This is a genomic window from Cryobacterium arcticum, assembly GCF_001679725.1.
Lineage (GTDB): Bacteria > Actinomycetota > Actinomycetes > Actinomycetales > Microbacteriaceae > Cryobacterium > Cryobacterium arcticum_A.
This window is the reverse complement of record NZ_CP016282.1, coordinates 1,323,814-1,551,749: the sequence shown is the minus strand read 5'-3', so window position 1 is coordinate 1,551,749 and position 227,936 is coordinate 1,323,814. Positions and strand designations below refer to the sequence as shown.

Annotated in this window: 207 protein-coding genes, 1 tRNA gene, 4 rRNA genes and 1 pseudogene (1 of these 213 running past the window's edge); 56 read left to right on the top strand and 157 right to left on the bottom strand. The window is 67.2% G+C overall.

Annotated elements, in window-relative coordinates; genetic code table 11:
- The 9 genes from PA27867_RS06880 to PA27867_RS06840 all read right to left on the bottom strand — a co-directional run.
- Positions 1-292: the beginning of an ATP-binding protein gene (locus tag PA27867_RS06880; RefSeq protein WP_066594713.1), read on the bottom strand. It extends 3,176 nt beyond the left edge of the window; the window shows 292 of its 3,468 coding nt (coding positions 1-292); its start codon is at positions 290-292; its stop codon lies off the left edge, out of view.
- Complete coding sequence (locus tag PA27867_RS06875; RefSeq protein ID WP_167550826.1) at positions 289-1,140, bottom strand: DUF4194 domain-containing protein; 852 nt, start codon at positions 1,138-1,140, stop codon at positions 289-291. Before PA27867_RS06875 ends, PA27867_RS06880 begins: the two co-directional genes overlap by 4 nt.
- Complete coding sequence (locus PA27867_RS06870) at positions 1,133-2,647, bottom strand: DUF3375 domain-containing protein (RefSeq protein ID WP_066594710.1); 1,515 nt, start codon at positions 2,645-2,647, stop codon at positions 1,133-1,135. Before PA27867_RS06870 ends, PA27867_RS06875 begins: the two co-directional genes overlap by 8 nt.
- 120 nt (positions 2,648-2,767) lie before the next feature.
- A complete protein-coding gene (locus tag PA27867_RS06865; RefSeq protein WP_066594709.1) occupies positions 2,768-3,352 on the bottom strand; it encodes a hypothetical protein in 585 nt (194 codons plus the stop codon).
- Between the two features lie 98 nt (positions 3,353-3,450).
- The gene (locus tag PA27867_RS06860) at positions 3,451-4,566 is read right to left on the bottom strand and encodes an adenosine deaminase family protein (RefSeq protein ID WP_236900861.1); all 1,116 of its coding nucleotides are present in this window, start codon (positions 4,564-4,566) and stop codon (positions 3,451-3,453) included.
- 98 nt (positions 4,567-4,664) lie between these two features.
- Positions 4,665-5,762 (bottom strand): ABC transporter substrate-binding protein, encoded by a 1,098-nt coding sequence (locus PA27867_RS06855; protein ID WP_066594707.1) that lies wholly within the window; start codon positions 5,760-5,762, stop codon positions 4,665-4,667.
- 70 nt (positions 5,763-5,832) lie between these two features.
- Positions 5,833-6,846 (bottom strand): ABC transporter ATP-binding protein, encoded by a 1,014-nt coding sequence (locus PA27867_RS06850; RefSeq protein ID WP_066594705.1) that lies wholly within the window; start codon positions 6,844-6,846, stop codon positions 5,833-5,835.
- Complete coding sequence (locus PA27867_RS06845) at positions 6,843-7,637, bottom strand: ABC transporter permease (protein ID WP_066594703.1); 795 nt, start codon at positions 7,635-7,637, stop codon at positions 6,843-6,845. Before PA27867_RS06845 ends, PA27867_RS06850 begins: the two co-directional genes overlap by 4 nt.
- Positions 7,634-8,455, bottom strand: coding sequence for an ABC transporter permease (locus PA27867_RS06840; protein ID WP_066594702.1), 822 nt, complete (start codon positions 8,453-8,455; stop codon positions 7,634-7,636). The genes PA27867_RS06845 and PA27867_RS06840 overlap by 4 nt, the downstream gene beginning before the upstream one ends.
- Before the next feature lie 155 nt (positions 8,456-8,610).
- On the opposite strand from PA27867_RS06840, the gene PA27867_RS06835 reads away from it, so the two are divergent.
- Positions 8,611-9,567, top strand: a complete 957-nt coding sequence (locus PA27867_RS06835) for a LacI family DNA-binding transcriptional regulator (protein ID WP_066594701.1) — start codon at positions 8,611-8,613, stop codon at positions 9,565-9,567.
- Between the two features lie 418 nt (positions 9,568-9,985).
- Here PA27867_RS06835 and PA27867_RS06830 read toward each other — a convergent pair whose 3' ends face one another.
- Positions 9,986-11,662, bottom strand: a complete 1,677-nt coding sequence (locus tag PA27867_RS06830) for an FAD-dependent oxidoreductase (protein WP_066594699.1) — start codon at positions 11,660-11,662, stop codon at positions 9,986-9,988.
- A gap of 232 nt (positions 11,663-11,894) precedes the next feature.
- On the opposite strand from PA27867_RS06830, the gene PA27867_RS06825 reads away from it, so the two are divergent.
- Entirely contained in the window at positions 11,895-12,557 is a 663-nt protein-coding gene (locus tag PA27867_RS06825; RefSeq protein ID WP_066594697.1) for a histidine phosphatase family protein, read from the top strand.
- A gap of 25 nt (positions 12,558-12,582) precedes the next feature.
- Here PA27867_RS06825 and PA27867_RS06820 read toward each other — a convergent pair whose 3' ends face one another.
- From PA27867_RS06820 to PA27867_RS06795, 6 genes are all read right to left on the bottom strand, one after another.
- On the bottom strand, positions 12,583-12,942 hold the full coding sequence (locus PA27867_RS06820) for an MmcQ/YjbR family DNA-binding protein (RefSeq protein WP_066594696.1): 360 nt from the start codon (positions 12,940-12,942) through the stop codon (positions 12,583-12,585).
- A gap of 52 nt (positions 12,943-12,994) precedes the next feature.
- Positions 12,995-13,993, bottom strand: a complete 999-nt coding sequence (locus tag PA27867_RS06815; protein ID WP_066594692.1) for an LLM class flavin-dependent oxidoreductase — start codon at positions 13,991-13,993, stop codon at positions 12,995-12,997.
- Between the two features lie 40 nt (positions 13,994-14,033).
- Positions 14,034-14,495 carry a methyltransferase family protein gene (locus tag PA27867_RS06810; RefSeq protein ID WP_066594691.1) on the bottom strand — a complete coding sequence of 154 codons (462 nt, stop codon included), beginning with the start codon at positions 14,493-14,495 and terminating at the stop codon, positions 14,034-14,036.
- Positions 14,496-14,633: 138 nt separating this feature from the next.
- Positions 14,634-15,500: a hypothetical protein gene (locus PA27867_RS06805; protein ID WP_066594690.1), complete on the bottom strand. Its 867-nt coding sequence runs from the start codon at positions 15,498-15,500 to the stop codon at positions 14,634-14,636.
- Between the two features lie 327 nt (positions 15,501-15,827).
- Positions 15,828-16,487: a nitroreductase/quinone reductase family protein gene (locus PA27867_RS06800; RefSeq protein ID WP_066594688.1), complete on the bottom strand. Its 660-nt coding sequence runs from the start codon at positions 16,485-16,487 to the stop codon at positions 15,828-15,830.
- Between the two features lie 124 nt (positions 16,488-16,611).
- Positions 16,612-17,238, bottom strand: coding sequence for a PadR family transcriptional regulator (locus tag PA27867_RS06795; protein WP_084020817.1), 627 nt, complete (start codon positions 17,236-17,238; stop codon positions 16,612-16,614).
- A 337-nt stretch (positions 17,239-17,575) separates the two neighbouring features.
- Between PA27867_RS06795 and PA27867_RS06790 the strand changes: the two genes are divergently transcribed.
- Both PA27867_RS06790 and PA27867_RS06785 read left to right on the top strand, forming a co-directional pair.
- The gene (locus tag PA27867_RS06790) at positions 17,576-18,250 is read left to right on the top strand and encodes a hypothetical protein (RefSeq protein ID WP_157109151.1); all 675 of its coding nucleotides are present in this window, start codon (positions 17,576-17,578) and stop codon (positions 18,248-18,250) included.
- A 155-nt stretch (positions 18,251-18,405) separates the two neighbouring features.
- Positions 18,406-20,019 (top strand): cellulose binding domain-containing protein, encoded by a 1,614-nt coding sequence (locus PA27867_RS06785; protein ID WP_066594684.1) that lies wholly within the window; start codon positions 18,406-18,408, stop codon positions 20,017-20,019.
- A 37-nt stretch (positions 20,020-20,056) separates the two neighbouring features.
- Here PA27867_RS06785 and PA27867_RS20585 read toward each other — a convergent pair whose 3' ends face one another.
- From PA27867_RS20585 to PA27867_RS06765, 6 genes are all read right to left on the bottom strand, one after another.
- Positions 20,057-20,206, bottom strand: coding sequence for a hypothetical protein (locus PA27867_RS20585; RefSeq protein ID WP_157109150.1), 150 nt, complete (start codon positions 20,204-20,206; stop codon positions 20,057-20,059).
- 1 nt (position 20,207) lies between these two features.
- Positions 20,208-20,657, bottom strand: coding sequence for a DUF6325 family protein (locus tag PA27867_RS06780; RefSeq protein WP_236900860.1), 450 nt, complete (start codon positions 20,655-20,657; stop codon positions 20,208-20,210).
- Between the two features lie 108 nt (positions 20,658-20,765).
- On the bottom strand, positions 20,766-22,454 hold the full coding sequence (locus tag PA27867_RS06775) for a long-chain-fatty-acid--CoA ligase (RefSeq protein ID WP_066594679.1): 1,689 nt from the start codon (positions 22,452-22,454) through the stop codon (positions 20,766-20,768).
- Between the two features lie 63 nt (positions 22,455-22,517).
- Positions 22,518-23,318, bottom strand: coding sequence for a slipin family protein (locus PA27867_RS06770; protein WP_066599281.1), 801 nt, complete (start codon positions 23,316-23,318; stop codon positions 22,518-22,520).
- A gap of 83 nt (positions 23,319-23,401) precedes the next feature.
- Positions 23,402-23,656 carry a DUF1272 domain-containing protein gene (locus tag PA27867_RS20235; RefSeq protein ID WP_236900903.1) on the bottom strand — a complete coding sequence of 85 codons (255 nt, stop codon included), beginning with the start codon at positions 23,654-23,656 and terminating at the stop codon, positions 23,402-23,404.
- 33 nt (positions 23,657-23,689) lie between these two features.
- A complete protein-coding gene (locus PA27867_RS06765; protein WP_066594677.1) occupies positions 23,690-24,604 on the bottom strand; it encodes an NmrA family NAD(P)-binding protein in 915 nt (304 codons plus the stop codon).
- Between the two features lie 180 nt (positions 24,605-24,784).
- Here PA27867_RS06765 and PA27867_RS06760 point away from each other — a divergent pair, with 180 nt between their 5' ends.
- A complete protein-coding gene (locus PA27867_RS06760; protein ID WP_066594676.1) occupies positions 24,785-26,629 on the top strand; it encodes a DEAD/DEAH box helicase in 1,845 nt (614 codons plus the stop codon).
- A 314-nt stretch (positions 26,630-26,943) separates the two neighbouring features.
- The gene (locus tag PA27867_RS06755; RefSeq protein ID WP_066594674.1) at positions 26,944-27,966 is read left to right on the top strand and encodes a TerC/Alx family metal homeostasis membrane protein; all 1,023 of its coding nucleotides are present in this window, start codon (positions 26,944-26,946) and stop codon (positions 27,964-27,966) included.
- A 21-nt stretch (positions 27,967-27,987) separates the two neighbouring features.
- On the opposite strand, the gene PA27867_RS06750 is transcribed toward PA27867_RS06755, so the two are convergent.
- The 8 genes from PA27867_RS06750 to PA27867_RS06715 form a co-directional block, all read right to left on the bottom strand.
- Positions 27,988-28,839, bottom strand: a complete 852-nt coding sequence (locus PA27867_RS06750) for a hypothetical protein (RefSeq protein ID WP_157109149.1) — start codon at positions 28,837-28,839, stop codon at positions 27,988-27,990.
- Positions 28,836-29,225, bottom strand: coding sequence for a hypothetical protein (locus PA27867_RS06745; RefSeq protein ID WP_157109148.1), 390 nt, complete (start codon positions 29,223-29,225; stop codon positions 28,836-28,838). The genes PA27867_RS06750 and PA27867_RS06745 overlap by 4 nt, the downstream gene beginning before the upstream one ends.
- A 35-nt stretch (positions 29,226-29,260) precedes the next feature.
- Positions 29,261-29,431, bottom strand: a complete 171-nt coding sequence (locus tag PA27867_RS20580; protein ID WP_157109147.1) for a hypothetical protein — start codon at positions 29,429-29,431, stop codon at positions 29,261-29,263.
- On the bottom strand, positions 29,431-30,060 hold the full coding sequence (locus PA27867_RS06740) for an RNA polymerase sigma factor (protein ID WP_236900859.1): 630 nt from the start codon (positions 30,058-30,060) through the stop codon (positions 29,431-29,433). Before PA27867_RS06740 ends, PA27867_RS20580 begins: the two co-directional genes overlap by 1 nt.
- A gap of 332 nt (positions 30,061-30,392) precedes the next feature.
- Positions 30,393-31,100 (bottom strand): NUDIX hydrolase, encoded by a 708-nt coding sequence (locus PA27867_RS06730; protein ID WP_066594664.1) that lies wholly within the window; start codon positions 31,098-31,100, stop codon positions 30,393-30,395.
- A 35-nt stretch (positions 31,101-31,135) separates the two neighbouring features.
- Positions 31,136-34,045 (bottom strand): arylsulfatase, encoded by a 2,910-nt coding sequence (locus PA27867_RS06725; RefSeq protein WP_066594662.1) that lies wholly within the window; start codon positions 34,043-34,045, stop codon positions 31,136-31,138.
- 97 nt (positions 34,046-34,142) lie between these two features.
- Positions 34,143-34,754 (bottom strand): response regulator, encoded by a 612-nt coding sequence (locus PA27867_RS06720; RefSeq protein WP_066594660.1) that lies wholly within the window; start codon positions 34,752-34,754, stop codon positions 34,143-34,145.
- Positions 34,751-35,836, bottom strand: a complete 1,086-nt coding sequence (locus PA27867_RS06715) for a sensor histidine kinase (protein WP_167550825.1) — start codon at positions 35,834-35,836, stop codon at positions 34,751-34,753. Before PA27867_RS06715 ends, PA27867_RS06720 begins: the two co-directional genes overlap by 4 nt.
- 320 nt (positions 35,837-36,156) lie before the next feature.
- Between PA27867_RS06715 and PA27867_RS06710 the strand changes: the two genes are divergently transcribed.
- On the top strand, positions 36,157-38,019 hold the full coding sequence (locus PA27867_RS06710) for a glycoside hydrolase family 15 protein (protein WP_084020811.1): 1,863 nt from the start codon (positions 36,157-36,159) through the stop codon (positions 38,017-38,019).
- 164 nt (positions 38,020-38,183) lie between these two features.
- On the opposite strand, the gene pgi is transcribed toward PA27867_RS06710, so the two are convergent.
- Positions 38,184-39,911: a glucose-6-phosphate isomerase gene (gene pgi / locus PA27867_RS06705; protein WP_066594654.1), complete on the bottom strand. Its 1,728-nt coding sequence runs from the start codon at positions 39,909-39,911 to the stop codon at positions 38,184-38,186.
- 152 nt (positions 39,912-40,063) lie between these two features.
- Between pgi and PA27867_RS06700 the strand changes: the two genes are divergently transcribed.
- Positions 40,064-40,567: a SixA phosphatase family protein gene (locus PA27867_RS06700; protein WP_066594652.1), complete on the top strand. Its 504-nt coding sequence runs from the start codon at positions 40,064-40,066 to the stop codon at positions 40,565-40,567.
- A 38-nt stretch (positions 40,568-40,605) separates the two neighbouring features.
- On the opposite strand, the gene PA27867_RS06695 is transcribed toward PA27867_RS06700, so the two are convergent.
- The 4 genes from PA27867_RS06695 to PA27867_RS20575 form a co-directional block, all read right to left on the bottom strand.
- Positions 40,606-41,547: a pseudouridine synthase gene (locus PA27867_RS06695; RefSeq protein WP_066594651.1), complete on the bottom strand. Its 942-nt coding sequence runs from the start codon at positions 41,545-41,547 to the stop codon at positions 40,606-40,608.
- Between the two features lie 38 nt (positions 41,548-41,585).
- On the bottom strand, positions 41,586-41,996 hold the full coding sequence (locus PA27867_RS06690; protein WP_066594650.1) for a Rid family hydrolase: 411 nt from the start codon (positions 41,994-41,996) through the stop codon (positions 41,586-41,588).
- Between the two features lie 171 nt (positions 41,997-42,167).
- Positions 42,168-44,798: a helix-turn-helix transcriptional regulator gene (locus PA27867_RS06685; RefSeq protein WP_066594649.1), complete on the bottom strand. Its 2,631-nt coding sequence runs from the start codon at positions 44,796-44,798 to the stop codon at positions 42,168-42,170.
- Positions 44,799-44,926: 128 nt separating this feature from the next.
- Positions 44,927-45,184 (bottom strand): hypothetical protein, encoded by a 258-nt coding sequence (locus PA27867_RS20575; protein ID WP_157109146.1) that lies wholly within the window; start codon positions 45,182-45,184, stop codon positions 44,927-44,929.
- A gap of 235 nt (positions 45,185-45,419) precedes the next feature.
- Between PA27867_RS20575 and PA27867_RS06680 the strand changes: the two genes are divergently transcribed.
- Positions 45,420-48,455 (top strand): fibronectin type III domain-containing protein, encoded by a 3,036-nt coding sequence (locus PA27867_RS06680; protein WP_157109145.1) that lies wholly within the window; start codon positions 45,420-45,422, stop codon positions 48,453-48,455.
- Here PA27867_RS06680 and PA27867_RS06675 read toward each other — a convergent pair.
- On the bottom strand, positions 48,452-49,447 hold the full coding sequence (locus PA27867_RS06675) for a Gfo/Idh/MocA family protein (protein WP_066594643.1): 996 nt from the start codon (positions 49,445-49,447) through the stop codon (positions 48,452-48,454). The two genes, PA27867_RS06680 and PA27867_RS06675, sit on opposite strands and share 4 nt — an antisense overlap.
- Positions 49,444-49,932 (bottom strand): heme-degrading domain-containing protein, encoded by a 489-nt coding sequence (locus tag PA27867_RS06670; RefSeq protein WP_066594641.1) that lies wholly within the window; start codon positions 49,930-49,932, stop codon positions 49,444-49,446. The genes PA27867_RS06675 and PA27867_RS06670 overlap by 4 nt, the downstream gene beginning before the upstream one ends.
- A gap of 118 nt (positions 49,933-50,050) precedes the next feature.
- On the opposite strand from PA27867_RS06670, the gene PA27867_RS06665 reads away from it, so the two are divergent.
- Positions 50,051-50,779, top strand: a complete 729-nt coding sequence (locus tag PA27867_RS06665; protein ID WP_066594639.1) for a phosphatase PAP2 family protein — start codon at positions 50,051-50,053, stop codon at positions 50,777-50,779.
- On the opposite strand, the gene PA27867_RS06660 is transcribed toward PA27867_RS06665, so the two are convergent.
- Positions 50,776-51,390 carry a DUF1992 domain-containing protein gene (locus tag PA27867_RS06660; RefSeq protein ID WP_066594637.1) on the bottom strand — a complete coding sequence of 205 codons (615 nt, stop codon included), beginning with the start codon at positions 51,388-51,390 and terminating at the stop codon, positions 50,776-50,778. The two genes, PA27867_RS06665 and PA27867_RS06660, sit on opposite strands and share 4 nt — an antisense overlap.
- A gap of 94 nt (positions 51,391-51,484) precedes the next feature.
- Here PA27867_RS06660 and PA27867_RS06655 point away from each other — a divergent pair, with 94 nt between their 5' ends.
- Positions 51,485-51,973: a DUF2127 domain-containing protein gene (locus PA27867_RS06655; RefSeq protein ID WP_066594635.1), complete on the top strand. Its 489-nt coding sequence runs from the start codon at positions 51,485-51,487 to the stop codon at positions 51,971-51,973.
- A 2-nt stretch (positions 51,974-51,975) separates the two neighbouring features.
- Here PA27867_RS06655 and PA27867_RS06650 read toward each other — a convergent pair whose 3' ends face one another.
- Together PA27867_RS06650 and PA27867_RS06645 are read right to left on the bottom strand one after the other, a co-directional pair.
- A complete protein-coding gene (locus PA27867_RS06650) occupies positions 51,976-52,554 on the bottom strand; it encodes a hypothetical protein (RefSeq protein ID WP_066594633.1) in 579 nt (192 codons plus the stop codon).
- 89 nt (positions 52,555-52,643) lie between these two features.
- Positions 52,644-53,918: an MFS transporter gene (locus PA27867_RS06645; protein ID WP_066594631.1), complete on the bottom strand. Its 1,275-nt coding sequence runs from the start codon at positions 53,916-53,918 to the stop codon at positions 52,644-52,646.
- A gap of 208 nt (positions 53,919-54,126) precedes the next feature.
- Here PA27867_RS06645 and PA27867_RS06640 point away from each other — a divergent pair, with 208 nt between their 5' ends.
- Positions 54,127-54,606, top strand: coding sequence for a flavodoxin family protein (locus PA27867_RS06640; protein ID WP_066594629.1), 480 nt, complete (start codon positions 54,127-54,129; stop codon positions 54,604-54,606).
- A 3-nt stretch (positions 54,607-54,609) separates the two neighbouring features.
- On the opposite strand, the gene PA27867_RS06635 is transcribed toward PA27867_RS06640, so the two are convergent.
- Together PA27867_RS06635 and PA27867_RS06630 are read right to left on the bottom strand one after the other, a co-directional pair.
- On the bottom strand, positions 54,610-56,037 hold the full coding sequence (locus PA27867_RS06635; protein ID WP_066594628.1) for a DHA2 family efflux MFS transporter permease subunit: 1,428 nt from the start codon (positions 56,035-56,037) through the stop codon (positions 54,610-54,612).
- The gene (locus PA27867_RS06630) at positions 56,034-56,597 is read right to left on the bottom strand and encodes a PadR family transcriptional regulator (RefSeq protein WP_066594625.1); all 564 of its coding nucleotides are present in this window, start codon (positions 56,595-56,597) and stop codon (positions 56,034-56,036) included. The genes PA27867_RS06635 and PA27867_RS06630 overlap by 4 nt, the downstream gene beginning before the upstream one ends.
- An 86-nt stretch (positions 56,598-56,683) precedes the next feature.
- Between PA27867_RS06630 and ppk2 the strand changes: the two genes are divergently transcribed.
- From ppk2 to PA27867_RS06615, 3 genes are read left to right on the top strand one after another with little or no spacing between them, the layout of a single operon-like run.
- Positions 56,684-57,511 (top strand): polyphosphate kinase 2, encoded by an 828-nt coding sequence (gene ppk2 / locus PA27867_RS06625; RefSeq protein ID WP_066594623.1) that lies wholly within the window; start codon positions 56,684-56,686, stop codon positions 57,509-57,511.
- A gap of 35 nt (positions 57,512-57,546) precedes the next feature.
- On the top strand, positions 57,547-60,270 hold the full coding sequence (locus tag PA27867_RS06620; protein ID WP_066594621.1) for a cation-translocating P-type ATPase: 2,724 nt from the start codon (positions 57,547-57,549) through the stop codon (positions 60,268-60,270).
- A 35-nt stretch (positions 60,271-60,305) separates the two neighbouring features.
- Positions 60,306-60,848 carry a flavodoxin domain-containing protein gene (locus PA27867_RS06615; RefSeq protein WP_066594619.1) on the top strand — a complete coding sequence of 181 codons (543 nt, stop codon included), beginning with the start codon at positions 60,306-60,308 and terminating at the stop codon, positions 60,846-60,848.
- A gap of 49 nt (positions 60,849-60,897) precedes the next feature.
- On the opposite strand, the gene arfB is transcribed toward PA27867_RS06615, so the two are convergent.
- The 4 genes from arfB to PA27867_RS06595 form a co-directional block, all read right to left on the bottom strand.
- The gene (arfB, locus tag PA27867_RS06610; RefSeq protein ID WP_066594617.1) at positions 60,898-61,320 is read right to left on the bottom strand and encodes an alternative ribosome rescue aminoacyl-tRNA hydrolase ArfB; all 423 of its coding nucleotides are present in this window, start codon (positions 61,318-61,320) and stop codon (positions 60,898-60,900) included.
- Between the two features lie 81 nt (positions 61,321-61,401).
- A complete protein-coding gene (locus PA27867_RS06605; protein ID WP_066594615.1) occupies positions 61,402-62,169 on the bottom strand; it encodes an SCO1664 family protein in 768 nt (255 codons plus the stop codon).
- Positions 62,169-62,714, bottom strand: coding sequence for a DUF3090 domain-containing protein (locus tag PA27867_RS06600; RefSeq protein WP_066594614.1), 546 nt, complete (start codon positions 62,712-62,714; stop codon positions 62,169-62,171). The genes PA27867_RS06605 and PA27867_RS06600 overlap by 1 nt, the downstream gene beginning before the upstream one ends.
- A gap of 9 nt (positions 62,715-62,723) precedes the next feature.
- A complete protein-coding gene (locus PA27867_RS06595) occupies positions 62,724-63,431 on the bottom strand; it encodes an MSMEG_4193 family putative phosphomutase (RefSeq protein ID WP_066594611.1) in 708 nt (235 codons plus the stop codon).
- Between the two features lie 131 nt (positions 63,432-63,562).
- Between PA27867_RS06595 and PA27867_RS20570 the strand changes: the two genes are divergently transcribed.
- From PA27867_RS20570 to PA27867_RS06585, 3 genes are all read left to right on the top strand, one after another.
- Positions 63,563-63,709 (top strand): hypothetical protein, encoded by a 147-nt coding sequence (locus PA27867_RS20570; protein WP_157109144.1) that lies wholly within the window; start codon positions 63,563-63,565, stop codon positions 63,707-63,709.
- Complete coding sequence (locus tag PA27867_RS06590) at positions 63,706-64,137, top strand: VOC family protein (protein ID WP_066594610.1); 432 nt, start codon at positions 63,706-63,708, stop codon at positions 64,135-64,137. The genes PA27867_RS20570 and PA27867_RS06590 overlap by 4 nt, the downstream gene beginning before the upstream one ends.
- A 293-nt stretch (positions 64,138-64,430) precedes the next feature.
- On the top strand, positions 64,431-65,426 hold the full coding sequence (locus tag PA27867_RS06585) for a type I glyceraldehyde-3-phosphate dehydrogenase (RefSeq protein ID WP_066594608.1): 996 nt from the start codon (positions 64,431-64,433) through the stop codon (positions 65,424-65,426).
- 63 nt (positions 65,427-65,489) lie between these two features.
- On the opposite strand, the gene PA27867_RS06580 is transcribed toward PA27867_RS06585, so the two are convergent.
- A complete protein-coding gene (locus PA27867_RS06580; protein WP_066594606.1) occupies positions 65,490-66,236 on the bottom strand; it encodes an SDR family oxidoreductase in 747 nt (248 codons plus the stop codon).
- A 101-nt stretch (positions 66,237-66,337) separates the two neighbouring features.
- Here PA27867_RS06580 and PA27867_RS06575 point away from each other — a divergent pair, with 101 nt between their 5' ends.
- Positions 66,338-67,192, top strand: coding sequence for a helix-turn-helix transcriptional regulator (locus PA27867_RS06575; protein WP_066594605.1), 855 nt, complete (start codon positions 66,338-66,340; stop codon positions 67,190-67,192).
- 6 nt (positions 67,193-67,198) lie between these two features.
- Here PA27867_RS06575 and PA27867_RS06570 read toward each other — a convergent pair whose 3' ends face one another.
- Positions 67,199-67,813: a hypothetical protein gene (locus tag PA27867_RS06570; RefSeq protein ID WP_066594604.1), complete on the bottom strand. Its 615-nt coding sequence runs from the start codon at positions 67,811-67,813 to the stop codon at positions 67,199-67,201.
- A gap of 93 nt (positions 67,814-67,906) precedes the next feature.
- The gene (locus PA27867_RS06565) at positions 67,907-69,175 is read right to left on the bottom strand and encodes an ammonium transporter (RefSeq protein ID WP_066594602.1); all 1,269 of its coding nucleotides are present in this window, start codon (positions 69,173-69,175) and stop codon (positions 67,907-67,909) included.
- A 196-nt stretch (positions 69,176-69,371) separates the two neighbouring features.
- Between PA27867_RS06565 and PA27867_RS06560 the strand changes: the two genes are divergently transcribed.
- Positions 69,372-70,067 carry a DNA alkylation repair protein gene (locus PA27867_RS06560; RefSeq protein ID WP_066594601.1) on the top strand — a complete coding sequence of 232 codons (696 nt, stop codon included), beginning with the start codon at positions 69,372-69,374 and terminating at the stop codon, positions 70,065-70,067.
- Between the two features lie 72 nt (positions 70,068-70,139).
- On the top strand, positions 70,140-70,517 hold the full coding sequence (locus PA27867_RS06555; RefSeq protein WP_066594600.1) for a hypothetical protein: 378 nt from the start codon (positions 70,140-70,142) through the stop codon (positions 70,515-70,517).
- 13 nt (positions 70,518-70,530) lie between these two features.
- Here PA27867_RS06555 and PA27867_RS06550 read toward each other — a convergent pair whose 3' ends face one another.
- Together PA27867_RS06550 and PA27867_RS06545 are read right to left on the bottom strand one after the other, a co-directional pair.
- Positions 70,531-72,243 carry an ABC1 kinase family protein gene (locus tag PA27867_RS06550; RefSeq protein WP_066594599.1) on the bottom strand — a complete coding sequence of 571 codons (1,713 nt, stop codon included), beginning with the start codon at positions 72,241-72,243 and terminating at the stop codon, positions 70,531-70,533.
- A gap of 3 nt (positions 72,244-72,246) precedes the next feature.
- Positions 72,247-72,792 carry a PadR family transcriptional regulator gene (locus PA27867_RS06545; protein WP_066594598.1) on the bottom strand — a complete coding sequence of 182 codons (546 nt, stop codon included), beginning with the start codon at positions 72,790-72,792 and terminating at the stop codon, positions 72,247-72,249.
- 132 nt (positions 72,793-72,924) lie between these two features.
- Between PA27867_RS06545 and PA27867_RS06540 the strand changes: the two genes are divergently transcribed.
- Together PA27867_RS06540 and PA27867_RS06535 are read left to right on the top strand one after the other, a co-directional pair.
- Positions 72,925-73,548 (top strand): LysE family transporter, encoded by a 624-nt coding sequence (locus PA27867_RS06540; protein WP_066594595.1) that lies wholly within the window; start codon positions 72,925-72,927, stop codon positions 73,546-73,548.
- 38 nt (positions 73,549-73,586) lie between these two features.
- Positions 73,587-74,495 (top strand): methyltransferase family protein, encoded by a 909-nt coding sequence (locus PA27867_RS06535; protein ID WP_066594593.1) that lies wholly within the window; start codon positions 73,587-73,589, stop codon positions 74,493-74,495.
- Here the strand turns inward: PA27867_RS06535 and PA27867_RS06530 are convergent.
- On the bottom strand, positions 74,492-74,854 hold the full coding sequence (locus PA27867_RS06530; protein WP_066594591.1) for a VOC family protein: 363 nt from the start codon (positions 74,852-74,854) through the stop codon (positions 74,492-74,494). The genes PA27867_RS06535 and PA27867_RS06530 overlap by 4 nt on opposite strands.
- 52 nt (positions 74,855-74,906) lie before the next feature.
- Complete coding sequence (locus tag PA27867_RS06525; protein ID WP_066594588.1) at positions 74,907-75,302, bottom strand: glyoxalase; 396 nt, start codon at positions 75,300-75,302, stop codon at positions 74,907-74,909.
- A 95-nt stretch (positions 75,303-75,397) separates the two neighbouring features.
- Between PA27867_RS06525 and PA27867_RS06520 the strand changes: the two genes are divergently transcribed.
- Both PA27867_RS06520 and PA27867_RS06515 read left to right on the top strand, forming a co-directional pair.
- Positions 75,398-76,291, top strand: coding sequence for a DUF808 domain-containing protein (locus PA27867_RS06520; protein ID WP_066594586.1), 894 nt, complete (start codon positions 75,398-75,400; stop codon positions 76,289-76,291).
- Between the two features lie 55 nt (positions 76,292-76,346).
- The gene (locus PA27867_RS06515) at positions 76,347-77,396 is read left to right on the top strand and encodes a LacI family DNA-binding transcriptional regulator (RefSeq protein ID WP_066594584.1); all 1,050 of its coding nucleotides are present in this window, start codon (positions 76,347-76,349) and stop codon (positions 77,394-77,396) included.
- A 2-nt stretch (positions 77,397-77,398) separates the two neighbouring features.
- On the opposite strand, the gene PA27867_RS06510 is transcribed toward PA27867_RS06515, so the two are convergent.
- The 4 genes from PA27867_RS06510 to PA27867_RS06495 form a co-directional block, all read right to left on the bottom strand.
- Positions 77,399-79,078, bottom strand: coding sequence for a glycoside hydrolase family 32 protein (locus PA27867_RS06510; RefSeq protein WP_066594582.1), 1,680 nt, complete (start codon positions 79,076-79,078; stop codon positions 77,399-77,401).
- Positions 79,079-79,192: 114 nt separating this feature from the next.
- Positions 79,193-80,785, bottom strand: a complete 1,593-nt coding sequence (locus tag PA27867_RS06505) for a glycoside hydrolase family 68 protein (RefSeq protein ID WP_066594580.1) — start codon at positions 80,783-80,785, stop codon at positions 79,193-79,195.
- A gap of 143 nt (positions 80,786-80,928) precedes the next feature.
- Entirely contained in the window at positions 80,929-81,858 is a 930-nt protein-coding gene (locus tag PA27867_RS06500; protein ID WP_084020807.1) for a patatin-like phospholipase family protein, read from the bottom strand.
- Between the two features lie 193 nt (positions 81,859-82,051).
- Complete coding sequence (locus PA27867_RS06495) at positions 82,052-82,693, bottom strand: dihydrofolate reductase family protein (RefSeq protein WP_066594577.1); 642 nt, start codon at positions 82,691-82,693, stop codon at positions 82,052-82,054.
- A gap of 206 nt (positions 82,694-82,899) precedes the next feature.
- Between PA27867_RS06495 and PA27867_RS06490 the strand changes: the two genes are divergently transcribed.
- The gene (locus PA27867_RS06490; protein ID WP_066594575.1) at positions 82,900-84,315 is read left to right on the top strand and encodes an MFS transporter; all 1,416 of its coding nucleotides are present in this window, start codon (positions 82,900-82,902) and stop codon (positions 84,313-84,315) included.
- A gap of 27 nt (positions 84,316-84,342) precedes the next feature.
- On the opposite strand, the gene PA27867_RS06485 is transcribed toward PA27867_RS06490, so the two are convergent.
- Together PA27867_RS06485 and PA27867_RS06480 are read right to left on the bottom strand one after the other, a co-directional pair.
- Positions 84,343-85,323, bottom strand: coding sequence for an SRPBCC family protein (locus PA27867_RS06485; protein ID WP_066594573.1), 981 nt, complete (start codon positions 85,321-85,323; stop codon positions 84,343-84,345).
- 22 nt (positions 85,324-85,345) lie between these two features.
- The gene (locus tag PA27867_RS06480) at positions 85,346-85,702 is read right to left on the bottom strand and encodes an ArsR/SmtB family transcription factor (RefSeq protein ID WP_066594572.1); all 357 of its coding nucleotides are present in this window, start codon (positions 85,700-85,702) and stop codon (positions 85,346-85,348) included.
- Positions 85,703-85,821: 119 nt separating this feature from the next.
- On the opposite strand from PA27867_RS06480, the gene pdxY reads away from it, so the two are divergent.
- Positions 85,822-86,673, top strand: a complete 852-nt coding sequence (pdxY, locus tag PA27867_RS06475) for a pyridoxal kinase PdxY (protein ID WP_066594569.1) — start codon at positions 85,822-85,824, stop codon at positions 86,671-86,673.
- A 259-nt stretch (positions 86,674-86,932) separates the two neighbouring features.
- Here the strand turns inward: pdxY and PA27867_RS06470 are convergent, their stop codons facing one another.
- Both PA27867_RS06470 and PA27867_RS06465 read right to left on the bottom strand, forming a co-directional pair.
- Positions 86,933-87,589, bottom strand: coding sequence for a response regulator (locus tag PA27867_RS06470; protein WP_066594567.1), 657 nt, complete (start codon positions 87,587-87,589; stop codon positions 86,933-86,935).
- Positions 87,586-89,259 carry a sensor histidine kinase gene (locus tag PA27867_RS06465; protein ID WP_236900858.1) on the bottom strand — a complete coding sequence of 558 codons (1,674 nt, stop codon included), beginning with the start codon at positions 89,257-89,259 and terminating at the stop codon, positions 87,586-87,588. The genes PA27867_RS06470 and PA27867_RS06465 overlap by 4 nt, the downstream gene beginning before the upstream one ends.
- A 233-nt stretch (positions 89,260-89,492) precedes the next feature.
- Between PA27867_RS06465 and PA27867_RS06460 the strand changes: the two genes are divergently transcribed.
- Entirely contained in the window at positions 89,493-90,971 is a 1,479-nt protein-coding gene (locus PA27867_RS06460; RefSeq protein WP_084021383.1) for an SLC13 family permease, read from the top strand.
- A gap of 59 nt (positions 90,972-91,030) precedes the next feature.
- Here PA27867_RS06460 and PA27867_RS06455 read toward each other — a convergent pair whose 3' ends face one another.
- Positions 91,031-92,086: a DNA polymerase IV gene (locus tag PA27867_RS06455; RefSeq protein ID WP_066594566.1), complete on the bottom strand. Its 1,056-nt coding sequence runs from the start codon at positions 92,084-92,086 to the stop codon at positions 91,031-91,033.
- A 148-nt stretch (positions 92,087-92,234) separates the two neighbouring features.
- Here PA27867_RS06455 and PA27867_RS06450 point away from each other — a divergent pair, with 148 nt between their 5' ends.
- Positions 92,235-92,702, top strand: coding sequence for a VOC family protein (locus PA27867_RS06450; RefSeq protein ID WP_066594565.1), 468 nt, complete (start codon positions 92,235-92,237; stop codon positions 92,700-92,702).
- Positions 92,703-93,031: 329 nt separating this feature from the next.
- Here the strand turns inward: PA27867_RS06450 and PA27867_RS20230 are convergent, their stop codons facing one another.
- A complete protein-coding gene (locus PA27867_RS20230; RefSeq protein ID WP_208857307.1) occupies positions 93,032-93,526 on the bottom strand; it encodes a DUF1801 domain-containing protein in 495 nt (164 codons plus the stop codon).
- 84 nt (positions 93,527-93,610) lie between these two features.
- Between PA27867_RS20230 and PA27867_RS06435 the strand changes: the two genes are divergently transcribed.
- Entirely contained in the window at positions 93,611-94,834 is a 1,224-nt protein-coding gene (locus PA27867_RS06435) for a DNA polymerase domain-containing protein (protein WP_066594562.1), read from the top strand.
- Between the two features lie 36 nt (positions 94,835-94,870).
- Here PA27867_RS06435 and PA27867_RS06430 read toward each other — a convergent pair whose 3' ends face one another.
- Positions 94,871-95,368 (bottom strand): response regulator transcription factor, encoded by a 498-nt coding sequence (locus PA27867_RS06430; protein ID WP_335582793.1) that lies wholly within the window; start codon positions 95,366-95,368, stop codon positions 94,871-94,873.
- 28 nt (positions 95,369-95,396) lie between these two features.
- On the opposite strand from PA27867_RS06430, the gene PA27867_RS20225 reads away from it, so the two are divergent.
- The gene (locus PA27867_RS20225; RefSeq protein WP_066594557.1) at positions 95,397-96,182 is read left to right on the top strand and encodes an ABC transporter permease; all 786 of its coding nucleotides are present in this window, start codon (positions 95,397-95,399) and stop codon (positions 96,180-96,182) included.
- 132 nt (positions 96,183-96,314) lie between these two features.
- Here the strand turns inward: PA27867_RS20225 and PA27867_RS06420 are convergent, their stop codons facing one another.
- Positions 96,315-96,971 carry a histidine phosphatase family protein gene (locus PA27867_RS06420; RefSeq protein ID WP_066594551.1) on the bottom strand — a complete coding sequence of 219 codons (657 nt, stop codon included), beginning with the start codon at positions 96,969-96,971 and terminating at the stop codon, positions 96,315-96,317.
- 163 nt (positions 96,972-97,134) lie between these two features.
- Positions 97,135-98,193 (bottom strand): LacI family DNA-binding transcriptional regulator, encoded by a 1,059-nt coding sequence (locus tag PA27867_RS06415; protein ID WP_066594549.1) that lies wholly within the window; start codon positions 98,191-98,193, stop codon positions 97,135-97,137.
- Positions 98,194-98,376: 183 nt separating this feature from the next.
- Here PA27867_RS06415 and PA27867_RS06410 point away from each other — a divergent pair, with 183 nt between their 5' ends.
- The 3 genes from PA27867_RS06410 (at position 98,377) to PA27867_RS06400 (ending at position 101,493) form a co-directional block, all read left to right on the top strand.
- Positions 98,377-99,096, top strand: a complete 720-nt coding sequence (locus tag PA27867_RS06410; RefSeq protein ID WP_420480691.1) for a ThuA domain-containing protein — start codon at positions 98,377-98,379, stop codon at positions 99,094-99,096.
- Complete coding sequence (locus PA27867_RS06405; protein WP_066594547.1) at positions 99,081-100,205, top strand: Gfo/Idh/MocA family protein; 1,125 nt, start codon at positions 99,081-99,083, stop codon at positions 100,203-100,205. The genes PA27867_RS06410 and PA27867_RS06405 overlap by 16 nt, the downstream gene beginning before the upstream one ends.
- Positions 100,206-100,284: 79 nt before the next feature.
- The gene (locus PA27867_RS06400; RefSeq protein WP_066594545.1) at positions 100,285-101,493 is read left to right on the top strand and encodes a Gfo/Idh/MocA family protein; all 1,209 of its coding nucleotides are present in this window, start codon (positions 100,285-100,287) and stop codon (positions 101,491-101,493) included.
- 776 nt (positions 101,494-102,269) lie between these two features.
- On the opposite strand, the gene PA27867_RS06395 is transcribed toward PA27867_RS06400, so the two are convergent.
- Positions 102,270-102,827: a TetR family transcriptional regulator gene (locus PA27867_RS06395; protein WP_066594544.1), complete on the bottom strand. Its 558-nt coding sequence runs from the start codon at positions 102,825-102,827 to the stop codon at positions 102,270-102,272.
- Positions 102,828-102,907: 80 nt separating this feature from the next.
- On the opposite strand from PA27867_RS06395, the gene PA27867_RS06390 reads away from it, so the two are divergent.
- The 3 genes from PA27867_RS06390 to PA27867_RS06375 all read left to right on the top strand — a co-directional run bounded on the left by PA27867_RS06390 (position 102,908) and on the right by PA27867_RS06375 (position 106,095).
- Positions 102,908-104,050 (top strand): zinc-binding alcohol dehydrogenase family protein, encoded by a 1,143-nt coding sequence (locus PA27867_RS06390; RefSeq protein WP_084020795.1) that lies wholly within the window; start codon positions 102,908-102,910, stop codon positions 104,048-104,050.
- 183 nt (positions 104,051-104,233) lie between these two features.
- Entirely contained in the window at positions 104,234-105,118 is an 885-nt protein-coding gene (locus PA27867_RS06380; RefSeq protein ID WP_084020793.1) for a helix-turn-helix domain-containing protein, read from the top strand.
- A complete protein-coding gene (locus PA27867_RS06375; protein ID WP_066594536.1) occupies positions 105,115-106,095 on the top strand; it encodes a Dyp-type peroxidase in 981 nt (326 codons plus the stop codon). The genes PA27867_RS06380 and PA27867_RS06375 overlap by 4 nt, the downstream gene beginning before the upstream one ends.
- A gap of 42 nt (positions 106,096-106,137) precedes the next feature.
- Here the strand turns inward: PA27867_RS06375 and PA27867_RS06370 are convergent, their stop codons facing one another.
- Both PA27867_RS06370 and PA27867_RS20215 read right to left on the bottom strand, forming a co-directional pair.
- On the bottom strand, positions 106,138-107,397 hold the full coding sequence (locus tag PA27867_RS06370) for an FAD-dependent oxidoreductase (RefSeq protein WP_066594535.1): 1,260 nt from the start codon (positions 107,395-107,397) through the stop codon (positions 106,138-106,140).
- Positions 107,394-107,747: a UBP-type zinc finger domain-containing protein gene (locus PA27867_RS20215; RefSeq protein ID WP_084020791.1), complete on the bottom strand. Its 354-nt coding sequence runs from the start codon at positions 107,745-107,747 to the stop codon at positions 107,394-107,396. The genes PA27867_RS06370 and PA27867_RS20215 overlap by 4 nt, the downstream gene beginning before the upstream one ends.
- Before the next feature lie 14 nt (positions 107,748-107,761).
- On the opposite strand from PA27867_RS20215, the gene PA27867_RS06365 reads away from it, so the two are divergent.
- Entirely contained in the window at positions 107,762-108,802 is a 1,041-nt protein-coding gene (locus PA27867_RS06365; protein WP_084020789.1) for a helix-turn-helix transcriptional regulator, read from the top strand.
- Positions 108,803-108,806: 4 nt separating this feature from the next.
- Here PA27867_RS06365 and PA27867_RS06360 read toward each other — a convergent pair whose 3' ends face one another.
- On the bottom strand, positions 108,807-109,346 hold the full coding sequence (locus PA27867_RS06360; protein ID WP_066594533.1) for a hypothetical protein: 540 nt from the start codon (positions 109,344-109,346) through the stop codon (positions 108,807-108,809).
- Between the two features lie 287 nt (positions 109,347-109,633).
- Between PA27867_RS06360 and PA27867_RS06355 the strand changes: the two genes are divergently transcribed.
- Complete coding sequence (locus tag PA27867_RS06355) at positions 109,634-110,470, top strand: alpha/beta fold hydrolase (RefSeq protein WP_066594532.1); 837 nt, start codon at positions 109,634-109,636, stop codon at positions 110,468-110,470.
- Positions 110,471-110,594: 124 nt separating this feature from the next.
- On the opposite strand, the gene PA27867_RS06350 is transcribed toward PA27867_RS06355, so the two are convergent.
- On the bottom strand, positions 110,595-112,139 hold the full coding sequence (locus tag PA27867_RS06350) for a glucoamylase family protein (protein ID WP_066594530.1): 1,545 nt from the start codon (positions 112,137-112,139) through the stop codon (positions 110,595-110,597).
- 297 nt (positions 112,140-112,436) lie between these two features.
- On the opposite strand from PA27867_RS06350, the gene PA27867_RS06345 reads away from it, so the two are divergent.
- The gene (locus PA27867_RS06345) at positions 112,437-114,338 is read left to right on the top strand and encodes an ABC transporter ATP-binding protein (protein ID WP_066594528.1); all 1,902 of its coding nucleotides are present in this window, start codon (positions 112,437-112,439) and stop codon (positions 114,336-114,338) included.
- Positions 114,339-114,491: 153 nt separating this feature from the next.
- Positions 114,492-115,133, top strand: coding sequence for an NADPH-dependent F420 reductase (locus tag PA27867_RS06340; protein WP_066594525.1), 642 nt, complete (start codon positions 114,492-114,494; stop codon positions 115,131-115,133).
- Positions 115,134-115,334: 201 nt separating this feature from the next.
- On the opposite strand, the gene PA27867_RS06335 is transcribed toward PA27867_RS06340, so the two are convergent.
- The 3 genes from PA27867_RS06335 to PA27867_RS20565 all read right to left on the bottom strand — a co-directional run bounded on the left by PA27867_RS06335 (position 115,335) and on the right by PA27867_RS20565 (position 117,372).
- A complete protein-coding gene (locus PA27867_RS06335; RefSeq protein ID WP_208857306.1) occupies positions 115,335-116,618 on the bottom strand; it encodes a low temperature requirement protein A in 1,284 nt (427 codons plus the stop codon).
- 326 nt (positions 116,619-116,944) lie between these two features.
- On the bottom strand, positions 116,945-117,229 hold the full coding sequence (locus PA27867_RS06330; RefSeq protein WP_066594523.1) for a thermonuclease family protein: 285 nt from the start codon (positions 117,227-117,229) through the stop codon (positions 116,945-116,947).
- Positions 117,226-117,372 (bottom strand): thermonuclease family protein, encoded by a 147-nt coding sequence (locus PA27867_RS20565; RefSeq protein ID WP_157109141.1) that lies wholly within the window; start codon positions 117,370-117,372, stop codon positions 117,226-117,228. Before PA27867_RS20565 ends, PA27867_RS06330 begins: the two co-directional genes overlap by 4 nt.
- A gap of 397 nt (positions 117,373-117,769) precedes the next feature.
- Here PA27867_RS20565 and PA27867_RS06325 point away from each other — a divergent pair, with 397 nt between their 5' ends.
- The gene (locus PA27867_RS06325) at positions 117,770-118,126 is read left to right on the top strand and encodes a YciI family protein (RefSeq protein ID WP_066594522.1); all 357 of its coding nucleotides are present in this window, start codon (positions 117,770-117,772) and stop codon (positions 118,124-118,126) included.
- 162 nt (positions 118,127-118,288) lie between these two features.
- Here the strand turns inward: PA27867_RS06325 and PA27867_RS06320 are convergent, their stop codons facing one another.
- Both PA27867_RS06320 and PA27867_RS06315 read right to left on the bottom strand, forming a co-directional pair.
- Positions 118,289-119,575 (bottom strand): RNA polymerase sigma factor, encoded by a 1,287-nt coding sequence (locus tag PA27867_RS06320; protein ID WP_066594521.1) that lies wholly within the window; start codon positions 119,573-119,575, stop codon positions 118,289-118,291.
- Positions 119,572-119,940, bottom strand: coding sequence for a YciI family protein (locus tag PA27867_RS06315; protein ID WP_066594520.1), 369 nt, complete (start codon positions 119,938-119,940; stop codon positions 119,572-119,574). The genes PA27867_RS06320 and PA27867_RS06315 overlap by 4 nt, the downstream gene beginning before the upstream one ends.
- Positions 119,941-120,381: 441 nt before the next feature.
- On the opposite strand from PA27867_RS06315, the gene PA27867_RS20205 reads away from it, so the two are divergent.
- Positions 120,382-120,573: a helix-turn-helix domain-containing protein gene (locus PA27867_RS20205; RefSeq protein ID WP_084020783.1), complete on the top strand. Its 192-nt coding sequence runs from the start codon at positions 120,382-120,384 to the stop codon at positions 120,571-120,573.
- 22 nt (positions 120,574-120,595) lie between these two features.
- Here PA27867_RS20205 and PA27867_RS06310 read toward each other — a convergent pair whose 3' ends face one another.
- The 19 genes from PA27867_RS06310 to PA27867_RS06225 form a co-directional block, all read right to left on the bottom strand.
- Positions 120,596-121,582, bottom strand: a complete 987-nt coding sequence (locus PA27867_RS06310; RefSeq protein ID WP_066594519.1) for a LacI family DNA-binding transcriptional regulator — start codon at positions 121,580-121,582, stop codon at positions 120,596-120,598.
- Positions 121,583-121,763: 181 nt separating this feature from the next.
- Positions 121,764-122,480 (bottom strand): gluconate 2-dehydrogenase subunit 3 family protein, encoded by a 717-nt coding sequence (locus tag PA27867_RS06305; RefSeq protein ID WP_066594518.1) that lies wholly within the window; start codon positions 122,478-122,480, stop codon positions 121,764-121,766.
- A 29-nt stretch (positions 122,481-122,509) separates the two neighbouring features.
- Positions 122,510-124,249 (bottom strand): GMC family oxidoreductase, encoded by a 1,740-nt coding sequence (locus PA27867_RS06300; protein WP_236900856.1) that lies wholly within the window; start codon positions 124,247-124,249, stop codon positions 122,510-122,512.
- Positions 124,212-125,162 (bottom strand): aldo/keto reductase, encoded by a 951-nt coding sequence (locus PA27867_RS06295; RefSeq protein WP_066594510.1) that lies wholly within the window; start codon positions 125,160-125,162, stop codon positions 124,212-124,214. The genes PA27867_RS06300 and PA27867_RS06295 overlap by 38 nt, the downstream gene beginning before the upstream one ends.
- A gap of 54 nt (positions 125,163-125,216) precedes the next feature.
- The gene (locus PA27867_RS06290) at positions 125,217-126,245 is read right to left on the bottom strand and encodes a LacI family DNA-binding transcriptional regulator (RefSeq protein WP_066594508.1); all 1,029 of its coding nucleotides are present in this window, start codon (positions 126,243-126,245) and stop codon (positions 125,217-125,219) included.
- Positions 126,246-126,317: 72 nt separating this feature from the next.
- Positions 126,318-127,370, bottom strand: coding sequence for an ABC transporter permease (locus PA27867_RS06285; RefSeq protein ID WP_066594506.1), 1,053 nt, complete (start codon positions 127,368-127,370; stop codon positions 126,318-126,320).
- Positions 127,371-127,414: 44 nt separating this feature from the next.
- Positions 127,415-128,956 carry a sugar ABC transporter ATP-binding protein gene (locus tag PA27867_RS06280; protein ID WP_066594504.1) on the bottom strand — a complete coding sequence of 514 codons (1,542 nt, stop codon included), beginning with the start codon at positions 128,954-128,956 and terminating at the stop codon, positions 127,415-127,417.
- A gap of 89 nt (positions 128,957-129,045) precedes the next feature.
- Positions 129,046-130,125 (bottom strand): sugar ABC transporter substrate-binding protein, encoded by a 1,080-nt coding sequence (locus PA27867_RS06275; protein ID WP_066594502.1) that lies wholly within the window; start codon positions 130,123-130,125, stop codon positions 129,046-129,048.
- A 119-nt stretch (positions 130,126-130,244) separates the two neighbouring features.
- Complete coding sequence (locus PA27867_RS06270; protein WP_066594500.1) at positions 130,245-131,330, bottom strand: nitrilase-related carbon-nitrogen hydrolase; 1,086 nt, start codon at positions 131,328-131,330, stop codon at positions 130,245-130,247.
- A gap of 328 nt (positions 131,331-131,658) precedes the next feature.
- Positions 131,659-133,317, bottom strand: a complete 1,659-nt coding sequence (locus tag PA27867_RS06265; protein WP_066594498.1) for an FAD-dependent oxidoreductase — start codon at positions 133,315-133,317, stop codon at positions 131,659-131,661.
- Complete coding sequence (locus PA27867_RS20200) at positions 133,295-133,573, bottom strand: UBP-type zinc finger domain-containing protein (RefSeq protein ID WP_084020781.1); 279 nt, start codon at positions 133,571-133,573, stop codon at positions 133,295-133,297. The genes PA27867_RS06265 and PA27867_RS20200 overlap by 23 nt, the downstream gene beginning before the upstream one ends.
- Positions 133,570-134,064, bottom strand: a complete 495-nt coding sequence (gene trxA, locus PA27867_RS06260; protein ID WP_066594496.1) for a thioredoxin — start codon at positions 134,062-134,064, stop codon at positions 133,570-133,572. The genes PA27867_RS20200 and trxA overlap by 4 nt, the downstream gene beginning before the upstream one ends.
- A 2-nt stretch (positions 134,065-134,066) precedes the next feature.
- The gene (gene clpB / locus PA27867_RS06255; protein ID WP_066594493.1) at positions 134,067-136,703 is read right to left on the bottom strand and encodes an ATP-dependent chaperone ClpB; all 2,637 of its coding nucleotides are present in this window, start codon (positions 136,701-136,703) and stop codon (positions 134,067-134,069) included.
- A gap of 9 nt (positions 136,704-136,712) precedes the next feature.
- A complete protein-coding gene (locus tag PA27867_RS06250) occupies positions 136,713-137,027 on the bottom strand; it encodes a chaperone modulator CbpM (protein ID WP_066594491.1) in 315 nt (104 codons plus the stop codon).
- A complete protein-coding gene (locus tag PA27867_RS06245; RefSeq protein WP_066594489.1) occupies positions 137,024-137,989 on the bottom strand; it encodes a DnaJ C-terminal domain-containing protein in 966 nt (321 codons plus the stop codon). Before PA27867_RS06245 ends, PA27867_RS06250 begins: the two co-directional genes overlap by 4 nt.
- Positions 137,989-138,492: a nucleotide exchange factor GrpE gene (locus tag PA27867_RS06240; protein ID WP_084020779.1), complete on the bottom strand. Its 504-nt coding sequence runs from the start codon at positions 138,490-138,492 to the stop codon at positions 137,989-137,991. Before PA27867_RS06240 ends, PA27867_RS06245 begins: the two co-directional genes overlap by 1 nt.
- An 11-nt stretch (positions 138,493-138,503) precedes the next feature.
- Positions 138,504-140,399 carry a molecular chaperone DnaK gene (dnaK, locus tag PA27867_RS06235; RefSeq protein WP_066594487.1) on the bottom strand — a complete coding sequence of 632 codons (1,896 nt, stop codon included), beginning with the start codon at positions 140,397-140,399 and terminating at the stop codon, positions 138,504-138,506.
- A 129-nt stretch (positions 140,400-140,528) separates the two neighbouring features.
- A complete protein-coding gene (locus PA27867_RS20195) occupies positions 140,529-141,386 on the bottom strand; it encodes an MEDS domain-containing protein (RefSeq protein ID WP_167550823.1) in 858 nt (285 codons plus the stop codon).
- 132 nt (positions 141,387-141,518) lie between these two features.
- Complete coding sequence (locus PA27867_RS06225; RefSeq protein WP_066594485.1) at positions 141,519-142,517, bottom strand: hypothetical protein; 999 nt, start codon at positions 142,515-142,517, stop codon at positions 141,519-141,521.
- A gap of 1,384 nt (positions 142,518-143,901) precedes the next feature.
- On the opposite strand from PA27867_RS06225, the gene PA27867_RS06220 reads away from it, so the two are divergent.
- Positions 143,902-144,717, top strand: coding sequence for an alpha/beta fold hydrolase (locus tag PA27867_RS06220; RefSeq protein ID WP_236900855.1), 816 nt, complete (start codon positions 143,902-143,904; stop codon positions 144,715-144,717).
- A gap of 333 nt (positions 144,718-145,050) precedes the next feature.
- On the opposite strand, the gene PA27867_RS06215 is transcribed toward PA27867_RS06220, so the two are convergent.
- Positions 145,051-146,307 carry an NADH:flavin oxidoreductase/NADH oxidase gene (locus PA27867_RS06215; RefSeq protein WP_066594481.1) on the bottom strand — a complete coding sequence of 419 codons (1,257 nt, stop codon included), beginning with the start codon at positions 146,305-146,307 and terminating at the stop codon, positions 145,051-145,053.
- Between the two features lie 133 nt (positions 146,308-146,440).
- Between PA27867_RS06215 and PA27867_RS06210 the strand changes: the two genes are divergently transcribed.
- From PA27867_RS06210 to PA27867_RS06200, 3 genes are all read left to right on the top strand, one after another.
- The gene (locus tag PA27867_RS06210; protein ID WP_066594479.1) at positions 146,441-146,659 is read left to right on the top strand and encodes a hypothetical protein; all 219 of its coding nucleotides are present in this window, start codon (positions 146,441-146,443) and stop codon (positions 146,657-146,659) included.
- 6 nt (positions 146,660-146,665) lie between these two features.
- Entirely contained in the window at positions 146,666-147,073 is a 408-nt protein-coding gene (locus PA27867_RS06205; protein ID WP_084020773.1) for a winged helix-turn-helix domain-containing protein, read from the top strand.
- A gap of 235 nt (positions 147,074-147,308) precedes the next feature.
- Complete coding sequence (locus PA27867_RS06200; protein ID WP_084020771.1) at positions 147,309-149,024, top strand: FAD-dependent monooxygenase; 1,716 nt, start codon at positions 147,309-147,311, stop codon at positions 149,022-149,024.
- Between the two features lie 207 nt (positions 149,025-149,231).
- Here the strand turns inward: PA27867_RS06200 and PA27867_RS06195 are convergent, their stop codons facing one another.
- The 3 genes and pseudogenes from PA27867_RS06195 to PA27867_RS20185 all read right to left on the bottom strand — a co-directional run.
- A complete protein-coding gene (locus PA27867_RS06195; protein WP_157109139.1) occupies positions 149,232-149,582 on the bottom strand; it encodes a hypothetical protein in 351 nt (116 codons plus the stop codon).
- Positions 149,583-149,675: 93 nt separating this feature from the next.
- Positions 149,676-150,179: a bile acid:sodium symporter gene (locus tag PA27867_RS06190; RefSeq protein WP_066594471.1), complete on the bottom strand. Its 504-nt coding sequence runs from the start codon at positions 150,177-150,179 to the stop codon at positions 149,676-149,678.
- Positions 150,180-150,260: 81 nt separating this feature from the next.
- Positions 150,261-150,460, bottom strand: a pseudogene (locus tag PA27867_RS20185) (integrase core domain-containing protein); the annotation flags it as partial.
- Between the two features lie 236 nt (positions 150,461-150,696).
- On the opposite strand from PA27867_RS20185, the gene PA27867_RS20560 reads away from it, so the two are divergent.
- From PA27867_RS20560 to PA27867_RS06180, 3 genes are all read left to right on the top strand, one after another.
- Complete coding sequence (locus PA27867_RS20560; RefSeq protein WP_236900854.1) at positions 150,697-150,867, top strand: hypothetical protein; 171 nt, start codon at positions 150,697-150,699, stop codon at positions 150,865-150,867.
- A 128-nt stretch (positions 150,868-150,995) separates the two neighbouring features.
- Positions 150,996-151,295 (top strand): putative quinol monooxygenase, encoded by a 300-nt coding sequence (locus tag PA27867_RS06185; RefSeq protein WP_066594469.1) that lies wholly within the window; start codon positions 150,996-150,998, stop codon positions 151,293-151,295.
- A 26-nt stretch (positions 151,296-151,321) separates the two neighbouring features.
- Entirely contained in the window at positions 151,322-152,170 is an 849-nt protein-coding gene (locus tag PA27867_RS06180) for an aldo/keto reductase (protein WP_066594468.1), read from the top strand.
- Between the two features lie 625 nt (positions 152,171-152,795).
- Here PA27867_RS06180 and PA27867_RS06175 read toward each other — a convergent pair.
- The 3 genes from PA27867_RS06175 to PA27867_RS06165 form a co-directional block, all read right to left on the bottom strand.
- On the bottom strand, positions 152,796-154,622 hold the full coding sequence (locus PA27867_RS06175; RefSeq protein ID WP_167550822.1) for a putative bifunctional diguanylate cyclase/phosphodiesterase: 1,827 nt from the start codon (positions 154,620-154,622) through the stop codon (positions 152,796-152,798).
- Positions 154,623-155,136: 514 nt separating this feature from the next.
- Complete coding sequence (locus tag PA27867_RS06170) at positions 155,137-156,381, bottom strand: low temperature requirement protein A (RefSeq protein WP_236900853.1); 1,245 nt, start codon at positions 156,379-156,381, stop codon at positions 155,137-155,139.
- Between the two features lie 923 nt (positions 156,382-157,304).
- Entirely contained in the window at positions 157,305-158,270 is a 966-nt protein-coding gene (locus tag PA27867_RS06165; protein ID WP_066594462.1) for a DUF4238 domain-containing protein, read from the bottom strand.
- Between the two features lie 520 nt (positions 158,271-158,790).
- Between PA27867_RS06165 and PA27867_RS06160 the strand changes: the two genes are divergently transcribed.
- Entirely contained in the window at positions 158,791-159,360 is a 570-nt protein-coding gene (locus PA27867_RS06160; protein WP_066599265.1) for a dihydrofolate reductase family protein, read from the top strand.
- Between the two features lie 12 nt (positions 159,361-159,372).
- Here PA27867_RS06160 and PA27867_RS20555 read toward each other — a convergent pair whose 3' ends face one another.
- The 3 genes from PA27867_RS20555 to PA27867_RS06150 form a co-directional block, all read right to left on the bottom strand.
- A complete protein-coding gene (locus PA27867_RS20555; RefSeq protein WP_157109138.1) occupies positions 159,373-159,879 on the bottom strand; it encodes a hypothetical protein in 507 nt (168 codons plus the stop codon).
- Between the two features lie 786 nt (positions 159,880-160,665).
- Positions 160,666-160,923 carry a helix-turn-helix domain-containing protein gene (locus PA27867_RS06155; protein ID WP_236900852.1) on the bottom strand — a complete coding sequence of 86 codons (258 nt, stop codon included), beginning with the start codon at positions 160,921-160,923 and terminating at the stop codon, positions 160,666-160,668.
- A gap of 178 nt (positions 160,924-161,101) precedes the next feature.
- Positions 161,102-161,178 (bottom strand) — tRNA-Pro (locus tag PA27867_RS06150).
- 525 nt (positions 161,179-161,703) lie between these two features.
- Here PA27867_RS06150 and PA27867_RS06145 point away from each other — a divergent pair.
- On the top strand, positions 161,704-162,252 hold the full coding sequence (locus PA27867_RS06145; RefSeq protein ID WP_066594459.1) for a hypothetical protein: 549 nt from the start codon (positions 161,704-161,706) through the stop codon (positions 162,250-162,252).
- 142 nt (positions 162,253-162,394) lie between these two features.
- On the opposite strand, the gene PA27867_RS06140 is transcribed toward PA27867_RS06145, so the two are convergent.
- The 24 genes from PA27867_RS06140 to tyrS form a co-directional block, all read right to left on the bottom strand.
- Entirely contained in the window at positions 162,395-164,011 is a 1,617-nt protein-coding gene (locus PA27867_RS06140; protein WP_066594456.1) for a chitinase, read from the bottom strand.
- Positions 164,008-166,338, bottom strand: a complete 2,331-nt coding sequence (locus PA27867_RS06135; protein ID WP_084020768.1) for a glycosyltransferase family 2 protein — start codon at positions 166,336-166,338, stop codon at positions 164,008-164,010. The genes PA27867_RS06140 and PA27867_RS06135 overlap by 4 nt, the downstream gene beginning before the upstream one ends.
- 754 nt (positions 166,339-167,092) lie before the next feature.
- A complete protein-coding gene (gene der, locus PA27867_RS06130; protein WP_066594454.1) occupies positions 167,093-168,613 on the bottom strand; it encodes a ribosome biogenesis GTPase Der in 1,521 nt (506 codons plus the stop codon).
- A complete protein-coding gene (gene cmk, locus PA27867_RS06125; protein WP_066594451.1) occupies positions 168,610-169,293 on the bottom strand; it encodes a (d)CMP kinase in 684 nt (227 codons plus the stop codon). The genes der and cmk overlap by 4 nt, the downstream gene beginning before the upstream one ends.
- A 4-nt stretch (positions 169,294-169,297) precedes the next feature.
- The gene (locus tag PA27867_RS06120; protein ID WP_236900851.1) at positions 169,298-170,380 is read right to left on the bottom strand and encodes a prephenate dehydrogenase; all 1,083 of its coding nucleotides are present in this window, start codon (positions 170,378-170,380) and stop codon (positions 169,298-169,300) included.
- A gap of 65 nt (positions 170,381-170,445) precedes the next feature.
- Entirely contained in the window at positions 170,446-171,264 is an 819-nt protein-coding gene (locus PA27867_RS06115) for a pseudouridine synthase (protein ID WP_066594445.1), read from the bottom strand.
- Positions 171,261-171,944 (bottom strand): SMC-Scp complex subunit ScpB, encoded by a 684-nt coding sequence (scpB, locus tag PA27867_RS06110; RefSeq protein WP_084020766.1) that lies wholly within the window; start codon positions 171,942-171,944, stop codon positions 171,261-171,263. Before scpB ends, PA27867_RS06115 begins: the two co-directional genes overlap by 4 nt.
- Before the next feature lie 313 nt (positions 171,945-172,257).
- Positions 172,258-173,151, bottom strand: a complete 894-nt coding sequence (locus PA27867_RS06105) for a segregation and condensation protein A (RefSeq protein WP_420480690.1) — start codon at positions 173,149-173,151, stop codon at positions 172,258-172,260.
- On the bottom strand, positions 173,135-174,022 hold the full coding sequence (locus PA27867_RS06100) for a ParA family protein (RefSeq protein WP_066594444.1): 888 nt from the start codon (positions 174,020-174,022) through the stop codon (positions 173,135-173,137). Before PA27867_RS06100 ends, PA27867_RS06105 begins: the two co-directional genes overlap by 17 nt.
- 350 nt (positions 174,023-174,372) lie before the next feature.
- The gene (locus PA27867_RS06095; RefSeq protein ID WP_208857305.1) at positions 174,373-175,608 is read right to left on the bottom strand and encodes a low temperature requirement protein A; all 1,236 of its coding nucleotides are present in this window, start codon (positions 175,606-175,608) and stop codon (positions 174,373-174,375) included.
- 360 nt (positions 175,609-175,968) lie between these two features.
- Entirely contained in the window at positions 175,969-176,886 is a 918-nt protein-coding gene (gene xerD, locus PA27867_RS06090; RefSeq protein WP_236900850.1) for a site-specific tyrosine recombinase XerD, read from the bottom strand.
- Positions 176,883-177,557, bottom strand: a complete 675-nt coding sequence (locus PA27867_RS06085) for an NUDIX domain-containing protein (RefSeq protein WP_066594442.1) — start codon at positions 177,555-177,557, stop codon at positions 176,883-176,885. The genes xerD and PA27867_RS06085 overlap by 4 nt, the downstream gene beginning before the upstream one ends.
- Positions 177,550-179,241: a CTP synthase gene (locus tag PA27867_RS06080; RefSeq protein WP_066594440.1), complete on the bottom strand. Its 1,692-nt coding sequence runs from the start codon at positions 179,239-179,241 to the stop codon at positions 177,550-177,552. Before PA27867_RS06080 ends, PA27867_RS06085 begins: the two co-directional genes overlap by 8 nt.
- 14 nt (positions 179,242-179,255) lie before the next feature.
- Entirely contained in the window at positions 179,256-180,977 is a 1,722-nt protein-coding gene (recN, locus tag PA27867_RS06075) for a DNA repair protein RecN (protein ID WP_066594438.1), read from the bottom strand.
- Between the two features lie 9 nt (positions 180,978-180,986).
- Positions 180,987-181,907, bottom strand: coding sequence for an NAD kinase (locus PA27867_RS06070; RefSeq protein ID WP_066599246.1), 921 nt, complete (start codon positions 181,905-181,907; stop codon positions 180,987-180,989).
- Between the two features lie 5 nt (positions 181,908-181,912).
- Positions 181,913-182,854, bottom strand: a complete 942-nt coding sequence (locus PA27867_RS06065; RefSeq protein WP_084020762.1) for a TlyA family RNA methyltransferase — start codon at positions 182,852-182,854, stop codon at positions 181,913-181,915.
- Positions 182,851-183,117, bottom strand: a complete 267-nt coding sequence (locus PA27867_RS06060; protein WP_066594437.1) for a hypothetical protein — start codon at positions 183,115-183,117, stop codon at positions 182,851-182,853. The genes PA27867_RS06065 and PA27867_RS06060 overlap by 4 nt, the downstream gene beginning before the upstream one ends.
- Positions 183,118-183,127: 10 nt before the next feature.
- Complete coding sequence (locus PA27867_RS06055; protein WP_236900849.1) at positions 183,128-184,153, bottom strand: HAD-IIA family hydrolase; 1,026 nt, start codon at positions 184,151-184,153, stop codon at positions 183,128-183,130.
- Entirely contained in the window at positions 184,146-186,425 is a 2,280-nt protein-coding gene (locus PA27867_RS21175) for a primosomal protein (protein WP_236900848.1), read from the bottom strand. Before PA27867_RS21175 ends, PA27867_RS06055 begins: the two co-directional genes overlap by 8 nt.
- Before the next feature lie 101 nt (positions 186,426-186,526).
- A 5S ribosomal RNA gene (rrf, locus tag PA27867_RS06045) occupies positions 186,527-186,643 on the bottom strand.
- 804 nt (positions 186,644-187,447) lie between these two features.
- Positions 187,448-187,564: ribosomal RNA gene (gene rrf, locus PA27867_RS06040) — 5S ribosomal RNA — on the bottom strand.
- Between the two features lie 125 nt (positions 187,565-187,689).
- A 23S ribosomal RNA gene (locus PA27867_RS06035) occupies positions 187,690-190,818 on the bottom strand.
- A gap of 467 nt (positions 190,819-191,285) precedes the next feature.
- Positions 191,286-192,806: ribosomal RNA gene (locus PA27867_RS06030) — 16S ribosomal RNA — on the bottom strand.
- Together the 16S, 23S and 5S rRNA genes form the textbook arrangement of a ribosomal RNA operon.
- A gap of 561 nt (positions 192,807-193,367) precedes the next feature.
- The gene (gene tyrS / locus PA27867_RS06025; protein WP_066594436.1) at positions 193,368-194,669 is read right to left on the bottom strand and encodes a tyrosine--tRNA ligase; all 1,302 of its coding nucleotides are present in this window, start codon (positions 194,667-194,669) and stop codon (positions 193,368-193,370) included.
- 141 nt (positions 194,670-194,810) lie between these two features.
- On the opposite strand from tyrS, the gene PA27867_RS06020 reads away from it, so the two are divergent.
- On the top strand, positions 194,811-195,476 hold the full coding sequence (locus PA27867_RS06020; protein ID WP_066594434.1) for a hypothetical protein: 666 nt from the start codon (positions 194,811-194,813) through the stop codon (positions 195,474-195,476).
- 11 nt (positions 195,477-195,487) lie between these two features.
- Positions 195,488-196,117 (top strand): hypothetical protein, encoded by a 630-nt coding sequence (locus PA27867_RS06015; protein WP_066594427.1) that lies wholly within the window; start codon positions 195,488-195,490, stop codon positions 196,115-196,117.
- Positions 196,118-196,205: 88 nt separating this feature from the next.
- On the opposite strand, the gene PA27867_RS06010 is transcribed toward PA27867_RS06015, so the two are convergent.
- From PA27867_RS06010 to infC, 20 genes are all read right to left on the bottom strand, one after another.
- Complete coding sequence (locus tag PA27867_RS06010; protein ID WP_066594425.1) at positions 196,206-196,649, bottom strand: OsmC family peroxiredoxin; 444 nt, start codon at positions 196,647-196,649, stop codon at positions 196,206-196,208.
- A 59-nt stretch (positions 196,650-196,708) separates the two neighbouring features.
- On the bottom strand, positions 196,709-197,149 hold the full coding sequence (locus PA27867_RS06005; RefSeq protein WP_066594424.1) for a MarR family winged helix-turn-helix transcriptional regulator: 441 nt from the start codon (positions 197,147-197,149) through the stop codon (positions 196,709-196,711).
- Positions 197,150-197,194: 45 nt separating this feature from the next.
- Positions 197,195-197,815: a DNA-3-methyladenine glycosylase gene (locus tag PA27867_RS06000; protein WP_066594423.1), complete on the bottom strand. Its 621-nt coding sequence runs from the start codon at positions 197,813-197,815 to the stop codon at positions 197,195-197,197.
- 28 nt (positions 197,816-197,843) lie between these two features.
- The gene (gene argH, locus PA27867_RS05995; protein WP_066594422.1) at positions 197,844-199,280 is read right to left on the bottom strand and encodes an argininosuccinate lyase; all 1,437 of its coding nucleotides are present in this window, start codon (positions 199,278-199,280) and stop codon (positions 197,844-197,846) included.
- A gap of 8 nt (positions 199,281-199,288) precedes the next feature.
- The gene (locus PA27867_RS05990) at positions 199,289-200,488 is read right to left on the bottom strand and encodes an argininosuccinate synthase (protein WP_066594420.1); all 1,200 of its coding nucleotides are present in this window, start codon (positions 200,486-200,488) and stop codon (positions 199,289-199,291) included.
- Positions 200,489-200,549: 61 nt separating this feature from the next.
- Positions 200,550-201,479: an ornithine carbamoyltransferase gene (argF, locus tag PA27867_RS05985; protein WP_066594418.1), complete on the bottom strand. Its 930-nt coding sequence runs from the start codon at positions 201,477-201,479 to the stop codon at positions 200,550-200,552.
- Between the two features lie 48 nt (positions 201,480-201,527).
- Positions 201,528-202,733, bottom strand: a complete 1,206-nt coding sequence (locus tag PA27867_RS05980; protein WP_066594416.1) for an acetylornithine transaminase — start codon at positions 202,731-202,733, stop codon at positions 201,528-201,530.
- Positions 202,730-203,680, bottom strand: coding sequence for an acetylglutamate kinase (gene argB / locus PA27867_RS05975; RefSeq protein ID WP_084020758.1), 951 nt, complete (start codon positions 203,678-203,680; stop codon positions 202,730-202,732). Before argB ends, PA27867_RS05980 begins: the two co-directional genes overlap by 4 nt.
- The gene (gene argJ, locus PA27867_RS05970; protein WP_066594410.1) at positions 203,680-204,864 is read right to left on the bottom strand and encodes a bifunctional glutamate N-acetyltransferase/amino-acid acetyltransferase ArgJ; all 1,185 of its coding nucleotides are present in this window, start codon (positions 204,862-204,864) and stop codon (positions 203,680-203,682) included. Before argJ ends, argB begins: the two co-directional genes overlap by 1 nt.
- Positions 204,861-205,904 (bottom strand): N-acetyl-gamma-glutamyl-phosphate reductase, encoded by a 1,044-nt coding sequence (gene argC / locus PA27867_RS05965; protein WP_066594408.1) that lies wholly within the window; start codon positions 205,902-205,904, stop codon positions 204,861-204,863. The genes argJ and argC overlap by 4 nt, the downstream gene beginning before the upstream one ends.
- 120 nt (positions 205,905-206,024) lie before the next feature.
- Entirely contained in the window at positions 206,025-208,559 is a 2,535-nt protein-coding gene (pheT, locus tag PA27867_RS05960) for a phenylalanine--tRNA ligase subunit beta (protein WP_066594406.1), read from the bottom strand.
- A complete protein-coding gene (gene pheS, locus PA27867_RS05955) occupies positions 208,559-209,599 on the bottom strand; it encodes a phenylalanine--tRNA ligase subunit alpha (RefSeq protein WP_066594404.1) in 1,041 nt (346 codons plus the stop codon). Before pheS ends, pheT begins: the two co-directional genes overlap by 1 nt.
- Before the next feature lie 63 nt (positions 209,600-209,662).
- Positions 209,663-210,559 carry an amino acid ABC transporter permease gene (locus tag PA27867_RS05950; protein WP_066594402.1) on the bottom strand — a complete coding sequence of 299 codons (897 nt, stop codon included), beginning with the start codon at positions 210,557-210,559 and terminating at the stop codon, positions 209,663-209,665.
- Positions 210,556-211,203 carry an amino acid ABC transporter permease gene (locus tag PA27867_RS05945; RefSeq protein ID WP_066594401.1) on the bottom strand — a complete coding sequence of 216 codons (648 nt, stop codon included), beginning with the start codon at positions 211,201-211,203 and terminating at the stop codon, positions 210,556-210,558. Before PA27867_RS05945 ends, PA27867_RS05950 begins: the two co-directional genes overlap by 4 nt.
- Positions 211,204-211,337: 134 nt before the next feature.
- Positions 211,338-212,207, bottom strand: a complete 870-nt coding sequence (locus tag PA27867_RS05940) for a glutamate ABC transporter substrate-binding protein (RefSeq protein WP_066594400.1) — start codon at positions 212,205-212,207, stop codon at positions 211,338-211,340.
- Between the two features lie 36 nt (positions 212,208-212,243).
- Entirely contained in the window at positions 212,244-213,032 is a 789-nt protein-coding gene (locus PA27867_RS05935) for an amino acid ABC transporter ATP-binding protein (RefSeq protein WP_066594399.1), read from the bottom strand.
- An 89-nt stretch (positions 213,033-213,121) separates the two neighbouring features.
- Positions 213,122-213,922: a TrmH family RNA methyltransferase gene (locus PA27867_RS05930; protein WP_066594396.1), complete on the bottom strand. Its 801-nt coding sequence runs from the start codon at positions 213,920-213,922 to the stop codon at positions 213,122-213,124.
- Between the two features lie 108 nt (positions 213,923-214,030).
- On the bottom strand, positions 214,031-214,417 hold the full coding sequence (gene rplT, locus PA27867_RS05925; protein WP_066594394.1) for a 50S ribosomal protein L20: 387 nt from the start codon (positions 214,415-214,417) through the stop codon (positions 214,031-214,033).
- A gap of 27 nt (positions 214,418-214,444) precedes the next feature.
- Positions 214,445-214,639, bottom strand: a complete 195-nt coding sequence (rpmI, locus tag PA27867_RS05920) for a 50S ribosomal protein L35 (protein ID WP_066594389.1) — start codon at positions 214,637-214,639, stop codon at positions 214,445-214,447.
- Positions 214,632-215,216, bottom strand: a complete 585-nt coding sequence (gene infC, locus PA27867_RS05915) for a translation initiation factor IF-3 (RefSeq protein ID WP_084020755.1) — start codon at positions 215,214-215,216, stop codon at positions 214,632-214,634. The genes rpmI and infC overlap by 8 nt, the downstream gene beginning before the upstream one ends.
- Before the next feature lie 294 nt (positions 215,217-215,510).
- Between infC and PA27867_RS05910 the strand changes: the two genes are divergently transcribed.
- Complete coding sequence (locus PA27867_RS05910; RefSeq protein WP_066594388.1) at positions 215,511-215,861, top strand: DUF1844 domain-containing protein; 351 nt, start codon at positions 215,511-215,513, stop codon at positions 215,859-215,861.
- Positions 215,862-216,419: 558 nt separating this feature from the next.
- Here PA27867_RS05910 and PA27867_RS05905 read toward each other — a convergent pair.
- From PA27867_RS05905 to PA27867_RS05870, 8 genes are all read right to left on the bottom strand, one after another.
- A complete protein-coding gene (locus PA27867_RS05905) occupies positions 216,420-217,301 on the bottom strand; it encodes a DNA-formamidopyrimidine glycosylase family protein (protein ID WP_066594387.1) in 882 nt (293 codons plus the stop codon).
- Positions 217,294-222,273, bottom strand: coding sequence for a DEAD/DEAH box helicase (locus PA27867_RS05900; protein WP_066594385.1), 4,980 nt, complete (start codon positions 222,271-222,273; stop codon positions 217,294-217,296). Before PA27867_RS05900 ends, PA27867_RS05905 begins: the two co-directional genes overlap by 8 nt.
- 159 nt (positions 222,274-222,432) lie before the next feature.
- Positions 222,433-223,242 (bottom strand): SseB family protein, encoded by an 810-nt coding sequence (locus PA27867_RS05895; RefSeq protein ID WP_066594382.1) that lies wholly within the window; start codon positions 223,240-223,242, stop codon positions 222,433-222,435.
- On the bottom strand, positions 223,226-223,972 hold the full coding sequence (gene priA, locus PA27867_RS05890) for a bifunctional 1-(5-phosphoribosyl)-5-((5-phosphoribosylamino)methylideneamino)imidazole-4-carboxamide isomerase/phosphoribosylanthranilate isomerase PriA (protein ID WP_066594380.1): 747 nt from the start codon (positions 223,970-223,972) through the stop codon (positions 223,226-223,228). The genes PA27867_RS05895 and priA overlap by 17 nt, the downstream gene beginning before the upstream one ends.
- Before the next feature lie 55 nt (positions 223,973-224,027).
- Positions 224,028-224,660, bottom strand: coding sequence for an imidazole glycerol phosphate synthase subunit HisH (gene hisH, locus PA27867_RS05885; RefSeq protein ID WP_066594379.1), 633 nt, complete (start codon positions 224,658-224,660; stop codon positions 224,028-224,030).
- Positions 224,657-225,274 (bottom strand): imidazoleglycerol-phosphate dehydratase HisB, encoded by a 618-nt coding sequence (gene hisB, locus PA27867_RS05880; protein ID WP_066594378.1) that lies wholly within the window; start codon positions 225,272-225,274, stop codon positions 224,657-224,659. The genes hisH and hisB overlap by 4 nt, the downstream gene beginning before the upstream one ends.
- 9 nt (positions 225,275-225,283) lie before the next feature.
- Positions 225,284-226,369 carry a histidinol-phosphate transaminase gene (locus PA27867_RS05875; protein ID WP_066594375.1) on the bottom strand — a complete coding sequence of 362 codons (1,086 nt, stop codon included), beginning with the start codon at positions 226,367-226,369 and terminating at the stop codon, positions 225,284-225,286.
- A 60-nt stretch (positions 226,370-226,429) separates the two neighbouring features.
- Positions 226,430-226,870 (bottom strand): LysM peptidoglycan-binding domain-containing protein, encoded by a 441-nt coding sequence (locus tag PA27867_RS05870; RefSeq protein WP_157109137.1) that lies wholly within the window; start codon positions 226,868-226,870, stop codon positions 226,430-226,432.
- Between the two features lie 432 nt (positions 226,871-227,302).
- On the opposite strand from PA27867_RS05870, the gene lexA reads away from it, so the two are divergent.
- Positions 227,303-227,926 (top strand): transcriptional repressor LexA, encoded by a 624-nt coding sequence (gene lexA / locus PA27867_RS05865; RefSeq protein WP_236900901.1) that lies wholly within the window; start codon positions 227,303-227,305, stop codon positions 227,924-227,926.
- The last annotated feature ends 10 nt before the right edge of the window (positions 227,927-227,936 follow it).

The following is a 227,936-nucleotide window of genomic DNA, read 5'->3' as shown; positions in this document are numbered from 1 at the left end:
GCAGGTACGTCATCAGGTTGCGCTGGTCGACGCTGCGGGCCCGGCCGGAACCGGCGTCGTTGGAGGCGCCGTTGAAGGGGGTGTCCGAGGGCATCATCAAGGCCAGGTAGGCGTCGAGCAGGCTGGACTTTCCGGTTCCGGACGCGCCGGAGACCAGGGTGGCCGATGCGGCGAAGTCGACGGTGTGGTGGCCCTGGAAGCCACCCCAGTTGACCATCTGGAAGGACTCGGCGCGCCACTGGGTGGTTCCCTCGGTGGCTCCGTCCATGTGGAAGAGCGGGGAATCGGTCATGAGACGGCCTCCAGGTCGGGGTCGGCAGCGGCGGATTCGGTGGGTTCGGCAGATTCGCCGGAGGCAGCGGAGGAAGCGGATGCGGCGGGCTCGAAGGCCTCGATGGTGTCCGTTTCGAGCTCGTCAGCGTGGGCCGTGCCGGCGGCGGGCAGTTCCCTGCCGTTCTGTTCGACCAACCATTCCCACAGTTCGCCGAGCCGTTCGATGGGCAGCAGCACCTCGATCACGGCCGAGATGCGGAAGCGGTCGGGGTCGCTGGTCTTCAGCAGCACCCGGGCCTTGGCCAGGCTGTCAACGGCGGCGGCGGCCCGGCGGGCGTCGCCGAACCGGTCCGTGGCGTGCTCGGGCCGGAAGTGCGCCACGTTGTCGACCAGGTTCTCCCGGTCGACGATGACGATGTCGACGCCGCTGGCGCGTTCACTGCGGAAGCGCTGGCGCAGCAGCACCAGCAGGATGGTCTCCTCGCGGGTGTACGCCACGTCGTGCAGCAGGGTCGGGAACCTGTCGCCGCCCTCCCCCACGGCCTGGCGTTTGAAGGCCACCTCGTAGTGCAGGTCCACGTGCAGGTCGAGGAACAGGTCGTTCAGCCGCGACTTGAGCAGGGACTGGGAGGCGAGCAGGGTGCGCCATTCGGCAGGCTGCAGCGCGGCGGAGATGTAGCGGTGCTTGAGCAGCAGCACGAGGGTGCGGCGCTGCTCCACCGTGAGGCCGCCCTCGTCGCCCTCGAAGAGCGAGAAGCTCTCGGAGCCGTCCTCGTCGGCCGGGGATTCCGCAGTGCGGTCCCCCGTCGGCTCGGCCGTGTCGTCCTGCTCGGTCGGCTCGGTCACGTCGGTCACGTCGTCAGTCATGATCAGGTCCATAGTTCAGGGCGGCCAGGGCCGCGGTGGCGTCATCGGTGAGCGTGATCCGGGGAACCCGGAAGGTGCGCCGGGTGCCGTCGGGACGCACGGTTTCGAAGTCCTCGGTCAGCGCATCCGCGGCATCGGTGTGCCGCACGGCGTCTACCTGGGTGGCGATCTGCATCAGCCCCAGGATCTCGACCGGCCGGCGCATGGCCGGCTCCAGGCTGTTGAAGGCGTCGCCCACGGATGCGGCACCTCGGTCGGTGAACGCGGTCACCATGGCGTCGCGCAGCTCCTCGAGCAGCGGGCCGCCCTGGGTGCGCATGGCGTCGAGGCTCGGCGGTTCGGGAGCGAACGCCGACACGTCCTCGAGGGGCGGGGGCGCCTTGTGCGCGCCGGGGTCGTAGAAGCGTTCGCGCAGGTGCTCGAGTTCGAGGGTGCCCGGCATGAGTTCGGCGGTCACCGTTGACCGCGGGCCGGCGGTCTGCATCCACACGGCGAGTTCCTTGTTGATCTCGCGCAGCAGCCGCTCCAGTTCGCGGTCCTTGACCACGTCGTGGTTCACGATGTGCTCGCGCAGCGTCGTGGTCAGGCCGTTGCGCTGCGTGAGCACGTCGTCGACGCCCTTGCGGATGAGGCTCACGGTGCCCATGAAGCTGCGCCGGTCCGCGGCGCTCAGTTCGAGCGCGAACGGGTGCAGCAGGATCGACTCGAGGTCGTTCTTGAGTTCGGAGAGCAGGTCGTCGTTGCGCAGCAGCACGAAGGCGCCCTCGAAGGCGCGTCCCTCCGCGGTCGACGACATCAGCGCATCCGTCTTGGACAGGTACTCGTCGAGGACCTCGCTGATCGGGCGTTCCTCGGCGCGGAAGTCGTTGACGATCTGCCGGTGCATGCCGGCGACGGATTCCTCGACACGCTTGAAGTCGCTGGGCAGCTGGGTGATCAGGTCGATGAGGTTGGCGTAGCCCTCGTGCATCTGGTCGTTCGATGCCGCGGCGATCTCGCCGCCGGCGGCCAGGCGGTCCCGCTCGGCGGCCTTCTCAGCGATCTCCAGATCGAGTCGGCGGATGCGTTCGTCGCGGTCGGGGTTGGCCTGGGTGGCGCGGTGGCGCACGGTGTCGACGATGGTGGTGAGGCGGGATTCGCTGATCAGCGCCCGGTCACGGGAGAGCCCGTCGACCAGGAGCAGGGCCTCGAGGGCGTGCGAGGTGAGCGAGTACTGCTCTTCGTCGTCCTCGCCGGTCTCCCGGTAGAGCCACTGGTCGTTCATCCACTGCACGCAGAGCGCACGACCGTTCTTGCCCGGCACCTCACTGCCGATGGAGCGGAGGTCGGCCAGGTAGGCGTCCACCTGGGTGTGCAGACGGTCGGCCTGCACGCTGCGGCGGTCGCGGCTGAAGGAGGCCTTGAACACCGCGAGCACGAACGGTGCCCACTTGCGGTCGAGCAGACGCAGGGTGGGCCGGTCGAAGGCTTCGCGCACCCGCGCCAATTCACCCGCAATGTCACTCACTCGCGCACGTTCCTTTCTCGACGACCCGCTCAGGGCCTCCTCAACCGTAGTCGCCCGAACGCCGCGCTCCGGGCGGCGGGCGTCAGGCTGTGTAGTGCGGCCCGGCCGCACTCGGCCGGGCTAGTAGTCGCTGGGCCCGTTTCCCGCGGCTTCGTCGGCCCGGAGCTTCAGCAGAGCGAGGTCCACGAGCAGGAACATTTCGGTGCGTTCGGCGCGGTGCCGCTGGTAGTCCGGGTCGCGCGGATCGATCGAGAGTCGCATCAGCCGGGTGTGCATCGCGTCCTGGATCTCGTCGCTGGCGAGGTTCTGCGCGTCGCGTACGATCCGCGACACGTGCTCCTCGTCGTCGGCCACGGCCGTGAGAGCCGCCGCCAGCAGCTTGTGCACCCGTCGGCGAAGCTTCAGCTGGCGGATGTCGGTGAGCTGGTCCTGGCTGAGGTCGACCCGCCAGGTCATCGAGGTGAGCTGTTTGCGTTGGCGACGCACTCGCTCTGCGGAATCCTGGTTCTCCCGGGCGAGGGCGAGTAGTTCCCGGCGGGTGGTGTCGGCGAACCTGTCCAGGTCGTAGTCGGCGTGCTCGGCGATTCCGGCCACGATGATGTCGTTTTTCACCGCCATCCGCACGGCGGACAGCGCGATGAGCAACCCCTCGTCGACGATGCGCGAGATCGGCGCACGGCCGTGCCTCGTCGCATCCGTCACCATTTCATTTTAGGTGTCGCGGATGCACCGTTCATCCCGCCAACCGTGAGCAAAGCCCCGAAATCCGGAAGATTTCGGGGCTTGAGTCTCAGCTCGCGAGGCTAGTGGGCGGACTCCTGGTCGAGGGCGTCGAAGTCGCGCACGAAGCTCTCCCGCAGGAGCATCTTCTCGGGCTCGCTCAGCCAGGACGCCTCGACGCCGGCCAGCGACATCGCGCGCAGCGTCGTGTTGTCCAGCTGCAGCGCGGTCGAGGCGATCCGGTACTCCGCGGCGAGCGTGGTGGGGAACATGCCCGGGTCGTCGGAGGAGAGGATCACATTGAGGCCCGCATCCACCATGGCCTTGATGGATGCCTGACGCCACGGCCGCCAGGACCGGCGCGAGGTGGTGAACGCCACGATGAACGGCGTCTGGTCGGCGCGCACCCGCTCCACCACGGCGTCGTCTTCGAGCACGAAGTAGCCGTGGTCGATGCGGTCGCAGCCGAGGCGGTCCAGGCAGGTGATGGTGTTGGCCGCGATGGGCGCATGCTCCGAGGAGTGCGCGGTGCGCTTGAGCCCGGCCGCGCCGGCGAGGGCATAGGCATCGACGAACCGTTCGGGCGGGCCGGCGGTCTCGAGGTTGTCCAGGCCGATCCCCACGACGTACTCGTGCGGGTTGTCCACGATCTGCTGCACCAGGTGCAGGGCGTGCTCGCCGCTCTTGCTGCGGTCGATGCCGGCGATCATGCGGCCGGTCATGCCGAAATCGCGTTCGGCCATCCGGATGCCGTCGGCATAGGCCTCGACCGCGCCGCGGTAGCCGAGTGGCTCCAGGTGCGGCGGCAGGTGGTCGAAGAACAACTCGAGGTGCCGGGTGCCGCTCTGGTGAGCACTCTCGAACGCCTCGTAGGTGATGCGGGTGAGGTCCTCGGCGCTGCGCAGCACCGACACGACCCATTCGGATGCCTTGAACAGCGAGTAGGAGGTGTCGGGTTCGTCCGCGCTGCGGCCCATCGGCACCGGGATGCGGGTGTCGGCGTAGAGCGCCGGGTCCGGCGGGAGGGAGTTGATGTCGCGAAAGATCGCCTCGGCGCTGTCGGGCAGCTCGAGCTTCTCCCGGCGGGCCAGCTCGCCGAAGGTGGACGCCCGCACGGTCCCGATGAGGTGGCAGTGCAGGTCGGTCTTGGGCATGCGGTCTAGGTAACTGGCAGTGGAGGGGGTGTCGATGAGCGTCATGGCTTTCACGGGTGTTGGCTGAATAGGTAGGGGTGAGGCGGCGACCGCCCGAGGGGGGGAATCGGGCGGCCGCCGCGGCTGGGGATGCCGCGCTCGGGCTACTTCGAGGAGACCTCGCGGGCGAACCGGTCAACCCAGTCGGTGCGGTTCTTCACGATGGTGTCGATGTCGAGGGTGCTGTAGCCGGCGCCGATCGGGTCGGTCGCGGCCTCTCCGGCGATCGCGGTGAGCTCGGTCGGAACCGTGGCGCCCGGGTTGACGGGCAGGTCGCCGACGATGGCCGCGGAGGAGGTCTGAGCCTCGACCGACAGGAGGTAATCGATGAACGCGTTGGCGGCGGGGGTGTTCGGCGCGCCGACGGGGATCATGGCCCGGTTGGTGGCCATGAAGGTGCCCTCGGTGGGTGCGGTCCAGGCGATCGGGGCGCCGGAGGCGACGAGGCTGGTCGCGAAGCCGCTCAGCGCCGGCGCGGCGGCGATCTCACCCTGGCTGAGCAGGCTGGAGACCTCGGTCGAGGACGTGTAGTACTGCAGCACGTTGTCGTTCCAGGACGCCAGGGTGCTGAAGGCCTCGTCGACGTCGTAGGGGTCGGAGCCGAAGACATCCGCGATGCCGGAGACCGTGAGCTGGCCGGCGGTGACGGAGATGTCGGGCATGGCGATCTTGCCCTTGTACTCGGGGTCGCCGAAGGTATTCCAGTCGGCGGCCTGGGCGGCAGTCATCTGGTCGGTGCGGTACAGCGTGCCGTTCAGCTGGTAGCTGTAGGCCGGGCCGTCGTACTGGTCTTCCTTGGCGAAGTCGCTGATCTCGGCGAGGTTGGGCACCTCGTCTTCGTCGACCTCGGCGAAGAGGTCCTTGGACTGGCCGAGGGCGGCGTAGTAGTCGGAGATGAGCATGACGTCGATGCCGGAGCTGTCACCGTTGAGTTCGAGCTTGGACAGGCGGTCGGCGTTGCTGCCCGTGTCGAGTTCGACGGTGATGCCGGTGGCCGCTTCGAACGGGTCGACGACGGCCTTCTGGAACTCTTCGACGCCGAACGGGAAGGTGCTCACCACGATGGTGCCGCTGGCAGTCTCGCCCGGCTCGAGAGTGGCAGTGGGAGCGGGCGTGGCGGAGCAACCGGCCAGCAGGGCGGCCGTGGCGACGAAGGCGAGACCGAGAACCGCGGTGCGCCGGCGAGGGGATGCGTGGGACATGGGGATTCCTTTGGGTGGGTGACGGGGAGCTGTGGTGCGGGGATGAGGTGAGAGGGTGAGCCGGCTCGGGTCAGGCGGCCAGGTGCACGATTTCGTGGTCGCGGGCCTGGGCCAGCACGAGGTCGCCGGGGCGCACCCCGTCCCGGTCGCTCGTGAGGGTGTCACGGCGGGTGGTGGAGATGAGGTGGACGTCGCCGCCCGCGGCATCCGTTGCCCGCAGCGTGACGATGTTGTCGACGCCGCGGTAGACGGAGTCGACCACGCGGGCGGGCAGGTTGAGCCCGCCCACCGGTGCGGCGTCGGGGCGGCCCACCAGCAGGTGCTCGGGCCGCACGGTGAGCAGGGTGCCGTCCGGCTGGGTCAGGAAGTTCTCGTAGCCGAGGAAGTCGGCCACGAACCGGTTGGCCGGCGCCGAGAACACGGTGGCCGGTGCTCCGGTCTGCATGACCTTACCGGCGCGCATCACGACCATGACGTCGCTCATCTCCAGGGCTTCCTCCTGGTCGTGCGTGACGAGCACGACGGTGAGGCCGGTCTCGGACTGGATGCGGCGGATCTCGCTGCGCATCTGCACCCGGAGCCGGGCGTCGAGGTTGGACAGCGGCTCGTCGAGCAGCAGCAGCGACGGGCTGATGGCGATGGCCCGGGCCAGGGCCACCCGCTGCTGCTGGCCGCCGGAGAGGGCCTTGGGCTTGCGGTCGGCCAGGTGGGCGAGGCCCACGAGGTCGAGGTTGGCCAGCACCTGTGTGCGGCGCTGGGCCGCGGGGACCTTGCGCAGCTTGAGCCCGAAGCCCACGTTCTCCGCCACGGTGAGGTGCGGGAAGAGCGCGTAGGACTGGAAGACCATGCCGAGGTTGCGCTTCTCCGGGGGCAGCCGGGTGGCGTCGGCGCCGTTGATGGTGATGGTGCCGGCGCTCGGGGTGATGTACCCGGCCAGCATCCGCAGGGTGGTGGTCTTGCCGCAGCCGCTGGGGCCGAGCAGCGTGGTGAGCTTGCCCTCCGCGATCTGCAGGTTGAGGTTCTCGACGGCGACGGTGTCGCCGTAGGACTGGGTGACCCCGGTGAATTCGGCTGCACTGGTCATTTGTTGATACCTCCGAAGATCTTGGCGAATCCGAGTGTTTTCTCGGCCACGATCGCGATGACGACGGTGCCGGCGAGGATGAGGGTGGACATGGCCGCGATCATCGGGTCATAGGACTGCTGCACGTAGTCGAGCATCGTGACGGGCAGGGTGCGGAACTGGCGGCTCTGCAACAGCAGCGAGAGCGGCACGTTGTTGAACGAGGTGACGAAGCTGAGCAGGCCGGCCGAGAAGATGCCCGGTCGCAGCAGCGGCAGCGTCACCGAGAAGAAGGTGCGCAGCGGTGAGGCGCCCAGCCCCCTGGCGGCCTCCTCGATCGCCGGGTCGGCGAGGGCGAGGGAGGCGCCGGTGACCCGCACCGCATACGGGAGCAGGAGCACAGTGTGTCCCACGAGCAGCGCCACGAACGAGGTCTGGTGCAGGCCGATCATGATCTGCTGGTAGAGCGCCAGGCCGACGACGAGTTCGGGGACGACCAGCGGCGAGAGGAAGAGCCCCTCGACGAGGGACTTGCCCGGGATCTTGCCGCGTTGGATGGCGAGGGTGACGGGCACGCCAAGCAGCAGTGCGAGCGCGGTGGAGACCACGGCCAGCTGCAGGCTCGACAGCAGCGCGCCGAGGAAGGGCTGGTAGGCCAGCGCCTCCCCGAACCAGCGCAGCGAGAGCCCCTGCGGTGGGAAGGTCAAGGCGTCGCCGGCGGTGAACGCCGTGGAGACGACGAACAGGATCGGCACGATCATGATGATGTAGCCGAGCACCGCCAGGGAGCCGAGGATCGGACGACCTCTCATGCGGTCACCCCCGCCTTGCGGGAGACCAGCGACGACAGGCCTGAGACAAGGAAGACCAGCACGGTCATGATGAGGGCCGTTGCGGATGCCGCGGCCCAGTCGACGCTGACGCTGGCGTAGGAGAACAGCTGGGTGGACAGCATCCGCTGGCTGGACCCGCCGAGCAGGTAGGGCGTGGTGTACGCCGTGGTCGCGCCGGCGAAGACCAGGGTGCCGGCGATGAGGATGCCCGGGCGGGACAGCGGGATGACGATCTGCCAGAGGGTCTGGGACTTGGTGGCCCCCAGGCCGCGGGCGGCGTGGTCGAGGCCGGCGTCGACCTGGGCCACCGCCGAGTAGCAGGAGATGACGGCCAGCGGCAGGAACAGCTGGATGAGGCCGAGCACGATGGCGAGCTCGGTGTAGAGCAACTGCGGCGGCTGGTCGGTGATGCCGAGCACCACGAGAAGCTGCCCGAAGGCGCCCTGGCTGCCGAGGATCACGAGCCAGCCGAAGGTGCGCACGACGTTGCTGAGCAGCAGCGGGAAGATCGCCAGTGCCAGCCACATGCCGGCGAACCGGGAGGTGGACCTGGCCAGGAGGTACGCGATCGGGAAACCGAGCACGACGCAGGCGACCGTGACGATGAGCCCGATGCGCACCGTGCGCCAGATGATCGCCAGGTCATACGGGTCGGTCAGCATCCGCCCCAATCGGGCGAAAACGTCAAGGGTGTCGGTGGACGGCGGCGCGAGCAGCATGATTGCCGAGGGGATCGCAAAACCGAACAAAATGAACACCAGGCCCGGTATCAGCAGAAGTGCTGGTTTTCGAGACATACAGAGATAACCTTCGGCATACTTGGGGGGAATGAAACCGGTTGTGCAACCGGTTTCATTCCAACCTAAGGCAGTCGGCACCCCCATTTGGGCCGCCAATGTTACGACCACGTAAACCTTGCGCGGTCGCCCACCCCCAGAAAGGTCGGTCGTAAGTGGCAACTCTGGACCACGTCGCGCAGCACGCGGGAGTCTCCAAGGCCACGGCATCCCGTGCGCTGAGCAAGCCCTCACTGGTGTCGCCGGCGACGGTGGCACGGGTGCTCGACTCGGCGCGCGAGTTGGGTTTTGTGCCCAACCGCACCGCCCAGGCGCTGGCCGGCGGCCGCACCGGCCTCGTTGCCATCGTGGTGCCGACCCTGGAGAACAGCTTCTTCACCCCGATCATTCGCGGGGCGCAAGAACAGGCTGCGGCCTCCGGCCTGCACCTGACCATCGCGGTGCACGGACTGGACTCCCCCACCGACATCGCCGCCCTCGAGACCCTGTCCCGCCAGGTCGACGGTTTCCTCATCGCCGCCCCGCGCGGCGACGACGACGTAGTCACCGCCGCCGCGACAGGCATCCCGAGCGTGCTGATCGACCGCGAGATCGACGGCCTTCCTTCGGTCTCCGCCGACACCGCAACGGCATTCGGCGAGCTGGCCCGCGGTTTCATCGACCGCGGGCACACCTCGATCGCCTTCGTCGGCGGCCCCGACCGCTCCTGGCAGAACGCCCAGCGCATCACGGCGGTGCAGGATGCGGCAGCCGGCCACTGCGCTCTCACCGTGCTCGGCCCGTACCCGGCCACGGTGGCCTCCGGCGTGCAGGCCACCGAGGCGGTCGTCGCTTCGGGGGCCACCGCCGTGATCTCCTACGCCGCCTCGATCTCGCTCGGCCTGATCTTCGGGCTCAACGCCCGCGGCCTCTCCGTGCCCGGCGACGTGGTCGTGAGCGCCGACGAGGGTGTCGTGGCGGCGCTCGGACTGCGCGGAGCCCCGTCGATCGAGGTCGACGGCGAGGAGTTGGGCCGCCTGGCCATGCAGCGCCTGATCGAGCAGATCGGCGCCCCCGGCGACGACGAGCCGGCCAAGCTGCGGGTGCCGGTGCGCTGGTCCCCCGCGGGCTGACCGCCCGCCCGCCAGACGCCCACCTGCACGTCGGTGCTGTGCAGCGCGCTGAAGGGGCCTCAGCGGGCAAGCCACCGGGGCGCCGCCCGGGGCGCGCGCCTCGCCGAGTTGCGGCAAAGTGCCCGTTCGAGGGCCCGGAAGGGTGCATCCGCCGCAAGTCACTGACGCGCCCCTCGCCGAGTTGCCGCCAAGTGCCCCTTGAAGAGCAGGGAAGGGGAACTATGCGGCAGGTGGATGCGGCGCTAGGGGCAGGTGCACCGCTGGGCGGGCGGCACATCGGCCATCACGCTGGCGACGTGCTCGCCGCAGCCGGCCCAGGTGATCTTGCCGCAGGTGTTGCATCGGACTGCACTGCACATGACTGTCTCCTTGACGTGATTCTGTCGGGGTGGGGTGAACTGTCGAACGGGCCGGGCGCTCAGGCCGAGATCAGCGCTGCGGCGGCGCGGTCGCGGTCGCTCTGCGCCGCATCCGTGCCGGCGGCCCAGGTGAGGTAGCCGCCGTCGAGGTTGACGGCGTCGCGGCCCAGCTGGGCGAGCAGCCGCACGGCGGTGTGGCCGCGCTGGCCCACCTTGCAGTGCACGATCAGGCGCCCATCGGGCAGCTCGGCCTGGCGGGCGCGGATGTCGTCGAGCGGGATGTTGACCGAGCCGGGGATGGCGGCCTCCGCATACTCCCCCGCCGTGCGCACATCCACCAGCGTGGCGCCGGCCGCGCGGGCGGCCTCGAGTTCGTGCCACTGCACCGACGGGGTCAGGCCCTCCGCGGCGTTCAGGGCCACATAACCGAGCATGTTCACCGGGTCTTTGGCCGAGGAGAACTGCGGCGCGTAGGCCAGTTCGAGATCGGCGAGTTCGGATGCCGTGATGCCGCCGGCCATGGCCGTCGCGATCACGTCGATGCGCTTGTCCACGCCGTCGCCGCCCACACCCTGGGCGCCGAGGATGGCGTCGGTCTCGGCGTCGACGACGAGCTTGAGCGCCATCGACTCTGCGCCTGGGTAGTAGCCGGTGTGCGAGGCGGGATGCGTGTGGAACACCCGGATGGCGCGGCCCCGCGCACGCAGCAGCTTCTCGTTCCAGCCGGTGGCGGCGATGGTGAGGCCCATCATGCCCACCACGGCGGTGCCGAGGGCCGGGCGCACCCGGATGGTCTTGCCGGTGATGACGTCGGCGACCAGGCGGCCGTGGCGGTTGGCCAGGCCGGCGAGGGCCACGAGGCGCTGCTCGCCGGAGATCGCGTCGGTCTTCTCGACGGCGTCGCCGATGGCGTAGATGTCGGGGGCGCTGGTGCGCAGCTGGTCGTCCACCGCGATGCCGCCGCGTTCGCCGATGGTGAGGCCGGCGGCCTTGGCGAGGGCGGTGTCGGGCCGCACCCCGATGGCGGCCAGCACGAAGTCGGCCGCGACGACGCTGCCGTCGCTGAGGGTGGCGGTGTCCTCGCCGATTTCGGCTACCTGGGTGCCCAGGCGCACGCTGACGCCGGCGGCCCGGAGCCGCTCGGCGACGGGGCCGGCCATCTCGGGGTCGAGCGGCGGCAGCACCTGGTCGCCGAGCTCGACGAGGGTGACCTCGAGGCCACGGTGCACGAGGTTCTCCACCATCTCGAGTCCGATGAAACCGGCGCCGATCACGAGGGCGCTCTGGGGCGCCACCTCGAGGGCGCGCATGGCGGCGTCGACGTCATCGATGTCGCGCAGGGTGAGCATCCGCTCGCCACCGGGCAGCGGAGGGCGCACGGGCGAGGCGCCGGGTGAGAGCACCAGCGCGTCGTAGGCCTCGGTGGACTCCCGGCCGGTGCCGAGCTCGCGCACCGTGACGGTCTTGGCCGCGCTGTCGATGCCGATCACTTCGGTGCGCACGCGCACGTCGAGGTTGAATCGGGCGCTGAGCGAGTCCGGCGTCTGCAGCAGCAGGCTGGAGCGCTCCTCGATGACACCGCCGAGGTAGTACGGCAGGCCGCAGTTGGCGAACGAGACGTGGCCGCCGCGTTCGAACACCGTGATCCGGGCGTTCTCGTCGAGCCGACGAAGGCGGGTGGCGGCCGACATTCCCCCGGCGACGCCCCCGACGATGATGTACCGATTCTGAGTCATGACTCCATCCTGCTATACCCCATGGGGTATCCGCAAGTCGGCGTGGGCTCGCCCGAATGCGTCGACGTGCCGCATAGTGCCCCCCTCGGGAGCCCGGAGAGGGTCTTGTGCGGCAACTCGGCGGCACCGCGGCGCAGCGGCAACGGGGCATCCGCCGGCAGGACTGCACTCAGCAGACGCTCGGGCCCACCGACTGTTCCTGCGGAGACGCGGTGCCTATGCTGGATGGACCATGCGACTTCTCCTGATCCGTCACGGCCAGACTCCTGCCAATGTGCTCGGGCAGCTCGACACCGCTCACCCGGGCCCGGGCCTCACCGAGCTCGGTGAGCGTCAGGCCGCCGTCATTCCCGACGCCCTCCGGTTCGACTCGATCGACACCATTTTCGCGTCCACGCTGCATCGCACCCAGCTCACGGCCCGCCCGCTCGCCGTCGACCGTGGCCTCGACATCCAGGTGGCCGATGGCCTGCACGAGATCGAGGCCGGCACCCTCGAACGGCGCAGCGACCATGCTTCCATCCGCACCTATATGGAGACCGTGTTCGCCTGGGGCGCCGGCAACCTCGATGTGGGGATGCCGGGCGGCACGGATGGCCATGCCTTCTTCGCCCGGTTCGACGCCGACATCGCCGTGGCCGCGGCGAGCGGGGCGACGGCGGCGGTGTTCAGCCACGGTGCGGCGATCCGGGTCTGGGCCGCCGCCCGGGCCACCAACGTGCCGCCGATGTTCGCAGGGCTGCACGACCTGGACAACACCGGCGTTGTCGAGCTGTCCGGCTCCCCGGACGAGGGCTGGACGCTGCTGTCGTGGGCCGGCGTGCCGCTGGGCGGCATGCCGCTGGTCGACGCGGATGCGGTCGACCCCACCGGCGAGGCGCTCGACGCGTCCTAGGACCACCCAACCGACCAGGCGGTGACTAGCCGGCACTCCCCCGGGGCGCCCGCGGCACCTTCGGGCGCACCAGCGCGTGACTGTCGCGCAGCAGGTTCTCCACGAGTTCGTCGGGCACGAAGCCGTCGAGAACGATGGTGATCCAGTGCTTCTTGTTCAGGTGGTAGCCCGGGATGATGTGCGCGGGGAACTCCTCCCGCAGCGCCCGGCCCTCCTCGGGGTCGCACTTGAGCGACACCGAGAAAGGCTCCCCGTCCAGGGCACTGAGGGCGAAGATCTTGCCGTTGCCGCTGGTCTTGAAGACGCTGGTCTCCTCGCCGAACGGGAACGTCTCGGTGGCCTGCGGCAGGCTCAGGCAGAACTCGACGAGGGCATCCGGGGTCATGCCTTGCACTTTACCGACTCTGCCGTGCCGGTCGTACCCCGCCTGCGGCGCCTCAGGCCAGGGCGCCGGCCATGGCCCCTGCGGTCAGCTCGACGGAGCGCAGCCGGTCACCGATCTGCTGCGAGGCGTGGGCCAGGATGAGTTCGTCGGCCCCGGTGGATGCGACGAGGTCGTCGAGGAACGTCCGCACATCGGCGGGGGTGCCCACGGCGGAGTAGCGCATCATGTCGGCGAGGCGGCGTCCTTCCGTGGTGGTGAGGAACGCGTCGATCTGCTCGTCGGAGTAGTCCGGCGTCGCCGGTCCGCGGGAGATCATGCTGCGCACCCGGGAGCGGCGCATGAGCGTGAACTGCTCGGTCGCATCCGCCGCATCGTCGGCCGCGATCACGTTGGCGGCCACCATCAGGTAGGGCTCGGCCAGCTGAGCCGACGGCGTGAAATCGCGGCGGTAGGTGGCGATGGCCTCGAAGAGCGAGTCGGGGGCGAAGTGCGACGCGAAAGCGTAGGGCAGGCCGAGCGCCGCGGCCAGGCCGGCGCCGAAGAGGGACGAGCCGAGGATGTACAGGGGCACGTTGGTTCCCGCGCCCGGCACGGCGCGCACGCCCGGGATGATCGATTCGTCGCGGAGGTAAGCGCCCAGCTCCATCACGTCCTGCGGGAACTGGTCGGACGCGCGCGGGTCGCGGCGCATGGCCCGCGCCGTGGTCTGGTCGCTGCCGGGCGCGCGGCCCAGGCCCAGGTCGATACGACCGGGGTAGAGCTCCGCGAGGGTGCCGTACTGCTCGGCGATGGTCAGCGGCGAGTGGTTGGGCAGCATGACGCCGCCGGAGCCCAGGCGAATGGTGGACGTCTGCGAGGCCACATGCCCGATCAGCACGCTCGTCGCGGAGGACGCGATGGTGGGCATGTTGTGGTGCTCTGCGTACCAGACCCGCTCGTACCCGTTCTTCTCGGCGGTCTGGGCGAGCGCGACACTGGCCGCGAAGCTCTCCCGAATGGTCTGGCCGGGAGCGATGGGGGCAAGGTCGAGAATGGAAAGCGGTGTCGTCATGGTGGGGGTAACGGTTTTGCCGCCCGAATCCTTACCCGGCTCACCGAATTCGGCCCACGCCGGGCAGAAACCGGCCGACTCTGGCCGCGTATTCGGAGTAATCCGGATGCTCGGTCACGAGCATCCGCTCCTCCCACCGGGCCTTTCCGGAGAACAGCCCGATCAGGGCGAGCCACACCACCACGTGCAGGGCGGATGACCCGATCACGGTCAACCCGAGGCCGGCCGTCATGAGCCCGGTGTAGATCGGGTTGCGCACCACCCCGTACACCCCGGTCGTAGCGAGCGGAGCGTTGTCGCGCGGAATCGGGCTGGCGGTCATCGCCGGGCCGAGAGAGGTGGATCCCTGCACGGCCAGCGTCACACCGATCGCCACGAGGGCAATCGACGTGGCGATGACAAAGCCGTTCACGGGCCACAGCGTGCCGTGCGGCAATACCAGCAGCCCGGCGAGCAGCAGTATCTGAGCGACGACCAGAGCGAACGCAAGCGCACGTTTCATGCCCCGAGAGTACGCCCGCCCGCCATCCTGCGCGTGTGGTCGGTTCGAATGGACCGGCCGGATACAGAGACCGGTCGGCCGACACCGGTTTCCCGGTGCCGACCGACCGGCCGGTGGTTCTGTACGTGCGAGCGGCGGCTAGTACCAGCCCACCGACTGCGACTTCGACCAGGCGGCGCACGGCGTGCCGTAGCTGCCCGAGATGTAGCCGAGGCCCCAGGAGATCTGGGTCGCCGGGTTGGTGGCCCAGTCGGAGCCGGCCGAAGCCATCTTGCTGCCGGGCAGCGCCTGTGGGATGCCGGTGGCTCCGCTCGAGGCGTTGTAGGCATTCACGTTCCAGCCGGACTCCTTGTTCCACAGGCTGACGAGGCAGGCGAACTGGTCCGAACCCCAACCGTACTTGGACGCCATCATGTCGCGGGCGATGGCCTGGGCCCCGCTCGGGTTGGTCGGAGCCGACGCCGCCGGAGCACTGCTGGCCTTCGGTGCGGCCTGAGCGGACTGAGCGGCCTGGGCGGCCTGGGCCGCCTTGGCTTCGGCCGCCTTCTGGGCGGCGGCCTGCTCGGCGGCAGCCTGCGCAGCGGCCGCCGCGGCGGCCTGCTCGGCGGCGATGCGATCGGCCTCGGCGGTGGCAGCCTGCACGGGAGCGACCTCGGCATTGGTGGCGTCGACGAGATCGTAGATGCGCTCGGGCGCCAGCTGCTGGTAGTTGCTGAGCATGGCGACGTTGGTGGCGAGCTTGGTGGCGTCAGCCTTGTTCTGCGCGGCCGAGATCACCCCGTTCGCGCCGGCGAGGGTGCCTTCGGCGGCCTTTTCGGCATGGGCATCGACGATGTTGCTGTAGGCGCTGAGCTGTTCGGCGTGCCGTCCAGTGCTGGCGGTGAGGGCGGCAGTCTCGGCGACCCGGTCATTCTGGGCGGCCATGGCCGGCTCAAGCACCAGACCGGTGCCGACCATCGCACCGATCGACAGCACGGCCAGTGCGGCGGCGGATCGACGCGTCACCCGGGTCCGGTGACTCTTCGCAGCTCGGGCATCACCTCGGCCGACCAGGTCGGTGGAGGTGGCACGGAGAGAGGTATCGGAGGCGGGGGGACGGGAAGCTGGGTTGCGGGGTAAGCGGAATATCAAGGTTACGTATGACTTTCACAAGATGAATCGCGGATGCTGGGGTGCCGAAGCGATTCTGGTCCGGCGGCTCTCGGGCGGGACCTGCCCGGGCGAAGTGACCACCATGCAGGACGTTTCTGGACGGATGCTCACCTTTTGCCAGCAAGGTCCTCCGAATGCGGCGCACCCTCTTGCGTCAGCGCTGTGCGGCTGGAAGTCTTCTCAATCCCTGGTCAATCCGGTAATCCCCGTGACATTTACGCTGAATATCGGCCGCCGCCGTTCAATTCGGATGCATAAAATTAGTGAAATCATTTTTGCGATTGCCGCTACCCCCTTGCCAAAATCCGTTTTGTCACTTCTTCTGAAGGCGGTCCCGACCGTCCCCCGGGGCGACTCGGCGACGGGCCGGAGCAGGAACAACCGCACCGTTCGACCCGAGTTGCGTTCGTAGGCGCGGTACCCGGGCCACTGTTTCTCGATCAGGAACCAGGCCCGCTCGCGCTGTCCCCGATTCATCAGGCTGGCGACCACCGTGAGGCGTCGGCCGCGCACGTCGACGACCGCCCGCGGATTCCGGATGAGGTTGTAGGTCCAGGCCGGATGCCGGGCCCGCGCGAAGCTGGTGCCGGCCACGATCGCCCGGCCGTGGCCGTCCGGCGTGTACATCAACCGGGTCGTGCGTGCGGCCCCGGTCCTGGCGCCCGTCGAGTGCAGCACCAGCGAGTGCACGAGCAGCGCGCTCAGTTGCAACCGGCCTCCGCTGACGACTCCGAGGAAATCCTCGATCGGAGGCAGGGCCACCGGTGCCGCCCGGCGAAAGAGCCGGGTGCGGGTCAGCGGCGCGACCGCGGAACGAACGAGGTTCAGGACCAGGGTCATGCGGCCATTGTCGCCCTCCGGCCAACACCGTGGCAACAGATTCTTCTCCAACAGGGCAACGTTCGGCCAATGGCGCCGCTCCCCCGGCGGCCGGGCCGGGAAACCGGCCCGGCCGCCCGGCCGGTCAGTCCGCGAGGATGAGGTAGAGCGCTCGGCGCACCTCATCGAGCTTGGCCGTCGCGGCGGCACGCTGGGCATCCGTGGCCGAGGCACGGAACTGGTGCACGACCCCGAACAGCTTGCCGACACTCTCGTGGAAGGCGGCATCGGCATCGGACTGCCCGGGAGTAGCATCCCAGGCCTTCTTCAGATCGTCAGCGTGCTCGGCGAGGTAGGCACGCCCAGCCTCGGTGAGCTCATAATCGGTGCGCCGGCCATCACCGGTCGGCGCGATGAGTTCCTCGTCGACGAGTTGCTGCAGCGTCGGGTAGATGGAGCCCGGGCTGGGGCGCCACGCGCCGCCGGTCTTCTCCTCGATGGCGCGGATGAGACCATAGCCATTCGATGGACCATCGGCCAGGAGCGACAGGATGGCGGAGCGGACATCGCCGCGGTTGGCGCGACGGGATCCGCGGGGTCCGCCGGGACCGAATCCGGGGCCGAAACCGCCGAAGCCCGGTCCGCCGGGGCCGAAGCCGCGGCCGAAACCCCTGCCCCGCTCCTGGGGTGAATCATGATGGGCCCGGTGCAGGTCGGGAGTGAACTCCGACGGACCGAATCCCGGGTTGCCTGTGTGGTGGAAGCGCTTCATGCTCGCATCGTCCTTTCACGTAGTCATCGCCAGTCGGCGAAGACTTCTCGTGGGATTTCCACGATACTCAACGATATATCGCTGATTGTCGCAAAGTCAACGGTTTGGATTTCTCCAGAATTTTTCTCCAGTTTTTTCAGCCCTCTCCGACAGCGACGGCGATCGCCGCCACGACAGCGATCTCGGCCTGAGTCAGGCTGCGCACGCCGGTGCCGAGCGGCCGGATTACCGCCCCGCTCCGCCCACAGGACCAATCCGGGCAGGCTCGCGCTCCGGACCACCACTGCGGCCCGGATTACTCCGAGGCCGGAGCAGAACTAACGAATTGGAGTTCATTGTGAAGAACATCACCAAGCGAATCGGCATCTTCGGGGCAACCGGAGCTGCAGCAGCCCTCATCGTGGGCGGACTCGTCGCCCCCGCCCAGGCTGCGGAGATCGAGAACGTCAGCTCCCCCGCACAGACCGACAGCTCGTCGTCCTCGACGAGCACCCAGCTCATTGACGACATCCTGCGCGATGCCATCACGGGCAACACCGGAACCGGCATCCTGGCACCGGTCGTTTCCGGCGCCGACGTTTCGGGCACCGACGTCTCCGGCACGGATGTCTCCGGCACTGACACGTCCGTCAACGACGGTGGAGTGGCCAATGGCGGCCTGGTCAACGGCCCCCTCGTGAGCGGCCCGGTCGTTGAGGATTCACTCAACAGCGACATCGGCGATGTGGCCTCAGGCAACAACGTCGCCAATGGCATCGACGCACCGGTCGCCTCGGGCAACGACACGCCCATCGCCTCGGGCAACGACACCTCGGTCGACGCACCGGTTGACGCACCGGTCGACGTACCGGTCGACGCACCGGTCGTCTCGGGCAACGGCACCGACATCGGTGATGTGACCGGTGGCGACGTCACCGGAGGCGACCTCGGCGCCGAGATCAACGACGCCGTCGACTCCGCCGTCAACGACACCCTGGGCGGCATCTCCCTGGACGCGCTCCTCGGCGACTGACCTCTACGGCTCTCACCGTTCGTAACTGAACACTGAGGCTGGGCGGCTCCCTTCGGGGAGCCGCCCTTTTCGTGCGTTCCGCCTGACCGCGCCGTCGCGACGGACGATAGTACTGACTACTACGCCGCCCACCGCATGCACGCAGAGGACACACCGTGAACGAGTCACCCTTCCGCCGGCTTCGCCCGATCGCGATCGCCGCCGGCACCGCCATGCTCCTCACCCTCGGACTCGCCGCCGGAACCGCGGTTCCGGCCCTGGCCGCGGCACCCGCGGCGATCGCGGTGACGTGGACGAACACCAACGTCTGGACGACCGGATTTCAGTCCGAGGTCAGCGTGCGCAACAGCTCGGGCACCAAACTCAGCCCGTGGCAGCTCACGTTCAGCTACAGCCACACGGTGAACACCCTGTGGAACGGTGTCGTTGCCCCGGCCACCGGCGGGTTCTCGGTGACAGGTCCGTCCTGGGCTCCCGCGCTCGCCGCCGGCGCCGCCACCTCGTTCGGCCTGACCTCCCTCAAGGTCGGCACGGCACCGCTCGTTCCCTCCGGATGCACCGTGATCGGCCTGCCTGCGGGAGCCGCCACCATCCCCTGCAGCATCAACGGCTCACTCGGCGCCACCACGCCCACGCCGACAGCCAGTGCCACGCCGACGGCGACGGCGACGGCCACACCGACACCGACACCCACGCCCACGCCCACGCCCACGCCCACGCCCACGCCGAAGCCCACCGCAACGGCCACGCCCACGCCGACCGCAACGCCGACGACCGTCCCCTCCACGACGCCCACAGCGACACCCGCTCCCACGGCGACAGCGACGCCGGCAGTACCGGCACCGACCGGCAGCCTCCTGGTCGCTCCCTACGTGGACCTCGGACTCTGGCCCACCGCCGACCTACCGGCCTTCGCGGCCAAGGCCGGCGTCAACGCGGTGACCGGGGCATTCATCGTGGCCGATCGCGGCGCCCCCTGCAGCCCCACCTGGGCCGGGTACACCGACTATGCCGTGGGCTCTACCGGGGACTCGCTGGCCACCATCGCGGCCTTCCAGTCCGGCGGCGGCCGGTTCGTCGCCTCCTTCGGCGGCGCGATCAATGACGAACTCGCGCGGGTCTGCACCAGCCCGAGCACCCTCCTCGCCGCCTATACGAAGGTGGTCACCCGGTTCTCCCTCGACCGGATCGACTTCGACATCGAGGGCGCGGACGTCTCGGACTCCGTTGCCAACCAGAGACGCGCTACGGCCGTGGCCGCCCTCCAGGCCCAGCGCGCCGCCGCCGGGCATCCGCTGCAGGTCACACTGACCCTGCCGGTGATGCCCACCGGACTGCTGCAGAACGGCCTGCGCACCATCACCGAATTCACCACGGCGGGCGTCACGCTCTCCGCGGTCAACGTGATGGCCATGGACTACGGCGACGGCACCCGGAACATGGGCGCTGCCGCCATCGCCGCCGCGACGTCGACGGCCGCCCAGCTCGGCATCGTCCCGGCCTTCGCGGGACTCACCGCTGCACAACGACTGTCCCTCGTGGCCGTCACCCCGATGGTCGGGCAGAACGACGTGGCCGGCGAGGTGTTCGGCCTGGCCGACGCCACCACGGTCGGTGCCTTCGCACGCACCAACGGGCTGGCCGGCCTCGGCTGGTGGGAGATGACTCGAGATCAGCCCTGCACCGGCGGTATCCCCGCCTATATGTGCTCAGGGGTGAGCAGCCCGCGCTGGGCGTTCGCCACGGCCTTCGTGGCCGCGGCCCGCTAGCGAGATCGGCGCGAGACCCACCCGCGCCGCTGCCGGCTCAGCGCCGCTCGCGCCGTTCTTCCCTGCGGTCGCCGCGCCGACGCACCCCGTGCGCCACGACGGCCGCCGTGCCCACGGTCGCGGCGGTGCGCACGACGGGTGCGCCGATCACCCGGGGCCGTCCTACCCTCCGCGCAGCGATGGGCATCTCAGGCCTCCTGCGTTTCGTCGGCCTCGATGGCGGCCGCCAGCGCCTGCACCGGGATGCGTCCACTCGCCACAAGCTGCCCGCCGGCCTTGCGCACGACCGACCCGAACGGGGCCGCCCAGAGGTTCTCCCAGACCAGGAGCGCGGCGCTGCTTCCCGGCTCGATGGCCTGGGCCGCGGCGATCACGTCTTCCTCGCTGAGCAGGGTCGCCAGTTCGGTCTCGAACGCCCGCAGCTCGCCGAGTTCACCGTCCTCGACGTCGGAGAGTTCCGCGATGTCCAGCCCGCCGGCGGCATCCTTCTTGAGGATCAACAGGTCCAGGATCTTGATCAGGCCCCGGTCGACGAGCGAGGTGAGCTCCGGGGCGATCGATCCGTTGAAGCTGCTGCCCGGAAACTCCACCACGATCCAGTCCACGGGTCCGAGTTCGTCGACGGTGTCGGTCATCATCCACTCCACTTCGCTAGGGGGCGCAAAGTGCCAGTGTTCAACCAGAGCGGCCTGGCCGCGTCACCCGCTCAGGGTGAAGCAGCCAGGCCAGGCACCGGAGCCCGTGGCTCAAAGGGCGGGCAACACCTGTTCACGGACCTTGCGGCGCAGCACCTTGCCCAGCATCGAGCGTGGGGTCTCGGTGATCTGCACGATGCGGCGCGGGATCTTGTAGGCGGCCAGGTGCTCCCGGCAGTGGTCCTGCAGGGCCTTCTCGTCCAGGGTGGCGCCGGGTTCGAGCTCCACCGCGGCCACGACCAGCTCGCCGCCGCGTTCGAGCGGCTTGCCGAACACGGCCGCGTCCATCACCGACGCGTGCAGCCGCAGCACGGTCTCCACCTCGGTGGGAGAGACATTGAACCCGCCCGTGATGATCAGGTCCTTGGCCCGGTCCACGATGGTGGCGAAGCCGTCGTCGTCCTGGGTGACGATGTCACCCGAGCGCAGCCACCCGTCCGGCGTGAGGGTCTTGGCGGTCTCTTCGGGGTTGTTCCAGTAGCCCTGGAACACCTGCGGCCCCTTGATCAGCAGCTCTCCCGGCTGTCCGTGGGGCACCTCGACGGTGGGGTCGTCGATGTCGGTGACCTTCATCAGGGTGGACGGGAACGGAATGCCGACGGTGCCGGGCTTGCGGGTGGGGTAGAACGGGTTGCCGAGCGCCACCGGTGATGCCTCGGTCATACCGAAACCCTCCACGAGCAGCCCGCCGGACACCGATTCCCACAGTTCGACCACGTGGTCGGGCAGGTTCATGGCGCCGGAGATGCAGAAGCGGCAGGACCGCAGCGAGACGCCGCGCTCCTTCGCGGCGAGCGCGGTGCGTTCGTAGATCGGCGGCACGGCGCAGTACACGGTGGCCGGCGATTTCTTCATGGCGTCGAGCACGAGCTTGGGATCGAATTTCGGGAACAGCACGAGCAGCGCCTGCTTGTGGATGCCGTAGGTGAGGTACAGGGTGAGGCCGAACGAGTGGAACATCGGCAGGATCGCGTAGAAGATCTCCTTGCGGTACTCGGCACCGTGCATCCAGGCCTCACCCTGCAGCGCATTGCAGTGCAGGTTGTAGTGCGTGAGCATGGCGCCCTTGGGCCGGCCGGTGGTGCCCGAGGTGTACTGGATGGCCGCCAGGTCGTGCAGGCCTGGTCGCGGATGCGTCGGGTCGATGGCACCGTGCGTGAGCAGTTCCTTCCACGGCGTCGTACCAGGGGCCGCGCCACTGAGCGCCTCCCGGGACTCGCGCAGGCTCTTCACCGGCAGGTACAGGGCCAGGCGCTTCAGGGTGGGGAATTCCTGCAGCAGGCTCACCGAGATGACGTGGTCGATCTCGATGTCGGCGGGGAATGCGCGCACGGTGGGGGCGACCTTGTCCCAGGCGATCACGATGCGGGCCTGGTGATCTTCGAACTGGTGCCGCAACTCCGGGGAGGTGTACAGCGGGTTGTGCTCCACGACCACGCCGCCCAGGCGCAACACCGCGTAGAACGCCACGACGTGCTGCGGGCAGTTGGGCAGGATCAGCGCCACGCGGTCGCCGGCCCGCACGCCCAGCAGACGCAGGCCCTCCGCGGCCCGGTCGACCTGGTCGCCGAGTTCCGTGTACGTGGTGCGGCGCCCGAAGAACTCCAGCGCCGGCAGGTCGCCGGCCTCGGCCACCGCGTGCTCGAGCATTTCCACGAGCGAGGTGGTGGGCAGATCGATCTCGGCGGGCACGCCCGGTTGGTAGTGCTTCACCCAGGGCTGCTGCTCAGTATTGGCCATGGGGACATCCTCCCGCGATCCGAGCCTCGCCGGGTCACGACACGGCGCGCCCGGTGGTGCCGGTCAGTCGGTGTCCGCCGGGGAGACGGCCGAGTTGCGGGTCTCCCGGGCGAGGAAGGTGCCCAGTTCACTGATGGTGCTCATCAGCGGGGCGGGGAAGACCACGATGGTGTTCTTGTCGACGCCGATCTCCACCAGGGTCTGCAGGTTCCGCAGCTGCAGGGCGATCGGATGCTTCATCATCGTGTCGGCCGCGTCGCCGAGCTTGGCGGCGGCGAGCTGCTCGCCCTCGGCGTTGATGATCTTGGCGCGCTTCTCCCGCTCGGCCTCGGCCTGCTTGGCCATCGACCGTTTCATGCTCTCCGGCAGCAGGATGTCCTTGAGCTCCACGAGGGTGACCTCGACTCCCCAGCCCAGCGTCTGCGCGTCCAGGATCTCGCGCACGTTCACGTTGAGCACCGCGGTGTTCGAGAGCGTCTCGTCGAGGGCGTGCTGGCCCACCACCTTGCGCAGGGTGGTCTGGGCGATCTGCTCGATCGCCGCCTGCACGTTCTCGATCTCCACGACAGACTTCACGGAGTCCACAACCCGGTAGTACGCCACCGCGGACACCCCGACGCTCACGTTGTCGCGCGTGATGATGCCCTGCGACTCGATGGGCAGCGTCACGATACGTAAGGACACCCGAGTCATGACATCCACGAAGGGGATGATGAGGTGCACCCCGGGCTTGAGCACCCCGACGAGCCGGCCGAACCGCAGCAGCACACCCTGTTCGTACTGGGTGACCACCCGGATCGAGAACGACAGGAGCACGATCAGGAGGATCAGGGCGAGCACCAGAAGCACCCAGAACCACACCATGAGCACGACCTCCCTCGCCCAGTAACGCCTCTCTCGCGTCATTCTGCGCCCGGGACGCGGCCTCCGCCAGTGCGGCGGCCGTTCTACAGCGCCGGAGCCACCGCCGCCGATGCCGCGCAGCCGGGCGTGAGCACCCGGGTCGTCGACGCCGGAGCCGACAGGAGTTTGTGTGCGGCACGGCTCGGCCGCCGCACCAGCACGCCGCCGCAGTTCGGGCAGGCCCCGTCGGGGAACGAGCGCACGCAGTCGGCACACCAGGTGCATTCGAAGGAGCAGATGAGGGCGTCATCGCCCGACGGGGACAGGTCCCGGTCACAGCACTCGCAATTCGGTCGCATCTCAAGCATCCGCTGTCCCCTTGTCTGTGAGCGTCAGGATCGAATCGTACCGGTGTACCCGGCCAGGAAGTCGGCGAAGCTGCGGGGGCGCAGACCGAACACGGCGCTGTGCTCGGGGCGGGCCCGATGGTTGATCTCCTCGTACCAGACCTGCTTGGCCACCCAGGCCGGATGGTGGCCCCGGTCGATGAGCACCTCGGCCGGCACTTGCTCGTAGCGGAGCGTGCGGCCGAGGGCGTGGGAGAGCATGCGGCTGATCTGTGGGAAGGTCAGCACGTCGCCGGCGAGTTCGACCTCGGCCCGGTCGAACACCTCGGGGTCCAGGAACGCCGTGGCAGCGGCCTCGCCGATGTCGTCGACGGCGACGAGGGGCAGTTCGATGTGATCGGCGGTCGCCCCGGCGAGCACGCCCTCCGCCTGTTCCCGGAACATTCCGGCCAGCCGGGGCGGCACGAAGTTGTCCATGAAGATCGCCGGCTTGAGCAGGGTGACGATCGGGATGCTGGACTCCCGGGCGAGCCGTTTCACGGCCTCCTTGTCGTTCCAGTAGGCCTCGTCGTACTCGCGGTCCGCGCGGGTGTGCCCTGGCGTCCAGCCCGAGACCGACGAGTGCACCAGGTGGTGCACACCGGCAAGTTCCGCGGCGGCGACGAGCGCGGCGCCGTGGCGAACCTCGCTCGCCGCATCGCTGGAGGGGGCGGAGAGCACGACGGAGAACAGTCCCCTGGCGCCCTGCAGCAACCGGTCCAACGATTCGGGCACGTCGAGGTCGCCCTCGCTCAGCAGCACCCCCATCGACTCCAGGTCGCGGGCCGCGGCGCTCCGGGTGTCGCGCACCAGCGCCACCACGGGCAGCCCGCGGCGCCGCAGTGCCCGGGCCACCGCACCGCCCTGGGAACCCGTTGCGCCCACGATGGCGAATGGTCCGGACGGTGTGCTGGTGCTCATGGGTGGGACTCGTTCCTGGAGAAAAGGGGCGTGGGAGAATCCTTCCAGACGAGGGCCGTTCCCGGCTCGAGCACCCGGCTCACGGCGGACGGAGAGAAATTTCCGAGCGGATCGGCCCAAAACCAGGCAAAATGGCCGCACACGAACGGGGGGCTCAGCCCGACCGACTACCGTAGTAGTATGACGCCTCCTGATTCAACTGCACCGACCGAGGCAGACACTGCCCGCGCGACGATCACCTTCTCCGAGCTTGGGCTCAGCGACTCCGTTCTCAAGGCCCTGAAGGACGTCGGCTACGAAACCCCGTCGGCCATCCAGGCCGCAACCATTCCCCCGCTGCTCGACGGCCGCGACGTCGTGGGCCTGGCCCAGACGGGCACCGGCAAGACGGCCGCCTTCGCGCTGCCGATCCTCTCCCGCCTCGACCTGTCCCAGAAGAGCCCGCAGGCCCTGGTGCTCGCGCCCACCCGCGAGCTCGCCCTGCAGGTCTGCGAGGCGTTCGAGAAGTACGCCGCCCACATGAAGGGCGTGCACGTGCTGCCCGTCTACGGCGGACAGGGTTACGGCATCCAGCTGTCTGCGCTGCGTCGCGGCGTGCACGTTGTCGTCGGTACGCCCGGCCGCATCATGGACCACCTCGAAAAGGGCACCCTCGACCTCACCCAGCTCAAGTACCTGGTCCTCGACGAGGCCGACGAGATGCTCAAGATGGGCTTCGCCGAGGACGTCGAGACGATCCTCGCCGACACCCCGGACGACAAGCAGGTGGCGCTGTTCTCGGCCACCATGCCGGCCGCGATCCGCCGCATCTCCAAGCAGTACCTCAACGACCCCGAAGAGATCACGGTCAAGAACAAGACCACGACCTCGGCGAACACCACCCAGCGTTACCTGCTGGTCTCCTACCCGCAGAAGGTCGACGCGCTCACCCGCATCCTCGAGGTCGAGAACTTCGAGGGCATGATCGTCTTCACCCGCACCAAGAACGAGACCGAGACCCTCGCCGAGAAGCTGCGCGCGCGCGGCTACTCCGCCACGGCCATCAACGGCGACGTGCCCCAGGTGCAGCGTGAGCGCACGGTGGAGCAGCTCAAGAACGGCAAGCTCGACATTCTTGTCGCCACGGATGTTGCCGCCCGCGGTCTGGATGTGGAGCGCATCAGCCACGTCATCAACTACGACATCCCGATCGACACCGAGTCGTACGTGCACCGCATCGGCCGCACGGGCCGGGCCGGCCGCAGCGGCGCCGCGATCAGCTTCGTAACTCCGCGCGAGCGCCACCTGCTCAACGCCATCGAGCGGGCCACCCGCCAGCCGCTCACCCAGATGCAGCTGCCGAGCGTGGAGGACGTCAACTCCACCCGCCTCACCCGCTTCGACGACGCCATCACGGCGGCGCTGGGCGAGACTGCGCGCATCGCCGCGTTCCGCGACATCGTGGGCCACTACGTGGAGCACCACGACGTGCCGGAGGCCGATGTGGCCGCCGCCCTCGCCGTGGTCGCCCAGGGCGAGACCCCCCTGCTGCTCAACGCCGACGACGTGCGGGCTGCGGCCCGTTTCGACCGGGAGCGCACCGAACACCGCGACCGCGACCGCGGCGACCGCCCCGTGCGCGAGCGCCGCGACGACCGTGGCAGCCGGGACGACCGCGGTAGCCGCGACGACCGTCCGCTGCGCAGCGAGCGCCCCGAGCGCCGTTCACGCGACAGCAACCGGGCCATGGCCTCGTTCCGCATCGAGGTGGGCAAGCGCCACAAGGTCGAGCCGCGCCAGATCGTCGGTGCGCTGGCCAACGAGGGCGGCCTGAGCCGCGAGGACTTCGGCGCGATCCAGATCCTGCCCGAGTACTCCCTGGTGGATCTGCCCGCCGACCTGTCCGGCGACGTGCTGGGCCGCCTCTCGGCGACCCGCATCAGCGGCAAGCTCATCGAGATCCACGCCGACAACGGCGCCTCGGCCGGCCGCAACGACCGCCCGCAGCAGGGCGACCGCTCCGAGCGCCCGCCGCGCCGCTACTAATCAGAATCGTTTGACCCCTGCGCGGGTCAGGCGCCGTTTCGCGGGGTGCGTGCCACCTGCGTAGCGGCGCCTGACCCGCGCTGCGTGTTTTTGGCAACCCGGGCAACGAGCCGGATTCGCCATCTGGGGCCGCGTGGGGCGACATCTCAGCAAAAGTCCTCTACTGTTGATCAAGCAAGGGGAGTACTCCCACGCGGCGCACCCGTCAGTACGGACTTAACGAAGAGTCCCGGGACGCCGGCTCGATTGCCTCAGAGGCCGCCGGGTGGAAGAGACCTTGATCTCCGTCCATTACGCATGCCCTGGAGCTCTCCTTGAACATCACTCCCACCATCTGGATCATCACCATCGCCGTGACGATCGCCTTCTTCGCTTACGAGTTCTTCGCGCACGTGCGCAAGCCCCACGAGCCCACCGTCGGTGAGTCCGCCCGCTGGTCGGCGTTCTACATCGGCCTTGCCCTGCTCTTCGGTGTCGGTATCGGAATCGTGTCCGGCTGGCGCTACGGCGGCGAATACTTCGCCGGCTACCTCACCGAGAAGGCGCTGTCGATCGACAACCTCTTCGTCTTCCTCATCGTGATGGCGGCGTTCTCGGTGCCCAAGGCCTATCAGCAGAAGGTGCTGATGTTCGGCATCATCATCGCCCTGATCATGCGCGGTGGCTTCATCGCGGTGGGCGCGGCCCTGATCGAGAACTTCTCCTGGGTCTTCTACCTCTTCGGCGCCCTGCTGTTCGTGCTCGCCTACATGCAGGTGCGCGGCCACGAGGGCAACCCGGCCGACAACCTCTTCGTGCGCCTGGCCCGCCGGGTGCTGCCGGTCAGCGAGGAATACGACCGCGACAAGCTCACCACCAAGATCAATGGCAAGCGCTTCGTCACCCCGATGCTGCTCACCATCATCGCGATCGGCTTCATCGACCTGGTCTTCGCCATCGACTCGATCCCCGCGATCTACGGGCTCACCTCCGAGGCTTACATCGTCTTCACCGCCAACGCGTTCGCCCTGATGGGTCTGCGCCAGCTGTTCTTCCTGATCGGCGGGCTGCTCGAACGTCTGGTCTACCTCTCCCAGGGCCTGGCCGTCATCCTCGGCTTCATCGGCCTCAAGCTGGTCTTCCACGCCCTGCACGTCAACGAGGTCCCGTTCATCAACGGCGGCGAACCCATCCTGTGGGTGCCCGAGATCCCGATCTGGTTCTCCCTGGTCTTCATTGCCGCCACCGTGGCCGTGGCCACCATCGCCAGCCTCGCAAAGACCCGCGGGGACGCCGCCAAGGCCGACCGCGGCCAGGTCGAAGGCGAGCCGATCGCTAAGGCGAAGGACTCGCACTAACCGACGCACACCAGTCGAGCATCACTGAGCGATGAGGGTGGTCTCGAGGTTGTCGACGCTCACACTGCGATAGTCGCGGTACGCGTCGGGAACCTCGATCACCGTGACCCACGGCTTTGACTGCGCGGTGCAGCCGTCCGAGCCGACGGGCACGATCTCTTCACTCACGATCTCGAGCCTCCCCGCGGGTGCGGTGTCGCGATACAGCATCGGCCGTGTCGCGCATCCCGAACCGAAGATCACCAGAGTCAGGTCGTCGATGCCTGGACCGGCCACGGCATACGAGTCGGCCAGCTGCGCGCTTGTATCGAAGACGGGCATGCCTACGTCGGTGCTTACGGTCCGCACCGCGGCGAGGGTCTCTGGCGCAAACTGCGCCGTGAAGCTCGCTCCTGGAAAATAGCAGTCGTCGGGTGTGCCGGCGGCGATGGCGGCCTCGGTGCAGTCAGACTCGGCGGGCGGGATTGCGGTGACCTGCACCTGACCGAGGCGAATGTCGAGCGGCACCGTCAGCGTCGCCTCGAAGGAACCGTCGGCGGCTACGGTCGCCGGCGCAGTCTGCCGGGCCGCATCGTTCACGAAACTTGAGCGCAGCTCGATTGTCTGGATCGCGCCCGGAGCCAGTGTGGTGCAGACGTCCCCCGGCGAGACGGGCGCCCGCGAAACGACCACATCCTGGCCGACCACGACCACGGCCGGCGTAACGGTGATCCCGCAGCCGAACGGGTCGGTGCCCGGGGCGGGAGGAAGGCCGGTGGCTGTCCCGTCGACGCTGCCGGCGTCCGGGTGTGCCGCTCCCCCGGCGCAGGCGACCAGCGGCAGGGCGAGAAGCATCAACACTCCGCCGGCCGCGCCCACTCGTCGGCGTCTCATGGGAGGAGCCGGGACGAATCGACGTACCCAAGGAGAGTGACGCCGTCGGCCAGGTAGATCGGTATCTGGCCGGTGGGCACAGCATCGAGAAAGCCTGCGTCGGCGTCGAGAAGCACGTTGGTGCGGGCCAAGTCGATGTCGCTGGGATACGCGTACCCGGTCTCGCCGTTCAGCGCCAGCACCGGAATGAGGTCGGCTGCGGTCCTTGGTGGCAGGTCACTGTCATCGGCGGAGCCGCTGGTGGCAGCGACGTCCTGGCTCTGAGCGCTGACACCCTGCAGACTCTGGACCCCGTAGCTCTCACCGCTCGCCGGCTCGACGGACTCCGCCGCGCCACTGGCATCCTGAGCCACAAGAGGGTCGGTGAACCGGTCGATGGCCACCATCGTCCCGGCGCCCACACCGCCGGCGAACAGCAGCGCTACGGTCGCGGCCAGGGCGAAGGCCGGGCGGGACAGCGTGCCCGGCGCGGGCGCGGGGTGCCGGCCACCGTGCGGATCAGCAGGGCGCGAATCTCGGCGCTGCGCCGGGGGTCGAATTCCGGGTTGTCGGTGGGGCGGTCGCGCGGATCGTCGGTCGGTTCCGGGGTCATCACAGGCTCCATCCCTCTCTCACGTCGGGTGCGTTCTGCAGCATCAGTTCGGCCATGCGGTTCTTGGCCCGGTACAGCCGGGATTTCACGGTTCCGATCGGGATCCGCAGGGCCACGGCCGCCTCGGCGGTGGTCAGTTCCTCGAGCACGCAGAGCGTGAGGATGTCTTGGTCACGGGCGTTGAGTTGCGCGAACACCTCGCGGACCCCTGGCGCGGTGCGGGCGCGATCCAGCTCTGCGCCGAGCTCGTCCGATGGGTCCGGATGCGAGCGCTCCGCCGAGAGCTTCGACAGGGCCAAGCGGTAGCGACGGTTTGATCGGGCCTGGTTGCGGCAGACGTTGTTCGTGGTCACCAGCAACCAGCCGATCACCGACCCGTTCACCACCCGAATTCGGCGCCGGTGCCGCCAGAGTTCCAGGAACACGATCGCGGTGGCGTCCTCGGCGTCGTGTCTGGAGGCGAGGGCGCGCAGGGCGTGACCGAAAACCCGGTCACGATGCTCATCGAAGAGTTCCCCGAACGCCCCCGCATCCCCCTCGACGGCGCGAGCCCACACCTCGTACTCGTTGGTCCCCCGGGCTGCCGTCATACCTAATAATGTCCGCACCCAGCGGATGGTTCCCGCCACCGGCACATCCGTTCGCTGAGGTCCCTCCAACGTGACGATCACCGCGCGGGCGGAGACCCTCTCACCCGGCCTCGACAAGCTCGACCGACGAGAGGGGCGCGAACACAGACCCTCTCACGGGGTCTCCTGACGAGTGCATTTCCTTAGGGGACCTCGTGACGTGCCTGCATGTCGCGCCCCCGTCGCTGGTCGAGCCTGTCGAGACCTCGTGACGTGCCTCGAGATCCGCGCACCGGGTCTCGACAAGCTCGACCGACGCGACGGGCGCGAACACAGACGCTCTCACGGGGTCTCCACGAGCTCGACCGACGAGAGGTTGGGTCTATCACCGCTCAGAGGTCGGGGCGCACCACCCGGTCGGGGTCCCACGGCACCGACCAGCCGAGCTCGTCGAACATACGCGAGAGCACGATCGCAGTGAAGCCCCACACCAACCGGCCGTCCACGGTGAACGCCGGCGCCCGGTAGCTGGTGCCACCCACGGAGTGCTCGGTGTTCGCCCGGCTCGCCGGGTCGAGCAGGTCGGCCACCGGAACCCGGAACACCTCGACGGTTTCGGCGTGGTCCACAGCGGCAACCTGCGACGGCCGGGTCCACCAGGCCGGCACCGGGCTGACCAGGTGGTTGCTCACCGGCACGGGCAGCGACGGCAGGGTGCCCAGGGGTTCGATGCCGTCCGGATCCAGCCCGGTCTCTTCGACCGCCTCGCGGAGCGCGGCCGCTATGGGCCCGGCGTCGGATGCTTCGAGCCGGCCTCCCGGGAACGCGATCTGGCCCGGATGGCTGCCGAGCGTCGGCGCGCGCCGGAGCAGCAGGACATCGAGGTCGAGGGGCACCCCGCCGCGCAGGGTGCCGGGCCCCGGTGTCCCGGCCGATGGCAGGTGCGCCGGCACGGCGTCGAGCACGCCGAAGAGCACCAGCACAGCGGCGTGCCGGGCATTCTGGGCGGACGGGAGCGCCCGGGTGCCGCCGGTGTGCCAGTCCAGGCCGCGCTCGCACAGTGCCGCCAGTTCGGCGCGTGGGTCTCGGGGCCGAAGCATGGCTCCAGCCTACGCACCGCGCTCGCCGGCCCAGATCAACCGGCGGCGCCGTGGGCCAGGTTCTCGACCGCGTGATGCAGGTGCAGCGCCTTCTCATCGGCGTGACCCATCGGCATGAGGTCGAAGACCACCCGATGTACTCGTCCGGTGAACGCGTACGGCGCCTGGTCTTCATAGTCCCGATCCACGACGAGTCCGTTGTCCCGGCCGATATCCATGCCCGAGTAGCTGGTGAACGCGATCGGCACGGTGTGCGGCAGGTCGCCGTCACCGACGGGTTCGTCGTTCACGAACAGCGTCACGTGGCCGCCGGTGCCGGGCGTGTTCTCAGCGGCCTCGAACAGCATCCGCACCCGCACATCGCCGGCGGCCAACGGCGCATCCGCTTTCTGCCGATAGGTTTCCACGCCGAGGAACGAGTACGTGTGGGTGAGGATCCCGGCCGCATCGACCCACAGGGCGAACCCGCCGATGAAGTCGGCGTGCGCCACCAGCACACCCTGCGCTCCCCCGTCCGGAACGGTGAGGTGCGCTTCGATGGCATACGACCGGCCGTAGATGCGCGGGATCATGCCGCGTTGCACATTCTGCACGTCGCCGGCAAAGGTGAACTTGGTCACGGTGGGCATGGGCGGCAGGATGCCGTAGACCACGGACATACCGCCCATCAGCGGGAGCACGCGATTCTCCTTGGCCGCCGCCCACCACAGCTCCTGCAGCTCGCGCACCTTGTCGGGATGCTCGGCGGCGAGGTCGTGGCTCTGGGAGAAGTCGTCGGGCAGGTAGTACAGCTCCCAGCCCACGTCTCGGTCCGGATCCCAGTCGGCGCCCGGGCCGAACTGTGCCAGCGTCGCCGGCGACACATCCCAGGGGATGCGGTCGGGCCGTGAGGCGGCCCACCAGCCGTCCTGGTACATCGCCCGGCTGCCGAACATCTCGAAATACTGCGCTCGGTGACGTTCGGGAGCGGCGGCATCGTCGAAGCTGAACAAGAAGCTGGTGCCGTCCATGGGCTCCTGAGCGATGCCATCCACTGTCTTCGCCTCCGGAATGCCGGCCGCCTCGAGAACCGTGGGGGCGATGTCGATCACATGGGTGAACTGGGTACGCAGCGCGTCTCCGGGCCGCAGGCGCGTGGGCCAGGACACCACCATCGGGTCACGGGTTCCGCCCAGGTGGCTGGCGTCCTGCTTGCCCCACTGAAACGGGGTATTGCTGGCATGAGCCCACGCGGCGGCGATATGCGGGGCGGTGTGGATGCCGCCCAGCGCGTCGATGCCGCCGTACTGTTCGATGAGATCGGTCTGTTGGTCGGCGTCGAGCACGAGACCGTTGAGGAAGGTCAGCTCGTTGAACGACCCGGTGGTGGTGCCCTCCAGGCTCGCGCCGTTGTCGCCCCAGATGTAGAAGATCAGGGTGTTGTCCAGCTCGTTCATCTCGTCGAGGGAGTCCAGCAGCCGTCCCACATTCCAGTCGGCATTCTCCTGATACCCGCAGTACACCTCCATCTGCCGGGCGTAGAGCCGGCGTTGCGCGTCGGTCAGCGAGTCCCAGGCGGGGAACAGGTCGGGTCGCGCGGTGAGTTCAGTCTCCGAGGGCACGATCCCGAGCTCCTTCTGCCGCGCCAGGGTCTTCTCCCGCAGCACGTCCCAGCCGTCGTCGAACTGGCCGGCGTACTTGTCGGCCCACTCCTTGGCCACGTGGTGCGGCGCGTGCGCACAGCCCGTCGAGTAGTACATCATCCAGGGCTTCACGGGGTCCTGCGCCCGCACGGCGTGCAACCACTCGGTGGCTTTGTCGGTGAGGTCATCCGGGAAGTAGTATTGCCGGCCGTCCTGACCGGTGGGCACCCCGATGACGCTGTCGTCGAGGGTGACGATGGGGTCGTACTGACCCGCGGCGCCGGACAGAAACCCCCACCAGCGGTCGAAGCCCCAGCCCTTCGGCCAGTGGTCGAACGGCCCGGCCGCGCCCTGCACGTTGTCGGGAGTGAGATGCCACTTGCCGAAGGCGCCGGTCACGTAGCCGTTCTCCGAGAGGATGCGCGGCAGCGCCGCACAGCTGCGAGGCTTGGCGGCCGTGTAGCCCGGGAACGGCCCGGGATACTCGGCGATGGACCCGAACCCGACCCGGTGCTGGTTACGACCCGTGAGCAACGCAGCTCGGGTGGGCGAGCAGACCGCGGTGACGTGGAAGCGGTTGTACGTGGCGCCGCGTTCCTGCACCCGGGTGAAGTTGGGGGTGCGCACCGGCCCGCCGAAGGTGTCGGGGGCGCCGAACCCGGCGTCGTCGATGAGCACGATGAGCACGTTCGGGGCACCCGCGGGCGCTCGCGGGCCGGGAATCATCGACCAGTCCGCGACCGAGTCGGCGAGGGTACGGCCGGCCGTGCCGCCGAAGGAGCGGTCGGGCATCGGCAGGACTGTGCGGTCGGGAACGAACTTGCCCATCGCCTGGTCCAGCTCGGCCTCCAGCTCGGCCAGGTCGGTGGGGCCGGACTCCACCAAGGAGAACATGAACGCACCAGCCAGGTGCAACTCCACCGCCAGCCGGTGCTCGGCGGCGAACACCCCGATCACCACCGCGGACCCCGCCACGAGCGCGGAGCCGATCTCGTCGTGCACCGCCCGGCGCAGTCGATGCCCGGTGAAGGCGTCCACCAGCGCACCGCCGGCGGCCCCGACCACCACGGTGCCCAGCATCACCGGGGCGAACAGCCCGACCACTACGCCCACTCCGGTGCCCCAGCCCAGGCCGGTGTGGCCGTGGTCGTCGCCGGTGTGCTCCAGGCGCACCTCGCCCTGCTCGTTCTTGGTCACCAGGATCATGCCGTGCGTGGAGAGCTCTCCCGCCCGCACGAGCGCCGCCGTGGCGAGGAATTCCCGCCGGGCCGTGTCGATGTCCTGGTACCCCGCCACCACGAGAACCGTGTCGTTGTCGCCCATCCGTTTCACCCTTCGATCTCTCGTCGGAACCTCAGTCGTGCAGGCACCATAGCCCGACCGCCGTCTCCGTTGACAGTGGCTCGACGGCAACGGTGAGCTAGCCGAAAAGGCCGAGAGTGGCGGCCCGACGCACTGCGCCCATCCGTGACGTCGCCTCGAGCTTGGTGAAGATGTTGGAGACGTGCCGTTTCACGGTTCCCTCGGCGAGAGTGAGCTGGAGTCCGATCTCCCGGTTGGAGAAAGCCAGGGCCACCAGACGCAGGACCTCGAGCTCCCGTGCGGTGAGCAGCGGGCTGGATTCACGGTCTGACACATCGGTCGCCAGGGCATCCGGGGTCAGCGGCCGTGCTGTCTTCACGGCGTGGAGGAGGTCGGCCGAGGCGGCGGTCTTCTGGAGATAATCGGTGGCTCCGGCCGCACGCAGCTGCGCCTCGAGCACTCGGTCTGCGTGCATCGTGAGTATCACAACCGCCGTGTTGGGATGAGTTCGTCGCACCCAACGCACCGTGGTTCCCGCGGGCGCACCGGGGATGTCCACGTCGAGAAGCAACACGTCGGGGTGCAGCTCGGAGACGAGTGACCTGACATCGTCACTCGTCGCGCCCTCGCCTATGACGTGCAGCGCAGGATCTCGGGTCAGGATGCTGTGCACCCCCTCCCGGAAGAGTCCGTGGTCGTCGATGACGACAACAGACCGGGCGCGGGTCATTCGACGTCCGGGTTGAGGGGGATGTCCAGGGTCACGGTGGTGCCGGAACCTGGCGCCGAGGAGATTGACAGTTCGGCGCCGATAGCGTCACAGCGCTCGCGCGAGCCGATCAATCCGAGCGCGCCCGGGCGCACGTCCGTACGATGGAATCCGCGCCCATCGTCCCGCACAGTTACCTGGACAGACCGTTCCCTCCAACTCATGTCGATGTGGATTGTGGTGGCCGCCGCATGCCGGCGGGCGTTGTGCACCAGCTCGCGGACGACGATGAAGGTCTCCTCCTGCACACCTGTCGGGAGCCGCCGCACGCGGCCGGCGTTGGAGACGACGATCGGGGTCATTCCGGCATCACTGTCGCTGACGAAGTCGGCGATGGCATCACTCAGCAGCCCCGATCCCACTTGGTAGCGCAGCTCGGTTGCGATCGCCTGCGTCTCCCGGAGAGTCGATTCAAGTAGGGCCAACGCTGCTCTGACGCTGACGGCGCCGTCATCGTCTGGGCCGCCCTCGGTGAGTCCCGAGAGTTGCAGGCGTTGGTGCGCGACCGCAATTCCATGGGACACCCGGTCGTGCAAGTCCCGCGAGATTCGCAGTCGTTCCTCGGAATGCGCGATCGACAAGCGGTCGAGGAGCACGTTGACGTAGCTGGTGGCGGCCGGGACCACGTTCTCCATGATCGCGTGGTGCACGCTGAGCGCGACCGCGGCCGTGGCCCACCGTCCTGGCATGAGCTCCGTGATGGCTGTCAAGGCAACTTCAAACAGCACATTGGCGGCCGCGAGGCTCTCCGCAGGGTGAATATGCTGATCCGCGCGCCGTCGGCCGATCTCAGCGCCGGCCGTTGCCGTGATGACGGCGTCTCGTCCCGGATCTGAACCGGGCATGTCGGCGGCCCCGAGCCTGTCGAAGACTCGCGTGAGGATCCCGCGTACCTGCGTCTCCAGCTCGCCACTTACCGCATTGTCGGTCACCAGCGGGCTGGACTGCCCGGCAAGGCGACCCGTCAACTCGTCCACGATGCGGACGACGACGGAGTCGACATCGGCGGTCATCTGCTCGGTCGGTGGCGTTTCAGCGCGCACGTGCCCTCCCCCTCGGCAGGTCCCAGAAGCCATGGCAACGAACCGTCGCGACAGGACCGCTCAGTGAAGGTTAGGGCAGGCGCCGCCGGCGCAGGAGCCACACGGCTCCTGCGCACGCAGCGCCCACGAGCAGCCCCCCAGCTTTTCCTCGTGAGCAAGTTCCCCCTGCGCTATCGACGGTATCGGCGCGGTCGCAGCGGAGGCAATGTGTCGAAGGACACATTCCAGCCGATGTTGACACGGTCACCGGCCGGGGCAACTGTGGTGCGCATACGCTCCGCCACCCGGCACCATCGCCCACACCGGAGGTTCACCCGCTCATGAGATTCCCGCCGATCGCCGACTATGCCTTCCTCTCCGACTGCGAGGTGAGCACCCTGGTCGCCCCCGACGGCGCGGTCGAGTGGTTGTGCCTGCCGCGGCCCGACAGCCCCAGCGTCTTCGCCGCGCTCCTGGATCGCACCGCCGGCTTCTTCCGGTTCGGCCCCACCAACACCAACGTTCCCCAGCAGCGCCGGTATCTGCCCGGCACCATGGTGCTGGAGACCACCTGGCACACCCCCTCCGGCTGGATGAGGGTGCAGGACGTGCTGGTGATGGGTCCGCTCGCGGAGCACCGCAGGGAGGGCTACCGACGCTCCCCCGGCAATGCGATCGCCCAGCGCACCCTCCTGCGCATCGCCACCTGTTTTGACGGACGGGTCGAACTGGAGGTCAACTGCCTGCCGCTCTTCGACTACGCCCGCAACCAGGGCCGGTGGGAATTCGACGGGTCCGGCTACGACCGGGCGAAGATCGCCGGCAGCGGCGTGGAACTCACGCTGGGCGGCAGCGTCCCCCTGGGCGTGGTCGGTGCGCGGTGCACCGGGCGCACCACGCTCGAGGCGGGCGAGTCCGCGTTCGTGGCGCTCGCCTGGGACGGCGTGGTGCCCGAGACCGTGGCAGAAGCACAGGAGCAGCTCGCCGGCACCGAGAAGTACTGGCGCAACTGGATGAGCATGGCCACCTTCCCCGACCACAGGTTCCGCCCGCACATCGAACGCAGCGCCCTCGCACTCAAGGGCCTCAGCTACGCGCCGACCGGGGCGATCATGGCCGCGGCGACCACGTCGCTGCCCGAGACACCCGGCGGCGAACGCAACTGGGACTACCGGTACACCTGGATCCGGGACACCTCGTTCATGCTGAGGGCGCTGCACGGCCTCGGCTTCAACGGCGAAGCCTTCGACTACTTCGCGTTCGTCCTGGATGCCGTGGCCACCGACAAAGTGGACGCGCCCTGGGACCTGCAGATCATGTACGGCATCGGCGGGGAACGTGACCTTCCGGAGCACACCCTCGACCACCTCTCCGGATACCGCGGGTCGCGTCCGGTGCGCACCGGCAACGGCGCGTTCGACCAGCACCAGCACGATGTCTGGGGCATGCTGCTCGACTCGGTCGAAGAGCATCTGCGCGGCGGCGGTCAGATCGCGCCGATGGCGTGGAAACACCTGTCCGAATTGGTCGACACCGCCATTGAACGCAGCGCCGAACCCGATCAGGGCATCTGGGAGATGCGCGGGGAACCGCAACACTTCACGGCGTCCAAGGTGCTGTGCTGGGTGGCCGCTGACCGCGGTGCCCGCATTGCCGAGAGCCGTGGGGATGCGCAACAGGCCGCCTCCTGGCAGGCATCCGCCGACCGCATCAAAGCGGAGATCTGCGAGAAGGGCCTGAGCGAACGGGGCGTGTTCACCCAGCACTACGGCACCACAGATCTGGATGCGTCCCTGCTCCTGCTGCCGATCATGGGGTTCCTGCCGCCGGACGACAAGCGGGTGCGGGCCACGGTGCTCGCCATCGCCGACGAGCTCACCCAGGACGGCCTGGTGCTGCGGTACCGGGTCGATCGCACCGACGACGGGCTCAGCGGTGAGGAGGGCACCTTCACCATCTGTTCCTTCTGGCTGGTGTCGGCCCTGGTGATGATCGGTGAGCATGACGCCGCCGAGGCCCTGTTCGAGAAGCTGCTCTCCTTCGCCGGGCCGATGCTGCTCTACGCCGAAGAGATTGACGCGACCACCGGGCAACACCTGGGCAACTTCCCGCAGGCGTTCACCCATCTGGCGCTAATCGATGCTGCTACCCGGCTCATCGCCGCCGAACATCAGGAGGAGGAGGCCTCGACCGGTCTCGGGTGACGGTTTCGCGCCGGCCGTTCACGGCTGGGAAGCGCCGCGTCGCTGAGCGACGGGTTCACCGCGCCTGCTGTGGCCGACCGCGCCCGCTATGGCGGGCGCGGTCGCCGGTCAGAGGCGCAGTGGCCGGTTGCGGTGAGGAGACCGACCGCGGCCTCTGACGATGATTACTTACGCAGCTCCAGGTACTTCGCGATCAATGCCTTGGTCGACGAGTCCTGAGCCTCGAGCGCAGCACTGTCGCCTTGCACCGCGGGGGTGACCTGCAGCGCCAGCTGCTTGCCCAGCTCCACGCCCCACTGGTCGAAGGAGTCGATGCCCCAGATGGTGCCCTCGACGAACACGATGTGCTCGTAGAGCGCGATGAGCTGGCCGACCACGCTCGGGGTGAGCGCGGGCGCGAGGATCGACGTGGTGGGGCGGTTGCCGCTGAACACGCGGGCCGGGACGATCGACTCGGCGACGCCGTCGGCGCGCACCTCGTCGGCGGTCTTTCCGAAGGCCAGCGCCTTGGTCTGGGCGAAGTAGTTGGCCATGAACAACGTGTGCACGTCCTGGCCGGGCTCGACGCCCGCGCCGTCGCCGGTCTCGTCCTTCAGCGGATGCGCGGGGTTGGCTACGGCGATGAAGTCCGCCGGGACCAGCCGGGTGCCCTGGTGGATGAGCTGGTAGAACGCGTGCTGGCCGTTGGTGCCCGGTTCGCCCCAGAAGACTTCGCCGGTGTCGGTCGTGACCGGGCTGCCGTCCCAGCGCACGCTCTTGCCGTTGGACTCCATGGTGAGCTGCTGCAGGTAGGCCGGGAATCGGTGCAGGTACTGCGCGTACGGGAGCACCGCGTGGCTCTGGGCGTTGAGGAAGTTGGTGTACCAGACATTGAGCAGGCCCATGAGAACCGGCACGTTCTGCTCGAGCGGCGTGGTGCGCGTGTGCTCGTCGATGGCGTGGAAGCCGGCGAGGAACTCGCGCCAGTTGTCGGGTCCGATGGCGATGACCACCGAGGTGCCGATGGCGGAGTCGACCGAGTAGCGGCCTCCCACCCAGTCCCAGAAGCCGAACGCGTTCTCGGGGTCGATGCCGAAGGCCTTGACCTTGTCGAGGGCCGTGGAGACGGCGACGAAGTGCTTGGCGACGGCGTCCGTGCGTGCCGCATCCGTATCGTCGAGAACTCCGGCGGAGGCCAGCTCGGCCCAGAGCCACTCGCGCGCGAGGCGGGCGTTGGTGAGGGTTTCGAGAGTGCCGAAGGTCTTGGATGCGACGATGAACAGCGTGGTCTCGGGGTCGAGGCCGGCGGTCTTCTCGTAGACGTCGGTCGGGTCGATGTTCGAGACGAAGCGCACCTCGAGGCCCGGCTTCACGTAGGGCTTGAGGGCTTCGTAGACCATCACCGGGCCGAGGTCGGACCCGCCGATGCCGATGTTGACGACGGTGCTGATCGGCTTGCCGGTCACGCCGGTCCACTCGCCGGAGCGCACCTTGTCGGCGAACGCGTAGACCTTGTCGAGGGTGGCGTGCACGTCGGCGTCGACGTCCTGGCCGTCGACGATGAAACCGGCCGGCGGCACCAGGCCGGCGGCGCCCTTGGGACGGCGGAGCGCCGTGTGCAGCACCGCGCGGTCTTCGGTGGCGTTGATGTGCTCGCCGGCGATCATCGCCTGGTAGCGCCCCGCGACGTCGACGTCCTGTGCGAGCCGCACGAGGTGGCCGAGGATCTCCTCGGTGATGAGGCCCTTGGACAGGTCGACGGTGAGGTCGGCCGCCTGGAAGGTGTAACGATCGGCGCGACCGGCATCGGCGTCGAACCATCCGCGCAGGTCGGGCGAGAAGCCGTCGGCGATGCCGCCGAGCTGCTTCCACGCGTCGGTCGAAGTGGGATCAACGGGGGTATTTTCGGCCACGAGGCCCTCCTGGATGCGTCAGAACACGGTCCACAACTCCCGCAGCACTGCGAGGCGGTCCGGGTGCAAGCCTATTGCCACGCTGTGCCTCACCGCACATCGTGACGCAGGTCGGCGGGCTGCCGACGGCAGGGCGGGTGCAGACTATCGGAATGACCACACGTAGTGCGCGAACCCTCATCGTGCTCCGGCACGCCAAGTCCGACTGGTCGGGCGGCGAAGCAGACATCGACCGCACGCTCAACGCCCGCGGGCAGACCCAGGCGCCGGATGCCGGCAGCTGGCTGGCCGAACACCACCCCGGCATCGACCTGGCCATCGTCTCCCCCGCCACCCGGGCCCGGACCACCTGGGTGCTGGCCTCGGCGGAGTTCAGCGAGAGCCCGGAGGCCCGCATCGACGAGCGGGCGTATGCGGCATCCGTCACCGACCTGCTCGAGATCCTGCGGGAGCTGCCCGACGAGCTGGAGAGCGTGATTCTCGTGGCTCACAATCCCGGGCTGGAGGAGCTGATCTCCGTGCTCAGCGGCGAGAACGTCAGGCTGTCGACGTCGTCCCTGGCCGTGCTCGGTGTGCCGGGCCCGTGGGCGCAGCTCGGCGACTCGACCGCGGTTCTCGTGACCTCCGGCCGGGCCGGGACGGCCGGCCTCGAGTAGCCGGGTGCGAGGGGCCGCCGCGGCGCCCTGACCGCTCCTTAGTGCGCCCCGACGGTCTCCCCGAACAGTGGCAGCCGGCGCACGCTCTCGAACCATCGGGGCGTGCCGTCGACCGGGTCGGTGAAGGACACCTCGCTGGCCAGGAGTTGGAGCGGCCGGGTGAAGTCGTGCACCGACACATCCTGCACCACCGGGTAGATCGGGTCGTCGGTGATGGGGATGCCCAGGCCCAGCATGTGCAGGCGCAGCTGGTGGGTGCGCCCGGTCGTGGGCGTCAGCCGGTACTCCCCCGACTCCCCGTGTGCGCCAGTCAGCTCGATGCGTGACTCGGCGTTGACCGGGGCGCCGGGCACCACCTCGCCCTGCCACTGACCGGGCCGGGTCGCCAGATGGTTGCGCACGGTGACGGGCAGGTCGAGCTCGGGGCGGAGCGCCGCCAGGGCCCGGTACACCTTGTGCACTTCGCCGCGTTGGAAGAGGGTCTGGTAGGCCCCGCGCCAGCGGCGCTCGGTGGCCAGGACCAGCAGTCCGCTGGTCACCCGGTCCAGGCGGTGCAATGGCGAGAGTTCGGGCAGCCCCAGCTCGGCGCGCAGCCGAACGACGACGCTCTGCACGACGTGCCGTCCTCGCGGGATGCTGGAGAGGAACGGGGGCTTGTCGATCACCACGATCCGCTCGTCCCGGTAGACCAGGTGCAGCACGCCGGGCACCACCGGTTCGTCGGCCAAGTCGCGGTGGAACCAGACGAAGGTGGTGGGCCGGTACGGGTCGGTCCCGGCGACCGGCGTGCCGTTCTCGTAGACGAATCGGCCATCGGCCAGGAACCCGGCCACCTCCACGAACTCGCTCAGCCGTTCCTGCAGCCAGGCGCCCATGGTCGGCCAGGTCGGCTGCGGTGCACCCGGTCGGTCGCGCTCGGGGGTGCACACCCACGCTGCTTCGAGCCCGTGTCGTTGTGGCAGGGGCGAACGTGGGGGCATCCCCCGATCGTATGCGCTAGCCGTGCACGCCGCGGCGGTCAGGCGGCGGGGAGCGCCGCCCCGATGATCGCGTCGAGCTCGATCTCCACGAGGAGGTCGGGGGCGGCCAGCGCGCCCACTTCCACGGCGACCAGTGCCGGGCGGATGCTGCCGAAGATCTCCCCGTGCACGGCGCCGACGGTGTCGAAGTTGGCGATGTCCTTCAAGTACACCCGGGTGCGCACCACCTCGTCGAAGCTCGCGCCGGCCTGCTCGAGGGCCGCGCCGATGCGCACGAAGATCTCGCGGGCCTGCGCCGCGGCATCCGCCCCGCCGACGGCCCCCTCGGGCGAACTGGCGGTGGTGCCGGCGACGAACACGAACGCGCCCGCCTTCACAGCCCGGGAGTAGCCGACGACGGGCTCCCAGGCGGAGCCGGACGAGACGTTCTGGCGGGTGTATTCGGTCATGGTGTCCTCACTGGGGCCGGCTTCGGGCGTCACCGAGGGGGTGACGAAGCTCTGACATTACCGGGTCGCGCGGAGTGCGCAGGATGCCGGGGCGGCCGGCGCTGGCAGCCGAGTGCCGCGAGTCGGTGCCGGCGCGGTCGGTGCCGGCGCGGTCGGTGTCGGCGCGGTCGGTCAGCTGACCAGGACGACGGCCGGAGCGCCTCTCTCGGGCGGGGTCGCCGTTTCGGGGGCCGCCCGGCCGGCAAGTTCACGCCGGGACCGCAGGCCCAGCTTGGCGAGCGCGTTCGCGAGGTGTTTCTCGACCGTCTTGACGGACACGTGCATCGACGACGCGATCTCCCGGTTCAGCTGCCCTCCCGAGGCGAGCAGCACGGTGTCGCGTTCCCGGGGGGTGAGCGTCGGCCAGCCGGCCAGGGCCGGCAGGGCGGCGGCGGTTGCGGCGGCGACGGGCAAATAGGCCGCAGCGCCCAGCCGGCCGAACAGCCGGTCGGCCTCACGCTTCGCGGCGGCTCCGTCGTCGACGTTGCCCCGCGCCAGGAGGCTGCCTGCCAGCGCCCGCAGGGCGAGGGCATGGGCGAACGGGGTGACCGTTTCGACGCCGGTGCTGACGGCTGCGGCGAAGTGCCGGGCGGCGATCATCCGTTGGCCGCGGGCCTCGGCGAGAAGGCCGCGCAACCAGTCCGGGTAGCCGAAGGCGCGACTGCCGCTCTCCGTCTCGAGGCGGTCGATCACGGCCTGGGCCTGGTCGAGCGAGCCCAGCGTGATGAGGGCTTCGGCCTGCATGGCCCGCCAGCCGGTGTATCCGGTGGCGGTGGTGGCGATGTCGAGACTGCCACCGAGGAGCGGCGCGAGCGCTTGGATGACGGCGTGCGGATGCCCGCCCGCCCGTTCAACGACCGCGGCGGCGACCGCGGCCCCCACATGGTGTTGCGGCAGCGGGCGCTCGACCGCAAGTCGGGCCCCGACGCGCACGGCTCGCTGGGCCTCGTCGAGCTGGCCGGCCTGAGCGGCCAGCATGGCGATCACCCCGTGGGCGATGCCGTCGTGGTTGCCGTTGCGGCTTGCCGTGGTGTGCGCGAGCACGGCCTGGGCGTCGAGCATCGCCGAATCCCACTGGCCGAGCGAGTAATGCACCTGCGCGCGCAGGGCGAGTCCGAGCGGCAGCACGTGCAGCGCCTGACTGGCCCGCGCCGACTCGATGGCCAGGTCGAAGGTGTGCAGGGCCGCCCGGTCCAGGCCGCCGTAGAACTGTTGCTGACCCACGATCACCAGCGCGTCGGCGCGCTCGGGCCGGTTCAGCGGCAACCCGATCAGCGGATTCAGGACCAGCATGGCCTGATCCCGATCGCCCGAGATCCACAGGGCGAACCCCCAGGCCAGGCGCAGCCGGGCGTCGGCGGGCGACACTGCCCCAGGTTCGGATGGTGCGGCCGCCAGGGCAGCAGCGCTCGCGGCGATGGTTCCACCGATGTCCAGGGTGGCCAGCCGGATGCTCGCGACGACCCCGGCCACAAAGAGCACCTCGTCCCTGGTCGGCCTCCGGGCGTCGGCGGGAGCGCCCTGCGCCAGGCCCTCCTGTACGAGGGCGAGGGTCTCAGGAAAGTTGCCAAGCAGGTAGCCGAGTCCGCCGAGGACGATGGTGCGACCGGGGCCGGGGGAACACCGGGCGACGCTCTCGGCGAGGGTGCCGGCGAGTTCCGCGTCATCCGCGAAGAAGGCGTAGGCGCCGGCGCGCAGCAGCCGGCGTTCCCGGTCCGCGCTCGAGGAGGTCACCCCGCTCGCCCGGCTGTAGATGCGGGCCGCGCTGGGGTAACGCCCTGTGGCCGCGTTGCGGTCGCCCTCGACCTCGAGGTCGGCGGCGAGCTCATCATCGGTGTGCTCGGTGGCCGCCAGCCGGTGCTCGAGCTGCGCCCATCCGCTCATCGACCGGGCGATGGCGGCGTTCAGTTCGCGGGCCCGGGGCGCGTCGATGCCGCGACGGATGCCCGTGCGTGCGCGCTCCGAGGTGAAGCCCAGTTCTCGCTGGCCTTCCTCGTCGAGCATCTCGACGAGCCCGGACGCCAGGGCCCCGTCCACGGAGACCGGGAGGGAGAGCCGGGCGGCGATCTCGACCAGGATGGATACGGCCAGTGGTCGTCCCGTCACCGACAACAGCTCGAGCAGGGCGCGGGTCGGCTCTTCCAAGACAGTCAGCTGCGCAGCCAGGTGGTCGGCGTAGCCGTCAGGCACGGGCAGGTCTCGGGGAATCGAGGCATGCAACCGCCGGCCCAGCTGTTCGAACATGGTCACCAGGTGGTGCGGGTTGCCGTCGGTGAGCTCGGTGATCAAGTTGGCGCGCGCCGGGTCGAGTTGAACGATGCCGTGTTCGGCGGCCAGCTCGATGCACTGCTGCGCGGTGAAGCCGGGCAGCCGGATGACCCGGCCGCGGCCATCCCGACTGCTTGCCACCCGCAACCGGGCGATGAGGCTCGACTGCCCGGTGTGACCGGCCACGATCACCAGTAGCGGCACGGAGCGCAGCGAACCGATGAGGCCGGCGGCCCAGTCGGCCTGCTCGGGCTCCAGTTCCTGGGCGTCATCGATCAAGACGATCGTGGGCTCGTCGACGGCGCCGACCAGAGCGGACAGTGCCGCGGCCCCGCGCACAACCGTGAAGTCGGGAACCGTGTGAAGCAGGTCGCGCACCAGCCAGGTCACCCCGGCGCCCGGCTCACCCTCGAGCGTGACCACGGTGGTCACACCGTCCAGCGCCTGCACCGCAGCAGAGAGGAGCTTCGACTGCTCCGCCAGACGCACCACCATGACGACTCCTAGGTTTCGGTCGCCTTCGAGGGCCGACGCCCAACTGTAGCGAGAGGCAGCCGGTAACCCGCCAAAAAGGAAGGGTTTTACCCTTCCATGGCCGCAGCCAGGGTGCGGGAAGCTGAAATCTACTGTCCGTTTGACGTCGGAGAACCCGTGACCACCCGCCACATTGCCCGCCATCGTTCGCTCGATTTCGCCCGCCCGGTGTGGAGAGCTGTCGCCCGCGCCGCGGTCCTCGGCCTCGCCGCAACGCTGGCCGTCGCGCCATCACTACTCTCGACATCGGCGGCGTCGGCGTCCACGATCGACGGCAACGAGACTATAAACAACACTCTTGAGATGACGGCGTACTTCTTCACAATTGCCCCGTTCCAGTCCTTCACTCCGGATTACTCAGGCGTCCTCGAGTCCGTTTCCGTTGTCGGCACTTGGGATCCGGAAAACGGAGCACTTTCTGTTACGGCGGACCTCCAAGCTGTCGATGGCTTAGGCAACCCAACTGGACCCGTCCTGGAGCAATACTCGCTCACCCAAACCGGCCTCCAGCCGTTTGGCTGGCTGAACAAAGCTACCTTTGTCAGCGACGGTGCCGTGGTCCAGGGCGGACACACATACGCCTTGACCCTGCGTGGCGCGACGAGCGCGGTAGGCCTGCCCTTCACCCAGGGCTACTCAGGGGGTGCGGCAGGGGGGAAGGGTAGTTACTACAACCAGCAGTTTCTTAATGGTGGATTTGATTTCTACTTCTCGACCCGGATCTCCGGCATTGCGGAACCGGGGGCTCCCACCGTCACGTCGGCGACTGCGCTGAGTAAGACAACTGCGGAGGTCACCCTCACCCCATCAACGGTTCTCGGGGACGTGCCCATCACCGGCTATACAGTCACCGCGGATCCCAGCGGCCAGTCCTGCACCATCGACCCCTCGGCGGTGCCGTTGAGTTGCACGATCACCAACCTGACGGCCGGGGACACCAACACGTTCACCGCGACCACCAACACCATCGGCGGACCGGCCTCGGCCACGGCCACCTCCAACGCGGTCACCCAGCCCGCCGATGCCCCGGGCCCGCCCGCCGGCGTCGCGGCGGCTCGCACCGCCAAGACCGTCGCCACGGTCACCGTTACGCCGCCCACTCAGAGCGACATGCCCGTGACGGCCTACCGGGTGACGTCCGCCGACGCGGCGCACAGCTGCGACATCGCCGATACCGCGGCGGTCCCACTCGCCTGCGATGTCACCGGCCTCACCATCGGCGATACCTACTCCTTCGCCGCCACTGCGACGAGTGGAGCCGGCACGAGCGTGGCATCGGCCGCCTCAGCCCCAGTGAGCTTCGATCCGGCCGTGCCGGACGCCCCGACCCCGCCGACCGCTCAGATGGACGGCAAGACCGCCGCCGTGGTGACCTTCGCCGCGCCGGACAGCGATCGAGCCATCACCGGCTACACCGTCACGTCTGCCCCCGACGGCAAGACCTGCGCCACCACCACAGCCCTCACCTGTACCGTCACCGGCCTGACCATGGGCACCGACTACACCTTCACGGCCACGGCCACCAGCAAAATCGGCACCAGCGTTGCGTCTGCGGCATCCAACGCTGTCTCGTATCAGCCCCTCGTTCCCGGTGCCCCGGCCAGCGTGGTCGCGGTTTCTTCGGGCAAGACCGTGGCGACGGTCACCGTCACTGCGCCCCAGACGGGCAGCGACCTGCCGATCACGAAGTACACGGTCATGTCAGCCTCCACGCCGGACTCCTGCGAGATCACCGATCTGACCGGCAGCGAGCTGTCCTGCGACGTCACGGGTCTCACTATCGGCACGACCTACACCTTCACCGCGACGGCCACCAGCGCCGCCGGTACCAGCGCAGCCTCGGCAGCGTCGAACCCGGTACGCCGTGCGCCCGTCGTGCCGGATGCCCCGGCCGCGCCGACCGCTCACATGGACGGCAAGACTTCCGCCGTGGTGACCTTCGCGGCGCCGGACAGCGACCGAGCGATCACGGGCTACACGGTCACCTCTACCCCCGGCGGCAAGACCTGCACCACCACCGCGCTCACCTGCACAGTGACCGGCCTGACCATCGGCACCGATTACACCTTCACCGTCACCGCTACCAGCACGGTCGGGGACAGCACGTCGTCCCCTGCGTCGAATCCGGTGGTCTACCGGCCGGTCGCCCCCGACGCGCCCGCCGCCGTCACCGCCGTGTCCAGCGCCAAGAGCGTGGCCGCCGTCGCCGTGACACCTCCAGCCGACCCCAGCGACCGCCCGATCACCCAGTACACGGTGACGTCCACCACCACAGCAGATTCCTGCACGATCACCGACGTCACCGCGACTCCGCTGACCTGCGACATCACGGGTCTCTCCATCGGCACGCCCTACGCCTTCACCGCGACCGCCACCAGTGCCGCCGGCACCAGTGTTGCCTCGATCGTGTCGAACAGCATCCTGCGCACGCCGGTGGCCCCCGACCTGCCCGCGAGCGTGACCGCCACGAGCACCGGCGCCACCACAGCGGATGTCGTCCTCACGCCCCCGGCCGCGCCCAGCGACCGGCCGATCACCTCCTACACCGTCACGGCGTCACCCGGTGGCCTGACCTGCACGACCACCGACGTGACCGCCACCGTGATCGGCTGCACCATCACCGGCCTCACCCGCGGAGAGAGCTACACCTTCACCGCCACCGCCACCAGCTCCGCCGGCACCAGCGCTGCGCTGCCCGGGTCCACTCCGCCCGCCTCGGACCCGGTCATCCCCAGCACCCTGCCATCGGCGCCGCTGAATGTCGCGGTCGTGCCCAGCGAAACCAGCGTCACCCTGAGCTGGGCCGCACCTGTCGACGACGGCGGCCAGCCCCTGGACGACTACCAGGTGAGCTACCGCGCCACCGGCGACACCACCTGGAGCCGCGCCGTACCCGTCGTGGGTCTCTCCACGCGACTGCTCGGGCTCGCCGACGGTACGGAGTACGAGCTGCGCGTCGCCGCGTCGACCGCCGTGGGAACAGGACCGGACGTGATCGTGACCGCCACACCGTTCACCTTCTCCCCCGCCCTCACCCTCGCCGACGGCAGCGCCCTGGCCGGTGCGACCGTGAAACGAGGGGACACCCTGACCATCACCGGCAGTGACCTCCCCATCGGCGCCGCCGTCACGGTCGAGCTGCACTCCACCCCGGTCACCCTCGGCACGGCCACCGTCGGAGGCAACGGCAGGTTCTCCCTGCCGGTCACGATCCCCGCGGATGCCCCGGCCGGCGCCCACACCGTCGTTCTGGGCCTGCGCGGCACCGGCGCGCCCCTCGTGGAGAGCAGAACCGCCATCACGGTCTTCGTTCCCGCCGCGGTCGAGCCCATTCCGACCGCCGCACCGACAGGCGAACCCACGCCCACTCCGGCACCCGTGGCACCGGCACCCGCCACGCCGACACCGACCGCGACGCCACCTGCGACCCCCGCCACGACCCCGGCGGCCGCCGCCACCGCCGCCGCACCGACCGCGACCGCAACCGCGCCCGCCCGCCCGAAGGCCACCCTCGCCGCCACCGGTGTCGATACCGGCTGGCTGCTCTGGTGCGCGGGCACGCTGCTGCTGGGCGGCTCCGTCTTGGCGTTGCGGGCGCGACGCCGAGCGCGCGGCTAAGCGGTCGGGCGCGCGGCGGCGAGCAGCCGTCGCGCCTCGTCGACCACCGCGAGAACCGCGATGGTGTCGGCGAGCGGATGCCGGGGGTGCTCGGTGAGGCCGGCGGCGAGGGCTTCGCCCACGGCCCGGAACATCGGCACGTAGCCGGCGCCCTCGATCGGCACCGTCGTCGTCTGCGCCGTGTAGTCCGGCGCAGAGTAGCAATGGATGGCGCCGCCCGCGAAGAACGTCGGATCCATCACGATGGTGCCCGCGGTGCCGCCCACGACGGCGAACGCCATGATGACCTCCGTGAGGGAGCTGGTGACGGTGGCGAACCTGTCGTCGGAGTAGCCCAGGGTGAGCGTCGAACGGAGGTCAACGCCATCCGCTTGCATCACGCCGTGCGCGGCGACGCTTAGCGGCGTGCCCAGCAGCAGCTGCGCGAACGCCGCGGGGTACACGCCCAGGTCGAGCAGCGCACCGCCGCCGAGTTCCGCGTTCCAGAGCCGACTGGTCTCGGTGCGGGGGAAGTTATAGCCCATGCTGGATTCGACGGAGCGCACCTCGCCGATGGCGCCGGACCGGATCAGCTCCTGCACCTGCAGCACAGCCGGCGTGAATTTCATCCACATGGCCTCCATGAGGAACAGCCCCCGGGCGGCGGCGAGGTCGGCCAGCTCCCGACTCTGCGAGGCCGTGAGGGTGAGGGGCTTCTCGCAGAGCACATGCTTGCCGGTGAGCAGGGCCTGCCTGGCCAGCTCGAAGTGGCTGCTGTGCGGTGTGCAGATGTACACGGCATCGATATCGGCACTGCCGAGCGCGTCCTCCACCGACGCGAACACGCGTGGGATGCCGTGACGGGCAGCGAAGTCCTCGGCTGTGGCCGCCGTGCGAGACGCCACGGCCACGATGTCGATGTTGCCCGCCAGCCTGATGTCGCCGATGGTCTGCTCGGCGATGGCGCCGGTTCCGATGATCGCCCACCGGGGCGTCGCGGCACCGCCGGTCATGCGGAGGCCACCCGTACGGACTCGAGGGCCCAAACGGCGAGGTCGTGGTCGATGCTCTCGTGCAGCCCGGAAACCCCGAGCATCCCGATCAGCGACCCGTTCACCCGCAGCGGGAAGGCGCCACCGGCCGCCGCGTACAGGTTGATGGGCAGGCCGGTGGCGTCGTTGAAGTCCTGGCCTCTGGCCCGGTACTTGGTGCTGACCAGGAACGACGGCACGTTGTACCGGGAGACGACCCGGAACTTGCGGGCCAGCCAGTCGTCGTTGTCCGCTGTGGTGCCCGGGCGGGCGGCGTGGAAGACGCGCTGCTCGCCGAACACGATGGACACCGTGATCGCCAGGCCCTCCGCCACGGCACGCTGCACCAGGGCGGAGCCGAGCGCGAAGGCATCGTCGTGGTCGAAGGAGACGAAGCCGATCCTGTCGTTCTGTTCCTGAAGAATCGGGAGCAGGTCGCGGGCGGCGGGGTCTGGGGTGGTCGACATCGAGGGTCCGTATCCGTTGGGGTGGGCCTCTGCGCCGCACTAGTCTGCACGCTATCGGTGCCTGCGGCACTCCGCAAATGGATCCGACCGCACGGCGGCACCGCCTAGCATTGAGCAGATGACGACGCCACGCCACCCGGAGGTCGCGGCCCAACCGCGAGCGAAACGGGTCTCCCGCTGGTGGCCGGTCCTGAGCGGCGCCATCGCCCTCGGCCTCGCTGTGGGCCTCGGCGCCCTGATCCTGGTGCGTGAGCAGGGCATGCCCCTGGCCATCGACACCGCATGGTTCAACGACCTCACCGAGAACCGCGCGCCCGTGTGGGATGCGGTGGCCCTGGTGATGGATGCCCTCGGCGGCGGGTTGGTCGCGACCCTGCTGATCCCGGCCGTGATCTGCGCCGCACTTCTCCTGGCCCGGCGCCCCTGGGCTGCCGGCTACTTCCTGGCCGCCAGCCTTGCCACCGGTGGAGTCGTGCAGGTGCTCAAACACTTCTTCGGCCGAGCACGCCCAGAGAACGTGCTCACCAACCTCGACTTCGGCTCGTTCCCGTCCGGGCATGTGGCCAATGCGGCGGTGACCTCCGCGGTGCTGGTGCTGCTCTTTCCGCGCCTCTGGGTCTGGCTGGCCGCGGCCGCCTACACGGTGGTCATGATGCTCAGTCGCACCTATCTGGGCGCGCACTGGCTCACCGACACCGTGGGCGCGCTGCTGCTCGGCATCGGGGTGGCGGTGCTGCTGTGGGCGCCCGTGGCGGCCAAGCTCGACGGTGAGCACACGGTGGCCATGACCCGGCGGGCGCGCGTGAGGGCGGCCGCCGACGCATCCGAGGGACGCGACGCAGGCTAAGGAGCGCCGCGCTCGCGCTTGGCTCGGCGGCGTTCGCGCCAGGACATGGCGGCCAGTTCGGCCTCCTCGCGGGCCCGCGCCTCCTCGCGCTCCTGCTGCGCGGCGCGGCGGCGCTCACGCCAACTGGCGAGTTCAGCGTCCACGTCCCGCAGGGCCGTGACGACGGGCGGGCCGCCGCGGAGCTGCCGGCGTGCCTCGATCACCCGCCGGTTGAAGTCCTCGAGCAACTCGCGCACCTGCTGCTCGGCGAACACGGTGTCGAGGCGGTCGTCGAGTCCGGCATCCTCGGTGCGGAGGGTCAGCGCGGGTGGCCCGAGGCCGGTGATCTGCTCGCGCTCGATCTTGCGTTTGATCCACCAGTCCGGGTCGTACCGGTCGGTGAGCCCGGGGATCGGCTTGCCCGATCCGGGCAGGTTGTCGAAGTCACCACGGCGGATCGCCTGCTGGATGGAGATCTCGACGTACTGCGCCCGCGCTTCCATCATCGACTGGCCGGCCTCGTTCGTGTCCGGCTCGCCCTCCTCTGGGCGTTCGGCCTCGGGGATCTCGCGATTGATCTTGTACCGCGCCACGTTGAGCGGCGTATCGCTGGGTTCGCGCTTGCCTGCCATGAATCCAGCCTAGATTCTTATGCTGTGACTGTGGGTGGACCGGCCGACCTCGCGGGGTTGCGGCCCGTGGAAGATGCTCCGGCGGAGGAGGGTGATGAACGTCCCAACGACAGCGCAGCGCGCGGAGCCGACGCTACTGGATCGCACGTTCCGGGTCAGCCTGATCCTGAAGGGCCTGGACGGCGTGCTGGAACTGGTGGGCGGCGTGCTGCTGCTGGTCGTCACGCCCGCACAGATTGGCGCCGTGGCTCGGGTGCTCACCCAGCACGAACTTGCCGAAGACCCGCATGACCAGATCGCCACGAGCCTGCTGCGGCTGGCGAGCGGGCTCAGCGTCTCGGCGACGCTGTTCGGCGCCATCTACCTGCTGGCGCACGGAGCGGTGAAGGTGGTGCTGGTGTGGGCGGTGTTGGCGAACCGGCTCTGGGCCTACCCGTGGATGATCGGGTTCCTCATCGTCTTCATCGGTTACCAGACCTACCAGCTTGCCATCGGCTTCTCCTGGGGCATGCTGCTGTTGACCGCATTCGACCTCTTCATCGTGGTGCTCACCTGGCGTGAGTACACGATCCGGCGACGGTGAGGTCAGGCCGCCTGCTGGGACGGAGCGTGGAACGCTCCGGCGACGGTCTCCTCCAGGATGGGATGCGCCGGGCCGGCGGCCAACTGCGCCCACGGGTCGCCGAGGTCGAAGCGCCAGGCCAGCCGGCCGGTGCTGTGCTCGAAGACCTTTACGGGGTCGATCGACACGAAGAGCCCGCGCGTTGCCGCCAGGGAACGTGCGTTCGCGTGGTGGATCGAGGAGTAGAGCGGAACCGCGTGGGCGCGCGCCGCGACGATCGTCGCCCGTTTGACCGCGGTGTTGAGCCCGGTGCCCCGCACCGAGGGGACGAGATAGGTGGACGTCTGCTGCGTGCCGGGCAACTCGAGGTACGGCACCACGGCGAACGCCCCCACAGGTTCATCGCCGCGGAACAGCGCCCAGGCCCGGTCGGGCGCACGCCGCAGGTAGGACTCAATGAGCAGGTGCCCAGTGGCCACGCCCGCCACGGGGTAGTCCAGCGCACCGAGAGCGGTGGCCAGCCCGTCGCGCTCGGACTCATCCAACGACGTGAGCAAACGGATGTCCGGGAGAACCTGATGGAGCGGCGTGCGCGGGTGCATGCGGATATTTTCACCGCGGCCGGTAGCGCCCGAGTGAACGTCGAGTGACCGTGGCATTTCCGGCCCGGAACTCGGTGGCGCTGCGCGCTTCAGTCCGTGTCTGTGGACGCGGCGGCGGCATCCGCCTGCGCCGTCTTGGTGTCGGCGGGGTCGTTCTGCCGGCGGCTCGCGAGCATCAGCGGAATGCCGATCAGCTCCACCAGACCGCCGATCAGCAGCGAGGCGCCGTACCCGCCCACGTCCGCGGCGCGGCCGAGCGCCGGCTGGATGAACACGCCGCCGAGGCTGCCGAAGAGGGAGTCGAACGAGAGCACGGTGGCGCGTTGCTTCGAGGGGATCATGTCGTTGAGGTAGGCCTGCCGCACGGGCTCGGCGACGGCGAAGACGAACCCCCACACGGTGAGGAACACGACCGCCAGCCAGAACAGGCTGTTGAGGCCGAGCACCATGAGCGAGACCACGCTGAGCAGGGACGCCACGATGACGGTGCTCGTGCGCTTGGCGAAGACGCCGCGGATGCGGGGCGCCAGAACGCCGCCGACAACCTGCGCCAGCGACAGGATCGCCGCGGCCAGACCCGCGATGGAATACGCCGACGGGTCACCGTAAAGCTCGAGCAGATACGGCTGCAGCGCATAGAAGGCATAGATCCCGACCCCGGAGGCAAACGGCGCGGAGAGGATCATGTAACGCACCGACCGCTTCCTGAGCCCGTGCTCCACCGATTCGCTCAGCACGAGCCTGGTCGCCTTCCACGGTCCCCGGGACCGGTCCGGGGTGAAGCCGAGGTCTTTCATCACGACGAACGCGTAAACGAACATCACCACCAACACCCCGGCGCGCAGCAGGAACGGCACACCGAGGTTGGTGGCCTGGGCGATCACCCCACCGAGTACCGACCCGGCGAACATGGCGATCCCGGTCACCACGAGCCCGCGGCCGAAGACGGCCTCTAGGCTGCCGGTGTACCCGGTCGACGTCAGCGCGTCGACCAGCCAGGCCTCCACCGCGCCGGAGAAGAAGGTGAACCCCAGCCCCAGCAGCACCGAGACGATGGCCCACCAGACGAACGGCGCCTGCCAGACCCACAGCATCCAGTACAGCCCGGTGGTCACCGAGAGGGTGATGGTGCCCAGCAGGTAGGAGGCCTTGCGTCCTACGGTGTCGGCGACGACGCCGGTGGGGATCTCGAAGATCACCATGCCCGCGGTGAAGAACGCGTTCGCGGCGAAGGCCTCGAAGTTGCTCAACCCGGCGTCGAGCAGGAACAGCGTGTTGATGCCCCAGATGAAAGAGGCCGCCAGGGTGTTGCCGAGCTGGAGGATCAGGTAGGTGCGTTGCACGCGCCGGGCCGCCGGGTTCACGACCCGCCGCCGATCCGCACCTGACCCTTCGTCATGCACCCATCATCAACCCGGGTGCAGCGGATGGCCACCCGGCGACCCGCCTCGGCCGGGCAATTTCTCGCTTCCGGTGCCGGGCGCGCGGTGCCGGCCTACGCTGTGGGTGTTCCCGGCGGTGCACCGAGAAGCCGGCGGATGCCCAACTCGCCACCTATCGAAAGGAACTCACGTGAAAGTCCTGATCGTCACGGAATCGTATTTCGGAAACACGGCCAGGGTCGGTGAAGCGATCGCGGCCGGACTGCACTCACGCGGGGCCGACGTCACTGTCGTGGATGCCGCGTCGGCACCCCCGCCGGGTGCGCAGGACCTGGTGATGGTCGGCGCGCCCACCCACTACCGCGGGCTTCCCTCGCCCACCTCACGCGATCAGGCGGAAACCCGGGGCGGCCGACGGGTCACCGCCGGCGTGGCCGAATGGCTGGAGAAGATCCCGCGCAGCGCGGGCACCCACGCCTGGGCCTTCGACACGGTGTCCAGCACGGGATTCTTTGCCGGTTCGGCGGCGAAGGCAATCAGCAAGCTGCTGCGAGGCAAGTCCTTCGACGTTGTCGGCCGCATGAGCTTTGTCATCACCGGCACCGGCACTCCGCCGCCTGGCACGGAGTTGGCCCGGGCTCAGCAGTGGGGCGCGACCCTGGCCGGGTAGCGGCTACTCCCCCACGGTGCTCACGAGCGGCACCTGCCCCTTGGCCGGTTCGGTCAGCCAGACCGACACGATCGCGCCCACCACTGCCAGACCGATGAGCACCCAGCCCACCACGTGGAAGGAATCGATGGTGGCCGCGAGCGTGGTGCCGCCGGCCACGAGGGAGCCGAGGATGCTCACTCCGATCGAGCCGCCCAGCCGCTGAGTGATGTTGAAGAGGGTGTTGCCGTCGGCGAGCTGGTCCTCCGGCAGCGGCGCGAGCATGGCCACGAGCAGCGGGGTGGTGACGAAGCCGATGGCGATCGCGCGGCCCGAAAGCATCAGCGCGGTGCCCCACAGCGGTGTGTCCTGCTCCAGGAAGAGCAGGAAGACGCTGGAGATCGCCAGCACCACGAAGCCGAACGCCACGAGCATCCGCAGCGGGATGCGTGCGGAGAGTTTCTGCCCCACGACGGTTCCGACGCCCATGATGATGCCCTGCGGCAGCAGTGCCAGCCCGGTCTCCACCGCGGAGTACCCCTGCACGGACTGGGTGAAGATCGGCATCAGGAACACGGTGCCGAACGCGATCACCGAGCAGAGCACCTGCAGCAGCAGGGCCGACGCCGAGTTCTTGTGCCGGATCATCTGCACGTCCACGGCCGGATGCGCGTGCCGCAGCGCCCAGAACGTGTACAGCACCAGCAGCACCAGGCCACCGGCGAGCGGCAGGTAGGAGATCGGGCTGTCCCAGCCCTCTGACGTGCCCTCGGTGGCCCCGAGCAGCGCGGCAGTGAGACCCACCGCGAGCAGGGCGAAGCCCACCGGGTCGAACCGGATGCCGGAGTTCGGCGCCGCCCCGATTCCCTTCGGGATGCGCACCAGCAGCAACAGGCCGATGATGCCGACGGGCACATTGACGAGGAAGATCCAGCGCCAGCCGCCGGCGCCGATGAGGAGGCCGCCCAGGGTGGGGCCAAGGGCCGGGGCCAGGAAGAGCACCAGCGCGGCGGAGATCGGGATCTTGCCGCCGCCGATGCCGTCCTTGCCGAGCAGGATGCTCAACGCCAGCGGCACCAGCGGCGCCCCGACAAAGCCCTGCAATGCACGGGCCGCGATGAGGAACTCGATGTTCGGCGCGATCGCACAGCCGGCCGACACCACGACGAACAGGATCATGCTCACCGTGTAGACCCGCATGGTGCCGAACCGCTTGGCCAGATAGGCGGTGACCGAGAGGGAGACGCCCAGGGCGAGGAGGTAACCGCTGACCACCCACTGCACGGCCTTGAGATCGGCGCCGAGCTCGGTGGCGATGTCGGGCACCGCCACGTTGACGATGCTGGAGTCGATCATGCTCAGCAACGGCCCGATCAGCAGGCCGTAACGGGCGACCGCGCCGAGCGGGCTCGAGGTGCCGCGAGTGCGTGCGGCGGAGCGGGTGGTGGTCATCGGGTGCCTTCGGTGTCGGGGTTGCCGGACGGAGTCGTGGGGGTGGGCACGCGCATCCCGCGCAGTTCGTCCACCCAGCGGCGTTCGGTCTCGAGGGTCGCCACGAGATGCTCCATGGCGAGTGACCGCCAGGCGCCGGTGGGCGAGGCAACCGCGTCGGCCAGAACGGCGTGCGCTTGCTCGAGCCGCGCATCCAGGGCCGCCGCACGGGCGTCGAGGATGCTCTGCCGGGCGGCGGGAGTGATCTCGGCGAAGAAGTTCAGCCGGGCCAGGAACTCCTCCTCGTTTCCGGCGAGCGCGGCCGGGAGAGTGGAGATGAGCTCGGTGAGCAGGACCCGGCCGTGATCGGTGATGGCGTAGATGGTGCGCGCGGGCCGGCCTTCCTGGGCCTCGTGCACGCTCGAGACGGCACCGGACTCCTCGAACCGGCGCAGGATCGGGTACAGCGAGTTGTTGCTCAGCCGGGTGGTGGTGGGGCGCTGCACCCGTTGCTTGAGCTCGTAACCGTGCACCGGACCGGCCCGCAGGTTGCTGAGAATGAGGATGTCGAGAAGCGCCATGTCGTCCACTATGACATAGGTCAAACTGGACTAGGTGCGTTGACCGCCCGGCTGAGCCGGGCAACACTGTGCAGCGTGGACCACCAATGGGGGTGGTTGACGAGGAGGTGCCCGTGGGCGACAAGAAGAACGCCGGCAGCGACAAGATGCGACGCAAGGACTACGAGGCCGAGCTGGCCATCCTGCAGGGTCGGCTCGTGTCCATGCAGGAGTGGGTGAAGCGCAGCGGCGCCAAGGTCTGCATCGTCTTCGAGGGTCGCGACACCGCCGGCAAGGGCGGCACGATCAAGCGCATCGTGGAGCGGGTCAGCCCCCGGGTGTTCCGGGTGGTGGCGCTGCCCTCCCCCACCGAGCGGGAGAAGACCCAGATGTATATCCAGCGTTACCTGGCACATTTCCCCGCCGCCGGCGAGGTCGTCATCTTCGACCGCAGCTGGTACAACCGGGCCGGCGTGGAACGCGTGATGGGCTTCTGCACGCCGCAGCAGACCGAGGACTTTCTGCGGATGGCGCCGCTGGTCGAGCGGGCCATGGTCGACTCCGGAATCATCCTCCTCAAGTACTGGCTCGAGGTCAGTGAGGACGAGCAGACCCGGCGTCTGGAGAGCCGGATCAACGATCCCCGCAAGACCTGGAAACTCTCCGCGATGGACATCGAGTCCTACGGACGCTGGTACGACTACTCCCGGGCCAGGGACGCCATGTTCCAGGCCACGGATGTGGGCGCCGCACCCTGGTACATCGCCCACACCGACGACAAGAAACGTGGCCGCCTCAACATCATCAGTCACTTGCTCAGCCAGGTGCCCTACGAAGCCGAGCCGACGCCCGACGTGAAACTGCCGCACCGGCAGAAACCCGGCGACTACCAGGAGCCCACCCTCACCCTGCGGCAGATCCCCACCCCGTTCTAGGCCGCATCCGCTCTCTGACGCCCGAGGAGGACACCATGACCGACAAAGCCCGAACCATGCCGGCGGCGCCGACCGTGAGTTGGTTCGCGGTGCCGGGCGCGGAGGCGGCGGAGCGGTTGGGGGTGCGCCCGGACGAGGGGCTCAGCAGTGCGGAGGCGCAGCAGCGCCTGAAGCAGTACGGGTCGAATGTGCTCGCCGAGGTGAAGCCCGAATCCGTGTGGACCAAGTTCTTCAAGCACTACCGGGACTACATGCAGATCGTGCTGGTGGGCGCCGCCTTGGTCAGCCTGCTCATCGGCGAGTTCCGCACGGCCGTGGGGCTGACCGTGCTCACGCTCTTCAACGCCTGGCTCGGCTACCGGCAGGAGAACAAGGCCGAGGCGGCCGCGGCGTCGCTGGGCAGCATGATGAAGGCCGTGGCCAAGGTGCGGCGCGACGGCGATGTCACCGAGGTACCCGCCGATCAGCTCGTGCCCGGCGACATCGTGGTGGTGGATGCCGGCGACCGGGTACCGGCCGACGGCCGGGTTCTCGTCGCGGCCACTCTGCAGGTCGAGGAGGGCGCCCTCACCGGCGAGAGTGTGGCGGTGGAGAAGGACAGCGCGGTCATCGATCGGCCGGATGTCGCGCTCGGCGACCGGGTCAACCTGGTCTTCATGAACACCAACGTCACCCGGGGGCACGGCGAGATCCTCGTCACCACCACCGGAATGGGCTCCGAGGTGGGGCACATCGCCAACCTGCTCGCCGAGCAGACCGTGGAGAAGACCCCGCTGACCAAGCAGGTCGACCGGCTCACCCTGTTCATCATCTTCGCGGCCCTGTTCGCGTTCCTGGTGATCGTGATCACGGGCCTGATCCAGGGCGAGTCGTTCACGGTGCTGTTCGGCATCGGGGTGGCGCTCGCCGTGGGCTCGATCCCCGACGCCCTGCCCGCGGTGGTCACCACGATCCTCAGCGTGGGGTCGGTGAACATGGCTAAGAAGAACGCCATCATGAAGGTGCTGCCCGCGGTCGAGACCCTCGGCTCCACCTCGGCGATCAACTCCGACAAGACCGGCACCCTCACCCTCAACCAGATGACGGTGCGGGAGATCAGCACCGTGCAGCACCGCTACACCGTCACCGGAGAGGGCTACGACTTCGACGGGCAGGTGCAGCGCACGGTCGGCGACGCCGAACGCGACCTGGACTACGTGATGTTCTCCTGCGCCCTGTGCAACGACTCCGACATCCAGAACGGCCAGGTGATCGGCGACCCCACCGAGGCGGCGCTCTACGTGCTCGCGCAGAAGGGCGGCGTCGATGTGCGGGAGTTCCGCCGCAGTCACCCGCGGGTGGCGTCTGTGCCGTTCGACTCCGACTACAAGTTCATGGCCACTTTCCACCGGATGCCCGGCTCCGATGGCAGCCCGGTCATCCGGGCCTACGTGAAGGGGGCGCCGGATGTGCTCCTGGCCCGGTCGACGAGCGGCCGGATGCCCGGCGGCCGGGGCGCGCCGCTCACCGAGGAGGGGCGCGGCCTGGTGCTCGCCGAGAACGAGCGCATCGCCAGCCAGGGCCGCCGCGTGCTGGCCCTGGCGCAGCGGGAGTTCGACCCGGCCACCTTCGACCCCATGGGCGACCTGATGGCCCTGATGCAGAACCTGGAGCTGTGCGCACTGATCGGGGAGGTCGACCCTCCCCGTGCTGAGGCCGTCGCCGCGATCGCCGAGGCCAAGCGTGCGGGCATCCGGGTGCGGATGATCACCGGCGACCACGCCGTGACGGCGGCGGCGATCGCCACCGAGCTGGGCATCCCGGGTGACGCGGTGACCGGAGCGGAATTCGCCGCCATGAGCGACGCCGAGGCGGACAACCGGGTCGAGTCGATCGGCGTGATCGCCCGCGTGGCGCCCGAGCACAAGGTACGCCTGGTGGAGGTGCTGCGCCGCCGCGGCAACATCGTGGCCATGACCGGGGACGGCGTGAACGACGCGCCCGCCATCGCTGCGGCTGACATCGGCATCGCCATGGGTATCACCGGCACCGATGTGGCCAAGGGGGCGGCCAAGATGATCCTGGCCGACGACAACTTCGCCACCATCATCGCTGCGGTGGGAGAGGGCCGCCTGGTCTACGACAACCTGCAGAAGTTCATCCGTATCCAGGTCGCCAACCTGTTCATGTTCATCCTCGCGTTCATCGGGTCGTCGCTGTTCGCCATCGCCGGCACCGCACTTCTCAGCCCCGCCCAGGTGCTCTGGATCCATCTGGCCGTCGTCGCGCCGATCGGCGCCGTGATGGGCCTGGACCTCTCCACCCCGGGCATCATGGACAAGAAACCCCGCCCGTTCAACCAGCCGATCATCGTGCGCTCCATGATGATCCGCCTGCTCATCACGGGCCTGTACATGGCCGCGGCCGCCCTGGTGCTGGTGCAGATCGGCAAGACCAGCTACGACTCCCTGGTGCTCGGCCAGACCATGGCGCTGGTGGCGCTCAGTCTCATGAACATCGCCGTGGCACTCAACCTGCGCTACCCCACCGAGAGCGCGTTCGGCCCGTCCACCCTCGCCAACCCCAAGCTGCTCTGGGCGTTCGCCTGGGCCGTCGTCGGCTCGCTGCTGATCACCCAGATCCGGGTGCTGCAGGATGCGTTCGCCACCGTCGCCCTCACCGGTGCGCAATGGCTGCTCTGCCTGGCACCCGCCGTGCTGCTCCTACTGCTCGGCGAGCTGGGCAAGCTCATCATCCGGGCCCGCCGCCCGCGCCCCTAGCATCCACCCCAGCAGGCACAACCCAGGAGGAAATCATGACGGTACTCGTCGGATATTCGAGCAAGTACGGCGCCACCGAGGGCATCGCCGAGCGCATCGCCGCCGCCCTGCAATCGGCAGGCGTCGACGCGGAAGTGCACCCGGTTCGAGATGTGCACGACCCGTCCCGCTTCGACGCGTTCGTGATCGGCGCATCCGCGTACATGGGGTCGTGGCGCAAGGACGCCACCCGGTTCGTGCAGCACCACCGGGACCTGCTAGCCCAACGACCCCTGTGGCTGTTCAGCAGCGGCCCGCTCGGCACCGAGAAGACGGATGACCAGGGTCGCGACATGCTGACCCAGGCGGTGCCGAAGCAGTTCGCCGAGTTCACGGACTCCCTCACGCCGCGGGGCACGCAGGTGTTCTACGGGGCGATGAACATCGCCGGGCTCCGCGGCCGGGACCGGCTGGTCAGCAAGATGCCGGCCGTGGAGAAGATCCTGCCGGACGGCGACTTCCGGGACTGGTCGGCCATCGACGCCTGGGCGAACACCATCGCCCAAGACCTGTCCCCCAGTTCGCGAACCGTGAGCTAACCCCCGAAAATCCCGGGGCTTTGCTCACAGTTCGCGGATGTGGACGGGGCTACTCGGCGGCGGGGCGGCGGCGGTTCTGCTTGGTGGCCGAGCGCTGCTGCTTCGCGGCGAGGTGACGCCGCCCAGAGCCACGGGTGGGCTTGGTCGCCCGGCGGCTGGGCCCGTCCGGCGCCAGCGCTGCGTCCACGAGCTCGGCGAGCTTCACCAACGCGATCTCCCGGTTGCGCAGCTGGGAGCGCTGCTCGGAGGCGGCGATGGTGACCACCCCGCCGACCAGACGCCGGTCCAGGCGGTCGAGCAGCAGCATCCGCTGGTCGTCGGTGAGCACGTCTGACTCGGCGATGTTCCAGGACACCTGCACCCGACTGTCCGAGGTGTTCACGTGCTGGCCGCCGGGGCCCGACGACCGGGAAAACCGCCAACCGAGTTCCGTCGCCGGAATCGTCAGCGTGGGCGACACCTCGAGATCCATGTGTCTAGCGTGACACGAACCGGCGTCGGCCGGTGCCAGCGGGCGTCAGAGCATCCACCCGGACCCGGTGCAGGCGGCAGGTCAGAACAGCGGCCAGGGCACCGCAGGCATCTCGCCCTCCGGTTCGGGGAAGCGGGCACGGGTGCGCAACCGGTCGCAGCGGGCGGCCAGGGCGGCCAGCTCGGCCGGGGTGAGCAGGCCGGCCAGGATGTCGCCGAGGTCGCCGTCCAGGGCCGCGCTGACCCGGTCGATGCCGGCGAGTTCGTCGGCGCTGAGCTCGTCGCCGATCCAGCCCCAGAGCACGGTGCGTAGCTTGTGGTCGGTGTGGAAGGTAAGACCGTGGTCGACGCCGTGCCGGTGCCCGTCGCTCATCGGCAGGATGTGCGCACCCTTGCGGTCGGCGTTGTTCACCACGATGTCAAAGACGGCCATCCGGCGCAGCGCCGTCGTGTCTTCGTGGATGAGCGAGACCAGCCGGTCGTTTTCGTCCCGGCCCTCGAGCACCCGGCGCCAATCGTCGGGCACGGCGTCGGACGACACAAGGTCGACGGCGTCCTGCTCAGGATCGGCGTCCTGCCACAGCTGCACCATGCCCGGACCCATCGGTCCGTCGCGGAGCCAGGTGCGCGGCACGACGTTCCAGCCGAACGTCTGCGAGACCAGGTAGGCCGCCACCTCGCGGCTGGCCAGGTCGCCATCGGGGAAGTCCCAGAGCGGGCTCTCCCCGGCCACGGGTTTGTACACCACGGCGACTCCGTCGATGGTGCCGAAGAAGGTGGCGTTGGACGCCGTCGTGATCCGGCCGGTGAGGTCGAGGGCACCGGCGAGCAGATCGTCCTCCGGCGGCATCAGTCGCCGGGCAGCGGGCAGATATGACCGTCGGGGTCGATCGGGTTGCCACAGAGCGGGCACATGGGCCGGCCGGCACCCACGACCTCGCGGGTGCGTTTGGCGAACGCGCGGGCGGTTCCCACAGGCATCCGCACCATCAGGGTCTCCCCCGGTTCGAGAGCCTCCGGGTCGAGTTCGGGGGTGCCCTCGTCGTCGAACCGGTACGCCTCGAGCACGATCTGCACCGTCGACGGGTCCCAGCCCAGGCTCATGGCGGCCGTGCGGAACTCTTCCTCAACAGGCTGCTCCAGCGGATCGTTGTCGACAAGTTCGACCGGGGTGCTGGTGGGGATGCTGAACGGGTTGCCCTCGTGGGCCATCAGCTGGTCGAGGATCTCGTCGATCTTCTCGGCGACCAGTGCCGACTGCTGTTTCTCCAGCGCGATGCTGACGATGCGCGGCCCGGTGCGCACCTGCAGGTAGAAGGTGCGGAAGCCGGGCGGACCGACCGTACCGATGACGACCCGATCCGGCCAGGCGAACTCATGGACGATTGTAGGCATGGAGATATTTTAGGCGCGTGAGGCCGGCGGCGTCTGGTGTCCGGCCCCGCCGCCGACCGGCGCGTCGCCCGCGGACGTGCTCGCGGCCAGCCAGGAGAGGTCGCCGGCATCCGTGTTGGTGGCGATCACGCTCGGCCGGTTGGCGCCGTACCGCACGATCGAGACGGATGCCGGGCCCACGTTGATGCGCTGGAACAGGTCCAGGTGCATACCCAGTGCGTCGGCCAGGATCGACTTGATGATGTCGCCGTGACTCACCGCCACCCACACCGCGCCGGGGCCGTGCTCGGCCTCGAAGGCCGCGTCGAGGCGGCGGATCGCGGCGACCGAGCGGGACTGCATGGTGGCCATCGCCTCGCCGTTGGGGAAGGTGACGGCGGAGGGCTGCGTCTGCACCACCGACCACAGTTTCTCGGTGGAGAGATCGCTGAGCGAGCGGCCCTGCCAGTCGCCGTAGTCGCACTCCGTGAGGTCGTCCTCCACAGGCGTCACGGGAGTTCCGGTCTGCTCGTTGAGAATCCACTCCGCGGTCTCCCGGCAGCGCTCCAGCGGACTGGACACCACACCCACGACCGGCACCACGGCCAGCCGGGTCCCGGTCAGGCGCGCCTGCTCCCTCCCGATGTCGTCGAGCAGCACTCCGGCGGTGCGGCCGGCCAGCATGCCGGTGGCGTTGGCGGTGGTGCGTCCGTGCCGCACGAGGATGACTGTGGCCATGGGTACAGCCTAGACAGCGCTCCTGGCCCATCCGCACCCGGCGGTCTCTCGACCCGCACACCGTGCGGAACGGGCCCACCGGCGGCGCGTAGAATCCGGTAGCGAACCCTCCGATGGAAGAGGTGACGACCTTGACAGTCACAGAACGACGACAGTGCGGCCCGCGACCGCAGACGCTCGCGCGCCGCAAGGAGATCCTGCAGGCTGCCGTCGAGAACCTCGGAAGCAAGGGCTACACCGCCCCCAAGCCCTCGGTTCTGGCAACGGAGGCCCCGTGAACCAGAACGTGCACGTCATCACCTTCGCCACGGCGGACCTGGCCGCGGCGCGGAGCTTCTACTCCACGGCGCTGGGCTGGACTCCACTGGTCGATGTGCCGGGCGAGATCATCTTCTACCAGGTCGCCCCCGGCACGGTGCTCGGCCTCTTCGACGCCGAGAAGTTCAACCGGGACCTCGCCACCGGAACTGACCACTCCGTCGTATCGGGCGTGACCCTCTCGCACAACGTCGGGGGTCCAGACGAGGTGCACGCCGTGGTCACGGCGATGACCGCCGCGGGCGGCCGGGTGATCAAGGCCCCGCAGGACGGTGCGTTCGGCGGCATCTTCCACGCCCACGTGCAGGACCCCAACGGCATCATCTGGGAGATCGCACACAACCCCGGCTGGCACGTCGCGGCAGACGGAGCCGTCAGCTTCGGCTGAATGGCCGGGCACGGCCGTGAGCGGACGGGTGCCCGATCCGGGCATGGATCCGCAGGCTTACGTGATCGCCCCCCAGGTAAAGCCGTGGCCGCGGCAAGTGGACTGGTGTAGGTCCCGGCCGACCCTCCCGAACGTTCACGACAGTTTTCATTGACAGCGCCCGGAACCGGCCAGAGGATGAGCGACGATGACGTCGCGTGTCCCGTGGCCGGTCCGCGACGCCGCAGATTGACCGCCGGGTCGTGTCCCGACGAATCGGCCGGTACTCCATTCCCTGACGAAAGGCACACACCATGACCAACATTGCCATCTACGGTTTCGGGCGCATCGGGCGCCAGCTGCTGCGCAGCGCCGTGCGCAACGACCTCTTCTTTCCGACCGTCGTGTGCGACATCGCACCGGCCGGCACCCTCGCGGCCCTGCTCGAGGTCGACACCAACTACGGTCGCTGGCCGGGAGTCGCCTCCGAGGACGACGCGTCCATCTCCATCGACGGCCGGAAGATCAGCTACGTGAATTCCCGGGAGGCCCTGCCCGACTGGCGCGCCCTGGGCGTCGACCTGGTCATCGACTGCAGCGGCCGCGGCGTCACCCGGGAAGCGGCGACCCGCCACCTGGAGAACGGCGCGACGCGGGTGCTGATCAGCGGCCCGAGTAAGACCGCCGCCGACTGCGACGCGGTGCTGCTGCCGGGCATCAACCTCGACGACTTCGACGCCGACACCCACAAGATCATCAGCATGGCCAGCTGCACCACGAACGCCCTCGCGGCGGTCGTGAAGGTTCTGCTGGAGAACACCGGCATCAAGTACGGTGTCTTCTCGACCGTGCACGCGTACACGAACACGCAGTCGCTGACCGACCAGCCCATGGCGAGCCGGCGCGATTCCTGGGCGGGCGCGGAGAACATCATCCCGTCCTCCTCCGGTGCCGCCAAGGCGCTGGGCTTCATCTGGCCCGACCTCAAGATCACCGGGAAGGCCTACCGCGTGCCGGTGCGCACCGGAAGCATCGTGGAACTCAACGTGCTGCCGGACCGCGAGATCTCCACCGAAGCGCTCCGCGACCTGTTCCGGGCTGCCGCGACGACCGGCCCGTTGGCCGGCATCCTCGACGTCTTCGAGGACGAGTGGACCTCCGCGCGGATCGTGGGCGACCCGCACTCCTCGATCGTGGATCTGCCGCTCACCCAGTCGTTCAACGGCATGGTCTCCGTCGCCGCCTGGTACGACAACGAGGCCGGCTTCTCCATGCGGCTTGCCGAGACGGCGGCACGCCTGGCCCGGTAAGGTCCGGGTCGCGCCGGACCGGCCAGGCGGGTGCCGATCACCCCCGCCTGGCCGTCGGCCCGGCTACGCGGCCGAGTTGAGCGCGGCGACGGCGGCCGGGTAACGCCCCTCCACCTCGGCGAAGCGGAGGAACTTCACGGTGTCGACCAGGATCTCCCGCGCATCCGGCTGGGACTCCAGCAAGCCCATGACCTCGTCGGCGAAGGCGTCGAGAGGCATGAAGTGGGCGTTCGCCGAGTTGCCGGCCATGAGTTCGGTCTGTACCGCCGGCGGCACCAGCTCGATGACCTGCACCGAGGTGCCCGCGAGTTGCAGACGGACGGACTCGCTGTACCGGTGGATGAAGGCCTTCGTCCCGTTGTACGTGGGGGTGTACGCGAGCGGCGTGTGGGCGAGACCCGAGGAGACCGTCATCAGGGTGGCGTGCGGCCGGGTTTGCAGGTGGTCGATGAAGGCCGCGATCAAACGCAACGGTCCATTGATGTTGGTGTCGACGATGCGCTCGGCCTCCGCCAAGAAGGTCCCGCCCCGCACGTCTTCAGCGTTCATTACCCCGGCCATGGCCACGAGCACGTTCAGGTCGGGATGCTGGGCCAGCACCTGGTCGCGGGCGGCGAGCACCGAGGCCGGGTCGGTGGTGTCGATGCTGACACTGGCGAGTCCGTGCTCGGCGGCGAGGCGCTCCAGCACGTCGGTGCGGCGGCCGCCGATCACGACGGTGTTGCCGGCCGCCTGCAAGCGCAGGGCTAGGGCGAGTCCGATGCCCGACGTGGCGCCGGGAATGAAGATGGTGTTTCCGGTGATGTTCATGAGTCGAGTGTGCGGCGCGGGCGCCGTGGGCGGGAGAGGAGCCGTTGTCGTAGGACTGCCGGTCCCTGTCCTGCCCGGCGCCGATGACGGATGATGGAGGCATGGATCAACCAGCCCTCGCCGCGTTTCTCCGCACCCGCCGCGCCGGGCTGCGCCCCGAAGACGTGGGGCTCTCCACCGGAGCACGACGGCTGGTACCGGGGTTGCGCCGCGAAGAGGTCGCCGCACTGGCCGGGATGTCCGCGGACTACTACGTGCGGATGGAGCAGGCGCGCAGCCCACAACCCTCCGAGCAGATGCTGTCAGCGCTGGCCCGGGCCATCCGGCTCAGCAGCGACGAGCGCGACTACCTGTACCGGCTGGCCGGGCACAATGTGCCCGCGCGCACCCCGCAGGACAACCACGTCTCCCCCGCGCTGCTGCGGGTGTTCGACCGGCTCGAGCACACCCCGGCCCTCATCCTCTCCAGCCTGGGCGAGACCCTGGCGCAGAACCGGCTGGGTGCGGCGCTGCTCGGCGATCACTCCCGGCACACCGGGCTGGCCCGGAGCAGCGTCTACCGCTGGTTCACGGAGCCCGCCGAGCGGGAGATCTATCCGGTTGCCGACCGGCACCGGCAGGGCAGGGCCCAGACGTCCAGTCTCCGGGTGGCGCTGGGAGCCGCCGGGCCGCGCTCCCGCGCCGGCGTGTTGGTGCGGGAACTGCACAAGGTGAGCCCCGAGTTCACCGAGATTTGGGAGCTGCACGAGGTCGCGACCCGGTTCGAGGATCACAAGACCCTGATTCACGCCGAGTTGGGCCCGATCGACCTGGATTGCCAGGCCCTGTTCACCGAGGACCAGGGGCAGGCCCTGCTCATCCTCACGGCGGCTCCGCGCAGCGAGGCGGCAGAGAAACTGGAGCTCCTGGCTGTGCTCGGTCAGCAGACGTTCAGCCCGGCGCACGACTCCCGCTGAGGAGGGTCACGGCGTCTCGGCGACCGCCACCGTCGAGTCATCCAACGATAGGATCACGAGTCTCGCGTGCCCGTCTACGACCGGCCGGGGTGCTCCCGGCGCCACGATCAGCGCCGACTCGCTCGGGACGGCGTCTCCGGCGAGATCGAGAGCGCCCTCCAGCACGATGACCGCCCGGGTGTCGGCCGGGAGACTGGCCGTCCCGGAGAGCGTGTCGAAGCTGAAGGTGGGGTCCGGCCCGTCGCTGACGAAGGTGAGGACGAGCACCCGGCTCGCCCCCGCCATGCGCAACCGCGGCCGGCGGAAGACGGTGGTCGGTGAGCGAACGAGCATCGCCTGGTCGCGGCGCAACGGCAGCTGACGCTTCACGGGGCCGGCCAGCACCTGCGGGCCGGACATCCCCACCGCGAGCTGGTGCATATGGGACGGGGCGCGCAGGGTGGCGGTGGGGCCACGCAGCTCCAGCAGCTTCAACTGCCAGATGAAGTCGAGCCCCGGTACCGACGCGGTCCAGATCTCTCTCGTACCGCCCTCGCCCTCCTCGAGCGGTAGGCGTGGCAGGCGGCCGAAATGCACGATCTGGTGCGGATGCGGCGGCTGGGATGCGCTGGTCGTAGTCATTTCACTCGATCGGCGTGCTCCGCTGGGATCACGGCCGGGAAAACGGCTGTGCAGGGCGGTCATCCGCCCTGCACAGCTCGATGGTGGTGGTGGTCAGGCCTGACGGTCGGCGAGGACGTAGCCCTCTTCGCCGTGCACGACGGTGTCGATGCCGGCGATCTCGTCTTCGTTCTTGACGCGGAAGCCGACGGTCTTCTCGATCGCGAAGCCGATGACGTAGGCGAGCACGAAGGAGTAGATCAGCACGGAGAACGCGGCGATGGCCTGCACCAGCAGCTGGGTACCGTCACCGCCGACGAAGAGGCCGGTGCCGTTGGCGAAGAAGCCCAGGTACAGGGTTCCGAGCAAACCGCCGACGAGGTGAATGCCCACGACGTCGAGCGAGTCGTCGAAGCCGAGCTTGAACTTCAGCTCGATCGCCAGGGCGCAGACGGCGCCGGCGAGAAGGCCGAGCAGGATGGCCCAGATCGGCTGCAGCGAGGCGCAGGCCGGGGTGATCGCGACGAGGCCGGCGACGGCACCGGAGGCGGCACCGACGGAGGTCGGCTTGCCGTCCTTGATCTTCTCCACAACGAGCCAGGCAAGCAGGGCGGCGGCCGGGGCGGCGATCGTGTTGACGAAGGCCAGCGCGGCGGTGCCGTCGGCGGCGAGCTCGGAGCCGGCGTTGAAGCCGAACCAGCCGAACCAGAGCAGGCCGGCGCCGAGCAGCACGAACGGCGGGTTGTGCGGAACGCTGACGCCCTTCTGGAAGCCGACTCGTTTGCCGAGGACCAGGGCCAGGGCCAGGGCGGCCGCACCGGCGTTGATGTGCACGGCGGTTCCACCGGCGAAGTCGATCGCGCCGACGCCGAACCACTCCTGCATGCCGTAGGTGATCCAGCCGCCGTAAGCGAAGCTGCCGTCGTCGGCGAGGCCGAAGTTGAACACCCAGCTGGCCACGGGGAAGTAGACGACGGTCGCCCAGATGGTGGCGAAGATCATCCAGGAGCCGAACTTGGCCCGGTCGGCGATCGCACCGGAGACCAGGGCCACCGTGATGATGGCGAAGGTGGCCTGGAAGGCGACGAACGCGAGCGGCGGGTAGGCGGCGCCCTCTGGCACCTCGACCAGGCTGGACAGGCCCAGCGCCGACGAGTCGATCGACCAGGGGAAGATGAGTCCTTCAGACCCCGGGAATGCGATCGCGTAGCCGTACAGCACCCAGAGCACTCCGATGAGACCCATCGCGCCGAAGCTCAGCATCATCATGCTGATGACGCTCTTGGCTTTGACGAGTCCGCCGTAGAAGAACGCGAGTCCCGGCGTCATGAGCAAGACGAGAGCAGCACATATGAGGAGGAAAGCTGTATTACCTTGATCCATTTCGAAGGACCTCTCTGCAAGAGACGCTGGGCGTAGCGTCGGATACGCCACAGCTTGGCCCGCGTTCGTTTCGTCTGACTGGCTGTTTTGTTTCCGGCATGTTTCGAGATGGGCCCGTTGGGTAAACAACATGTGACACCACCGCTCGCACGGCCGTCCTAGGCTGGATTGCACACACGAGCGACAGGAGACGGCGATGGCTCAGGTGACTGCCGGCACGACCACCGACGACGTGCTGGGTGAGGTGCTGGCCGAGTTGGCGCAGCTTGACGACCCGAAGGTCCGTGCGGTGAACGCCAATCACGGCGACGACCACGGCGTGAATCTCACCCGGTTGCGCGGGGTCGCCAAGCGCCTCAAGACCCAACCGGAGCTGGCCCGCGACCTGTGGGCGACCGGCGACACCGCCGCGCGACTGCTGGCGGTGCTCATCTGCCGGCCGAAGGCGTTCGAGCAGGGCGAGCTGGACGGCATGCTGCGCGACGCGGGAACGCCCAAGGTGCAGGACTGGCTGGTCAACTACGTCGTGAAGAAGAACCCGCACGTGGAAGCCCTGCGGGTGCTCTGGTTCGACGACGGCGACCCGGTGGTCGCGAGCGCCGGCTGGGCCCTCACCACGGACCGGGTGGCGAAGACTCCCGACGGCCTCGACCTGCCCGGGCTACTCGACCGCATCGAGGCCGAGATGAAGGATGCCCCGGACCGCCTGCAATGGGCGATGAACCACTGCCTGGCCCAGATCGGCATCGAACACGCTGAGTATCGTGCCCGGGCCCTGGCCATCGGCGAACGCCTGCAGGTGCTCAAGGACTACCCGACTCCCCCGGGCTGCACCTCGCCGTACGCACCGATCTGGATCACCGAGATGGTGAGCCGGCAGCAGCCCCAGTAGCCGCCCCGCCAGCCCGCCGCGGATGCCGGTGGGCCGTAGCCAGCCGTGGCGAACGGGCGTACCGTTCGGCCCATGGCAAACCTCATCGAGAAACTGGCGGAATCAGTGCCCTCCTGGGGCGCGAAATTGGCGTACGGCGAGAAGACCACGGTGGGTGGGCAGGAACTCGTTCCCGTCGCACTCGTCGGCTTCGGTTTCGGCGCCGGCGAGGGCTCCAGCGAGATGCCCGAGGGCGGCATCGGCCCGGCGGGCATGAGCGTCGGCGAGGGGCGCGGCGGCGGCGGCGGCGGCTACTCGGTGCCGATCGGAGCGTACGTCAACGGACGGAACGGACTGATGTTCCGGCCCAATCTGATCGCACTGCTGGTGGTGGCGGTGCCCGTGGTGACCGCCGGCGGGTTGGCGTTGGCACAGATCATCCGTGCAGTGCGCGGTGGCGCCCCGAGCTGAGCCAGCACGGTCGTCAGCGACCGACGCGCCCCGAGAAGAGGGCGTGCAACAGGGGCAGGACCGACCCGATCATCAGCACGGCGCCGAGCACGGCGTCGTCGGCGCGGAGAACCGCCCCGGCGATGAGCAGCGCCCCGAACAGCAGCGCCGAGACCGCCCGCGTCACGGTGCGTTCGAGCCGGACGACGCGCCGCTCCAGGCCCGGACTCGACACCGCCACGGTGCCGTCTTCGAACCGGGTGACGAGGCCGTCCAGCCGTTTGGGCAGTCGCCAGGCGATCCCGGCGTTCTCCAGGGCCTGCTTGCCGAAGTCCTGCACCACGTTGCCACCCTCGTCGCGGATCAACTGCGACGCGTAGGGCTCCACCGAGTCCCAGAGGTTGAACGCGGGGTTGAGCGAGCTGCACACCCCGGAGGTGAGCGACATGGCGCGGATGATGAGCAGGAAGTTCTCGGGCAGCTGGAACGGCAAAGCCCGCACGACGTCACCGAACTGGATCGCGAAGTCGCGGAACTCCCGCGGGTCCACCTCGCGCAGCTCCGCGAAGCCCATGCCACCGAACCGGGCGAAGAGCTGTTTCATCGCCTTCTCCAGCTCGGTCGTCTCCGCCGAGGGCAGCAACACGCCCAGGTCGCGGGCGGCATTGACCATGCCGCTGCCGTCGCGCGAGGCGGCGGCGATGAGCATCTTCCGCAGGCCCGCCCGGGTGGTCGGCGGCACCTCCCCCATCATGCCGAAGTCGATGAAGGTGAGTTTCCACCCGCGACCGCTCGGGTCATCCGGCACCGGGGTGACGAAGATGTTGCCCGGGTGCGGGTCGGCGTGGAAGAAGCCGCTGCTGAACAGCTGGTCGAACATCACCGCGGCGAAGACCGGGGCCACGTCGTTCGGGTCGATCCCGGCGAGCGCGAGCGCATCGGTGTCGGTGATCTTGATCGCTGTCACGTCCTCGAGGGTGAGCACCCGCCGGGTGGACCGTTCCCAGACCACGTCGGGCACACTCACCCGGTCGTCGCCCGCAAATTCCTCCGCAAAGCGCACCGAGCTGGCCGCCTCGTGCAGGTAGTCGATCTCCTCGAGGCTGGTCTGGGCGAACTCCTCCACCAGGGCGGGCGCATCCACCCGGTCGGACACGAGCCGCACGTGGCTGAGCCAGCCGCCCACCTTGCGCAGCGCCGCCAGGTCCACGTCGACGATCGTGTCGATGCCGGGCCTCTGCACCTTGATCACCACGCCATGCAGGCCGGTGTCGGCGGCGTCGAGCGGTGCGAGCGTGGCGCGATGCGCTTGGCCGAGGGATGCCGCGGCCACCGGGGTCTCATCCACCCAGGAGAACGCCCGCTCCAGCGTCATGCCCAGCTCGGCCTCGGCGAGAACCCGGATCGCCGCGAACGGCACCGGCGGTACCTCGTCCTGCAGCCCCTCGAGCTCGGAGGTGATCTCCGGCGGCAGCACGTCCAGGCGCGACGACAGGAACTGGCCGACCTTGATCATCAGCCCGCCCAGGTCCACCGCGAGCACGTGGAAACGCTGAGCGAAGCGGGTCATCCGTTTCGCCCGGGTGCGCTCGGCGACCTTCGCCAGCCCGATGCGGGGCAGCAGCAACTCGTAGAACCAGGTGACAGCCAGATTCCAGCCGGCGAAGCGCAGGATGCGACGGTACCGGGCCCGGGTGTCCCCCGCGCCGGGATTCACGCTCGGTGAATCCCGACGAACCGATGGCACCCGTCAGTCCTGGGCGAGGATCGAGTAAATCCGCCGACGTGCTTCGTCGATAGCGGCCACGGCCTGCTTGATCTGCTCCGGCGACCCGGTGCGGCCCACCTGCGCGGCGGCCTGGGCCAGCTCGATGCCGGCCTTGGGCAGGGCGGTGAACTTGGCGTCCTCGGTCGCGCCCTCCGGCGCCCACGGCGTCGATCCGGCCGAACCGGCGACCTCCTCGCGGCCCGCGTCTGTGAGGGAGTAGGTCTTGCGACCGTTGGACTCCTCGGCGCTGATGAGCCCCTCGTCAGCCAGCAGCTGCAGGGTCGGGTAGACGGAGCCGGCGCTGGGCTTCCAGGTTCCGCCGCTGCGCTCCTCGATCTCGTGGATGATCTGGTAGCCGTGCATCGGCTGCTCGGCGAGCAGGCTCAGCACCGCTTCGCGCACGTCGCCGCGGCCCATGCGGGTGCCGACGCGCTTCTCGAACTTGGAGCGCAACTGCTCCATCGCCTGCCACATGCCATCGGCGTTCATGCCGGCGCCGAACCCACTGCTGGGAAAGGAAGTGCCCATGATGATCTCCTTCGTGAATCGCTAACGATACTCAACGATATAGTCTGGCGGGGCCGATCGACAGGGCAAACGGGAGCCCAGGGCCGGACTCTCAGCGAACTCCCGCACTCGCCCGGAAACTAGGATGAGCGGATGCAGTTTTCCCTCTGGGTGGCCCTGGTCGGCGCGGGCACCCTGATCAGTTTCACGCCGGGCGCCGGGGCCATCAACACCATGAGCAACGCCCTCAATGCCGGGTTCCGCCGGTCCATTTGGGGCATCCTCGGCCAGCAGGCCGCGTTGCTCATCCACATCGTGATCGTGGCACTGGGGGTCGGCCTGCTCGTGGCCAGTTCGCCGCTCGCGTTCAACGTCATCCGCTACGCGGGCGCCGCCTACCTCGTCTATCTGGGCATCCGGCAGTTCCTGGCCACACCCGACCTCGACGCCGAGCAGGTCCGGGCCCTGAGCCATGAGCCGCGCTGGTCGATGTTCCGGCGCGGGCTGTGGGTGAACATGCTCAACCCCAAGGCCATCGTGTTCTTCCTCGCGTTCCTGCCCCAGTTCATCCGCGTCGACCGCCCCCTGCCGGCGCAGTACCTGATCGTGGCCGGCACGGTCGTGGTGATCGACATTCTCGTGATGTGGTTCTTCTTCGCCGGCACAGCGCGCTCGTTCCAGCGCTTCACCCGCGACGCCCGAGGCCAACAGGCGCTGAACCGTGTCTTCGGGGTGCTCTTCGTGGCCGTCGGCGTGCTGCTCGCGGTCATCCACTGATCCCCCGGGGCGCCATGCAGCACCGTTAGGGTGAGCAGATGGGGTGGGGACGCACGTATTTCGCCGGACAAGCGATCGCCGGAGCGCTCTGGTGGGTGGCGGTCTTCGCCTCCCCCGCCGTGCGCGAGATGACGCTCGGGGCCCTCAACCCCGTTGCCGTCGCCGTCCTCGACATCCCCCTCTTCGTCGTGGCGTCGGCGCTGGCCGCGGCGGGCGTGCGCGGGGCCGCGATTGTGAGCACCGGCTGGACCGTCCTGGTCGCCGTCAGCCTGGCCGGATACGCCACCGTCACCGCGGAGGCCGGCTGGGGTGTCGTCGCCATGGTGGCCGCGAGCGCGGGATCGATCGTCGCGCTCTGCCTCGTGTTGCTCGGCCGGATCCCCACGGAATGGCTTCTCCGCGGTCCGTTCGCTTTTCGCCCGGCGAACGCTCGGCCGTCCCATGCCGCCCACCTGGCCGCCACCTTCGGTCAGATCGCCGTCTTCTGGGCGCTCTTCCTCGCCGTGATTCCGTTTGTCGCTGCGTCCCTCGAGCAGCGCTGGGCGATCGCGCTGCCGTTCCCGGCCGTCGCCGGCGCCATCGGCGGTGTCGTGCTCGTGGCCGCGAGCCTGCTGGGGATCTGGTCGGCACTGGTCATGTCGACGCTCGGCAACGGCACCCCGTTGCCCGCGGCGATGCCCACCACCCTTGTGATCGCCGGCCCGTACCGGTGGGTGCGCAACCCGATGGCCGTCGCCAGCATCGTGCAGGGGGTGGCCGTCGGCCTGATCCTGTCGTCCTGGGTGGTCGTCGTCTACGCAATCATCGGTGCGGTGCTCTGGAACTACGCCATCCGGCCACACGAAGAGGCCGACCTCGAGCGCCGGTTCGGCGCCGACTTCCGGCGTTACCGGGAGTCGGTGCGGTGCTGGATCCCACGCCTGCCGGTCGCGGCGTCCCTGACTTAGTCCGGCGAGCCGGGCCGGGCCGAGAGCACGCAGAACTCGTTGCCCTCGGGGTCGGTGAGCACCACCCAGGACACGTCGTCCTGGCCGATCTCCGCTCGCCTGGCGCCCATTGCGACCAAGCGGTCCACCTCAGCGGCCTGATCGTCGGGCACGAAGTCGAGGTGCAGCCGGTTCTTCACGGTCTTCTCGTCGGGTACGGCGACGAACAACACGGTCGGATGCGCCCCCTCCGCGGGTGCGATCTCCAGCTCGTCGTCGCTCTCATGCAGCAGGGCCCAGCCCAGGGCATCCCGCCACCACAACCCGAGCGTTCGAGGGTCACGGCTGTCTACGACGACTTCTTCCCACTTCAGCGACATGCGCCATAGAGTAGCGCCGACACGGCTCGCTACGCCAGCGACACGGGCGCGTTCACGATTCGTATCCGATCAACCAAAGCAACCCGTGGCGGTCGACGACCTGGCCATCGGAGGCACCCCAGGGTTTCGGTGCGAGGGGATCGACGACGGATCCGCCAACCGCGAGTTTGTCGAACCACTCGTGCAGAACGGCCGGGTCGGCTGCCCCCAATAGCGAGAGTCTGACTCCTTCCATCCGAACGCCCGCCTCCCCCTCTGCCGCGTCCGATCCGGCAAGCCCCACCGGGCCGCTCAGCACTCCGTGGGCGATCGAATCCGGCGGGCCGTCGGTCCGGCAGAACTCTCCATAGGTGTGCAGCTGGAGATCTCCGCCGAACACGTCCGCGTAGAAGACCAACGCCTCACGCGCGGTGCCGGGAAAGGTCACGTAGAGCTGCGGCGCTGTCATAGGCCAAGCCTACAAAAAACCGCACCCGCCGGGCTGTACTGTAGACCCCATTGCCGTCGCCGAATCAGGACGACGACCCACCCGAGGAGAACCACATGTCGGTCGGCCTGCTCGCCGTTGTCGATGACATTCTGACCGCCGCCCTCAAGGCCAGTGCGAAGACGGCCGGAGTCGTCATCGACGACGCGGCCGTCACCCCGCAGTACGTGCAGGGCTTGACGCCGGCGCGTGAGCTGCACGTCGTGGGGCGCATCGCCCTGGGCAGCCTATTCAACAAGTTCATCATCATCATCCCGCTCGCCCTCCTACTCTCCGCGTTCGCCCCCGGGGTGCTGCCATTCCTGTTGATCCTCGGCGGCGGCTACCTCTGCTTCGAGGGGGCGGAGAAGGTGACCGAGTGGTTCGGTGTGCACCACGCCGCGGCCGAGACCGACTCACGGGACGAGAAGAAGCTGGTGTTCGGCGCCATCCGCACCGACCTCATCCTGAGCACCGAGATCATGCTCATCGCCTTGGCGAGCCTCGATCCCGACTTCGGCATCTGGATGACGCTCGGCGCCCTGCTGGTCATCGGACTGGGCATGACCGTGCTCGTTTACGGCGCGGTCGCCCTGCTGGTGAAGATCGACGACATCGGCCTGTCGATGATGAAGAACTCCGCACGCCAGGTGCGCCGCAGCGGTGCGCGAATCGTGGCCGCCATGCCCGCGGTGTTCAAGGTCATCAGTGTCATCGGCACGGTCGCCATGTTGTGGGTGGGCGGTCATCTCGTGATCACGAACCTCGCTGAGACGTTCTGGCACGGACCCTACGATCTGCTGCACAGCGTGACCCACGCGGTGGAGGCCGCCGGCCCTGTCGTGGTCTGGCTCGCCGACACTGCAATGTCTGCGGTGTTCGGGCTCATCCTGGGCATGCTCGTGGTCGGGATCGTTCTCGGCGTCTCGCGGCTGCTCAGGCGAAACCAGCCGGAGAGCGTCGCGCACTAGACGACAGGTCGCCCCGGCCGCTCTCAACGGGCACGCGCCACCCTAGGCTGGGTGAATGGACAGTGGCCGAACGCCGGGAACCCGACGCGCGCGCTTGAGCGACGTCGCTGCGGCCGCCGGCGTCTCCCCCACCACGGTGTCGCACGCGCTCAGCGGTGCCCGCACGGTGAATGCCGCGACCCGGGAGCGGATCCTGTCGGTCGCGCACGACCTCGGCTACGTGCCCGATCGGGTGGCCAGCGGGCTGCGGCGGCGTCGCACGGGCGTGGTCGGCCTCGTCGGCGACAACATCGCGGCGACACCATTCGCCGGGCGCATCATCGAGGGCGCCCGCCAGGCCGGGCTCGACCGAGATGTCCTACTCATGGTCGGTGAGAGCGGCGGCGACCCCCAGATCGAAAGCGACCTCATCGCCCTCTTCCTCGCTCAACGGGTCGACGGTCTTCTCATCGCCCGCATGTACCACCAGCGGGTTCCCCGCCCGGCGGTGCCGGACGACCTGCCGGTCGTTCTGGTTGACGCCGCCCCGGAGATGGGCTGGCAGGTGGACGCGGTCGTGCCCAACGAAGCCCAGATCGCCGCCGTCGCGTGCGAGCGGCTCACCCGGGCCGGACACCGCGACATCGCGTACGTGGGCACCACGGACGAGAGTCGGGCGGCGCACGGCCGCCTGCTCGGCGTGCGCTCGGCGCTCGGTGATGCCGGCATTCCGCTGGGCGATCACCGCGTCGCCTTCTGCTCGTCGGACGCCGCCGGCGGACGACAGGCTGGCGGTGAACTCCTCGACCAGGACGCACCTCCCACGGCGATCATTTGTTTCAACGACCAGATCGCCATGGGCGTGATGCAGGCCGCGGCCCGGCGCGGCATCCCCGTTCCGGAGGGGGTGTCGGTGATGGGCATCGACGACCTGCATCCGGTGGCCGACGCTCTCGACCCCGGCCTCACCACCGTGGCGCTGCCGCATACCGAGATGGGCGCACGGGCGATGACCCGCCTCATCGAACGTATCGAGGGCACCCGGCCGGGCGCCGATCACAGCGTGCAGCAACTGACCGGGTGGCTCGTCGAGCGCGGCTCAGTCGCGGCGCCGCCCGCCTCCTAGGTTCACTCCGTCGCCGGCTCGCGCACGACCGGCGCCACACGCAGCGGCGTCAGCGTCGCATCCGTGAGCTCGACGGCACCGCGGGGAGCGTCCACACGCAGCTGCCGTGGTCCGGGCGAGCCATAGGTCGCCATGGTGAGGGAGGCGTCGCCGTCTCCCGCGAAGACCTCGATCGAGGCCACGTCGACGACGATGTCCAGCCGCACACGTCCGTCCTGTGAGGCGGCGGGTGCCGACCGCACCGCCCGGTATTCCGCGGGCATCTCGGCGGCGATGGCGTCGGCATCCCGTGAGATGAAAGCGAGTTGGCTGTCGAAGTCGTACCCGACGGTGGCGAATCCGCCGTCCGCGCCGAGCACCTGCACGCGCACCTCGCCGGTGCCGTCCGGGGTTCCGACGTCGAGAGTCAGGCGATACGCATCGGATACGGGAGCCGGGAGTTCCGTCGTGCTCCCCGCGTCCAGGCGCAGGGGGTCGATCTGCTCGGGCTCGCCCTCCAGCGTTCGCAGCTCGTCTGCGGGAGACGAGTAGAGCTTCGCCGTGTCACCGTCCGAACCCAGCCGGATGCTGCGCACGAGCGAGTCGGAACCGCCCTGCCAGTCAGCGGTCGGGAAGCGGTCCGCGTAAGCCCAGTTGTTCATCCAGGCGATGCTGTACCGCGAGGTGAGGCGCTCCTGGGCGCTCAGCCGGGTGTCGTCCCACGTGACGGCAGCGTAGTAGTCCGCCCCGTGGTCGAGCCACTGGTGCCCGGTGTCGTCGGCGGTGAACGTTGTGCCGTCCCAGTCGCCGACCCAGTATGTCGTTCCGGTCGTCATCCCCTCGTCGGCGCCGTTCGCGCCGGCGAGCAGCACCCAGCGCACGTCAGTCGGGTCACCGTTGACCGCCATCGGAAAGAGGTCGGGGCACTCCAGCACGCCGAGCCCGGTCGTGACGAAGTCGGAGGCATAGCTCCAGTCGCGCAGGTTGGGCGAGATGTAGAAGCCGATGCGGTCGTGCTCGGCGAGGGCCATCACCCAGTGTCCGGCGTTCTCGTCCCAGAAGACCCGCGGGTCTCGCCAGTCGGCGACTCCGGGGTTGTCCAGCACTGGGTTGCCCTCGTAGGACTCGAACGAGTAGCCGCCGTCCGTGGAGGCGAAGAGTGATTGACGCTGCACGCCGTCGACCTGCTGGGTGACGAGGGCGATGACCGCGCCGGCCCCGAACCCGGCGGTGTTTTCGGCGTCGACGACGGCGGTGCCCGTCCAGATGTCGCCGAGACCGTTGGTGTACTTGTCGATCGCGACGCCCTGGTCTTCCCAGTGCACGAGGTCGGTTGAGGTCGAGTGGTACCACGCGGTGCCGTTCCCGTCGGGGTGATCGGCGTTATAGAGGTAGTAGTAGTGCCACACGCCGTCGAGGAAGAACGGCTTCTGCGGGTCGTTCATCCAGTTCTTCTCGGGCGTCATGTGCACCGCCGGGCGGTGCGGCGACCAGTCGGCCGGGCGCTGGAACGGGCTCGACGCGGCCGGCGCGGACTCGGTCGGGCGCGGGGCGGGATCCGTGCCGCTCCCCCCGGCGACGGAGAGCGTCACTACCGTGGCGGCGACCATCAGTGCGACAACGACGATCGCGGATATCACGAGCGTGCGGCGGCGCGGCTTCCGCCGCGGGGCGGCGGGAGCAGAGGCATCCTGATCGGTCACAGAGAAGTCCTTCGGGTAGGTCGGTGTGCGTCCGCGGAAAGCGGACGCTGTGCCGGGCAGGGTGGGTGCCCCGCGCCGAGACCGGAACGGGGCACCCACGGCCGGCAGGTCGGATCAGCGCAGCGGCTTCACTTGTCCGCCCGGGTTGATGTTGATGTTCGCCGGCACATCGGCCCAGCCGCCGAGCCCGCCGTCTCCGTACGAGTAGTCGACGTTCGTGGTGTCACCTGCGATGTCCATCTTCACGGTCGGTGCGAGCGTGCCGCCCCGCACGAAGTCATCGGGCGAGCCGATGGTGTCGATGAACGACTGCACAAGGCCGCCGGGCATCACGTAGTGCGAGTAGGCCTGGAACGCGCCCGGGTGCTGGTCGGCGTTCGGCGCGAAGGGCTGACCCTGCTGGTAGTTCAGGTTGGTCGGGTTGCCCAGCGCCAGACCGGAACCGTTGAGCGGCTTGAAGTCCGAACGGATGCCGTCGCCGACGAATCCGTAGACACCCTCAGGTCCGTCGATCCCGGCCGCGAACGTGCCACGGTGCGTGATCGTGAACAGGTAGGACTTACCGTCCTTGAAGACGAACTGCGGTCGCTCGGTCTGGTCGGTGACACAGTTCGCCGACAGGATCGGCGGGAGGAACTCCCACTCGGTCAGGTCCTCGTTCGTTGCTTTCGCGAGACCGATATTGGCGATCTGGTACGTCGCTCCGGAGGCGTTGACCTCGTCCGTCGTCTCGGCGAACGGGTCGCCGGCCTGGTAGCCAAGGTCCTCTTCGGTGCAATATGCCTCGTCGCGGGGCATCGCGGTGTTGCCCTCGAAGACCATGTACGTTTCACCGGGGTGGGCCGGGTCCTCGAACGTGAACGGGTCACGGAAGTTGAAGGACGGGTTCTGCTCGCCGGTCTGGTAGTACTCACCGTCGGCCTGCAGCAACTCAGTGACCTTGTTGAAACCGGTCAGCTTCACGTCCTTGCCGGTGGAGTGCACCTTGCCGACGCTGAGCGTGAGACGCGGGTCGTACGGCTTGACGTCCTGACCCTGCGCGTCTCGGTAGAACGCGACGTCGGTGAAGAACAGCTTGACCTCACCGCCCTTGAATACCCGCGCCGAACCGGACCACTGGGTTTGGTGGCTGAACGACTTGTCCTCGAAAATCTGGTCGGTCACGCCTTCGTCGAAGACGAGTCCGCCGTAGGTCCAGCCGCCGTTCTCGGGCCGCTCTTCGGCCGGTACGCCCGTTTCACGGTAGAAGTAGCCGATCTTGGCGTACTGGTGACGTTCGTCGAAGCCCAGGCTGCGGTCGGCGACGAGCGAGAAGATGATCTCCTGGCCCTTCACCGAGTACTGGTTGCCGTCTTCGTCGGTGAGGGGCCAACTGTCCCACACCCACACCTGGTCGTTGGACATGTCGGGGAAGTCCTGCGGCACCTCGGGCATGGTCTGCGACGCCGGCATCGAATTCTCGCGTGGAGGCGTCGTGGGATCGGACACGCGCTGCAGCTGCCGCGCGTCAGCGCGGGTCCACTTCGCGGTGAAGTCATCTTCAGGGGCGTGGGCCTCCTGGGTGTGTGGGGTGGGCTCGGGGCCGTCCTGCAAGGCGGGCAGCGCCGTGGCAGCCGAGGGCAGCCCGAGGAGGGCGGCTGTGGTGAGGGCGACCGTCGTGCCCGCGGCGGCCAAGAGGCGCCGGGGGCTCTTCTGGAGAGAATGCATTGCTGAGTACTCCTTGAAATGAACATGCAAATCGATTTGCATCAGCAAGCCATGGTTGCACAGTCGCGCCCAAAACGCAGGTCGGGCGGTAGCTGCCCGTGGATCCGAGGGCTCCACGCCTGGTTACTGCCCGTTTTGCGGCCTCAGCGCCAAAACTCGGCGAACTCTTCCGCGAAGGCCCCGCCCTGCTCGTATCCGGCGCGTGCCGCGGGCGGGCGGAGTGACGCATCCATCGCGTTCGCGCCGAACAGGTGCTCGGCGGCGGGGGATGGAATGATCGTTTCGACCCTGCTGCCGCCGGCGCGCAAGTTCTCGATCTGAGTGGCAAGCTGCAGGCCCCACCCGGCCGGTGTACGAGATCGGCCGCCGAAGGGCGACAGCACCAGCACCCGCGCGTAACCGGCGGCCAGATCGGCGTTGTCGGCGTTGGACCGGTAACCCCCGTCGATGAAGGCGTGGTCCCGGATGCGGTAGGCGAAGCCGCTGGCGCAGCTCGCGGCCACGGCATCCGCCAGTTCGACGCCGCTGTGCCGGTCGAATACGACCGGTTCGCCGGTGTGGGCGTCGACGGCGGTGAGGAGCATGCGTCGATGCGGCCAGTGCTGGCTGGGCAGCCGGGAGGCGACCGTCGCGCGCCAGCGGGTTTGCGCGGACGCACCGGCCATCTCGGCCAGGTCAAGGGCTGCGGCGCCCAGTCTGCGGCGCAGATCAGCCGCATCCACGGAGTCGGCGATGATCCGGTTCGTGCGCTCCAGGTGGTCACCCACCGGTCGCACCGGTGTGCGTGCCGGGTCGGCCGCGGCCCCGAGGATGTCGCCGAGCAGTCGGGCCGGGCTGGCCCCACTGATCTGGGCCGCGGCCGTCGCTCCGGCCGAGGTCCCGACAACGAGGTCGGCCCGGGATACGTCCATCCCGGCTTCGGTGAGGCCGGCGATGACGCCGAGCAGCCAGGCGTTGCCGGTGGAACCACCACCGCCGAGGACCAACGCGGTACGGGAGGGGACGTCCGGAGCCTGGCGGGGCGATGCGACTGATGTGGGCTGAGGAGTGGCGGACTGGGGCGAAGTGGTCATAGTCGTAGCTTTCGGGAGGTGCGAACGGCGCTCCCGCGACGGCTACGTCAGTCGCGCGATCGTGAACTCCAAGGAGCGCCCAGAGTGGACAGTGTGTGCATCGGGCTCACCTCCTCGGATCGTGTCACGTATGAGGAACTCTATCGGTGTCCGCCTGTCGTGCCAACGGTTTGTCGTGTTCCCCGGCCGGAGCTCAGCGGCTGAAGGTGACGTGGACGACACCGCTCTCGGCGACCTCGGAGGTCACCTCGTAGCCGTCTTCGAGACCGTGCAGGCCGTCCCAGAGGCGCGACCCGACGCCGAGGACGATGGGCGTGATCCCGACATGCAGGCGGTCGACGAGCCCGGCGCGGAGGAAGTCCCGCGCCACGCTCACTCCCCCGCCGACCCGGATATCGCCGTCGCCGGCCAGGGTACGCGCCTCCTCGAGGGCTTCCTGCGGGGTCACGCTGCGGAAGTCGAACCGGGTGCCGTTCGGGAACTCGATCGACGGGCGTGGCGTGTGCGTGAGCACGAGGACCGGATACGCGAACGGCGGCTCCTCACCCCACCAGCCGCGCCAGTCTGGTTTGTCCGGAAAGGTGTGCAGGCCGAACATCCCGGCGCCCATGATTTCGGCGGTCACGCCCTCGAAGTAGGCCTGCGCGTAGCGGTCGTCGACGCCGGTGGTTCCCTCGCCGGTGCCCTCGTGCAGCACCCGCTGCCGAAAGGTGCGGGTGGCCACGTAGGGGGCGACCAGGCGGCCCCAGTCCTCACCGAAGATGTTCTCCGGCGTCTGGTCGGCGGTCGCGCCGATGCCGTCGAGGGAAATATTGAGGTCAACGCGGACGACCATGAGTGCTCCTTGATTGGTGGATGCGAGTGCTCCCTATGGTTTTCCCGGCGACCGGTCGATGTCAACGGATAGAGCAAATAGGACAAGACAAGGTCGGGTGCGGCTTCGTACACTGATTCAACGGCCTTGGCGCGACTGAGGCCGTCGATTCGAACAGCGCCGTTCGAACTCGCGACGCCACGCGAGCGCCTGGGGAGGACGACCATATGAGCCACACCGACGACGCGCCCGCCGCATCCGAGTCTCAGACCGAGCCGCCACCCGGTGGGGCCCGCACCTTCGCGCAGGTACTGGTCAATACGGCTGTCGCCAACGTCACCACGAGTTTTCTCTGGTTCGCGCTCACCTTCTGGGTGTACCTGGAGACCCGCTCGGTGCTCGCCACGGGCATCATCGGCGGCGCGTACATGCTGCTCGTCGCCGTGTTCTCCATGGCGTTCGGCACCATCGTGGATCGGCACCGCAAACACCTCGTGATGGTGTTCGCCGGCGTAGTCACCCTGATCGCGTTCAGCATCGGCGGCGGGCTGTACCTGGTGTTCCCGGAGGCCACCCTGCTCGACCTGGGTGGTCCCTGGTTCTGGCTGTTCAGCGGCATCATCCTCTTCGGCGCGGTGATCGAGAACATGCGCAACATCGCCCTGTCCACCGTCGTCACCCTGTTGATCCCCACCGAGCGGCATGCCAACGCGAACGGGCTCGTCGGCACGGTGCAGGGGCTCGCGTTCATGGTGACCAGTGTCTTCAGCGGGCTTGCGATCGGGCTGCTCGGCATGGGCTGGACGCTCCTCATCGCGATCGGTCTGTCGGCGGCGGCCGTGCTGCACCTGATGTTCCTGCGCATCCCCGAAGAACAACCGCAACAGGATGGCGAGCGGCGTCCGCTCATCGACCTGCGCGGCAGCATCACGGCGGTGCGTGCCGCCACCGGGCTGTTCGCCCTCATCATCTTCTCCACCTTCAACAACTTCATCGGCGGCGTCTACATGGCGCTGATGGACCCGTACGGCCTCGAACTCTTCCCCGTGGAGGTATGGGGCATCGTGCTCGGCGTCACGTCGACCGGCTTCATCGTCGGTGGCCTGCTGATCGCGAAGTTCGGGCTCGGCCGCAACCCGATCCGCACGATGCTGCTGCTCGTGATCCTGATGGGCGTGCTCGGGGCGCTGTTCACGATTCGGGACTGGTGGTGGTTGTACGCGGCGGGCATCTGGCTCTACATGACCCTCATCCCCGCCGTCGAGGCGGCCGAGCAGACGGTCATCCAGAAGGTGGTGCCGTTCCGTGAACAGGGCCGCGTCTTCGGCTTCGCGGCAGCGTTCGAGTCGGCCGCGGCCCCGATCACCGCGTTCCTCATCGCGCCCATCGCCGAGTTCATCATCATCCCGTTCATGAACTCGGATGCCGGCCGCGCCGACTTCGGCGCTCTCCTGGGCGACGGCCAGGCGCGGGGTATCGCGCTGGTGTTCCTCATCTCCGGGCTCGTCATGGTGCTCGCGGCCATCGCCGCGTTCTTCACCAAGTCCTACCGCCGTATCTCGGCCCAGTACCTCGACCAGGCCGAATCGGTACCCGTCGAGGGCCCGCCGGATTCGACGGCAGAGGCGCAGCTGCGGCACTGAAATCTGGCGATTCCAGTGCCGCAGAACCTACGCCCGAGCCGGCTGCAACAGCCCCTCGAGGCGCTGGTAGCTCGTTTCCATGCCATCGGTCATGCCGGTGGCCAGCACCGCGTCGCGCTGTTCGGCGTTGGCGTAGGTGATCACGAGGGAGAGCAGGGTGCCTCCCTCGACCTCCGTGAGGGTCATCTCGTTGAGCGTGGCCGGGAAGTCCATCCCGATCATCGCCTCGGTCGTGACAGCGCGGTGTGGTGCCGCCGACTCGAGCAGCTCCCCCGTGAAGCCGAATCGCTCGTCGCCGCCATCCCGCTGCCACTCGTAGCGGTAGGTGTCGCCGACGGCGGTCGCGATCTCGCAGACCGGCATCGACCAGCCGTCCGGTCCGAGCAGCCACCGCTTCATGAGGTCGGCGTCGTTGTGTGCCCGCCAGACCTGGTCGACACTGCCGCGGATGACCCGGGCCACGCGCACCTGGGTGTCGGTGAGAATCTCCGCCTGGGCCGCGTGGTCGGCAGCGAAAGCCGCCAGATCGGCCAGCACCTGGTCGATCTGGGCCATGGCCTCACGGGTGCCCTCGAGCATGCCCATCTCGAGCAGTTGCTGCATCTGCTCGACCGAGTCGAAGTACGAGGTGGTCGTGAGACGGCTCCCACCGCTCGTCTCCTCGAAGGCGAAGTCCATCCGGGTGGCCGGAAGGTCGGTGTTCGGCACGCCCGTCTCATCGGCGAACTGGTCGATGACCGCGAAGGAACGGGGGGCGTCGGCGGCCGTCCAGTCCCAGCAGCCGTAGTGCACGTCGCCCTCCGGGCCGGTCATCGAATACACACTGCGGCCGCCGGCGTGGGCGTCGTGCCGGAAGAACTTGGCCGGGTAGGTCGGCGGTCCCCAGAACCGCTCGATCTGACGCGGATCGGTGTAGGCATCCCAGAGCCGGCGGAGGGGCGCCGGGAAGTCGGCGACGATCGTGATCGTGAGCTGGTCGAGGTCTTTCTCGACAGAGGTGACAGGCATGATCTTCCTTTCGGTTAGTCGGTTAGGTGTCGGGTGAAGCGGGTTCATCGTCTTCGGCAAGCAGAGCGTCCAGCCGGTCGATGCGCGAACGCCAGAGCTCTTCGAAGCTGTCGAGCAGGCGCTGCGCCTCACGGATGCGATCGGGGTTGCCCCGCACCATCCGCTCACGACCGCGTGGCTCCTTTGTCACGAGCCTCGCCTCCTCCAACACTGCGACGTGCTTCTGAACCGCCGCGAACGACATCTCGTAGGACTCCGCCAATTGGGACACCGTGACACCGGCGACCAGCGTGCGGCGCACGATATCGCGCCGCGTCGCGTCCGCGAGGGCACGGAAGAGGCGGTTCACGTCCTGATCTGAAAGCTCTAATACAACCATTTGATTGTATGTTAGCCATCGATTACGAGCCACGCAAGCGGATGCAGCAACTTCTGCCGATTTCGTGTCGACCCTTATGATCGCGTCGGCGGGCCGAGTGGAGGAGGAAGATTGGTCTCGTGAAGATTCTCTCGATTCAGTCCGCCGTCGCCTACGGCCACGTTGGAAATTCAGCCGCCGTGTTCCCCCTCCAGCGCCTCGGCATCGAAGTGCTGCCGGTCAACACGGTGCACTTCTCCAACCACACCGGATACGGCGCGTGGCGCGGCTCTCTCATCGCCCCCGAGGACGTGCACGACGTGATCCTCGGCATCGAGGAGCGCGGCGTGCTCGGCCAGATCGACGTCGTACTCTCGGGTTACCAGGGCGGCACCGGGATCGGCGACGTCATCGTCGACGCGGTGCAGCGGGTGAAGGCGGCGAACCCCTCAGCCATCTACGCGTGCGATCCGGTGATGGGCAACGCGAAATCGGGGTGCTTCGTGGCCCCGGAGATCCCCGTCCTGCTGCGGGACCGAGTGGTGCCGGTGGCCGACATCATCACGCCCAACCAGTTCGAGCTTGGGTTCCTGACCGGAACGGACCCGTCGACCCTGGAATCGACGCTGGACTCCGTGGATCTCGCCCGCGCTATGGGGCCGTCGACCGTGCTTGTGACGAGTGTGGAACGCCCGGATCGCGCGGCCGGCACGATCGAGATGCTCGCCGTCGACGAGACCGGTGCCTGGATCGTGCAGACGCCCCATTTGCCTTTCAAAGCGAACGGATCGGGCGACGTCACCGCGGCGTTGTTCTCGGCGCACTACCGTGCGACCGGCGACGCCGCTGCGGCGCTGGAGCGAACGGCCTCGAGCGTGTTCGACCTGATCGAGCTCACCTACCGGTCGGGTGAACGCGAGCTCCAGCTCATCGAGGCCCAGGAGTTCTACGCTCACCCCCGGCTGCAGTTCAGCGCTGAGCGCGTGCGCTGACACCTGAGCCGCGCGCGGCCCCCGACCCGGCGACGTCGCCCGCTCCCATCTCGTTGGTCGAGCCTGTCGAGACCAGGTGAGCTGTCTGGGGGCCGTGCCGATCCCATCGGTTTCTCGGTCGGGGCGAGTCCATAGGCCGGCTCGCGGGGTCTCGACAGGCTCGACCAGCGGACGGGTCGCGTTGGGCGATTGGCTTGCGCGGTCTCGACAAGCTCGACCAGCGACAGCGACAGCGACAGCGACAGCGACAGCGTCAGCGTCAGCGGCGGACGCTGTAGCGGTGCTCGGGGCGGCCCGTCGAGCCGTAGCGCAGGGTCACGTCCACGTCACCGCGGGTGGCGAGGGCAGCGAGGTGCCGTTGCGCCGTCGCGCGCGACAGGCCGGCGCGGTCGGCGATCAGGCTCGCCGACGTCTCGCCGTCCTGGAGCAGCTCGATGAGCAGCTTCTCGGTCGTGGACCGCGAGCCGGAAGCCGCTCCGCCATCGCGACCGTGCAGCACCCGCTGGGCCTTTTCGATGGCGTCCTGATCGAGTTGCCGGTCCTCAGCGGCCAGGGTCCGGAATCGGCGATAGGCCTCCAGCCGGTCGCTGAGCCGGGCCGGTTCGAACGGCTTGATGAGGTAGTCCAGGGCACCGGCGCGGAGCGCCCGTCGCACGGTGGCGCCGTCCGAGGCCGCACTGATCATGAACGCGTCGACGTCGAGCTCGGCGACGAACGCTATGCCATCGCCGTCGGGCAGGTAGACATCACAGATCACCAGGTCGGGCCGTAGATCCCGCACCGCCGCACGTGCGGCGCGCACTCCTCGAACCGGCTCGAGGGCGGTGTAGCCGGGGCTGGCGTCGACGATGTCGCGATGCAGACCGCCGACGCGGAAGTCGTCGTCGACCACGAGCACGGAAATGGTGTGTGTCATCGTTCTTCTCCTTGTCCTGGACGGGCCGGTGCCCGCATGACCCCGGGCAGACGCGCGCAGAACACGGCGCCGCTTCCGCCCGGGCCGCCGGCATCGGCCAGCCATACCTCTCCGCCCAGGCGCGCCGCGATCTCGCGCACCAGCGGCAGACCGATGCCCCGCCCGTGCACCGCGTCCGGGTCCACGTCCGGGCGCGGCACGTCGCTGAACACCTGTGATTCGTCGGCCACGCCCGACCCCGAATCCGACACGGTCAAGACCAGGGTGTCGCCGTCGTCGAGCAGCTCCACATCCACCCACCGGGGCTCTGCGCCATACACGGCCGCGGTCACGGCGTTGTCGACGAGGTTGGCCAGTACGGTGGCCACATCCGCGGGCGCCGAGACAATGCCGCGCACCAGGGAGTCCGGCCCCACCGTGAGGACCACGCCGCGCTCACCGGCCTGCGCGGCCTTCGCTTCCACCAGCGACAGCAGGAACGGCTCGGTCAGATGCTCACCGGCGAACGGGCCGCCGGGAGCGCGGGAGGCGTCCAGCACGTCGTCGAGGTAGTCGCGGGCGTCGGGCACCCGGCCGGCATCCATCAGACCAGCCGTCACGTGCAGGCGGTTGGCAAACTCGTGCCGCTGCACCCGCAGCGCCTCGGTCATCGACGCCACCGTTTCGAGACGATCCGTGAGGGTGACCACGTCGGTGCGGTCGCGGATCACCGCGATCACGCCCAGGTTCCGGTTCGCGCGCGATACCGGGTGGGTGTCGATGTAGACGACGTGGTCGGCGAGCACGACGGGATCGGCGGCATCCGTTGCCCGCCGCCCCGTCAACACAGCGCTCGGTTCACCGGCGAGGGCCGCGATCACCGGGCCGGGCAGGGCGAGATCGTGGATGCGGCGTCCGACCAGGTCGGTGACGCCGAGCAGCCTGGCGGCCGTGGTGTTGGCGACGGTCACGACATCATCCGGTCCATAGGCGAGCACCCCATCCCCCACCCCGTCGAGCACCGCCGCCTGGTTCTGCACCAGCGCAGAGAGTTCCTCGGGCTGTAGGCCGAGGGTGAGGCGTTCGAGGCGGCGACGGAGGATGAACGACACGACGGCACCCAGCCCGAGGGCCACGCCGGCGGCCAATGCGACGCCGCTCAGCAGCAGGGGAAGCTCCTGGAAAACGCTGCTCGGGGCGAACCCGACGCTCACCTCCCCCACCGGCACCGAGGTGTCGGGGTCGCGCACCGGAACCTTGGCGCGCGCCGACGCACCCAGGGTGCCCGATTCCCACGACACGGTCTCACGCCCGGCCAGGGCCTCGGCGAACTCGGTGCTCACGACCTCTCCGAGCATCGTCGGGTCGGGGTGGGCGAGCCGGATGCCGTGGTCGTCGGTGATCACGATGAACAGCGCGCCGGTATTGGCCTCGGCCGCGGCCGCGAGTACGGAGAGCGGTCCGCCACGAAGGCTTGCGTTCGTGGGCGTGCCGGCGTCGGCTGACGCTTGGGCGACACCGGCCCGCACATCGGAATCGGCGGCGACCGTGCGCGCGATCGACAGCGCAGAGGTCTCCGCCTCGGCGCGCAGCTGCTGCACGCCGATTCCCACGAACACGCCGGTGCAGATCGCGACGATGGCGGTCACGCAGGCGAGCTGGAGCAGGAGCATCTGCGTTGAGAACCGCATCGTCCGCCTCCTTGCGGCGCATCGAGCAGAATGCGCACAAGTAACGATATGCGCAATACGTGCAGCAAAGCGAGATACCGGCTGCGGCGTGTGTGGTCTGTCTAGGCTTCACACTCATCCGCTTCGGCGGAGACCGCCGAGCGGGATCGCCCGACTCGGCCGCAGCATCCAGACACACGCATTATCCAGACATAGACAAAGGAGTCGATGTGCTCGTCATACTCGGATTCACCATGATCCTCACCTTCATGGTGCTCATCATGACCAGGCGGCTCACGCCGATGGTCGCCCTCATCCTCGTTCCCACGATCTTCGGCCTCTTCGCCGGCGCCGGCCTGGGTCTCGGCGACATGATCATCGAGTCGATCGGCGATCTCGCCCCGACCGCGGCGCTGCTCATGTTCGCGATCATGTTCTTCGGCATCATGATCGATGTCGGACTGTTCGATCCGCTCATCCGGTTCATCACCCGTTTCCTCGGCAACGACCCGGCCAAGGTGGTGCTGGGCACGGCGATCCTGGCCGGCGCGGTCTCGCTCGACGGCGACGGGTCCACAACCTTCATCATCACCACCTCGGCGATGCTGCCGATCTACCTGCGCCTGGGCATGAGCCCGGTGGTGCTCACCTGCGTGGCAGGGCTGATGAACGGCACTCTCAACATCGTGCCGTGGGGTGGCCCCACCGTGCGAGCCGCGTCGGCGCTCGGCGTCTCGCCGACCGATATCTTCGTGCCGATGCTGCCCTCCCTGGCCACGGGCCTCGTCATCGCGCTGGCGTTCGCCTGGTTCCTCGGGCTGAGCGAGCGCAAGCGCATCGGCTCACTCGAGTACTCCCCCGCCGCCCAGGCGGATGCCACACCGTCGGCCACGCAGAGCTTCGGGCGCAAGCTCTTCGGCGGCAACCGCGTCGTGCGCGGCACGGATGTGCGACCCGGCGCGGCCGCCACTCTGTCCACCACGGGCATCCTCACGGTGCGCCCGGGCCAGCGGATGCCGGCCGGGCAGACGACCCTGGCTGAGCAGCTGGTGCTGGAGGACGAGCGGGACACCGCGATGGCCGACACCATGCTCAGCGCGGACCGGCCGACGCTGCGGCCCAAGCTGATCTGGGTGAACCTGGCCCTGACCGTTGCCGTCATGGTGCTGCTCGTGCTGGACGTCATGCCGCTGGCCTACATCTTCATGGTCGGCACCGCGCTGGCTCTGGTGATCAACTTCCCGAAGCTGCGCAGCCAGGCCGACGAGATCGTCGCGCACGCCCCCAGCATCGTCGGCGTCGTCTCGATGGTGCTCGCCGCCGGTGTCCTGGTCGGCGTGCTGAACGGCACCGGCATGGTCACGGCCATGGCCGACTGGGTCGTGCAGGTCGTGCCGGCCTCGATGGGCGAATACCTCGCGGTGATCACCGGCGTGCTCTCCATCCCGATGACCTTCTTCATGTCCAACGACGCGTTCTACTTCGGCATCCTCCCCGTGCTCGCCGAGAGTGCGGCGACCTACGGCATCGATCCGGTGGAGATGGCCCGCGCCTCGATCATCGGTCAGCCCGTGCACTTGCAGAGCCCGCTGGTGCCGGCCATCCTCCTGCTCGTCTCCCTCGCCGGCGTCAACCTCGGCGACCACCACAAGAAGGTGCTCTGGCGCGCCTGTGTGGTCTCGCTGGTGATGCTGCTCGTGGGCGTGCTGGTCGGCTCGGTTCCGTTCGGCTAGTCGGGGCGCACCCAACCGCCGCAACCGCGGCGGTTGGGCGTGCACGAACCAGCGAGCTGTCACCAGCCGCCACGGGTCGGCGTGTGCCCCTGACGGGCGTCGTCGGGCATCGCCATCTCGGCGCGCAGCCCGAGGAGCCGGACGGGACGGCCCGGTTCGATCTCCGCGGCGAGGTCCAGCGCCCGAGCGAGGATCTCGGTTTCGTCAGTGGTGGCGGGAATCCTCCTCGCCCGGGTCGTGGTGGTGAACGGCGCGTACCGGATCTTGAGGGTCAACCCGATGACGGGCCGCCCTTCGGCCCCGACATCCTCCAGCACCCGCGCGGTCAGTTCCCGAACGGCCTCGTCGACCTGGGCGGGCTCGGTCAGGTCCTGCTGGAAGGTGATCTCCCTACTGTGCCCCCGGGCCACCCACGGGGTGTCGTCCACCACGCTGGTGCCGTCCCCACGGCCGAGTTCGGCGTACCACGGCCCCATCTTGGGCCCGAACTCCGGCACCAGATCCGCCGGGTCACTCGCGGCGAGCTCAGCGACGGTGTGGATGCCCAGCTTGGCCAGCCGGCCCGACACCTTGGCTCCCACACCCCACAGCTCCCGGGTGGGCCGCTCCCCCATCACCTCGAGCCAGTTGTCTGCGACGAGCCGGAACACACCGGCCGGTTTGGCGAACCCGGTGGCGACCTTGGCCCGCACCAGGGTGTCGCCGATGCCCACGCTGCAGTGCAACCGGGTTCGCTCCAGAACCGCGGCCTGCAGGTGCCGGGCGTAGCCTTCCGGATCATCCGTGCTGATGCCGATAAACGCTTCGTCCCAGCCCAACACCTGCACGGTGGCGCCCGGTTGCGCGCGCAGGGTGCCCATCACCGTCTCCGATGCCGCCAGGTACTCCTCCGCGTCGACGGGCAGGATCACCGCGTCGGGTACCTTCCGGGCCGCGATGCGCAGCGGCATACCGGACCCCACACCGAATGCCCGGGCCTCGTAGGACGCGGTCGACACGACTGCACGTTCGGTGGGGTCACCCCGCCCGCCGACGATAATCGGCAGGCCGGCCAGCTCCGGACGCCGCAGCACCTCGACCGCCGCGATGAACTGATCGAGATCGACGTGCAGCACCCAAGGGATTCCGTTCACGCCACCAGTGTGCCCCGAACGACGTCGGGAAGCAGTGGCGCGGCGACGTCCGGCCTCGCCTGAGTCGCCGCATCCGCATAGCTTGGACGATTAGAACGGTCCCACCAGTCCCAACAGTGAGGAGATTCTCATGGCCGAGCTCGCACCCATCCAGCCGTGCCTGTGGTTCGACAATCAGGCCCGCGAGGCGATGGAGTACTACGTCGGAGTGTTCCCGAACTCTCGCATCCTCTCGATCGAGGAGTATCCCGACGAGTCACTCGACGATCATTTCGCCGGGATGGCCGGCAAGGTGCTCAACGGCCGGTTCCGTCTGAACGGTGTGGACTTCGTCTGCCTCGACGGCGGGCCGTTGTTCACCTTCACCGAGGCGATCTCGTTCGTGGTCTCCTGCGCGGACCAGGAGGAAATCGACCGCTACTGGTCCTTGCTCTCCCATGCGCCCGAGTCCGAGCAGTGCGGCTGGTGCAAGGACCGGTTCGGTCTCAGTTGGCAGATCATCCCCGCCAACATGGGCGAGTTGACCCGCCGGCCCGAGCAGGTCCAGGTGATGATGCAGCAGAAGAAGATCGTGATTGCCGAGCTCGAGAATGCCTGAGCGGCCTCCGACCGCGTTCTCGTTCCGGGATCGGCGACTTTCGCTCCAGGCCGATCCGGGCCGCACGGAGGTCGCGGCCGCCGACGGGGGCCAGCCCCGCCGCCTCCGTCGAGGTTGTGACTATTTCGCCCGGGGCGCCGGGGATATCTTCACTCGGTGCTCGCTGTGATCCTCGAGGTCGGGTTGCGCACGCCCGACGTCGGCGATTTCCTCTTCCGGCCGCGGCGGGACGGTCTGGTCGACCTCGAGCTCCGGCACGGACGGCTCTTCTGCAGTGGGAATGTGGTCCTGGTGGCGACGCTCAAAACGGCCGGCGCCGGAACTCGGCGTCACCGCTTCTTACCCCCGACACCCGGCACCGACGTCACCTGGGTCATCCACGCACGGACCAGTGCGTCGTCGAGGTCGGCCACGGACTCCAGTTCCACGCCACGCGTCGACGTGCCCATCCCCATCGGCGTCACCGGCGGTACCGGGTCGAGGGCCGTGCCGTTGATGAACATGAGTTTGACGTGGCCGGCGAATCCGCCGCAGCTGAAGCACCATCCGTCGCCCACGCCGTAGTACGCCATGCCCCACTTCACCGAGCGTTGCAGGTTGGGCAGCGTCTTGGCCGCCAGGGCATCCACCGCTTCGGCGATGCCGCGCTGCGGCTGCGGAAGGCTGGCGATGTAGGCGAAGACCGGTTTGTCGCCGACCGCCGCTTTCGCGGGGCTTGCCCGGCCGGTCATGGCCTCCGGGAGGGTCCAGGCTGCGTCGCCCGGTGCGGTTCTGTCGGGGGCTCGCCTCTGCTTGTCGGTCTTGCCGATCTCCGTGGCATCCATGGCGAGATCATATTCCTCGACCGGCGGGACTGCGCATTGGCCGCTCCCTCCCCTGGTGCCGGCTCCGCGCGTAGCATCCCCCGCATGAACGCGGCCAGGAACGACTCGACCACCCTCGAGATCAACGGGCGGGAGGTGCGGGTCAGCCATCCAGGCAAGGTCGTCTTCCCCGAGCCCGGGCTCACCAAGCTCGATCTGGTGGATTACTACCTCGCGGTGGCCGACGGCGCGCTGCGCGGCGCGATCGATCGGCCCATGGTGCTCAAACGCTTCGTGAAGGGCATCGCTCGGGAGGCGTTCTTCCAGAAACGGGCGCCCGAGTCACGGCCGGAGTGGATCGAAACCGCCACCCTGCACTACGCCTCCGGCACCTCGGCGGAGGAGGTCGTGGTGACGGACGCCGCCGCGCTCGCCTGGGTGATCAACCTCGGCTGCATCGACCTCAACCCGCACCCAGTGCGGGCGTGGGACCTCGATCACCCCGACGAACTGCGCGTGGACCTCGACCCGATGCCCGGGGTGGACTGGGCGCAGATCGTCGACGTCGCGTTCGTCGTGCGTGACGTGCTCGCCGGCCACGGCCTGATCGGCTGGCCGAAGACCAGCGGTTCCCGCGGCCTGCACGTCAACGTGCGGATCGAACCCCGCTGGGACTACCGTGCGGTGCGGCTCGCCGCCGAGGCCCTCGCTCGCGAGGTGCAGAATCGGGCCCCAGGGCTGGCGACGGCGCACTGGTGGAAGGAGGAACGCGGCGAGAGCGTGTTCGTCGACTTCAACCAGAACGCCAAGGACCGCACCGTCGCGTCCGCCTACTCGGTGCGCGCCCTGCCCGACGCGCGCGTGTCGACACCGCTCGGCTGGGATGAGGTGCGTACCCGCCGCCCCGAGGAATTCACGGTGGCCACCGTGCTGCAGCGCTTCAACGACCGGGGCGATGTAGCAGCCGGCATCGACGACGCCGCCGGCAGCCTCGATGCGCTGCTTGCTCTCGCCTCGCGGCTCGGGCCCGCCGAGAAGGCGCCGGCCGCATCCGATGGGTCCGGTCGCCGCCGCTCAAGCATGCCGCTGATCGAGCTCGCCCGGGCGAAGACCAAGGAGGAGGCCATTGCCGGTCTCGAAGCCTGGCGGGCCCGGCATCCGGAGGTCGTCCAGTGCCTCGAACCCGCAGACGTGCTGGTAGACGCGATGCGCGGCACGAGCTCGCTCTGGTACCGGGTGCGCATCAACCTGCAGCACGTCCCCGAGGAGCTCCGGCCCGACCAGGGCCCCCTCGAGGTCGACTACGACCCCTGGGCCGGTCGCGGCTGACGTGAACTGCCGAGCCTGACCAGCCCGCCGTCGGGACTACTCCCCCATCAACCCCGCATCGTGCACGGTGCGGGCGACCTGCACCCGATTCGTCACCTCGAGTTTGGCGAACACATGGCCGACGTGCGTCTTGACCGTCGCCACGCCCATGAACAGTTGCGCCGCAATCTCCGCGTTGGACAGGCCGTGCCCGACCGACACGGCCACCTCGCGTTCCCGCTCGGTCAGCCGACCCAGCAACAGGCTCGCGCGCTGCCGCCGTCCGTCGCTGCCGCTGGTCACGGTCGCGATCAGTTGCGCCGTCACGCTCGGCGATAGGGTCGGCTCCCCGGCGGCGACCCGGCGCACCGCGTCGACGATGTCGGACGGCGGGGTGTCCTTCAACAGAAACCCGACGGCGCCGTGCCGCAGGGCGGTGAGCACCAGCTCGTCGGTGTCGAAGGTCGTCAGGACGATCACCCGGGCCCGGTCGCCGCGCGCGGTCAGCGATCGGGTGGTCTCGAGTCCGTCCAGGCGCGGCATCCGGATGTCCATCAGCACGACATGCGGGCCCTCCCGGGCGATGAGGTCAAGCGCCTCCCGGCCGCAGCCGACCGGCCTCCGCCCCGCCACCGGCGGCATCCCCTTTCTGCGGCTCTGCGCGGTCGAGTTGCGCAAACAGCTCGACACCCGGGCCGGCGTGTGGCTTCTCGTGGCGATCGCCCTGGTGAATTGCGGGTTCATCGCGCTCACCCTGTTCACCGCGGATGCGGCAGCCCTCACCTGGACGTCGCTCAGCCAGTCGGCGTCGCTCGGACAGTTGCTGCTGCTGCCGCTGATCGGCGTGATGGCCGCCACGAGCGAGTGGTCGGCCCGCACGGCGCTGACGACGTTCACCCTGGAACCCCGGCGCACCCGGGTGAACCTGGCGAAGCTCGCCTCGGCGGGTGCGCTGGGCCTCATCGTGATGGCGGTGGCCTTTGCCGTCAGGGCCGTGCTCAACCTGGTGGGCATTGTGTGGCAGGGCGGCGACGGGTCCTGGGCGCTCGACTGGGGCATCGTCGCCGGCAGCGGGCTCGCGCTGGTGTTGCTCGTGTGGCAGGGCGTCGCGTTCGGGCTCGCGTTCCTGAGCACGCCCGTGGCGATCGTGGCCTATCTCGCGCTGCCGACCGTGTGGACGGTGCTGACCCTCACGATCGAATCGCTGCGCGGCCCGGCAGAATGGCTCGACGTGAACCAGACCCTCAACGTGCTGATGATGGGCGCGATGACCGCGGATGATTGGCCTCGCCTGACCGTCTCCCTCGTGGTCTGGCTCGCGGTGCCGCTCGCATTCGGGCTGTGGCGCACGGCCCGGCGGGAGCCGTGAACGTGGCCCAGCTTCTAGGGCTGCGTTGATACCGTCATCAGTCCGGTGATCAGCCAAGCTCGCACTATGCACCTCCAGAGGCATTTGCGAATTCCGCCACGTGTGCCCCTCGTCTCTCGACCCCGGGAGGCCTCAGGACTCCGACGGCACCATGGGCAGTTCGGCTCCGTAGTTCCACGACAAGATCGCAGGCTGCTCGCGGTAGAAGCTGAGGACGGAAACCGATCCGGCATCCAGGGTGATTTGGGCGCCGAAACGAGGGGCCATTCTCAGGTAAACGGCCGTCAGGATACGCAGGAAATGGCCGTGCGCGACCAGGGCGACATCTCCCGTCTCCATCGCAGGCAGCACCCGCGTGAGCACCCTCGAGGCGCGGCCGGCGACTTCCTCGACCGTCTCACCGGGGGTCTCTCCACGAATCACGCCGTGGGTGAAGGCGCTCCAGTTGTAGCCGAGCTCGCGGCGGATCTCGCGCGTTGTGCGCCCCTCGTATCCGCCGTAGTCCCATTCCACGAGAAGCGGATCAACCTCGGCTTTCAAGCCGGCGAGTTCAGCCGTGCGTCGGGCACGCTGCAGCGGCGAGGTCAGCACGAGCGAGAAACTGTAACCGTCCACCAACGAGCCGGCGCCGCGGGCAAGGTCCTCTCCCCTGGCAGTCAGCGGAACGTCCGTGAGCCCGGTGTGTTTGCCACTCTTCGACCACTCAGTCTCCCCGTGGCGCACGAGAATCAGCTTGCCGGACGGATTATCCGGAGCGGGGCGGTTGGGCAACGGATCGTTTGTGAGCATACGGCAACAGTAGTATCGCGCCCCGGTTCTCAGGGAAGTTGTTGATCGGCACAGCGGGCGAACCGGGGCGCACAGATGGTTTCATCCGGGCCTGCGATGCTCTCGACACACGCTGGCTGATCGAGGACAGGTTCGCCAAACTGCACGAATTCGCCGCAGAAAACTAGCCGGGCACACCGGATGACGGGATGCGGGCCACGGAATGACGCCGGATCAGGCGCGTCTCAAGCTCGATCCTCGACGCCGTCCAGTCGGACGACGACGGGTTCGCCGGGGGTGACGCCTGCTGCAGCATCCGGAAAGCAGCGGCGCCCATGTCGGTGATTGGTTGTTGGACCGTCGTCATCGGCGGGGTCGCCCACGCGGACTCCTGCACATCGTCGAAGCCGATGACGCTGAGATCATCCGGCACACGCAACCCCGTGTCATCGGCCGCGTCGTAGACGCCGAGAGCCATCATGTCGGAGCAGGCGAACACCGCCGTGGGCCGTCGGGTCACGTCGGCCAGCATGACGCCCGCGGCAGACCGCGCGCCCAGCCGGTCCCAATCGCAGTACACGAGGTGGTCGGGCGCCATCTCGACGCCGGCGGTGCGGAGGGCACTCGTGAAGCCGTCGATCCTGGCGCGGTTGTAGAGATGCGACCTGGTGCCCGCGACGACGCCGAGTCGGGTGTGGCCGAGACCGAGCAGGTACTCGGCGGCCATCCGCCCGCCGTCCCAGTTCGTGGCACCCACGCTGGCCACGTCTGCCGGCGTCGGACTGCGGGGATCGACGACGACCACGGGCATCCCGGCGCTCGTCAACAGGTGGAGTTGTGGCGCGGACGCATCGACCAGAACCAGGATCACACCGAGGGACGGACGGCGGAGCAGTTTGCCCACCCAACCGCCGTCCGGCCGTGCACGGGTCAGGACCAGGTCGACACCGGCCCGATCGGCCTCGTCCTCGACACCGCCAAGTACCGGGCCGATCCAGCTGCCCCCGAGGTGCCCCACGACGACATCGACGATGCGGGCGCCGTGGGGATCCTCGGCGACCTGCCCCAGCCGGGGCCGCCGGCGGTACCCCAGATCGTGGGCGGCCTGCATCACTCGCACCCGCGTTGCGTCCGAGACGTCGGTACCCCCACTGAGCACTTTGGAAACGGTGGGAACACTCGTTCGCGCGCGCTCGGCGATCCGAGCCATCGTGGGCTTGACTGTCGGATCCGGTGTGGTCATGCCACCATCCTAGCCGCCCCAAGTTGCGCAACATAATGATCCAACCAATGTCAAATCACTCTTGATTCGCTGCGATTGCCCGCTGTAGGCTGGCTCCGAATTCTCTGCTACACAAAAACTTGCGCAAGTCTTTTTGCGCCGATGTTGAAATGCGCGCACAATCCACCCAGTACACCAAGGACAATGATGACCAGTACGCCGCCCGCTGCCCAGTTGAAACAAGCACTTGTCGTCCGAGGGGGGTGGGACGGGCACCAGCCGGTTGAGGCGACCGAGCTCTTCATTCCCTTCCTCGAGAAGAACGGCTTCGAGGTACGTGTGGAGGGGTCCACTGCCGTCTACGCCGACGAAGAATACCTGCGAACGGTGGACCTGATCGTGCAGGCGAACACCATGACCAGCATCGAGGGACCGGAGTTCCTGGGTCTTCGGGCTGCCATCGAAAACGGCACCGGCCTGGCCGGCTGGCACGGAGGCATCGCCGACTCCTACCGAAACAACTCCGACTATCTCCAGCTCATCGGCGGCCAGTTCGCCGCGCACCCCGGCCGGCACCCCGACGAGCGTTCGGGCGAGCAGTCGGACAACTATGTGCCCCACTTCATCGAGATGACCGCAGCCGCGGCAGATCATCCCATCACCCAGGGCATCACCGACTTCGAACTCGTCACCGAGCAGTATTGGGTGCTGCACGACGACTACAACGACGTACTGGCCACGACCACTCAAGCGGTGCGTCCCTGGGATCCGTGGACCCGACCGGTGACCTCTCCCGCGATCTGGACCCGCCAGTGGGGCTCGGGGCGCATCTTCGTCTCGACCCCGGGTCACCGCGTCGAGATCCTCCAGGACACCAACGTGAAGACCATCATCGAACGGGGGCTGCTGTGGGCGTCCCGCTGAACGTTGGCATCGTCGGAGTCGGCAAGATCAGTGAGCAGTACCTCGCGAACTTTCCGACATTCCCCGGCCTGCGGCTCGTCGCCGTGGCCGATCTCAATCAGCAGCGCGCCCGGGAGGTCGCCGAGGAGTACGGAGTGCGCGCACTCACTGTCGACGAGCTGCTCAGCGACCCCGAGGTCGACGCGGTGCTCAACCTGACGATCCCCGCGGCGCACGTCGAGATCGGCACCCGGGCGCTACGCGGCGGCAAACACGTCTTCGCCGAGAAGCCGTTGGGTCTCACTCCCGCGGAGGCTCTGCCCATGGTGGAACTCGCCGAGGAGCTCGGCCTCCGCTTGGGCAGCGCCCCGGACACGGTTCTGGGTACCGGCATCCAGACGGCCAGGCAGACCCTCGACTCGGGCGTCATCGGCGAACCTATCGCCGCGCAGGTGCAGTGGACCGCTCCCGGGCACGAGCGTTGGCATCCAGCGCCTGACTTCTACTATCAGCCCGGTGGCGGCCCACTGCTGGACATGGGCCCCTATTACCTCACTGCGTTGATCCATTTCTTCGGATCGGTCAGCCGGGTGACGGGCATCGCCACACGTTCCTCCCGGGCCCGCACGATCGAAACCGGCCCCCGCGCCGGCACGCCCCTGCCGGTGTCGATCGACACCCATGTCAGCGCTCTGCTCGAACACGCCAACGGAGTCACCTCGACGGTCACGGTGAGCTTCGAGGTGTGGAAGAGCCGCGCATCCAAGTTCGAGGTCTACGGCACCGAGGGCACCATCACCGTTCCCGACCCGAACATGTTCTCGGATGCGGTCGAGGCCGCCGTCCGTGATGGGGACTGGGAGCCGGTTCCCGACTCCGCAGGCTACATCGACACCGGCCGCGGAGTCGGCTTGGCCGACATGGCAGACGCCATCACGGAGAACCGCCCCCACCGCGCATCCGGTCGACTCGCGCTGCACGTGCTTGAGATCATGGACGCCATCCTGCGCTCCAGCCAGGAGAAAGCGGTCATCCCGATCGACAGCACCGCGGATCGGCCCGAGATCGTGCCGTTGCAGACCACAACCGGGGCCCGACCGACGGCCGTCACCGCTGGAAGCGGTGCCTGAAATGGCCCACGACTCAGTCCCCACGACTCCCCCGCAGCAGCAGACGAGCCCGCCCGCAGCTCCTCGTCTGCGCGTGGCGATGATCGGTCACGCCTTCATGGGCCGCGCCCACGCCCAGGCCTGGCGAACCGCGCCGCACTTCTTCCCTCTCCCGCTCCAGCCTGTACTCGCGGTGGTCGTCGGTCGCGACGAGGGTCGCGCCCGGGCGGCCGCGGAGAACCTCGGGGCCGAGGAATGGTCGATCGACTGGCGGGAGGTGATCGCCCGCGATGACATCGACCTCGTCGACATCTGCACACCGGGCGACCAGCACGCCGAGATCGCGATCGCGGCCCTGCGCGCCGGAAAACACGTCCTCTGCGAGAAGCCGCTGGCACGCTCGGTGCCCGAGGCCATCGAGATGGCTGATGCGGCCGTCATCGCGGCCGAATCGGGCGTCTTCGCGATGTGTGGCTTCAGCTACCGCCGCACGCCAGCCCTCGCTCTGGCCAAACGGTTCATCGAGGAGGGGCGGCTCGGGCAGATCCGGCATGTGCGCGCTCAGTACCTCCAGGACTGGCTCAGCTCCTCCGAGGCGCCACTCACCTGGCGGCTCGACAAGGAGAAGGCCGGTTCGGGTGCCCTGGGCGACATCGGCGCACACAGTATCGACACCGCCCAGTGGTTGACCGGGCAGAGCATCGATGGAGTCTCGGCCATGCTCCGCACTTTCGTCACCGATCGTCCGGTTCTGGCTCATCAGGCCGGGCTCGGCGGTCGCGCCGAGGACGGAGCGGAACGCGGCCCGGTCACGGTCGACGACGCAGCCGCCTTCACCGCGACGTTCAGCGGCGGGGCCCTGGGCGTTTTCGAGTCCACCCGGATGGCGCTCGGCCGCCGCAACGCCAACCGGATCGAGATCAACGGCGAGCGCGGCTCCGTGGCCTTCGACTTCGAGCGCATGAACGAGCTGGAGTTCCACGACGGCACCGACCCCGAGGATGCTCAGGGATTCCGGCGCATCCAGGTCACCGAGCCGTCCCATCCCTACACCGGCGCCTGGTGGCCGACCGGGCACGGCCTCGGCTACGAGCACGTGTTCACCCACCAGGTTGTCGATCTCATCACCGCGATAGCCGCGGGAACCCAGCCGTCGCCAACCTTCGCCGAGGCCGTGCAGGTGCAGCAGGTGCTGGACGCCGTCGAGCGCAGCGCTGCCGACGAGAGCCGGTTGACCGCAACGACCGGGCCAGCCACCGATGGCTCGCCAGCTTTCCAGACCCCCTCAATGAAGAAGGACCCGTCATGACCACATCCGACTCCCCGTGAACGTTCTCGTCTGGGGCGAGAACCACCACCAGCAGATCGAGGAGAAGGTGCGCGCCATTATCTCGACGGCATGCACACTCACGTGCGCCGGGTGATCGCGAACGACGTGGAGTGGGCGCGTTCGGCACGGCCGCAGCGCCGGCTTCCCGTCCTGCAGCGCTACGAGACCGAGGTGTTCTACCGTTTGCCGTGGGAACGTCGTTCGCCGAAGTCGCCGCACGGGCCGGTCCCTCGCCGACCTTTGGTGCTCCGGCTGGGGCGAGGCGTATGACGTGTGGGCCGGCGAGCTCCTCAGCGTCGTCGACGGATCCCTGTCTCTCGAGGTGGAGGCCCACGGCGTCAGGCTCCTGCGGTTCGGCGGCTGAGCAGTCGACGATCTGTCGACGACCACCATCTTCGCGGTGCACAGCATGGGCTGCCGCCCTCGGTGCCGTCGGCGCATTCAGTAAGCCGAGGCCACCGCTCAGCGTGCGGTGGGCTTCCCGTCAGCGGCCCACGCCACATCCAAGGCGAACAATGTCGACACGCCGTACTGCTCCATCGCCGCCGCAATGCGACGCCGACCCGTTCGCGGATTGATCCCGAGCCTGCGAGAGGCCGCGTCGAGGGTGACGCCCTGTCTCATCAGCGCGAGAAGCGGCGCTCACGGCTGATCCACCCCGCCGATCGGCTCGCCGCGCTGCCAGAGCTCTCGGCGTCTTCACCCGCACCGGCTGAACTTCACAAGGTGAGCCCCAGCGTCCGAGGCGGGCCAGGTCAGAGAGAAACCGCGGCAACCAGGGTCATGACGGCGTCGACGACGCTCGTCATCGACCGTGCTTCTTCATCGATCGCCCATTCGTCGAGAGCGACCTGGAAAATGAGGATGCCCAGCTCCGCGACAACGGTGGCCCGGAGGGGCGACTCGCCGCGCTCGATGAAGGCGGTGCGAGCGGCCCGGACGAGGTCGTCGCGCTTGCGAGCATCCCGGTCGCGGAGCGAGTCGTTCGAGTGGATGATTGCGCGCACCGCCGCAGTCTGCTTCCGATGCTCCTCGAACTGCTCGGTCGCAACCCGGTGCAACACGAGTCGGATCACGTCCATGGGCTCCAGGCCGGCGGGGGCCTCGGAGATCAGCTGGGCGGCGCGTTCCGGGATCTCATCGCCGCCGAAGATCACTTCTCGTTTGTCCGCGAAATAGCGGAAGAACGTTCTCGTCGTCAGGCCAGCCCGGGCGGTGATCTGGGGAACGGTCGTCGCGGAGTAGCCCTGCTCGGAGAACAGCTCAAGCGCCGCTCCTTGGAGACGGCCGCGTGCATCTGGGGCCCATCGCATAAAACGAGTGTACGTGATGACACGACGTGTAATGAGCCATATGATGACACGAGATGTCATTACACGAAGAGGAGCCACACATGTCACCGGCAAACAGCCACCCAGCAGATTCCGCGGTAGCCGCCGGCGCTGCGCCCGTGAGCGGCACCAACGTGAACGCAGCGAACGAAGCGCTCTGGCTTCTCGATACTCGAGGACGTTTTGAGGTTCGAACGTCGACCCTGCCCACACCGGGTCCGGGACAGGTCGTCGTGCGAGTTCGCGCGGTCGCGGTGAACCCCGTGGACGCGATCACCGGGCCATTCCGTCGTCTTGTGACTCCGTGGGTGCGGTACCCGACCGTCCTGGGCAGCGACGTGGCCGGTGAGATCGCCGCGGTCGGCGACGGAACGACACGATTCCAGGTGGGCGACCGAGTCGTTGGTTACGCAGCCGGACAAGAGCGGCTCCGCAACAGTTCCGAAGAGGGTGGCTTCCAGCGGTACGTCACCATGCTCGAGCGGGTCTGTGCCGAGTTGCCCGACACCGTGACGTTCGAGCAAGCCGCGGTTCTGCCGCTCGGGCTTTCGACCGCGGCCGCGGGGTTGTACGAGAAGGACCAGCTTGCCCTGCCGCTTCCGACCTCGTCGCCGTCGCCTCGTGGAGACGTAGTCCTCGTGTGGGGCGCCTCGACGAGTGTCGGCAGCAACGCTGTGCAGCTCGCGCGAGCCAGCGGCTACACGGTTATCGCCACAGCCGGGCGCCGAAATCACGACTTCGTGCGGTCGTTGGGAGCGGAGGCCGTCTTCGACTACCGCGACGCGGAGGTGGATCGTCAGATTGTGGAAGCGATCGGGCATCGCGACCTGGCCGGCACGATGGCGATCGGAAGCGGGGCGCTCACCCACGCCCTGCGTATCGTCGCCCGAACCTCCGGCACGAAGCACATAGCGTCCGCCTACCCCGACCCGCTCACCCGCTCACGGGCACTCCTCGCACGCGTGCGCGGCATCCGGGTGACGAGCATTTGGGGCGGCACTCCCGTGCAGACCCCCGTCGGCCCAGCCATCTTCCGGGACTTCCTTCCTGTCGCACTCAGCAGCGGACAATTCCGGCCGGCACCCGATCCGACGATTGTCGGCAGCGGACTCGAACGGGTGCCTGGGGCCCTGACGGCACTCCGCACGGGCGTCTCTGCAACCAAGCTCGTTGTCACCATCGACCCCACGGAGATCACCCAGTGAGCATTCGACAGACGTTCCTCGTGTTCGGAGCAACCGGACAGACCGGCAAGCACTTCAGCTATCGAAAATGACCTCGACCCGCGCCGTCAGCGTCCACGGCCTGCGCTGTCCGACGAAGGTAGCTCTCGGAGGGCCACGCGCGCGACCGGCCTCCTCGCTTACCTTGGGCGGTACAACTACCGCATGAACCAAGTGGAGGTCCTGATGAACCGTGTTGCCGGTACTGAGAACGCCTTCGATTCACTACGGAACGTCAAGGATGACCGCCACTTCGTGCTGCTTGACCTGCACAGTCACCACCGTGAACGGCGCCGGCACGCGCTTCGCACGGCGCGCTCGCGACACTGGATCGATTCCTACGGCGATGTGCGCGTTCGAGCGCTCCTTGTCGATGCCATCGAGAACGGCTCGCTCGAAGAATTCGAGCGAGCGTTGACGCTGAATGGTCGGGATCACACGGTTGTCCTCATGGACGTCGGCGGCTACATCCTCGTGACGTCGGAACGCAGGGCCGACGTTCCCATCGAAGAATGGGTTCACTCTTTGACACCCCCAGGGGTCCAGGTCACAGCCATCGGCTCGGCCGCCCTCCGCTCCGAGGAGGACGATCTGATGCGGGCCATTGACGAAGCTCGGACCACGGCCGAGATCGTCCTCCAGCTCGGAGACACGCTCCCCTCGAACCGGGCGGAAGATCTTGGGGCTTGGCGCCTACTGCACGCGATAGGCGGGGACCCAGAACTCATAATCTCGGCGTCTCCCGCAGCGAACGAACTCTGGCGTTCCGACCCCATGCGCAGGCTGACCGTTGAGACGTACCTCGATTCCGGATGCAACGTGGCAAGCGCCTGTTCAACACTGCACATCCATCGCACGACGCTGTACTACCGACTCGAGAGCATGCCCGAGATCGTGCGCGAGGCTTTGGGGGATGGCCTCAAACGCAGCACCTTGCATCTGGCCCTGAAGCTCCTGCGCTTGTGGAACGGGGCCGCGGTCCCGGCCGCTGCAGCTCCCGCAGAGTCACGCCGCGAGAGTCCCGCCGTTCTGGGTCGGGCCGCCGTATGAGCGTGTCGTCGCGACGTGTCCCGATCGAATCCCAGAGTGTGGATGCGCCGCTGAGCAGCACGGCCGTCTTTCTTGTGCTGTCGGTGACAGACGTTCCCGGTGCGGTCGAGAATGTTCGCGCGACGCTGGCCGCGATCTCGGACATCCTCAAGAACGTTGCGTTTCGCGACCTCGACGCGGCTCTGTCCTGCACAGTCGGCATTGGCGCTCGCACCTGGGTCGAGGTCACTCGCAGTCCACTCCCACGGGAGCTCCATTCCTTCCGGCCCGTCACCGGCGCGCACCACAACGCTCCATCGACCCCGGGCGACATCCTGCTCCATATCCGAGCCGACAGACGCGACCTATGCTTCGAGTTCGAGCGCCAGGTCATGGATCTCTTCAGCGGGTCGGTGCGGGTGGTCGACGAGACGGTCGGCTTTCGGTACTTCGATGTACGTGACCTGCTCGGATTCGTGGACGGAACGGCCAACCCCGTGGGGCAAGAACTTCGGGAGGTAACGCTGGTGGGCGAGGAGGACCCGACGTTCGCCGGAGGGAGCTACATCGTCGTGCAGAAATACACTCACCCTCTGGCAGAGTGGCGGACTCTGACCACCGAGCAGCAGGAAGCGATTATGGGCCGGACCAAGGCCGACAACATCGAGCTCGAGGACGCCGACTCAGGGCAGAAATCACATAAGACACTCGCCACGATCACGGTGGACGGCGTTGAGCACGGCATCCTTCGCGACAACATGCCGTTCGGCAGCCCGGCGACACACGAGTTCGGCACCTATTTCATCGGCTATTCGCGCCATCTCTGGGTGATCGAGCACATGCTTCAACGCATGTTCATCGGAGATCCGCCGGGGCTCCACGACCGGTTGCTGGACTTCTCAACTGCGGTCACGGGATCCACGTTCTTCGCTCCAAGCGCCGCTTTTCTCGACGCCATGAGCGACGACCCGGAGCCCGCACCACCGGTGAAGCCGTGAACCTGCGCGGATAATTAGGCGGGCCGCACGTCTGACCGATGCCTAGCCGAAAGTCTCAGCCAGATATCGGTGTGTCAGAGCCACCGCCATGGCCCCCTCCCCGACCGCCGAAGCAACGCGCTTGATCGAATTGGCCCGCACGTCCCCCGCCGCGAACACGCCGGGCTGGTTCGTTTCGAGGTACAGGGGCTGGCGCTCGAGCGGCCAGTGCAGAAGGTGCTCAGCCGTCACATCGGTGCCCGTGAGCAGGAACCCTCGTTCATCCGTCGCCACAGACGTCTTGTTCGTCCATTCGGTGTTCGGACGACCGCCGATACAGATGAACAACCGATTGGCCGTGACGTTGGTTGTGGTTCCATCGGAGATGAGGGTCAGTCCGCGGAGCCGTCCGTCCCCCTCCAGCGCCGCGACGCTCGTGTTCACGAGGATCTCGATGTTGGGGGCGGCCAGCAGTCGTCGCAACAGGTAGGCCGACATCGTTGCCGAGAGTGATGGCCCGCGCACGAGCACGGTGACCCGCGCCGCGTGCGCCGCGAGGTTCATGGCGGCCTGACCGGCCGAATTCGCTCCACCGACAACATAGACGTGCTCGCCGGCACATGAGGCGGCCTCGCTGGTCCCGGCGCCGTAATACACTCCTGATCCGTACAGCACGTCCTCCGATGGCAGATCGAGTCGGCGCCACTGCACGCCGGTGGCGCAGATCACCGCGCGGGCAGTCAACGCCGAGCCATCTGCGAGTTCGGCTCGCATCAGATGGTCGCCGAATGTTCGACTCAAACTGTGTTGCATGACGAGTAACTCGGCGCCGAATGCGATCGCTTGCTCCTTTGCCTGCTCGGCGAGCGCCGCACCGGAAATGCCGTGAGAGAACCCGAGGTAGTTTTCGATCAGACTGCTCGAGCCGGCCTGGCCGCCCACGGTGTCCCGCTCGATGACGGCGACCTCCAGCCCCTCCGATGCAGCGTATACAGCCGCTGAGAGCCCCGCTGGTCCTGCACCGAACACGATGACGTCGTAAGAGCTGCGGCGTGGACGATTGATCCACCCGAAGTGCTCGGCGATTCGCGCTGGTGTCGGGTCGTCTATCCGAGCCCCATCCGGAAACACGACCACTGGCAGAGGAGTGCTCGCGAGAGCGGTCCCGAGATGCGCCACGCTCTCTTCGTCCGTCTCGATCGTGATCGACTCGAACGGGATACCACTTCGAGTGAGGTAGTCGCGGATTGCAAAGGCGTGCCGCCCGTAGGGGTGCTCGAAGACACGAATGCGCTGGCCTCCCCCAGCGACGGGTGCGCTCATGACCCCAGGAGCCGTTGCCAGTTGGTCGGAACTCGGTTCTGCGGGCCCGGCACCGTCTGTGATCGTGGGTGGCTCAACGGTGGGGCCAGCTCCGGGCCGTCAAGGAAGGTGTTCGTTCCGTAGTCCCAGAACCAGGTTTCCTCGGGTTCGTAGCTACGGATGACGCGATGCCCGCTGCTGTGAGCGTGCGCCGTCGCATGCTTGTTCAACGAGTCATCACAACACCCGATGTGCCCGCACAAAGCACATCGACGAAGATGAAGCCACCAACTGCCGGTTTCGTCGCATTCCACGCATCCCGAACCGGACGGCGGCACACCTGGCCTGATGTAATCCTCGACGTTGTCCATCTCGTACCCTCCTTGTGTGCTCGGTGAACGATTGTGTCCACCGTACGGTCGGGGCGTGCCTCAGCGGTACTACACCTGTCCGAATTCGGCGCGACGCTCATCCGCCTCGGCGCAAGCCCTCGATACCGCATGGATGGCAGCGGTTTTCTCCCTGGCGATGCGATAACGTTTTTCCGTTAGCCGACTCAGATAGGGCGCCTGTGACCTCCCGAACACCGGTTCTTGCACAGTACCTGCGTAGTAGGCGGGTACGGCTGGATCCTGCCTCGTTCGGGTTCTCCCTCGACAATCGACGGACTCCGGGCCTTCGGCGCGAAGAAGTCGCCCAGTTGGCCGGCATCAGCCGGGATTACTACGTGCGCCTCGAGCAGGGTCAAGGACACCAGATGTCCGATCAGGTGCTCAACAGCTTGGCTGTCGCCCTCAGGCTTGACGAGACGGAGCGGGCATACTTCTTCCGGATTGCTCGCCCCAGCCCTTCCTCGGTGGATTCCAGTCGAACGCCTGTGCCGCTGAGCGAGCACGTGCTGACATTGCTCTCGAGCTGGTCGAACGTGCCGGCCTACGTCTTCGACAGCAATCAGGACATCGTGGCCATCAACGAGATGGCCGACTATTTGAGCCCCGGCTATGCCTGGTACGGCGACAACATCGCGATCAGCGCCTTCGGGGCCCTCACCCTGTTTCCGGACAACGCCGATTTCGTCGATATCGCCCGAAGCACCGTTGCCGCTCTGCGCTTCAACGCGGATCCGGACAATCCCAGGCTTCGGGAGATCGTTGGCCAGCTCGCGGTTGACAGCCCCCTTTTCAGTCAGATGTGGATCGATCATGATGCGCGGCCCATGACCGAAGGGACAGTGCCCATCAGCGTCGACGGAAGCGAGCTCGTGACATTTCCGTGGCAGATCCTTGAGGTGCCGGGTGGGTTTTCCATGACCGTCTGGCCGGTGGCCGATGGCACACGCGCCCACGAGTTGCTCACTCACATCAGGGAAACGAAACTGACCGGTCGCCCGGTACGGGGGCCGCTGCAGGGCTGGCCGATTCGGTAGACGGCTACGAGCCGGTCGACGCCTTCACCAGGCGAGCCAACGACTGGCTCGACTCTGTGTCTCGTGCTCCCCACACGATGAGGGCATCACCATCGCTGTTCGGCACGTGCAGCACCTGGTAGGCCATGCGGATGAGTCCCTCCGGTGTGTCCGCGAAGTCGATGACACCGCTCGCCTGAGCCGGAAGCGAGGTGTCGGCCCAGGCGGTGGCGAAATCCATGCTCATCACGGACAGGTCACCAACGATGCCACGGAAGGAGGCATCGTCGGCGCGGTGCTGATTCAACGACACCCGAAGTAAAGCGGCCACCTGGTGAGCCGCCGCGTCGTACCCGGGCTGGTCCCGGTCGATGCCGGGCTCCAGGAAGGTGAATCGAGCCAGATTCACTCCCTCCGAGAACGCAGCTGAGAGGGCTCGTGCCGCGTTGTTGGACACCACAACGGTGAGGTGACGGTCGCAGAGGAATGCGGGTGTACCCGCCCAGGAGGACACGATGGCCCGGATTTCGCCTCGGGGCTCGTTGACGACGTCGTCGGCATGCATGGGTTCACGTTAACGGTCAGGTCGCCAGGTGAGAAGGTCAGGCCGGAGGGTCTGGATGATCGTCGGATCACCACTCTCACTATGTCGCAGCGGTACTCGCAGTTCGTCGCAAGGGGGCTCGACACCCGGTCAACCGTCGACAAGAATCTACCGAGGATTAGACAACTGTCTGACCCTCAGAGAGCGCTCCACACTTACGGTTGATGCACGCGCCACGGGACCTAGGAGCGGGAATACCGATAGGTGGCCCGAGCGCGGCTTGGTTCGACGAGAAAGGGAGGCCAATCATGGCATTTGTTACGACCGAAGACGGCACAGAAATCTTCTACAAGGACTGGGGCAACAAGGACGCCCAGCCCATCGTGTTCCACCACGGCTGGCCACTTTCCAGCGACGACTGGGACGCACAGATGCTCTTTTTCCACTCCAAGGGATACCGGGTCATCGCGAGCGACCGCCGCGGCCACGGCCGGTCGACAGACATCGGCACCGGCCATGACATGGACCACTACGCCAGCGATGTGTCCGCGGTCGTCGAACACCTCGACCTGAAGAACGCCATCCACATCGGCCACTCCACCGGGGGCGGCCAGGTCGCCCGGTACGTCGCCCAGTTCGGCGAGCCCCAAGGCCGCGTGGCGAAGGCTGTTCTCGTTGCAGCGGTTCCCCCGCTGATGGTGCAGACGGATGCCAACCCAGAAGGATTGCCCCTGTCGGTCTTCGACGGTTTTCGCGACGCACTGGCCGCCAATCGGGCTGAGTTCTTCGTGGCGGTGGCCTCCGGGCCCTTCTACGGGTTCAACCGTGACGGCACCGAGGCGTCCCAGGCCGTCATCGACAACTGGTGGCGCCAAGGCATGACGGGCAGCGCCCTGGCGCACTATGAAGGAATCAAGGCGTTCTCGGAGACGGACCAGACCGAAGACCTCCGGTCGATCAGCGTTCCGGTTCTCGTGATGCAGGGCGACGACGACCAGGTCGTGCCCTACAAGGATGCGTCGCTCAAGCAGCACGAGCTTCTGAGCAACTCGACCCTCAAGATCTACGAGGGCTTCCCACACGGAATGTTGACGACGCACGCCGACGTCCTCAACCCCGACCTTCTCGAGTTCATCCAGCAGTAAACGCGGCCACGCGCACGGGGAGACGCACCCCGGGACTTCCCGGGATGCGCCTCCCACGCAGCGTTATCCCCTCTGAGAGCATGCGCCGCACCCTGCCCCGCCGGGACGGGGCGCGGTGGCCCGGTCATTCCAGCTTGGAACCGAAGATCTGAGCTTCGACGAGCGGGCGCACGGCGGCCTCGAAGGTGTCGTCGACGAAGTAGTCCTTGAGCCGGTCGTCGAGCAGGTCGTTGGCGACCGCGGCCATGATCATCGACTGATCGAGGGAGAGGTACCGCTCGGCGATGGTGCCGCTCTCTGTCGCGACGGCGTCGTAGAAGCCGCCGGGGCCATAGGCGCCCAGGTCGTTCTTGATGCCCGCGAGGTTGCTCAGCACGGCCGGCTTGTCATACGCCAGCGCGAGGAATGAGGCGTGCGGCGTCACGACGCCGTCGCTGAAATCGGGGTTCGGGTTGGCGGCCTCGCGGCATCCGTCGTAGCCGGCATCGACGTTGGTCCGCTCCCGGTCGGAGGCGTAACCGTCGGCGCTCATGCCCACTCCCTCGACTCCGTACTCCGCGTACTCGCCGAAGGGATCGCTCGCCGGGGAGAAGCCCCAGTAGCCGTAGCCGGCCTCGTCGAGACCGTGCTCGATCTGGGCGCGCACGCTTGCCGGGTGGTTCACGGCCCAGGATTGCGGCCCCCAGTCGGCTTCGGGCACGAGCAAGTCAGGCATCAGTGCCTCGAACATGCTGCCGCCCCAGGCCGGAACGAGTTTCATTCCCCGGTACTCGTAGACGCCTTCGTAGACGGGCACACCGAGGTGCTCCCGCGTTTCGCCGGTGGGCTTCTGTTCCTGCCAGGCGAAGTCGCAGCCCTGGTCAGGCATGGTGCGCAGGGTGCCGTAGTAGGCCTCAGCAGGGATCTGCCCGTTGGCGATGCCGAGGTAGTTCACGATGCGCGCCTCGCTCACACTCGTGTCGTAGTGGTGGCAGGTGTAGTAGAGCTCGGAGCCGTCGTCGCCGTAGTTGCCGGGAACGCTGCAGCCGGGCGGGGGTGTCACCCAGAAACCGCCGCGATTGAGCCCGGCGCCGTTGACGGCGTTCGCTCCGCCCTCGAGGTCGTGGAAGTAGCCGAAGTCCATGCTGGCGTAGAGCGCGTCGGCCGATCGGGCGAGGCGAGGTTCGGCCTCGACGACGATGCGGAAGGATGCGGCGAGCCAGCCGTTGTCCACCGAGCTCAGGAACGGGTCGACCGGGTCGTCACTCCCCGGCCAAGTGGTGAGCTTGTGCCCGTCGCGCGGCGAGTACCAGTTGTAGAACATGCCACTGGGCTCGTGCCGCTCGATCCGCTCGAGGGTCTTGAGGGTGGATTTCATGCGCTTGAAGGCATCCTGCTTGCTGATGATGCCGAGGTCCCGCGCCGAGACGACCGACCACAGGTAGCCGCCGATATTGGTCGGGCTGGTGTTGTCGCTCGGCTCGGACAGGTCGCCCTGAAGCTTGTCCGCGGGCAGCCCGGTCTTCTTGTCGGTCATGGCGTCGAGGGAGGCCCAGGTATCGACGGCATAGCTCTGGAGGACCGCGGTGTCTCCACGGGGATCCCCCGTCGCAGGGCCCTTCGATGTGCCGGTCGCGGCGGTGGCGCTCGGCGCGATGATGAGCGTTCCCGCCACCAGCGCGGCGCACATCACGGCAATCTTTGGTGTTCGTTTCACAGCGTGTTCCTCCGTGTCGTCGTTGACCGCGTCGGCGCCGAGCGACCGATCACCGGATGACCGGGCCCATCTGAGGCGCGCTAAGCACGTTCCGAAGAGTGTATGCGCATACATGCCCCTACGCAAGGAATCCTCAGTCGCACATATCCCCCAACCTCATTACCGGCCGAGCCGATTCCCTCAACGGGTCCGACTGGCCACCGCCGAGGAGAACCGAGCTCGGGCAACCCGCCATCTAAGCTTGGCCTTCTGCCCACGGAAGGAACCTCAATGAGCATGGAAGGCGCGGCCTGGAGCTCGCTGTACAAGATCTCGAGCGCCAGGGACGGCAAACACGGCTTCTCCCGTGAGTCCGTTCGGCGGATCCTGACGTTCGCGGTGCCCTACCGGAGCAAGCTGCTGATCTTCATCACCCTCTCCACCGTGGGAGCGTTCCTCGCGGTCGCGACGCCGGTGCTCGCCGGCCAGGTGGTCGACGTCATCGTCGCCCAGGGCGCGGTCAGCACGATCGTGTGGCTCGCCGTCGTCATCGCCCTCGTGGCCATAGCCGACGCCGGCGTGTCCCTCGTGACGCGCTGGTACTCGGCGCGGATCGGCGAAGGCGTGATCCTGGACCTCCGCACCGCCGTCTTCAACCACGTGCAGAAGATGCCGATCGCATTCTTCACCCGCACGCGAACGGGCGCCCTCGTGAGCCGCCTCAACAACGATGTGATCGGCGCCCAGCAGGCCTTCAGCGGCACGCTGTCCGGCGTGGTCACCAACCTCGTGGCGCTGATCCTCACCCTGTTCGTCATGCTCAGCACGTCCTGGCTCGTGACGGTTCTCGCCGTGATCATGCTCCCCATCTTCCTGATCCCCGCGCGCCGCATGGGCAGCCGCCTCGCCGCGCTGCGCCGCGAGGCCGCCGATCATAATTCCGCGATGAGCACGCAGATGACCGAGCGCTTCTCGGCACCCGGCGCCACCCTCGTCAAGCTGTTCGGCCGGCCCGACGAGGAGGCCGAGGAGTTCCGCGTCCGCGCCGCCCGCGTGCGCGACATCGGGGTGCGCACAGCGATGCTGCAGTTCGTTTTCTTCACCGCACTGATGCTCGTCTCCGCTCTCGCCCTCGCGCTCGTGTACGGGCTCGGCGGCTCCCTCGCCCTCGCCGGCCAGCTCAACACCGGTGACGTGGTCACCCTGGCGCTCCTCCTCACCCGCCTCTACGCGCCGCTGACCAGCCTCGCCAACGCCCGGGTGGAGATCATGAGCGCGGTGGTCAGCTTCGAGCGGGTCTTCGAGGTGCTGGACCTCGACCCGCTCATCAAGGAGAAGCCCAACGCCGGCGCCGTTCCCGACGGCCAGGTGTCCGTCGAGTTCGACAACGTCCGCTTCGCCTACCCGTCCGCGGACAAGGTGTCCCTGGCCTCTCTCGAAGAGGTCGCCACGCTGGACACCCGCGGCGGCGAGGAAGTGCTGCACGGCGTGTCCTTCCGGATCGAGCCGGGGCAGACCGTTGCCCTCGTTGGTTCGTCCGGTGCCGGCAAGTCCACGATCGCGCAGCTTCTCTCGCGCCTGTATGACGTCGACAGCGGGGCCGTGCGCCTCGCAGGCGCGGATGTCCGCGATGTCACGTTCGCCTCCATGCGGCACACCTTGGGCATGGTGACGCAGGACGGCCACCTGTTCCACGAGACCATCCTCTCCAACCTCCGCCTCGCAAGGCCGGAGGCGACCGACGATGAGGTGTGGGACGCCGTGCGCCGTGCACGGCTCGAGCCGCTCATCCGGTCGCTGCCGGACCAGCTGGACACCATGGTGGGCGAGCGTGGCTACCGACTGTCCGGCGGCGAGCGCCAGCGGATGACCATCGCGAGGCTCCTGCTCGCCCAGCCCCGCGTCGTCATCCTCGACGAGGCGACGGCGGCGCTGGACTCGACATCGGAGGCCGCCGTGCAGGCGGCGCTCAGCGAGGCGCTCGAGGGACGCACGGCGATGGTGATCGCGCACCGCCTCTCCACCATCCGCAGCGCGGACCTGATCCTCGTGGTCGAGGACGGCTCGATTGTGGAGCGCGGTACGCACGAGGAACTGCTGGCTGTGGGTGGGCGGTACGAGGAATTGCACCGGACCCAGTTCGCCGTGCAGAAGAATGTTGCGGCGGAAGAGGAAGCGCTGAGCGGGATCTAGTCGCTGAGCACGATGCCCCGCCCCCGAGCGCCTCGATAGGTTGTCTCATCACGCTTGGTGTTTCACCGCTCTGCAGGGGTTATTTCGAAGCGGAACAGGATCGAGACGTACAATGCCGGGAACATTTTCGACGCCGGGCCCGTTGTCACGAGCATGACAACTATCGGAATCATCGGTGCAGGAAACATTGGCAGCCAGGTCGCCCGCAAGGCGATCGAGAGCGGCTACGACGTCGTGATCAGCAATTCTCGCGGCCCCGAGACTCTCGCTGACCTCGTCGCCGAGCTCGGCCCGAAGGCCACAGCCGGAACCGCAGTGCAGGCGGCAGAGGCTGCCGACGTCGCGGTCGTGACCGTGCCGCTCAAGGCCTATGCGGACGTGCCGGTCCAGCCGCTCGCCGGAAAGATCGTCATCGACACCAACAACTACTACTTCGAACGCGACGGCCACATCGAGGCCCTCGACAACGGTGAGGCAACCGTTACCGGCATGCTGCAGGAGCACCTGCCGACTTCGCGCGTAGCGAAGGGCTTCAACCACATCACGGCCGCTGACATCACTGCTGACTCGTTCCCAACCGGTGACCCGGCACGGCGTGCGCTCGCTACGTCGTCCGACTTTGCGGATGCCTCCGACTTAGTCACGAAGCTTTACGACGAATTCGGTTTCGACACCGTGAACATCGGTCCACTCTCCGAGAGCTGGCGCGTCGAGCGCGATCGCCCAGCCTATGGCTCGCGTCAGACCATCGCTGAGCTCGAGGCCAACCTGGCAAAGGCACCGCGCACGATCTGATCCAGACCCGCGGCGCTGAACTGAGGACATCCTCGGTTCTGCGCCGTTTCTGTGCCTGGGCCTATTTTGAAGCGCGAGGAGGTCATTGAGAGGCCACGCGAGGAGTCCGTTCCGAAGAACCCTCAGAAGCAATTTCCTTGTCAACCGGCACTCATTCGCAGCACCGACAGCTGGGCCCGCACACCAACTTTCGGCGCATCCCTACGTCGTCGCGGTGTTGGCCTCGGGTTCACCGTTCGGCCGACTGGAACCGTCGCGACGGGCACTCACTTCATCGGCGACCACCACCAGCGCGACAACGGAAGTGCTGATCCATAACACCGCCAGGCCACCCAGGGGTGGGAGTACGGTCACGGTGGCCGCATAGACGGCCATGAGGGCGGCGACCCCGACCAGATGCGAGATCAGCCAGGGACGGCCAACCGACCTTTTGAACAGCAGATTTCCGATCAGGTAGAGCGCCGGGGCGCCGATCACAACCGCCAGGCCGCCACGACTCAGCTGGTCCTCAGGATGAGCGAGGACGAGTTCATCGCCGACGGCGCTCAGCACGACGCCCGCGACGATCGGGATGTGCAGGTAAACATAGGTGAGCCGGGCGATCGGTCCGGTCAGCTCCGACGAACGGATGAAGCGAGAGCCGCGCTCCGCACCATTGCTGAAATACAGCAGCCAGAACAGGATCGTGCCCACAAACGCAGCGAGCACCCCGCCGACAGCGGGTGCGCTGATGTCACCTCGGCTGAAGGCCGTGCCGGTCACCAGCACCGATTCGCCGAGGGCCAGGATGACGAACAGTCCGCTCCTCTCGGCGATATGCCCTCCGGACACCGACCAGGATGATGTCGGTGAGGCGCCGAGGATCGGCGTGTAATAACGCACCGACGGCCCGACGGTTTCGAGCAGAATCGCCGCCGCCCAGAGCGCGAGTTGCGCGTCACCGCCGAGCACGGCGCCCAGGAGCCAGAGCGGAGCAGAGGCAAGGAACCAGATCGTGATCCGCGTGATATTCAACGCGCTGGACGGTTCGACCGCCCGGTAGCGCCAGGCCAAGAACGCCGTGCGACCGACCTGCATCACGACGTAGGCGACGGCGAATCCCAGCGCCCGGTCGCCGAACGCCCCCGGGATCGAGGTACTGAGCACGAGACCGAGAAGCATCAACACAAACAGCATCAGGCGCACCGCGCCGGTCTCCGGGTCGAGCCAGTTCGTCGCCCAGGCTGTGTACATCCACACCCACCAGACCGCGACCAAGAGGACAGCTGCCTCGGCCAGGCCCCTGACGCTCAGGTGCTCCACGAGCGTGTGGGAGAGCTGGGTGATGGCGAAAACGAAGATGAGATCGAAGAACAGCTCGATGAACGTCACCCGGTTCTGGCCCGCGCTCTCGTCCCGCGGGCGGAAAAGACGCCTTCGATTCAGACTCGGGGCCATCCGACATCCTTCCGATCGGAGCCGACCACCTTGGCGGCGATCGCACATACACGACGGGAACAATTGCGCACTGAAACAGGGCAGCTCAGAACACGAACAGAATACTCTGGCGGTCGGTGCCCTGTTTTTGACGCGGCTAGCGGGAGGACGACGACGGCTGCCTGCTCCAGAGCCACTAGGCGCCATACCAGTCCCCGCGGCAACCGCCGACAACTTCACGCACGAACAGAAACCCGCAGGAAGCCGCCCACACCCGAGCCCAAGGCCCTCGAATCATGGGAACCGACAACCTCATTCTGCTCGTGGCGATCTGGCTACCGGCCGATCGAATCGCAGATGGCGTAAAGACCGTAGCTAGAGGTCTCGGCTACGTCCTAGGCTCCGGCGTAGCCGCCGTAGCGCTCCGGTTCCGGCTCGCCTCGGGGATACCACGCCTCAGCTAGACCCCGGGTGGCCAGAGCGAGGGCCACGTCAGTGCCCGCAGCGTCGTTGACCTGCACGTAAGCCAGCGAGCGGCCGAAGCGGTCCGTGCGGTCGGCCTGGGCGTCGAAGGTGAGCGTGAGCTGGTCCGCGTCGCCGTAGCTCTGCAGAAACTCCTCAAGGTAGTCGGCTGCCTGCTGGGCGCCACATTCTGGGGCCTCGTCGCTCATCGTGTTCATCTCGGGGTGTCGATGCCCAGCAGCCGTACGGCGTGCTCGGTGCCCGCGTCGTCGATGGCAGGAAGCAGCTCAGAGGGCACGACCGTGATCGTGTCTCCGTCGACGACTCGGATCAGCGTGGCCGTAAGCAGCGCTTCCCCCACGACCGCGGTATCCGGTTCCTCGGCACTTTGCGTCTAGTCAATGGTCTGGCTGTCGGTCTGAGATGCCAGCTGGCAGCCGCTGAGAGTGAACAGAATGACCAGCCCGGCGGTCGAGGTGGCGATGGTTTTGGTGAGGCGCATGGTGCGGGCTCCTGGGGTCATAGTGAAGGGGAAAGCTGCCTCTTTCGCGGAGGTTCCCGGGCCGAGGATCGCGCGGGCCGCTTATTCAGCGCGATAGCCGATTACGGCGAGTATGACAGCTGGCACATCTGGGCGTCGGCGGCGGCTCAATTTTGAACAATCTTGGCCTAGCTGTCGATCCGGGGGCCGGTTATTCGCTGTATTGATGACGGGGCCGGACAAGCCGGGCCCGCGATCTAGTGCAGGAGGTAGCTCCATGTCCCAGTACGTAGTCCTCATCTACGAAGACCAGGCACGGTACGCGACCATGCCGCCCGAGGCGTGGGGCGCGCTGGTCGACGCGCACAACACGTTCACCAAGCAGGTCTCCGAGCTCGGTGGGACCCTCACGGGCGGAGGGGCGCTCGCGTCCGTGACGACGGCCAAAACGATCAAAGGAGGCGGAACGGCAACGAACGGCCCGTTCGTCGAGTCCAAGGAGGCCTTCGGCGGCTACTACTCATTCGAGGCGCGCGACCTCGACCACGCCGTCGAGATCGCCAAGCTCTGCCCGGCCCCCTTCGGCGGCGTCGAGGTTCGCCCGCTCGTGGACCCGTCGACGAACCCGTTCTGATCGCTCCCGGCGACGAGCCGACCGCGTCCGCCATGCAGGCGGACGCGGTCGCTGCCGCGCTGGCGCAGGCCCAGGCGCGCCAGGCGAAGGCGGCGACCTCTCGCCACAGCCTGGTGAGCCGCATGCGGCGCGAGACCGGCGTAAGGCCGCGCAACCGAACGGTCACCGACCGGTGCGGGCAGCGAGGAGACGACGCTCGGCCTCGTTCGCTGTCAGTTCCAGAGCGTGCAGGTCCGCGACGAGTGCCTCGTCGTCGCGTCCGAGCCGACGCAGCAGGTGCGCGCGCACGGCATGCCAGAGGTGGGCCCGTGTGAGCTGGCCCTCAAGGGCGTCGACCTCGGTGAGCGCTGCCGTGGGGGCTCCCACCCGATCCAGCGCGACGGCGCGATTGAGCCGCACCACAGGCGACGGGTCGTAGCCAAGGAGCAGGTCGTAGAGCACGAGCACCTGCAGCCAGTCGGTTTCCGCTGCCGTTTCGGCATCCGCGTGACACGCGGCGATCGCCGCGTGCAGCTGCCAACGGCCTGGGCGCCGTAACCGGGCGGCCTGTTCCAGCTCGGCGCGTGCGCGAACGATGAGAGTCTGGTTCCATCTTGACCGGTCTTGATCGGCCATTAGCACCAGTTCGCCGTCCACGGATCGCGCCGATTCCCGCGCCCGGTGGAACAGCAGTAGCGCGAGGAGGCCGTGAGCCTCCGCCTCACGCGGAAGCGCCGCCGCAATCACGCCTGCCAGCCATAGCGCGTCATCGGCGAGGTCGCGGTCCGCGGCGGCGTCGCCGCCGGCGACGAGATGAGCTTCGTTGTACATGACCGACACGATCGTGAGGACGATGTCGAGCCGTGCCGCCCGATCCGTCGCGTCCGGTATCCGCAGCGGGATGCCCGTCGCGCCGATCTTCCGCTTGGCCCGCACGATTCGCTGCGCCGTCGCGGGCTCGGTGCTGAAGGTGGCGCGCGCGATCTGCGCCGTGGTGAGGCCGCACACCGCTCGCAGGGTGAGCGCGAGTTGAGCCTCCGGCGCCAGTGCGGGATGGCAGCAGCCGAACAGCAGCGAAAGCCGGTCGTCGACCTCGCCGAACGAATCGGCCCAGGAGTCTTCCGGCGCCGCGGACTCCGAGTCGATGCCGGGCAGCATGCCAATCAGTTTCTCGCGGTACCTCTTCTCGCGGCGCAGGCGATCGAGCGCGTTATGGCGCGCGGCTTGCGTGAGCCATGCGCCCGGGTTTTGCGGGATCCCGCCCTTTCGCCACGCCCGGAGCGCCTCCTCAACGGCCTCGGCCACCGCCTCTTCGGCGATGTCCAGGCTGCCAAGAGACCGGGCCAGGGCCGCCACGATTCGTCCGGACTGCTCGCGCACGACTTGCGAGAGGAGGAGATCGGATGCCGCGACCTCGCCGCCCGGCGCGCTCGCGTCGTCCGGACGGGCCGCGTCGTCCGAGCCGCTCACTCCTCGGACTGGCTGGCGATGGTCAAGATCGGGCGGATCTCCACACCCCAGCCGGGCAGTTCGAGGAACGGCCATGTCCGAACCAGCGCGATCGCGGCGTCCATATCCGGGACGTCGATGACACTGAAGCCGCCGACGACCTCCTTAGCCTCGGAGAACGGCCCATCGACCACGACACTGCCGCTCTCGCCGTACTTCACGGTGGTCGCCGTCTCGACGGGCTGCAGTTGGGCTCCACCATCTACGATCTGCGCCGCATTCTCTCCGTACCACTGGTTGGCGCGCCCGTAGAGGCCCTGCATCCGTTCCTCCGACACTTGCGCGTCGAGCTCGGGGTCGAAGGTGAACATGATGACGTATTTCACGGTCGTGTCCTTTCGTCATTGGAACCGTTTCATTCTTATAGCGAACGGACAAGCCCATTTTCGACAGCTCTCGAAAAAACTCCTGGAAGAGAGCTGCCGCGTCGCGCGCGATGCCACCGACCACAATGAGCTCGAAATGCTCTTCGTCAATCTCGTTCGGCCTACTGTTCGCCTGTACCACTGCGAGTAATCCCTGCAAGAGACGAACGCCGGCCATTTGCCCGCATGCGCATCCTTGTCAGGCCGTCAGCGTTCCCACACCACTTTTTCTCGTTCGGCGAATTCGAGAAAGGTCGTGGCCGGGCGGCCTGTGAGTTGCCGGATGCGATTGCTTCTTGTTCCAACCAGCCAGCTTCGTGACAAGTTTCGCGAACGGCCCCTTGGTCGGGCTGACTGGATTTGAACCCACGACCCACTGTAAGGTTCTAGCCTTAATTCGGGATCTATCTGCGCCACCTCCGGCTTGAGAAGGTGCACGACGAACTGGTGCTCGCGGCGCCCGGCACGGTCAGCGTGACCGAGGTGACAGCACGCTGGGGTTTCGTCCATCTCGGGAGGTTTGCGGCGGCGTACCGCAGCAAGTACTCGGAGCGCCCATCCGAAACCATGCGGTCTGAACGTGCGCAGCGTTGACGCGTGCACGCACGCCGAGCGCTCAGGACGGGGCCGGGCCGGTACTGTCTCGCACAATCAGCTGCGGCTCAATGAGTGGGACACCATGCGTCTCGTCACCGCGCATCATCGACAGAATCTGGTCAACGGCCCGGTAACCGACCTCCTCGAAGTCGAGGACCACGGTCGTCAGCGAGGGGTTGTAATACTTGGCCTCAGCGACGTTGTCGAAGCCCACGACGCTCACCCGCCCGGGCACCGCGATATTCTGCTCGTCGAAGAACTTCATCGCTCCGAGCGCAAACGGGTCGTTGGCAGCGAAAATGGCCGTCACGTTCAAATTCTCGGCCAGACGAGCCGCCGCTTCGTATCCTGCCCTCGGACTCCAGTCCGTGGTGCTTATGGGCGGTGGGACGATGCGCCCGCGCTCCGAGAGTTCTGTCCGCCAGCCCAGTTGCCGTGCATCTGAGGCCATCCACCCGGGCGGACCGGCGATGTGCCATACGGTCGCATGACCGAGGTCGAGCAAGTGTCGCACCACCATGCGTGCGCCGTGCACTTCATCGATCGAGACGCTTGTCGCCGATTCAGTGGACCCCTGTTCGAAGGTGACGATGGGGACGTCGCTTTCGATGCCGCGCAGCACTTCCATTGCAGCCGTGAGCGGCGCGAGGACGATGATGCCATCGACTTCGTCCGCGGACAGTTCGCTGAGCGCCGAGCGGACGGTGGCGTGGTCCAGCGCGGCCAGCGTGACAAGGCGGGTTGAGTAGCCATGCCGTCGCGCCTGCTCGGATATTCCGACGAGGGCGAGGGACGTGCCGTGCACTGAGAGCGCGTAGCTCAGCACGCCGAGGTTCATCGTGCGGTTACTCGCCAGCGCGGCGGCGGCGGTGTTGCGTCGGTAGTGCAGCTGCTCAATTGCCTGCTCGACACGTTCGCGAATTTCGGGCGTGACGTTTTCAGCACGATTCACCACACGCGACACGGTCTGCTGGGACACGCCGGCCAGCCGTGCGACGTCCACCATGCGAGCGCCACGCGATTTGGACGCAGTTCGACCCATCTGAGGCCCCCACTTTCTCTAGCCGATGAATCGGCCCGGCTCCAGTATGCCCGGTAGCCGGCGCCAGGCAGATGTGGCGCGGCGGTCAATGTGCGGCTTCGGCGGGGTACTCGCACAACGAGAGCGCCCCGCCGAAGCGTCGGCCTTAGGGCCGCCGGTACCGCAACACCTCGGGGTGGCGCTCATAAGGCCACTCCGCATCAGGAAGCATGTATTTCTTCGTCGTGTAGCTGCCGTCCATCGTCGACTTCAAGGTGGGCGGACCGTCGAATCCGATGACGGCCCACCCGATCCTGTTCTCATTGCCGCCGTAGACCGGATCGGCGTAGAAGCCCTGCCGGGTATTGAGCACCAGGAGCGGGAAGAAGTCGAGGAAGTCCTCGTTCACCGGTTGATTGCCGGCGGGCGCCCCGCCGAGTCCGTCGTCGTCCGGTGCGTCGAAGGAGAACGGCGTCGGCTTGGGTCTGCCGGAGATCGTCTCCAGAACCGCGTCCTGCTGATCGCCCTCAAGACCGACAAAACGCTGGCCGAATCGGTCCACGGCGATGTCATCGAGTTCCTTGACCCCGCTCGAGTACAGAGACTGACGCAGAGCGATGCGCTCCTGCCAGGCCTGTTCTTCCCGCCCCTCCATCCGGAGCCAACCGATCCCATCGGCGGCCGGAAACACGAACTGCGTGCCGGCGAGCATCCGATCGATGAAACGAACGACCTTGGCCTCCCGTGCGCCGGGATGGTGATCCGTCGGAATGATGCGCGCAGTGGCAGCCTCGACGGTGTCCCACTCCTCCTGACTGAAGAAGATGGGCCCCTCGACGTCGCGCGTCGAGATGGGCACGGTGACCCATTCTGCTTGTCCCATTGTGTTGTCTCCTGTTCTATCGTTCGATCTCAGGACCAGGTGTGACGGTCGACCTGGAGGATCCGGTCGGCGCAGCGCCAGGTGTTGGCCATGATCGTGAGCGCCGGGTTGATTCCGGTCGCGGTGGGGAAGAAGCTCGCGTCAAAGACGTACAGGTTGGGCACGTCGTGCGTGCGGCACCAACGGTCGACAACGGATGTCGAGGGATCATTGCCCATGCGGGTGGTGCCCAATTCGTGTGAGGTGTTCCCGGTGATCCGCTCCATGTTGACCGGCACCACCTTGCTGGCCCCGGCTGCCTGGAGAATTTCGCCGTTCTTCTGCACCTGCCAACGCTCCTGCGCGTAGTCGTTGGAATGTGGCGTATGCGTGATCCGTGCGACCGGCAGGCCCCAGGCGTCCGTCACAGTCGGGTCGAGGTCGACCCGGTTGCTCTCCACCGGAAGGTCGTGGAGGAGGATCCCGATCTTCATGGAGTGGTTGAACAGTTCGCGGTCGGCATCTTTCGCCGCCGACCCCCAGGTGGGGCGACCGGGGAAGCTCCAGTTGACCGGGTGCCCGAGCATGGAGGGGAAGATCAGCGAACCCAGGATGTGGCCGCGACTCTCGTCGGTCTCGTAGAAGTCGAATGAGCATCCGCTCATGTAGTGCCCCGACCAGCCATACAGCGGATCACGGAGGTCACGGTCGAAGAGACCGACCGAGAAGGAGTACTGGTGGAACGTCGCATTCTTGCCGACCTGACCGCTGCTGTTCGCGAGGCCGTCAGGGAACTGGGCCGACTTGGACATCAAGAGCAGCCGAGGCGTCTCGATCCCACCGCCGGCCACGATGACAGCCTTCGCCTCCTGAACCCACTCATAGCCGTTTTCGTCCTGGTAGCGAACGCCGGTGGCTCTGCCGTTCGTGCCGACGAGGATCTCACTGACGTAGCAGTCCGACCGGAGATCGTACAGGCCGGTGTTGATCGCGTCGGGGATGAAACTGATCAGGGTCGAGGACTTGCCGGTTCCCGGGTCCGGGTACTGCTGCCAGAACCCGTTCTCGCTGAATGGTTTGCGTCCGCGATAAGGCTCGGTGACCATGCCCTGCGGCATCGGAAAACTGCTGTGGCCGAGCTTGTCCATGCCGGTCGCGAATGTGCGGCCGATCTGGCTCAGTGGTGACGGCTTCGTCGGGTAGCCGCGACTGCGACGCCCTTCCCACCGGTTGGCCCCGGCCAGGCCGGATGTCCCGAATTCCCACTCGACACGCGTGTAGTACGGCTCGAGCTCATCGTAGGTGATGGGCCAGTCCACGAGGCTCGCGCCGGGAACGTCGCCGTGCAGCGAACGGAGTTTGAAGTCGCTGGCCGTCATACGGGGCACCATTCCGCCCCAATGGGTAGTCCCTCCGCCGACAACCTGCGGTGTGGCGGAGAAGTTCGTGATGACGGCCTCCTCCTGGTCATTTGCCCGATAGGTGCGGGGCTTCAGCTTGGGGTCCTGCCAGATGAAGTTTCGATTCAGGTACTTCAGCTCATCGCCCGATGCGTGCTCTGGCTTCAGCCACGGGCCGCGCTCGAGTCCGACAACGGTCAGTCCCGCTTCGGTGAGGACTTTCGCAGCGGTCGCACCGCCGGCGCCCGCGCCGATAATGACCACGTCTACGGGAGCGGGGTTCTTCTTGGTTTGCATGAGGATGTGGCCTTCTCTTCTTTGAGGGTTGGGGCTTCTTTGAGGGGGCGGGCCGTCAGGCCGCGTCCTTTTCGATTCCGGCACGGCCCACACGGGCCAACGGCAGGAGGGCATCCCAGAGCTCGTCTGGAATGGCGAGCTCGAGCAGCTCGATCGTTTGAGCAACGCGGCGCGGTTCGGACATCCCGACGATCGTGGATGTGACCCGCGGGTCGCGGGTGGAGAACTGCAACGCAGCGGCCGCGAGCGGGACCCCGAAATCGGCGCACAGGCGCTCCATCGCTTCGACCCGGCGCAGAGCGGCCGGGCTGACCGGTGCGTAACAATAGGTCGGAACTGCCTTGGGGCCTCTGACCAGCATGCCGCCACCGAACGGCGCTGCATTGATGAATGCCACCCCGCGAGCCTGGGCGTCGTCGAGCAGTGGCTCGGCGGTCTGCTCGACGAGGGTGAACCTGTTGTGGCTGATGACGGCGTCGAATACCTCGGTGGCGAGATACTGGAGTTCGAGGTCGATCGGTCCGCCGGCCACGCCAAGATGGGTGATCACGCCCTGGTCGCGCAACTCGATGAGCGCTTCGAGCGGCCCGCCGGCCGCGACGCCTTCCTCAAAGGTGATCTTCTCGGGATCGTGCAGATACACGAGCGGAAGGACATCGAGGCCCAGCCGTTCGAGGCTCTCCTCCACCGACCGACGAACACGGTCACCGGAGAAGTCGCTGCTGCCCGGAAGCGGGTCGACCTTCGTTGCGATGACGAAGCCCTCCGGCACGAAACCGTGCTCCCGAATGGCCTGGCCGATGCGGCGCTCGCTGTCGCCTCCGCCGTACTCGTTCGAGGTGTCAATGAAATTGAACGGGCTCTCAAAAACTGTCTTGATGGTCGCAACAGCGGTTTCGGTGTCAACCTCGTAGCCGTATTGTGCGGGGAAGCTACCGAGAGCACTCGTACCGACGCAAATGGGTGACACTGACAGCGGAGTGGTGCCGAGTTGGCGATAGGACATTCGTTTCTCTTCTCTGTTCGATGGTGCTGTTTGTGCTGGTCAGCTTCGACCAGGTCAGGTGGCGTTTTGGCGCGGTTCAGGCATGATCCCGGCTCGACGGACGCCGGGTGGTGGGCCGGAACTGGAGCGCACCACGAGCTGGGGAACGACCCATGGAATCGGTGCGGCGGCCTCGTCGTTCATGAGGCTGAGGATTCGGTCCACGACCAGGCGCCCAACCTGGCTGAAGTCCACGCGAAGCGTCGTGAGGGCCGGGACGTAGTAGGGCGCTTCAGGCACGTCGTCGTATCCGACAACGCTGATGTCCTCGGGCACACTGAGCTGGCACGCGTTGAGGGCGCTCATAACCCCGAATGCCATCTGATCGTTGGCAACGAAGACCGCAGTGATGGACGCATCGGCGGCCACGATCAGACCGGCTTCGTAGCCCGATCGCGTTGACCACTCCCCGGGGATCGGGTCCGGGACCGGCAACCCGGCGTCAGCGAGTTCGTCTGCCCAGCCCTTGAGCCGAGAACGGGAGCCGAGCCAGCCGTCCGGCCCGCTCACCTGATGAACCGTCTCGTGACCCAGCTCCAGCAAGTGACGGGTCGCGAGCGCCGCTCCGAGAACGTCGTCGGTGCCGACGTGTGTGGTCTGCTGGCCCCCGCCCGGTTCAAAGGCGACGAGTGGAACATCCGTGTCAATGCCTTCGATCGCGTCGAATGCGGCCTCGAGCGGCGCGAGGATGATGATACCGTCCACGTTGTCAGCAAGCAGGTGGTCGAGCGCCGCCCGCATGTGTGACCGGTCGATGTCGCCCAGGGTCACCAGGTTGGTCGCATAGCCCGATCGCCTGGCCTCATCGATGATTCCGGTGAGCGCCACGGATGGGCCGTACTGCGCGAGTCCGAAGCTCACGATTCCCAGGTTGTGGCTGCGACTCGTGGCAAGAGCGCGAGCGGAGGGGTTGCGGCGATAACGCAGCCGCTTGATGGCTGATTCGACCCGCTCGCGAGCATCCGTGCTGACGTTGCTGTGCTTGTTCAAGACCCGGGATACCGTTTGCTGCGAGACCCCGGCCAGCATGGCCACATCGATCATGCGTGCACCTCGTTCCGATCGGCTGTCTTCCTGCATCAGATCCCCTCAGAGTGGTGTGATCGGCCGGTCAGGTCAGCGAGCGGCAACGGGTCGGCGCGTGAATCGAGAACCGAAGAAGTTCGAGATTCTTTGCACCCCGCCGGCGCTGGAGAGGAAGACCGCGATGACAATGACGGCGCCCTTGATGACGAGCTGTGGCTCGGAGGAGATCCCGACCAGGTTCATCACATTGATGATGGTGGCGAGGACGAAGACACCGATGACAGCGCTGACGGGGTCGCCCTTGCCGCCCATCAGGGAGGCACCGCCGACGACGACCGCGGCGATCGCATCCAGTTCGTACCCGACGCCGATGAGGGAGCTGCCCTGTTGGAGCTGAGCGGCTGCGATGAGGCCGGCGAGGCCGGCGAGCAGGCCTGAGAGTGTGTAGGTGATGAGCAGATTGCGCGCCACCGGCAGGCCGGACAGGCGGGCGGCCTCCGGGTTGCCGCCAATGGCGTAGAGGGAACGGCCGAAAGTCGTGTACTTGGCCACCAGGGCGGCGATGATCGTCACGATGATGAAGATCAGGACCGGGTTGCGGATTCCCAGCGTGGTTCCGCGGGCGAACGCTTCGATGAACGGCTGGTTCAGGATCTGGATGAGACTGGTCGATTGGATGATGTAACTGAAGCCCTTGATGGCGCTCATCATCGCGAGCGTCGCGATGAACGGCGGTATGCGCAGCCACACGACGAGCAGTCCGTTGATGAACCCGGCCAGCGCGCAGGCGCCGAGGGTGAGTGCGACCGAGAGGCCCGCGCTCATCCCCGTCTGCAGAGTGAGAGCCACGATGACCGTTGACATGGCCATCGTTGAGCCCACGGACAGGTCGATGCCCCCGGTCAGGATCACGAAGAACTGGCCAACGGCGAGGACCGCGACGATCGAGGCGGCCGCGATGACGTTCTCGGCGTTTCGAATGGTCAGGAAGTCGCCGGAGACGTAGTAGCCGATGATGATGATGGCGACGAGAACCAGGATGAGGTAGCTCTTCGGCAGCAGGTGTTTGGCTGTGGCCAGGACACGGCTGGGCGCGGGTGGCTGAGTCGGCCTTGACTCGGGGTTGAGAGTGTCTTTTGTCATTATCTTTCCATCACTGGTCGAGGTGCACGGTTTGCGGGTGCCGGTTAGGCGAATTTCGAGACGAGGGCGTGGCCATGGGGGTCTATCTCGTCGTGATCGAACTCGGCGACCACCTGACCGCGGGCCATGACCAGCACGCGATCGCACATCATTGCTTCGGTAATCTCTGAACTGGAGATGATGACCGTGCCGCCAGAACGCGCGAAGTCACGGATGAGTTCGTACATGTCTTCCTTGGCACCGACGTCGACACCGCGGGTGGGCTCGTCGCAGACGAGGAGTCGCGTGGAGCGCACCAGCCAACGGGCAAGAATCGCCTTCTGCTGGGTTCCTCCGCTGAGGGTCTTCACGCTCTGATGCACACTGGAGACCTTCATCCCCATGCTGGCCACCATGTCGGCGGCGACCTTCTTTTCCTTGCGTCCGTCGATGATGCTGAGCCGGCTGAACAACGGCAGGCTGGCCAAGCTGATGTTGCCGGCGACGCTCATGTCGGGGATGAACCCGTGAGCCTTGCGGTCCTGCGGCAGCAGACCGATTCCATGGCGGATCGCGTCTCGGGGGTTGTTGAACGTGACGTTCTTCTCGTCGATGCGAATCGAACCGGTCGTCTTGCGACGGGCTCCCGCCAATAGGCCGGCCAATTCGGACTGCCCGCTCCCGATCAGACCGGAGATCCCGAGCACCTCTCCCTCGTAGAGTTCGAGGTTCACCCCGGACACCCGGTCGTCCTCGCCAAGGTCGGACGTTGAGAGAATGACGGTGTCGCCACGACCGGCGCCGAGCCGGGGACTGCGCTCACCCCGGAGTGCGGCGTCGGCGATTGACCCCTCGAGGCTCTTGCCGATCATCGCGGTGACGACATCGGCGGGCTTTGATTCTGCGGTGCTGAAACTGGCGGCATTACGGCCGTCCCGCAAGACGGTCACGGAGTCGCAGAGTGAATAGAGCTCCTCCATTCGGTGGGAGATGTAGATCAGGGTCACCCCCTGCGCGGCGAGCGAGCGCAGCACGGTGAACAAGCGCTCCACGTCAGGAAGAGGCAGGGTGGATGTGGGCTCATCGAGGAGCAGCACGCGAGCATCCTTGCGGATCGCCTTGGCCAGTTCGACTGCTTGCTGTTCGGCCACCGAGAAGGTTGAGACCGCGCGACGCACATCCAGGTCGAATCCGACCCGGGCCAGCGCCTTGCGCGACTCGGCCTGCATCTCGCGCCAGTTCACCACGGCTTTGCCCGCTTTGGGCAATTCGCCCAGGAAGATGTTCTCGGCCACAGACAGGGACGGCACAAGGCTGAGTTCTTGATAGATCGTGTGGATTCCGGCGCGCTGGGCATCGCTCGGCTCGCGGAACTTCTGAAGTTCGCCGTCGAGGTAGATCTCGCCGCCGTCGGGGGTTTCAGCGCCGGAGAGTATCTTCACCAGAGTTGATTTGCCAGCGCCGTTCTGGCCGGCGAGGGCATGGATGGAACCGCGTTTGACTGTCAGGTCGACGCCGCCGAGCGCTTGGACTCCCAAGTAGCCCTTCATGATTCCGTTAAGCCGTAATACATCTTCCGGTGCCGAGACATCGTGGTCGAGGCTCATGGGTTCTCTCTCGATAGGTGCTGCTGAGTGTTTTGGACTCCTGGCATCCGCGCGTTTCGCAGCGGATGCCAGGAGGATTCGAGCCGGTACTACTTCTCCTGCGCGCGGACGTAGGTGTCCGACGCCTTGTAGTAGTCCTGAGCGTTCTCCGGGGTGACGACAGTCGTGTCGATGAAGCGTGTCTTCCCCGGGCAGGCGGACTCGTCACCGTTGAACGCTGCGACTGCCATCTCGACGGCAGTCGTGCCCTGGTCCCAGGGCTGGTTGGAGGCGGTCGCTTGGAGAGGCCCGCTCGGGTCGTCCATCATTTCCTTCACCGAGACCATGCCGCCGTCGTAGCTCGCCAGGATGATTCCGTCGCCCCACAGGCCTGCCTGCTGGAGTCCCTCCTTCACGCCGCCGTTCATGACGTCGCTCATGCTGAAGACCACCTTCAGATCAGGGTTCGCCGTGGCAACGTCGCGAATCGGACCGAGGGCCTTGTCGGGCTTCCACTCGCCGTACTTCGTGTCGAGCTTGTTGACGGTGATTCCGGGGTAATCGGCGATGACCTTGTTGAAGCCGTCCATGAACCCGTTGAAGCGCAGATCGCTCAGCACGTCGCCGGGGAATCCGCCGATGCCGACAATCTTGATTTCGCCGGTCTCGCCGAATTTCTTGATCGCATCCTTGGCGGCAACGTCCCCCGCAAGGGCGCCAGTGGCGCCCTGGTCTTCTGCCACGTAGCAGAAGGTGTCCGGCACAAGCGAGGGGTCAAGGTTCGAGTTGACCGTCACGACGGGGATACCGGCGTCTTTGAGAGCGGCGATGGAAGATGCGATGCCGATGGGGTCGTTGGCGTTGATGACGACGACGTCGACGCCCTTGGTGATCAGCGTCTGAATGTCCGCGTTCTGTCGAACGCTGTCGCCGTTGGCGTCGAGGACCTCGATTTTGGCGCCGATCTTGTCGGCAGCGGCCTGGCCGCCTTCGACCAGCGTCTTCCACCAGTCACTGCCGCTGATTCCGCGCTGGCTCCAACCGATGACGAGGCCGTCCCCGCTGGCTTTGTCCGCTTGGGATGCTCCGGTGTCGGCCCGGCAGCCGGTGAGCAGCAGCGCGGCTGCCGCGAGAGTCGCGACGCCGGCAACGATGCGGCCGGCGCGCGGGTTGGATCGATTGATGATCATGTTCCACTCCTTTGTGTGAGATCTGTACTGCAATGCCCGCATTCGCTGGCAGGCGGGTGTCCTGCGGCACCCGTTGAGGCTGGATGCCGGGGCCGCCGTGGCCCCGGCATCCGCTGTGACTATTCGATTTCCGTGAAAACTCCGCGTTCCTTGAGCAGTTCGATGTTCGCGGCACGCGTTGCTCGCTCGCGGGCCAGCCATCCCTCCCCCGGGGCTTCCTTGAGGTACTGGTTCTTCGGGTAGATCGGCTTCTCGTAGATCGCTGCGTACTGCTCGGTGCGGAGGTCCTTGAAGCCGTTGAAGACACCGTTCGCCTGACGCTCGCGACGCAGGTGATCGATGTCGATGACGGTGCTGATGAAGGAGTCACCGGGCACGATGCCGGGCTGCTTGATCACCACCTGACCCTTGTGGTTGACGATCATCGATTCGCCGCCGAACAGGTCGTTGAGGACACCGTCCGGGCCCAGCTCGGGGCCGAGGTTGGGGGCGACGACGATCGCGTTGTTGAACAGCGCGTGCGCTCGGTTCTGGACTTCCCACATGCCGTTCATGGTCTGCGGCTGGAAGAGGGTGGCGCGGATGATGATCTCGGCGCCGTTCATGGCCAGGCCGCGCGCGATCTCCGGGTAGGAGCCCTCGTGGCAGATGACGTAGCCGATGTTTCCGATGTCGGGGGTCTTGGCGACGGGGTAGATGGCATCGAGGGCGTTGCCGTTGCCCTTCTTCTCCACCCATTCGTCCCACAAGTCGTGCGGGTTGGTGGTGCCGAGTGTGCCGCCCTCGAAACCGTCGCTCGTGGCCTTCGCTCGACGGTAGATGACTTCGCCCTGCGGGTTGATCAGGAAGGCGACGTTGAAGTAGCGGTCAGGGAAATCGTCGTCGGCGACGAGATAGAGCTCACCGGCGATGTACGTGTTCAGTTCCCGCGCGGCCTTGCCCAATTCGTCGGTCTCGGGTCCCGGGATGGTGCGGGCGAACTTCTTCTCGGCCTCACGGTTGCCGGCCTTGAACGCCATGTGCATGCCCTGGATCGCCATCTCGGGGATGACGACGAGCTTGACAGGTGCGCCTTCAGTCGAAGCGACGCCCACGGCGGTCTTCATGAAACCGATGATGCGCTTCGTGTTCTTCAGCGCGTCCTCCGGTTCCACGATCGGAATCTGCAGGGGGGACAGCGCCACAACGGAATAGGGCTCAGTCATTTCAACTCCTTTGTTGTTGATTTGGTATTGGCGATGTTAGCGCACTATCAGCGTTTTGCAAGAAGAAATTCCGACCAAAGTTTTTCGTTTCGACCGAGGCCACGCTCGGGATTGCTCAGCCATATTCTCGGGCGCCAGGATCAATTAGCAGGGATTATCGCAGATCAAAGGCTTGTTCGAGTTGTCGAGCCCCGCTCAATAGTCGGTCGACATTCGGCTGATCATCGACGCAGCTGAGGCAATGAGAGTTGTCATCAGTCCCAAGGAAAAGGCGCTCCGAATTAGCGCACTCACAGAAAATGCGCAGGGTTGCGACGACGCCGATGCCTCACCGTCTGCCCGCCCTGACGAGGTGCTCGTATACGAGGCGAACGGCGACCACGCCTTCGCCGACGGCGGACGCCACACGTTTCACCGAGCCGCTGCGTACGTCCCCGACCGCGAAGATGCCCGCGCTCGTGGTCTCGAACATCGTCGAGGCGCCAACGCCGGTACGCACGAATCCCCGGTCGTCGAGTGTGGTCGCGCCAGCGAGCCACCGGGTCTGCGGCTCGGACCCTATCAACACGAAGAGCGCCGTCGCACTGAGCGGCCGGCGCTCATCGGTCCTCAGATCGTGAACCATGACCTCCTCGAGACGAAGGTCGCCTCGTAGCTCGCAGACCTCGCAGTTGCGCCAGACCTGCACCCGGGGGGCCGCAACGATCCGTTCTGCGAGGTAGCGGGACATGTCCCGGTTCAGGTCGTCGTGGCGGATCACGAGGTTCACGGCAGTTGCATTGCGAGCCAGGAACAGGGCCGCCTGCCCGGCGGAGTTCCCGCCACCTACGACAGTGACCGGGTCGCCGCGGCAGAGCCGCGCCTCGAACTCGGTGGCGGCGTAGTAGACGCTGGGCCCCTCGAGCCGGTCCATGCCGGGGATGTCGAGGCGGCGGTAGCGAACACCGGTCGCGAGCACCACAGTATGCGCCTCCACCTGGTCCCCGTCGGTCAGACCCACGACGAAGTGGCCGTCGACGCGCGCAAGTGACTCTGCCTCGCCGGGGATCGTGAAGGTGGCGCCGAACTTGCGGGCCTGGACCACCGCTCGGTCGGCCAGCTCGGCGCCCGAGATGCCCGCCGGGAACCCGAGATAGTTCTCGATCTGGGACGACGTCCCCGCCTGCCCTCCCGTCGCGATCCCGTCGAGCACGATCGTCGAGAGCCCCTCGGAGGCCGCGGTCACCGCAGCAGCAAGACCGGCAGGTCCCGCGCCCACCACCAGAATGTCGTATGCGTAGCGGGGCGGCGTTTCCTCCCGCAGGCCGAGAACCTCGGCAAGCTCGGTGTTGCTGGGGTTGCGCAGGACCGTCCGACCCTTCCAGATCACGACCGGGGTCTGGTCTGGTGGGATGCCGAACGCCCGCAGGGTGAGCTCTGCCTCGGGATCCTCCTCCAGGTCTTCCCAGCGGTACGGAATGCGATTGCGGCTCGCGAAGTCCCTCAGCAGGCGGGTCTCGGCTGAATAGCGGGAACCGATGATCCGGAGGCCGACGCCGAGACCGGCGTGGATGTTGCGGCGAAGGATGAAGGCCCGCAGGATCAGATCCCCCACCGCCTGATTTTGGGCGACCGCCTCTTTGAGCCGGTCGTAGGGAACCTCCAAGACCTCGACGTCGGTCTGGGCGACGGCGGTGACGTAGACGGCCTGGCCAGTCAGCATCGACAGGTCACCCACGAAGCGACCCCGCCCGTGGACGGCGATCACGCGCGGCTCTCCGTCCGGATCTTCCTGGACAACGCGGACCCGGCCGTCAAGCACGACGAACAGACCGCAGTCGCGGTCTCCCTCGCGGAACAGCGTGGAGCCTTCAGCCAGCCGCTTCCTCTCGCCGTATTGAGAGAGCAGCATGACCTGCTCGTCGGTGAGGCGCGGATAGGCGCCGGTGGTGTCGGGGGTCTCTGGCAGATCCGAGGGTTGGAGGTCAGACGAACTGCTCGTCGGCATAACACCACCTCCAGCTCTCCCCCGGCTCGATCGAACGCACGATGACGTGGCCCGTCGTTGCGGCGTGAGCGCGCGCGTGACGCATCGGGGAGGAGTCGCAGCAACAGATCTGACCGCAGGTGAGGCACTGCCGCAGGTGCACCCAGGGTGTGCCCAGACGCAGGCATTCCTCACAACCGGGCGCTCTGGGCGGCCCTACGGGGCGCACCAGCGGCAGGTGCGCGTCTGGGACCACCCGGCCGAAGACCGTGTTCATTGCCGGTCTTCCCCTCTTGAAGAGGGGCTGTTGACGGCGGGCGCTGCCTCCTCGTTGGGCAAGTGCTCCGTGAGCCACGACCGCAGGGCGCCTGCCGGCGCGGCGCCGATCTGTTTGTCAATCACCTGGCCGTGGTGCATGACGACCAGCGTCGGGATGGCCTGCACTCCGAAGCGACGGCTCACCTCCGGCGCCTCATCCGCGTTCACCTTGACAAGCTTCAGCTTGCCCGCGAGTTCTGTCGCCAGTTGCTCCAGCACCGGGCTGACCATCCGGCAGGGACCACACCAGGGGGCCCAGACGTCCACGAGCACCGGTATGGTCGATTCGTCCGCCACGGTGCTGAAGTCCGCATCGGACGTGTCGACTATCCAGGGAAGCGGGTCGTGGCAATTCCCACAGCGGGGCGCTCCGTCGGCGGCGGCACGCACTCGATTCTTCGTGCCGCAATTCGGACACACTACAACCTTGGCCGGGTGTTTCGCGATCATGTTCACGCTGCTGCCTTCCTCTCATTGGATGGCTGCATCGGAACAACGGTGAGCTCCTCATCAACGAGATCGACCACGATCGTGGAGCCCTCAGGGAGGTCACCACGCAGGAGCGCGCGCGCCACCCGGGTCTCTACCTCGCGGGAGATGTAACGCCGCAGCGGACGAGCGCCGTATGCCGGGTCGAATCCCTGCTCCGCCATGAACCGTCGGGCGCGTTCTGTGGCCTCGAGCGCAATCCGTTGCTCCCCCAGCCGCTCCCGCAACTCGTCGAGCTGGAGATCGACAATGCGCTCGATCTCGACGAACGTCAACGGCTTGAACAGCACGATCTCGTCGATCCGGTTCAGAAACTCGGGCCGGAAGTGAGATCGCAGCGAACCCATCACCAGGGCGCGCGCCTCTGATTTCACCTCGCCGTCAGGGGTGACTCCCTCGAGCAGGTATTCCGACCCGATGTTGGAGGTCATGATGATGACGGTGTTGCGAAAGTCGACGGTGCGACCATGGGAGTCGGTGAGACGCCCGTCGTCGAGCACCTGAAGCAAAATGTTGAATACGTCGACGTGGGCCTTTTCAATCTCGTCGAGCAGGATCACCGAATAGTGCTTCCGCCGGACCGCCTCGGTCAGCTGCCCACCCTCCTCGAATCCGACGTACCCAGGAGGCGCCCCCACGAGCCGACTCACGGTATGCCGCTCCTGGTACTCGCTCATGTCGATGCGGATGATGTTCTCCTCGCTGTCGAAGAGGGCTTGCGCGAGCGCTTTGGCGAGCTCGGTTTTACCCACGCCCGTCGGGCCGAGGAAGACGAAGGAGCCGATCGGGCGGGTCGGGTTCTTGATGCCGGAGCGGGCCCGGACAACCGCGTCGGTCACCAATTGCACTGCCTCGTCCTGGCCGATCACCCGTTCATGGAGAACCTCATCGAGGCGGAGGATCTTCTCCCGCTCACCCTCCTGGAGGCGGCTCACCGGGATGCCCGTCCACCGGGCCACAATTGAGGCGATCTCGTCGGCCGTGACGATCTCACGGAGCAGACGCCTCCCGCCCTGTTTGGACTGGAGTCGCTCCTCGCCCGCCGCGAGCCGCCGTTCCAATTCGGGCAGCTTTCCGTGGCGCAGGCTCGCCGCCCTGTTCAAGTCGTACTCCCGCTCGGCCCGTTCGCTCTCCAGGCGCACCTGCTCGATCTCCTGCCGCAGCGCCTGGACCTCGCGGAGCGCCTGGCGTTCCGCTTCCCACTGGGCACGCATGGCGTCCGCCTCCGCCTTCAGGTCGGCCAATTCCTTGCGCAGTTCCTCGAGGCGACGCTGGCTGGCCGGATCCGTCTCGAGGGCCACTGCCGCCTCTTCGATCTCCAGCCGGGTGACCCGGCGGGTGAGTTCGTCGAGTTCCGCCGGCATCGAGTCGATTTCAGTGCGCAGCATCGCACAGGCCTCGTCGACCAGGTCTATGGCCTTATCTGGCAGGAACCGGTCGGAGATATAGCGATGACTCAGGCTGACCGCTGCCACCAACGCGCCGTCGTAGATCTTGACGCCGTGGAAGACCTCGAATCGTTCGCGCAGTCCTCGAAGAATCGACAGGGCGTCCTCGACGGTTGGTTCATCGACCACAACCGGCTGGAATCGACGCTCGAGGGCTGCGTCCTTCTCGATGTGGGTGCGATACTCATCGAGCGTCGTGGCCCCGATCATGTGCAGTTCGCCGCGGGCCAGCATCGGCTTCAGCATCTGGCCGGCGTCCATCGCTCCTTCAGACGCGCCGGCCCCGACGACAGTGTGTAGCTCGTCGACGAACAGCAGGATCTTTCCTTCTGCGGCCAGTACCTCGTTGAGGACGGCCTTCAGCCGTTCCTCGAACTCGCCGCGGTACTTCGCACCAGCAACGAGGGACCCCATGTCCAAAGCGAAAACGATCTTGTCGCGCAGTCCCTCTGGCACGTCGCCATTGTTGATCCGCTGCGCCAGACCCTCGACGATGGCGGTCTTCCCGACCCCGGGCTCACCGATCAGCACCGGGTTGTTCTTGCTCTTTCGGGACAGGATCTGGACGGTGCGACGGATTTCCGAGTCCCGGCCGATGACCGGCTCCAGTCGTCCGGCGGCTGCTTCCGCGACGAGGTCCCGACCATACTTGGCGAGCGCTTCGTAGGTGCCTTCGGGGGTAGCGGATGTGACCCGCTGGGATCCCCTCACCGCGGTCAACATCTGCAGAAACGAGTCGCGCGTCACGCCGTGCTGGGCGAGGATCCGACCTGCTGCCGAGCTGGATCCCTCGTCGAGGAGCACTACCACCAGGTGCTCGACGGAGACGTAATCGTCCTTGAGCCTGCGGGCTTCCGTGTCGGCCGCCTCGAGGAGACGGTTCAGCCGCTGGGTGACGTACACCTTCCCAGGCTCGGCGCCGGACCCCGTGACGCGAGGGCGTTTCTCGAGCTCGTTCGTAAGGTCTTCTCGCAGCTGGTCCACATCCGCACCAGATCGGGCGAGCAGTGGCAACACCAATCCTTCGCTCTGTTCAAGCAGGGCCAGCAACAGGTGCTCGCCGTCTACCTCCTGGTGGCCGAACCGGAGTGCCTTGGTCTGGGCGTCGTGCAGTGCTTCCTGCGACTTCTGAGTGAGTCTGTTCAGGTCCATGGGAATCCCTTATCTATCTGAGCGCGAGCGGCGTTGTGATCTCTCGAGGGCGGCAATCCGGTCGAGCAGGTCCATCACCAGGCCGAGCGACGCATAAGTCAGGTTCAGCCGCAGGTGCAGCCGCTGGATCCTCGCCATCTCCCGAACCTGGGACGGGGCGAACCAGAGGTTGCCCTCGGCGTCCCGGGTGATCTCGAGCAACCCGAGCGTGACCAGCCGGCGAACCATGTCAGGGTGCACACCGGTGATCCGGGCGTAGCTGTCAAGACTCAGGCGATAGGGGCGCGCCAGAGGCCAGTTCGTCCGGGCGGTCGGTTCGGTCATGGTGAGCTCCTCGGGTCGAATTCGGACACCTTGGCGAGCTTCTCGAACAGTTTGCGTTCCTCAGAGGAGAGTGACTTGGGCACCTTGATCTGGACTTCGGCGAACAGATCCCCCGGGTTTCCTCGTTTGTTCGGCAGCCCGCGGCCCTTCAGCCGCAGCCGCCGGTGACTGGAGGTACCGGCAGGTACCTTGACGGTGGCCGGGCCGCCGGGAGTCTCGACGGGAAGCGACGAACCGAGCGCCGCTTCCCAGGGGGCGAGTGACAGCGTCACGTGCAGGTCACGGCCCTCCACCCGGTAGCGAGGATGCGCTGCGATCCGGACGATGAGGTAGAGGTCGCCCGCTTCGCCACCACCAGATCCCTGCCCGCCCTGGGCGCGCAGCCTGATCCGCTGACCGTCCACAACCCCCTCGGGAATGACGACGTCGATGGTGCGCGGACCGTCTTCGTCACGGAGCGACAGAGTTCGCCTGGTCCCGGTGTAGGCCTCCTCGACGGTCACCTCCACCTCGGTCTCGTGGTCGGAGCCGGAGACCGGTCCCCATCCGCCGCGACCGCGCCCGCGTGAGCCGAAAATGCCGCCGAGCAGATCCTCCAGATCGACATTGTCGCCGGAACCGGAGTACTGAAAACCACCAGAGGGACCGGCCCCGCCCCAGCCGGCCGACCGCCCGCCGCCGGCACCGGCTCCTGCATAGGCGCGCGCCCTGCGGTAGGCCTCCGGGTCCACGTCGGCACCGACGCGCCGGAAATCGTCTCCGAACGCGTCGTATCGCTTGCGCTGGTCGGGGTCGGAGAGCACGTCATACGCCTCGCTGAGCTCCTTGAACTTGTCTTCGGCGCCGGGATCCTTGTTGACGTCGGGGTGAAGTTTGCGCGCAAGCTTGCGGTAGGCCCGCTGGATCTCCGACTGGTCGGCATCGCGGGGGACGCCAAGGACCTCGTAGGAGTCGCGGGCCATTACTCGCTCCTGGTCGCTACGACCACAGAAGCGGGACGCAGAATCTCGTTGTCAGGCCCGTAGCCGGGCCGGATAACGTGCGCGACGGTACCGGGGACAAGTTCCTCATCGACGAGGGTGCTGACGGCTTCGTGGCGAGCGGGGTCGAAGGCTTTGCCGGTTTCATCGTCGCGCCGGGGGTAGCCCAGGTCGGCGAGGACCGAGAGTGCTTGCTGGTGCACGGCACGCACTCCGTCGACGATCTGGTCGGGGTGGGAGGAGGCATGTTCGAGGGCGCGCTCGAGGTTGTCGAGGACGGGCAACCAGCGGGAGGCCACCGACGCTCGTTCCTGCTGACGAGCGCGGACGACATCCTGCGCGCATCGTTTGCGGAGGTTTTCCAGCTCGGCGGCGGTACGGCGCCATGAGTCCTCGAGGTCAGCAATCTGCTTCGCGGTCTCGGCGGAGCTGTCACCAACGCCCTCGTCGGCGACCTGGGGGTCGGGATTCTCTTGTCCGGACATGACGTCGACGCTCAGTGTGCCGTGAACTCGGCGTCGATCACATCGTCGCCGTCGTCCGCTCCAGCCTCGCCGGAGCCGGCCGACGGGCCAGCGGAGCCAGCGCTGCCTTGGCTCCTGACAGCGGAGCTCAGGGCCTGCGCCATCTGGTGCAGTTCACCCGTGAGCGACCGCAGACGGTCGATCGGCGCCTGCTCGTCGAGTGCGGTACGCGCGTCATTCGTCAAGATCTCTGCCCGGGCGCGGTCATGCTCAGGGACGGCATCCCCGGCCTCGGTGAGTTCGCGCTGGACCTGGTAGGCCACGGAGTCGAGTTCGTTCCGCGCGTCGACGAGTTCTCGGAGCTGGGCGTCCTCGCCGCGGTGCGTCTCGGCATCCGAGACCATCCGCTCGACCTCGTCCTTGGTCAGCGTCGAGGTCTCACTGATGGTGACCTGTTGCTCGGCGCCGGTGTCCTTGTCCTTCGCGGAGACGTGCAGGATGCCGTTGGCATCGATGTCGAAGGTCAACTCGATCTGTGGTTCACCTCGAGGCGCTGGTCTGATGTTCTCGAGCCGGAATCGGGCGAGTGCGCGGTTGTCGCTGGCGAGTTCCCGTTCGCCCTGGAGGACCACGACGTCCACCGCTTGCTGGTTGTCCTCGGCGGTACTGAAGACCTCGGTGCGACGCGCCGGGATCGTCGTGTTGCGCTCGATGACCTTGGTCATCACGCCGCCCTGCGTTTCCAACCCCAGCGATAGCGGCGTGACGTCCAGGAGGAGGACGTCCTTCACATCCCCCTTGATGATCGCCGCCTGGACGGCCGCACCGAGTGCGACGACCTCGTCCGGGTTGACGGTCATGTTCGGATCCTTGCCACCGGTCATCCGACGGACCAGGTTCTGTACCGCGGGGATGCGCGTAGAACCGCCGACGAGGATGATCTCGTCGATGTCGTCCGGGGTTGCCTTCCCATCCTCCAGGGCCTGCTTCACCGGACCCATGCAGCGTTCAACGAGATCCGCGGTCAGCTGGTCGAACGTCGATCGCATGAGGTTGACGTTGAGATGTTTCGGGCCCGAAGCGTCCGCGGTCACAAAGGGAAGGTTCACCGCCGTTTGGGTAACGGACGACAAATCGACTTTGGCCTTCTCGGCCGCCTCGAACAGCCGCTGCAGAGCCTGAGGGTCCTGGCGGAGGTCGATACCGACCTCTTTCTTGAACTCGTCCGCGAGGTAGTCAACGATGCGCCGGTCGAAGTCGTCCCCACCAAGATGGGTGTCGCCCGCCGTGGATCGGACCTCGACAACGCCCTCACCGACGGTGAGGAGGCTGACATCGAAGGTTCCACCGCCGAGGTCGAAGACGAGAATGGTCTCGTTCTCGAGTTTCTCCATCCCGTATGCCAGGGCTGCGGCGGTGGGTTCGTTGATGATCCGGAGAACTTCGAGTCCCGCAATCTTGCCGGCGTCTTTGGTGGCTTGCCGCTGGGCGTCATTGAAGTGCGCCGGCACGGTGATCACAGCTTCTGTGACCCGCTCCCCGAGCGCCTTGCTTGCATCCTCGGCCAGCTTGCGCAGAATCTGCGCCGAGATTTCCTCCGGCGCGTAGAGCTTGCCGTGGACCGAGAACCGGACTGCGCCGTCCGGTCCGGACACGACGTCGTACGAGACGGCGTTGAGCTCGCTCTCCACCTCGTCGTAGTTCCGACCGACGAAACGCTTGGCCGAGTAGATCGTGCCCTTGGGGTTGAGGATCGCCTGTCGCCGGGCCATCTGGCCCACGAGCCGTTCACCGTTTTCGAGGAACGCGACGACGGATGGAGTGGTCCTGTTTCCCTCGGTATTCGCGATGACCTGGGGTTGGCCCCCCTCCATCGCGGCAATCACCGAATTGGTTGTTCCCAGATCGATACCAACAGCCCTACCCATGACGTTCTCCTTCGCTCAATACCTTCCCTCGCTATGATTTCGCGGTACACGACCGGCGGCATCCCGTAAACAGGTGACATCTGTTTCCTGGGCCTGTCTCGGCGACGAGCGGCACACGGTGCGTCAGGGTCAGGCGGACGGCGACGCGTGGTGGAACGAGAGCACGGCGAGTTCGACTCGCGAGTGAATGCAGAGCTTTTGGAAGATGTGCTTGAGGTGGGCGTCCACGGTGTGGGGCGACACGCTCAGCTGTTGTGCCGTCGCGCGGTTCGACAATCCTGTGCCCACGAGCTGTGCGACACGGACCTCGGCGCCGCTGAGGGACTGCCAGTCGTCCACCCACGCCTCGTGACCTGGGCCCTTTCGGGCCAAGGGATATCGAACGGCGGCGTCCGCCGCGGGTTCCGGGGTGTCCGGCGGCGCCACGCTGTGCGGGTTGTGGAGCACGGTGCCGTCGAGTAGCACCATGGAGTGGATTTTCAGTACGCTCGCGAGAATGCCCGCCCCGAAGCGCTGCACGTCGTACAGACAGAGGAAGACGGTGGGCAGTTCGGCGAGGATGTGGATGACGGCGGTCTCGTAAATGGAGACTTCCCTCGCGCCGGACTCATGCGACCCCCGAGACATCTGTCCGGCGGCGCGCAAAAGTGGGAACGCGTCGGTGGGCGAGCCGGAGTTGGCGACGAGGGGTGAAAACGACTGCTGGGGGGAGAATTCGCGGGTCCGAAGGTACGCGTCGGGCGCTGAGTAGACATCAAGGTGTTGACGCCTGTCGCTGAGTCCTGCCGATGGGTACACCCTCTGTCGAATGCTCGCCGACTCGAGTTCGTCGATGAGGCAGACGCATTGGTCGCCGTGACGAAGGCCCTCCTGCATGAACGACACCAGCAGCCGGTCTCTCTCGACGGGTCCCGAGAACAGAGCGCAGACGTGGATCCCCGGATGAATCTCGCCGACCTCAGGGATTCCCATGAGCAGGTCGTTCACCGGGAAACCGTCTTCTCGTGGCCCCATTTTGCTAACCAAACGTCGTCCTTTGCCAACGATACGTCGTCGTTGAGGTCGCGGTCAACGCGGTGGAGGGCCAAGTCGACTACTCGCACGGCGTGTTGCGCCTTCTCAGGTCCGCTCTTTCGCGAGCCGGGCGCGGCGCTCTTCCTCACGCTTTGAGTACGCGGCCGCGCGGATCGCGTCGTCTGATTCCAGGCCGGTTCCGAGTGCACCGCCGATGGTCGCCGCAGAGGCGACGAACCAGACAAGCACGAACAGATCGCCGTAATCGAGCGACGTGCCGAGTGAATCGCCCATTACAGCAGGGTCGAGTACAAACAGCGCCCATGCCAGGTTCACGACGTAGAGCGCCACATAACAGATGAGCACCCCGATCGTCAAAGTCAACAGTGTCGAGGTGTTGTAGAGACGGGATCTGTCCCGCGCTTCAGCGGAGTCGTCGGCGGGGTGGTCCCAGAGTTCTCCGTCGATCACAATCCAGCCCACGACGATCGCGATCGAGGCGATGGTCGCGACGCCGAGCCGCCACCCCGACAGGGAGCCGGCAATCAGCCAAACCGTAGAATCGACGGTGGCCACCGCGCCGGTTGCGAGGGCGGCTACGAGCGCGGATTTGAGTCCGGTCGCGAGGAGCCACGGACGGTTAGCGAGGACCATGCCGAACAGCACCCGCCCCCGACCGCTGAGACCGGGGAGGGACACACGCTGCTCATCAGGCGAGGTGGGTTCTGCCATTCCACTGACGAGGCTGCGCACAGCGTGCCGCGCGCGCGCGTTGACACGCAGCCCGCCGAGCGCGGGTAGCGACAGCACGGCGGTGCGTCGCTGCGGGTCGATTGCGGCCAGCAAGTACCGACCGTTGTCGTCGCGAAGGGGAAGCTCGGTTACCCCGATGACAAGGTCCCACTCGCGCTGTTGGGCACGTGCCCGCAGCCGGGACAGTGCGGTCTCGACATCCTCATACCCGAGGGTGAACGGTTCACTCACCACCTCGATTTCCCAGCCATCGCGATCATCGCCATCCAGCGGGCCGAGGTCACTCATGGCGCGCGCCATCTTGGTTGGCGAGGCCGGGTCAGCCACGAGACCCACGCGGATCGGCTTCATCTCCGAAGCCTACACATAGAGCCGAGAACCAGGCCGGTACTCTTTCGATACGCGCGTGGCGGGGGAACCCCTTGCCTTCCCTCGCGACCTGGTCCCAGGGCACTCCAAATTCTCGTTCCATCCGGATTGATGTTTCAGATCGGACGAATGAGGGAGAGTGGACCGTTGAATTCGAAAATGCCAGGTGAAGGACACGAACGCTCGAGGCGTCCACGGCCCGGCACGCGAAGATCGAAGGGCGGACCGGCTAGCCGAACTTCAGATCAAACACGGCATCCCCTGCAGTCCACGCGAGCTCGGGGTCAGGGCCACGATGATGAAAGAAGCCACGCAAAGCCCGAGCTGCAGTTTCGAGATCGACCACAACGCCGCTGGGAGCGTGCGCAGGTCCCGAAGGTATTCGTACCTCAGTCTCTCCCTCGGTATCAACCGAACCTAGTATCCGCCACTCCCCTGCCTCCCGGGAATTGGCTGCACAATGCACGATGAAACCCGTTGCCCCACTCCCCATGGCCTCAAACAAGGCTTCGTTGCGCTCGACAAGGAAGCGCCCCGCTCCCGCGCTATCCCAGGTCGAAAGCGCTGTGAGCGCCACCCGCTTCGCGGCATCAGACGACGGCTGCTCAACACCGTTAACATCCCACGCCTTGGGGACAACTGTCCGTTTGCTATCACGAACTCCGAGGCGGACTACATTGCCGACCATCACGCCAATTGCGCTTGCGGGAACCAGGACTGGCCAAAGGTAGGACCAGGGATCTGAGAGAAAAGAAAGGAGGAGACCTTCCAGAGCGACAACGAGGACAAGAACTATCGTTACCCAGCGCGCCCTGACCAGTGCCCGAATGACGCCACCCCCAAGGATCCCGGCAGCAAGTATGAGACCGACCTCAAGGCCGTGCGCCCCTTTAGTCAATGAGAGCGTGGACAGGAATATCCCAAACGCGAAAACCAGACCCATCGCCCAGAGAACCCAAGCGGACCGGACGAATTGAAGAAACGACGGCGAGCCTTGCATATCTTCATTTCCTTGCTGGCCTGGAACTAGGGACTTCAGGTGGTCGAATCCGACCCCGCCCCAGCACCATTAGTTGCCGAGCGCCTCAACGCTATCCCGTTTACCCCACTGCGAAGCCCGGAAAGGGTGCTGGAATTAGTTCATGCCGCCTGAGACCGAGTACTCGAACCGGAAGGACCACCCGGCAGATGAGTAAGTGCTCCACCAGTAGCTGCGGACCAAAGAAACGCGGGACACAACCTCATGGAAGTCTGGCGCTTTGGAAACTGACGCGCTTTACGTAAACGAGTCGAATCGTCGACCGTCTATCGGGGTAGGCCCCATACGCTCTTCCCACGGCCGGCAGGGCTGCGAGATCCTCACAGGGTGCCGGATTCCGCATGGGATAGCGTTGCAGGTGTGACGCTAAATCATATACGACGCGGAAGTGGTAGCCCGCTGCTGCTGGTACACGGTCTGGGTGCCGGGTGGCGATCTTGGGCCCCGATCCTCGACGAACTAGCCGAGCACCGTGAGGTCATCGCTGTCGACCTGCCAGGGTTCGGTGAGACCGCGCCGTTGACCGGTGAGGTCTCGATCGCCACACTGACCGACTCCGTCGCGGAATTTATCCGCGAGCAGGGGCTGGAAGGGGTCTCGACCGTCGGCCAGTCAATGGGCGGCCGAATTGTGCTGGAGCTTGCGCGGCGGGGAGTCGGCGGCGACACTGTGGCGTTGGACCCGGGCGGGTTCTGGAACCGACGCGAGCTTGTCGTCTTCGGCGCGACGCTACGGCCCTCGATCGCTCTGGTCCGCGCACTGCGAGGCAGCCTGCCAGCCCTGCTCGGCAGCTCAGTCGGAAGGACTCTGCTGCTGGCGCAGCTGTCGGCGCGGCCTTGGGCACTCTCGCAGCAGACCGTGCTGCCGGACGTGCGCGGACTGGCTGATTCCCCGGCGACTGGCGCCGCATTGAACGCCCTCACCAAAGGACCTAAGCAACAAGGCGCTCCGGCTGGCACGGTGCCCGGCCGGGTCACAATCGGTTGGGGGCGACGCGACTTGGTGACCGTGCCTCGACAGGCCGCTCGCGCCATGGAACTGTTTCCCGACGCCGTGCTGCACTGGTTCGAGCGGTGCGGTCACTTCCCGCAATGGGACGCACCGCGTGAAGCGATTCGACTTATTCTCGACAGCACCGATTGATGTCAGCTGCTCTGCCCAGCCGAGAACAGCATCCGTCGCCTCAGCCGGATCGTCATACAGCACCCAATTACTAGGGCCAGCGACGCAAAGGCGAAAGTTTCTTCGGCAGGCCGCAGGAGCTAAGTGTACGAATTCGCGAGGTTGCCATCGAGCGCAGATTCGGTCGGCGAATGTGGAATCGCACACGTGATTCTGGAGAACTGAGAGCAACAACCTGTGGACCGCTCACTCATGCACAAATGCTGTCCAGTAGGACCTCCGCAGCAAAGACAGAGGAGGCCTGAACTGCGCTCATTGTTCAGGCCTCCGTCTTTCAGTCTGTAGAGGTATGGATCACGCGGCCTCGAGCTCGTCGGCGCGTTCTTCCTCGAAGTCGACGCTCAGTGACTGGGGCGATGGTTCTTCGATCAGCGGCGCCGCCGCGGCAACTCCCGCGACCTCGGTGAGGGAGGCGCCGTTGGTCGCCGCTGGCCAGCCGATTGCCTCGTCTGCACCACGGAGGTTGCGGAGCCACCAGGCCCAGTCTTCGGGTACCAGGCCGAACGGATCGGCGTAGCCCAGCACACGAGCGGCATAGACCGGCCAGTGAGCGTTCGCTAGGGCCGGGCGGCCGAGGAACACGAGGTCGAGGAGGTTCTCCTCGATGACGCGGTTCGCGATCTCAGGCTGGCCGAGGTTCCAGCTGGTTGCCACGGGAATGCCGACTTCCTCTTTGACGCGGGTCGCGTTCTTGACCATTCCGCCGAGCACACCGATTGGGACGTCGCCGCTCATGTTGTCGGTGTTGAATCCGATGCTGAGGTCGGCCAGGTCGAGACCGTGCTCCTTCATCCAGCCGATCGCGGTGATCGACTCGTCGACGGTCACTCCGCCGGGGTGGAGGTCATCGATACCCAGGCGCATGGTGAGGGGAATGTGGTCGGGCACCACGGCGCGCACAGCGTCGAGCGCTTCGAGGTGGAACCGGGTGCGGTTCTCGAGGCTGCCGCCGTACTGGTCGGTGCGTTGGTTGGCCAGCGGGGAGAAGAACTCGCTTCCGAGGTAGCCGTGGGCGAAGTGCATCTCGATCCACTCGTAACCTGCCTCGACGGCGCGACTCGCAGTGTCGGCGTAGTCCTGCATCAGCTGGGCGATCTCATCGACGGTGAGCGCGCGCGGAACGTAGGGCATGTCTCCGCCGTACGCGATGGCGGACGGGGCTCGGGTCTCCCAGCCGGCCGCGTGCTCGGGAGGGAGCATGTGGCCGCCTTCCCAGGGCGTGACGAGGCTACCCTTCCGTCCGGTGTGGCCGAGCTGGATCGCGGCGACGCCACCCATCGACTTGATCATGTCGACGGTGCGCTTGTGGCCCTCGATCTGGTCGTCGTTGTACAGGCCGGCACAGTGCGTGGTCGTGCGGCCGTCGGGCGTGATCGCGATCTGCTCGGGGAACACGAGCCCGAACCCGCCCGCCGCACGGGCGCCCAGGTACATCAAGTGGAAGTCGTCGAGCTTTCCATCGGTGGACCGGTACATGGTCATCGGAGACATCGCGATGCGGTTTCGCAACGTGACGCCCTTCAGCGTGTACGGGGTGAAGAGGTTCGGCATCGGGATCCTTTCAAGCGTGGGTCGGTTGTGGTGTTGGTGACAGTCGACCATTGGCAACCACCACCGGTGATTTCGCGGCCATTGCCGCTCGGTAACGTTCTGCTCACGCGACGCAGGGGCCAGTGAGAGGTCAGTGCTCGAGGGTCGGCCGGCGCGCGGCTTCGGCGTATCCATCGAGCACCGCTGGCTGAGCGCGGACACGACGGATGCGCGGGTCGAGCGCCTCATCGAGGCGATCGCAGGGCAGCAACTCGATGCCGTCACCTTCACGAGCGCGCCGGCGGTACACGCCCTCTTCAGTACGGCTGAAGCGCTAGGGCGTCTCAACGAGGCGGCTGAGGGCTTCCGGTAAGCCGTTTTGGCTGCGGCAGTCGGACCAGTCACCGCCGAACCGCTGATCGCGCTTGGAATACCCGTCATCCAGCCCCAACGCTTCCGCTTGGGGGGGATCAAACTCGTCTGTGATCACCTCGAACAGCACCGAGTCACCCAGCTCGAGACCAGGTACGGCCTCAGGGAACTCCGCGGCGCTGTTGTCCTCCTCAACGGCACACGCACGGTGTTGCCGCCCACTTCGCTCGCGTTGCTTCGGACCTTAATAGCGGCCGGCGGGGATGTAGTACCGCGAATCATGTTGGCGGCATCGACTCCGGCCCTGCTCGACGACCATGCGCTGGAGGTCGCGTTGAGCCGACTCCGGCAGAACCTCGCCACACCCGGTCTCCTCGAGACGGTGATCAAGCGCGGATACCGGCTCGCACGCTGAGCCATCCCGGGTTCGCACCGCAGCTGAAGGCGCTGACTCCCGATGGTAGCGCGCGGGTTTCGATAAAGTTGCCAACCCCTCTCGGCGGCGATGTGACAGCTAGAGGTGTTGGTTACTCGACGGTAGCGGTGCGGGCGGACGACTGAAACATTCGCCGTTTAGCGTTACGGACATCCCACCGCTCGGACAGGCGAATCGCTTCTCCCGGCAGTCCCGCCCGAGCAAGGAGAACGCCATGCCAGATATGGACACCACCCGCACCCAGGTACTCGTAGTCGGCGGAGGCCCGGTCGGGTGCGCTCTCGCGCTCGAGCTCCTCCACCGAGGGGTAGCCGTGATCGTCGTCGAGAAAGACGAGAATATTCCGGCCTACCCGGTGAAGGCAATGCTGCTCAACCCGCGCACGCTCGAGCACATGGCCCGTTGGGGCATCGCTGACGACGTCCGTGCCGCCGCGGTCACACCCCAGGGGTGGCAGCAGGGGGTGACATTCGCCACCTCGTTGACCGGGCGCGACCTCGGCCACTACCGAGAGGGTTTCGACTTCCACAGCGAGGAAGAGTCGGATGACCTCAGCGAAAGGGCTCAGGTCGTGATGCAACCCGACACCCTCCGTGTGATGCGCGGAGCGATGCTCGAGGCGGGCGCGGAGTTCCTGGAGGGCTGGGAGGTCGTCGAGATCGAGCAGGGCGACGAGGTCAGCGCCCTGCTGCGTCACATGGAGACCGGCTCCGAGCGTCAGATCGTCGCGGCGTACGCGGTCGGTGCCGACGGGCCACACAGCATCGTGCGTACCACGGCCGGCATCACACGCTCGGGACGTGGCGGGATCAGCGCGACGCTTCTGCTGCATTTCCGGGCGCCGGAGGTGATGGAAGATTACCGGCCGACTCCAGCTGCCTTCTCGAACCTCACGCACCCTGAGGGAGGTGCGCTCGTTGTTCCGATCGGCGCCGATCTGTTCTGTGCGCACGTTCCCGGCTATCCCACCGACGTCGACATCGCCGACATCGATCTGCAGAAGCTCGGCAAACGCATCATCGGGCGCGACTCCGGTCGCGAGATCGAGTACGTCTATGCCGGTGTCTACAAAGTGCACGAACGCATCGCCGATGCCTACCGCGCGGGCCGGTTCTTCCTGGCCGGCGATGCAGCTCACCTCTACGCCCCGTTCGGCGGCCACAATCTCAACTCCGGCTACGGCGATGCCGTCGACCTCGGGTGGAAGCTTGCCGCCGTGTTAAAGGGCTGGGCGGGGGATGCTCTGCTGGACAGCTACGAACAGGAGCGACGGCCGATCGCCGTTCAAAACGCTTCCGAAGCATCAGGCAATGTGATGCGCTTCGTCGAGGAGGGCAAGGCGATCATGTCTGAGATGCGCGAAACCGATTACCTCGCTTCGGGGGTTCTGGCCGAAGGCCGTCGCCGGGGATGGGGCGAACGACTCTGGCGGGCCACCCGACCGCAGTACATCGCACGAGGGATCGTGTTAGACCAGCGCTACAAGAGCGACGTGATCATGGCTGATGACGCGACCGTCGCTCCCTGGTCGTCGCTGCGCTACCTCCCGATCGCGAAGCCGGGACACCGCGCCCCGCATGTTCGCCTCGCCGACGGCCAATCGCTCTACGCTGCTTTCGGGCCGGAATTCACACTGATCGCGGCCCCCGGCATGGAAGCGGCTGCCGAACGAGCGCTGGAGGCTGCGTCGGCGTGCGGGGTGCCGCTTGCAACCGTTACGGTGGCCGATGATCGGGTGCGTGCCCTCTACGGTGCTCCTCTGGTACTCGTGCGCCCCGACCAGCACGTGGCCTGGCGCGGCGAGGAAGATACAAACTTTCTGTCAGTGCTGCTGGTCGCAACAGGCCGGGGCGGGACCCACGAGGGGCTGAGCACGGCGTTGCCCGCGGTTGCTACCGTGGAGGAAACCCGCGATCTCATCGGAGCGTGAGGATAAGGCGCTCGGTCCGCGGCCTGGTTCGCCTCACGGACGGCGCTGTGCACCGGGGCGATTCAGTGCGTCGATCAGGAACGGCCCCTGCAATTACCTTCCACGCGCGAACGATTGCGGCCCGCCCCGGCCGCGTCCAGATCGCATCCCGGCCCTAGTTCACCGAGTTCGTAGTCGGTCCAGTCGCCCCGCCCGGGATATCACTCGTCACGTCGAAGTGGCCGGGGGCTGGCCTTCGCTGGCGGGCTCGTTGGTTGTTGAGTGAGTGTCCCCCGGTGAAGCGGCGCGCCTCCATATCAGGGCGAATAGGAGGACGACTACGATGCCGAAGGTATTGAGGATCGTGATCGACACCGTGACCAGCGGGTCGGCTGCAAAGGGAAATATCATCATGAGAAGCATCGGAGCGATGTTGCGTACCGCCGTCGTTATCTCGGTCGCATGCCTGACTCCCACGTCTTTGACTCGAAGACTGGACACGAGAAGGTAGCCACACCCAAGGCCGATGAATGGGCCGGCAAGGGCAGCGATGTAGCTCCCTGTGCCCCAGGTCTGCACGATCTGATTCCAGTACGCAAGCAGCGTGAAGTTGAGGTTAAAGAGCAGACACAGAATTTGCAACTCGTACAGACCACGGTGCGAGTGGCGGCGTCAGGTCGGGCCACCAGACCCTGAAGGCGCACCCGAGGACCAGCGGTAAAGCAAAAAGAGCAGCAGCGGCCAAGCAACACCCCAGAACGAGACCTTGAGTTGCGCGTCAACCGCATCGATGGCGAGGGGCAACCCGAGCGGGAGGGCTATGACGGTCGCGACAGTCAAGACCACCAGCAGTGTGGTGGCTATGCTCACATCGGCCTTCGCCAACCGGGCGAGGAGAGGGGCGAAGGGCATACCTGCACACAGGGCTGCAACACAGAATCCGACTTTGATCTCTCCTGGAATGGACGAGGCTATCGTCAGCAAATAGCCGATGAACAGGAGCGGGATGATGACGAAATTGATCGCCAACGCCCAGACGGCAATCTTCCAATGGGCAAGGGCCTGTGCCAGCAACTTGCCGACCGGAAGCCTGAGGCCCAACCCGAACGCATTCAATATCACGAAGAGCACCCCGAACCCATTGATCAGGACGCTCTGACCGGACGTGGCCGTCATATTGTTCCCTTTCTCGCGAGCAGCCGATTCCCCTGCCCGGATTGGGCCAGGTGAGTTTGGACGGCTAGCTGTACTGAGCGACTACCTGGGTGACACTCGGCGGATGGGCGTTACACAATGCCGGTGTGGATGCGTTCAGTGTTGTGGTAGATCAGCCAAGGGGCAAGGGCGTTGGTGCGTTGCTGGTTGCTTGTGAAGATCTGGCGGTAGACCCATTCGGTCGCAAGGGTGCGGTTGAGGCGTTCGACTTTGCCGTTGGTCCAGGGGCAGTGCGTTTGAACTCAACGATCGAACACCGCCGGCGACCGGACGGTGAGAGGTCTCAAATCTCCAGGGATACGAGACACCTCTGTCCCAGGTGGGCGCGCCTCAGCGAAACTCGTTGCGGTCACCCCATCTGACACACATCGGGGCCAACGAAGCGGGGTTCTGCATCAGCCTGAATTTGGCGTGGATAACGATCCCTCAACGGGCAAGGCCCGAGTAGGGGACCCCGACCGACGGATCGCCGCTGTTCATGGCCGGGCTGTACGAATGGTGGCGCTACAAGGAGATCATCGACAACGTGCGCGACGTCCTCGACGCGGCGCCGGTCCTGGCCGAGACGCTCGACGACCATGTCGTGTCGCGTGCGGTCGGCGATGTGCCCAACAACTCGCCCGAGCTGATCAAGCCCGTCGCCGACTGACGCCGGGAGGCCGTGGTGTCGTGCGGAGGCGCTCAGCACCTCCCTGTTCACGGCTCACTAACGGGATTAAGTTCAGGTGGTGGCTGGTGCTTCCGCGGCCGCATTGATCGCAGTGAAGGAGTCCGTCCATGTTGACCAAAGCCCTCTTGGTGCGTCTCGAGGCCCTGCCGGGCAAGGAGTTAGAACTGTCCGACTTCCTCAAGAATGCACGTGCGATCGTGATGGATGAACCGGGCACCGTCGCCTGGTTCGCCATCCAGTTCGGCCCGTCGACCTTCGGCGTGTACGACGTCTTCCCCGATGACGAAGCGCGCGATGCCCACCTCGCCGGGGGTGTCGGCCAAGCACTCGGGCCGAACACCGGAGTCCTGTTCTCCGAACCGCAGATCGAGAAGATCGACATTCTCGCCGAGAAGGTCCCGGGCTAGCCGCCCTACCCCGGAGTCACCGGCGCATGAGTACACCAACCATCCGTGCCGTGTCTCTGCCCGACGCAGGCACCGTCCCGGCCCTGGGTCTGGGCACCTGGTACATGGGCGAGCGACCCGACCGGCGCCCGACGGAGTTAGCCGCCCTGCGCACAGGCATCGAGAACGGCTTGACGCTGATCGACACTGCCGAGATGTACGGCGACGGCGCCGCCGAGGAGCTCGTCAGTGAGGCTATCGCGGGACAGCGAGACAGTATCTACCTCGTCAGCAAGGTCGTGCCCAGCCACGCCACACGACGAGGGACGGTGGAAGCCTGCCAGGCCAGTCTGCGGCGGTTGGGCACCGACTACCTCGACATGTACCTGCTGCACTGGCGCGGACGAGTGCCGCTGGCCGAAACGGTGGCGGGGTTCGAAGAACTAGTGCAGGCGGGGCTGATACGCAGCTGGGGCGTCAGCAATTTCGACACCGATGACCTCGACCAACTGGCCTCGGTGCCGGGCGGAGCGCGGGCGCAGACCGATCAGGTGCTCTACAACCTCGCCCGCCGCGGACCTGAGTACGACCTTCTTCCGAGATGCCGCCAGGCTGGGATTCCGTTGATGGCCTACTCCCCGGTCGACCACGGCCGATTGCTCGAACACCCCACGGTCCGCGACATGGCCGGCGCAAAGGAAGTAACCCCAGCTCAGTTGGCGCTGGCCTGGGTGCTTAGACTTCCCGAAGTCTTTGCCATCGTGAAAGCCTCCACTCCGGCACGCGTGGCGGAGAATCGCGCCGCGATAGAGATCAGCTTCAGTACCAACGAGCTGAAACAGCTCGACCAGATCTTCCCACCGCCGTCTAGCAAGGAGCCGCTGGAAATGCTCTGACCTCTCTCAAACGCGGGCGCAGGGCAAGGGAGAGACGACTCTGCACACAAGAGCATCCTCGTCAACAGCGACTAGCGACAGCCTGCGTTGGTCCGCGAGAGTGTGCCGTACGCCGATCGTCTAACTGTCAACGCCGAAGTCATCGTCTTAGGAGGACAGGCTGGCCGTCTCGACAACGCGACGTGGGCCTGCGGGCGTTGACGAGCGATCTACACGTTTGGGTCGGGCGATGGCACTGCCCGAGCTGGACATCTGGGGAGCGGGGACGCCCGCTCCCCCAGCACGGGATCGGGAGCGTATCTCCTTGACAACATCGCAGACACGCCACCCTCTCGAGCGAATACTGCGCTCTGACAAACGAGTTCACCGCTCACCTGGGAACGCCGGAATGCCTTGACCGCAACCCTTACCGCCCCGGACAAGTTGGACTCGGCACTAGCCAGTCGTCAGCGCGGACTGTTATACCCGCGAGGACAGATGCTAGAGCCGAGGCGCGAGCCGACTATCTACTCGGCAGGCGCCCCGACCGGTGTATCTAATGCGGCGAGGGCTGTGGCGTCGGCGTCGGCGTTCGACAGAGCAAGCACTATACCCACCGGCTGGATGCCAGAAGGTTGCGGCGACACTACAACTCATCACCCAGAAACACGCACACGCCCTGAAAGTCGGTGGGTCGCGACCACAGGTACCCCTGTCCACGGTCACAGCCGAGTTCGCGGAGCACCTCAAGCTGCCGGTCCGTCTCGACGCCCTCCGCCACGACCTCCAACTCCAGCCCACGCGCGAACCCGACAACCCCAGCGACGATGTGGTGCCCGCCCCCATCGATGCCCTGCACAAACGACATGTCGATCTTGAGCTCAGTCACCGGCAGCATGTTCAACTGTGTCAGCGACGAGAAACCCGTGCCGAAGTCGTCGATGGAGATCCCCACGCCGAGGTTGCGCAACGCCCGCAACTGGTCCTGGGCATCACTAAGATCCCTCACCGCCCCGGATTCCGTTATCTCGATCGTGAGCAGTTCCGGCGGCAGGCTGAATTCCTCGAGCAGGGCACGAACATATGGCACGCAGTAATCCAGCTCAAGCTGTACCGCCGAGACATTGACCGAAGTCACGAGCCGGTGACCGCTCCGCAGCCAGGCAGCAGCATCACGACACGCATGCGCAAGCATCGCTCTGCCGATCTGCACGATCGTGCCGTTCGCTTCGGCCAACGGGATGAACTGCGCTGGTGAGATTGCCCCGTGCTTGGGATGGTTCCATCGCGCGAGGGCCTCAACACCGACCGTTCGGCCCGACGCCAGATCAATCTGCGGCTGATACGCGGCCACAATCTCGCCGTTATTCGCCGCCCACCGGAGGTCGGCATCAAGCTGAAGCTCGTCGTCAACTGGAGGGTTGATGTGAACGGGTGGTCGGGCATTCTTGCGCACACGCAGATCTGCCTCCGCTTCAGTCACAAGCGTCTGCGCCACAATCAGAGGATCCGCCGCGCCGTCGCCCTCGCTAACGGCACGCCCGATGAGCAGATCGAGGTGGATGTCCCGGTTCCCCACAGCGAACGGCAACGCCATCTGCGTTTTGATCCGCGAAATCACTCCGTCCCCGGCATTCTGGGCCGTGTTCGGCAGCATAAAAAGAAACTCATCGCCCGAGTAACAAGCGATGATCGCACGGTCGCCGACTGTGGCCCTCAGCCGATCGCTCACCTCGCGGAGGATCGAATCGATCGCATCCTGAGCAAACACCGTGGCGACCCGATCAAAGCGATCGATGACACAGGCAAGTACCGTAACTGGTGCCGTCGGTTCGTCCTGGAGCACTTCGATCGCGTGCCTTCGGAAAGCGTTGCGATTCAGCAACCCTGTCAACTCATCATGGCCGACACTCCACTCGTTGTCCTCGAGGAGCAGCTGGCCGTTCAGCGCAATGCCCGCCATGCTCGCCAGACCCGTCAGCCGGTCGGCACATGAAGTGCTGAGGGTACGAGGCGCACGGCTTCCAGCCCAGTGGACCGCGATGAGCCCCATGAAACGTCCATTCACCATGATCGGTGTAACGGCGAACGCGGTGATGTTGAAATCGTTGAGCAACGAATCCACCCACGCGGACCGGCTGCCCTCGTGAAGCAACGCCGGTCGGCCACTCTGCATGATTCGCTTGAGGTCGGGGCTGTCGTCTGGCGTGCCCACCCACGCATTCAGGTTGTCAACTAGTTCACCCGGCCACCGCGAGGTCGCCGACATGAAGAATTGTTCGCCCGCTTCATCCCAGAGCACGACAACGGACCGATCACTGCCGACCACCTCGGGCGCGGCATCCGCGATGACCGTCGACACCCCATGAACAGACACGCTGTCGCCCAACCGGCGCGCAACGTCGAGCAGAAGTCCAGCGACATCGCGTTCACCCGCGGGCGCCGCCTCAGCGTCGATGCTGAGTTCGCTCACACCATGCATCATCTTTCTGACACCCTTACTCGGTCGCTGGCAGGGACAAGCGCGTCAACGTCTGCGGGCTCGAAGCCACGGAGGGTGCGACGGAACACGAGCCCGTTGGAGATGGAGGGTGCAGCATTCATAAGCGGCAATTTCGGATTGTCGGAGCGGGACACAGGAGCTGTCCCCATTATGGGGGCGCAACGGCGGTATTTCCCTATGTTCTTGTCAAGCGGCGCCTTGATGGTCGGCTTAGTAGCCGGCACTGGCAGGGCTGCTCCAACAGATGCTCGATTACGGGTGGGGCCCACAGCATGGCCACGCCCCGCGTGGCTAGCCACCACCAAGCGCCTGTCGAAGCCATAAGCCAGCTGGCTGCTCCAGCCACAATCAAAATCAGCACGCCAAGAGCGACACCGATCGGATTACGGCGCGCGGTGTCTTGGGTGTCGAGTCGATCTACCTGCTGTTCGATTCGCCGCAGGTCGAGGTGCTCCAATAACTGCAGCGCCCCCGACCGCGGCCGTCAGGGGGCTCCCTGTTGCGTTCGGCGGCGGCGGTTCACGGTGTCGGAGACTGCTACGCCTATGAGGGGAAGAACGGCCCCAATAGCGGCAACGAAGGCCGGGAGGAGAAAGCTCAAATTTGCCAGCAGCACCAAGGCTCCGATGCCGGCGAGATCAGATGGTTGGCGTTGGCCAAGTACCTGTCGAATAAAAAAGCCCCGGCCGGCAAGGAAGAGAGCCGGCCCACCAAAAAGAAACAGAACGGTGGCCAGATCGGGGCGGACGGCCGGATCGCTGATCACGAGCTGATCACCAACCGCCACCAGGATCAGGCCTGCCAGTAAAATGACCAAGGTGTTGCCCGCCAAAATGCCGGGCCGGAACTGATCATCGACAGAAGCAAGCTTTTTCAGAATTTCCTGTTCGAGGCCATGGAAGTAGCACCACCAGACCGCGACGCTTCCGGCCAAACTTACGGTCCCGGTCAGAAATATCAAGGGGTCCTCCAGATTGCCTGCAATCGCCAGACCGGTTGAAAGGATCGTCTCCCCGAGCGCGATCAGGTAGAACAACCCGAACCGCTCAAAGATCCTCTCTCCCGTGAGCGGGACCCGGCTTCCTTCGGTTTTACGCCCCGGCAACCGGTGGGCCACCATATGGCCGCCCAGATCGATCGCGGCAGCGACACTCCAGAAGATCAAACGCGGCCCCGGAGCGAAGAAGACGCCGGCAATCCAAAACGGGGCGCTCACACACCCCCAGATCAGTGTGCGCACGAAATGGTCGTGGGTGGTCCGGTCAAGTCCGACAGTGAGCATCCACGCGCCCCGGCCCAGCTGGGCCAGGAGATAACTCGCAGCAAAGAGCCAGCCGAAGTCACCAAACGCTGAGCCGATTGAGGCGTTCATGAACAGTGTGACAAGCATGACGATCAGCAGCATCCACTGCACCTGAAGCCGCGAAGTGTCCAGCAATGTAGCCGACCAGGTCGTGTACACCCACACCTTATAGACCGCAAGAAGAAGCACAAATGTTTCACCGGCCCCCACCCATGAGGGATACTCCAGCAAATGGTGGGACAGCTGCGACAGCGCGAAGACAAAGACCAGATCGAAGAATAGCTCAAGGCGCGTGACCCGGTCGTCGGAGGTTGCGGAACGCATCAGCGACGTGGCACGGAACATCAGTAGCCTCCACTGGGCTAGGAGCAGACGGATGCCCCCTCCTGTTGCGAAAAGACTGACGACGGTCAGCAGAGAAGTCAAGGGGAAACTCGCCGGGAGTCCTCGACAATCACCAGTTCCAGCTCGTCGTTTGTATCCTTGTGCCGTTCCTTGACCCCCCGGCGGCACGTCGGATGGCGTGTCGGAGCAGACCACATTGGCCTCGATGAACTTGCCCATCCCGGCGCTGCGGTTCTCCCGGTACGTCACCAAGTCCGAGGCCAGCGCGGCAATCCGCTGACGCGAGGGCTTGAGCTGGTCGAAGACCGGGCCAAATCCCTCGCAGCGCGGGGTTTAGCTAGCCAGGCCACCTTCCTGGGACCAGTTGAATGCACTCCGTCGAAACCCCAGCTTTACGCCGCTGCCACGGTGGCAGCATCGTGCCTAGTCTTTGTCCCTAGCGAATGCCCGGTCGAGGAGCGCGGCGGTGGCCGGGTTCACCAGTTCGCCGCGTTGGATGTAGTGCATGAGCGTGACCCTGGTGTCGGTGTGGGTGCACCCGCTTCGCGTCAATACAAATTCGATTGGCTCCGCGGCGATTGGTCAGAGAAGAAACAGTCCTTTTCCCGCTTGCCCGTAGATGCCTACTCGGAGACAGAGATTTGAACCAGCGACCCCCTGAAGGCTCTGGCCTTAATTTGGTCGTTACCGAATGTCTCCGAAAACCCTCAGATTCCCTTATGTTTACAGGGAACCAGGCGATTCGCTGCCTCCAATTGTAGGCCATCGTTTTGGGTCAAATAGAGATGAATTAGATGGGTAAATGATGGGTTTGTGAGCCGCCTTTGGGGCCATCGCGAGCCCTCCCAAGCTCTTCCCCACATGCCGCCGCTTGTGATCTTGCAAGCCCGCGCCGGCCACGTGGAAGCACCCATAGGTGTCCCAACGAACACGTCCCCGGCTCGGCAACAGCGCGCGGCGTATCAGGACTGGGGCTGAATGTTGCGAGGCTAGGCTGCCGCCAGCTAGCGGTTGTTTTCGTTGTCGGGACCCCGCAGCGCCCAAATATCCTCAACCATTCTGTCGTCCGGATGCTCGAAGAACTGAGCTTCGGCGTTCAAGATGAGTGTTGCTCGCGCTATGTTGGCTCGCCCCGCGTCAAACGGGATGATGCTGTCACCATTGAAGTCGAGAGTGGCGAGGACTTGCCGTGGATGCCAGTCGGTCATGAGGAGGAGGGTTCGAGAGAGAGCAGTGATAGACATCCGCGAGTCCAGGGAGTCCACTGAGTAGAACCGGGGTGGCCCGGATGTCATCGGCTGTCCAGTCAGTGCAACCGGATTGTCCGAGATGACGTACGTGGGCTCTGGGGCCTGCATGAGAACCCAACGTTGGTTGAAGAGATGTCGCGCAAGTTTCGGCAGCTCTGTCCGCATGTAATCCGACTGGACGTTTGACGGAGCCTTGTCGCCTTCTTGCCACAGTCCGTAGTACCGATTTACTCGCGCCAGGTCGTCTGGATCTCCTACAATCGCCCCGCTTCGAACTAGATCGATGGCATGAATGCTTCTATCTTTTCTCGCTACCTGCCGCTCTAGGTCGGCGTCGGCGTGCAGCCTGTACTTCGGTGTACGAACGACTGACGCCGCCAGGAAAGTTGCTATGTCATTGCGCGCACGCTGAGGCAGAGGCCAGACTGTGGACAAATCTTGCGCGCTCCACAACGGAGCCAGAGCTTTTGCGGCCCTGCCTTCGATAGGGCCGAAGAGCTTCTTCTCATCGATGTCATGGGTCTCGAACCAGGAATCAAGAACGGACAAGTCTTGATGCACCGTGGCGTTCCTAACTCTCGCTCTCCCGGAGACGAGCTTGTTGTCGGACACGGCGAACATCTTCAGTGATGACTGGGAATCCGCGAACTGCTTGAGCCAGAACTGCGGCACGGTGTGGTGGGCGTGGCTCTGCGGGTGTGCGGGCAGTGCTTGATCCATGGCTGGGACTATCTCACAGGCCTCAGGCAACCTGTTCTTTTCGTACTGAACTGGGGTGCTTATTTCTAGTCGGCCCCAGGTACAGCATCCGAAACCTTCCTCGACCAGCCCACATAGCAACGCCATCTCGATCAACAGACACCACAGTCCCTCCCTCTTTGACGACGGCCTCAGCGACGGCACCACTGCCCCCGGAGGGCTCAAGCCAATGCGTGCCCGCAGTACTCCCAGAAGTAGGTCAGGGTAGACACCGCCACGAGAACTCGCGAGCTGTTCGACTCGCAACAGCGTCTCGCATCCGGACGTACCGCGGCGCGAGTACCAGCTGCACTCCCTGCTCAACATGTCCAAAAGGAATCATTTGAGGACGGCCGCGACCAAAGCGGAATGCAAGCGCTGACGCTGCCGTCAAACCGCATGGCCGGTTACGCTCGGCCATAAGCAGTTCAAGCCAATACGCGGCCTGGCTGACCGTCAGTCCGATGAGAACGCGCTGTGCGCGTCAATGGAGGGCAACGAGATGAGACCACTCCGATACTCGATCAACGTCACGCTCGACGGCTGTTGCCATCACGAGGCAGGACTCCCCCCGGACGAGGAGTCGATGCGCTACTGGACCGCTCAGCTGGAGCGAGCCGATGCCCTGCTGTTCGGCCGAGTGACCTACGAGATGATGGCGTCGGCATGGCGGAAGCCGACAACGGGCACCTGGCCCGACTGGATGGACGAGTGGCAGATCCCGTTCGCCGAGACCATCGACCGGGCGAAGAAGTACGTCGTGTCGAGCACACTGAACGGGGTCGATTGGAATGCCGAGCTGGTGCAAGGCGACTTGGCGCAAGCGGTTCAGCGGTTCAAACAGGAGCCAGGCGAGGGCCTGTGGGTCGGTGGCGTCACGCTCCCACTGGCGCTGGCCAACTTGGGACTGATCGACGAGTACGAGTTCCTCGTGCAGCCGGTCCTAGCCGGACACGGGCCGACGTTGCTTGCCGGTCTGCGTGAGGGCATCAAGCTCAAACTCGTCGACCGCCATGAGTTCCGGTCAGGGGCGGTCGCCGTGCGATACCGGCCCACGCAAGTTCCGACTTGACTTGATTGGTCGTTAGGACCTAGACGAGGTTCCAAGATTCCGGGAAGGGCGTGACCGCAACGCCCATGCGAACAATCCCGCCGCAGCAACAACAACCACTGTGCCGATTGGCGCAACGATCCAGGCCGCTCCCTCGGCTTGGGCCAGGGCATCGGTTTGCGAAGCTAGGTCGTCACTATCGAGAGAGAGATTGCGCTCGGCACCGGCAAGTTCCGCGTCCGCGGCATCAACCGCGTCCGCGACTCGGTCATGAGAGTCCGCTGCGGCCTGCATGGCCTGATCGTAGTCTTGTTGCACACTTTGTTTTGTGGCGAGCAAACCGATGTAGAACGACCTCAAGCTTTTCGCGATCGCCGCAGCCGATTCCGCAGTCTCTCTCTTTTCATCCGCCGCGTTCAGATCTGACGCGGCAGCTGTCGCTGCACTCGTCAGGAGCGACACCTCGCTGGTAGCGCGCTCAACAATAGCCTCTGCCTTGGCGACGCCGTCAGATGCTCGCTGCACACCGACTATGGGCATCGCAACAAGGGCAGCCCCGCGAGCAGCAACACGGCCGCGCCGATTAGGAGCCGTCTTGGCCTTGGGGAACGGGCGGCAGAGACTGACATAGACACAGGTTAGTGGCGCTCATGATCGACGATTTCTATCGCAACCTCCCGGGATACCCCCAGAACGAGTGCCCAGTGGACTGTTCCACGGCGGCAGCCGTGATGCCGTCTGCGCACCTGCCCGCCAGGTCGCTGGCGGTGGGTGGGGAACGCGGACACCGCTGAGATAGTAAAGGTGAGCGGAGCGTGAGGGAAGATGATCTGCTCCGCCTCTGCTTGAAGCGAGCCACTGGCTTGCCATCGATCACTGCCAGTTAGTCACCACCAACGTGGGTGAACATCGATCCGATCGCCGTGGCTGTCCTCGTACCATTGGTTCGTTGTGCCCCCAACGCCGTCTATTTCGACCATGATCGAAGCGTCCTCAGCTGCGGCGGGTAGGCGCCAGTCGGTGGCTCCTCGAGCGAGGGCAGCATGAAGGTGGGAACGGAGGCCACGCTGATTCATTGCCTGGTTGCCGCTATGGAATGACTCGACCGTGCGCATCGCAGTCCCGAGTCCCGGCCGAGCGAAACGCCGCCACGTGTCCTTCGCGTGATCACCGAGCGGCACGACTGTATGCAGTTCAGGAAGCATTTGAATCAGCTCGCGGAGGATCTCGCCGACCTCGCGCTTCTCGGCAACCCGTGTTCAGCATCTGGCGGGTGCTGATGTCCCCGAAGGTGCCGATGGTCAACCGTTGCCGCGGCATCTCAGCTCACCGCCGATCGGGATGCCTCGGCGCGCTGGAGGAGGGGTCCCGCTGCTGGGCGATCCAGGCCCGCACATCGGAGATCGCAAACTTCAGGTGTTTGCCGAACCGGTACGCCGCGGGGCCTTTGCCGTGCACCCGCCAGTCGTAGACCGTGGAGATCGGGATGCCCAGATAGGCCGCCAGCTCGGCAACGTCCATCAGTGGCTCCAGGCCCCAATCGTCGGAAGCAGGAGAGGTGGGGTTCTCGTTGTGAATGCTCATACCCAGAAGGTGTGCCGGGCGATCCCGGACGACCGGGAGGAACCGAAACCGACCTCAGCGCCTCAGATGACGGGGCCGGAAAAGCGGCGGAAATGGGCTGAAAGTGATGGGGTAGTGATGGGAACATCAAATCTCTTAACCAAAAAAGTCCCGGAAACCCTTGAGTTTCCGGGACATTTGGTCGGGCTGACAGGATTTGAACCTGCGACCCCCTGACCCCCAGTCAGGTGCGCTACCAAGCTGCGCTACAGCCCGCCGTGTTCTGGTGGATTCCCAAGGGGATCTACCGGAGACAACTGGACTAGCTTACCGCGTCGGGAGAGGGGTTGCGTTCACTTTTGGGGGTTGAGGGGAGGTTGACAACCGTCCAGACCGTTTTAGTGTCTACCGGAGACGGGGTTCCGGATCTCGACAGGCTCGATCAGCGTGTGGGGGCGTTGGGTTCGAAAGGTTGCGGGGTCTCGACAAGCTCGACCGACGTGGGGGTGCGTTGGGTATCGAAAGGTTGCGGGATCTCGACAAGCTCGACCGACGTGGGGGTGCGTTGGGTATCGAAAGGTTGCGGGATCTCGACAAGCTCGACCGACGTGGGGGGGGCGTTGGGTTCGAAAGGTTGCGGGTCTCGACAAGCTCGACCAACGAGAACCAAGCTCGACCGACGTACCCAGGGGGACACAGGCCGGGGTGTGGAGATTCCCTGGTGGTACATAGGTTGTCCATAGGAACGGTGCGTAGCGTGACGCGAGGTCGTCACCGGCCGCTCATCAATCGAAGGAAGATATGTCCCAGAACAGCTCACGTCCCCTGTCCAAGTTCAACCTCGTCCTGGCGGTGCTGTGGCTTGTCGACCTGGTTGTGACCGTGGCGGGGTATCTGATCCTCACTTCCTCCAACGCCACCCAGGCCGAGTTCTACACCTCGCAGTCTTCCGACTACGTGGCGTACTTCACCGCCCAATCGGGCAGCAACCTGGGCGCCAACCTGCTCGCCGCCGGCGTCATCGGCTTCATCATCACCCTCGCCGCCCTCGTGGTGAGCCGGGCCATCGCCAAGAGCGCCACCGCCGTTGCGACGGTCGATGCTGCACACGACGAGCCTGACTTCAACTTCGACGACGACAGCGACTTCGACGCGGAGGAGACCACCCCGATGCGCGCTCGGACCGCCGAGACCGGCACGGTCAGCGCCACTGACGCGCCGGCCGAGCGCCCCGTGACGCCGTCCGTGGTGGCCGACGAAACCGCAGCCGCCCCGGCCAACGACTCCCCCACCGCGACGACCGCGAAGACGACCGACGCGTCGGGCGACGAGCCGACCGTCAAGTTCTAGAGTCTGGGCACTGCGCTTCCAGCGCGTGCCGCTAAGCTCGGCCTCACCAGGCGTTTCGACGCCAATGGGGAATGCCCGGGATGGTGCCCTAACCACCACCCCGGGCATATCTATGTTTGGGCCTCGCCGCCCAAAAACCTGTCTACTTCGGAAGGGCGTCGAGGAGCTTCTTGACCTCGGCCTCGGGGAGCGGCGACCACGGCGAGCCGTCGGGGTTCGCAGCGGCGGCATCCGGGCTCTCGCCCTGGTTCCACCACTTGCTCTCGTAGGGCACGCCGTCGAAGAGGATCATGTCATTCTTCTCGTACACGACGGTGCCTTGCCATTCGGGGTAGGTGCCTGCCGGCAGGGTGGGCTTGGGGATGGGGGTCTCCCCCGGCAGCACCGGGCCGATCAGCACCCACGGCGTCTCCCACTCGTTGAGCACAGGGTTGTCGGGCAGGTCACCGCGGGTCCACCACTTGGTCTGGTAGACGTTCTTGTGCCAGACCACCTTGGTGCCCTCGAGGTAGGACGACTCCGCCGCCCAGATCGCGTACGGGCTGGTGGCCGGGTCGTCGACGATCGAGCCGATCTCCTCGGCCTCATCGGTGGTGACCGCCGCGGCGGCGGCAACCGGGCGGCCGGTGAAACCGTCGCCCAGCAACGCCACGAACTTCTCGTCGCCCTGGTCGATGCCGCTGCAGGAGTCCGACACCCGTTTGACGTCGGCGTAGTTCGACCCACAGGTGGTGTCCCGGTTCAGCGACCAGAGGGACATCCGGCCCACCTTCTGCTCCTGGGCGAAGGTGTTCAGCGCCTTCGCGTCATCGAGGTCGAAGATCTCCCCCGCCACGTCGTTCTGGCCCACCATCGGGGTGATGCCGATCTTCTGCCACACCGTGGCATCCGTCAGCTCGGTGCCGGCCCGGCTGTACAGGGTGCCGATCTGCCGGTGCGCGGCGGTGACACCGCGAATGGATGCCTCGGCCATGGTCTCGTCGGCGTCCTTGCTGCTGCCGAAGTCCATGGTCATCAGGTTCACCCCGGCCAGGTCCACCTGGGCGTCGAGCATCGCCGAGACGGCGTTGGTGCCGTCTTCGGTGAGCCCGCCGGTGGCCACGGGCAGGGTCAGCCACACGGCGAGGTCCTCCCCCGCGGCGCGCCGGTCGGCCTGCAGCTCGGCGATCGCGGTGGCCCGGCGGGTCGCCGCGGCCGAGTCGGTGAGGTTGGCGCCCTCGAGGTCGAGGTCGATGGTGGTCACGTCGTAGCGGTCGAGCACGGCGGCGTACGCGGCGATGAGCGCATCCTTGTCGGTGCAGCCGGTGCCGAGTTCGGTGTTGAGCAGGCCGCCGAAGGAGACGACGATCTGGCCGCCGAGCTGCTTCACCCGGGCCAGACGGCGGTCGAGGTCGAGCTCGTCGGACGCCTCGTCGAGGCTGAAGTGGGTGCCCCAGCTGGGCGCGCAGGCGTCGTCGGTGGCGGCGACGATGAAGGAGAGCACCACGTCGTTGCCGGCCAGGTCGGCCGTGGCCTCGAAGTCGTAGGTGGGGGTGGCCGTCACGTCGACGTACCCGGCGAACCAGGGGTCGTAGGCTTCGGCGGCCTGCGCCGAGCCCCACCACTGCCAGCCGAGGTAGCCGCCGGCGGAGAGCGCCACGACAAGCACGATGCCCAGGAACACCCGCACCACCGAGAGGCGGCGGCGCGGCCGGTCGGCCTTGACGGCGGGCGCGGTCAGCGTGACGGGCGCCGCAGCGCCCGGGTCTGCGGCGCTCACCGGAGCACGCCCTGCTTGGCGGCGCGCTTGGAGACGACGGGCTTGACGAACGGTCCGGTCACCAGTTCCACATCGCTGGGCAGCTCGCCGACGACGTGTCCGTGGTAGATCACGGCCCGCCAGTCCAGGGTGGGCTCGACCGGCTGCGGCAGCGCCACCTGGGCGCCCTTGCGGCGCGGGGCCCGTTCAATGAACATCCACTGGGTCAGGCCCAGCCAGATGTCCACGATCGAGTTCCAGATGCCAATGTAGGTGAGGATCGCGGTGCTGGCCAGCAGGGCGTTGAACCCGGCGAACGCGGCGTTGCCCCAGTTCTCGTTGGAGACATCCCGCCACAGGGTGAGGGCGGAGAACGCGACGATGAGGAACGGCACCACCACGAACAGGAGCGGGGCGGCCGTGCGGTTGCGCACCTTGGGGGTGCGGGCGAACGGGATCTTCTTGCTGGTCACGGCCTGCTGCAGCGACTTGAGCACCCCGGCGAGGTTCACCGGCAGCAGGATCAGGTTGAACCCGTAGATGCGGAAGATGTCGCTGAACTTGTACCCGCAGTAGCGCAGGTCGCTGCCCATGGCGAGGAAGTACGGCAGGGCGGCGAGCACCACGACCGGGCTGAGCAGCCGGCTGTCGTACGGGTAGGCGAGCAGGAAGATCAGGCCGAAGCTGGCCCAGGCGATGCTGGTCATGTAGTTCACCCGCAGGGCCAGTTCGATCAGGCTGATCGGGTGGCCTTGGCGGCGGCGTTCACGCATCTGGCGCCACAGCTTGGGCAGGATGAGCAGGCCACCGTTGGCCCAGCGGCGGCGTTGCACGATGAGCGAACCGAAGTCGGGCGGGGTGGCGCTGTAGGAGAGCCGTTCGGGGTAGTTCACCAGCGACCAGCCGTGCGTGCCCAGGTCGATGCTGGACTCGGTGTCCTCGATCACGGTGCGGTCCTGCACGTACCGGCGCACCTCGAAGCCGCCCACGGTCTCGACCTCGACGATGTCCTCGAGCGCCACCTTGCGGATCACCGCGTTGGCGCCCACCCAGAAGGTGGCACCGTAGTACGACATGCCCTGGTGCAGGATGTGCTGGATGTCGGTGGTGGCGCCGGCGAGGCGTTCGATGCGGGTGGGGGCGCCGCGGAACGAGGAGTACGGGGTCTGGGTGACCGCGACGCGGGCGTTGTCGGGCTGCTCGAGGAAGTAGACCAGGCGCAGGCAGTAGTCGCGCAGCAGCAGCGAGTCGGCGTCGAGGGTCAGCAGGTACTCGGAGTCGCGCACCACGTAGTCGGCGGGGGCGTCGTCCTCGACCGGGCGCAGGATGGTGCCGTCCGGTCCGTCTTCGCGCTGGAACCGGCGACCCATCAGGCCGATGTAGGCGTTGAGGTTCATGGCCTTGTTGGCCTCGTGCGAGAGCGAGGAGAACAGTTTGCGTTCGAAGGTGTCCAGCTCGGCGGAGAACGTCCAGAGCAGCCGGCGGTGCAGTTCAAGCATCCGGGCGGCGGAGGGGGCGGTGCCCTCCTTCGCGGCGGCGGCCAGGGCCGCGCCGGTGAGGGAGAGTTCGGCGGCGAGGCCACCGAGCACCTGCTCGACGAAGAAGGTGTCGACGTGGTCGTCGATGGTCTCGGCGGAGGCCATCGCCTGCAGCCAGCGGGCGGCCCACTGGTAGTTGTCGGCCAGGCGCTGCACGGCGCGTTCGGTGGGGTGCTCGTTGGCGGCCAGTTCCAGCTCGCAGATGAGCAGCTCTTCGGTGAACCGGGCCTTGGGTTCGGCCAGGGCCCGTTCGATGTCGCGGGCGATGCTGCGGGACACCTGCAGCTGCGCGGCCACGGCCGGGTCGGTGGGATGGGGCGGGTCATCCAGCAGCAGCACGATGCGCAGGTCGGGGTATTCCTGCAGCGCCGCCGACCACAGGGTGCCGCGCACCACGCCGGGCTCTTCGCTGTAGGAGGGCACCAGCACCGTGAGCGAGCCGTGGTGGGTGGCGAAGTGGCTGTCCAGTTCGGCGCGGGGCACCCGCACGTGGTCGCGGAAGCGTTGCAGCGCACCCTGCCGGGCGATGAGGTACATCAGCGCGGAGAAGGTGAGGAAGCTCACCACGACCCAGTACGAGACGGCTTCGGTGGTGAACCGGAAGCTCTCGGTTCCGTTGTTGAGGAACTGGCGCAGGATCGTGTAGATCACGTAGGCGAACCAGGCCACGACCGTGGCGATGATGGCCAGCCGGCCCCAGGTGATCTTCGAATCACTGGGGATATCGTGCACGGTGGGGAGCGGCTGGGTGCTGCGTTCGGCACCGAGCTGACGTTTGCGGGCAGGCGAAGCTAGGGACTTCGTAGGCACAGTAATTACATCCTTGGGGTAGGGCCAGGGATCTCGCTGGATCAACGGTCGAGAGTTTCGGGTTCTCGTATAGACCAGGTATCAACGAAATGCAGGGGGGACGCGGAAATGTCGGAAGGCTTCGTGGTGCACCCAGAGCCGCTCTAGGAAGCGGCCGGCTGGGGTCCTGCGGGAGGGAGGAGCGCACCCTTCGGGTGGTGCGACGGCAATCTGACGCCCGGGCTTCGGGGCCCGGTGGGTGACCGGGCTTCGGGGCCCGGCCGGTGCTGCGGATGCTGGGTGGTGCAGGTTGAACCGGGCCGGAGCCCGAAAGGAGTGGAGCACGTCGGGTGGTGCACTTCGGTGTGGATCACGGGCCGGGTTGGGCCCGTTGGCGTGCTGTGATCGGTGGAGCCGGGTGGACTCTGCCGACATTCAAAACCTAGAACAATCTCGGCGGCGACAGAAGACCCCTCCCCCGGGGGCAACCCGAACGAGGCACAGCCTTCGCCGGGGCCGAGATCCGCGCCAGCACTGGGATCCACCGTCGGAGAGCAGCGATTCCTGCGGCGGGCTTGCGGGCTCCTTGCGGCAATCTTGCGTAAACCTTGCGCCAAATCCACCTGTTTTGGTGGGCCGGCCCCGGGGCGTCCACTAGGGCCATGCGCCTTAAACGGGGGGTGCGGGGTGCCGGGCGGCGCATCCGCACAAAAAAAAGAACCGCACGCCGTCACCCGAAGGTGGCGGCGTGCGGTTCGTCAGCGGCGCTGAGTGCTTAGCGCTTGCGCTTCTCGCGCACGCGCATGCTGATGTTGATCGGGCTGCCGGCGAAGCCGTAGACCTCGCGCAGGCGGCGCTGGATGAACCGGCGGTAGCCCGGGTCGAGGAACCCGGTGGTGAAGATCACGAAGGTCGGCGGGCGGCTGGAGGCCTGGGTGCCGAACAGGATGCGCGGCTGCTTGCCGCTGCGCACGGGGTGCGGGTGCTCCGCGGCCAGCTCGGCCAGGAAGGCGTTGAACTTGCCGGTGGCGACGCGGGTGTCCCACGACTCCAGCGCGAGCTCGAGGGCCGGAACCAGCTTCTCCATGTGACGGCCGGTCTTGGCCGAGATGTTCACGCGCGGGGCCCAGGCCACGTGGGCCAGGTCCTGCTCGATCTCACGCTCGAGGTAGCGGCGACGGTCGTCGTCGATCTGGTCCCATTTGTTGAAGGCAAGCACCAGGGCGCGGCCGGATTCGAGCACCAGGTCGATGACGCGCACGTCCTGCTCGCTGATGACCTCGGTGACGTCGATGAGCACGACGGCCACTTCGGCCTTCTCCAGCGCGGCGCTGGTACGCAGCGACGCGTAGAAGTCGGCGCCCTGGGACAGGTGCACACGACGGCGGATGCCGGCGGTATCGACGAAGCGCCAGACCTTGCCGCCGAGCTCAACCTGCTCGTCGACCGGGTCGCGGGTGGTGCCGGCGAGGGCGTTGACAACCACGCGCTCTTCGCCGACGACCTTGTTCAGCAGGCTGGACTTGCCCACGTTCGGGCGGCCGAGGATGGCGACGCGGCGGGGGCCGCCGACTTCCTGCTTGGCGACGTTGGAGATCTCGGGGAGTTCTTCGAGGATCGCGTCGAGCAGGTCGGCGACGCCGCGGCCGTGCAGCGCGGAGACCGGCCAGGGCTGGCCGAGGCCGAGCGCCCACAGGCTGGCCGCTTCGGGCTCCTGGCGGATGTCGTCGACCTTGTTGGCGATGAGGAAGACGGGCTTGCCGCTGCGACGCAGCAGCTTGACGACGGCCTCGTCGGTCGAGGTGGGGCCCACGTTGGCGTCGACGACGAACATGACGACGTCGCACAGCTCGATGGCCAGCTCGGCCTGCATGGCCACGGAAGCGTCGATGCCCTTGGCGTCGGGCTCCCAGCCGCCGGTGTCGACGAGGCTGAAGCGGCGTTCGTGCCACTCGCCCTTGTAGGTGACCCGGTCACGGGTCACACCGGGGGTGTCCTCCACGACGGCCTCGCGGCGGCCGAGGATGCGGTTCACGAGCGCGGACTTGCCCACGTTGGGGCGGCCGACGATCGCGATGACCGGCAGCGCCGGCAGGTACGTGATGGCGTCGGGGTCCTCTGAGACGTGGTCGAGAACGTCGAAGTCCTCGTCGTCGAGGTCGTACTCGTTCAGGCCGGTGCGCAGCGCGGTGGCGCGCTGCGAGATGAGCGCGTCGTCCTCGTCGAGGTCGGTCAGGCGCGATGCGATTTCCGGGTCGAGTTCGGGGATCGTCGTGTCGTCGAATTGATTAGTCATTGCGAGTTCCTCGCGGTATTGATGACCTCTACAACCGCGTCAATGGTCTGGTCGAAGTCGAGATGGGTGGAGTCGACGGTGGTCACACCGTCTGCGGCGCTCATGAATTCCACTACCTGGGAGTCAGCGCGATCCCTCGATCGCAACTGTTCCGCAACGGTGTGGGCCGATTGGGTTGATATTTCCGCAGAGCGCCTAGCCATTCTAGCCTCTTCGGTCGCTGTGAGTAGAATGCGCACCTCGGCCTCCGGTGCCACGACGGTGGTGATGTCGCGGCCCTCCACCACCACACCGGGCTGCGGAACGGCCCGGGCGATCGTGCGGAACAGCTCGGTGAGGTGTGTGCGCACCGCAGGGACCCGCGCGATGGCGCTGACCACGGCCGAGATCTGCGGTTCCCGGATGGCGTCGGTGACGTCGGTCTGGCCCACCCGCACGAAGTAGGCATCCGGTTCGGTGCCGATCGTGTAGTCGAAGGTGTCCAGGGCGCCGGCGACGGCATCCGCGTCCTGCGCGTCGATGTGCTGCGCCAGCACGTGCCAGGCGAGGGCCCGGTAGGCGGCGCCGGTGTCGAGGTAGCCGTAGCCGAGCTTGCGGGCCACGGCACGGCTCACGCTGGACTTGCCGCTGCCGGCAGGCCCGTCAATCGCAACGAACAGGGGGTAGGAGTGCTTACTCAAACGTCTAACCGACAATCCGCCAGCCGCGCGCGGCCAGCTCAGTGGTGAGGCGGCTGACCGCCTCGGGGAGGATGCTGATCTCGGCGAGCCCGATCTGGGCTCCCGGGGAGTGCTCGAGGCGCAGGTCCTCGAGGTTGACGCCCACCTCGCCGATCTCGTTGAAGAGGCGGGCGAGCTGACCGGGGGTGTCGTCGACCATCACGGTGATGACGGAGTAGCGGCGGTCCTGACCGTGCTTGCCGGGGAGCCGGGCCACGCCGGTGTTGCCGCCGGCGATCTCCTCGGCCACCTGCCGGCGGGCGCCGGGGGCGGACGGGTCGGCGAGGGCGTCGATGAACCGGTCGAGGTCGTCGCGGAGGGCCAGCAGGATCTGCCGCACCGGGGCGGGGTTGGCGCCGAGGATCTGCACCCACAGTTCGGGGTCGCTCGCGGCGACCCGGGTGACGTCGCGCACTCCCCCGCCGGCGAGGTTGAGCGCGGAGCCGGGGGCATCGGTGAGCCGGCGGGCCATCAGGGTGGAGACCACCTGGGGCACGTGCGAGACCAGGGCGACGGCGTTGTCGTGGTCTTCCGGGCTCATCTCCACGAGGGTGGCGCCGAGGTCGAGGATGAGGTCGTCGATCGCGGTGGCGCGCTGGTAGCTGATCGCGTCGTGCGCGGCGACCACCCAGGGCCGGCCGATGAAGAGGTCGGCGCGGCCGGCGAGGGGTCCGCCGCGTTCGCGGCCGGCCAGCGGGTGCGAGCCGATGTACCGGGAGACGTCGGCGCCGCGCTCCTGCAGCTCGGTGAGCGGGGCCAGCTTGACGCTGGCCACGTCCGTCACGATCGCGTCGGGGAACGCCTCGAGTTCGCGGGCGACGACGTCGGCGGTCACGTCCGGCGGCACGCACACGACGATGAGCTGCGGGGCGTCGCCGGGGGTGGCGGCGCGGCCGGCGCCGTAGTCGATGGCCAGCGACAGGTTGGTCGGCGACGCGTCGGCGAGGATCACGTCGAGGCCGCGGGCCGTGAGGCCCAGACCGATGCTGGTTCCCAGGAGCCCGGCGCCGACGACACGCACCGGCCCGATCAGGCGAGACTCGACCACGTTCGGCTCCAAACTTGCGCGGCTAATAGGGGTGAAACGGATGCTGGTGGGGCTACTTCTGAGCTCTACTTCTGAACTTCGGCGCGGGACACCGTGAGCAGCTGACCGAGTTCCACCTTAGTGAGGTCGCGCACGGCGCCGGCCCGGAGGGTGCCCAGCTGCAGCGGGCCGAACTGACGGCGCACCAGGTCGACGACGGGGTGGCCGACGGCGTCCATCATCCGTCGCACGATGCGGTTGCGGCCGGAGTGCAGGGTGAGCTCGACGAGGGTGAAGCCGTCGCCGGGAGGGCTGGTGAGGATGCGGGCCTTGTCGGCGGCGATGGGGCCGTCGTCGAGCTCGATGCCGCTCTGCAGCTTGCCGATGGTCTGCGCCGAGACGCGGCCCTCGACCTTGGCGATGTAGGTCTTGGCGACACCGAAGGAGGGGTGTGCGAGCACGTGGGCGAGGTCACCGTCGTTGGTGAGGATGAGCAGGCCGCTGGTGGCGGCGTCGAGGCGGCCCACGTTGAACAGGCGTTCTTCGTAGCCCTCGGTGAACTGGCGCAGGTCGGGCCGGCCGCTCTCGTCCTGCATGGAGGAGACCACACCGACGGGCTTGTTGAGCATTACGTAGCGGCGGCTGGTGTCCAGCTGGATGGCGATGTTGTCCACGGCGATCTTGTCGGTCTCGGGGTGCACGCGGCGGCCGAGTTCGGTGACGACCTTGCCGTTGACCCGCACGCGGCCGGAGCTGATCATGTCTTCGCTGACTCTTCTCGAGGCCACGCCCGCGGCGGAGAGCACCTTCTGCAGGCGGATGCCGTCGGCGGCGGCCTCGGGGTTCGTCGCGAAGTCCGGGTTGCTGCTGCTGGTGTCGGTGTAGCCGTCGTTGTGGTCGGTCATGGTAGATCCTCGAATCCGTTCGCACCGTCGGCGAGCAACGGCGAAATTAGTGGCAACTCGTCGAGCGAGTTGATTCCCAGCTGCACGAGCAGCAGGTCGGTGGTGGCGTAATTGATCGCGCCGGTCTCGCTATCGGTGAAGGCTTCGGTGATCAATCCGCGCCCCAGGAGGGTGCGCACCACCGAGTCGACATTAACCGCCCTGATCGAGGCTACCGCGCCGCGGCTGATCGGTTGCTTGTAGGCGATCACGGCGAGGGTCTCCAGGGCGGCCTGGGAGAGCCGGCTGGGGTTCTGGGTGAGCACGAAGTCGGCCACGACGGGGTCGTGTTCGGCGCGCACGTAGATGCGCCAGCCGCCGGCGACCTCGCGCAGTTCGAATCCGCGCCGCACGGTACCGTCGACGCCGTCGAAGTCGGCGACGAGCCGCAGGATGGCCTCGCGCACCTCGACCAGCGGACGCCCGACCGCGCTGGCCAGGTGCACCAGGCTCTGCGGCTCATCGGCCACCATCAAAATCGCCTCGAGCCGCCGCTCGATCGGCTGCGCCTCGCCCGCTCCCCCGTCCCCGGTCGAGACCGGGTCACCAGGTCTCGACAAGCTCGACCGACGTTCGGTCGCGCCCGTCTCGCTGGTCGAGCCTGTCGAGACCCCGCGAGCCGACCCATCGGACGCGCCCATCCCGCTGGTCGAGCCTGTCGAGACCCCGCGAGCCGACCCATCGGACGCGCCCATCCCGCTGGTCGAGCCTGTCGAGACCCCGCGAGCCGACCCATCGGACGCGCCCATCTCGGCGGTCGAGCCCGTCGAGACCCCGCGAGCCGACGTCGCGGACGCGCCCATCTCGGCGGTCGAGCCTGTCGAGACCCCGCGAGCCGACCCATCGGACGCGGCCATCCCGCTGGTCGAGCCTGTCGAGACCGAGTCACCTGGTCTCGACAAACTCGACCGACGTTCGGTCGAGTTCTCCACGTCAGCATCCGTCATACCGGCATCAGGCGTCATAGTCGGCTCCGAGATTCGCGAGGTTGTCGTCCGACCAGCCGTCGGCGTCCCAGTGCAGGCTGAGCTCCCCGAGCGGTTCCAGCTGGTCGAAGGTGAGGGCGCCGTGCCGGTACAGCTCGAGTACGGCGAGGAACCGGGCGATGACCTGCCCCTTCTGGGCGCAGTCCACGATCAACTCCCGGAACGTGAGGCTCTGGTTGGCGCGCAGCATCGCCACGACGATCGCCGCCTGCTCCCGGATGCTCACCAGCGGCGCGTGCAGATGCTCCAGCCCCACAGTCGGCAGCTCGCGCGGCGTGAGGGCCAGCGCGGCCAGCGCGCCGAAGTCGGCGAGCGAGAGCGTCCAGACCAGCTCCGGGGTCGTCGTGCGGTACTTCTCCTCGAGCCGCACCGACCGCACGTGCCGGGTGGCCTCGTGTTCAAGGTTCTCGAGGAACCACGCCGACGCGGTCTTGAACGCCCGGTACTGCAGCAGCCGGGCGAACAGCAGGTCGCGGGCCTCGAGCAACGCCACGTCCTCGGCATCCACCAGCTCGCCCTGCGGCAGCAGGCCCACCAGCTTGAGGTCGAGCAGGGTGGCGGCCACGACGAGGAACTCGGTGGCCTGGTCCAGCTCCTCGGCGGCGTCGAGACCGCGCAGGTAGGCGATGAACTCGTCGGTGACCCGGCTCAGCGAGATCTCGGTGATGTCGAGTTCGTGCTTGCCGATCAGCGAGAGCAGCAGGTCGAACGGGCCCTCGAAGTTCTGCAACGCCACGGAGAAGCCGGGCGCAGGCATCCCGCCGCCGGCGTCAACCAGCGTGCCAGCCGTGCCAGCGGCGGCCGAGGCTGTCGCCGCGGCGGTGGCCGGAGCGGCCGAAAGCCGCTTAGGCGACCGCGCCACGCTGGATCAGTTCCCGCGCCGCCTGCTTGTAGGCCTTGGCGGCGGCGTGCTCCGGAGCGAACTCGGTGATCGGCACCCCCGCGACACTGGCGTCCGGAAACTTGACGGTGCGGCCGATGACGGTGTCGAGCACCCGGTCACCGAACGCGTCGACGACCCGCTCGAGCACCTCACGCGAGTGCAGGGTGCGGGAGTCGTACATGGTGGCCAGGATGCCGTCGAGTTCGATGGCCGGGTTGAGCCGGTCGCGCACCTTGTCGATGGTCTCGATGAGCAGGGCCACGCCGCGCAGGGCGAAGAACTCGCACTCCAGCGGGATGAGCACCCCGTGGCTGGCGGTGAGGGCGTTTACCGTGAGGATACCGAGCGACGGCTGGCAGTCGATGAGAATGATGTCGTAGTCGTTGGAGACCTTGCGTAGCACCCGGGCCAGGATCTGCTCGCGGGCGACCTCGTTGACGAGGTGCACCTCCGCGGCGGAGAGGTCGATGTTGGCCGGAATGATGTCCAGGCCCTCTACCGAGGTCTGCTGGATGGCCTCGTGCGGGTCCTTGGAGCCGCTCAGGAGCAGGTCGTAGATGGTGGTGACGTCGTGCGTGGGCACACCGAGGCCAGCGGACAGAGCGCCCTGCGGGTCGAAGTCGATGGCGAGCACCCGGCGGCCGTAGCCGGCCAGCGCCGCACCCAGGTTGATGGTGGTCGTCGTCTTGCCGACGCCGCCCTTCTGGTTGCACAGCGACACGATGCGCGCCGGCCCATGGCTCTTCAGCGGGGCGGGCTCCTCGAACACCTGCACCGGTCGTCCGGTTGCGCCGGTGGGGAGCTCCTCGAGTCCGGGAAGCTGCGTCCGGCTATCCGTCTTACGCGCCACTGGGCTGTCCTCGATCCGTCAAGCAATTCACTTGGTAGATTCTACCGAGCCGCCACGCCCGCCCCCGCCAAGATCCCCGGTGTGCCGCCACTCGCTGCCGCTCCCTCCCGCCGGTCGAGCCTGTCTGCGAAACGCACCCAATACGCTGGTCGAGCTTGTCGAGACCCCGTGAGCAGGTCTCGAGGCACGTCACGAGGTCTCGACAGGCTCGACCCACGACGGGGCGCGACACACACGCACGTCACGAGGTCTCGACAAGCTCGACCCACGACGGGGCGCGACACACACGCACGTCACGAGGTCTCGACAAGCTCGACCAACGACGGGGCGCGACACACACGCGGGACCGGTCAGCCGGCCTTCTTGTCGTCGGTGCCGGCGCGCACCCGCACCACGGTCTCCCAGCCGGCCACGATCACGAGCACCCCGGTGGTCACCGCGCCCAGCTGCAGCGGGGTGAGCGCGAACGCGGCCGCGAACGCCACCAGCAGCGCCCCGATGCCCACCAGGTACGACACGAGCAGCTCCCGCGCCACGACCAGCCTGAACAGCAGCATCCCCGCCACGTAGAGCAGCGGACCGCCCACCAGCACTACCGCGGTCGACAGGGTCATCTCGGCGTGCGGATGCGAAAGCACCTCCTTGTCGGCCACCGAGGTGAGCACGATGCCGGCGATGATCACCGCGTGCACGTAGGTGTATGCCAGCCGGGCGATGCGCCCCGGCTCGGCCGCGGCGGCGATGGCCTTGGCGCCGGCGCGTTCGCTGTGGTCGAAGTACAGCCACCACATGGCCACGCTCGCGCCGAACGCGAGCAGCATGCCCAGGATGCTCTCCGCCGACGATTCCTTGTCGACGAACGCGAACCCGGTCACCAGCAGCGATTCGCCCAGGGCGATGATCACGAACAGGGCGCTGCGCTCGGCGATGTGCGGGCCGGAGAGGTCCCACTGGTCGACCCCGGAGGCACCGAGCCCTGGCACCCGGAAACCCACCCCTGCGGAGAGGTACTCGATCGCCAGGGCGATCAACCAGAGCGGCAACCGGTACTGCAGCGGCAGCAACGCGCCGACAACCCAGAACACGCTGGACAGGGCCAGCCAGACCAGGATCCGCACGAAGGTGCGGCGCAGCTCCGGGTCGTGCCGGGCCACGGCGAGCAGCATGAAGGCGGTGCGGCCCAGTTGCAGCATCGTGTACGCGAGGGCGAAAACGATGCCGCGGTCGCCGAACGACTCGTAGATGGAGACGCTCACCACGAAACCCACCAGCGACAGGCCCAGCACCACACCGCGCACGGGCAGCTTGGCCGGGTCGAGCCAGTTGGTCACCCAGGTCGTGTACACCCAGAGCCACCACAGGGCGAGCACGAGCATCGCCGACTCGAGGGCACCCTCCCAGGACTGGTTCTCGTACAGGTAGCGGGAGAGCTGGGTGAGCGCGAAGACGAAGATCAGGTCGAAGAACAGCTCCACGTAGGTGACGCGGTCGGCGGCCTCCGAGTCGTCGGGGCGCAGCAGGTTACGACGGATGCCGAAGCGGCCGGCCGGCGTCGCTGCCGGCGGGGGCGGGGAGGTGCGGGTCACTCCCCCATTGTCACGGATGCGGCCCGCTGAGCGCACCCAGCACGTTGGTCGAGCCTGTCGAGACCACGCGAGCCGGCCTGCAGAACGCACCCACACGACGGTCGAGCCTGTCGAGACCACGCGAGCCGGCCTGCAGAACCCACCCACACGTCGGTCGAGCCTGTCGAGACCCGGTGAGCCGATCTCGAGGCACGTCACGAGGTCTCGACGAGCTCGACCGACGCACGGGACGCGACATGCAGGCACGTCACGGGGTCTCGACAGGCTCGACCGACGCACGGGGCGCAACAGGCGGGCATGTCACGAGGTCTCGACGAGCTCGACCGACGAGGGGGCGCGACATGCGGGCACGTCGCGAGGTCAGCGGGCTCGGGGGTGGGCGGTGGTGTACATGTCGCGGAGGGTGTCGATGGTGACGAGGGTGTAGATCTGGGTGGTGGCCACCGAGGAGTGGCCGAGCAGCTCCTGCACCACGCGCACGTCGGCGCCGCCGGAGAGCAGGTGGGTGGCGAAGGAGTGCCGCAGCGTGTGTGGTGACACCTCGATGCCCAGCTCGGCGCGTTCGGCCGCCGCCTTGATGATCAACCACGCGTTCTGCCGGCTCACCCGGTGCCCGCGCACCCCGAGGAACAGCGCCGGGGTGGCCTTGCCGCGCACCGAGAGCACCGGCCGGGCCCGCACCAGGTACGCGTCGATCGCCGCGCGGGCGAAGCTGCCCACCGGCACGATGCGCTGCTTGTTGCCCTTGCCGGTGAGCCGCACCACGTCTTCCTCGAGCACGTCGTCGACGTTGAGGTTCACCACCTCCGACACCCGCGCTCCGGTGGCATAGAGCAGCTCGAGCAGCGCCTTGTCGCGCAGCTGCGGCAGCTCGTCGCCGTCGGTGGCGGCCAGCAGCTGGTTCACCTGCTCGATCGAGATGGCCTTGGGCAGCCTGAGGCCCAGCTTGGGCGGTTTGGTCTCGTGCGCCACATCGACGTCCACGAGGGATTCCTCGAGCAGGAACCGGTGGAACCCGCGCACGGTGGAGAGGATCCGCGCCACCGACGACGCCGTCAACGGCGACTCGGCGCGCGCGCCCAGGAACTGCACGAACGCGCTCACCTGCGCGGCGGTGACGGCGCCGAGGTCGGTCACACCGGCATCCGTCAGCCAACCGGCGTAGATGACCAGGTCGCGCCGGTACGCGGCGACCGTGTTGGCGCTGAGCCCGCGTTCAATCGAGACATGCCGCAGATACGAGTGCACGGCCTCCTCGACGAACACGGGGCCGGTCACACCGTGTGGTCCCAGTTCGACGGATGCCGCGGCCACGGCAGGTCGGCCGGCGCCAGTGACGACCAGCCGCGTGCGCGGGACGCGGCGGCGGCCAGCACCCCGACGACGAGGGACGGGTTCTGCACCCGGCGGGCGAGCGCGGCGTCGACGGCGTCGTCCAGGGACACCCAGCGGGTGACCATGTCGGCCTCCTCGTCGGTGCGATCGAACGCCTCGTTGGCCGGCGACAGGCCACGGGCCAGGTAGATGCGGATGACCTCGTTGCTGCCGCCCGGAGACGTGTAGAACTCGGTCAGCACGTTCCACTCGGATGCGACGACGTCGGTCTCCTCGGCCAGCTCACGCTGCGCGCCGATGAGGGCATGTTCGCCGTCGATGTCGAGCAGCCCGGCGGGCAGTTCCCACTCCCGCATCCGCACCGGGTGCCGGTACTGCTGAATGAGTAGCACCCGGTCCTGGTCGTCGAGGGCGAGGATCGCCACGGCGCCGGGGTGGTCGACGTACTCGCGCACGATCTCGGCGCCGTTGTAGTCGAACGCGTCCTGGCGGATGTTCCACACGTGGCCGTCGAACTGCACCGCGCTCGAGGTCAGCGCGGTGGGCGCCGGTTCATCCTCGATGCGGGGCAACAGCGCGTCGGCCTCGGCGCGGGCGGAGAGGCTCTCAGGCATCTTCCTTCACCTCGAACAGGCGGCTGGCCTGCTGGCGGTCAAGGGCCGCTCCGATCAGGCCGCGGAACAGCGGGTGGGCGTCGCTCGGGCGTGAGCGCAGCTCGGGGTGCGCCTGGGTACCCACGTAGAACGGGTGCTCGGCGCGGGGCAGCTCCACGTACTCGACGAGGTGGCCGTCGGGCGAGGTGCCGGAGAACCACAGGCCGGCCTCGGCGATCTGGGCGCGGTAGTTGTTGTTCACCTCGTAGCGGTGACGGTGGCGTTCGGATGCCTCGGAGGCACCGTACAATTCGGCGACGAGCGAGCCGTCGGCGAGGGTGGCCGGGTACAGGCCGAGGCGCATGGTGCCGCCCAGGTCGCCGCCGGCGATGATCTCGACCTGCTCTTCCATGGTCGCGATCACCGGGAACTCGGTCTCCGGGTCGAACTCGCTGGAGGAAGCACCCTCGAGGCCGGCCTTGTTGCGGGCGTACTCGATGACCATGCACTGCAGGCCGAGGCACAGGCCGAGCACGGGGATGGCGTTCTCGCGGGCGAACTTGAGGGCGCCGAGCTTGCCCTCGATGCCGCGCACGCCGAAGCCGCCGGGGACGCAGATGCCGTCGAGCTCGCTGAGCATCGCGGCAGCGCCCTCGGGCGTCTCACAAGTGTCGGAGGCGATCCACTCGATCTTCACCTTGGTCTGCTGGGCGAAGCCGCCGGCGCGAAGCGCCTCGGTCACCGAGAGGTAGGCGTCGGGCAGGTCGATGTACTTGCCGACCAGGCCGATGGTGACCTCGTGCTTGGGCTCGCGCACGGCGTCGAGCACGCGCTGCCAAGCGGTCCAGTCCACGTCCTTCACCGGCAGGCCGAGCGCGTCGGTGATGTACTTGTCCAGGCCCTGCTCGTGCAGCACGGCGGGGATCTCGTAGATGCTGGGCACGTCTTTGCAGTTCACGACGGCGTCTTCGTCCACGTCGCACATGAGCGCGATCTTGCGCTTGTTCGACTCGGACACGGGCCGGTCGCTGCGGAGCACGAGCGCGTCCGGCTGAATACCCAGCGAACGCAGCGCGGCCACGGAGTGCTGGGTGGGCTTGGTCTTCTGCTCACCGGAGGCGGCCATGAACGGCACCAGGGAGACGTGCACGAAGAAGACGTTCTTGCGGCCGAGCTCGTGGCGCACCTGACGTGCGGCCTCGATGAACGGCTGCGATTCGATGTCGCCGACGGTGCCGCCGACCTCGGTGATGATCACGTCGGGGCGGGGCTCGTCGCTGGCCTGGAGCCGCATCCGTCGCTTGATCTCGTCGGTGATGTGCGGGATGACCTGCACGGTGTCGCCGAGGTATTCGCCGCGGCGTTCACGGGCGATGACCTGCGAGTAGACCTGACCGGTGGTGACGTTCGCCGCCTGGGTGAGGTTGATGTCGAGGAAGCGCTCGTAGTGGCCGATATCGAGGTCGGTTTCGGAGCCGTCGTCGGTGACGAAGACTTCGCCGTGCTGGAACGGGTTCATCGTTCCAGGATCGACGTTGAGGTAGGGGTCGAGTTTCTGCATCACAACGCGCAGTCCGCGAGCAGTGAGCAGGTTGCCGAGGCTTGCCGCCGTCAGGCCTTTACCCAATGAAGAAACGACACCACCGGTCACAAAAATGTGCTTCGTAATGTCGTTTGATTTGTCCGCGTTTATATTGTTCACCACGGGCTTCGATCCTATCACCTAGTGTGGGCCTCTCCGTTGGAGCTGGTTGAGTGGGCAAGTTCGATGAGCTCGCGCGCGTGCTCGAGGCCGCTGGCGGAGTCGGGCAGTCCGGAGAGCAGACGGGCCATCTCGGCGGCCCGGTCGTCGCCGGTGAGCTGGCGCACACTGCTCGCGGTGACCGAGCCGTTGCTGTCTTTGACGACGCTGAGGTGGTTGCCGGCGAACGCGGCGACCTGGGCGAGGTGGGTGACCACGATCACCTGCGCGGTTTCGGCGAGCCGGGCGAGTCGCCGGCCGATCTCGATGGCGGCCGCCCCGCCCACGCCGGCGTCGACCTCGTCGAAGACGAAGGTGGGCACGGGGTCGGTGGCGTTGATGACGACCTCGATCGCCAGCATCACCCGGGACAGTTCGCCGCCGGATGCGCCGCGCGCCAACGCCCGCGGCTCGGCGCCGGCGTGCGGCTGCAACATGATGCGCACGAGGTCCAGACCGGTCACCGACACCTCGTCGAGCGGGTCGATCTCCACCACCAGGCGGGCGTCGGGCATGGCCAGGGCGGCCAGTTCGCGGGTCACGGCGGTGCCGAGCGCGGTTGCCGCGGTGGTGCGGATGCCCGTGAGGGTATCGGCCAGGCGCTGCACGAGGTCCCGGTCGGCGGTGGTGTCCGCCTGGAGGGTCTCGATGCGGTCGGAGTCGCTGTCGAGCTCAAGCAGGCGGCTGCTGCCGGTGTCGAGGAAGTCGATGGCCTCGTCGAGGCCGCCGGCGAACTTGCGTGACAGGGCGCTCAGCTCGGCACGGCGTTCCTGCACCACCTCGAGCTCCCGGGCGCCGTCGGCGTCGAGGCCGGCGAGGTAGCTGGAGAGTTGCCCGGCAATGTCGGCCACGGCGAACCCGGCGTTGGCGAGGGCCTCGGCCAGCGGCGGCAGGGTGGGGTCGTGTTCGGCGGCGCGTTCGAGCTGCCGGCGGGCGGAGTCAAGCAGGGCGACCACGTCGGGGGTGTCGTCGCTGGAGTCCTCGGCCGAGAGCAGTTCGCGGGACGAGGCGGCGGCGAGGCGCAGTTCCTCGAGGTTGCCGAGCCGTTCGGCGCGGGCGCTGAGCTCGTCGTCCTCGCCGCGTTGCGGGGCGGCCAGTTCGATCTCGGCGATGGCCAGCCGCAGATCCTCGGCTTCGCGGGCGCGGCGGTCCTGTTCGGCGATGAGCAGGTCGAGTTCGGCTTGGTTGGCGTGCCAGCGGTGGTAGGCGTGCTGGAAGGCGGTGAGGGCATCCGCGAGTTCGGCGCCGGCGAACCGGTCGAGCGCGCCGCGTTGGGCGGAGGTGGAGCGCAGGCGTACCTGGTCGGACTGGCCGTGCACCACGACGAGGTCGCTGCCGAGGTCGCCGAGCACGCCGGCGGGGGCACTGCGGCCGCCCACGACGGCGCGGCTGCGTCCCTCCGCCGACACGGAGCGGCTGAGCAGCAGTTCGGGTCCGTCGAGGTCTCCCCCGGCGTCATGCACCCGCTGGGCCACGGCCCCGGCCGGGTCGACCAGCCAGCGGCCCTCCACCCAGCTCTGAGACTGGCCGGCGCGCACGGTGCCGGGGTCGGCACGTTCGCCGAGCAGCAGGCCAAGCGCGGTCACGACCATGGTCTTACCCGCGCCGGTCTCGCCCGTGATGGCCGTGAAGCCGGGGCCGAGTGGCAGGGTGGCTTCTTTGATCACGCCGAGGTCGCGGATGACGAGTTCTTCGATCATGGCCGGGCCTCACTCCCGCCCGACCGGGCCGCGCCAGCCCGTGATCGGCAGATCGAACTTGTTCACGAGCCGGTCGGTGAACGGACCGCTGTGCAGCCGGGCCAGGCGCACCGGCACCGGGGAGCGTCGCACGATCACGCGGGCGCCCGGCGGCAGGTCGTGCACGCGGCGGCCGTCGGCGCAGAGCACGGCCGAGCTGTCACCGCGGGCGAGCACCTCCACGGCCAGTGAGGAGTCCGGCCCCACGACCAGCGGGCGGGCGAACAGGGCGTGCGCGCTGAGCGGCACGAGCAGCAGGGCGTCCAGGCTCGGCCAGACGATGGGGCCGCCGGCGGAGAACGAGTAGGCGGTGGACCCGGTGGGGGTGGAGAGCACCACGCCGTCGCAGCCGAACGCGGAGAGCGGGCGGCCATCGACCTCGATGATGACCTCGATCATCCGTTGCCGGCTGGCCTTCTCCACGGTGGCCTCGTTGAGCGCCCAGGTTTCGTAGACCACCTCGTGGTCCACCTTCACCCGCACCGACAGGGTCATCCGCTCTTCGACGAGGTAGTCGCGCAGCAGCGCGCGGCGCACGGCCTCGCCCAGGTCGTCGCGTTCGCTTTCGGCGAGGAACCCGACGTGGCCCAGGTTGATGCCCAGCAGCGGGGCGGAGCAGCCGCGCACGATCTCGGCGGCCCGCAGGATGGTGCCGTCGCCGCCGAGCACGATGACGAGCTCCAGGTCGGTGGCCTGCACGGTCTCGCCGAGCACGGCGGTGCTGCCGTTCAGTTGCGGGCAGGAGGCGAGCAGGTCGTTGCGCTCCTCGGCGGCCAGCACGGGCACGGCGCCGGCGGCGATGAGCTGCTCGCACACCGTCGCGGCGGCTTCCAACGAATCCTGCCGGCCGGTGTGGGCCACGACGAGGATGTGCCTGGACGTTGCGGTCATGCTCGTCACGCTCCCACCAGGACGGTTATCCGATCGATCCATTCTGTCGGATTGGTGCCGGTTCCGGTTCGCATCCACACGAGATACTCGTGGTTGCCGGCACCGCCGGCGATCGGCGAGGCGATCAGGCCGTTGATGCCCAGGCCGAGATCCCAGCCGGCCCAGAGCACGCCGGAGACGGCGTCGGCGCGCAGGCCCGGGTCGTGCACGACACCCTCACGGATGCCGCCGCGTCCCACTTCGAATTGCGGCTTGATCAGCAGCACGAAGTCGGCGCCCTCGGCGGCGGTGGCGACGAGGGCCGGCAGCACCGTGGTGAGCGAGATGAAGGACAGGTCGCCCACGACGAGGTCGGGTCGGTCGGTGATGCCGGATGCGCCCGCGATGGTCTCCGCGGTGGCGTAGCGCAGGTTGAAGCCCTCCACGAGCGTGACGCGGGGGTCGGCCTTGATGGTGGGCGACAGCTGGCCGTGGCCCACGTCGACGGCGATGACCCGGCCGACGCCGCGTTCGAGCAGCACCTGGCTGAACCCGCCGGTGGAGGCGCCGGCATCCATCGCGGTGCGGTCGGCGACGGGAAGTTCGAAGGCGTCGAGGGCGGCGACGAGTTTGTGCGCCCCGCGGCTGACGTAGTGGTCGGTGGGCGCGACGGCGATCACCTGGCTGTCGCGCACCTTCGCGGACGCCTTGACGACGGGGCTGCCGTCCACGGTCACCAGTCCCTCGGCGATGAGCCGGGCGGCGACGGTGCGTGAGCGCACCAAGCCGCGGTCGGACAGCGCCGAATCCAGGCGCTGCTCCCCCGTGGACGCCACCGGCTCGGCGACGGGCGCCGGGGTGTGGACGGGCACGCTGGTCGGCTGGGGTGCCGGCCGCTGCGGTGCCGGAGTCTGCTCGGAGTCGGTCCCCAGGTCGGGGTCTGGCGCGGTCGGGTTGTGCGTAGTCATTCGGCCTTCGATCGGGGCACGTCTCCACCTTCGAGGTGGTCGCGCAGACTGTCGTGCAGCTCGGAATAGGCCGCGGCCCGCTCCGCGAGTGGCAGCGCCTCGACGGCCGCGAGGCGGGCGTCGAGTTGGCCGTTCAGAACGGGCGGGGCCGGTACGTCGGCGGTGGGGCCGGGGGCCGGAGCAGACGGCGCGGGGCGCGGCCCCGGGCGGCCCGGGGTCGGTCCGGCCGGCGGTCGTGCCTGGTCTACTCCGTCTGCACTCACGCCTCCTAGGCTACCGTCCGAGATAGAGACTCTCCGGAACGTTGAGCCCGTAGATCGGTCGGCCGGACGCCCAGATCACGGCGCACGCCGCGCGCAGCAGGTTGATTCCGTCGTCGCCGACGGCCATGATCTCCACGTCGGCACCGTGGATGCGCACGGATGCGCCGTCGACGGTGGCCTGGGATTTGTCCTTGGAGAACACGGTCACCGGGTAGGGCTCATGCAGTTGGCGCAGGTCCTCGAGGATGAACGTGGGGCGTTCCTCCGGGCCGGCGGCCAGGGCCTGCTTGGCCTTGTCGATGCCCGTGAGCACCAGCACGGCCGGGATGCCGGCCCGGTTGGCACCGAGGATGTCGGTGTCGAGCCGGTCGCCGATGAACAGTGGCGTGGTGGCCTCGAAGCGCTTAATGGCCTCGAAGAAGATCGGCGTCTCGGGCTTGCCGGCCACGAGGGGCAGGCGTCCGACGGCGGTGTGCACCGCGGACACCAGGGTGCCGTTGCCCGGAGCGATGCCGCGGGCCTGCGGAATGGTCCAGTCGGTGTTCGTGGCGATCCACGGGATGCCCGCATAGTCACCATCGGGGGTGACGCCGGCGTTCAGCGCGAAGCAGGCCTCGGCCAGCTGGGTCCAGCCCACGTCGGGCGCGAACCCCTGCACCACGGCGGCCGGGGAATCCTCGGCGGACCGGGTCACCTCGAAGCCGTGCTTCTGCAGTTCGTCGACGAGCCCGTCGCCGCCCACGACCAGGATGCGGGAACCGGCCGGCACCTGCTCCACGAGCAGCCGCATGGCCGCCTGGGGCGAGGTGACGACGTCGGACGGGGCCACTGTGAGACCGAGGTCGGTGAGGTGGCCGGCGACGGACGCATCCGTGCGTGAGGCGTTGTTGGTGATGTACCCGACCCGGATGCTCTCGGCGGCCCGGTTGAGGCTGTCGACGGCGAACGGGATGGCGTGGGGTCCGGCGTAGACCACGCCGTCCAGGTCGGCCAGCACCACGTCGATGCCGGCCAGGGGCGTGGCCGGCTCAGTCAACGGGCGTCGTTTCAGGATCTTCGTCCACGCCCTCGGCGTGGTTGGTCGCTGACTCGGACTCGTCGGTTGATTCGTCATCGGGTGAAGCAATGTCCTCGGTGTCGGTGATGGTGATGTCGGCGGTCTCGAGCTCGTCGGGAGTGTCGGCGTTGTCGGCCTCGTCCTCGTCGGACTCGTCGTCGGTGTCGTCCTCGTCCTCGTCGAACTCTTCGTCGTCGAGTTCGACGATCTCGATGGTCTCGTCGACGTCGCCGTTGAGCGCGGCGTCGGCGCGGGAAGCGCGTTCGTTCCAGAGGTCGGCTTCGTCGGTGCGGCCGAGTTCTTCGAGCACCTCGGCGTAGGCGGCGAACAGCTCGGAGCTGTAGGAGAACGCCGTCTTGGGGTCGAGCTGGGCGATCTCGAGCTCGCTCAGCGCGGCCTCGGCTTCACCCAGGTCGAGGCGGGCGCCCGACATCGCGATGGCCAGGGCCACCTGCACGCCGGCCGGCAGCGTGCTGCGGTCGACGGACCGGCCGAGCTCGAGGGCGCGGTCGGGGCGGCCGACGCCGCGTTCGCTGTCCACCATCAGGGGCAGCTGGGCGTTGGAGCCCGAGATACGGCGGTAGGTGCGGAGCTCCCGCAGGGCCAGGGCGAAGTCGCCGGTGGCGTAGGCGGTGATGGCGAGGCTCTCGCGCACCACGGCGATGCGGCCGGCGCGACGGGCGGCGCTCATCACGTGGCGGTGGGCCAGCTCGGGGTCTTCGTCGATCACGCGGGCGGCCATGGCCAGGTGGCGACCCACGGCTTCGGCGTTGTCCTTGGTGAGGGTCTTCAGCTCGTTGCGCGCGATGCGGTCGAGGTCGTCGGCCGTGATGTCGTCGGGCAGCTCCGGGTCGTCGTGACGGGGACGCACCGAACGGAGCTCGCGCTGCATGCGCTGCTCTTCGGTCATCTCCTCTTCCACGACGCGGGCGTCGCGGTCGTTGCGAGCGGGAGCGCCGTCGCGGGTCCACAGCTTCTTACCGGCGTCGCGGGGCGCGCCGGCGCGAGTCGGTGAACCGCCCCGGGCGCTGTCCTTCAGCCACGGCTTGTTCTCGGTGTCGCGCTGCGGGCGGTCGGAGTTGCCTTTGTATGCGGGGCGGTCGCTGTTGCCCTTGTACGCGGGACGGTCGCCATCGCGCTGGGGACGGTCAGAGGTGCCCTTGTATGCCGGACGATCGCTGTCGCCCTTGTACGCGGGACGGTCACCGTCACGCTGGGGACGGTCGCTGTTGCCCTTGTACGCGGGACGGTCACCGTCACGCTGGGGACGGTCGCTGTTGCCCTTGTAGGCAGGACGATCGGAGTTGTACGCCGGACGGTCGCCGTCGCGCTGGGGGCGATCGGAGTTGCCCTTGTACGCCGGGCGATCCGTGTTGCCCCGGTACGGAGGACGGTCGCCGTCGCGCTGCGGGCGATCGGAGTTGCCCTTGTATGCGGGACGGTCCGAGTTGTACGCCGGACGATCGGAATTGCCGCGGTAGGGAGGACGCTCGCCGTCACGCTGCGGGCGATCAGAGTTGCCCTTGTACGCCGGGCGGTCCGAGTTGTAGGCCGGACGGTCGGAGTTGCCCCGGTACGGCGCGCGCTCCCCGCCCTGGGGACGGTCAGAGTTGCCGCGGTACGGAGGACGATCGCCATCACGTGCCGGACGGTCGGAGTTGCCGCGGTACGGAGGACGATCGCCATCGCGCGCCGGGCGGTCGCTGTTGTATGCCGGACGGTCTGAATTGCCGCGGTACGGCGCACGCTCGCCACCCTGAGGGCGGTCGGAGTTGCCACGGTACGGAGGACGGTCGCCGTCACGCTGCGGACGGTCAGAGTTGCCCTTGTACGCCGGCCGGTCGGAGTTGCCTCGGTACGGAGGACGATCGCCATCGCGCGCCGGGCGGTCGCTGTTGTATGCCGGACGGTCTGAATTGCCGCGGTACGGCGCACGCTCGCCACCCTGAGGGCGGTCGGAGTTGCCCCGGTACGGTGCGCGCTCCCCGCCCTGCGAGCGATCGGAGTTGCCACGGTACGGAGCACGATCGCCATCGCGGGCCGGGCGGTCAGAGTTGCCGCGGTACGGAGGACGTTCTCCGTCGCGCTGCGGACGGTCATTGCCGGAGCCGGCGTTGCCCTTGTACGGCGTTCGTGCGCCGTCTTGGCGAGGCCGGTCGGAGCCTCCGCGACCTCCCTGGTAACCGCCGGTTCGACGGTCGCCGCTTCCGTTATCGCGTGCGTCGTTCCCGTTGCGTTCCGTGGGGGTCACTGTTTATCTCCTGTAGGTGTGGCTTACGTACCGGACTGCATCTCCAGCGTACGTTAACGCAAAATGGCCACCCGAATGGGTGGCCATTTTGACTAAGTTAAGTCCGGCGGTGTCCTACTCTCCCACAGGGTCCCCCCTGCAGTACCATCGGCGCAAAGAGTCTTAGCTTCCGGGTTCGGAATGTGACCGGGCGTTTCCCTCTTGCTATGGCCGCCGAAACAAGGTGCGATGCCCCGGCACCAGGTGCCGGCCATCAAGTCGTTTCGAACCATCAAGCTTCGATCCCTCAATCCTACAGGACAACGGCCCTCACCGCCTCCCCCGCGATCGGTCAGCGAGGCCCCAAGAACGCGCCCGCTCCGGTGCTTTCCTCACAGGTCGCGGATGTCTGCGAAACGCATCCGATCGCTGGTCGAGCTTGTCGAGACCCGGGTGACGGGACGGGTGTGGTGCGGTTCTAAGGTCGGCTCGCGGGGTCTCGACAGGCTCGACCACCGTGTGGTGCGGCATCCGGACCAGGTCGCGGATGTCTGTGGAACGCATCCGATCGTTGGTCGAGCTTGTCGAGACCTGGTGACTCGACCTACGGGACGCACCCGCCTCGGTGGTCGAGCTTGTCGAGACCCGGTGACTCGACCTACGGGACGCATACGATCGCTGGTCGAGCTTGTCGAGACCCGGGTCCGGGACGGGTGTGGTGCGGTTCGGAGGTCGGCTCGCGGGGTCTCGACAGGCTCGACCGACGTATGGTGCGGAATCCGGGACACGGTCGCGGATGTCTGTGGGACGCACCCGCCTCGGTGGTCGAGCTTGTCGAGACCTGGGTCCGGGACGGGTGTGGTGCGGTTCGGAGGTCGGGTCGCGGGGTCTCGACAGGCTCGACCGACGTGGGGTGCGGAATCCGGGACACGGTCGCGGAGGGGAATGTCGCGGAGGGGAACGGTGTGGGGGGGAACGGTGTGGGGTTAAACGCAAAATGGCCACCCCGCGTGGGGTGGCCATTGTGTGTGTTTCTAAGTTAAGTCCGGCGGTGTCCTACTCTCCCACAGGGTCCCCCCTGCAGTACCATCGGCGCAAAGAGTCTTAGCTTCCGGGTTCGGAATGTGACCGGGCGTTTCCCTCTTGCTATAGCCGCCGAAACACCTGGTGATGGTGAATCGAATCTATATTTTTAGTTATAGAACACTCCTGGTGGAGTGTGTTTGTTCTCGACCGTACATCGAGAACCACATAGTGGACGCATAGCAGCTTATTCAAACTGAGTGTTATCAAATTATCGGCTTATTAGTACCGGTCAGCTCCAAGAGTCTTTAGTCCTCTCTTCCACATCCGGCCTATCAACGCAGTAGTCTAGCTGCGAGCCTCTCCCCCTAAGGGATGGAAATCTCATCTCGAAGCCGGCTTCCCGCTTAGATGCTTTCAGCGGTTATCCGTTCCGAACGTAGCTAATCAGCGGTGCTCCTGGCGGAACAACTGACACACCAGAGGTTCGTCCATCCCGGTCCTCTCGTACTAGGGATAGATCTTCTCAAATTTCCTGCGCGCGCAGCGGATAGGGACCGAACTGTCTCACGACGTTCTAAACCCAGCTCGCGTACCGCTTTAATGGGCGAACAGCCCAACCCTTGGGACCTACTCCAGCCCCAGGATGCGACGAGCCGACATCGAGGTGCCAAACCATGCCGTCGATATGGACTCTTGGGCAAGATCAGCCTGTTATCCCCGAGGTACCTTTTATCCGTTGAGCGACAGCGCTTCCACAAGCCACTGCCGGATCACTAGTCCCGACTTTCGTCCCTGCTCGACTTGTCAGTCTCACAGTCAAGCTCCCTTGTGCACTTACACTCGACACCTGATTGCCAACCAGGTTGAGGGAACCTTTGGGCGCCTCCGTTACTTTTTAGGAGGCAACCGCCCCAGTTAAACTACCCACCAGGCACTGTCCCTGAACCGGATCACGGTTCGAAGTTAGGTATCCAATATGACCAGAGTGGTATTTCAACGATGACTCCACCTGAACTAGCGTCCAAGCTTCAAAGTCTCCCACCTATCCTACACAAGCCACACCGAACACCAATACCAAGCTGTAGTAAAGGTCACGGGGTCTTTCCGTCCTGCTGCGCGTAACGAGCATCTTTACTCGTAATGCAATTTCGCCGAGTTCGCGGTTGAGACAGCTGGGAAGTCGTTACGCCATTCGTGCAGGTCGGAACTTACCCGACAAGGAATTTCGCTACCTTAGGATGGTTATAGTTACCACCGCCGTTTACTGGGGCTTAAATTCTCAGCTTCGCCTTACGGCTAACCGTTCCTCTTAACCTTCCAGCACCGGGCAGGCGTCAGTCCGTATACATCGTCTTGCGACTTGGCACGGACCTGTGTTTTTAGTAAACAGTCGCTTCCCACTGGTCTCTGCGGCCTTCGAACGCTCCAGGAGTAAATCCCTTCACGCCTCAGGCCCCCCTTCTCCCGAAGTTACGGGGGCATTTTGCCGAGTTCCTTAACCACGATTCTCTCGATCTCCTTAGTATTCTCTACCTGATCACCTGAGTCGGTTTGGGGTACGGGTGACTAAAACCTCGCGTCGATGCTTTTCTTGGCAGCATAGGATCACTGATTTCACCCTTACGGGCTACCCATCGGGTCTCAGCCTTATATGAGAGACGGATTTGCCTATCTCTCGGCCTACATCCTTAGACCGGGACAACCATCGCCCGGCTCAGCTACCTTCCTGCGTCACACCTGTTAATACGCTAACCGCACCAGCATAGGGTCGCACGCTAGGCCTCACGCTTCACCCCGAAGGGATCCATCTAGAGGATTCAGATGCTTAGCATTACTGGATTAGCTTGGACGGTTTTTCATCAGTACGGGAATATAAACCCGTTGTCCATCGACTACGCCTGTCGGCCTCGCCTTAGGTCCCGACTTACCCAGGGCGGATTAGCCTGGCCCTGGAAACCTTGATCTTTCGGAGGACGGGTTTCTCACCCGTCTTTCGCTACTCATGCCTGCATTCTCACTCGTGTAGCCTCCACGGCTGGTTTACACCGCCGCTTCGCTGGCCACACGACGCTCTCCTACCCATCAACACGGCTGAACCAACACCACAAGGGTGCGGCTTACCAAAAATATCAATGCCACAACTTCGGTGGCGTGCTTGAGCCCCGTTACATTGTCGGCGCGGAATCACTTGACCAGTGAGCTATTACGCACTCTTTCAAGGGTGGCTGCTTCTAAGCCAACCTCCTGGTTGTCTATGCAACTCCACATCCTTTCCCACTTAGCACGCGCTTTGGGACCTTAGATGGTGGTCTGGGTTGTTTCCCTCTCGACGATGAAGCTTATCCCCCACCGTCTCACTGCTGCGCTCTCACTTACCGGCATTCGGAGTTTGGCTAACGTCAGTAACCTTTTAGGGCCCATCGGCTATCCAGTAGCTCTACCTCCGGCAAGAAACACGCAACGCTGCACCTAAATGCATTTCGGAGAGAACCAGCTATCACGAAGTTTGATTGGCCTTTCACCCCTATCCACAGCTCATCCCCTCCATTTTCAACTGAAGTGGGTTCGGTCCTCCACGACGTCTTACCGTCGCTTCAACCTGGCCATGGATAGATCACTTCGCTTCGGGTCTAGGACATGCGACTGAATCGCCCTATTCAGACTCGCTTTCGCTACGCATTCCCCTCTCGGGTTAAGCTCGCCACATATCACTAACTCGCAGGCTCATTCTTCAAAAGGCACGCTGTCACACCAACAAAGGGTGCTCCAACGGTTTGTAAGCAAACGGTTTCAGGTACTATTTCACTCCCCTCCCGGGGTACTTTTCACCTTTCCCTCACGGTACTTGTTCACTATCGGTCATGTAGGAGTATTTAGGCTTATCAGGTGGTCCTGACAGATTCACACGGGATTTCTCGGGCCCCGTGCTACTTGGGATACTCTTCGGGCGATTGCTGCATTTCGACTACGGGGTTCGCACCCTCTATGACCAGGCTTTCAATCCTGTTCGTCTATACAACGTTCTAACCCTCACTGTTCGGCAGAAGCAGCAGAAAAGTCCCGCAACCCCGACCATGCAACGCCTGCCGGCTATCACACATGATCGGTTTAGCCTCTTCCGGGTTCGCTCGCCACTACTAACGGAATCACTATTGTTTTCTCTTCCTGTGGGTACTGAGATGTTTCACTTCCCCACGTTCCCTCTACCCGCCCTATATATTCAGGCGGGAGTCACCAGGTCACCTTGCGGGCCTGGCGGGGTTTCCCCATTCGGACATCCTCGGATCACAGTTCGTTTATCAACTCCCCGAGGCTTATCGCAGATTACTACGTCCTTCTTCGGCTCTACATGCCAAGGCATTCACCGTTTGCTCTTAGAAATTTGAAATCACATGAGTTTGAATCGATTAAGTGTCACGAACAAAGTTCGTGACCGAAATTGACCAATGATCACACACTTCGAAAAGTGTGTTGATCTTTGTAATTTGACCCCGAAGGGTTCAAATTTAAGATGCTCGCGTCCACTGTGTAGTTCTCAAAGTACGGGCGGTACCCCTTACGACCAGCGGCTCTCTTACGAAAGCTCGACTGCTGACCGAAAAAGGTCCAGAGGAAAAGTTCACGACCCACCGAAGTGACTCGTGTTCCGGTCCCTCAGGACCCAACAGCGTGCATATGTGTTCGTTCCTCAGACCCGGTTTTCCAACCCCCGAAGGAGCGTACTTACCGGAACTGGATCAGTTCCACATCAATGTCAATGTTCCACCCATGAGCGCCATCGAAGAACATTCGTCTTCGTATGACTTGGCACCTTGAATCTCCCTGTATACAGAGGAGAGGTGCTGTGCTCCTTAGAAAGGAGGTGATCCAGCCGCACCTTCCGGTACGGCTACCTTGTTACGACTTAGTCCTAATCACCGATCCCACCTTCGACAGCTCCATCCCTTGCGGGTTTGGCCACTGGCTTCGGGTGTTACCGACTTTCATGACTTGACGGGCGGTGTGTACAAGGCCCGGGAACGTATTCACCGCAGCGTTGCTGATCTGCGATTACTAGCGACTCCGACTTCATGAGGTCGAGTTGCAGACCTCAATCCGAACTGAGACCGGCTTTTTGGGATTCGCTCCACCTTGCGGTATTGCAGCCCTTTGTACCGGCCATTGTAGCATGCGTGAAGCCCAAGACATAAGGGGCATGATGATTTGACGTCATCCCCACCTTCCTCCGAGTTGACCCCGGCAGTATCCCATGAGTTCCCACCATTACGTGCTGGCAACATAGGACGAGGGTTGCGCTCGTTGCGGGACTTAACCCAACATCTCACGACACGAGCTGACGACAACCATGCACCACCTGTATAGAGACCTTGCGGGGCGACTGTTTCCAGACGTTTCCTCTATATGTCAAGCCTTGGTAAGGTTCTTCGCGTTGCATCGAATTAATCCGCATGCTCCGCCGCTTGTGCGGGCCCCCGTCAATTCCTTTGAGTTTTAGCCTTGCGGCCGTACTCCCCAGGCGGGGAACTTAATGCGTTAGCTGCGACACGGAGACCGTGGAATGGTCCCCACATCTAGTTCCCAACGTTTACGGCATGGACTACCAGGGTATCTAATCCTGTTCGCTCCCCATGCTTTCGCTCCTCAGCGTCAGTTACGGCCCAGAGATCTGCCTTCGCCATTGGTGTTCCTCCTGATATCTGCGCATTCCACCGCTACACCAGGAATTCCAATCTCCCCTACCGCACTCTAGTCTGCCCGTACCCACTGCAGGCCCGAGGTTGAGCCTCGGGTTTTCACAGCAGACGCGACAAACCGCCTACGAGCTCTTTACGCCCAATAATTCCGGACAACGCTTGCACCCTACGTATTACCGCGGCTGCTGGCACGTAGTTAGCCGGTGCTTTTTCTGCAGGTACCGTCACTTTCGCTTCTTCCCTACTAAAAGAGGTTTACAACCCGAAGGCCGTCGTCCCTCACGCGGCGTTGCTGCATCAGGCTTGCGCCCATTGTGCAATATTCCCCACTGCTGCCTCCCGTAGGAGTCTGGGCCGTGTCTCAGTCCCAGTGTGGCCGGTCACCCTCTCAGGCCGGCTACCCGTCGTCGCCTTGGTGAGCCATTACCTCACCAACTAGCTGATAGGCCGCGAGTCCATCCCAAACCGAAATTCTTTCCAACTCCTAGCCATGCGGCTGAAGCTCGTATCCGGTATTAGACACCGTTTCCAGTGCTTATCCCAGAGTTTGGGGCAGGTTACTCACGTGTTACTCACCCGTTCGCCACTGATCCAAGGAGCAAGCTCCTCTTCACCGTTCGACTTGCATGTGTTAAGCACGCCGCCAGCGTTCGTCCTGAGCCAGGATCAAACTCTCCGTAAATGTTTAATAGCCTCACCACCGAAGTGATGGGCACATCTAGTGCTGAAAGCCACCGGAATAGGCGAACAATCAGCAAGTTTGAAACTGACAGAACAAATCATTACTGACTTGCTTTGTTGTTTAAATGTTTTCCAAAGGAATCTCTTGGCCCTTCACCGCTAGAAACGGATCCAAACCACGAGGTTTTTGGCATTTGACATTGTGCACGCTGTTGAGTTCTCAAGGATCGGACGCACCCAGCCGCCGGCCATATTGACCTTTGCACTGAGGCACTTCGATGTAATTCTATTTTCGTGTCGTTACGATCTACTCCAGAATTGGAGTGAATCAAACGCCATCAAGCACGGTAGTTCGAATGAATTCGCTGCCGTTACTTGGAAGTGGTCCCGCTTGAGGCCGGGAAGCTCTTCGGCTTTCCGCACCTGTGGGGTGACAAGAGATGACATTACGCGGGTTCCCAGAGCCCCGCAATCCCGGGAGCATCCCGGGCGTGTCGCAAATCGACATCCACCCGCAATGCCCGCGTAACCTCCCGGTCACATAGCGGCTCGGGCCCCGGGACTACTCGACAAAAACGCCGGCGAGGGTCTTCTTGCCGCGTCGGAGCACAGCCACTCCCCCGGCGAGAACGGACCCCTCGACCGTGGCCGCCTCATCCGTCACCTTGACGTTGTTGAGGTAGACGCCGCCCTGGCCAATGGCCCGGCGCGCTTCGCCGAGACTCTTAGTGAGTCCGGTGTCCACCAGCAGCTGCATCACCTGTGCGTTCGGCAAGGTCGTGGTGTTGGGCAGCGCCCGCAGCGCCGCTTCAAGGGTCGCCGGGTCGAGATCGGCGAGCTCACCCTGACCGAACAGGGCCTGGGTGGCCTGGATGGCGGCATCCGTTGCGGTCACCCCGTGCACAAGACTCGTGACCTCGAAAGCCAGCGTGCGCTGCGCCTCGCGCTTGAACGGTTCGGTGGCCACCGCCTCCGCGAGCGCCTCGATCTGGGCGCGGCTGAGGAACGTGAAGACCTTGAGCCGGTCGATCACGTCGGCGTCGTCGGTGTTGAGCCAGAACTGGTACATGGCGTAGGGGCTCGTGAGAGCCGGGTCCAGCCAGACCGCGTTGCCCTCGCTCTTGCCGAACTTGGTGCCGTCGGTGTTGGTGATCAGCGGGGTGCCAATGGCGTGCACGCTCGTACCCTCGGCACGGTGGATGAGGTCGGTGCCGCTAGTCAGGTTGCCCCACTGGTCACTCCCCCCGGTTTGCAACACGCAGCCGTAGCTGCGGTACAGCTCGAGGAAGTCCATCCCCTGCAGCACCTGGTAGCTGAACTCGGTGTAGCTGATGCCCGCGTCGGAGTTGAGCCGGGCGCTCACGGCATCCTTCTTGAGCATGGTGCCCACCCGGTAGTACTTGCCGATGTCGCGCAGGAAGTCGATGGCGGACAGCGGCGCCGTCCAGTCCAGGTTGTTCACGAGGGTCACGGCGTTGTCGCCCTCGGCACTGAGGAACCGGGTGACCTGCGCCTGCAGGTAACCGACCCACTCGTTGACGACCTCAGGGGTGTTCAGCGTGCGCTCGGCAGTGGGCCGCGGGTCGCCGATGAGTCCGGTGGATCCGCCGACGAGGCCGAGCGGGTGGTGCCCGGCGAGCTGCAGCCGGCGCATGAGCAGCAGCTGCACGAGGTTACCCAGGTGCAGACTCGCCGCGGTGGGGTCGAATCCGCAGTAGTAGGTGATCGGTGCCCCGGTGAGCAGAGTGCGCAGGGCCTCCTGGTCGGTGGAGACCTGCACGAGGCCGCGCCAGGTGATTTCCTCCCAGACGTCGTCGAAGGTGGGATCGTTGGCTTGCTGGGCAAGGATGCTGGGGTCTGACACGAAGCCAGATTACCAGCGCGGCTGTGCTCTCCCGCGTGGCGACGCCAGGAACATCAGGGCGGAATCAAGCCGTGAGGCTGAATTGGACTGGATTAATCCCTGAACCTTGATTAAGCTCCATTTAGGACGGAGACTTAACCCATGTTTGTGATTACCGCAGATCAAATCGACAGCCGCCACGACCGGGACCGCGCCACCGAGATGATCGCCGAGCTCGTGGGCCGGCACGCGGCGGCCTTCACGCTGCCGCCCGATCAGACCTCCGGCGACGAGATCCAGCTGCTCGTTCCCATCGCCGCGGACGCCTTCACCGTGCTGCTCGACCTGCACCGCACCGGGTTCTGGAGCATCGGCGTGGGTATCGGCCGGATCCGCACCCCGCTCCCCGCCACCACCCGGCAGGCGACGGGCGACGCATTCATCGCGGCGCGGGCAGCGGTCACCCGGGCCAAGCGCTCCGAGGCACGGTTCGCACTGGAGACCCCGGCGGTCGCAACAGCCGATGCCACTCCCTCCGGCCCGACAGCCCAGGCCGACGGGGACTCCCCCGACACGTCGACCACCGCGGAGGTGGAGGCGCTCGTGTCGATGCTGCTCCTGCTACGCCAGCGCCGCACCGCCGAGGGGTGGGAGGCCGTGGACCTGCTCGAGAGCGGTCTGGCGCAGACCGCCATTGCCCGCGAGCTCGGCATCTCCACCGCCGCGGTCAGCCAGCGCGTCAAGAGCGCCCAGTGGAAGGTCGAGCGCGCCGCGCATCCGGCACTCGTTAGGCTGCTACAGAACCTCGACCGCGACACCAGCGAATAGGAATCGACCGCATGAACATCCTGGACTCCTTCTCCGTCGTGCTCTACCTCTACTGGGTGCTGCTGCTTCTGGTGACCATGGCGTCGCTGATCCTGGCGATTCTCGCCTTCCGGCTTGGCAAGCAGCCCTTTGCCATCGCCTCCGCGGCAGCCCTGGCTGCCGCGCTCCTACTGGCCGCCATTCCCGTGGGCGCCGCACCGGTGGCGTTCGGCGTGGTCATCGGCCTCGCCGGACTGCTTCTCGCCGTCATCGGCGGCGGCCCGGCCGCGGTGCTCGCCCTGCAGTTGGCCACGAAGAACTCGGTGGCCCCGGGCAGCCACGGCGGCATCCTGGTGGGCACGGATGCGCCGGCCCCGGCCGCCGCCGACACCGAGGCCTCCGCCGCGGCGACTCCCCCGGCCCCGGTGCACGAGGTGCTGCGCGGCGGCCTCACGATCGGTGTCCTCGAGCGGCTCGCCGTGGCCGGCGCCATCCTGGCCGGCTTCCCCGAGGCCCTCGCCGTGGTCGTGGCCATCAAGGGTGTCGGTCGGTTCACCGAGCTCGCCTCGTCCGAGGCCCGGGAACGGTTCATCATCGGCACCTTCGCGAGCCTCATCTGGGCATGTGCCTGCGCCATTCTGGTCAGCCTCGCCCAGGTCTGATCCCTGCCGGTCCCAAACCGGCACCCGCACAAAGACAGCCCGGTCGGCAGGATGATCCTGCCGGCCGGGCCGTGTGCTGTGCGAATGCCTACGCTTCGAGCGCCGCATCCAGCGTGATGTCGACGCCGGTGAGCGCCTTGCTGACCGGGCAGTTCAGCTTGGCGGCGTTCGCGGCGGCGAGGAAGGTCTCGCTGTCCATACCGGTGACCTCGCCGCGAACGGTGAGGTGGATGCCGGTGAGGCGGAAGCCGCCCGCCGGGTCGGCGCCCAGGGTGACGTCGGCTGCCACGTCGAGGGCCTCGATGGTGATGTCGCCGGCTGCCGCCAGCTCTGCGGAGAGCTGCATGGAGTAGCAGGCGGAGTGCGCGGCGGCGAGCAGCTCTTCGGGGCTCGTGAAGCCGTTCGCGCTGTCGGCGCTGCGCTTGGGGAACGAGACGTCGTAGGTGCCGAGTCCTGAGCTGGTCAGCTCGACCTGGCCCTCTCCGGCTTCGAGGGTTCCGGTCCAGCCGGTGCGCGCGGTACGAGTGGGCATAGGTAATTCCGTTCTGTTGTGGTGGGACTGGCCAGACGGGCTGGCCGGGACGGGAAGGTTCAGGTGAGCGCGCGGACGCGCTGGGCGAGGGCCGCAATCTGGCCCTGCAGTTCCATGAGTTCGGCCTCCGGAAGTCCGGTGGCCGCGCAGATCTGCTCGGTGATGTGCGGCGCCTGGCTGCGCATCGCATCGCCGGCGGGGGTGAGGGCCACCTCGACGACCCGCTCGTCGCGCTCGGAACGCCCGCGCACGACCAGACCGAGGGCCTCGAGCCGCTTCAGCAGCGGGGACAGGGTGCCGGAGTCCAGTTCCAGGCGCTCCCCCAGCCGACTGACCGTGCTGGTGCCGGACTCCCAGAGCACCAGCATGACGAGGTACTGCGGGTAGGTGATGCCCAGCGGCGCGAGCAGGGTGCGGTAACGGCCGGTGAGCGACCGCGACGCCGAGTACAGCGCAAAGCAGATCTGCTGCTCGGGCGGAAGGATCTGCGGGGTGGCCATGACCCCCACCGTAGCAGAGTTTTGCACGATTGTGTTGTGTGCAACTTAAATAGCGGAGTCCCGAGTCGCGGCTTCCAGGCTCAGGCGGGCATGCCGGCGGTAGGCCGAGACGGTCGGCTCGTCCGGGATCCAGAACCGCCAGGAGTACTCAGTTCCGCCGCCGGCCCCGGCCACGCCCGTGCGTGGCCCCGTACGTGCCACGACCGGCGCCTCGGGCAGGGTGAGCTCGAACGGCTCGGCGAAGAGGTCGGCGCCGTCCTGGTCGAGACGGATGCCGAGGGCCCGGGTCAGCCGCGCCGGCCCGCGGGCCAGGTCCCGGTCGGTCACCGTGGGGCCGCGCCGGGTGCGGGCGTCGGCCGCTCCCGCCACGATCTCGCCGGCCCGCAACAGAACGGCGGATGCCTCCCCCTCCGGTGAGCAGACGATGTTCGCGCAGACGTGCATGCCGTAACTGAAATACGCGTAGAGGTGCCCGGGTGCGCCGAACATGGTGGCGTTGCGAGCGGTGCGGCGCCGGAAGGCGTGCGAGCCCGGGTCGCTGTCGGCGAGGTAGGCCTCCACCTCGGTGATCCGCAGCAGGGTGCTGCCGTGGCGCAGCAGCCCGCCGAGCAGCAGCGGGGCGACGCCGACCGCGTCCTGGGTGAACAGGTCACGGTCGACGGTCATCCGCTGACTTCGGGTGAGGGCGCGGTTCTCAGCGCTCGAGGGCGGTGGCCAGCGAGTGCACGCGGGCCACGAGGGCCGCGCGCTGTTCGGCCACCCGCACTGGGGCGGTTCCGGCCTGGCCGTCGCGCCGGGTGACGGACCCCTGGATGGTGAGCACCTCGCGTACCTCGGGGACCAGGTGCGGGGAGATCTCAGCGAGACCGGCGTCGTCGATCTCGTGCAGGTCGAGGCCCCGGGCCTCGGCCACCTTCACCAGGGTGCCGGTGATCTCGTGCGCGTCCCGGAAACTGACATGCCGTTTGACCAGCCACTCCGCGACATCCGTGGCGAGCGAGAAGCCCTGCGGCGCCAGTTCGGCCATTCGGTCGGTGTGGAAGGTGATGGTGGCGATCATGCCTGTGAACGCCGGCAGCAGGATCTCGAGGGTTTCGATCGAGTCGAAGACCGGTTCCTTGTCTTCCTGCAGGTCGCGGTTGTACGCCAACGGGAGCCCCTTGAGGGTGGTGAGCAGCCCGGTGAGGTTGCCGATCAGGCGCCCGGACTTGCCGCGCGCGAGCTCGGCGATGTCGGGGTTCTTCTTCTGCGGCATGATCGACGAGCCCGTGGAGTAGGAGTCGTCGAGGGTGACGAACCCGAACTCGCGGGTGTTCCAGAGAATGATCTCCTCGGCCAGGCGGGACAGGTCGATGCCGATCTGCGCCGTGATGTAGGCGAATTCAGCCACGAGGTCGCGGCTGGCGGTGCCGTCGATGGAGTTCTCCACGACGGCGCCGAAGCCCAGCTCGGTGGCGATCATGCCGGCGTCCAGGCCCAGGGTGTTGCCGGCGAGGGCGCCGGAACCGTACGGCGAGAAGTCGGACCGCTTGTTCCAGTCGGCGAAGCGGTCCAGGTCGCGCACCAGCGGCCAGCAGTGCGCGAAGAGGTGGTGTGCCAGCAGCACCGGCTGGGCGTGCTGCAGGTGGGTGCGGCCGGGCATGATCGCGGTCTCGTTGGCCTCGGCCTGCGCCGCGAGGGCGTCGATGAGGTCCACCAGGAGCCGCGCGATGACGGCGGCGTGGTCGCGCAGCAGCATCCGCACCAGGGTGGCCACCTGGTCGTTGCGGCTGCGGCCGGCGCGGAGCTTGCCGCCGAGCTCGGTGCCGACGATGTCGATGAGCCCGCGCTCGAGCGCCGAGTGCACGTCTTCGTCGGTCGCGGCCGGCTGGAACAGCCCGTCGGTGACGGCCTCATCGAGGGTGTCCAGGCCGGCGAGCATGCCGGCCAGTTCATCCTCGGTGAGGTAGCCGGCGGCGGCCAGGGCACGTGCGTGGGCGCGCGACCCGCGGATGTCGTACCCGGCCAGCTGCCAGTCGAAATGGGTTGATTTGCTCAGGCGCGCCAGTTCCGGCGACGGTCCGCCGGCGAAGCGGCCGCCCCACAGGGCGCCCGCCTCGCCCGCACGGTTCACACTCTTGTCGCCGGTCATACCGTGACCTACTTCGCGGCCTGGTCGCGGCGAGCCGCGATCTTGCTGGGCAGGCTCCACAGTTCGATGAAGCCCTTAGCCATGGACTGGTCGAAGGAGTCGCCCGTGTCGTAGGTGGCCAGGTCGAAGTCGTACAGGCTCTGCTTGCTCTGCCGGCCGGTGACGACGGCGGTGCCGGCGTGCAGCTTGAGGCGGATATCGCCGGAGACGTACTTCTGGGTGTCCTCGATGAAGGCGTCCAGCGACTTCTTCAGGCCGGAGAACCAGAGGCCGTCGTAGACCAGTTCGCTCCACTTGGCTTCGACGCCGCGCTTGTAGCGGGCGACGTCGCGCTCGACGGTGACGTTCTCGAGCTCTTCGTGCGCGGTGATCAGGGCGATACCGGCCGGGGACTCGTAGACCTCGCGGCTCTTGATGCCCACGAGGCGGTCCTCGACGATGTCGATGCGGCCGACACCCTGGTCGCCGGCGAGCTTGTTCAGCAGCACAACGGCCTCGAGCGGGGTGACCGGCTTGCCGTCCACGGCCACGGGCACGCCCTGGTCGAAGGTGATGATGATCTCGGTGGCTTCGCGCGGGATCGACGGGTCCTGCGTGTAGGTGTAGAGGTCCTCGATCGGAGCGTTCCACGGGTCTTCGAGGAATCCGGTCTCGACGGCGCGACCCCAGACGTTCTGGTCGATGGAGTACGGGCTCTTCTTCGACTGCGCGATCGGCAGGTTGTGCACCGCGGCGTATTCGATGGCTTTGTCGCGGGTGAGGGCGAAGTCGCGCACCGGGGCGAGGGAGGTGAGCTCGGGGGCCAGCGCCGTGACGGCGGCTTCGAAGCGCACCTGGTCGTTGCCCTTGCCGGTGCAGCCGTGCGCGACGCTGTCTGCGCCGAGGGCGCGGGCGGTGGCGGCGAGGTGCTTGGCGATCAGCGGGCGGCTGATCGCGGAGACCAGCGGGTAACGCTTCTGGTACAGCGCGTTGGCCTTGAGTGCCGGAACGATGTAGTCGTTGGCGAACTCGTCCTTGGCGTCGATGACGATGGATTCCACCGCGCCGCAGTCAAGCGCGCGCTGACGGATGACATCCATGTCCTCGCCCTCTTGTCCGACGTCGACGGCCAGGGCCACGACCTCCTTGCCGGTGGCGTCCTTCAGCCAACCGATGCCTACCGAGGTGTCGAGGCCACCCGAATATGCCAGTACAACCCGCTCAGCCATGGTTCTCCTTCATAAAGTGTTCGTGATTCAAGTTTATTGGTGGTGCGTGTGGGTGCTGCGGTTATCGTGCGTTGCGCGCGAGCAGCCAGACCAGCAGTGCCTTCTGCGCGTGCAGGCGGTTTTCCGCCTCATCCCAGATGATGCTCTGCGGGCCGTCGATGACGTCCGCGGTCACTTCGTAGCCGCGGTCGGCGGGCAGGCAGTGCATGAAGTGCGCGTCGGCCTTGGCCAGGCCCATCAGGTCGGCGTCGACACGGTAGCCGCCGAGCGAGCCGAGCCGGGTGGCCTTCTCTTCTTCCTTGCCCATCGACACCCAGGTGTCGGTGATGACCACGTCGACGCCGGTCACGGCCTCGGCCGGGTCGGTGTACAGGGTCACGGAGCCACCGGTCTGCGCGGCGATGGCTTCGGCGTCGGCGACAACCTGCGCGGCGGGCGTGTACCCGGCCGGCGAGGCGATGCGCACGTGCATGCCCGCCGTCGCGCCGGCGAGCAGGTAGGACTGCGCCATGTTGCAGGCGCCGTCGCCGAGGAAGGTGAGGGTCTGTCCGGCGAGGTCGCCGCGGTGCTCACGGATGGTGAGCAGGTCGGCGAGCAGCTGGCAGGGGTGAAAATCGTCGGAGAGCGCGTTGACGACGGGAACCGTGGTGCCCAGCGCCATTTCCTCGAGTCCGGCCTGACCGTAGGTGCGCCACACGATGGCGGCGACCTGGCGTTCGAGCACCCGGGCCGTGTCCGCGGCGGTTTCCTTGCCGCCCAGCTGGCTGCTCGCGGTGCTGATGATCAGCGGGCTGCCGCCGAGGTCGGCGATGCCGACCGCGAACGAGACGCGGGTGCGGGTGGAGGACTTGTCGAAGATCACGGCGACGGTTTTCGGTCCGGCCAGGGGCTGGACCGCGAATCGGTCTCGCTTCAGTTCCAGGGCCAGATCGAGGATCTCGGCCTGTTCGGCCGGTGAGATGTCGTCGTCGCGCAGGAAATGGCGGGTCACGGGGTCACTTTCGCTGGATTCTTCGGTGTCGTGCGGGATTCCTCCACCTTATCTGCTGGTGGAGACGAGCCCTGAACTGGTCACGACCGCCAGGGCAGCCCGGAACCGGTCATCGAAATCGGCCAGCTCGGCATCGCCCACGATCAGTGGGGGCGCCATCCGGATGCTGGATTCGTTCGCGGCGTTCACGATGAGGCCTTCGGCGAGGGCCGCGGCGGCCAGCTTGAGCGCCACCGGTTCGGCCAGGCCGATGCCCAGCAGCAGCCCGCGGCCGCGCACCTCGGTGATGAGCGGCGAGTCGATGCGGGCGATGATCTCCCGGATCTGCTCACCGCGGCGGCGGGCGTTGCCGACGAGGTCGTCGCGCTCGATGACGCCCAGCACGGCGTTGGCCGTGGCGGTCACGAACGGGTTGCCGCCGAAGGTGGAACCGTGTTGGCCGCGGAGGAACAGGTCGCTGGTGTCGCCGAAGGTGACCAGCGCCCCGATGGGCACTCCCCCGCCGATGCCCTTGGCGAGCGTCACGGCATCCGGCAGCACATTGGCGTGCTCGTAGGCGAACCATTTGCCCGTGCGGCCGGCTCCGGTCTGCACCTCGTCGATGATCAGCAGCACGCCGTGCTGGGTGCACAGTTCGCGGGCCCGGGCCAGGTAGCCGTCGGGCAGGTCGATGACGCCGGCCTCACCCTTGACGGGTTCGAGGAACAGGGCGGCCACGGTGTCGTCGAGTTCGCGCTCGAGCGCCTCGATGGTGGTGTCGATGTGTTCCACACCGCCGGGGACGGGCTGGAACGGTGCCCGCATCAGCGGCTTGCCGGTGAGCGCGAGGGCGCCCATGGTGCGGCCGTGGAAGGAGTCGTGCAGCGCAAGGATGCGGCTGCGGCGTCCGCCGGCGGTGTTGAGCCGGGCGAGTTTGAACGCCGCCTCGTTGGCCTCGGCGCCGGAGTTGCAGAAGTACACCCGGCCCGCGTCGCCCGCACCGGTGAGGCGCTTGAGGCGCTCGGCCAGTTCGATCTGCGACGGCGACGCGAAGTAGTTGGAGATGTGCGCGAGCGTGCCGATCTGGCTCTGCGCGGCGGCGACCATCTCCGGATGCGCGTGGCCGAGCGAGTTGACCGCGATGCCGGCCAGGAAGTCGAGGTATTTCATGCCGTGCTCGTCCCAGACGTAGCAGCCCTCGCCGCGCACCAGCACGGCCAGCGGGGGCGCCAGGGTCTTCATCATCGCCGAGTCGTAACGTTCGTGCCAGGTCATGCGGGAACCACCTCTGTACCGATACCGCTGCCGGTGAAGATCTCGACGAGGATCGAGTGCGGCACTCGCCCGTCGATGATCGCCGCTTTCGCGACGCCACCCTCGACGGCGTCCAGGCAGGCCGTCATCTTGGGGATCATGCCCGATTCGAGATCGGGAAGCAGGCCGCGGAGGGCATCGACGTCGATGACCGACACGAGGGAGTCACGGTTGGGCCAGTCGCTGTAGAGCCCGGCCACGTCGGTGAGGATCACGAGCTTGGCCGCGTTCAGCGACACGGCGAGGGCGGCGGCCGCGGCATCCGCGTTCACGTTGAGGGACTGGCCGGGCTGGTCGGTGTCGGGCGCGATGGAGGAGACGACCGGGATGCGGCCGGCGTTCAACTGCGCGTGCACGGCCTCGGGGTCCACGCCGATGACGTCGCCGACCAGGCCGAGGTCGACCTCTTCGCCGTCGATGACAACACCGCGGCGGCGGCCGCGGAACAGGCCGGCGTCTTCGCCGCTGAGGCCGGCGGCCAACGGGCCGTGCGCGTTGATGTGGCTGACCAGGTCGCGGTTGATCTGGCCGGTGAGCACCATGCGCACCACGTCCATGGCCTCGGGGGTGGTCACCCGGTAGCCACCGCGGAACTCGCTCTCGATACCGAGCCGGGCGAGCATCGCCGAGATCTGCGGGCCGCCGCCGTGCACGACGACCGGGCGGATGCCCGCGTAGCGCAGGTAGACCATGTCCTCGGCGAACGCGCGCTGCAGTTCCTCGCTGACCATGGCGTTGCCGCCGAACTTGACCACGATGATCTGGTCGTGGAACTTCTTGAGCCAGGGCAGCGCCTCGATGAGCGTGGCGGCCTTGACCTTGGCCTCGGCCGGCGTGTTGTCGATGTCGTCGAGGGTGGGCACCGGCGGGACCGGTGCGGCGGAGGGGGTGGGCAGGTCGGGGCTCATCAGCTCGAGTACGCGCTGTTCTCTTCGACGTAGTCGTGGGTGAGGTCGTTGGTCCAGATAGTGGCGCCGGCGGTGCCCGCGTGCAGGTCGATGACCACGGAGACGGCCCGGGGGGCGAGGTCCACGAGTTCGCGCGGCTGGTCGGGCTCGCCGGCCGTGCACACCTGGATGCCGTTGATGGCCACGTCGATGCCGTAGGGGTCGAACGCCGCATCCGCTTCGGGGATGGTGCCCACCGCGGCGAGCACCCGGCCCCAGTTGGGGTCGTTGCCGTAGATCGCGGCCTTGAACAGGTTGCTGCGGGAGACCGCGCGGGCCACCGTGACGGCCTCGGTCTCCGACGCGGAGTTGCGCACGGTGATGGCCACGTCGTGCGAGGCGCCCTCGGCGTCACCCTGCAGCTGCAGGGTGAGGTCGCGGCAGAGCTCGGTGAGCGCCGCGGCGAACTCGGCCGGGTCGGCGTCGACGCCGCTGGCGCCGGAGGCGAGCAGGCTCACCGTGTCGTTGGTGGACATGCAGCCGTCGGAGTCGAGCCGGTCGAAGGTGACCCGGGTGGCTTCGCGGAGCGCCGCATCCAGTTGCGCCGAGGTGAGAACGGCGTCGGTGGTGATCACGACGAGCATGGTGGCCAGGCCGGGGGCGAGCATGCCCGCGCCCTTGGCCATGCCGCCGATGGTCCAGCCGGCCGGGGAGACCCGGGTGGCCTGCTTGGGCCGGGTGTCGGTGGTCATGATCGCCTGGGCGGCGGCGAGACCAGCGTCGGCGGAGGACGAGGCGGCAGTGTCGCGGAGGGCGAGACCGGCGTCGAGCACCCCGGCGGTGAGCTTGCCCAGGTCGAGCTGTTCGCCGATCAGGCCGGTGGAGCAGACGAGCACGTCACCGGCTGAGACCTGCAGCTGGTCGGCCACGGCCTCGGCGGTGGCGTGCGTGGTCTGGAATCCGATGGTGCCGGTGTAGCAGTTGGCGCCGCCGGAGTTCAGCACGATCGCGCTGACCCGGCCGTCGCGCATGACCTGCTGGCTCCAGATGATCGGGTTGGCCTTGCAGCGGTTGCTGGTGAACACCGTGGCGGCGTTGGCGAGCGGGCCAAGGTTCGACACGATGGCCAGGTCGAGGCCACCGGACTTCTTGAGGCCGGCGGTGACGCCGGCGGCGGCGAATCCGGCGGGGGCTGTGACGCTCACGGGGCAACTCCATTCGTGCTGAGGCCGCGGGTTTCCGGCAGCCCCAGGGCAATGTTGGCGGATTGGATGGCGGCGCCGGCGGTGCCCTTGACCAGGTTGTCGACGGCGGTGACCGTGATCACCCGGCCGGCGGCCTCGTCGATCGCGAGGCCGATCAGGGCGGTATTGGCGCCGAGCACGTCTGCGGTGCGCGGGAACTGGCCGCTCGGCAGCAGGTGCACGAACGGCTCGTCGGCATACGCCGACTCCCAGGCCGCGCGCACGGCAGCAGCGCTGGTTCCCGGCACGAGCCGGGCGGTCGAGGTAGCCAGGATGCCGCGCGACATCGGCACGATCACCGGTGTGAACGACACCGTGGGGGCGACGGCGCCGGCCCAGCGCAGGCTCTGCTGGATCTCGGGGATGTGCCGGTGGGTGCCGCCGACGGCGTAGGGGTTGGCGGAGCCGAGGATCTCGGCGGCCAGGTTGGGCACCTTGAGGCTCTTGCCGGCGCCGGAGGGACCCACGGCGAGCACGGCCACGATGTCGGTGGCCTCGATCACGCCGGCCAGGATGCCCGGGGCCAGGGCGAGGGCCACGGTGCTGGCGTTGCAGCCGGGCGCGGCGATCCGCCGGGCTCCTACCAGGCGGTCGCGCTGGCGGCCGCCGTCGACGGGAAGTTCGGGCACCCCGTAGGCCCAGGCGCCGAAGTAGTCGCCGCCGTAGAACGCCGCCCAGTCGGCCTCGCTCTCCAGCCGGTGGTCCGCTCCGCAGTCCACCACGAGGGTGCTGGCGGGCAGCTCGGCGGTCAGGGCGCCGGAGGCGCCGTGCGGCAGGGCGAGGAAGACGACGTCGTGACCGGACAGGGCCGTGGCATCCGTGTCGCCCAGCACGAGGTGGGAGAGGGAGCGCAGGTGCGGTTGCACGTCGACCAGGCGCTGGCCGGAGTTGCTGTGCGCGGTGACCGTGCGCACCTCGAAATCGGGGTGAGCGGCCAGCAGACGCAGCAGCTCACCGCCCGCATACCCGCTTGCGCCGGCTACCGCTACCGAAAAGACCATAGATCAAACTTACCCGGCTGCTCGCGCCCGCCAGAATCGCGAAAACGGCCCCGCAGCCGGCGAGCCGGCCCGCCAGGCGGGACGACGGGCCGGAACGGGGCCGTTCACGCGCTGCTGCCGTTACTCGCGCAGGTGCGCTCCGTGGCGGGCGGCGGCGAGCTGCACACCGGCGAGCTTGGCGTCGCTGGCCTCGGCCGCGGTGAGGGTGCGGTCGGGTGCGCGGAAGCGCAGGGCGAAGGTGAGCGACTTCTGGCCCGGCTCGATGCCGGTTCCGCGGTAGTCGTCGACCAGTTCGATGCTCTCCAACAGGTCTCCGCTGCCCTCGCGCACGGCGTCCAGCACGGCGCCGGCGGCGACATGGGCGTCGACGACGAGCGAGAGGTCCTGGGTGGCGGCGGGCTTGGTGCCGATCACGGTGGCCTGCAGTTCCCCGGTCACCTGGGCGAACACGGCGGACAGGTCGAGTTCGACGACCGCGACCACGGCGGGCAGGTCGGCGTCCTTGGCCACCGCGGGCAGCAGTTCACCCGCGTAGCCGACCGAGCGCTCGCCCGCATCCGTGCTCACGAAGAGCTCGGCGGTGCGGCCGGGGTGCATGGCCTTGTGGGTGCCCTGACGAACCTGGATCGGCAGGCCGACGGCCAGGCCGATCTGTTTCACAGCCGTGAGGGCGTCCTGCCAGGATGCGGCGATGGGCGCCTGGCCGGGCTGGTGGCGCACGGTGTTGCCGAGCAGCACGATGCCGGCGGTGAACGGCTGCGGCGGGATGCCGGCGTTCAGCTGGGCCTCGACCTCAATGCTGGGGCGCACGGCGGCCGGCGGCACCACGGCGCTGCCGTAGCCGACGCCCGCGACGGGGCGGAAGACCGAGCCGAGCTCGAAGATGGCCAGGTCGGTGAGGCCGCGGGACAGGTTGCGGTGGGCGATCTGCAGCAGGCCGGGCAGCATCGAGGTGCGCATGAAGGGCGCCTCACCGTCGAGCGGGTTGGCCACCTTGATCTGCGGCACGGTCGTGCTTACCGGGTCACCGAAGAGGTTGTTGGCCTTCTCGGCGACGAACGGGTAGGCCAGCACCTCGGTGTGGCCGGTGGCGGCGAGCACGGTGGCGACCGAGCGCTTGAGCTGCTGGGTGCGGGTGAGGCCACGGCCGGGCGGGGCGACGGGCAGCACCGAGGGGATGCGGTCGTAGCCGACGATGCGGGCGACTTCCTCGGCGAGGGTCCACTTGTCGGTCAGGTCCGGGCGCCAGCTCGGCGCGATCACGGCCAGGCCGGTCGCGGTCTCGGTCATCGAGGCGCCGATCTCGGCCAGCGAGGTGCGCACCTCCTCACGTGTGTACTCCAGGCCGATGAGGCCGGAGACGAAACCGGTGGGCAGGTCGATGGCGGCGCGCTCCGGGGTCGCGTCGTGCAGCGAGCCGAGTCCGTCGGCCACTCCCCCGGCGAGCTCCACGAGCAACTGCACCACCCGGGCGGCCGCGACGGCGGCGACCTCGGGGTCGACGCCGCGTTCGAAGCGGCGCGAGGCCTCGCTGGGCAGCTTGTGCCGGCGGGCGGTGCGCGCGATCGACACCGGGTCGAAGTTCGCGGCCTCGATCAGCACATTGGTGGTTCCGGAGCCGATCTCGGTGGTCGCCCCGCCCATCACGCCGGCCAGGCCGATGGGGCCCGATCCGTCGGTGATCAGCAGGTCTTCGGTGTTGAGGGTGCGGGTGACGTCGTCGAGGGTGACGAGCTTCTCGCCCGGCTGCGCGCGGCGCACGACGAGTCCGCCGGTGAGCTTGTCGAGGTCGTAGCCGTGGATCGGCTGGCCGAGTTCGATCATCACGTAGTTGGTGATGTCCACGATCAGCGAGATCGAACGAATGCCGGCCAGCTTGAGCCGGGCGATCAGCCAGGCCGGAGTCGGCCGGCTGGGGTCGACGCCGCGCACCACGCGGGTGACGAAGACGCTCGCGCCGACACGATTGCGGATGGGCGCCGCATCGTCGATCGAGACCGGGAAGACCTCGGTGGAGGCGGTCGCGGTGACTGCGAGGGCCGGGTCGCGGAAGGTCGCGCCGGTGGCGTGCGAGTATTCGCGGGCCACGCCGCGGATGGAGAACGCGTAGCCGCGATCGGGGGTGACGTTAATCTCGACGGCGGAGTCGTCCAGGCCCAGCAGGTTGATCGCATCCGTGCCGATTTCAGGGTCGAGACCGAGGTCGCCGAGCACCAGGATGCCGGCGTGCTCGTCGCCGAGGCCGAGCTCCCGGGCCGACGCGATCATGCCGTCGGACACGTGGCCGTAGGTCTTGCGGGGCGCGATCGGGAACGGGCCGGGCAGCACAGCGCCGGGCAGGGTCACGACGACCTTGTCGCCGACGACGAAGTTGTGCGCACCGCAGACGATGCCGTGGATGGCCGGGCCGCCGTCGGCGGCGAGTTCGCCATCCGCTGCCACGCGAACCTGGCACCAGTTGATGGTCTTGCCGTTGGTCTGCTCTTCACCGACGAACTCGAGAACCTGGCCGACCACGATGGGTCCAGTCAGCTCGAAGCGGTGGATCTCTTCTTCCTCCAGGCCCACGCTCACGAGCGCCGCGTGGACGTCTTCGGGGGTGGTGCCGGGGGTGAGGTCGACGAATTCGCCGAGCCAGCTCAGGGGAACGCGCATCAGACGGTCATCCCGTACTGCTGGCTGAACCGAACGTCGCCTTCGACCATGTCGTGCATATCCTTCACATCGTTGCGGAACATCAGTGCTCGTTCGACGCCCACGCCGAACGCGAATCCGGAGTAGACCTCGGGGTCGATCCCGGCCGAGCGCAGCACATTGGCGTTGACCATGCCGCAGCCGCCCCACTCGATCCAGCGGGCACCGTCCTTGAAGGTGGGGTGCCAGAGGTCGAGCTCGGCGCTCGGCTCGGTGAACGGGAAGTAGTTGGGGCGCAGGCGCACCTTGGCCTCCTCGCCGAAGAGGGCCTTGACGAAGTGGTCAAGCGTGCCGCGCAGGTGCGCCATGGTGAGGCCCTTGTCTACGGCGATGCCCTCGATCTGGTGGAAGACCGGGGTGTGCGTGGCGTCGAGCTCGTCGGTGCGGTAGACCCGGCCTGGGGAGATGCGGTAGACGGGCGGTTCGTTGCCGAGCAGCGCGCGCATCTGCACGGGCGAGGTGTGGGTACGCAGCACGAGGTGCGCCTCGGGCGGGTCGATGAAGAAGGTGTCCTGCATGGCGCGGGCCGGGTGGTCCTCGTCGAAGTTGAGCGCGTCGAAGTTGAACCATTCGCTCTCGAGCTCGGGGCCTTCGGCGACTTCCCAGCCCATGCCCACGAACACGTCGGAGACGCGTTCCTGCAGCAGGGTGAGCGGGTGCCGGGCGCCGGCCCGCCAGGTGGAGGCGGCGGCGGTGACGTCCACGGTCTCGGCGGCGAGCTGGGCGGTGGCCTCGGCCTCGACGATCTGGGCTTCGCGGGCGTTCATCGCCTGGGTGACCCGGGCGCGGGCCTGGCCGACGAGCTTGCCGGCGGCGGCCTTCTGGTCGCCGGGCACACTGCGCATGAGGGCGTTCAGGGCGGCCAGCGGGGAGGCCTCGCCGACGTGCGCCGAGCGCACGGCCTTGAGGGCGGCGGAGTCAGTCGCGGACTCGATCGCCGCGAGGGCGGCGTCGACGGCCGCGGTGACGACGGGTTCGGTTATTTCAGTGGGGGCAGACACGAGACCCAAGTTTAGTGCCCGGCCGCAGCACAGGCTGCGGACGGGCACCAGAGGGATCTGCGACTACGGGGTGTTCGCGCGCGAGAAGGGGCTCAGCGATTCCGGAGGCGTGAGCACAGGCTCCGGATCGACAAGCTTGCCGGCCTTGGGTCCCGAGCGTCGAGCGATGACGCGTGCCAGCCAGGACAGCGAGAGGTTCATTGCCAGGTAGATGGCGAGCACGATCAGGAAGAAGGAGAACTGGTACCGCTGGCCGAAGAAGTTGGTCATGGTGTACAGACCGCTGCGCAGCAGTTCCTCATAACCGACCACGAAGGCCAGCGAGGTGTCCTTGAGGAGAACCACCAGCTGGGCGATGATGATCGGCAGCATCTGACGGAACGCCTGGGGGAATTCGATGCGGAACCGGGTGGCGATGGGCGTCAGTCCGATAGCGAGACCGGCCTCTCGCTGCCCGCGTGGCAACGAATTGATCCCGGCGCGCAAGGCCTCGCCGATGATCGCGCCGTTGTACACCGAGAGCGCCGCGACGCCGGCCCAAAAGGAGCCGGTGGAGAACACCAAGAGGATGAAGAGCATCATCAGCAGCACGGGCATACCGCGAACGAACTCGAGCACGATCGTCGTGGGCACCCGGATCGCGGCGTGGTCGGCGGAGCGCAGGAATGAGAAGACGACACCGAGGATCAGCGCGAAGAACGCTGCTACACCGGCCATGGTGAGAGTCGCCAACGCACCGCGCCCGAGGGTGCGCCAGACCTCGACATCGAGGAGGGCATCCCACCGGGTCGGATCCCACATCCCGGGCTGCACGGCACCGTTGGCACTGGCCTTGGGGGCGCCGAGCGCCAGAATCAGCCAGGCCAGCAACGCGAGGATGGCGATGACACCGACCACGGAGATGACCTTGGAGCGAGCGCGGGCCTTGGGGCCGGGGGCGTCGTAGAGAACTGAACTCATCGCAGCACCGCCACTTTCTTTTCCACCCGGCCGGCGATCTGGCCGAGCGTGATGGTGACGATCAGGTAGAAGAATGCGACAGCCAGAAGAATGGCGATCACAGCGTCGCCGCGGTCGTTGACGACCTGGCGTCCGGCCCCGAAGAGCTCGAAGACGAAGAACGCGCCGGCCACCGACGTGTTCTTCGTCAGGGCGATGAAGACGTTGATCAGGGGCGGGATCACCATCCGTACGGCCTGGGGCATGATCACGTAGCTGAGCGACTGGCCGAAGGTGAGGCCCACGCTGCGGGCGGCCTCGGCTTGACCGACGGGAACGCCGTTGATTCCGGACCGGAGCGCCTCTGCCACGAAAGGCGATGTGTAGACGGTGAGCCCGATCAACGCGAGATAGAAGTAACCGGGCGAGAACTGCAGGTACGGCAGGATGTACGCGCAGAAGAACAGCACCAGGGTCAGCGGCGTGTTGCGCACCAACTCGGTGTACACGGTCGCGAATGCCCGAAACGACCCGATGGGCGAGATGCGCAGGGCGGCCACGAGCACGCCGAGCACAAGTGCTCCGAGCCCGGAGAGAATCAGCAACCCGAGCGTGTTCTTGAAGCCTTCCAGAAAGACCGGCAGGTTTTCAATGACTGCGTCCAAGACTCACCTCCTCTTTCGTGTCGGTACGAGACCGGATTCAGGACCAGACCGTGCTGGTCGTTTGTGCGTTGTGCGGGAAAAACTGCCGATCGGGGCGGCCGGTGCGGCCACCCCGATCAGATCATGCTTACGCGCTAGTAGCGGTCGACCGCCGGGGGTTCCGGAGTCTCCAGGACCGAGCCTGCGGTGGCTTCCCAGGCCTTGGCCCAGCTGCCGTCGTCGTAGGACTCTTCGAGCACGTCGTTGATGAACATGCGGAAGTCGGTGTCGTCCTTGGCCAGGCCGATGCCGTAGGGCTCCTTGGTGAAGGGGTTGCCCACAACTTCGAACTCACCGGCGTTCTGGTCGGCGAGGCCGGCCAGGATCACGTTGTCGGTGGTGACAGCGTCAACCTCGCCGCTGCGCAGCGGGCCGAGGCAGTTGGAGTAGGTGTCGGTCGCGATGATGTTGGTCGTGTAGGCCGCGATGTTCTTCTCCGAGGTGGAGCCGCTCACGGTACAGACCTTCTTGTCCGCGAGGTCTTCCGGTCCGGTGATCTTCGAGGGGTTGCCCTCGAGCACGAGCAGGTCCTGACCGGCTTCGTAGTACGGGCCGGCGAAGGAGACAACTTCCTTGCGCGCATCGTTGATCGTGTAGGTGGCGACCACGAGGTCGACCTGGCCGTTCTGGATGAACGGCTCGCGGTTGGCGGAGACAGTCTCAACCCACTTGATGTTCGACGCCTCAATGCCGAGCTTCGCTGCGATGAGCTTGCCGATTTCCACGTCGAAACCGACCGGGTTTCCGTCCGGGCCCTTGAGGCCGAACAGCGGCTGGTCGAACTTGGTGCCGATGGTGATCTCGCCGGCCTCGTTGAGGGCGGCCATGGTGGTGCCCTCATCGAAGGTCACTTCTTCCACGGGTGCCGCGGACGGGGCGCTGGCGCCGGAATCGGTGCATCCGCTCAGCGCGAACGCTCCGGCGAGGGCGATGGCTGAGATCATTAGACCCTTGTTGCGTCTCATGGTTTCCTCCTGTGTGCTGTGTGTCTCGCCGACCGGTTAGTGGGCAAGTATTTTGGAGAGGAAATCCTTCGCTCTCGTGCTTTGGGGGTTCGTGAAGAACTTCTCCGGCGTGGTTTCCTCCACGATGTCGCCCTCGGCCATGAAGATGACCCGGTCGGCGGCGCGGCGGGCGAAGCCCATCTCGTGGGTGACCACGATCATGGTCATGCCCTCGTTGGCGAGGTCAACCATGACCTCGAGCACCTCGTTGATCATCTCGGGGTCGAGCGCGCTGGTGGGCTCGTCGAGCAGGATCAGCTTGGGATCCATCGCGAGGGCGCGGGCGATGGCCACACGCTGCTGCTGGCCGCCGGAGAGCTGGGACGGCATCTTCTTGGCTTGGTTGGCCACGCCGACGCGCTCGAGTAGGGCCATGGCCTTCTTCTCGGCGTCGGCCTTGCTCATGCCGCGCACCTTGATCGGCCCGAGGGTGACGTTCTCGAGAACGGTCTTGTGCGCGAACAGGTTGAACGCCTGGAAAACCATGCCGACATCGGCACGCAACTGCGCGAGGGCCTTGCCCTCTGCGGGCAGTTCCTTGCCGTCGATCGTGATCGAGCCGTCGTCGATGGTCTCGAGCCGGTTGATGGCCCGGCACAGGGTGGACTTGCCCGAACCGCTGGGGCCGATGACCACAACCACCTCGCCACGGTTGACCGTGGCGTTGATGTTCTTCAGAACGTGCAGGTCCCCGTAGTGCTTATTGACGTCCGTGATAACGACCAGGGGTTCCCCCCGGCGAACTGTGATGTTGGACGTCGCCGGTGATGTTTCTGTTGGCTCCATACCCCCCAACTTAGGCTAGGGCCGAGGCTGGAGCCACCATTAAGCCGGTCGGTAACCCAAACGTAATAGACGCCCGACCGGCAAAGATGCTACGCGCGGTGCGAGAAAGCGCTCTCGTACAGGCACACGGATGCGGCTGTCGCGAGGTTCATCGATTCGGCGTTTCCGTAGATGGGAACGCTAATCGCGCGGTCCGCCATCGCCAGGTCTTCCTCGGTGAGACCGCGGGCCTCGTTGCCGAACAGCCAAGCGGTGGGAGCCGCGAGAAGGCCGCTGTTGCGGGCCTCGAGGAGGTCGTCGCCCTTGATGTCAGCGGCGAGGATCTGCATGCCGGCGAACTTCGCCCGCTCGCGTACATCGGCGAGGGTGACGCCCACGGCGACGGGCAGGTGGAAGATCGACCCGGTGGACGAGCGCACCACCTTGGGGTTGTACAGGTCGACGCTGCGGCCGGTGAAGATCACGGCGTCGGCGCCCGCGGCATCCGCTGCCCGGATGATGGTGCCGGCGTTGCCGGGGTCGCGCACCTCTTCGAGGATCGCGATGAGCTTGGGCTCGTTGGCGAAGATCTTCTTGATGGAGGTGGGGAACTGGTGGCACACCGCGATGAAGCCCTGCGGGGTGACCGTGTCGGCCATCGTCTCGAGCACCTGCTCGGTGACGAACTCCACATCCACGCCCGCGGCCACGGCGGCATCGCCGATCTCGGTGTAGCGCTCGAGCGCGGTCGGGGTGGCGTAGAGCTCCACGACGAGTTCGGGGCGGAAGGTGAGGGCTTCGGAGACGGCCTGCGGGCCTTCGAGGAGGAACAGTCCCGTCTCGGAGCGGGCGGCTCGGTTCGCAAGTTTCGCGACGGCACGCACGCGAGGAGATCGGGGGTTATCTAGCATGCACCCAGTTTAGGTGCCGAGTATGCCGGGCACAGAATGCCCCGCCGGGCATACAAAACGGGAGCGACCATCAGTGATGGTCGCTCCCGTTTGGGAAATGCTCTGTGACTACTTGGCAACCTTGGGTGCGGAGGTGTCAGCGGGCAGTGCAGCCTTGGCGCTCGCAACGATGGCCGCGAAGGTGGCGGGCTCGGTGACGGCGAGGTCGGCGAGGATGCGACGGTCGACCTGGATGCCGGCCAGGGCGAGGCCCTGGATGAGGCGGTTGTAGGTCAGGCCGTTCGCACGGGACGCAGCGTTGATGCGCTGGATCCACAGGCGACGGAAGTCACCCTTGCGTGCACGACGGTCACGGTAGCTGTAGACGAGGGAGTGAGTGACCTGCTCCTTGGCCTTGCGGTACAGGCGTGAACGCTGACCGCGGTAACCCTCGGCGCGCTCAAGGATTACGCGACGCTTCTTGTGGGCGTTGACGGCCCTCTTTACTCTTGCCATTTTCTAATTCCTTTAGGGGTACGGGGCCTAGTGGCCGAGAAGCTTCTTGATGGCCTTGACGTCGGCCTTGGCGAGAACCTGGTCCTGGTTCAGGCGGGACTTGCGCTGCGTGCTCTTGACCTCGAGGTTGTGGCGAAGTCCGGCCTGCTGCTTCATGATCTTGCCGGAGCCAGTGACCTTGAAACGCTTCTTTGTCCCAGAGTGGGTCTTCTGCTTAGGCATTCTTTTCCTCCTGTTTGGCTGCTTTGTCAGCAGCTCTATGTGCATTGGCCTCTGCCTTGGCCTCTGATTTGTTCTTCAGCGGGCCAATCACCATGACCATGTTTCGACCGTCGATGGTCGGGCTCGATTCCACAGAACCGAACTCCGCGACATCCTCGGCAAATCTCTGAAGCAGACGTACACCCTGGTCGGGACGGGACTGTTCACGGCCACGGAACAGAATCATGGCCTTGACCTTGTCGCCGGCCTTCAGGAAGCCTTCGGCGCGCTTGCGCTTGGTCTCGTAGTCGTGCTTATCAATCTTGAGGCGGAAGCGAACCTCTTTGAGGATCGTGTTCGCCTGGTTGCGCCGGGCTTCTTTCGCCTTCTGCGCAGCTTCGTACTTGAACTTGCCGTAATCCATGATCTTCGCGACCGGCGGCTTGGACGTGGGGGCTACTTCGACCAGATCGAGGTCAGCCTCCTGTGCCAGGCGCAGGGCGACATCAATCGCCACGACCCCAACCTGTTCGCCGTTGGGACCAACGAGACGGACTTCGGGGACGCGGATACGGTCATTTGTACGGGGATCGCTGATGCGTCTCTCCTCTACTCAAGCATCGTGGCTACAGCCTGACAACGGATGTCGTCCGGAGACGAAGAGGAGACAATCGCGCGCGCAATTCCTAAGCCTCAGAACATTTCCTTGTTCTGTTACTCATCAACCACGTACGGCACCCTATCTACCGTGCAAGCTGGAAACCAGCAAGCGACGGCGGAGTGCAAACTACCCGGTAACCTTTATGAAGCGGTCAAGCGCGGGTGGGAGATTATCCACTTTCGTACCGAGACTTTCATCTCGGAGCCCGGGTAAGCATAACAGAGGAAACCAGTGAGCGACAATTTCGACCAGGATTCATCCGGCCAGGCAACCAGGGACATCGCGGATGTGGCGGCGGTGGAGATCATCACGACCGCGGCGGTGCACCTGATGAGCGCCTCGGCGGTCAAGGTCGGGCTCGCCGACGACCCCGACACCCAGATCGACCTGGATGAGGCGCGCAAGCTGATCACGGCCCTCGCCGGCCTGATTACGGCATCCGCCCCCGACATTTCGGACATGCACGCGCGGAGTCTGCGCGACGGCCTGCGCTCGTTGCAGCTGGCGTTCCGTGAGGCATCCGCCATCCCCGACCCGATCGGCCAGGGCCCCGGCGAGAAGTTCACCGGCCCGGTCAACTAGGGCTTTTCCCTAAGCATCTCGCTGGTCGAGCTTGTCGAGACCCCACAAGACAGCCTCGCCAACGCGACAACACGCTGGTCGAGCCTGTCGAGACCCCGCAAGACGACCTCGCCAGGTCTCGACAAGCTCGACCGACGTATGGGTGCGACACACACGCACGTCACCAGGTCTCGACAAGCTCGACCGACGTATGGGTGCGACACACACGCACGTCACCAGGTCTCGACAAGCTCGACCGACGATCGGTTACGACGCATCCGCTGGTCCAGCCTGTCGAGACCCGGCGGGGCGGCCTGCGGAACGCGCCCACCCCGCTGGTCGAGCCTGTCGAGACCCCGTAAGACGGCCTCGCCAACGCAACAAACACGCTGCTCGAGCCCGTCGAGACCCCGCGAGACGACCTCGCCAGGTCTCGACAAGCTCGACCGACGTGTGGGTGCGACACACACGCACGTCGCCAGGTCTCGACAAGCTCGACCGACGTGTGGGTGCGACACACACGCACGTCACCAGGTCTCGACAAGCTCGACCGACGATCGGGTACGGCGCCCGCACCCCTCAGGTTTGGCAGCGCGGGCACCAGTAGGTGACCCGCTTCTCGAGCTCGCTGCGGCCCAGCTCGCCGCTCTGGATGCGCGTGCCGCAGCGCCGGCAGGGCTGCCGTTCGCGCCCGTAGACGAAGGTGCGCATCCCCCGGCGCAGGTTGCCCGTCGTGGTGCGCTCCGAGCGGTCCCGGTTGGCCGTGATCAGCCGGTGCGCCAGCGCGACCAGGCCGTCCACGTCGGCGACCTCGCTGATCGGCCGGGTCGGCAGCAACCCGCGCAGGAAACAGAGTTCGTTCACGTAGACGTTGCCGAGACCGGCAAGGTTGCGCTGGTCGCCCAGGGCCACGGCCACGGGCTTCTCGCCCACGCTGATGCCGGCCGCGCTGGCCACTGCCGCGGTGGTCCCAGCGACGCTGGTCCCGGCGGCGCTAGGCTCTGCCGAGCTGACACCCGGCGCGCTGTCACCGGCCGCACGGAGACGGCGCACGGCCTCCTCTGCATCCCAGTCGGGGCCGAGCAGGTCGGGGCCGAGGTAGCCGAGGTGCTGCTCGTCCTCCGTGGTGGGAAAGAGCTCCAGGGTGCCCAGCTCGAACCCCACGGCCACCCAGTACGCGGTCTCCAGCACGATGCGGGCCTGGAAGGCCGGCCGCTGCCATTTCGTGCCGTGCCTGTAGAGGTGCCAGGTGCCCTCCATCTTGAGGTGCGAGTGGATGGTGGTCTCCCCCACGTGCGCCACCAGGTGTTTGCCTCGGCTGATCACCTCGTGCACCGTCTGACCGGTCAGGTCGACGGTCGCGAACGCCGGCACCCGGATGTCGCACCGGGTGAGCGTGGCGCCGTGCAGCGCCTCATCGAGGCTGCGGGCGCTGCGGTAGACGGTGTCACCCTCAGGCACTGAGCCTCAGCCCCCGCGGGGTCTCGGTGAAGCCGGCCGCGCGCAGGGCGTCGCCCACCGTGGTGCCGAGCACGAAGTCGGCGTTCACGGTTTCCACGGCGAGCTTGGGCACCCTTCCGGTGGTGACCGTCGCGGCCAGCGAGCGGGTGGCCGCCAGCACGGTCTCCGACGGCGCCGCCCGTTGTGCACCCGTGTGGCCAGATGCCGAGGACGACCCGGCAGAGCCTGCCGAGGCCGTCCGTGCCCCAGGCGAGCCAGCCTGCGCAGAACCGGCCGGGGCCGACCGCGCGGACGCGGTCCGCGATCCACCGGTGGGACCCGCGTCGGGGTCGCCAGCGCCCGTGTCCTGCCCGGTGGCGGTGGCGGTGGCGGCGGCAGCGGCGGGGTCGAATACGAGCATCGATTTGCCGCCGCGCTCCACGTAGAGCACCAGGTGCCCGTCGACGAGCACGACGAGGCCGCCCGCCTTGCGGCCCGGCCGGTGTCCGGTGCCCTCAGGCAGCGCGGGCCACGGCAGCACGGCGCCGTACGGGTTGGCCGGGTCGGTGGCGGCGAGGGTCACCGCGGTGGGCGCCGACCGGTCGCCGCGCTCGGCGCGCTCACGCTCGTCGACGTAGCCGCGCATCCGGTCGATGGTGCCGGCGGTGGCGAACTGGGAGGCGCCGAGCCCCTCGACGAAGTAACCGCGGCGGCACCGGCCCATCTCCTCGAAGCCACTGAGGGTTTTGTACACCAGGGCGAAGCCGCCGAGCACGTTCTCACCCATGACAGCGCCGCGGGTGACGACGCCATAACGTTCGAGCATGGTCTCGCCCAGGGCGTGCGCACGACGGGTGGCGGAGGTGTCGGCGACGGGCACGATCGACCACCGACCGGAGACCGTGGGCGGTCCCTGCCGGCTGGGCATGGTGGCCCGGGGCAGGGCACGGCCACGGTGCAGCCGGGCGCGCGGCGCGGCGCGGCGCGTGGAGTGCGCCGACTTGCCGCCGGAGACCAGCGAGCGCACCGGGGCGAAGGTGTCGTTGCTCACCAGGCCGGACCAGACGAGGTCCCAGAGCGCCTCGATGAGCTCACCGTCGTCCTGGCTGCCGACCGAGTCGGCCAGCTGCCGGAAGAAGTAGCCCCCGCCGCCGCCCAGGGTGGCGAGGATCTCCCTTTGCAACGGGGTGGTCTCCAGTTCGGTGGGAACGGGCAGGGTGAGCGGTGCGGTGTCGGTCAGGTGCAGGCTCACCCAGCCGTCGTTGCCGGCCAGCGTACCGGCGCCGGCCCAGAGCACCTCGCCCGCGTTGGTGAGTTCGTCGAGCATGCCCGGGTGGTAATCGCTCACCCGGGCGGGCAGGATCAGGGTCTCCCAGGCGGACGCCGGGATGCGGGCGCCCTCGAGCTGTTCGATCACGGAGACCACGCCGTCGACCCCGCGGAGCTTGCCGCCGACATGCTGCCAGGCCGGCAGGAACCGGCCGAGGGTGGCCTGGTCCACGGGTTCGATCTCATGCCGCAACGCCGCGAGCGAGCGGCGGCGCAGCCGCCGCAGTACCTCGGCGTCGCACCACTCGCTGCCGCTGCCGTGCGGGCGGAACTCCCCCTCGACGATGCGTCGCGCATCCGCCAGCCGGCGCAGGGCGCCCAGGGCGATGGCGCTGCCGAACCCGAATCGGGCCGCCACGTCGGCCGTGGTGAACGGACCGTGGGTGCGGGCGTACCGGCTGACGAGGTCGCCGAGCGGGTCTTTCACACTCTCGGTGAAGGCCTCGGGGATGCCCGGGGCCAGCGGAACGCCGAGGGCGTCGCGCAACCGGCCGGCGTCCTCGATCACCGCCCAGCGTTCCTCGCCGGCGATGCCCACCTTGAGGGCGCGCCGCGCGGCGGTGAGCGTGTCGAGGTGGGCGCGGGCCTCTGCCTCGGTGGCGGCGGGCGGTGCGGATGCGTCGTCGCCGTCGGTCGTGCCGGACCCGGGCGCCCCCGCATCCGCGGTCTCAGCGCTCTCGGGCACGCCGTAGGCCTGCAGCCGAGCGGCGACCTCGTCGACGGTGAGCGGGCCGAGGCCGCGGAGCAGGTCGGCGACGCCTTCCAGCCCGCGGGCACGGCGGTCGGGGGCGAGACGCTGCAGTTCGGCGTCGGTGCGTTCCATCACGACGGGGTCGAGCAACTCGCGCAGCTCCACCCGGCCGAGCAGCTCGGCGAGCAGGCCGGAGTCGATCGACAGGGCCGTGGCGCGGCGTTCGGCCAGCGGTGAATCGCCCTCGTACATGAACGCGGCGACGTAGCCGAACAGCAGCGCGTTGGCGAACGGGCTGGCCGAGTCGGTGCTGGTCTCCACCAGGCGGATGGCGCGGCTGGCCACCTGCTTGGTCAGCGCCACGAGGGCGGGCAGGTCGTAGACATCCTGCAGGCATTCGCGGATGGTCTCGAGGATGATCGGGAACGACGGGTATTCGCGGGCCACGTCGAGCAGCTGGGAGGCCTTCTGGCGTTGCTGCCAGAGCGGTGAGCGGCTGCCCGGCCGGTACCGGGGCAAGAGCAGTGCCCGGGCCGCGCACTCGCGGAACCGGGAGGCGAACAGGGCGGAGCCGCCGACCTCGTCGGTGACGAGTTGCTCCAGTTCGTCGGGGTCGAAGACGAAGAGGTCGGCGCCGGGCGGCTCCGACTCGGTGTCGGGGATGCGCACGACGATGCCGTCGTCGCTCGCGACGCAGGCGCCGTCGATGCCGAAACGCTCGCGCACCCGGGCGCCAACGGCGAGGGCCCACGGCGCGTGCACGGTGAGGCCGAACGGCGAGTGCAGGATGACCCGCCAGTCGCCGAGTTCGTCGCGGAACCGCTCGACCACGAGGGTCTGGTCGGTGGGCAGGTAGCGGGTGGCGGCGCGCTGTTCGTCGAGGAAGGCCAGCAGGTTGGTGACGGCCCGCTCGTCCAGGCCCACGGCCAGGCAGCGCGCGCGGGCCTTCGCCGGGGTGAGCGCGGACACCTCGCGGAGGAACGCGCCGATGGCCGCGCCGAGTTCGGCGGGCCGGCCCAGGCCGTCGCCCTTCCAGAACGGCAGCCGGCCGGGTTCGCCGAACGCGGGCAGCACGAGCACCCGGTCGTGGGTGATCTCCTGGATGCGCCAGCTCGTGGCTCCGAGCGCGAACACGTCGCCGACGCGGGACTCGTAGACCATCTCCTCGTCGAGCTCGCCCACCCGGCGACCGGTGGCCGAGTCGCCGCCGACCATGAACACCCCGAACAGGCCGCGGTCGGGGATGGTGCCGCCGCTCGTGACGGCCAGGCGCTGGGCGCCGGGCCGACCGGTGAGCAGGCCGGAGTCGCGGTCCCAGATGATCCGAGGCCGCAGTTCGGCGAACTGGTCGGACGGGTACCGGCCGGCGAGCAGGTCGAGGGTGGCCTCGTAGGCCGAGCGCGGCAGGGTCGCGAACGGGGCGCTGCGCCGCACGGCGTCGAACCACTCTTCGGCGTCGATCGGTTCGAGGGCGACCGCGGCGATGGTCTGCTGGGCGAGGATGTCGAGCGGGTTCGCGGGCACCTGCAGCGATTCGATCATGCCCGACACCATCCGCTCGGCCGCGACGGTGGCGTGGATCAGGTCGGCCCGGTGTTTGGGGAAGATGATGCCGCGGGAGACCTCGCCGACCTGGTGGCCGGCCCGGCCCACGCGCTGCAGGCCGCTGGCCACCGACGGCGGCGACTCCACCTGCACCACCAGGTCGACCTCGCCCATGTCGATGCCGAGCTCCAGGCTCGAGGTGGCCACCACGCAACGGAGTCTCCCGGACTTGAGGTCGTCCTCGATCATGGCCCGCTGTTCCTTGCTCACCGATCCGTGGTGGGCGCGCGCCAGCAGCAGCTCGGCGCCCTCGGTCTGGCCGCTGCCGCCCATCAGTTCGGCGGGCGGCCGGGCCGGTGCCGCGACGGCCGTGCGTGCCGCGGATGTCGTCCCCACGGCGTCCGCGCCGGCGGCGGCATCCCCGCCCGCAAGCACGAGCTGAGCCTGCTCGGCTGCGTCGAGCCGCTCGCTGTAGATCTCGTTGAACCGCGCCGTGAGCCGCTCGGCCAGGCGTCGGGAGTTGGCGAACACGATCGAGGAGGAGTGCGCGAGCACGGCATCCACGATCGCCTCCTCCACGTGCGGCCAGATCGACCCGGTCTGCGGGGCCGCGGCGGAGGTGGCGCCCTCCGGAGCGGGCACGGCGCCGAGCTGGGTCATGTCGTCGACGGGCACGATGACTCGCAGGTCGAAGCGCTTCTCGTTCTTCGGCGCCACGATCTCCACGGGAGCCTGCCCGCCGAGGAATCGGGCCACCTCGGAGGCCGGCCGCACCGTGGCGGACAGGCCGATGCGCTGGGCGGGTTTGGCCAGCAGTGCGTCCAGGCGCTCCAGCGACACGGCGAGGTGCGCGCCGCGCTTGCTGGCCGCGACGGCGTGGATCTCGTCGATGATCACGGTGTCCACCCCGCGGAGGGTCTCCCGGGCGGCGGACGTGAGCATGAGGAAGAGCGACTCGGGCGTGGTGATGAGGATCTCGGGCGGCGTCTTGACGAGGGTGCGGCGGTCGGCCGCCGGGGTGTCGCCGCTGCGGACGCCCACGGTCACCCGCACCGGCGCCAGGCCCAGCCGTTCTGCGGCCTGGCCGATGCCCACGAGCGGGGCGCGCAGGTTGCGTTCCACGTCCACGCCGAGGGCCTTCAGCGGCGAGATGTAGAGCACCCGGGTGCCTGTATCAGTGGAGGCAGGTGCGACGCCGGTTGCGGCATCCGTCACGGCGGCCTCACCCGTGGAGGCCGAGTACAAGCGGTCGAGCGCCCAGAGGAACGCTGCCAGGGTCTTGCCCGACCCGGTGGGGGCGACGACGAGGGTGTGCGAACCGCGTGAGATGGCATCCCAGGCGCCGAGTTGCGCCTCGGTGGGAGCGTCGAACGCGCCGGTGAACCACGTGCGGGTAGCCGGCGAGAGGCGCTGGAGAATCTCCGTCATCTCCCTATCCTCCCCGATACCCCTGACATCGCACCGGATGCCGCTCCCAACTGTTCCCCGTGCGGAGATGTTCGCCCGGTACGCCGGCACCAATTGTGCGCTTTGGCCACAGTTGAGGGCGAAGCGGGGCGGATGCGCGGGGTGAGACGGGCGGGCAGGTCAGGCGGAGGCGACGAGCTGCACGCGCAGGGAGTCGACGCCCGTGGCGATCACGTCGTCGGCGGCCCAGCGGGCGGCGAGGCGGGCCAGGGTGGCGTCGAGGTCGGCGCGGCTGAGGCCGTCGACGAGCTCCAGGCGCACGATGAGTTCAGGGCCGGCCAGCCGGGCCTGGGGGTCCCCGGCGGTGAGGCTCACCGACAGCGCGGCGAGTTCGGTCGTGATGGACTCTTCGAACGCGGCGGCAACCTGGCGGCTGGCGTAGCTGGGGGTCCACGGTGCGGACTGCGCTATCGCCCAGAGCGCGGGCCGGCGCACGACGAACTCGGTGTCGGCGGTGGGGTCGAGCACCACGAGGTCGGTGTCCTCCTGCGCGGCGGCGAGGGCCACGCGGGCGGCATCGGCGGGAACCGGCCTGGCCTCGGTGTTCCAGCGGCGCATCGCGGCGGCCGAGGAGAACACCGGCAGCACGGCCCGGCCGTCCGGCCCGGCCACCGTGATGATGGACAGTTCCTGGGTCTTGTCGATCCGCAACCCGTGCTCCCCGACCACGTCGGCCTGCCCGTCGTCGGCGCCCAGAGCGGTGACCAGCGGGATGAGCAGGCGCGCCGACCTGAGGGCGTCGATCACGCCCTCCTCCCCCAGTTCCCGGGAGCGGAACCGCTGCAGCGCGTCGAGCAGCGCCGGCGGGGCCAGGCCGTCGTCGTCGCCGAAGTCGGCGTGGTCGAGCGAGCGGCCGGCCCAGGGCTGGCCGGCGGAGTCCGCCCCGCCCTCCGGCCGGCCGGTGGAGCCGAGGTTATGCGCCGGAGACATCCAGCGCCTCGGCGAGCGTGAACGCGCCCGCATACAGGGCCTTGCCCACAATGGCGCCCTCAAGGCCCAGCGGAACGAGCTCACGGAGCGCCGCGATGTCGTCCAGGCTGGCGATGCCGCCGGATGCGATCACGGGCCGGTGGGTGCGCTCCATGACCTCGCGCAGCAGTTCGATGTTCGGTCCCTTGAGGGTGCCGTCCTTGGTGACGTCGGTGACGACGTAGCGGGTGCACCCGGCTTCCTCGAGCCGCTCGAGCACCTGCCACAGGTCGCCGCCGTCCTTGGTCCAGCCGCGGGCGGCGAGGGTCGTGCCGCGCACGTCGAGCCCGACGGCGATAGCGTCGCCGTACTGCGCGATCACGCTGGCGGCCCACTCCGGGTTCTCCAGGGCGGCGGTACCCAGGTTGATGCGCTTGACACCGGTGTTCAGGGCCGCCTCGAGCGACTCGTCGTCGCGGATGCCGCCGGAGAGTTCCACGTTCACGCCGCGGAGCTGCTTGATGACCTTCTTGAGCACGCCGGTGTTGTTACCCCGCCCGAACGCTGCGTCAAGGTCGACGAGGTGGATCCACTCGGCGCCCTGGTTGGCCCAGTCGAGCGCGGCATCCATCGGGTCGCCGTAGTTGGTCTCAGTGCCGGCCTCACCCTGGGTGAGCCGCACGGCCTTGCCGTCGGCGACGTCGACGGCCGGCAGGAGGACCAGCTTCGGGGTTTTGTTGAACTCGCTCATGGTGGTGCCTTTTCATGATTGTGCGGCCGCATAGGGCGACCGGCGGGTGGGAAGACTAGTCGCGCAGCGTGCCGAGCCAGTTCGACAACAGGCGGATGCCGGCGTCGCCGCTCTTCTCGGGGTGGAACTGGGTGGCCGTCAGCGGGCCGTTCTCGACCGCGGCCAGGAACGGTGCGCCGTGGGTGGCCCAGGTGAGGCGGGGAACGGGGAAGGGCGGCATCACGTCGAGCGTCCACTCCTGGGCGGCGTAGGAGTGCACGAAGTAGAACCGCTCCTCCTCCAGGCCGCGGAAGAGCACGGAGTCGGGGTCGGGCGTGACGGTGTTCCAGCCCATGTGCGGCAGCACCGGGGCGGGCAGCGCCGTGACGGTTCCCGGCCATTCGCCGAGGCCCTCGGACTCGATGCCGCGCTCGACCCCGTGTTCGAACATGACCTGCATGCCCACGCAGATGCCCATCACCGGGCGGCCGCCGGAGAGGCGCTTGTCGATGATGTCGCCGCCGTGGGCGTCGTTGAGCGCCGTCATCACCGCGCTGAACGCGCCGACGCCGGGCACCAGCAGGCCGTCGGCCTCGAGCGCGAGCTTCCGGTCACCGGTCAGGGTGACGTCGGCGCCGGCCAGCTCGAGCGCCTTGACGGCCGAGTGCACATTGCCGGTGCCGTAGTCGAGCACGACGACGCTGGTCATAGGGCGCCCTTGGTGGACGGGATGCCGGAGACCAGCGCGTCGTACGCCTTGGCCTGGCGGAAGGCGCGGGCGAAGGCCTTGAACTCCGCTTCGGCGATGTGGTGCGGGTCGCGGCCGCCGACCACGGTGACGTGCACGGTGAGCGCGGCGTTGAAGGCGATTGCCTCGAAGACGTGCCGCACCATGGATCCGGTGAAGTGGCCTCCGATGAGGTGGAATTCGAAGCCGGCCGGCTCGCCGGTGTGCACGAGGTAGGGGCGGCCGGAGATGTCGACGACGGCCTGCACGAGCGCTTCGTCCAGCGGCACGAGAGCGTCGCCGTACCGGGAGATGCCGGACTTGTCGCCGAGGGCCTGCTTGATGGCCTGGCCGAGCACGATGCCGATGTCCTCGACGGTGTGGTGCACATCGATCTCGATGTCGCCCTTGGCGTGCACGGTGAGGTCGGTCAGCGAGTGCTTCGCGAACGCCGTGAGCAGGTGGTCGTAGAACGGCACGCTGGTGTGGATGTCGCTCACCCCGGTGCCGTCGAGGTCGATCGACAGGTCGATGCTCGATTCGCTCGTTTCGCGCTGGATGTGGGCACGGCGAGGCGAGGGCGTGACGTTGGTCATGCGCCTAGTTTATTCGGCTGCCGGGCGCAGCCGTGCGATGGCCGCCAGGAAGGCGCTGGTCTCGGCTTCTGTGCCGGCCGATACGCGCAGGTGACCGGGGATGCCGACGTCGCGGATGAGGATTCCCTCGGCGAGTAGAGCTTCGAAGGTGGCGTGCGGGTCGGTGACCCCGCCGAAGAGCACGAAGTTGCTGCCGCTGCGGAGCGGGTTGAAGCCGAGGGCGCTGAGTTCGGCCACCAGGCGGTCGCGTTGCACCCGGATGTCATCGACCATGGCGAGCATCTCGCCGGTGTGGGCGAGCGCGGCCACGGCCGCCGCCTGGGTGAGCGCGGACAGGTGGTAGGGCAGGCGGACCAGGCGGAGCGCATCCGTGACGGCCGGGTCGGCGGCGAGGTAGCCCAGGCGCACTCCCGCGAAGGCGAAGGCCTTGCTCATGGTGCGGGAGACCAGCAGGCGTTCACGCCCGGGCAGCAGGCTGAGCGCACTCTCCGTGCCGGCGGGGGCGAATTCGGCGTACGCCTCGTCGACCACGACGATGCCGTCGGTGGCGTCGTAGACCGCTTCGATCGTGGCCAGCGACAGGGGTGTTCCGGTGGGGTTGTTCGGGGAGCAGAGGAAAACGATGTCGGGCGAGGTCTCGCGCACCCAGCGCGCGGCGGTCTCCGGGGACAACTCGTAGTCGGCGTCCCGGCCGCCGGCGATCCAGCGGGTATCGGTGCCGGAGGCGAGGATCGAGTACATCGAATAGGTCGGCGCGAAGCCGAGCAGGGACCGGCCCGGTCCGCCGAAGGCCTGCAGCACCTGCTGCAGCACCTCGTTGGAGCCGTTGGCCGCCCAGATGTTGTCGCGGGTGAGGCCGTGGCCGAGGTAGCCGGCGAGGTCGTCGCGCAGCTGGGTGAACTCCCGGTCGGGGTAGCGGTTCACGGTCAGGATCGCTGCGGCGAGGGCCTGCGCGATGTCCGCGGCGACAGCCGGCGGAATCGGGTGGGTATTCTCGTTCACGTTCAGCGCCACCGGTACGTGCAACTGCGGTGCACCGTAAGGGATTTGTCCGCGGAGGTTGGCGCGCAGGGGCAGGTCGTCGAGGCTGGTCACCCGAACAAGCTTAGTTGCGCCGCGGGTGCCCTCTCCCGGCGGCTGCCGGGAGGTGTCGGCTCAGTAGCCGGCGGGGAGGGCCAGGCGCTGGCCGGGCTGCACGGCGTCGGACGGCAGCTGGTTAAGGTTGACGATGTCGGCGATCACGTCGCGCGGGTCCTGGGTGGGGGCGATGGACTCGGCCAGCTGCCAGAGCGACTGCCCGGATTCGATGGTGACGTAGTCGAACGCTGCCGCTCCGACTCCGGTCGTGCCCTCTGCGGCAGCGACGCCGCCGTTGACGGCGACGACGATGGAACCGAGCACCAGCGGCAGTGCCGCGAGGGTCGTGAAGACGATCCGGCCGCGGCGGGTGAGCCGCAGGTGGGTGCGCGGGGCGGATGCGAACTGGGTGGCGTGCTCGCGGCTGTCGCCGACGATGCTCAGCCGTGGGGCGTTCGGGCGAGAAGTGTTCGAACCTCCGGTACCCGAACCGGGCTTTAGTGCGTATGCTGCGCTCATGTCAGACCTCCTGGTAACGCATCCGGCCCTCGGCCGGGAGGGCCGGATGCGAATCTATGTTCCGAATATAACTTCGAATGTTCGAACAATCAACCCTGTTTGCGGATAATATATAGACGGATTCGGCAACACACTCGAATGCATGTCTAGAAACCGTCGCTGTTTGGCTACAGTTTCGATTGGTAGCTGTACTCAAACAGAGACCTCCGACATTGGCTCCAGCAGGCCTTCGCAGCAGCAGATCGCCGGCCGGAATCGCCAGCCGGGAAGACCCACCGGCCAGCAGGAATCATCGGCCGACCGGCCTCACCAGCCAGACCTACTCACCGCCAGACCAAGCAGAGGAGCGACAACGTGGCCCAGCAGAGCACACCTCGGGATAAAGGCACCACGCGGCGCCGCAAGACCCTGAGCGATAAACAGCGCGCCGTCATGGACGTCATCCAGCGCTCGGTGCGTGACCGCGGGTATCCGCCGAGCATGCGGGAGATCGGCGACGCCGTGGGCCTCTCGTCCCTGTCGAGCGTGACGCACCAGCTCCACCAGCTGCAGCTGAGCGGGTACCTGCGCCGCGACCCGAACCGGCCGCGCGCGCTCGAGGTGCTCATCGAGGTCCCCCAGTCCGGCGACGATGTCGTGCCCGGCGCACCCGACGACTATCAGGCCGGCATCCAGGTCGGTGACGCGGCGATGGTGCCCCTCGTCGGCCGTATCGCCGCCGGTATCCCGATCATGGCCGACCAGCAGATCGACGAGATCTTCCCGCTCCCCCGCCAGCTGGTGGGCAAGGGCGAGCTGTTCATGCTCAAGGTGGTCGGTGAGTCGATGATCGACGCCGCGATCTGCGATGGCGACTGGGTCGTCATCCGCCAGCAGAAGACGGCCGAGAACGGCGAGATCGTCGCCGCGATGCTCGACGGTGAGGCCACCGTCAAGGTGTTCCGCCAGCGCGACGGCCACACCTGGCTGCTGCCCCGGAACACCAACTTCGAGCCCATCCTGGGCGACTACGCCGAGGTCCTCGGCAAGGTCGTCGCCGTGCTCCGGTCGGTCTAGCCAGCTCCCC

What these genes read in the sequence shown, in the direction of transcription:
- PA27867_RS20555 (WP_157109138.1), bottom strand. Translation starts at nt 159,879, where the DNA reads ATGCCCATAGTCGGTGTGCAGCGAGCATCTGACGGCGTCGCCAAGGCA.
- PA27867_RS06065 (WP_084020762.1), bottom strand. Translation starts at nt 182,854, where the DNA reads ATGACTACGCACAACCCGACCGCGCCAGACCCCGACCTGGGGACCGAC.
- PA27867_RS06155 (WP_236900852.1), bottom strand. Translation starts at nt 160,923, where the DNA reads ATGAGCATTCACAACGAGAACCCCACCTCTCCTGCTTCCGACGATTGG.
- PA27867_RS06595 (WP_066594611.1), bottom strand. Translation starts at nt 63,431, where the DNA reads ATGGCCACAGTCATCCTCGTGCGGCACGGACGCACCACCGCCAACGCC.
- PA27867_RS06465 (WP_236900858.1), bottom strand. Translation starts at nt 89,259, where the DNA reads ATGCGGTTCTCAACGCAGATGCTCCTGCTCCAGCTCGCCTGCGTGACC.
- PA27867_RS05900 (WP_066594385.1), bottom strand. Translation starts at nt 222,273, where the DNA reads ATGACGGAGATTCTCCAGCGCCTCTCGCCGGCTACCCGCACGTGGTTC.
- PA27867_RS06560 (WP_066594601.1), top strand. Translation starts at nt 69,372, where the DNA reads ATGGCTCAGGTGACTGCCGGCACGACCACCGACGACGTGCTGGGTGAG.
- PA27867_RS06500 (WP_084020807.1), bottom strand. Translation starts at nt 81,858, where the DNA reads ATGACCACTTCGCCCCAGTCCGCCACTCCTCAGCCCACATCAGTCGCA.
- PA27867_RS06435 (WP_066594562.1), top strand. Translation starts at nt 93,611, where the DNA reads ATGAACGCGGCCAGGAACGACTCGACCACCCTCGAGATCAACGGGCGG.
- PA27867_RS05935 (WP_066594399.1), bottom strand. Translation starts at nt 213,032, where the DNA reads ATGGAGCCAACAGAAACATCACCGGCGACGTCCAACATCACAGTTCGC.
- PA27867_RS06840 (WP_066594702.1), bottom strand. Translation starts at nt 8,455, where the DNA reads ATGTCTCGAAAACCAGCACTTCTGCTGATACCGGGCCTGGTGTTCATT.
- PA27867_RS06400 (WP_066594545.1), top strand. Translation starts at nt 100,285, where the DNA reads ATGATCGGTCACGCCTTCATGGGCCGCGCCCACGCCCAGGCCTGGCGA.
- PA27867_RS06375 (WP_066594536.1), top strand. Translation starts at nt 105,115, where the DNA reads ATGAGCGTGTCGTCGCGACGTGTCCCGATCGAATCCCAGAGTGTGGAT.
- PA27867_RS06005 (WP_066594424.1), bottom strand. Translation starts at nt 197,149, where the DNA reads ATGGCCACCCCGCAGATCCTTCCGCCCGAGCAGCAGATCTGCTTTGCG.
- PA27867_RS05950 (WP_066594402.1), bottom strand. Translation starts at nt 210,559, where the DNA reads ATGAGTTCAGTTCTCTACGACGCCCCCGGCCCCAAGGCCCGCGCTCGC.
- PA27867_RS06845 (WP_066594703.1), bottom strand. Translation starts at nt 7,637, where the DNA reads ATGAGAGGTCGTCCGATCCTCGGCTCCCTGGCGGTGCTCGGCTACATC.
- PA27867_RS06310 (WP_066594519.1), bottom strand. Translation starts at nt 121,582, where the DNA reads ATGGTGGACGTCGCACGGCTGGCCGGCGTGTCCCAGCAGACCGTGTCG.
- PA27867_RS06285 (WP_066594506.1), bottom strand. Translation starts at nt 127,370, where the DNA reads ATGACAAAAGACACTCTCAACCCCGAGTCAAGGCCGACTCAGCCACCC.
- PA27867_RS06430 (WP_335582793.1), bottom strand. Translation starts at nt 95,368, where the DNA reads ATGGACATCCGGATGCCGCGCCTGGACGGACTCGAGACCACCCGATCG.
- PA27867_RS06070 (WP_066599246.1), bottom strand. Translation starts at nt 181,907, where the DNA reads ATGACCGCAACGTCCAGGCACATCCTCGTCGTGGCCCACACCGGCCGG.
- scpB (WP_084020766.1), bottom strand. Translation starts at nt 171,944, where the DNA reads ATGGGCGCGTCCGATGGGTCGGCTCGCGGGGTCTCGACAGGCTCGACC.
- PA27867_RS05930 (WP_066594396.1), bottom strand. Translation starts at nt 213,922, where the DNA reads ATGCTAGATAACCCCCGATCTCCTCGCGTGCGTGCCGTCGCGAAACTT.
- PA27867_RS06570 (WP_066594604.1), bottom strand. Translation starts at nt 67,813, where the DNA reads ATGACTACGACCAGCGCATCCCAGCCGCCGCATCCGCACCAGATCGTG.
- PA27867_RS06395 (WP_066594544.1), bottom strand. Translation starts at nt 102,827, where the DNA reads ATGCGATGGGCCCCAGATGCACGCGGCCGTCTCCAAGGAGCGGCGCTT.
- PA27867_RS06295 (WP_066594510.1), bottom strand. Translation starts at nt 125,162, where the DNA reads ATGTCCTATCGCCAACTCGGCACCACTCCGCTGTCAGTGTCACCCATT.
- PA27867_RS06650 (WP_066594633.1), bottom strand. Translation starts at nt 52,554, where the DNA reads ATGCACCCGCGCACGCCGCTCCATCAGGTTCTCCCGGACATCCGTTTG.
- PA27867_RS06480 (WP_066594572.1), bottom strand. Translation starts at nt 85,702, where the DNA reads ATGGTTGTATTAGAGCTTTCAGATCAGGACGTGAACCGCCTCTTCCGT.
- PA27867_RS06695 (WP_066594651.1), bottom strand. Translation starts at nt 41,547, where the DNA reads ATGCCCCCACGTTCGCCCCTGCCACAACGACACGGGCTCGAAGCAGCG.
- PA27867_RS06380 (WP_084020793.1), top strand. Translation starts at nt 104,234, where the DNA reads ATGAACCAAGTGGAGGTCCTGATGAACCGTGTTGCCGGTACTGAGAAC.
- PA27867_RS06355 (WP_066594532.1), top strand. Translation starts at nt 109,634, where the DNA reads ATGGCATTTGTTACGACCGAAGACGGCACAGAAATCTTCTACAAGGAC.
- PA27867_RS06750 (WP_157109149.1), bottom strand. Translation starts at nt 28,839, where the DNA reads ATGAGACGCCGACGAGTGGGCGCGGCCGGCGGAGTGTTGATGCTTCTC.
- PA27867_RS20560 (WP_236900854.1), top strand. Translation starts at nt 150,697, where the DNA reads ATGGCCGGGCTGTACGAATGGTGGCGCTACAAGGAGATCATCGACAAC.
- PA27867_RS06305 (WP_066594518.1), bottom strand. Translation starts at nt 122,480, where the DNA reads ATGGGACAAGCAGAATGGGTCACCGTGCCCATCTCGACGCGCGACGTC.
- PA27867_RS06020 (WP_066594434.1), top strand. Translation starts at nt 194,811, where the DNA reads ATGTTTGTGATTACCGCAGATCAAATCGACAGCCGCCACGACCGGGAC.
- PA27867_RS06390 (WP_084020795.1), top strand. Translation starts at nt 102,908, where the DNA reads ATGTCACCGGCAAACAGCCACCCAGCAGATTCCGCGGTAGCCGCCGGC.
- PA27867_RS06620 (WP_066594621.1), top strand. Translation starts at nt 57,547, where the DNA reads ATGACCGACAAAGCCCGAACCATGCCGGCGGCGCCGACCGTGAGTTGG.
- rpmI (WP_066594389.1), bottom strand. Translation starts at nt 214,639, where the DNA reads ATGCCTAAGCAGAAGACCCACTCTGGGACAAAGAAGCGTTTCAAGGTC.
- PA27867_RS06470 (WP_066594567.1), bottom strand. Translation starts at nt 87,589, where the DNA reads ATGACACACACCATTTCCGTGCTCGTGGTCGACGACGACTTCCGCGTC.
- PA27867_RS06495 (WP_066594577.1), bottom strand. Translation starts at nt 82,693, where the DNA reads ATGGTCGTCCGCGTTGACCTCAATATTTCCCTCGACGGCATCGGCGCG.
- PA27867_RS06710 (WP_084020811.1), top strand. Translation starts at nt 36,157, where the DNA reads ATGAGATTCCCGCCGATCGCCGACTATGCCTTCCTCTCCGACTGCGAG.
- clpB (WP_066594493.1), bottom strand. Translation starts at nt 136,703, where the DNA reads ATGGACCTGAACAGACTCACTCAGAAGTCGCAGGAAGCACTGCACGAC.
- PA27867_RS06665 (WP_066594639.1), top strand. Translation starts at nt 50,051, where the DNA reads ATGACGACGCCACGCCACCCGGAGGTCGCGGCCCAACCGCGAGCGAAA.
- PA27867_RS06415 (WP_066594549.1), bottom strand. Translation starts at nt 98,193, where the DNA reads ATGACCACACCGGATCCGACAGTCAAGCCCACGATGGCTCGGATCGCC.
- PA27867_RS06085 (WP_066594442.1), bottom strand. Translation starts at nt 177,557, where the DNA reads ATGCCTGAGAGCCTCTCCGCCCGCGCCGAGGCCGACGCGCTGTTGCCC.
- PA27867_RS06225 (WP_066594485.1), bottom strand. Translation starts at nt 142,517, where the DNA reads ATGAAGCCGATCCGCGTGGGTCTCGTGGCTGACCCGGCCTCGCCAACC.
- PA27867_RS06200 (WP_084020771.1), top strand. Translation starts at nt 147,309, where the DNA reads ATGCCAGATATGGACACCACCCGCACCCAGGTACTCGTAGTCGGCGGA.
- PA27867_RS06275 (WP_066594502.1), bottom strand. Translation starts at nt 130,125, where the DNA reads ATGATCATCAATCGATCCAACCCGCGCGCCGGCCGCATCGTTGCCGGC.
- PA27867_RS06525 (WP_066594588.1), bottom strand. Translation starts at nt 75,302, where the DNA reads ATGACAGCGCCGCAGCTCTACGTGACCTTTCCCGGCACCGCGCGTGAG.
- PA27867_RS06490 (WP_066594575.1), top strand. Translation starts at nt 82,900, where the DNA reads ATGAGCCACACCGACGACGCGCCCGCCGCATCCGAGTCTCAGACCGAG.
- PA27867_RS06190 (WP_066594471.1), bottom strand. Translation starts at nt 150,179, where the DNA reads ATGACGGCCACGTCCGGTCAGAGCGTCCTGATCAATGGGTTCGGGGTG.
- PA27867_RS20235 (WP_236900903.1), bottom strand. Translation starts at nt 23,656, where the DNA reads ATGCGACCGAATTGCGAGTGCTGTGACCGGGACCTGTCCCCGTCGGGC.
- dnaK (WP_066594487.1), bottom strand. Translation starts at nt 140,399, where the DNA reads ATGGGTAGGGCTGTTGGTATCGATCTGGGAACAACCAATTCGGTGATT.
- PA27867_RS06520 (WP_066594586.1), top strand. Translation starts at nt 75,398, where the DNA reads ATGTCGGTCGGCCTGCTCGCCGTTGTCGATGACATTCTGACCGCCGCC.
- PA27867_RS06820 (WP_066594696.1), bottom strand. Translation starts at nt 12,942, where the DNA reads ATGACCCCGGATGCCCTCGTCGAGTTCTGCCTGAGCCTGCCGCAGGCC.
- PA27867_RS06535 (WP_066594593.1), top strand. Translation starts at nt 73,587, where the DNA reads ATGGGGTGGGGACGCACGTATTTCGCCGGACAAGCGATCGCCGGAGCG.
- pheT (WP_066594406.1), bottom strand. Translation starts at nt 208,559, where the DNA reads ATGCGCGTTCCCCTGAGCTGGCTCGGCGAATTCGTCGACCTCACCCCC.
- PA27867_RS06720 (WP_066594660.1), bottom strand. Translation starts at nt 34,754, where the DNA reads ATGACCCGCGCCCGGTCTGTTGTCGTCATCGACGACCACGGACTCTTC.
- PA27867_RS06765 (WP_066594677.1), bottom strand. Translation starts at nt 24,604, where the DNA reads ATGAGCACCAGCACACCGTCCGGACCATTCGCCATCGTGGGCGCAACG.
- PA27867_RS06540 (WP_066594595.1), top strand. Translation starts at nt 72,925, where the DNA reads ATGCAGTTTTCCCTCTGGGTGGCCCTGGTCGGCGCGGGCACCCTGATC.
- PA27867_RS06725 (WP_066594662.1), bottom strand. Translation starts at nt 34,045, where the DNA reads ATGGGCGACAACGACACGGTTCTCGTGGTGGCGGGGTACCAGGACATC.
- PA27867_RS06330 (WP_066594523.1), bottom strand. Translation starts at nt 117,229, where the DNA reads ATGAACACGATGAGCGACGAGGCCCCAGAATGTGGCGCCCAGCAGGCA.
- PA27867_RS06745 (WP_157109148.1), bottom strand. Translation starts at nt 29,225, where the DNA reads ATGGTGGCCATCGACCGGTTCACCGACCCTCTTGTGGCTCAGGATGCC.
- PA27867_RS06875 (WP_167550826.1), bottom strand. Translation starts at nt 1,140, where the DNA reads ATGACTGACGACGTGACCGACGTGACCGAGCCGACCGAGCAGGACGAC.
- PA27867_RS06265 (WP_066594498.1), bottom strand. Translation starts at nt 133,317, where the DNA reads ATGCCGACGAGCAGTTCGTCTGACCTCCAACCCTCGGATCTGCCAGAG.
- rplT (WP_066594394.1), bottom strand. Translation starts at nt 214,417, where the DNA reads ATGGCAAGAGTAAAGAGGGCCGTCAACGCCCACAAGAAGCGTCGCGTA.
- PA27867_RS06630 (WP_066594625.1), bottom strand. Translation starts at nt 56,597, where the DNA reads ATGGCGCTTCTCGACATCCTCATTCTCAGCAACCTGCGGGCCGGTCCG.
- hisB (WP_066594378.1), bottom strand. Translation starts at nt 225,274, where the DNA reads ATGACCAACGTCACGCCCTCGCCTCGCCGTGCCCACATCCAGCGCGAA.
- PA27867_RS06690 (WP_066594650.1), bottom strand. Translation starts at nt 41,996, where the DNA reads ATGACCGAATACACCCGCCAGAACGTCTCGTCCGGCTCCGCCTGGGAG.
- PA27867_RS06485 (WP_066594573.1), bottom strand. Translation starts at nt 85,323, where the DNA reads ATGCCTGTCACCTCTGTCGAGAAAGACCTCGACCAGCTCACGATCACG.
- PA27867_RS06775 (WP_066594679.1), bottom strand. Translation starts at nt 22,454, where the DNA reads ATGGCCAATACTGAGCAGCAGCCCTGGGTGAAGCACTACCAACCGGGC.
- argH (WP_066594422.1), bottom strand. Translation starts at nt 199,280, where the DNA reads ATGACCGGCGACAAGAGTGTGAACCGTGCGGGCGAGGCGGGCGCCCTG.
- PA27867_RS06795 (WP_084020817.1), bottom strand. Translation starts at nt 17,238, where the DNA reads ATGAAGCGCTTCCACCACACAGGCAACCCGGGATTCGGTCCGTCGGAG.
- priA (WP_066594380.1), bottom strand. Translation starts at nt 223,972, where the DNA reads ATGAGCGAGTTCAACAAAACCCCGAAGCTGGTCCTCCTGCCGGCCGTC.
- PA27867_RS06865 (WP_066594709.1), bottom strand. Translation starts at nt 3,352, where the DNA reads ATGGTGACGGATGCGACGAGGCACGGCCGTGCGCCGATCTCGCGCATC.
- arfB (WP_066594617.1), bottom strand. Translation starts at nt 61,320, where the DNA reads ATGGATCTCGAGGTGTCGCCCACGCTGACGATTCCGGCGACGGAACTC.
- PA27867_RS06240 (WP_084020779.1), bottom strand. Translation starts at nt 138,492, where the DNA reads ATGTCCGGACAAGAGAATCCCGACCCCCAGGTCGCCGACGAGGGCGTT.
- PA27867_RS05940 (WP_066594400.1), bottom strand. Translation starts at nt 212,207, where the DNA reads ATGAGACGCAACAAGGGTCTAATGATCTCAGCCATCGCCCTCGCCGGA.
- PA27867_RS06215 (WP_066594481.1), bottom strand. Translation starts at nt 146,307, where the DNA reads ATGCCGAACCTCTTCACCCCGTACACGCTGAAGGGCGTCACGTTGCGA.
- PA27867_RS06575 (WP_066594605.1), top strand. Translation starts at nt 66,338, where the DNA reads ATGGATCAACCAGCCCTCGCCGCGTTTCTCCGCACCCGCCGCGCCGGG.
- PA27867_RS06350 (WP_066594530.1), bottom strand. Translation starts at nt 112,139, where the DNA reads ATGTGCGCCGCGCTGGTGGCGGGAACGCTCATCATCGCGCCGAGCGCC.
- PA27867_RS06325 (WP_066594522.1), top strand. Translation starts at nt 117,770, where the DNA reads ATGTCCCAGTACGTAGTCCTCATCTACGAAGACCAGGCACGGTACGCG.
- PA27867_RS06685 (WP_066594649.1), bottom strand. Translation starts at nt 44,798, where the DNA reads ATGGTGGTGCGTCTGGCGGAGCAGTCGAAGCTCCTCTCTGCTGCGGTG.
- argB (WP_084020758.1), bottom strand. Translation starts at nt 203,680, where the DNA reads ATGAGCCCCGACCTGCCCACCCCCTCCGCCGCACCGGTCCCGCCGGTG.
- PA27867_RS06810 (WP_066594691.1), bottom strand. Translation starts at nt 14,495, where the DNA reads ATGAAACGTGCGCTTGCGTTCGCTCTGGTCGTCGCTCAGATACTGCTG.
- PA27867_RS06160 (WP_066599265.1), top strand. Translation starts at nt 158,791, where the DNA reads ATGAGACCACTCCGATACTCGATCAACGTCACGCTCGACGGCTGTTGC.
- PA27867_RS06335 (WP_208857306.1), bottom strand. Translation starts at nt 116,618, where the DNA reads ATGTGCGATCGCCGCCAAGGTGGTCGGCTCCGATCGGAAGGATGTCGG.
- PA27867_RS06290 (WP_066594508.1), bottom strand. Translation starts at nt 126,245, where the DNA reads ATGATCGATGTGGCCATGCTGGCCGGGGTCTCGCAGCAAACGGTATCC.
- PA27867_RS05990 (WP_066594420.1), bottom strand. Translation starts at nt 200,488, where the DNA reads ATGGCTGAGCGGGTTGTACTGGCATATTCGGGTGGCCTCGACACCTCG.
- recN (WP_066594438.1), bottom strand. Translation starts at nt 180,977, where the DNA reads ATGATCGAAGAACTCGTCATCCGCGACCTCGGCGTGATCAAAGAAGCC.
- PA27867_RS20230 (WP_208857307.1), bottom strand. Translation starts at nt 93,526, where the DNA reads ATGGATGCCACGGAGATCGGCAAGACCGACAAGCAGAGGCGAGCCCCC.
- PA27867_RS06000 (WP_066594423.1), bottom strand. Translation starts at nt 197,815, where the DNA reads ATGACCGTCGACCGTGACCTGTTCACCCAGGACGCGGTCGGCGTCGCC.
- PA27867_RS06340 (WP_066594525.1), top strand. Translation starts at nt 114,492, where the DNA reads ATGACAACTATCGGAATCATCGGTGCAGGAAACATTGGCAGCCAGGTC.
- PA27867_RS06850 (WP_066594705.1), bottom strand. Translation starts at nt 6,846, where the DNA reads ATGACCAGTGCAGCCGAATTCACCGGGGTCACCCAGTCCTACGGCGAC.
- PA27867_RS06515 (WP_066594584.1), top strand. Translation starts at nt 76,347, where the DNA reads ATGGACAGTGGCCGAACGCCGGGAACCCGACGCGCGCGCTTGAGCGAC.
- PA27867_RS20215 (WP_084020791.1), bottom strand. Translation starts at nt 107,747, where the DNA reads ATGGACAACGTCGAGGATTACATCAGGCCAGGTGTGCCGCCGTCCGGT.
- PA27867_RS06015 (WP_066594427.1), top strand. Translation starts at nt 195,488, where the DNA reads ATGAACATCCTGGACTCCTTCTCCGTCGTGCTCTACCTCTACTGGGTG.
- PA27867_RS06165 (WP_066594462.1), bottom strand. Translation starts at nt 158,270, where the DNA reads ATGGATCAAGCACTGCCCGCACACCCGCAGAGCCACGCCCACCACACC.
- PA27867_RS06345 (WP_066594528.1), top strand. Translation starts at nt 112,437, where the DNA reads ATGAGCATGGAAGGCGCGGCCTGGAGCTCGCTGTACAAGATCTCGAGC.
- PA27867_RS06180 (WP_066594468.1), top strand. Translation starts at nt 151,322, where the DNA reads ATGAGTACACCAACCATCCGTGCCGTGTCTCTGCCCGACGCAGGCACC.
- PA27867_RS06565 (WP_066594602.1), bottom strand. Translation starts at nt 69,175, where the DNA reads ATGGATCAAGGTAATACAGCTTTCCTCCTCATATGTGCTGCTCTCGTC.
- PA27867_RS06600 (WP_066594614.1), bottom strand. Translation starts at nt 62,714, where the DNA reads ATGCCTACAATCGTCCATGAGTTCGCCTGGCCGGATCGGGTCGTCATC.
- der (WP_066594454.1), bottom strand. Translation starts at nt 168,613, where the DNA reads ATGACTAATCAATTCGACGACACGACGATCCCCGAACTCGACCCGGAA.
- PA27867_RS06605 (WP_066594615.1), bottom strand. Translation starts at nt 62,169, where the DNA reads ATGCCGCCGGAGGACGATCTGCTCGCCGGTGCCCTCGACCTCACCGGC.
- PA27867_RS06635 (WP_066594628.1), bottom strand. Translation starts at nt 56,037, where the DNA reads ATGACCACCACCCGCTCCGCCGCACGCACTCGCGGCACCTCGAGCCCG.
- trxA (WP_066594496.1), bottom strand. Translation starts at nt 134,064, where the DNA reads ATGATCGCGAAACACCCGGCCAAGGTTGTAGTGTGTCCGAATTGCGGC.
- PA27867_RS06505 (WP_066594580.1), bottom strand. Translation starts at nt 80,785, where the DNA reads ATGCATTCTCTCCAGAAGAGCCCCCGGCGCCTCTTGGCCGCCGCGGGC.
- lexA (WP_236900901.1), top strand. Translation starts at nt 227,303, where the DNA reads ATGGACGTCATCCAGCGCTCGGTGCGTGACCGCGGGTATCCGCCGAGC.
- PA27867_RS06420 (WP_066594551.1), bottom strand. Translation starts at nt 96,971, where the DNA reads ATGCTCACAAACGATCCGTTGCCCAACCGCCCCGCTCCGGATAATCCG.
- PA27867_RS06670 (WP_066594641.1), bottom strand. Translation starts at nt 49,932, where the DNA reads ATGTCGACCACCCCAGACCCCGCCGCCCGCGACCTGCTCCCGATTCTT.
- PA27867_RS06815 (WP_066594692.1), bottom strand. Translation starts at nt 13,993, where the DNA reads ATGACGACACCGCTTTCCATTCTCGACCTTGCCCCCATCGCTCCCGGC.
- PA27867_RS06250 (WP_066594491.1), bottom strand. Translation starts at nt 137,027, where the DNA reads ATGACCGAACCGACCGCCCGGACGAACTGGCCTCTGGCGCGCCCCTAT.
- ppk2 (WP_066594623.1), top strand. Translation starts at nt 56,684, where the DNA reads ATGGGGGTGGTTGACGAGGAGGTGCCCGTGGGCGACAAGAAGAACGCC.
- PA27867_RS06780 (WP_236900860.1), bottom strand. Translation starts at nt 20,657, where the DNA reads ATGATGACCGACACCGTCGACGAACTCGGACCCGTGGACTGGATCGTG.
- argC (WP_066594408.1), bottom strand. Translation starts at nt 205,904, where the DNA reads ATGGTCTTTTCGGTAGCGGTAGCCGGCGCAAGCGGGTATGCGGGCGGT.
- PA27867_RS20200 (WP_084020781.1), bottom strand. Translation starts at nt 133,573, where the DNA reads ATGAACACGGTCTTCGGCCGGGTGGTCCCAGACGCGCACCTGCCGCTG.
- hisH (WP_066594379.1), bottom strand. Translation starts at nt 224,660, where the DNA reads ATGACCAGCGTCGTCGTGCTCGACTACGGCACCGGCAATGTGCACTCG.
- PA27867_RS06280 (WP_066594504.1), bottom strand. Translation starts at nt 128,956, where the DNA reads ATGAGCCTCGACCACGATGTCTCGGCACCGGAAGATGTATTACGGCTT.
- PA27867_RS06860 (WP_236900861.1), bottom strand. Translation starts at nt 4,566, where the DNA reads ATGACGCTCATCGACACCCCCTCCACTGCCAGTTACCTAGACCGCATG.
- PA27867_RS06760 (WP_066594676.1), top strand. Translation starts at nt 24,785, where the DNA reads ATGACGCCTCCTGATTCAACTGCACCGACCGAGGCAGACACTGCCCGC.
- PA27867_RS06675 (WP_066594643.1), bottom strand. Translation starts at nt 49,447, where the DNA reads ATGACCGGCGGTGCCGCGACGCCCCGGTGGGCGATCATCGGAACCGGC.
- PA27867_RS06460 (WP_084021383.1), top strand. Translation starts at nt 89,493, where the DNA reads ATGATCCTCACCTTCATGGTGCTCATCATGACCAGGCGGCTCACGCCG.
- PA27867_RS06450 (WP_066594565.1), top strand. Translation starts at nt 92,235, where the DNA reads ATGGCCGAGCTCGCACCCATCCAGCCGTGCCTGTGGTTCGACAATCAG.
- PA27867_RS06010 (WP_066594425.1), bottom strand. Translation starts at nt 196,649, where the DNA reads ATGCCCACTCGTACCGCGCGCACCGGCTGGACCGGAACCCTCGAAGCC.
- PA27867_RS06825 (WP_066594697.1), top strand. Translation starts at nt 11,895, where the DNA reads ATGCGACTTCTCCTGATCCGTCACGGCCAGACTCCTGCCAATGTGCTC.
- PA27867_RS06530 (WP_066594591.1), bottom strand. Translation starts at nt 74,854, where the DNA reads ATGTCGCTGAAGTGGGAAGAAGTCGTCGTAGACAGCCGTGACCCTCGA.
- PA27867_RS06660 (WP_066594637.1), bottom strand. Translation starts at nt 51,390, where the DNA reads ATGGCAGGCAAGCGCGAACCCAGCGATACGCCGCTCAACGTGGCGCGG.
- PA27867_RS06730 (WP_066594664.1), bottom strand. Translation starts at nt 31,100, where the DNA reads ATGCTTCGGCCCCGAGACCCACGCGCCGAACTGGCGGCACTGTGCGAG.
- PA27867_RS06115 (WP_066594445.1), bottom strand. Translation starts at nt 171,264, where the DNA reads ATGACCGACCACAACGACGGCTACACCGACACCAGCAGCAGCAACCCG.
- PA27867_RS06245 (WP_066594489.1), bottom strand. Translation starts at nt 137,989, where the DNA reads ATGGCCCGCGACTCCTACGAGGTCCTTGGCGTCCCCCGCGATGCCGAC.
- PA27867_RS06615 (WP_066594619.1), top strand. Translation starts at nt 60,306, where the DNA reads ATGACGGTACTCGTCGGATATTCGAGCAAGTACGGCGCCACCGAGGGC.
- PA27867_RS06655 (WP_066594635.1), top strand. Translation starts at nt 51,485, where the DNA reads ATGAACGTCCCAACGACAGCGCAGCGCGCGGAGCCGACGCTACTGGAT.
- PA27867_RS06770 (WP_066599281.1), bottom strand. Translation starts at nt 23,318, where the DNA reads ATGGTGTGGTTCTGGGTGCTTCTGGTGCTCGCCCTGATCCTCCTGATC.
- PA27867_RS06545 (WP_066594598.1), bottom strand. Translation starts at nt 72,792, where the DNA reads ATGGGCACTTCCTTTCCCAGCAGTGGGTTCGGCGCCGGCATGAACGCC.
- PA27867_RS06555 (WP_066594600.1), top strand. Translation starts at nt 70,140, where the DNA reads ATGGCAAACCTCATCGAGAAACTGGCGGAATCAGTGCCCTCCTGGGGC.
- PA27867_RS06270 (WP_066594500.1), bottom strand. Translation starts at nt 131,330, where the DNA reads ATGACTGAGCCCTATTCCGTTGTGGCGCTGTCCCCCCTGCAGATTCCG.
- PA27867_RS06145 (WP_066594459.1), top strand. Translation starts at nt 161,704, where the DNA reads ATGTCCCAGAACAGCTCACGTCCCCTGTCCAAGTTCAACCTCGTCCTG.
- PA27867_RS06580 (WP_066594606.1), bottom strand. Translation starts at nt 66,236, where the DNA reads ATGAACATCACCGGAAACACCATCTTCATTCCCGGCGCCACGTCGGGC.
- PA27867_RS05870 (WP_157109137.1), bottom strand. Translation starts at nt 226,870, where the DNA reads ATGAGCGCAGCATACGCACTAAAGCCCGGTTCGGGTACCGGAGGTTCG.
- PA27867_RS06585 (WP_066594608.1), top strand. Translation starts at nt 64,431, where the DNA reads ATGACCAACATTGCCATCTACGGTTTCGGGCGCATCGGGCGCCAGCTG.
- PA27867_RS05980 (WP_066594416.1), bottom strand. Translation starts at nt 202,733, where the DNA reads ATGACCTGGCACGAACGTTACGACTCGGCGATGATGAAGACCCTGGCG.
- PA27867_RS06855 (WP_066594707.1), bottom strand. Translation starts at nt 5,762, where the DNA reads ATGTCCCACGCATCCCCTCGCCGGCGCACCGCGGTTCTCGGTCTCGCC.
- PA27867_RS06800 (WP_066594688.1), bottom strand. Translation starts at nt 16,487, where the DNA reads ATGACCCTGGTCCTGAACCTCGTTCGTTCCGCGGTCGCGCCGCTGACC.
- PA27867_RS06700 (WP_066594652.1), top strand. Translation starts at nt 40,064, where the DNA reads ATGACCACACGTAGTGCGCGAACCCTCATCGTGCTCCGGCACGCCAAG.
- PA27867_RS20585 (WP_157109150.1), bottom strand. Translation starts at nt 20,206, where the DNA reads ATGCCCATCGCTGCGCGGAGGGTAGGACGGCCCCGGGTGATCGGCGCA.
- PA27867_RS05895 (WP_066594382.1), bottom strand. Translation starts at nt 223,242, where the DNA reads ATGTCTCCGGCGCATAACCTCGGCTCCACCGGCCGGCCGGAGGGCGGG.
- PA27867_RS20580 (WP_157109147.1), bottom strand. Translation starts at nt 29,431, where the DNA reads ATGACCCCGGAACCGACCGACGATCCGCGCGACCGCCCCACCGACAAC.
- PA27867_RS06360 (WP_066594533.1), bottom strand. Translation starts at nt 109,346, where the DNA reads ATGCATGCCGACGACGTCGTCAACGAGCCCCGAGGCGAAATCCGGGCC.
- PA27867_RS06370 (WP_066594535.1), bottom strand. Translation starts at nt 107,397, where the DNA reads ATGAGCGCACCCGTCGCTGGGGGAGGCCAGCGCATTCGTGTCTTCGAG.
- PA27867_RS06185 (WP_066594469.1), top strand. Translation starts at nt 150,996, where the DNA reads ATGTTGACCAAAGCCCTCTTGGTGCGTCTCGAGGCCCTGCCGGGCAAG.
- PA27867_RS06410 (WP_420480691.1), top strand. Translation starts at nt 98,377, where the DNA reads ATGATGACCAGTACGCCGCCCGCTGCCCAGTTGAAACAAGCACTTGTC.
- PA27867_RS06830 (WP_066594699.1), bottom strand. Translation starts at nt 11,662, where the DNA reads ATGACTCAGAATCGGTACATCATCGTCGGGGGCGTCGCCGGGGGAATG.
- PA27867_RS20225 (WP_066594557.1), top strand. Translation starts at nt 95,397, where the DNA reads ATGAGGTCAAGCGCCTCCCGGCCGCAGCCGACCGGCCTCCGCCCCGCC.